Annotated in this window: 201 protein-coding genes and 1 tRNA gene (2 of these 202 only partly in view); 108 read left to right on the forward strand and 94 right to left on the reverse strand. The window is 44.1% G+C overall.

What is annotated here, in order from left to right; all coding sequences use genetic code 11:
• Positions 1-827, reverse strand: the 5' portion of a protein-coding gene (gene secA, locus AC1DP6_RS00300) for a preprotein translocase subunit SecA (RefSeq protein ID WP_477053090.1). The gene continues 2,497 nt to the left of window position 1, outside the view; the window shows 827 of its 3,324 coding nt (coding positions 1-827); its start codon is at positions 825-827; its stop codon lies off the left edge, out of view.
• 377 nt (positions 828-1,204) lie between these two features.
• Here secA and AC1DP6_RS00305 point away from each other — a divergent pair, with 377 nt between their 5' ends.
• The 13 genes from AC1DP6_RS00305 (at position 1,205) to AC1DP6_RS00365 (ending at position 19,865) form a co-directional block, all read left to right on the forward strand.
• Positions 1,205-1,783 carry an RNA polymerase sigma factor gene (locus tag AC1DP6_RS00305; protein WP_477053091.1) on the forward strand — a complete coding sequence of 193 codons (579 nt, stop codon included), beginning with the start codon at positions 1,205-1,207 and terminating at the stop codon, positions 1,781-1,783.
• Between the two features lie 56 nt (positions 1,784-1,839).
• Positions 1,840-2,994: a FecR family protein gene (locus tag AC1DP6_RS00310; protein ID WP_477053092.1), complete on the forward strand. Its 1,155-nt coding sequence runs from the start codon at positions 1,840-1,842 to the stop codon at positions 2,992-2,994.
• 284 nt (positions 2,995-3,278) lie between these two features.
• Positions 3,279-6,662 carry a SusC/RagA family TonB-linked outer membrane protein gene (locus AC1DP6_RS00315; protein ID WP_477053093.1) on the forward strand — a complete coding sequence of 1,128 codons (3,384 nt, stop codon included), beginning with the start codon at positions 3,279-3,281 and terminating at the stop codon, positions 6,660-6,662.
• 20 nt (positions 6,663-6,682) lie between these two features.
• On the forward strand, positions 6,683-8,098 hold the full coding sequence (locus tag AC1DP6_RS00320; RefSeq protein WP_477053094.1) for a RagB/SusD family nutrient uptake outer membrane protein: 1,416 nt from the start codon (positions 6,683-6,685) through the stop codon (positions 8,096-8,098).
• Positions 8,099-8,115: 17 nt separating this feature from the next.
• Positions 8,116-8,853: a DUF4843 domain-containing protein gene (locus AC1DP6_RS00325; protein WP_477053095.1), complete on the forward strand. Its 738-nt coding sequence runs from the start codon at positions 8,116-8,118 to the stop codon at positions 8,851-8,853.
• A 32-nt stretch (positions 8,854-8,885) separates the two neighbouring features.
• Complete coding sequence (locus AC1DP6_RS00330) at positions 8,886-10,298, forward strand: PKD-like family lipoprotein (RefSeq protein ID WP_477053096.1); 1,413 nt, start codon at positions 8,886-8,888, stop codon at positions 10,296-10,298.
• A 486-nt stretch (positions 10,299-10,784) separates the two neighbouring features.
• On the forward strand, positions 10,785-12,068 hold the full coding sequence (locus AC1DP6_RS00335; RefSeq protein ID WP_477053097.1) for an MFS transporter: 1,284 nt from the start codon (positions 10,785-10,787) through the stop codon (positions 12,066-12,068).
• 22 nt (positions 12,069-12,090) lie between these two features.
• Positions 12,091-13,254: a Gfo/Idh/MocA family protein gene (locus AC1DP6_RS00340; protein ID WP_441573292.1), complete on the forward strand. Its 1,164-nt coding sequence runs from the start codon at positions 12,091-12,093 to the stop codon at positions 13,252-13,254.
• 23 nt (positions 13,255-13,277) lie between these two features.
• Positions 13,278-14,333: a sugar phosphate isomerase/epimerase family protein gene (locus AC1DP6_RS00345; protein WP_477053098.1), complete on the forward strand. Its 1,056-nt coding sequence runs from the start codon at positions 13,278-13,280 to the stop codon at positions 14,331-14,333.
• Positions 14,334-14,386: 53 nt separating this feature from the next.
• Positions 14,387-14,803, forward strand: a complete 417-nt coding sequence (locus tag AC1DP6_RS00350) for a c-type cytochrome (RefSeq protein ID WP_477053099.1) — start codon at positions 14,387-14,389, stop codon at positions 14,801-14,803.
• 32 nt (positions 14,804-14,835) lie between these two features.
• The gene (locus tag AC1DP6_RS00355) at positions 14,836-15,558 is read left to right on the forward strand and encodes a 3-keto-disaccharide hydrolase (protein ID WP_441573289.1); all 723 of its coding nucleotides are present in this window, start codon (positions 14,836-14,838) and stop codon (positions 15,556-15,558) included.
• Between the two features lie 146 nt (positions 15,559-15,704).
• Entirely contained in the window at positions 15,705-16,448 is a 744-nt protein-coding gene (locus AC1DP6_RS00360) for a ThuA domain-containing protein (protein WP_477053100.1), read from the forward strand.
• A gap of 9 nt (positions 16,449-16,457) precedes the next feature.
• Positions 16,458-19,865: a ThuA domain-containing protein gene (locus AC1DP6_RS00365; RefSeq protein WP_477053101.1), complete on the forward strand. Its 3,408-nt coding sequence runs from the start codon at positions 16,458-16,460 to the stop codon at positions 19,863-19,865.
• A gap of 62 nt (positions 19,866-19,927) precedes the next feature.
• On the opposite strand, the gene AC1DP6_RS00370 is transcribed toward AC1DP6_RS00365, so the two are convergent.
• From AC1DP6_RS00370 to AC1DP6_RS00395, 6 genes are all read right to left on the reverse strand, one after another.
• Positions 19,928-21,328, reverse strand: coding sequence for a SusD/RagB family nutrient-binding outer membrane lipoprotein (locus tag AC1DP6_RS00370; protein WP_477053102.1), 1,401 nt, complete (start codon positions 21,326-21,328; stop codon positions 19,928-19,930).
• 21 nt (positions 21,329-21,349) lie between these two features.
• The gene (locus tag AC1DP6_RS00375) at positions 21,350-24,418 is read right to left on the reverse strand and encodes a SusC/RagA family TonB-linked outer membrane protein (protein WP_477053103.1); all 3,069 of its coding nucleotides are present in this window, start codon (positions 24,416-24,418) and stop codon (positions 21,350-21,352) included.
• A 593-nt stretch (positions 24,419-25,011) separates the two neighbouring features.
• Positions 25,012-25,746: a GNAT family N-acetyltransferase gene (locus AC1DP6_RS00380; RefSeq protein ID WP_477053104.1), complete on the reverse strand. Its 735-nt coding sequence runs from the start codon at positions 25,744-25,746 to the stop codon at positions 25,012-25,014.
• Positions 25,747-25,899: 153 nt separating this feature from the next.
• Positions 25,900-28,182 carry a GH92 family glycosyl hydrolase gene (locus tag AC1DP6_RS00385; protein WP_477053105.1) on the reverse strand — a complete coding sequence of 761 codons (2,283 nt, stop codon included), beginning with the start codon at positions 28,180-28,182 and terminating at the stop codon, positions 25,900-25,902.
• A gap of 147 nt (positions 28,183-28,329) precedes the next feature.
• On the reverse strand, positions 28,330-30,624 hold the full coding sequence (locus tag AC1DP6_RS00390) for a GH92 family glycosyl hydrolase (RefSeq protein ID WP_477023322.1): 2,295 nt from the start codon (positions 30,622-30,624) through the stop codon (positions 28,330-28,332).
• 266 nt (positions 30,625-30,890) lie between these two features.
• Positions 30,891-31,907, reverse strand: a complete 1,017-nt coding sequence (locus AC1DP6_RS00395) for a LacI family DNA-binding transcriptional regulator (RefSeq protein WP_477053106.1) — start codon at positions 31,905-31,907, stop codon at positions 30,891-30,893.
• A 277-nt stretch (positions 31,908-32,184) separates the two neighbouring features.
• Between AC1DP6_RS00395 and AC1DP6_RS00400 the strand changes: the two genes are divergently transcribed.
• The 5 genes from AC1DP6_RS00400 to AC1DP6_RS00420 all read left to right on the forward strand — a co-directional run bounded on the left by AC1DP6_RS00400 (position 32,185) and on the right by AC1DP6_RS00420 (position 39,238).
• A complete protein-coding gene (locus AC1DP6_RS00400; RefSeq protein WP_477053107.1) occupies positions 32,185-33,258 on the forward strand; it encodes a fatty acid desaturase family protein in 1,074 nt (357 codons plus the stop codon).
• Between the two features lie 327 nt (positions 33,259-33,585).
• Positions 33,586-34,848: a beta-ketoacyl-ACP synthase II gene (gene fabF / locus AC1DP6_RS00405; protein WP_441573279.1), complete on the forward strand. Its 1,263-nt coding sequence runs from the start codon at positions 33,586-33,588 to the stop codon at positions 34,846-34,848.
• A 218-nt stretch (positions 34,849-35,066) separates the two neighbouring features.
• Complete coding sequence (gene uvrA, locus AC1DP6_RS00410) at positions 35,067-37,946, forward strand: excinuclease ABC subunit UvrA (RefSeq protein ID WP_477053108.1); 2,880 nt, start codon at positions 35,067-35,069, stop codon at positions 37,944-37,946.
• Between the two features lie 25 nt (positions 37,947-37,971).
• A complete protein-coding gene (locus tag AC1DP6_RS00415; RefSeq protein ID WP_477053109.1) occupies positions 37,972-38,448 on the forward strand; it encodes a DUF6452 family protein in 477 nt (158 codons plus the stop codon).
• Positions 38,411-39,238 carry a DUF6048 family protein gene (locus AC1DP6_RS00420; protein ID WP_477053110.1) on the forward strand — a complete coding sequence of 276 codons (828 nt, stop codon included), beginning with the start codon at positions 38,411-38,413 and terminating at the stop codon, positions 39,236-39,238. Before AC1DP6_RS00415 ends, AC1DP6_RS00420 begins: the two co-directional genes overlap by 38 nt.
• A gap of 74 nt (positions 39,239-39,312) precedes the next feature.
• Here the strand turns inward: AC1DP6_RS00420 and AC1DP6_RS00425 are convergent, their stop codons facing one another.
• Positions 39,313-39,756: a GNAT family N-acetyltransferase gene (locus tag AC1DP6_RS00425; protein ID WP_477053111.1), complete on the reverse strand. Its 444-nt coding sequence runs from the start codon at positions 39,754-39,756 to the stop codon at positions 39,313-39,315.
• Positions 39,757-39,849: 93 nt separating this feature from the next.
• Between AC1DP6_RS00425 and AC1DP6_RS00430 the strand changes: the two genes are divergently transcribed.
• Positions 39,850-41,340: an ATP-binding cassette domain-containing protein gene (locus AC1DP6_RS00430; RefSeq protein ID WP_477053112.1), complete on the forward strand. Its 1,491-nt coding sequence runs from the start codon at positions 39,850-39,852 to the stop codon at positions 41,338-41,340.
• A 184-nt stretch (positions 41,341-41,524) separates the two neighbouring features.
• Entirely contained in the window at positions 41,525-47,110 is a 5,586-nt protein-coding gene (locus tag AC1DP6_RS00435) for an alpha-2-macroglobulin family protein (RefSeq protein ID WP_477053113.1), read from the forward strand.
• A gap of 87 nt (positions 47,111-47,197) precedes the next feature.
• On the opposite strand, the gene gap is transcribed toward AC1DP6_RS00435, so the two are convergent.
• The 3 genes from gap to AC1DP6_RS00450 all read right to left on the reverse strand — a co-directional run bounded on the left by gap (position 47,198) and on the right by AC1DP6_RS00450 (position 50,223).
• Positions 47,198-48,211, reverse strand: a complete 1,014-nt coding sequence (gap, locus tag AC1DP6_RS00440) for a type I glyceraldehyde-3-phosphate dehydrogenase (protein WP_477053114.1) — start codon at positions 48,209-48,211, stop codon at positions 47,198-47,200.
• A gap of 19 nt (positions 48,212-48,230) precedes the next feature.
• A complete protein-coding gene (locus AC1DP6_RS00445) occupies positions 48,231-49,100 on the reverse strand; it encodes an alpha/beta fold hydrolase (protein WP_477053115.1) in 870 nt (289 codons plus the stop codon).
• 244 nt (positions 49,101-49,344) lie between these two features.
• The gene (locus AC1DP6_RS00450; protein WP_477053116.1) at positions 49,345-50,223 is read right to left on the reverse strand and encodes an AraC family transcriptional regulator; all 879 of its coding nucleotides are present in this window, start codon (positions 50,221-50,223) and stop codon (positions 49,345-49,347) included.
• A 173-nt stretch (positions 50,224-50,396) separates the two neighbouring features.
• On the opposite strand from AC1DP6_RS00450, the gene AC1DP6_RS00455 reads away from it, so the two are divergent.
• A complete protein-coding gene (locus tag AC1DP6_RS00455) occupies positions 50,397-51,527 on the forward strand; it encodes an alkene reductase (protein ID WP_477053117.1) in 1,131 nt (376 codons plus the stop codon).
• Here the strand turns inward: AC1DP6_RS00455 and AC1DP6_RS00460 are convergent.
• Complete coding sequence (locus tag AC1DP6_RS00460; RefSeq protein WP_477053118.1) at positions 51,472-52,737, reverse strand: RNA polymerase sigma factor; 1,266 nt, start codon at positions 52,735-52,737, stop codon at positions 51,472-51,474. The two genes, AC1DP6_RS00455 and AC1DP6_RS00460, sit on opposite strands and share 56 nt — an antisense overlap.
• 4 nt (positions 52,738-52,741) lie before the next feature.
• Positions 52,742-53,086 (reverse strand): YciI family protein, encoded by a 345-nt coding sequence (locus AC1DP6_RS00465; protein WP_441573267.1) that lies wholly within the window; start codon positions 53,084-53,086, stop codon positions 52,742-52,744.
• Positions 53,087-53,220: 134 nt separating this feature from the next.
• On the opposite strand from AC1DP6_RS00465, the gene pbpC reads away from it, so the two are divergent.
• A complete protein-coding gene (gene pbpC, locus AC1DP6_RS00470; RefSeq protein ID WP_477053119.1) occupies positions 53,221-55,617 on the forward strand; it encodes a penicillin-binding protein 1C in 2,397 nt (798 codons plus the stop codon).
• 106 nt (positions 55,618-55,723) lie between these two features.
• Here the strand turns inward: pbpC and AC1DP6_RS00475 are convergent, their stop codons facing one another.
• The 3 genes from AC1DP6_RS00475 to AC1DP6_RS00485 are packed head-to-tail and all read right to left on the reverse strand — an operon-like array spanning position 55,724 to position 57,913.
• Positions 55,724-56,980, reverse strand: coding sequence for a replication-associated recombination protein A (locus tag AC1DP6_RS00475; protein WP_477053120.1), 1,257 nt, complete (start codon positions 56,978-56,980; stop codon positions 55,724-55,726).
• A gap of 15 nt (positions 56,981-56,995) precedes the next feature.
• Positions 56,996-57,427, reverse strand: a complete 432-nt coding sequence (locus tag AC1DP6_RS00480; RefSeq protein ID WP_477023339.1) for a group III truncated hemoglobin — start codon at positions 57,425-57,427, stop codon at positions 56,996-56,998.
• Between the two features lie 12 nt (positions 57,428-57,439).
• The gene (locus tag AC1DP6_RS00485) at positions 57,440-57,913 is read right to left on the reverse strand and encodes a hypothetical protein (protein WP_477053121.1); all 474 of its coding nucleotides are present in this window, start codon (positions 57,911-57,913) and stop codon (positions 57,440-57,442) included.
• Positions 57,914-58,118: 205 nt separating this feature from the next.
• Between AC1DP6_RS00485 and AC1DP6_RS00490 the strand changes: the two genes are divergently transcribed.
• Both AC1DP6_RS00490 and AC1DP6_RS00495 read left to right on the forward strand, forming a co-directional pair.
• The gene (locus tag AC1DP6_RS00490; protein ID WP_477053122.1) at positions 58,119-60,179 is read left to right on the forward strand and encodes a M13 family metallopeptidase; all 2,061 of its coding nucleotides are present in this window, start codon (positions 58,119-58,121) and stop codon (positions 60,177-60,179) included.
• Positions 60,180-60,330: 151 nt separating this feature from the next.
• Complete coding sequence (locus AC1DP6_RS00495) at positions 60,331-60,618, forward strand: YHS domain-containing protein (RefSeq protein WP_477053123.1); 288 nt, start codon at positions 60,331-60,333, stop codon at positions 60,616-60,618.
• A 435-nt stretch (positions 60,619-61,053) separates the two neighbouring features.
• Here the strand turns inward: AC1DP6_RS00495 and AC1DP6_RS00500 are convergent, their stop codons facing one another.
• Together AC1DP6_RS00500 and AC1DP6_RS00505 are read right to left on the reverse strand one after the other, a co-directional pair.
• On the reverse strand, positions 61,054-61,455 hold the full coding sequence (locus AC1DP6_RS00500; protein ID WP_477053124.1) for a hypothetical protein: 402 nt from the start codon (positions 61,453-61,455) through the stop codon (positions 61,054-61,056).
• 273 nt (positions 61,456-61,728) lie between these two features.
• Positions 61,729-62,559, reverse strand: coding sequence for a UDP-2,3-diacylglucosamine diphosphatase (locus tag AC1DP6_RS00505; RefSeq protein ID WP_477053125.1), 831 nt, complete (start codon positions 62,557-62,559; stop codon positions 61,729-61,731).
• A gap of 180 nt (positions 62,560-62,739) precedes the next feature.
• Between AC1DP6_RS00505 and AC1DP6_RS00510 the strand changes: the two genes are divergently transcribed.
• The 8 genes from AC1DP6_RS00510 (at position 62,740) to AC1DP6_RS00545 (ending at position 69,585) form a co-directional block, all read left to right on the forward strand.
• Positions 62,740-63,390: a DUF47 domain-containing protein gene (locus AC1DP6_RS00510; RefSeq protein ID WP_079469694.1), complete on the forward strand. Its 651-nt coding sequence runs from the start codon at positions 62,740-62,742 to the stop codon at positions 63,388-63,390.
• A gap of 41 nt (positions 63,391-63,431) precedes the next feature.
• Positions 63,432-64,436, forward strand: coding sequence for an inorganic phosphate transporter (locus AC1DP6_RS00515; RefSeq protein ID WP_441573258.1), 1,005 nt, complete (start codon positions 63,432-63,434; stop codon positions 64,434-64,436).
• Between the two features lie 159 nt (positions 64,437-64,595).
• Positions 64,596-65,468 carry a glucose-1-phosphate thymidylyltransferase RfbA gene (gene rfbA / locus AC1DP6_RS00520; RefSeq protein WP_477053126.1) on the forward strand — a complete coding sequence of 291 codons (873 nt, stop codon included), beginning with the start codon at positions 64,596-64,598 and terminating at the stop codon, positions 65,466-65,468.
• Positions 65,469-65,497: 29 nt separating this feature from the next.
• Positions 65,498-66,526, forward strand: a complete 1,029-nt coding sequence (gene galE, locus AC1DP6_RS00525) for a UDP-glucose 4-epimerase GalE (protein ID WP_441573256.1) — start codon at positions 65,498-65,500, stop codon at positions 66,524-66,526.
• A 52-nt stretch (positions 66,527-66,578) separates the two neighbouring features.
• Entirely contained in the window at positions 66,579-67,544 is a 966-nt protein-coding gene (locus tag AC1DP6_RS00530; RefSeq protein ID WP_477023343.1) for a transketolase family protein, read from the forward strand.
• A 164-nt stretch (positions 67,545-67,708) separates the two neighbouring features.
• Positions 67,709-68,269 (forward strand): RNA polymerase sigma factor, encoded by a 561-nt coding sequence (locus AC1DP6_RS00535; RefSeq protein WP_477053127.1) that lies wholly within the window; start codon positions 67,709-67,711, stop codon positions 68,267-68,269.
• Between the two features lie 99 nt (positions 68,270-68,368).
• Positions 68,369-69,094 (forward strand): hypothetical protein, encoded by a 726-nt coding sequence (locus AC1DP6_RS00540; RefSeq protein ID WP_477053128.1) that lies wholly within the window; start codon positions 68,369-68,371, stop codon positions 69,092-69,094.
• A 29-nt stretch (positions 69,095-69,123) separates the two neighbouring features.
• Positions 69,124-69,585: a hypothetical protein gene (locus AC1DP6_RS00545; protein WP_477053129.1), complete on the forward strand. Its 462-nt coding sequence runs from the start codon at positions 69,124-69,126 to the stop codon at positions 69,583-69,585.
• Between the two features lie 68 nt (positions 69,586-69,653).
• Here the strand turns inward: AC1DP6_RS00545 and AC1DP6_RS00550 are convergent, their stop codons facing one another.
• The 9 genes from AC1DP6_RS00550 to purD form a co-directional block, all read right to left on the reverse strand.
• On the reverse strand, positions 69,654-70,001 hold the full coding sequence (locus tag AC1DP6_RS00550; protein ID WP_477053130.1) for a nuclear transport factor 2 family protein: 348 nt from the start codon (positions 69,999-70,001) through the stop codon (positions 69,654-69,656).
• Between the two features lie 40 nt (positions 70,002-70,041).
• Positions 70,042-70,899 (reverse strand): helix-turn-helix transcriptional regulator, encoded by an 858-nt coding sequence (locus tag AC1DP6_RS00555; RefSeq protein ID WP_477053131.1) that lies wholly within the window; start codon positions 70,897-70,899, stop codon positions 70,042-70,044.
• Positions 70,900-71,024: 125 nt separating this feature from the next.
• Entirely contained in the window at positions 71,025-71,771 is a 747-nt protein-coding gene (locus tag AC1DP6_RS00560; protein ID WP_477053132.1) for an MBL fold metallo-hydrolase, read from the reverse strand.
• 107 nt (positions 71,772-71,878) lie between these two features.
• A complete protein-coding gene (gene rodA / locus AC1DP6_RS00565; RefSeq protein ID WP_477053133.1) occupies positions 71,879-73,165 on the reverse strand; it encodes a rod shape-determining protein RodA in 1,287 nt (428 codons plus the stop codon).
• Positions 73,166-73,195: 30 nt separating this feature from the next.
• Entirely contained in the window at positions 73,196-75,133 is a 1,938-nt protein-coding gene (gene mrdA / locus AC1DP6_RS00570; protein WP_477053134.1) for a penicillin-binding protein 2, read from the reverse strand.
• Between the two features lie 52 nt (positions 75,134-75,185).
• Positions 75,186-75,695, reverse strand: a complete 510-nt coding sequence (gene mreD / locus AC1DP6_RS00575) for a rod shape-determining protein MreD (RefSeq protein ID WP_477023351.1) — start codon at positions 75,693-75,695, stop codon at positions 75,186-75,188.
• Positions 75,692-76,579 (reverse strand): rod shape-determining protein MreC, encoded by an 888-nt coding sequence (mreC, locus tag AC1DP6_RS00580; RefSeq protein ID WP_477023352.1) that lies wholly within the window; start codon positions 76,577-76,579, stop codon positions 75,692-75,694. The genes mreD and mreC overlap by 4 nt, the downstream gene beginning before the upstream one ends.
• Positions 76,580-76,669: 90 nt before the next feature.
• Positions 76,670-77,707, reverse strand: a complete 1,038-nt coding sequence (locus AC1DP6_RS00585) for a rod shape-determining protein (protein WP_441573244.1) — start codon at positions 77,705-77,707, stop codon at positions 76,670-76,672.
• Between the two features lie 345 nt (positions 77,708-78,052).
• A complete protein-coding gene (gene purD / locus AC1DP6_RS00590) occupies positions 78,053-79,330 on the reverse strand; it encodes a phosphoribosylamine--glycine ligase (RefSeq protein WP_477053135.1) in 1,278 nt (425 codons plus the stop codon).
• Between the two features lie 169 nt (positions 79,331-79,499).
• Here purD and AC1DP6_RS00595 point away from each other — a divergent pair, with 169 nt between their 5' ends.
• The 3 genes from AC1DP6_RS00595 to AC1DP6_RS00605 all read left to right on the forward strand — a co-directional run bounded on the left by AC1DP6_RS00595 (position 79,500) and on the right by AC1DP6_RS00605 (position 84,094).
• Positions 79,500-81,218, forward strand: coding sequence for a peptide MFS transporter (locus AC1DP6_RS00595; protein ID WP_477053136.1), 1,719 nt, complete (start codon positions 79,500-79,502; stop codon positions 81,216-81,218).
• 184 nt (positions 81,219-81,402) lie between these two features.
• Positions 81,403-83,451 (forward strand): OPT family oligopeptide transporter, encoded by a 2,049-nt coding sequence (locus tag AC1DP6_RS00600; protein ID WP_477053137.1) that lies wholly within the window; start codon positions 81,403-81,405, stop codon positions 83,449-83,451.
• A gap of 127 nt (positions 83,452-83,578) precedes the next feature.
• Entirely contained in the window at positions 83,579-84,094 is a 516-nt protein-coding gene (locus tag AC1DP6_RS00605; RefSeq protein WP_477053138.1) for a hypothetical protein, read from the forward strand.
• 122 nt (positions 84,095-84,216) lie between these two features.
• On the opposite strand, the gene AC1DP6_RS00610 is transcribed toward AC1DP6_RS00605, so the two are convergent.
• The 3 genes from AC1DP6_RS00610 to AC1DP6_RS00620 form a co-directional block, all read right to left on the reverse strand.
• Positions 84,217-85,422 (reverse strand): DUF1501 domain-containing protein, encoded by a 1,206-nt coding sequence (locus AC1DP6_RS00610; protein ID WP_477053139.1) that lies wholly within the window; start codon positions 85,420-85,422, stop codon positions 84,217-84,219.
• 124 nt (positions 85,423-85,546) lie between these two features.
• The gene (locus tag AC1DP6_RS00615; protein WP_477053140.1) at positions 85,547-86,995 is read right to left on the reverse strand and encodes a DUF1800 domain-containing protein; all 1,449 of its coding nucleotides are present in this window, start codon (positions 86,993-86,995) and stop codon (positions 85,547-85,549) included.
• Positions 86,996-87,250: 255 nt separating this feature from the next.
• Positions 87,251-88,459, reverse strand: coding sequence for a molybdopterin molybdotransferase MoeA (locus tag AC1DP6_RS00620; RefSeq protein ID WP_477053141.1), 1,209 nt, complete (start codon positions 88,457-88,459; stop codon positions 87,251-87,253).
• Positions 88,460-88,506: 47 nt separating this feature from the next.
• On the opposite strand from AC1DP6_RS00620, the gene moaC reads away from it, so the two are divergent.
• Positions 88,507-88,992 (forward strand): cyclic pyranopterin monophosphate synthase MoaC, encoded by a 486-nt coding sequence (gene moaC, locus AC1DP6_RS00625; RefSeq protein ID WP_477053142.1) that lies wholly within the window; start codon positions 88,507-88,509, stop codon positions 88,990-88,992.
• Positions 88,976-89,575 (forward strand): NTP transferase domain-containing protein, encoded by a 600-nt coding sequence (locus AC1DP6_RS00630; protein WP_477053143.1) that lies wholly within the window; start codon positions 88,976-88,978, stop codon positions 89,573-89,575. The genes moaC and AC1DP6_RS00630 overlap by 17 nt, the downstream gene beginning before the upstream one ends.
• 39 nt (positions 89,576-89,614) lie before the next feature.
• Here the strand turns inward: AC1DP6_RS00630 and AC1DP6_RS00635 are convergent, their stop codons facing one another.
• Together AC1DP6_RS00635 and AC1DP6_RS00640 are read right to left on the reverse strand one after the other, a co-directional pair.
• Positions 89,615-90,016 carry a molybdenum cofactor biosynthesis protein MoaE gene (locus tag AC1DP6_RS00635; protein WP_477053144.1) on the reverse strand — a complete coding sequence of 134 codons (402 nt, stop codon included), beginning with the start codon at positions 90,014-90,016 and terminating at the stop codon, positions 89,615-89,617.
• A 101-nt stretch (positions 90,017-90,117) separates the two neighbouring features.
• A complete protein-coding gene (locus AC1DP6_RS00640; RefSeq protein ID WP_477053145.1) occupies positions 90,118-90,432 on the reverse strand; it encodes a MoaD/ThiS family protein in 315 nt (104 codons plus the stop codon).
• On the opposite strand from AC1DP6_RS00640, the gene AC1DP6_RS00645 reads away from it, so the two are divergent.
• Together AC1DP6_RS00645 and moaA are read left to right on the forward strand one after the other, a co-directional pair.
• Positions 90,431-90,802, forward strand: a complete 372-nt coding sequence (locus AC1DP6_RS00645; RefSeq protein ID WP_477053146.1) for a DUF7009 family protein — start codon at positions 90,431-90,433, stop codon at positions 90,800-90,802. The genes AC1DP6_RS00640 and AC1DP6_RS00645 overlap by 2 nt on opposite strands.
• A 5-nt stretch (positions 90,803-90,807) precedes the next feature.
• Complete coding sequence (gene moaA / locus AC1DP6_RS00650; protein WP_477053147.1) at positions 90,808-91,779, forward strand: GTP 3',8-cyclase MoaA; 972 nt, start codon at positions 90,808-90,810, stop codon at positions 91,777-91,779.
• 63 nt (positions 91,780-91,842) lie between these two features.
• Here the strand turns inward: moaA and AC1DP6_RS00655 are convergent, their stop codons facing one another.
• From AC1DP6_RS00655 to AC1DP6_RS00680, 6 genes are all read right to left on the reverse strand, one after another.
• Complete coding sequence (locus AC1DP6_RS00655) at positions 91,843-92,586, reverse strand: sulfite exporter TauE/SafE family protein (RefSeq protein ID WP_477053148.1); 744 nt, start codon at positions 92,584-92,586, stop codon at positions 91,843-91,845.
• 2 nt (positions 92,587-92,588) lie between these two features.
• Positions 92,589-93,674, reverse strand: a complete 1,086-nt coding sequence (locus tag AC1DP6_RS00660) for a ThiF family adenylyltransferase (RefSeq protein WP_477053149.1) — start codon at positions 93,672-93,674, stop codon at positions 92,589-92,591.
• 43 nt (positions 93,675-93,717) lie between these two features.
• Positions 93,718-94,266 (reverse strand): GNAT family N-acetyltransferase, encoded by a 549-nt coding sequence (locus AC1DP6_RS00665; RefSeq protein WP_441573228.1) that lies wholly within the window; start codon positions 94,264-94,266, stop codon positions 93,718-93,720.
• Positions 94,267-94,407: 141 nt separating this feature from the next.
• Complete coding sequence (gene serS, locus AC1DP6_RS00670) at positions 94,408-95,676, reverse strand: serine--tRNA ligase (RefSeq protein ID WP_477053150.1); 1,269 nt, start codon at positions 95,674-95,676, stop codon at positions 94,408-94,410.
• Positions 95,677-95,811: 135 nt separating this feature from the next.
• A complete protein-coding gene (locus AC1DP6_RS00675) occupies positions 95,812-97,479 on the reverse strand; it encodes an NAD+ synthase (RefSeq protein ID WP_477053151.1) in 1,668 nt (555 codons plus the stop codon).
• 97 nt (positions 97,480-97,576) lie between these two features.
• Positions 97,577-98,275 carry a porin family protein gene (locus tag AC1DP6_RS00680; protein WP_441573225.1) on the reverse strand — a complete coding sequence of 233 codons (699 nt, stop codon included), beginning with the start codon at positions 98,273-98,275 and terminating at the stop codon, positions 97,577-97,579.
• Between the two features lie 73 nt (positions 98,276-98,348).
• Between AC1DP6_RS00680 and gldB the strand changes: the two genes are divergently transcribed.
• Positions 98,349-99,386 carry a gliding motility lipoprotein GldB gene (gene gldB, locus AC1DP6_RS00685; protein ID WP_477053152.1) on the forward strand — a complete coding sequence of 346 codons (1,038 nt, stop codon included), beginning with the start codon at positions 98,349-98,351 and terminating at the stop codon, positions 99,384-99,386.
• 28 nt (positions 99,387-99,414) lie between these two features.
• On the opposite strand, the gene apaG is transcribed toward gldB, so the two are convergent.
• From apaG to AC1DP6_RS00710, 5 genes are all read right to left on the reverse strand, one after another.
• Positions 99,415-99,801, reverse strand: a complete 387-nt coding sequence (gene apaG / locus AC1DP6_RS00690; RefSeq protein ID WP_106526994.1) for a Co2+/Mg2+ efflux protein ApaG — start codon at positions 99,799-99,801, stop codon at positions 99,415-99,417.
• 83 nt (positions 99,802-99,884) lie between these two features.
• Complete coding sequence (locus AC1DP6_RS00695; protein WP_477053153.1) at positions 99,885-100,211, reverse strand: DUF4157 domain-containing protein; 327 nt, start codon at positions 100,209-100,211, stop codon at positions 99,885-99,887.
• On the reverse strand, positions 100,199-101,146 hold the full coding sequence (locus tag AC1DP6_RS00700; protein ID WP_477053154.1) for a DUF5777 family beta-barrel protein: 948 nt from the start codon (positions 101,144-101,146) through the stop codon (positions 100,199-100,201). Before AC1DP6_RS00700 ends, AC1DP6_RS00695 begins: the two co-directional genes overlap by 13 nt.
• A gap of 12 nt (positions 101,147-101,158) precedes the next feature.
• Positions 101,159-101,707, reverse strand: coding sequence for a YceI family protein (locus tag AC1DP6_RS00705; RefSeq protein ID WP_477053155.1), 549 nt, complete (start codon positions 101,705-101,707; stop codon positions 101,159-101,161).
• A 17-nt stretch (positions 101,708-101,724) separates the two neighbouring features.
• On the reverse strand, positions 101,725-102,096 hold the full coding sequence (locus AC1DP6_RS00710) for a hypothetical protein (protein WP_441573221.1): 372 nt from the start codon (positions 102,094-102,096) through the stop codon (positions 101,725-101,727).
• A 130-nt stretch (positions 102,097-102,226) separates the two neighbouring features.
• Here AC1DP6_RS00710 and AC1DP6_RS00715 point away from each other — a divergent pair, with 130 nt between their 5' ends.
• Together AC1DP6_RS00715 and AC1DP6_RS00720 are read left to right on the forward strand one after the other, a co-directional pair.
• The gene (locus AC1DP6_RS00715) at positions 102,227-103,507 is read left to right on the forward strand and encodes a UDP-N-acetylmuramoyl-tripeptide--D-alanyl-D-alanine ligase (protein ID WP_477053156.1); all 1,281 of its coding nucleotides are present in this window, start codon (positions 102,227-102,229) and stop codon (positions 103,505-103,507) included.
• A 119-nt stretch (positions 103,508-103,626) separates the two neighbouring features.
• Complete coding sequence (locus AC1DP6_RS00720) at positions 103,627-106,974, forward strand: TonB-dependent receptor (RefSeq protein ID WP_477053157.1); 3,348 nt, start codon at positions 103,627-103,629, stop codon at positions 106,972-106,974.
• Positions 106,975-107,563: 589 nt separating this feature from the next.
• Here AC1DP6_RS00720 and mce read toward each other — a convergent pair.
• Entirely contained in the window at positions 107,564-107,965 is a 402-nt protein-coding gene (mce, locus tag AC1DP6_RS00725) for a methylmalonyl-CoA epimerase (RefSeq protein ID WP_477053158.1), read from the reverse strand.
• 133 nt (positions 107,966-108,098) lie between these two features.
• On the opposite strand from mce, the gene AC1DP6_RS00730 reads away from it, so the two are divergent.
• From AC1DP6_RS00730 to AC1DP6_RS00765, 8 genes are all read left to right on the forward strand, one after another.
• Entirely contained in the window at positions 108,099-109,304 is a 1,206-nt protein-coding gene (locus AC1DP6_RS00730; protein ID WP_477053159.1) for an IscS subfamily cysteine desulfurase, read from the forward strand.
• 62 nt (positions 109,305-109,366) lie between these two features.
• Positions 109,367-110,107, forward strand: coding sequence for a gliding motility-associated ABC transporter permease subunit GldF (gene gldF / locus AC1DP6_RS00735; RefSeq protein WP_477053160.1), 741 nt, complete (start codon positions 109,367-109,369; stop codon positions 110,105-110,107).
• A 22-nt stretch (positions 110,108-110,129) separates the two neighbouring features.
• The gene (gene gldG, locus AC1DP6_RS00740; RefSeq protein WP_477053161.1) at positions 110,130-111,833 is read left to right on the forward strand and encodes a gliding motility-associated ABC transporter substrate-binding protein GldG; all 1,704 of its coding nucleotides are present in this window, start codon (positions 110,130-110,132) and stop codon (positions 111,831-111,833) included.
• Positions 111,834-111,957: 124 nt separating this feature from the next.
• Positions 111,958-112,926, forward strand: a complete 969-nt coding sequence (locus AC1DP6_RS00745) for a TerC/Alx family metal homeostasis membrane protein (protein WP_477023380.1) — start codon at positions 111,958-111,960, stop codon at positions 112,924-112,926.
• A 58-nt stretch (positions 112,927-112,984) separates the two neighbouring features.
• On the forward strand, positions 112,985-115,489 hold the full coding sequence (locus AC1DP6_RS00750; RefSeq protein ID WP_477053162.1) for a bifunctional UDP-N-acetylmuramoyl-tripeptide:D-alanyl-D-alanine ligase/alanine racemase: 2,505 nt from the start codon (positions 112,985-112,987) through the stop codon (positions 115,487-115,489).
• Between the two features lie 60 nt (positions 115,490-115,549).
• Positions 115,550-116,203 carry a lipoprotein signal peptidase gene (locus AC1DP6_RS00755; protein WP_477053163.1) on the forward strand — a complete coding sequence of 218 codons (654 nt, stop codon included), beginning with the start codon at positions 115,550-115,552 and terminating at the stop codon, positions 116,201-116,203.
• Between the two features lie 403 nt (positions 116,204-116,606).
• Entirely contained in the window at positions 116,607-119,474 is a 2,868-nt protein-coding gene (locus tag AC1DP6_RS00760) for a TonB-dependent receptor (RefSeq protein ID WP_477053164.1), read from the forward strand.
• 66 nt (positions 119,475-119,540) lie between these two features.
• Positions 119,541-120,470: a sulfite exporter TauE/SafE family protein gene (locus AC1DP6_RS00765; protein ID WP_477053165.1), complete on the forward strand. Its 930-nt coding sequence runs from the start codon at positions 119,541-119,543 to the stop codon at positions 120,468-120,470.
• Here the strand turns inward: AC1DP6_RS00765 and AC1DP6_RS00770 are convergent.
• The 5 genes from AC1DP6_RS00770 to AC1DP6_RS00790 form a co-directional block, all read right to left on the reverse strand.
• Complete coding sequence (locus tag AC1DP6_RS00770) at positions 120,453-121,442, reverse strand: 2-hydroxyacid dehydrogenase (protein WP_477053166.1); 990 nt, start codon at positions 121,440-121,442, stop codon at positions 120,453-120,455. The genes AC1DP6_RS00765 and AC1DP6_RS00770 overlap by 18 nt on opposite strands.
• Positions 121,443-121,544: 102 nt before the next feature.
• Positions 121,545-122,945 carry a class II fumarate hydratase gene (gene fumC, locus AC1DP6_RS00775; RefSeq protein WP_477023385.1) on the reverse strand — a complete coding sequence of 467 codons (1,401 nt, stop codon included), beginning with the start codon at positions 122,943-122,945 and terminating at the stop codon, positions 121,545-121,547.
• 52 nt (positions 122,946-122,997) lie between these two features.
• Positions 122,998-123,774: an enoyl-CoA hydratase/isomerase family protein gene (locus tag AC1DP6_RS00780; protein WP_477053167.1), complete on the reverse strand. Its 777-nt coding sequence runs from the start codon at positions 123,772-123,774 to the stop codon at positions 122,998-123,000.
• Positions 123,775-124,053: 279 nt separating this feature from the next.
• Positions 124,054-124,896: a hypothetical protein gene (locus AC1DP6_RS00785; protein ID WP_477053168.1), complete on the reverse strand. Its 843-nt coding sequence runs from the start codon at positions 124,894-124,896 to the stop codon at positions 124,054-124,056.
• An 88-nt stretch (positions 124,897-124,984) separates the two neighbouring features.
• Positions 124,985-125,404, reverse strand: a complete 420-nt coding sequence (locus AC1DP6_RS00790) for a cobalamin B12-binding domain-containing protein (RefSeq protein ID WP_441573203.1) — start codon at positions 125,402-125,404, stop codon at positions 124,985-124,987.
• A gap of 95 nt (positions 125,405-125,499) precedes the next feature.
• On the opposite strand from AC1DP6_RS00790, the gene AC1DP6_RS00795 reads away from it, so the two are divergent.
• The 3 genes from AC1DP6_RS00795 (at position 125,500) to vapC (ending at position 127,908) form a co-directional block, all read left to right on the forward strand.
• Positions 125,500-127,170 carry a glutamine--tRNA ligase/YqeY domain fusion protein gene (locus tag AC1DP6_RS00795; RefSeq protein WP_477053169.1) on the forward strand — a complete coding sequence of 557 codons (1,671 nt, stop codon included), beginning with the start codon at positions 125,500-125,502 and terminating at the stop codon, positions 127,168-127,170.
• Between the two features lie 106 nt (positions 127,171-127,276).
• A complete protein-coding gene (locus tag AC1DP6_RS00800; RefSeq protein WP_477053170.1) occupies positions 127,277-127,495 on the forward strand; it encodes a type II toxin-antitoxin system VapB family antitoxin in 219 nt (72 codons plus the stop codon).
• On the forward strand, positions 127,492-127,908 hold the full coding sequence (gene vapC / locus AC1DP6_RS00805; protein WP_477053171.1) for a type II toxin-antitoxin system VapC family toxin: 417 nt from the start codon (positions 127,492-127,494) through the stop codon (positions 127,906-127,908). The genes AC1DP6_RS00800 and vapC overlap by 4 nt, the downstream gene beginning before the upstream one ends.
• A gap of 45 nt (positions 127,909-127,953) precedes the next feature.
• Here the strand turns inward: vapC and gltX are convergent, their stop codons facing one another.
• Entirely contained in the window at positions 127,954-129,483 is a 1,530-nt protein-coding gene (gene gltX / locus AC1DP6_RS00810; RefSeq protein WP_477053172.1) for a glutamate--tRNA ligase, read from the reverse strand.
• 135 nt (positions 129,484-129,618) lie between these two features.
• On the opposite strand from gltX, the gene AC1DP6_RS00815 reads away from it, so the two are divergent.
• Entirely contained in the window at positions 129,619-130,242 is a 624-nt protein-coding gene (locus AC1DP6_RS00815; protein WP_441573198.1) for a polysaccharide deacetylase family protein, read from the forward strand.
• Positions 130,243-130,284: 42 nt separating this feature from the next.
• On the opposite strand, the gene AC1DP6_RS00820 is transcribed toward AC1DP6_RS00815, so the two are convergent.
• Positions 130,285-131,202, reverse strand: a complete 918-nt coding sequence (locus AC1DP6_RS00820; protein WP_477053173.1) for a hypothetical protein — start codon at positions 131,200-131,202, stop codon at positions 130,285-130,287.
• 104 nt (positions 131,203-131,306) lie between these two features.
• On the opposite strand from AC1DP6_RS00820, the gene AC1DP6_RS00825 reads away from it, so the two are divergent.
• From AC1DP6_RS00825 to AC1DP6_RS00870, 10 genes are all read left to right on the forward strand, one after another.
• A complete protein-coding gene (locus AC1DP6_RS00825) occupies positions 131,307-132,077 on the forward strand; it encodes a TatD family hydrolase (protein WP_477053174.1) in 771 nt (256 codons plus the stop codon).
• A 26-nt stretch (positions 132,078-132,103) separates the two neighbouring features.
• Positions 132,104-133,156, forward strand: coding sequence for an asparaginase (locus tag AC1DP6_RS00830; protein WP_477053175.1), 1,053 nt, complete (start codon positions 132,104-132,106; stop codon positions 133,154-133,156).
• A 138-nt stretch (positions 133,157-133,294) separates the two neighbouring features.
• Entirely contained in the window at positions 133,295-133,987 is a 693-nt protein-coding gene (gene aqpZ, locus AC1DP6_RS00835; protein ID WP_477053176.1) for an aquaporin Z, read from the forward strand.
• A 91-nt stretch (positions 133,988-134,078) separates the two neighbouring features.
• A tRNA-Ser gene (locus tag AC1DP6_RS00840) sits at positions 134,079-134,165 on the forward strand.
• Positions 134,166-134,589: 424 nt separating this feature from the next.
• Positions 134,590-134,865, forward strand: coding sequence for a PqqD family protein (locus tag AC1DP6_RS00845; RefSeq protein ID WP_477053177.1), 276 nt, complete (start codon positions 134,590-134,592; stop codon positions 134,863-134,865).
• 38 nt (positions 134,866-134,903) lie between these two features.
• The gene (locus tag AC1DP6_RS00850; RefSeq protein WP_477053178.1) at positions 134,904-135,332 is read left to right on the forward strand and encodes a lasso peptide biosynthesis B2 protein; all 429 of its coding nucleotides are present in this window, start codon (positions 134,904-134,906) and stop codon (positions 135,330-135,332) included.
• A 116-nt stretch (positions 135,333-135,448) separates the two neighbouring features.
• Entirely contained in the window at positions 135,449-137,140 is a 1,692-nt protein-coding gene (locus tag AC1DP6_RS00855) for an asparagine synthetase B family protein (RefSeq protein WP_477053179.1), read from the forward strand.
• A gap of 28 nt (positions 137,141-137,168) precedes the next feature.
• Complete coding sequence (locus AC1DP6_RS00860) at positions 137,169-137,315, forward strand: hypothetical protein (protein WP_477053180.1); 147 nt, start codon at positions 137,169-137,171, stop codon at positions 137,313-137,315.
• Between the two features lie 14 nt (positions 137,316-137,329).
• On the forward strand, positions 137,330-138,265 hold the full coding sequence (locus AC1DP6_RS00865; protein WP_477053181.1) for a P-loop NTPase family protein: 936 nt from the start codon (positions 137,330-137,332) through the stop codon (positions 138,263-138,265).
• 1 nt (position 138,266) lies between these two features.
• Positions 138,267-140,327 carry a prenyltransferase/squalene oxidase repeat-containing protein gene (locus tag AC1DP6_RS00870; protein WP_477053182.1) on the forward strand — a complete coding sequence of 687 codons (2,061 nt, stop codon included), beginning with the start codon at positions 138,267-138,269 and terminating at the stop codon, positions 140,325-140,327.
• Here AC1DP6_RS00870 and AC1DP6_RS00875 read toward each other — a convergent pair.
• The gene (locus AC1DP6_RS00875; RefSeq protein WP_477053183.1) at positions 140,314-141,495 is read right to left on the reverse strand and encodes a nucleotidyltransferase family protein; all 1,182 of its coding nucleotides are present in this window, start codon (positions 141,493-141,495) and stop codon (positions 140,314-140,316) included. The genes AC1DP6_RS00870 and AC1DP6_RS00875 overlap by 14 nt on opposite strands.
• A gap of 516 nt (positions 141,496-142,011) precedes the next feature.
• Between AC1DP6_RS00875 and AC1DP6_RS00880 the strand changes: the two genes are divergently transcribed.
• The 3 genes from AC1DP6_RS00880 (at position 142,012) to AC1DP6_RS00890 (ending at position 143,111) form a co-directional block, all read left to right on the forward strand.
• Complete coding sequence (locus AC1DP6_RS00880) at positions 142,012-142,395, forward strand: hypothetical protein (RefSeq protein WP_477053184.1); 384 nt, start codon at positions 142,012-142,014, stop codon at positions 142,393-142,395.
• Between the two features lie 271 nt (positions 142,396-142,666).
• Entirely contained in the window at positions 142,667-142,804 is a 138-nt protein-coding gene (locus AC1DP6_RS00885) for a hypothetical protein (protein WP_477023407.1), read from the forward strand.
• Positions 142,805-142,973: 169 nt separating this feature from the next.
• Entirely contained in the window at positions 142,974-143,111 is a 138-nt protein-coding gene (locus AC1DP6_RS00890) for a hypothetical protein (RefSeq protein WP_477053185.1), read from the forward strand.
• Between the two features lie 54 nt (positions 143,112-143,165).
• Here the strand turns inward: AC1DP6_RS00890 and AC1DP6_RS00895 are convergent, their stop codons facing one another.
• Positions 143,166-143,774 (reverse strand): TetR/AcrR family transcriptional regulator, encoded by a 609-nt coding sequence (locus AC1DP6_RS00895; protein ID WP_477053186.1) that lies wholly within the window; start codon positions 143,772-143,774, stop codon positions 143,166-143,168.
• A 65-nt stretch (positions 143,775-143,839) separates the two neighbouring features.
• Here AC1DP6_RS00895 and AC1DP6_RS00900 point away from each other — a divergent pair, with 65 nt between their 5' ends.
• The 3 genes from AC1DP6_RS00900 to AC1DP6_RS00910 all read left to right on the forward strand — a co-directional run bounded on the left by AC1DP6_RS00900 (position 143,840) and on the right by AC1DP6_RS00910 (position 145,211).
• Positions 143,840-144,034 carry a hypothetical protein gene (locus AC1DP6_RS00900; protein ID WP_441573189.1) on the forward strand — a complete coding sequence of 65 codons (195 nt, stop codon included), beginning with the start codon at positions 143,840-143,842 and terminating at the stop codon, positions 144,032-144,034.
• A gap of 1 nt (position 144,035) precedes the next feature.
• Positions 144,036-144,410 carry a hypothetical protein gene (locus tag AC1DP6_RS00905; RefSeq protein WP_477053187.1) on the forward strand — a complete coding sequence of 125 codons (375 nt, stop codon included), beginning with the start codon at positions 144,036-144,038 and terminating at the stop codon, positions 144,408-144,410.
• 108 nt (positions 144,411-144,518) lie between these two features.
• Positions 144,519-145,211, forward strand: coding sequence for a hypothetical protein (locus tag AC1DP6_RS00910; protein ID WP_477053188.1), 693 nt, complete (start codon positions 144,519-144,521; stop codon positions 145,209-145,211).
• Positions 145,212-145,222: 11 nt separating this feature from the next.
• Here AC1DP6_RS00910 and AC1DP6_RS00915 read toward each other — a convergent pair whose 3' ends face one another.
• The 6 genes from AC1DP6_RS00915 to AC1DP6_RS00940 form a co-directional block, all read right to left on the reverse strand.
• A complete protein-coding gene (locus AC1DP6_RS00915) occupies positions 145,223-145,651 on the reverse strand; it encodes a 5-fold beta-flower protein (RefSeq protein ID WP_477053189.1) in 429 nt (142 codons plus the stop codon).
• Between the two features lie 55 nt (positions 145,652-145,706).
• Entirely contained in the window at positions 145,707-146,141 is a 435-nt protein-coding gene (locus AC1DP6_RS00920) for a DUF3817 domain-containing protein (RefSeq protein WP_477053190.1), read from the reverse strand.
• Positions 146,142-146,515: 374 nt separating this feature from the next.
• Entirely contained in the window at positions 146,516-146,956 is a 441-nt protein-coding gene (locus AC1DP6_RS00925; protein WP_477053191.1) for a DUF6010 family protein, read from the reverse strand.
• A 69-nt stretch (positions 146,957-147,025) separates the two neighbouring features.
• Positions 147,026-147,943 carry a helix-turn-helix domain-containing protein gene (locus AC1DP6_RS00930; protein WP_477053192.1) on the reverse strand — a complete coding sequence of 306 codons (918 nt, stop codon included), beginning with the start codon at positions 147,941-147,943 and terminating at the stop codon, positions 147,026-147,028.
• The gene (locus tag AC1DP6_RS00935; protein WP_477053193.1) at positions 147,940-148,395 is read right to left on the reverse strand and encodes a GNAT family N-acetyltransferase; all 456 of its coding nucleotides are present in this window, start codon (positions 148,393-148,395) and stop codon (positions 147,940-147,942) included. The genes AC1DP6_RS00930 and AC1DP6_RS00935 overlap by 4 nt, the downstream gene beginning before the upstream one ends.
• A gap of 175 nt (positions 148,396-148,570) precedes the next feature.
• Positions 148,571-149,125, reverse strand: a complete 555-nt coding sequence (locus AC1DP6_RS00940; RefSeq protein ID WP_477053194.1) for a GNAT family N-acetyltransferase — start codon at positions 149,123-149,125, stop codon at positions 148,571-148,573.
• Between the two features lie 81 nt (positions 149,126-149,206).
• On the opposite strand from AC1DP6_RS00940, the gene AC1DP6_RS00945 reads away from it, so the two are divergent.
• The gene (locus tag AC1DP6_RS00945) at positions 149,207-149,917 is read left to right on the forward strand and encodes a hypothetical protein (RefSeq protein ID WP_477053195.1); all 711 of its coding nucleotides are present in this window, start codon (positions 149,207-149,209) and stop codon (positions 149,915-149,917) included.
• A gap of 93 nt (positions 149,918-150,010) precedes the next feature.
• Here the strand turns inward: AC1DP6_RS00945 and tssD are convergent, their stop codons facing one another.
• A complete protein-coding gene (gene tssD / locus AC1DP6_RS00950) occupies positions 150,011-150,400 on the reverse strand; it encodes a type VI secretion system tube protein TssD (RefSeq protein WP_133806803.1) in 390 nt (129 codons plus the stop codon).
• Positions 150,401-150,580: 180 nt separating this feature from the next.
• The gene (locus AC1DP6_RS00955; RefSeq protein WP_477053196.1) at positions 150,581-151,273 is read right to left on the reverse strand and encodes a helix-turn-helix transcriptional regulator; all 693 of its coding nucleotides are present in this window, start codon (positions 151,271-151,273) and stop codon (positions 150,581-150,583) included.
• Between the two features lie 271 nt (positions 151,274-151,544).
• Here AC1DP6_RS00955 and AC1DP6_RS00960 point away from each other — a divergent pair, with 271 nt between their 5' ends.
• Together AC1DP6_RS00960 and AC1DP6_RS00965 are read left to right on the forward strand one after the other, a co-directional pair.
• Complete coding sequence (locus AC1DP6_RS00960) at positions 151,545-152,123, forward strand: Crp/Fnr family transcriptional regulator (protein WP_477053197.1); 579 nt, start codon at positions 151,545-151,547, stop codon at positions 152,121-152,123.
• Between the two features lie 72 nt (positions 152,124-152,195).
• Positions 152,196-152,621 (forward strand): ester cyclase, encoded by a 426-nt coding sequence (locus AC1DP6_RS00965; RefSeq protein ID WP_477053198.1) that lies wholly within the window; start codon positions 152,196-152,198, stop codon positions 152,619-152,621.
• A 10-nt stretch (positions 152,622-152,631) separates the two neighbouring features.
• Here the strand turns inward: AC1DP6_RS00965 and AC1DP6_RS00970 are convergent, their stop codons facing one another.
• Entirely contained in the window at positions 152,632-152,784 is a 153-nt protein-coding gene (locus AC1DP6_RS00970; protein ID WP_477053199.1) for a hypothetical protein, read from the reverse strand.
• 447 nt (positions 152,785-153,231) lie between these two features.
• Between AC1DP6_RS00970 and AC1DP6_RS00975 the strand changes: the two genes are divergently transcribed.
• From AC1DP6_RS00975 to AC1DP6_RS00995, 5 genes are all read left to right on the forward strand, one after another.
• A complete protein-coding gene (locus AC1DP6_RS00975; RefSeq protein ID WP_477053200.1) occupies positions 153,232-154,116 on the forward strand; it encodes a helix-turn-helix domain-containing protein in 885 nt (294 codons plus the stop codon).
• A 96-nt stretch (positions 154,117-154,212) separates the two neighbouring features.
• Positions 154,213-154,623 carry a hypothetical protein gene (locus AC1DP6_RS00980; protein ID WP_477053201.1) on the forward strand — a complete coding sequence of 137 codons (411 nt, stop codon included), beginning with the start codon at positions 154,213-154,215 and terminating at the stop codon, positions 154,621-154,623.
• Positions 154,620-154,823 (forward strand): helix-turn-helix transcriptional regulator, encoded by a 204-nt coding sequence (locus AC1DP6_RS00985; protein ID WP_477053202.1) that lies wholly within the window; start codon positions 154,620-154,622, stop codon positions 154,821-154,823. The genes AC1DP6_RS00980 and AC1DP6_RS00985 overlap by 4 nt, the downstream gene beginning before the upstream one ends.
• A 78-nt stretch (positions 154,824-154,901) precedes the next feature.
• Complete coding sequence (locus tag AC1DP6_RS00990; protein ID WP_477053203.1) at positions 154,902-155,501, forward strand: methyltransferase domain-containing protein; 600 nt, start codon at positions 154,902-154,904, stop codon at positions 155,499-155,501.
• A 25-nt stretch (positions 155,502-155,526) separates the two neighbouring features.
• Positions 155,527-155,766, forward strand: a complete 240-nt coding sequence (locus AC1DP6_RS00995) for a hypothetical protein (RefSeq protein WP_441573174.1) — start codon at positions 155,527-155,529, stop codon at positions 155,764-155,766.
• Between the two features lie 3 nt (positions 155,767-155,769).
• Here AC1DP6_RS00995 and AC1DP6_RS01000 read toward each other — a convergent pair whose 3' ends face one another.
• A complete protein-coding gene (locus AC1DP6_RS01000) occupies positions 155,770-156,396 on the reverse strand; it encodes a redoxin domain-containing protein (RefSeq protein WP_477053204.1) in 627 nt (208 codons plus the stop codon).
• Positions 156,397-156,623: 227 nt separating this feature from the next.
• Here AC1DP6_RS01000 and AC1DP6_RS01005 point away from each other — a divergent pair, with 227 nt between their 5' ends.
• From AC1DP6_RS01005 to AC1DP6_RS01020, 4 genes are all read left to right on the forward strand, one after another.
• Entirely contained in the window at positions 156,624-157,532 is a 909-nt protein-coding gene (locus AC1DP6_RS01005) for a bestrophin family protein (RefSeq protein WP_477053205.1), read from the forward strand.
• 168 nt (positions 157,533-157,700) lie between these two features.
• Positions 157,701-159,164 (forward strand): DUF3375 domain-containing protein, encoded by a 1,464-nt coding sequence (locus tag AC1DP6_RS01010; protein WP_441573171.1) that lies wholly within the window; start codon positions 157,701-157,703, stop codon positions 159,162-159,164.
• A 4-nt stretch (positions 159,165-159,168) separates the two neighbouring features.
• Complete coding sequence (locus AC1DP6_RS01015; protein ID WP_441573170.1) at positions 159,169-159,759, forward strand: DUF4194 domain-containing protein; 591 nt, start codon at positions 159,169-159,171, stop codon at positions 159,757-159,759.
• Complete coding sequence (locus AC1DP6_RS01020; RefSeq protein ID WP_477053206.1) at positions 159,740-163,129, forward strand: ATP-binding protein; 3,390 nt, start codon at positions 159,740-159,742, stop codon at positions 163,127-163,129. Before AC1DP6_RS01015 ends, AC1DP6_RS01020 begins: the two co-directional genes overlap by 20 nt.
• 72 nt (positions 163,130-163,201) lie before the next feature.
• On the opposite strand, the gene AC1DP6_RS01025 is transcribed toward AC1DP6_RS01020, so the two are convergent.
• On the reverse strand, positions 163,202-163,537 hold the full coding sequence (locus AC1DP6_RS01025) for a hypothetical protein (protein ID WP_477053207.1): 336 nt from the start codon (positions 163,535-163,537) through the stop codon (positions 163,202-163,204).
• Between the two features lie 184 nt (positions 163,538-163,721).
• Positions 163,722-164,096, reverse strand: a complete 375-nt coding sequence (locus tag AC1DP6_RS01030) for a winged helix-turn-helix transcriptional regulator (RefSeq protein ID WP_477023429.1) — start codon at positions 164,094-164,096, stop codon at positions 163,722-163,724.
• A 115-nt stretch (positions 164,097-164,211) separates the two neighbouring features.
• Here AC1DP6_RS01030 and AC1DP6_RS01035 point away from each other — a divergent pair, with 115 nt between their 5' ends.
• The 6 genes from AC1DP6_RS01035 to AC1DP6_RS01060 all read left to right on the forward strand — a co-directional run bounded on the left by AC1DP6_RS01035 (position 164,212) and on the right by AC1DP6_RS01060 (position 171,052).
• The gene (locus AC1DP6_RS01035; RefSeq protein ID WP_477053208.1) at positions 164,212-165,222 is read left to right on the forward strand and encodes a zinc-dependent alcohol dehydrogenase family protein; all 1,011 of its coding nucleotides are present in this window, start codon (positions 164,212-164,214) and stop codon (positions 165,220-165,222) included.
• A gap of 214 nt (positions 165,223-165,436) precedes the next feature.
• A complete protein-coding gene (locus AC1DP6_RS01040) occupies positions 165,437-166,825 on the forward strand; it encodes a cytochrome ubiquinol oxidase subunit I (RefSeq protein ID WP_477053209.1) in 1,389 nt (462 codons plus the stop codon).
• Positions 166,826-166,829: 4 nt separating this feature from the next.
• A complete protein-coding gene (gene cydB, locus AC1DP6_RS01045) occupies positions 166,830-167,864 on the forward strand; it encodes a cytochrome d ubiquinol oxidase subunit II (protein ID WP_441573164.1) in 1,035 nt (344 codons plus the stop codon).
• A gap of 363 nt (positions 167,865-168,227) precedes the next feature.
• Positions 168,228-169,190 carry a helix-turn-helix transcriptional regulator gene (locus tag AC1DP6_RS01050; RefSeq protein WP_477053210.1) on the forward strand — a complete coding sequence of 321 codons (963 nt, stop codon included), beginning with the start codon at positions 168,228-168,230 and terminating at the stop codon, positions 169,188-169,190.
• Positions 169,191-169,265: 75 nt separating this feature from the next.
• Entirely contained in the window at positions 169,266-170,297 is a 1,032-nt protein-coding gene (locus tag AC1DP6_RS01055) for a DJ-1/PfpI family protein (RefSeq protein ID WP_477053211.1), read from the forward strand.
• A gap of 74 nt (positions 170,298-170,371) precedes the next feature.
• Positions 170,372-171,052 carry a GyrI-like domain-containing protein gene (locus AC1DP6_RS01060; protein WP_477053212.1) on the forward strand — a complete coding sequence of 227 codons (681 nt, stop codon included), beginning with the start codon at positions 170,372-170,374 and terminating at the stop codon, positions 171,050-171,052.
• Positions 171,053-171,140: 88 nt separating this feature from the next.
• Here the strand turns inward: AC1DP6_RS01060 and rnc are convergent, their stop codons facing one another.
• Genes rnc through AC1DP6_RS01075 form a run of 3 tightly spaced genes read right to left on the reverse strand, consistent with a single transcriptional unit; the run spans position 171,141 to position 173,384 of the window.
• A complete protein-coding gene (gene rnc, locus AC1DP6_RS01065) occupies positions 171,141-171,860 on the reverse strand; it encodes a ribonuclease III (protein WP_331964734.1) in 720 nt (239 codons plus the stop codon).
• A 10-nt stretch (positions 171,861-171,870) separates the two neighbouring features.
• Complete coding sequence (gene fabF / locus AC1DP6_RS01070; RefSeq protein WP_477053213.1) at positions 171,871-173,124, reverse strand: beta-ketoacyl-ACP synthase II; 1,254 nt, start codon at positions 173,122-173,124, stop codon at positions 171,871-171,873.
• 23 nt (positions 173,125-173,147) lie between these two features.
• Positions 173,148-173,384, reverse strand: a complete 237-nt coding sequence (locus AC1DP6_RS01075) for an acyl carrier protein (protein ID WP_012788038.1) — start codon at positions 173,382-173,384, stop codon at positions 173,148-173,150.
• 491 nt (positions 173,385-173,875) lie between these two features.
• Between AC1DP6_RS01075 and AC1DP6_RS01080 the strand changes: the two genes are divergently transcribed.
• From AC1DP6_RS01080 to AC1DP6_RS01105, 6 genes are all read left to right on the forward strand, one after another.
• The gene (locus tag AC1DP6_RS01080; protein WP_477053214.1) at positions 173,876-174,961 is read left to right on the forward strand and encodes an efflux RND transporter periplasmic adaptor subunit; all 1,086 of its coding nucleotides are present in this window, start codon (positions 173,876-173,878) and stop codon (positions 174,959-174,961) included.
• Between the two features lie 127 nt (positions 174,962-175,088).
• Positions 175,089-178,217 carry an efflux RND transporter permease subunit gene (locus AC1DP6_RS01085; RefSeq protein ID WP_477053215.1) on the forward strand — a complete coding sequence of 1,043 codons (3,129 nt, stop codon included), beginning with the start codon at positions 175,089-175,091 and terminating at the stop codon, positions 178,215-178,217.
• A 35-nt stretch (positions 178,218-178,252) separates the two neighbouring features.
• Entirely contained in the window at positions 178,253-179,587 is a 1,335-nt protein-coding gene (locus AC1DP6_RS01090; RefSeq protein ID WP_477053216.1) for a TolC family protein, read from the forward strand.
• A 275-nt stretch (positions 179,588-179,862) separates the two neighbouring features.
• Complete coding sequence (locus tag AC1DP6_RS01095; protein ID WP_477053217.1) at positions 179,863-180,606, forward strand: hypothetical protein; 744 nt, start codon at positions 179,863-179,865, stop codon at positions 180,604-180,606.
• A gap of 496 nt (positions 180,607-181,102) precedes the next feature.
• Positions 181,103-181,696, forward strand: a complete 594-nt coding sequence (locus AC1DP6_RS01100; protein WP_477053218.1) for a 3-keto-alpha-glucoside-1,2-lyase-like domain-containing protein — start codon at positions 181,103-181,105, stop codon at positions 181,694-181,696.
• A gap of 311 nt (positions 181,697-182,007) precedes the next feature.
• Positions 182,008-182,559 carry a hypothetical protein gene (locus AC1DP6_RS01105; RefSeq protein WP_477053219.1) on the forward strand — a complete coding sequence of 184 codons (552 nt, stop codon included), beginning with the start codon at positions 182,008-182,010 and terminating at the stop codon, positions 182,557-182,559.
• 648 nt (positions 182,560-183,207) lie between these two features.
• Here the strand turns inward: AC1DP6_RS01105 and AC1DP6_RS01110 are convergent.
• The 3 genes from AC1DP6_RS01110 to AC1DP6_RS01120 all read right to left on the reverse strand — a co-directional run bounded on the left by AC1DP6_RS01110 (position 183,208) and on the right by AC1DP6_RS01120 (position 186,960).
• A complete protein-coding gene (locus tag AC1DP6_RS01110) occupies positions 183,208-183,402 on the reverse strand; it encodes a hypothetical protein (RefSeq protein ID WP_477053220.1) in 195 nt (64 codons plus the stop codon).
• Between the two features lie 8 nt (positions 183,403-183,410).
• A complete protein-coding gene (locus AC1DP6_RS01115; RefSeq protein WP_477053221.1) occupies positions 183,411-186,059 on the reverse strand; it encodes a hypothetical protein in 2,649 nt (882 codons plus the stop codon).
• 169 nt (positions 186,060-186,228) lie between these two features.
• Positions 186,229-186,960, reverse strand: a complete 732-nt coding sequence (locus AC1DP6_RS01120) for a carboxypeptidase-like regulatory domain-containing protein (protein ID WP_477053222.1) — start codon at positions 186,958-186,960, stop codon at positions 186,229-186,231.
• A gap of 162 nt (positions 186,961-187,122) precedes the next feature.
• Between AC1DP6_RS01120 and prs the strand changes: the two genes are divergently transcribed.
• From prs to AC1DP6_RS01145, 5 genes are all read left to right on the forward strand, one after another.
• The gene (gene prs / locus AC1DP6_RS01125; RefSeq protein WP_477053223.1) at positions 187,123-188,055 is read left to right on the forward strand and encodes a ribose-phosphate diphosphokinase; all 933 of its coding nucleotides are present in this window, start codon (positions 187,123-187,125) and stop codon (positions 188,053-188,055) included.
• A 109-nt stretch (positions 188,056-188,164) separates the two neighbouring features.
• Complete coding sequence (locus tag AC1DP6_RS01130) at positions 188,165-188,611, forward strand: GNAT family N-acetyltransferase (RefSeq protein ID WP_477053224.1); 447 nt, start codon at positions 188,165-188,167, stop codon at positions 188,609-188,611.
• Between the two features lie 133 nt (positions 188,612-188,744).
• Positions 188,745-192,278, forward strand: a complete 3,534-nt coding sequence (locus tag AC1DP6_RS01135) for a SusC/RagA family TonB-linked outer membrane protein (protein ID WP_477053225.1) — start codon at positions 188,745-188,747, stop codon at positions 192,276-192,278.
• Positions 192,279-192,290: 12 nt separating this feature from the next.
• The gene (locus AC1DP6_RS01140; protein ID WP_477053226.1) at positions 192,291-193,778 is read left to right on the forward strand and encodes a SusD/RagB family nutrient-binding outer membrane lipoprotein; all 1,488 of its coding nucleotides are present in this window, start codon (positions 192,291-192,293) and stop codon (positions 193,776-193,778) included.
• A 113-nt stretch (positions 193,779-193,891) separates the two neighbouring features.
• Positions 193,892-194,608, forward strand: a complete 717-nt coding sequence (locus tag AC1DP6_RS01145) for a DUF2490 domain-containing protein (protein ID WP_477053227.1) — start codon at positions 193,892-193,894, stop codon at positions 194,606-194,608.
• A gap of 10 nt (positions 194,609-194,618) precedes the next feature.
• On the opposite strand, the gene AC1DP6_RS01150 is transcribed toward AC1DP6_RS01145, so the two are convergent.
• The 3 genes from AC1DP6_RS01150 to AC1DP6_RS01160 form a co-directional block, all read right to left on the reverse strand.
• On the reverse strand, positions 194,619-195,107 hold the full coding sequence (locus tag AC1DP6_RS01150) for a YcxB family protein (RefSeq protein ID WP_477053228.1): 489 nt from the start codon (positions 195,105-195,107) through the stop codon (positions 194,619-194,621).
• Positions 195,108-195,127: 20 nt separating this feature from the next.
• Positions 195,128-195,628, reverse strand: coding sequence for a hypothetical protein (locus AC1DP6_RS01155; RefSeq protein WP_477025012.1), 501 nt, complete (start codon positions 195,626-195,628; stop codon positions 195,128-195,130).
• Between the two features lie 549 nt (positions 195,629-196,177).
• On the reverse strand, positions 196,178-199,471 hold the full coding sequence (locus AC1DP6_RS01160; protein WP_477053229.1) for a vitamin B12-dependent ribonucleotide reductase: 3,294 nt from the start codon (positions 199,469-199,471) through the stop codon (positions 196,178-196,180).
• A 326-nt stretch (positions 199,472-199,797) separates the two neighbouring features.
• On the opposite strand from AC1DP6_RS01160, the gene AC1DP6_RS01165 reads away from it, so the two are divergent.
• The gene (locus AC1DP6_RS01165) at positions 199,798-200,553 is read left to right on the forward strand and encodes a phosphoglycerol geranylgeranyltransferase (protein ID WP_133806845.1); all 756 of its coding nucleotides are present in this window, start codon (positions 199,798-199,800) and stop codon (positions 200,551-200,553) included.
• An 87-nt stretch (positions 200,554-200,640) separates the two neighbouring features.
• Here AC1DP6_RS01165 and AC1DP6_RS01170 read toward each other — a convergent pair whose 3' ends face one another.
• Both AC1DP6_RS01170 and AC1DP6_RS01175 read right to left on the reverse strand, forming a co-directional pair.
• Positions 200,641-201,369: a LytR/AlgR family response regulator transcription factor gene (locus AC1DP6_RS01170; RefSeq protein WP_079469799.1), complete on the reverse strand. Its 729-nt coding sequence runs from the start codon at positions 201,367-201,369 to the stop codon at positions 200,641-200,643.
• Between the two features lie 91 nt (positions 201,370-201,460).
• Positions 201,461-202,258, reverse strand: a complete 798-nt coding sequence (locus AC1DP6_RS01175; RefSeq protein WP_477025014.1) for a sensor histidine kinase — start codon at positions 202,256-202,258, stop codon at positions 201,461-201,463.
• 462 nt (positions 202,259-202,720) lie between these two features.
• On the opposite strand from AC1DP6_RS01175, the gene dxs reads away from it, so the two are divergent.
• The 3 genes from dxs to AC1DP6_RS01190 all read left to right on the forward strand — a co-directional run bounded on the left by dxs (position 202,721) and on the right by AC1DP6_RS01190 (position 207,062).
• Positions 202,721-204,646 (forward strand): 1-deoxy-D-xylulose-5-phosphate synthase, encoded by a 1,926-nt coding sequence (gene dxs, locus AC1DP6_RS01180; RefSeq protein WP_477053230.1) that lies wholly within the window; start codon positions 202,721-202,723, stop codon positions 204,644-204,646.
• 129 nt (positions 204,647-204,775) lie between these two features.
• Positions 204,776-205,822 carry a 2Fe-2S iron-sulfur cluster-binding protein gene (locus tag AC1DP6_RS01185; RefSeq protein WP_477053231.1) on the forward strand — a complete coding sequence of 349 codons (1,047 nt, stop codon included), beginning with the start codon at positions 204,776-204,778 and terminating at the stop codon, positions 205,820-205,822.
• A gap of 115 nt (positions 205,823-205,937) precedes the next feature.
• Complete coding sequence (locus AC1DP6_RS01190; RefSeq protein ID WP_477053307.1) at positions 205,938-207,062, forward strand: PAS domain-containing protein; 1,125 nt, start codon at positions 205,938-205,940, stop codon at positions 207,060-207,062.
• A gap of 11 nt (positions 207,063-207,073) precedes the next feature.
• Here the strand turns inward: AC1DP6_RS01190 and AC1DP6_RS01195 are convergent, their stop codons facing one another.
• From AC1DP6_RS01195 to AC1DP6_RS01250, 12 genes are all read right to left on the reverse strand, one after another.
• Positions 207,074-207,442, reverse strand: a complete 369-nt coding sequence (locus AC1DP6_RS01195) for a hypothetical protein (RefSeq protein ID WP_477053232.1) — start codon at positions 207,440-207,442, stop codon at positions 207,074-207,076.
• A gap of 147 nt (positions 207,443-207,589) precedes the next feature.
• Entirely contained in the window at positions 207,590-208,303 is a 714-nt protein-coding gene (locus AC1DP6_RS01200; RefSeq protein WP_477053233.1) for an HAD-IIB family hydrolase, read from the reverse strand.
• Positions 208,304-208,422: 119 nt separating this feature from the next.
• The gene (locus tag AC1DP6_RS01205; RefSeq protein ID WP_477053234.1) at positions 208,423-209,136 is read right to left on the reverse strand and encodes a pirin family protein; all 714 of its coding nucleotides are present in this window, start codon (positions 209,134-209,136) and stop codon (positions 208,423-208,425) included.
• Positions 209,137-209,338: 202 nt separating this feature from the next.
• Positions 209,339-209,749 carry an OsmC family protein gene (locus AC1DP6_RS01210; protein WP_089891713.1) on the reverse strand — a complete coding sequence of 137 codons (411 nt, stop codon included), beginning with the start codon at positions 209,747-209,749 and terminating at the stop codon, positions 209,339-209,341.
• A 173-nt stretch (positions 209,750-209,922) separates the two neighbouring features.
• On the reverse strand, positions 209,923-210,552 hold the full coding sequence (locus AC1DP6_RS01215; RefSeq protein WP_477053235.1) for an NAD(P)H-dependent oxidoreductase: 630 nt from the start codon (positions 210,550-210,552) through the stop codon (positions 209,923-209,925).
• A gap of 98 nt (positions 210,553-210,650) precedes the next feature.
• Positions 210,651-211,175, reverse strand: coding sequence for a YceI family protein (locus tag AC1DP6_RS01220; protein WP_477053236.1), 525 nt, complete (start codon positions 211,173-211,175; stop codon positions 210,651-210,653).
• Between the two features lie 34 nt (positions 211,176-211,209).
• Entirely contained in the window at positions 211,210-212,082 is an 873-nt protein-coding gene (locus tag AC1DP6_RS01225; protein ID WP_477053237.1) for a pirin family protein, read from the reverse strand.
• Between the two features lie 104 nt (positions 212,083-212,186).
• Positions 212,187-213,095, reverse strand: coding sequence for a helix-turn-helix domain-containing protein (locus AC1DP6_RS01230; RefSeq protein WP_441573130.1), 909 nt, complete (start codon positions 213,093-213,095; stop codon positions 212,187-212,189).
• Positions 213,088-213,882 (reverse strand): segregation and condensation protein A, encoded by a 795-nt coding sequence (locus AC1DP6_RS01235; RefSeq protein WP_441573129.1) that lies wholly within the window; start codon positions 213,880-213,882, stop codon positions 213,088-213,090. Before AC1DP6_RS01235 ends, AC1DP6_RS01230 begins: the two co-directional genes overlap by 8 nt.
• A gap of 137 nt (positions 213,883-214,019) precedes the next feature.
• Complete coding sequence (locus AC1DP6_RS01240) at positions 214,020-214,964, reverse strand: DUF3078 domain-containing protein (protein ID WP_477053238.1); 945 nt, start codon at positions 214,962-214,964, stop codon at positions 214,020-214,022.
• A 92-nt stretch (positions 214,965-215,056) separates the two neighbouring features.
• A complete protein-coding gene (mscL, locus tag AC1DP6_RS01245; protein ID WP_477053239.1) occupies positions 215,057-215,485 on the reverse strand; it encodes a large conductance mechanosensitive channel protein MscL in 429 nt (142 codons plus the stop codon).
• A 75-nt stretch (positions 215,486-215,560) separates the two neighbouring features.
• Positions 215,561-216,307: a PPK2 family polyphosphate kinase gene (locus AC1DP6_RS01250; protein ID WP_477053240.1), complete on the reverse strand. Its 747-nt coding sequence runs from the start codon at positions 216,305-216,307 to the stop codon at positions 215,561-215,563.
• 117 nt (positions 216,308-216,424) lie between these two features.
• Here AC1DP6_RS01250 and AC1DP6_RS01255 point away from each other — a divergent pair, with 117 nt between their 5' ends.
• Positions 216,425-217,330: a DMT family transporter gene (locus AC1DP6_RS01255; RefSeq protein ID WP_477053241.1), complete on the forward strand. Its 906-nt coding sequence runs from the start codon at positions 216,425-216,427 to the stop codon at positions 217,328-217,330.
• Between the two features lie 101 nt (positions 217,331-217,431).
• Here AC1DP6_RS01255 and frr read toward each other — a convergent pair whose 3' ends face one another.
• Both frr and AC1DP6_RS01265 read right to left on the reverse strand, forming a co-directional pair.
• Complete coding sequence (gene frr, locus AC1DP6_RS01260; protein WP_441573124.1) at positions 217,432-217,995, reverse strand: ribosome recycling factor; 564 nt, start codon at positions 217,993-217,995, stop codon at positions 217,432-217,434.
• 122 nt (positions 217,996-218,117) lie between these two features.
• Positions 218,118-219,260, reverse strand: a complete 1,143-nt coding sequence (locus AC1DP6_RS01265; protein ID WP_477053242.1) for a glycosyltransferase family 4 protein — start codon at positions 219,258-219,260, stop codon at positions 218,118-218,120.
• Between the two features lie 163 nt (positions 219,261-219,423).
• Here AC1DP6_RS01265 and AC1DP6_RS01270 point away from each other — a divergent pair, with 163 nt between their 5' ends.
• Positions 219,424-220,260, forward strand: a complete 837-nt coding sequence (locus AC1DP6_RS01270; RefSeq protein ID WP_477053243.1) for a transketolase — start codon at positions 219,424-219,426, stop codon at positions 220,258-220,260.
• A 115-nt stretch (positions 220,261-220,375) separates the two neighbouring features.
• On the opposite strand, the gene AC1DP6_RS01275 is transcribed toward AC1DP6_RS01270, so the two are convergent.
• Positions 220,376-221,599, reverse strand: coding sequence for an FtsX-like permease family protein (locus tag AC1DP6_RS01275; RefSeq protein ID WP_477053244.1), 1,224 nt, complete (start codon positions 221,597-221,599; stop codon positions 220,376-220,378).
• Between the two features lie 123 nt (positions 221,600-221,722).
• Complete coding sequence (gene rbfA / locus AC1DP6_RS01280) at positions 221,723-222,103, reverse strand: 30S ribosome-binding factor RbfA (protein ID WP_441573120.1); 381 nt, start codon at positions 222,101-222,103, stop codon at positions 221,723-221,725.
• Between the two features lie 196 nt (positions 222,104-222,299).
• On the opposite strand from rbfA, the gene AC1DP6_RS01285 reads away from it, so the two are divergent.
• A complete protein-coding gene (locus AC1DP6_RS01285; protein ID WP_477053245.1) occupies positions 222,300-224,132 on the forward strand; it encodes an ABC transporter ATP-binding protein in 1,833 nt (610 codons plus the stop codon).
• A 217-nt stretch (positions 224,133-224,349) separates the two neighbouring features.
• Positions 224,350-225,861, forward strand: coding sequence for a glycosyltransferase (locus tag AC1DP6_RS01290; RefSeq protein ID WP_477053246.1), 1,512 nt, complete (start codon positions 224,350-224,352; stop codon positions 225,859-225,861).
• Between the two features lie 85 nt (positions 225,862-225,946).
• Here the strand turns inward: AC1DP6_RS01290 and AC1DP6_RS01295 are convergent, their stop codons facing one another.
• Together AC1DP6_RS01295 and ileS are read right to left on the reverse strand one after the other, a co-directional pair.
• Positions 225,947-226,996 carry a TraR/DksA family transcriptional regulator gene (locus AC1DP6_RS01295; RefSeq protein WP_477053247.1) on the reverse strand — a complete coding sequence of 350 codons (1,050 nt, stop codon included), beginning with the start codon at positions 226,994-226,996 and terminating at the stop codon, positions 225,947-225,949.
• A 6-nt stretch (positions 226,997-227,002) separates the two neighbouring features.
• Positions 227,003-230,329, reverse strand: coding sequence for an isoleucine--tRNA ligase (gene ileS, locus AC1DP6_RS01300; RefSeq protein WP_477053248.1), 3,327 nt, complete (start codon positions 230,327-230,329; stop codon positions 227,003-227,005).
• A gap of 255 nt (positions 230,330-230,584) precedes the next feature.
• Here ileS and AC1DP6_RS01305 point away from each other — a divergent pair, with 255 nt between their 5' ends.
• Positions 230,585-230,686 carry the start of a PepSY-like domain-containing protein gene (locus AC1DP6_RS01305; RefSeq protein ID WP_477053249.1) on the forward strand. It continues 363 nt past the right edge of the window, so the window shows 102 of its 465 coding nt (coding positions 1-102); the start codon lies at positions 230,585-230,587; its stop codon lies off the right edge, out of view.

The raw sequence follows: 230,686 nt of genomic DNA on the forward strand, positions 1-230,686 counted from the left end.
AGGTAGTCAAAACCGAATTCGTTGTTGGTACCATAGGTGATATCCGCCAGGTAAGCATTACGGCGGTCGGGTGTATTAGGCTGGTGTTTATCGATACAGTCTACTGTAATATCCAGGAATTCGAAGAGGGGACCATTCCACTCAGAGTCACGACGAGCCAGGTAATCATTCACTGTTACGATATGAACACCCTGGCCAGCCAGTGCGTTGAGGTAAGCAGGCAGGGTAGACACGAGTGTTTTACCTTCACCTGTTGCCATTTCCGCAATCTTACCCTGATGCAGTACGGTACCACCAATCAGCTGTACATCGTAGTGTACCATGTTCCAGGTAACGCGGCTACCAGCTGCATTCCAGCTGTTTTGCCAAATCGCCTTATCTCCCTGAATGCTCACATAATCCCCTTTCAGGGCCAGTTGACGATCCAGATCGGTAGCAGTTACTTCCAGTGTCGTATTATTGGTAAAGCGGCGGGCAGTTTCCTTTACAACAGCAAAAGCCGCGGGCAGCAATTCTTTCAGTATTACTTCCAGTTGCTTGTCGCGGTCTTTTTTGAGAATATCTATTTCCTGATAAATCGTGTCTTTTGCGGTTACATCTTCCTCTTCTTCTGCAGCAGTCTGCTTTTCCGCTATTTCTTTATCAATAACGGCGAGATGTTCAGCGATGCGTGCGCGGAAGTCCTGCGTTTTACGACGCAGCTCATCAATAGGCAGGGATTGCAGTTTTTCGTACTCCTCATTAATCTGCTGCACCACTGGAGAGATGGATTTGATATCCCTTTCTGATTTATTCCCTCCAAATAGCTTTGATAAAAAACCTAACATGTTAAATGTTTAATTACGAATTACGATTTCTATTTATTGTAACCTAACCCCATCCAGGCTGAGTTGATCATCAGTTGATATTTCCTGCTTTCCCGGCCTGTGGCACTTAGGCTGCGTTGCGGGCTTAGTCAGTTGGATAGACGGCATCCAGATTACTCAAATATTGTGCTTGTAACAGTGAACTGTCAAGGTGTCAGTTTTACAGCTCCCCGGGCAAGGCCTGTAAAAGTAGGAATAAATTTGGGGATTTAGCGGGGATTTTGAGGGGATTTTGCAATTTCCGGGCATCAATTAACATATCCATAGTATTTACTGCGAACATACTGTCGTGGCAGGTCTAAGTTGAAAACTTTAGCCAAAAAAAGTATATTCACGCCATGATTGACGAGGTATTGCAATTACAGCGCCTCGCAGCGGGCGACCGCGATGCATATACTGCGCTGTATAAATATTATCAACCGAAACTACTTCGCTACCTGCTGCCATTTACGGGGGATACGGCTATTATTGCAGACGAAATAACACAAGATATCTTTGTGAAAATATGGCTTAAAAGAGAAACCTTCGTGGGTTTGCAGGCCTTTGAATACTACCTGTACCGCATGGCCCGCAACCGTCTCATTGACATTTTCCGCAGTGAAAAAAAGAGAAAACAACAGGATGCCGCCCTCCCTTCAGACACCCCGGATTACCATCTGGAAGATGAACTCAAATACCGGGAATACCAGCAGATTGCCCAACAGGCCATCGCCCTTTTACCGGAAAGAAGAAGACTCATCTTTGAACTCAGCACCCAGCAAGACCTTTCCTGGGCCGAAATAGCCGCACAACTGGACCTCTCCGTGGCAGTAGTCAAAAAACAACTACATCTTGCAAGTAAATTTATAAAAGACTATATGCGCAAACATGGAGATATCATTTTTGCCCTGCTGCTCTGCATTTCATTAGTTAGATAATTTTTTTTCGGCTACCGTCCCCTTTGCCTTTTTCCCAACGTGTATATAACATCGTGATGAACCAATACCAGGAATTATTACAGAAAATTGCCGCCGGTAACAGTACACCGGAAGAAAGAGCCTCGCTGCGCGAATGGCTGCAAACCCTTAGTGAATCTACGTATCAACAGATATTAGTAGAATACGGCGATCTCCTGGTACAGCAAAACGTGACGGAACCCTATAATGCAGCACTATTAAAAAAGATAAATGAACAGATCACGATAGCTGAACAAACACACCCGTCCACGCCTTTATACCGCCACCTGTGGTTCCGTTACAGTGCTGCGGCCTCACTGCTCGCTGCCCTGCTGCTATGCTGGTTCCTGTTCAAACCAGCCAAAACGCCCGTTTACAGTGCTATTCAGCCAGGAGGCAATAAAGCAATCCTAACACTGGGCAGCGGACAACAGATTGTACTGAACAATGCAGAAAACGGTGTATTAGGCCAACAGGGCGCTTCACAGGTCATTAAAATAGACAGTGGACTCTTGTCTTACCACGTCGCCGGCACCACCAGTGAAGTACAGTATAATACCATTACCACCCCACGTGGCGGCCAATTCCAGGTAATACTGCCGGATGGTTCGCGGGTATGGCTGAATGCCGCCTCCTCCCTGCGCTTTCCAACAGTATTTGCAGGCCATGAAAGAACGGTAGACCTTACCGGTGAAGCATACTTTGAAATAGCACCACAGCCGGAGATGCCATTTACCGTTGCCATCAATCATATAAAAGTAGCCGTACTCGGCACCTCTTTTAATATTATGGCATATACAGAAGAGAAAAAAATCAGCACCACACTGGTAACAGGAGCCGTGAAAGTAAGCAACGGGGATAACCAGGTGACTATTGCGCCCGGCCAGGAAGCCATACTGGATGCCGGTTCCACACAGTTTAAAATAAACAATGCCAATATAGCCGCCACCATAGCGTGGAAAGACGGTAAATTTTTATTTGACGAAACAGATATCTATTCCATCATGCGACAGGTAGCCAGGTGGTATGATGTAGACATTCGCTATGAAGGTGATCTTACCGGTATCACCCTCACCGGTGGGATCTCCCGCCAACAATACATATCCCAGCTTCTGGAGATATTACAAGCAACCGGCAACGTAAAATTTAAATTAAAGGATAAGCAAATTACAGTAACGGCTGCTCATAAGTGAACATCGCAGTCTGTTTAAATCATCATCAACCAACCATTTTCAATTAGTCAATTACCAATTACATGAGTAAGTAACAATCAACCATCAACCAGTAAAAGCCAAACAAAAACCGGAAGTGGTTCGAAGCACTTCCGGCGGATGTTTGGGCCTATACATTAACAAAAGGCATCCGTTCAAAAATGCAATTATTAGTCAAACCTAAACTATACGAAAGTATGAAAGTATTTCTATGCAACAAAGTCAGGCCCTGGCCACGACTCTCATCAACCAAAACGCTGTTAATAATGAAATTAACATCCCTGTTGCTACTTTTTTTTGCTCTACAGTTAAGTGCTACTACTTATTCACAGTCCGTTTCCCTTTCCGGGAAAAACATACCGCTAAAAACGGTATTCAACGCTATTCGTAGCCAATCCGGCTTTGAAATACTGTATAATCCTCACCTGGTCAGCCATGCAGGTGCCGTAGATCTCGATCTTAAAAATGCTTCAGTACAAGAGGTATTGAAAATGTGTTTTAAAGACAAACCGCTGGATTTTGAAATCAAGTACAATACCATCATCATAAAGGCGAAAGAGATCAGCCCCCCGCCTGCGGAGGTACCCGTGAATGCTGCACCAGCTATGGTGATCCGGGGTACGGTACTCGATGGACTAACAGGCGTACCCATAGCCGGCGCCAGTATAATGCTTTCTGAAACAGCCGGTACCACCACCGACCTGGAAGGAAAATTCAACATTACCGTCAACAGCGACAATGCGGTTTTACAAATCAAACATATTGCCTATGAAACGGCGACTGTTAAAGTATACAAAGATGGTAACATCACCATCAAACTGAAGCCCAGAGCCCTTCAGCTGGAAGGACATTCCGTCACTACCGGTATGTTCAAGCGCCCGAAAGAAAGCTTCACCGGCGCAGCTACCGTCATTTCCGGGCAGCAACTACGCAGTGTAAGCATGCTGAATGCGCTGCAGGCGATGAAAGTATTTGATCCTTCTATCCGAATTCCCGATAACATCCAATTTGGGAGTGACCCCAATAAACTTCCCAATATTAACATGCGCGGGACTAATAATTTCCCGCAACAGGTTACCGGAAAGACCGGCGCTACCTCGGGCGCCGACTTCATGGCTAATTACGCTACCAACCCCAACCAGCCACTATTTATCCTGGATGGATTTGAAGTAAGTCTCCAGAAATTATACGACATGGATATCAACCGCATCGCCAGTTTTACCATTCTGAAAGATGCAGCCGCCACTTCTCTCTATGGCTCCCGCGCTGCCAATGGCGTAATAGTGGTAGATACCAAACAACCATTACCTGGAAAACTGCAGGTGAGCTACAGTGGCGTCATGCAGGTAACAGCCCCCGATCTTACGGTATATCACCTGCTCAATGCACGCGACAAACTGGAAGTAGAAAGACTGGCAGGTTTATACAGCCAGTACAGTGATAACACCGATAGAGCAGATGCGGATGCATTTTACAGGAAGCTATATTCCTCCCGCCTGGCCGCAGTGGAAAGAGGTGTAAATACTTATTGGCTGGCACAACCTGTCAGAACAGGCGTAGGACAAAAGCATTCGCTTTACCTCGAAGGCGGAGACCAGTATATCCGCTATGGATTAAACCTGGGTTATGATCACGATGCAGGGGTGATGAAAAGCAGCGACCGGAATAATTATAATGTGGATATGAACCTCAGCTATCGCTTCAAAGGATTCCTGTTCAAAAACGTATTATCTGTTAACTACAATAAAGCCAATAACTCTAACTATGGCAGCTTTAGTGACTACAGCCGCTTAAATCAGTATTGGTCGCCTTATGATGCTAACGGAAAAATCAGTCAACTGCTGGAGTCCTACCAGGACCCGTTGAGCTATCAACTCGTCAGATACACTAATCCATTGTTTAACACAACGCTTCACACCGTTAATAACAGCGAATACACCAGCGTCAGCAACCAAACATCCGCCGAATGGACCATGGGAAAAGGTTTCCGACTGAGTGGCCGTTTGGGTCTCACCAAACAAACAGATGAAAGCAATTTATTTTTGCCCGCTACCCACACTTCTTTTATGTCGGAATCTGACTTCACTAAAAAAGGAAGTTACACCAGGGGGAATAATAAATTCTTTTCTTACGATGCCAGCCTGAATCTCGATTATTCCAAACGATCCGGGCGTCACTTATTTTTTAACACCACCAATATCAGTACCGCTGAAACAAACAGTGATGCGGCCAGCATCTATGTGCTCGGCTTCCCAAGTGACCGCATGGATCAGTTGCAATTTGGTAATGCTTATCCCGTAAACACCAGGCCTGATGGGAGCGCAAATGTTACAAGGCGTATTTCAGGGTTTACCAATTTCAGTTATAGTTACGATCAACGCTTCTCCACAGATGTGGGGATAAGTGCGGATGGCTCTTCCCAATTTGGTATTAATAAACGTTTTGCTCCATTCTGGAGTGTTGGTGCGGGTTGGAATCTGAATAAAGAAAAGTTCCTCGCCGCCACCACCAAATGGCTGGATATACTCCGTATACGCGCCACCATTGGAACCACCGGTAGTAACAGTTTTCCGCCTTATATGGGCATCACTACCTATAGCTACTATACAGACCAGAGCTATCGTGGCCAGGTAGGCTCCACCCTGATGGGCTACGGAAACCCCAATCTGCAATGGCAGCAAACCCTCAAAAAAAACCTGGGGGCCGACCTCGCCCTATGGCGTAGCCGTTTGGTTGTGCGCTTTGATATTTACCAGGAAAATACCCAAAGCCTGATACTCGATATTAATACGCCTCCATCTGCCGGTGTAACCAGCTACAAAGAAAATGTAGGGGAACTGGAAAACAAAGGCTATGAATTCAATACTACTTTCTTCGCTATAAAACAGGATGCAAAAGGCATTTACTGGAGCTTTTTTGTAAATGGCATTCATAACAATACCTATATCAAACATATTTCCAATTCATTAAAAAAACTGAACGACAACAACGATAAAAACGATAACGGACAACAAAAAACGCCTCAGCTCAGATTTCAGGAAGGTCAAAGCCCCAATGCCATATGGGCAGTTCCTTCCAAAGGGATAGATCCGTCTACCGGCCGCGAATTATACGTCAAAAAAGATGGTACCCTCACCTATGACTGGAGTCCACAGGACAAAGTGGTGGTAGGCGATGTTATCCCTTCTCTGCAGGGAAACTTCGGAAGCAATGCTACCTGGAAAGGGATGTCGCTGGGCGTGTATTTCAATTACCAGTACAGGGGACAGCTATATAACCAAACACTGGCTGATCGTGTAGAAAACGCAGACCTGGCATACCAGGTAGACGAACGCGTACTGCTTGGAAGATGGAAACAACCTGGTGACCAGACTTTCTTCAAAGGACTAAGCAGCGAAACCGGTAGAGTTATTACTACTCCTACCTACGCCACTTCCCGTTTTGTACAGACAAATAATTTCGTCAACCTGCAAAGCATATCTTTTGCTTATGTTATACCGGAGAAGTATACACGTAAATGGAAGCTGCAGAATACACGTATCGGACTTATTGCAAATGATATTGCCCGCTGGTCAACTATCACGGTTGAACGTGGACTGGATTATCCTTTCGCCCGGAACTTCACCATGAATATCAGTACCTCTTTTTAATTAACTGAAATGTATCATCGATGAAAAATACATATATTTTATACGCTCTCCTGACCATCCTTCTTATTACACAGGGAGGCTGCAAAAAATGGCTGGACGTAAGCCCGAAAACGCAGGTACGGGAAACGGAGATGCTGAAAGATGAACAAGGCTTTAAAGACGCCATCACCGGGCTGTATATGAAGATGACAGATGCTTCTATATATGGTCAGACATTGACCATGGGATTCACAGACATCCTGGCTCAGCGCTACAATACGGCCACTACTACCAGCCCATACTATAACATATCATCTTACAATTATACCAGCGCAACTCCCAAAGCCATCATCGCTTCCATATGGACCAATATGTATGGCGCCATCGCAAATGCTAATAATATTCTGAAAGTAATAGACAGCAAAAAAGAGGTCTTCTCCGGCACCAATTATGCAAGAGTAAAAGGAGAAGCGCTGGGATTAAGAGCGTTGATGCATTTTGACCTGTTGCGCATGTTCGGTGCAGCACCTGTAGTAGCAACACAAAAAAAATCTATTCCCTACATCACCACCTTTAGTGTACAGGTATCTCCGTTGCTCTCTGTACAAAATGTAATAGATAGCTGTATGAGTGATTTACGCGCGGCCGAAGCATTGTTATCTACAGACAAAACTATCCGGGAAGCCTATGACCAGGATGCCTTTCAGTCATATACCAGGAATCATATGAACTACTGGGCAGTAAAAGGACTCGAAGCCCGCATATTACTATACAACAATGACAAAGTGAATGCCATGGCGGCAGCGCTGGAGGTCATTAATAATCATGAGCAAAACTTCCCATTTACAGACAAGGCCAATGCAGCGGCAACATCGAACAGAGACCGCTCCTATGCCCGGGAACAGTTATTTGCCCTCAGTGTATATAAAATAAAAACATATGCGGATGCTTATTTTGTTTCTGATGGCACAGGCGCTCCGGCTCTGTCTATCACCAGCAAAACTTTCAACACCCTTTATGAAACTGCTCAGGGAGGTAGTTCTGATATCCGGTTCAATTACCAGTTTACCACTATTGGCGGCGCCGTGGCTACTTCCAAATATTCATTGGATAATATCTTCGCCAACTTCCTCATGAATAATATGCCGGTAATCAGGTTGTCTGAAATGTATTATATCGCAGCAGAAGCAGCAACGTCGCCGCAAACAGGTGTTACCTATTTAAATGAAGTGCGCACCCATCGGGGCCTGATGGCTCTTCCGGCAAACATTTCAGCGGATATACTGCAAGCGGAAATACTAAAAGAATATAAAAAAGAATTTTATGCAGAAGGGCAGTTGTTCTATTACTACAAAAGGCTAAATGCTGCCAAAATAGGGGGTAGTTCAATGATTACTAATGACGCTATTTATATTTTCCCCTTACCGGACAATGAAATTGAATTCGGCAACCACTAATTATTAAATCATTACTGATGAAACAACTGCTCAAATATATCGGTGGATTACTACTGGCCATATGTAGTTTATCTGCCTGCAAAAAAAGTAATCCACTTTCGTTTAGTGCGGCAGATATGGTATATATCTACAAAGCACCATATTCGCTCAATACTGATTCAATCGTATATTCTTTTGCAATACGGCCGGATAGTTTAATGCAGGATACCATAAAAATCCCGGTTCGCATTATTGGCATGGCTGCATCCAAAGATAGAGCGGTAACTATCAGGGTGGTAGCAGATAGTACTACTGCCACAGCAGGTACCGACTACAAATTGCTGCCCTGCAATATTCCGGCTGGTGCTTATTCGGCCACTCAGCCGGTAGTAATATATCGCACCGCCGGCATAAAAACCAAATCAATAAATATACTGCTGGAAGTAGTGGCTTCCCCGGATTTTCTGCCAGGAGTACCGAATTCCAAAGGAAGTACAACAGTGGCAGGAGGTACCACACATTACCGGATAAGGATCAACGACTATCTCACCAAGCCAGATAACTGGGATACCTGGCTGACCTACTTCTTTGGTACTTACAGTGCAGTAAAATTTAAGTTTATTATCAACGCTACCGGTCTGAGTGTCATTCCCTCTGATCTTCCATATGGCATATATTCCGTTTACAGTACTTTATGCAAACAACAACTGGAAATATATGAAGCGGCCCATGGTCCGTTGATAGATGAAAACGGAGACCCCGTTTCTTTTGATTAATTCAATTCATTATTGCTCTTCAAAATCAGTATATGCGCACAATAATAATTCCAGCCATCCTGCTAACCGTATGCTGGGGGATGCTAACAGGTTGTTACAAAGACAAAGGAAATTATCAGTATCATGATCTGAATAATATAAGCACCGATTTATCAGACACCACCATCTCCGTATTTCAACTGGATACCTTGCGTATCCATCCGGATGTAAAACAATCTATTCCGGACAAGGAGGGGTTATCTTATGAATGGGTAATGTACGCGAAGATAGGAGCTCCGCTTACAAGACGCACCCTGGGCAACAGCCGCAATCTGGACGCACAGATTATTGAAGGCCCCGGCCCCTACATACTGAACCTGTTTATCACAGATAAAAGCACGGGGGTTACCACCACTATTGAGCAACATATAAAAGTAATGAGTGCCCTGAATGAAGGATGGTTGATATTGGAAGATAGTACCACGCAGGCAGATATCTCCATCATTACACCGGCGGATGTTGCTTTCCATCACATCTATTCACGCGTCAACCCCAGCATACCACTTCCACCGGGTACGCACCATTTATATGTATTCGACAGACGGAATAGTCAGATCATCTACATACTTTCACCCACTGGCGGTACACAAGTAGACTATTCCACTTTTATGGTCATTGGAAGCTTTAAAGATTGGTTCTTTATAACGCCCGCTGCCAGACCCCAGCTATACCTGCCTTTTATGGGCGGTGAAGTGTTGCTCAACGATGGCCACCCATTTGGCATGTCGCTCTTTGTGCCACCACCTTATAAGCTCAGTCTTGCCCCTTCCGGTAACTACTACATGGCGCCGTTTGATCTGACGTCACCATATGGACCGGTATTCTACGATACTATTTCACAACGATTTGTAGCCCAGGATTCCTACACTTTTGATCTGATACCATTTTCCAATGGCGAGGCTACAGATGCGTTCAATATGAATAAAGTAAATAAACATCTGCAGTATGCGGAAAACGGGCCCGGATTTGATCAGAGTTACGCTTTCTTCAAAAACAATAACAATGACTCGATGTTCGTATATACCTTCACCAACAACGGTCCTTACAGTACCCCAGGCACAGCAGCTCCCATAGGCATCGCTCCGGGAATAAAAGATGCCGGCGTTTTCCAGATGTCGAAACTACTTCCGCACCTGTACTATGTCAGTAACAACAAAATATACTTGTATGATATTCCGGCGGCAACAGCAAGGATAATATACACCTTTCCGGCAGGAACGGTGATACGTAGCATGAAAACAAGTAAAGATAACGGTCAGCTTGTAGTAGCTACACATGAAAATACAGAAGGCAAGGTATATTACTTCACCATAGGTGCCACCGGTGATTTTGAAGGAAATACCTACCACAAAGTATTCGGAGGTTTTGGTATTATTAATGACATCACTTATAAAAAAGCACCCTGATAGCCAGATCCCAATAATCAACCTGCCCGAAAATTACCCGGGCAGTAAAAGACACCACTTAAAAATGCTGCCCGGAATATATATTCCGGGCAGCTTCTATTATAAAGGCACCTATCCCGATAAATCGGCTGCCATCCTACCATATAAAATGAACGGTATTTTGCGGTAACCACAGTTCAATTCCTAACCGGGGAAAGTGAATAAAGTATCACCATAGGGTAAAATATTGGCATCTGAATGTAAGTGACGATGATTGTAATCCGGAAAAACATGACAAACTGAGTCAACCGTTTATCCTGAAATTTTACCGTCCGGGCCGGGCATTAACACTTCATTTAAAATGTAAAACAGAACATTGGCAGCCGAAATAAAAATTTTCAGGAAAATTGCGTGTCATCCATACAAAAAGATGGAAATATGCAAATACTTTTTATAAATTTAAAGGTTTAATAGCCGTTTTTAACTTTTACACAAATATCCACGTTTATGGCAAATGTAATTCAGCCACAGAAATTGTTCGTAGCCAGCTGCATGGCGCTGCTGGTAACATCATTGTCCTTTGGCATCCGCGCCGGTATTTTGGGCGGTCTTGGCGTTGAGTTCCACCTGGATACAAAGCAACTGAGCATCATTGCTGGTACTGCTTTCTGGGGCTTTCCGCTGGCAGTGGTAATAGGCGGTTTTATAGTAGATGTAATAGGTATGAAACGATTGCTGCTCGCAGCTTTCATCCTGCATCTGCTGGGAATTGTGCTGACGGTATTTGCGTCCGGTTTCTGGTCCCTGTTTATTTCCACCTTGTTTATCGGTATGGCCAACGGTACCGTAGAAGCGGCCTGTAACCCGCTGGTAGCCACCATTTTTCCTGACAACAAAACTACCAAATTAAACCACTTTCACCTGTGGTTCCCCGGTGGTATCGTAGTAGGTACCCTGCTGGTATTCTTATTATCTAAGCTGGGCCTCAGCTGGCAGCTGCAGGTAGCCACCATGATCATCCCTACCCTTATCTATGGTTATCTCTTTTTGAAACTTGATTTCCCTGTTACAGAGAGGGTAGCATCCGGCGTTTCTTCCTCCCAGATGTACAAATCAGTTTTAAGTCCCCTGTTCATTGTGATGTTTATCCTGATGTTTGGCACCGCCATCACAGAGCTCTTCACCGGCCAGTGGATTGAAGTATTGTTAAAAAATGTGACGGAAAATTCTATCCTCATTCTCGCATTAACAGCAGGAGTGCAAACATTGGGCAGAGGTGTAGCTGGTCCGGTGGTACATAAAATATCTCCTACCGGCGTTTTACTTTTTTCCGCGATCTTTTCCGCTTTGGGCTTATATTTACTTTCCCATGTATCTGGTAATATGATCTTTGTAGCCGCCGTTATTTTTGGTATGGGCGTTACTTATTTCTGGCCTACCATGCTGGGTTTTGTATCAGAAAACATTCCTCAGTCAGGTGCGTTAGGCATGAACCTCATGGGTGGTGCCGGTATGTTTGCCGTATCAGTATACATGTATTTCATGGGTGGTTTTTATGATCGCATCATTGTAAAACAACTCCCTGCCGGTGCTTCCCTGGATGCCTACCGTTCTGCGGCAGCAGGCAGTGCAGAAGCCACCGCCTTCAGTCAGGCCACCGCAGTAGCCGGACCTGAAATCATCAATGCCACACTGATCATACCTGTAATGCTGATCGTAGCTTTTGCAGGACTTTTCTTTTTTATGCGCAACCGCAAAAAAGTAGAAAAAGCACAGGTTCAAATAGTATAACTTATAAAAGATAATTGTAAATATGACACGGAAACTAAGAATGGGAATGATAGGAGGCGGTAAAGATGCCTTCATTGGTGCAATTCATCGTATTGCGGCCAATATGGACGGACTGATTGAGCTGGTGGCAGGTGCCCTCAGCATCAATAACGACATTGCAGTGGAATCCGGTAAAATGCTGTTCCTCGACCCGGAACGCACTTACCTCGATTTCAAAACCATGCTGGAAAACGAAGCGAAAATGCCGGCAGATAAACGTATGGACTTTGTGACCATCGTTACGCCTAACTTCGCCCACTTTGAACCAGCTATGATGGCGCTCGATCTTGGTTTCAACGTAGTTATAGAAAAACCCATCACTTTTTCTCTCGATGAGGCCAAACAATTACAGGCAAAAGTAGAAGCCACCGGCTTAACACTGTTGCTCACACATACCTACACCGGCTATCCAATGGTAAAACAAGCCAGACAGATGGTAAAAGATGGTGCACTCGGCAAGATCCGCAAAGTATGGGTAGAATACCCACAAGGCTGGCTCAGCAAACTGAGTGAAAGAGAAGGTAATGCACAGGCAGCCTGGAGAACAGATCCTAAAAAATCAGGCAAAAGCGGCTGTATGGGCGATATCGGTACCCATGCTGCTAACCTGGCAGAATATATCAGCGGCGCCAAAATTGAAAAATTATGCGCCGACCTGAACATCATGGTACCGGGTCGTGCACTGGACGATGACGGCGCTGTATTGCTCCGCTTCGACAATGGCGCTGCCGGTGTGCTGATGGCATCACAGGTAGCTGCTGGTGAAGAAAATGCACTGAAAATCCGTGTATACGGAGAAAAAGGCGGTCTCGAATGGGCACAGCACGAACCCAATACCCTCCTCGTAAAATGGCTGGATAAACCTACTGAAATCTACCGCGCAGGTGGTGGCTATTCTTTCCAGTCCAGCTACATGACACATAATACCCGCACACCAGGCGGCCATCCGGAAGGATACCTGGAAGCATTCGGTAACCTGTATCGCAACTTCGCACAAACTTTATCTGCTAAAATTGATGGCGTACAACCATCTCCGGAATCCCTGGATTTCCCGGGCACAGCAGAAGGTGTTCGCGGTATGGCTTTCATCGATAACGTAGTACGTTCTTCTCAGAGCGATGCTAAATGGACAAACTTCGAGATATAGTATTTCATCACTAGAACGAGCGTATGAAAACGATAAAAGGACCCGGTATTTTTCTGGCGCAATTCATGGGAGATGAAGCGCCTTTCAATAGTCTGAAATCTATCTGTGAATGGGCGGCCTCCATTGGTTTTAAAGGAGTGCAGATCCCCAGCTGGGATGCCCGCCTGATAGACCTGCAAAAAGCAGCGGAAAGTAAAACCTATGCAGATGAAATCAAAGGCATTGTAAATGCCGCAGGACTGGAAATAACAGAACTAAGTACACATCTGCAGGGGCAACTGGTGGCTGTAAATCCGGCATTCTCTGAAATGTTTGACGGATTTGCGCCTGCACAATATCACAATAACATTAACGCACGTACGGAGTGGGCAGTAAACCAGTTGAAATATGCGGCTAAAGCCAGCCGTAACCTGGGCCTTAATGTCCACGCTACTTTCAGTGGTGCACTGTTGTGGGCGCCTGCCATGTATCCATGGCCGCAACGCCCGGCAGGACTGGTAGAAACAGGTTTTGCTGAACTGGCAAAACGCTGGCTCCCCATCCTCAATGAATTTGATGCCAACGGCGTAGACGTTTGTTATGAAATTCATCCGGGAGAAGACCTTCATGATGGTATCACCTTTGAACGTTTCCTGGAAGCTACCGGCAACCACACCCGTGCAAACCTCCTGTATGATCCGAGCCATCTGCTGTTGCAATGCCTCGACTACCTGGAGTATATCGACATCTATCATGAAAGGATCAAAGCATTCCACGTAAAAGATGCGGAATTCAATCCTACCGGCCGCTCCGGCGTTTACGGCGGATACCAGTCGTGGATAGATCGTCCGGGCCGTTTCCGCTCTCTGGGCGATGGACAGGTAGACTTTAAATCCATCTTCAGCAAAATGGCGCAATACGATTTTGCCGGCTGGGCCGTTATGGAGTGGGAATGTTGTATCAAACATCCGGAAGATGGCGCTAAAGAAGGCGCACCATTTATTAAGGATCATATTATCCGTGTCACCGAAAAAGCATTCGATGACTTCGCAGGTGCCGGCACAGATGATGCTTTCAACAAAAGAATATTAGGTATTTAATTAATTATCCACCGATCGTTATAGTAAACAATAACCAAATAAAAAATCAACAAATGAGAAAGAGATATCTGGCGCCGCTCGTACTAAGTGTTTTATTCTTTGCAGCATGCGGAGGAGGTGAAAAAAAACAAGAAAATGCTGATAGTGCAAGCACTCATGAAACCGCGCCAGCAGCAGATAATTCCATGGTGTCGCCAAGTGCCAGCAAACCAGTGAGCAAAGGCGAAACCCTGATGGCACAAAGCGATTGCAAAACCTGCCATAAAGAAGAAATGAAAGTGGTAGGACCCGCACTGAAAGACATTGCAGGTAAATATCCAAACACACCGGAAAACATAGATAAACTGGCCGACAAAGTAATCAAAGGCGGTTCTGGTAACTGGGGTGAAGTAGCGATGTTACCACATCCACAGATTTCAAAAGAAGATGCCAAAGAAATGGTAACATATATCCTTTCTATTGGCAAATAATTGTTGTTTTAACATAAACTCAATCATCTGTAATGAAAAAAATAATCCTGGGGGCATTCATGGCAAGCGCTATACTCGGCGCTTCCGCAGTGAAAGCCCAGCAATTAAATACCCTGTCAGCTAAGGAAAAGAAACAAGGATGGGTATTGCTGTTCGATGGTACTTCTACCAAAGGCTGGCATACCTATCTGAAGTCTACCGCCAGCCCTGCATGGGGCGTGGCAGATGGTGCAATTGCACTGGATCAGGCAGCAAAAAAGAATGGCGCACCCGGTGGTGACCTCGTTACAGACGCAGAATATGAAAACTATGAACTGAGCTACGAATGGAAAATTTCTCCAGGTGGCAACAGCGGTCTTATCTTCAGCGTTCACGAAGATCCTTCCTTAAGCCAAACCTACCTGTCAGGTCCTGAAATGCAGGTAATCGATGATGCCGGCCATCCGGATGGCAAAAACCCAAAACACAATGCGGGTGAATTGTACGACCTGATCAAAGCTACTAACAGACCCGTTAAACCTGTTGGACAATGGAATTCCGCCAAAATATCCAAGAAAGATGGTCACCTGACCCTCTGGCTCAATGGCGTAAAAACTGCAGAAACTACTATGGGTACTCCTGAATGGGATGCACTGGTAGCCAAAAGCAAATTCCATGACTGGAAAGATTTCGGCAAATATGCCAAAGGTCATATTGCCCTCCAGGACCATGGTGATGATGTATGGTATCGCAATATCAAAATAAGAGTTCTCTAATCAGGAATTACGAATTTCAAATTACGAATTACGGATTTACAGGTAGATCTAAGCGAAAGATGACCTTCGCGTTTACAATCTACCTGTAAATCCGTAATTCGTAATTTGAAATTCGTAATTCCCACTAAAATCCCACGAAAAATAAGATGAAAGCACTAACCGCGTTTATTACACTCTTGCTCCTCGCCGGCACTATTTCTGTGCAGGCAAAGAATAAACACAAGGCCAAAAGGGTATTGGTTTTTTCTAAAACAAAAGGCTTCCGCCACGATTGCATTCCTGCTGCCAAAACAGCGATCATGCAACTGGGAAAAGACAATGGATTTGAAGTAGATACTACTGAAGATGCCAGCGCATTTACCCCTAAGAACCTGAAAAAATATGCGGCCGTTATTTTCAGCTGCACCACCGGCGATGTACTCGACAGCGCACAACAGGTAGCTTTTGAAAACTACATCCACCAAGGCGGCGCCTGGATGGGTATCCATGCAGCAACAGATACGGAATACGATTGGCCATGGTATAACAAACTCGCCGGTGCCTGGTTTCTGAGTCACCCGAATCAGCAAACAGCCACCCTGAAAGTAGTGGATCATAATCATCCTGCTACCAAAGACCTGCCAGATGAATGGATCCGTAAAGATGAATGGTACAATTTCAAAAACCTCAACCCCGATGTACACGTGCTGATCAAAATTGATGAAAGCAGCTACACCGGCGGCAAAAACGGCGACAACCACCCTATGTGCTGGTATCACGATTTTGAAGGAGGACGTGCCTTCTACACTGAAATGGGACATATCAAAGAATCATACCAGGATCCTGTATACCTGAAACATTTGCTGGGCGGCATCGAATATGCTATCGGCAACTGGAAACCCAAAAACTAATCCGCTATAATGAAACATACCATCAAGCTTATTTTGCTGCTGGCCCTTGTGGGCATGGCGGCCTGTAAAAAATCACGTCCGGGCAAACCGAGAGTACTCGTGTTTACCAAAACGGCCGGCTTTCACCACGCCTCCATCCCTGCAGGCATTGCTGCTGTGCAAAAGCTCGGCACCGAAAACGGCTTTGACGTAGATACCACCACCGATGCTACCAAATTCAATGAAGATACTCTCCAGAACTACTCTGCGGTAATCTTCCTCAGCACCACCGGTGATGTACTCAACAACTACCAGGAAGCAGACTTCGAAAGATATATTCAGGCAGGCGGCGGTTACGTAGGTATACACGCTGCGGCCGATACAGAATACGAATGGGGCTGGTATAACCACCTCGCCGGCGCATGGTTCCAAAGCCATCCTCCGGGCGTTCACAAAGCTATAGTTGACGTAATTGTAAAATCATTTCCCGCTACGGAAGGTCTCCCCGAAAAATGGGAACATACCGATGAGTGGTATAACTACAAAAATGTGGATACCACCACCACCGTCCTGTTGAAATTAGATGAGAAATCATACCAGGGTGGTACCATGGGCGGTAATCACCCAATCAGCTGGTATCATGACTATGATGGTGGCCGTGCGTTCTACACAGGACTCGGACATACCGAAGAATCTTATACAGACAGCTTATTCCTGAAACATCTCTCCGGCGGTATCAAATATGCAATCGGTAAAAACCAGGTACTGGATTACAGCCTGGCTAAAACCCTGCGTGTACCGGAGGAAGATCGTTTCACTAAAAACGTACTGGTATCCGGTGAGTTCTTTGAACCAACGGAAATGGCGATACTCCCTAACCTGGATATCCTGGTGGCACAACGCCGCGGAGAACTGATGCTTTACAACGCAGCAGAAAAGAAACTCTCTCAGGCAGGTTTCCTGAATGTATATCACCATACCAATGTACCGAATGTAAATGCAGAAGAAGGTTTCCTCGGCCTCGCCGCTGACCCCGACTTTAAAACTAACCACTTCATCTACGCGATGTATTCCCCCGCGGATACTTCCGTGAACCGTTTGTCACGTTTCAAATTTGAAAACAACAAACTGGATATGTCTTCCGAAAAAGTAATCCTGCAGTTCTACTCCCAACGTGATATCTGCTGCCATACCGGTGGCTCTATTGCATTCGGACCAGGTGGACTGCTGTATTTATCTACCGGCGACAATACCACTCCGTTTGATGAACCCGGACAGAAATATGTAAGTAAAGGTTATGGCCCTACAGATGACCGCCCGGGTCACCTGCAGTACGACGACCGCCGCGGTTCTGCCAACACCAACGATCTGCGCGGAAAAATCCTGCGCATCAAAGTACAGGCAGACGGATCTTATACCATTCCTGATGGTAACCTGTTCCCTAAAGATACCAAAGGCGCCCGTCCTGAAATTTTTGCCATGGGTACACGTAATCCATATCGTATGTCTGTAGATCAGAAAACAGGCTATGTATACTGGGGAGAAGTAGGGCCCGATGCAAATAACGATGACTCTACCCGCGGACCAAGAGGATATGATGAAATAAACCAGGCGAAAAAACCGGGTAACTTCGGTTATCCGATGTTCATTGCCAACAATAAACCATACCGCAAATACAATTACGAAACTGGCGAAAGCGGTCCTTACTTCGATCCGCTGAAACCTATCAATGATTCCCGTAACAATACCGGCCTGAAAGAACTGCCTCCGGCAACGTCTGCATTCATCTGGTACCCTTACGCCAAATCAGAAGAGTTCCCGATTGTAGGTAGCGGCGGCCGTAACGCCGAAGCAGGCCCGGTTTATTACAGCGAATTCTATCCAAAAGAAACCCGCTTCCCCGATTACTATAACGACAAACTGTTTATCTACGACTGGATCCGCGGTTGGGTGATGGCTGTAACCATGGATAAGAACGGCGACTTCTCCAAAATGGAAAGATTCATGCCTAATACCAAACTGAATGCACCGATCGATATGGAAATGGGTCCGGACGGTCGTTTGTACATCCTGGAATATGGCAATGGATGGTTCAGCAAAAACGTAGATGCAGGCCTCTCCCGGATCGATTTTAACGGTGGTAACCGTGCGCCGAAGGCTAACATCCACTCGGACCGTTTAACCGGCGGATTGCCCTTTAAAGTGAAAGTAAGCGCAGAAGGTTCTGTTGACCCTGATGGCGACAAAATCACCTACCTCTGGAATTTTGGTAACGGTACCAAAAAAGAAACCACAGAACCCACCATTGAATATACCTACACCACACCAGGTGAATACCAGGTATTTGTGGAAGTAGCGGATGACAAAGGCGCTAAAACGAAAAGTAAATCCATAGATGTTTATGCAGGTAATGAAACGCCTGATGTGAAAATTGCCATCACCGGCAACCAGATGTTCTACTTCCCGGGCAAACCCGTACAGTATACCGTAAACATCAATGATAAAGAAGATGGTAATTCAGCTGACGGTAAACTCGATGCCAACAATATTTTCGTAAAGGCAGATTATATCCAGGGCCGTGATAAAGCAGCAGCTCCACAGGGCCACCAGGTGATTACCGGCGCTATTGCAGGTAAAAACATCATGGAAGTATCTGACTGTAAAACCTGTCACAAACCGGATGAAAAATCAATCGGACCTTCTTTCAAACAGGTAACAGAAAAGTATAAAAACGATCCTGCTGCTCCTGAAATGCTGGCTAAAAAGATCATCAGCGGTGGTGGTGGCGTATGGGGCGAAACAGCCATGGCTGCTCACCCGGGCCTTTCTGTAGGAGAAGCCAAACAACTGGTAGAATATATTTATTCTATTGGCGGCAACGCTCCCAAAATAGCCTCCCTGCCCGTTTCCGGCACCATTAACCCTACTATGGGTGGTGAAGCAAAAGATAACGGGGTATTGTATATGCTCGCCAGCTATACCGATAAAGGTGGTCCCGGCATTAAGCCAATCACCGGTACAGCACAGACCGAACTGATCAGCCCAGTACTCGCAGCAGCAGACTACAACAAAGCAGACGGCGTATCTACCTTCTCTGTAGACGGTATGAAATTCCTCATTCCTTCCAATGCAGAAGGCTGGGTAGTATATAGCAAACTGGATCTTACAGATGTGAAAGGAATAGAACTGGCCTATATGGTACAGGAAACACCACAACAGGGTTATGTAGTGGAAGCCTTCCTGGACGATGCCAATGGTACCCGCTTAGGCGAAGTGACCATTGGACCAGGCGCCTTGCCTAAAACCGCCAACAAGGTGAACTTCAACTTCACCCCGGTAGCAGATGGTAAGAAACATAGTCTTTATTTCCGCTTCAAAGCAACGGATGCTACACAAAAAGTACAGTTAGGTATACTGTCATTTACGCTTCATACGTAATCATATTTTGTCGATAAAAAAGGAAAGGGTGTCTCTATAGAGACACCCTTTCCTTTTTTATTTTAATTCGCGTCCCACCACACACGGTCGCTCACCGTCACTTTCTGGTCTGGTTGCGGGTTAGTGAGCACCTCGTTGGCCGGGTAAGGCCATCTGCGCGGAATGCTTTTAACTATTTCATCCTGGTAAGGCTTCAGTTGTGGATAACCGGTGCGTCTCCAGTCGTTGTATGTTTCGGGAGATAGGAAACCTCCTACATACTTCTCAGTGATGATCTGCGCCAGTGCATTCGTGGCGGTCAATGCCGGCCTGGAAGCAATGTAAGTTTGCTGTGCCACAACAGGAACACCCAGCATCGTCATATGTGCAGTAATAGCAGCGGTGTATACCGGCGCAGCTGCCGCAGCGCCCTGCTTAATAAAGGTAGCTTCCGCTTTTATAAATAACGCTTCGCTGTAAGTAGACAAATAAAGACTGGCATCCTTACCGGCATAAAATTTATTTACCAGGGAAAAAGAATCCGGATCAGCAGCAGGCGTATCACCTACTCTTCTGCCTGCATAATTTCCCTTATTCCCTTTGGTTGCAAAGATGGCTAACCGTGGATCTTTTCTCGACACCAGCGAGTCTATAAAAGATTGTGCCATCACCACACCACCAGATGCATCTCCGGTATTCATGTACCAGGGATTTTCTGCCTGACCGGTGCCAGGATAGGATACCAACGCATTATCCTGGTTACTGCCAAATCCCTGTTGCAAAGCAAGCAAGGCGTTATCTGCCTGTTGCGCAGCCGTATGGCCGGGCGCTTTGCTCAAACGCAGGTAATACCGCGCTTTGAGGGTATAAACAAATTTCTTCCACAAGCCCATATCGCCTTTATAAATGTAATCATCATCACCGGGCAGTATTTTGGACGCAGGTTGCGCCATGTAATACAACGAGCTATCCAGCATCTGTTGAATGATAGTATAAATCGCCTCCTGTTTGTCGTAACCTGGTTGCATGACCGTCGGTATTTTGAACGCCTGTGAGTAAGGAATATTTCCCCACAGATCAGCCGCTATAGCCAGATTATAGGCAAACAATGCTTTACCAATCGCCGCATACTCGTGGTGCTTTTGTTGCTCTGCCTCATCAATCATCATATTCAGGTTCTGGAAAACATTGGGGTACAAATAAGAGCTCCAGGTGTTATTCGCATCTACCGGGGTAATGGTATACGACTCTATGCTGGGAGATGCCTGGTTAAGTGATAACTGCTGCATCCAGTAAGCGGTAACAGTTCCGTATAACCCGCCCACAACAGTGGTAGAAGTAGTAACTTCCACTGGTCCCAGTACCTGTGCTTCTTTTACTTTTAACGGATTATTAGGATCGGTATTTATATCCAGGAACTTTTTACAGCCGGCACCCAATAAGGTGCAACCGGCCACCAGGAAGATGATTAGTTTATTTTTCATGTCGTACTCTTTTGATGTTGTTTAAAACGTAACCTTTACTCCGGCAATAATGCTCCTGTTGGAAGGCACGGGAAAGTTGGAAAAACCTTGCCCGTTGCCACTTCCATTCAGGCTTACTTCAGGGTCAGAGCCGGTGTAGCTTTTATGCAGGATGAAATTGGTACCAGTAAGCGTGATAACGGCTGATTTAAAAAATGAATTTTTCAATACACTGGCGCCCAAATTATATCCCAGTGATACCTGCCGCAATTTCAGATAAGATCCATCTTCCACACTGTTTTCATCAGCGGCAGAATAGTAGGATTTATAATAGTTTTCATCTAATACAATTGCTTTGGTATTAGGTGCATTTGTTTTTTCATTGACGCCCTGGAGCACCACGGAAGTACCTCTGTTTTCTGTTGCCTTGGCAGTTCCATAGTAAAAGAGTGATCCGTTATCCAGGTTAATCACATCACCACCATGTTTATGATCCAACACAAAAGAGAACGTAAATCCTTTATACGTCAGATTACTGTTGATACCGCCAGTCCATTTGGGTGTGGAGTTACCAATAGGACCATAGTCCGTACTTACAATAGGATAACCATTGTCTGTCAACACCAGCTGATGCTGCTCATTACGTACATAGTGATCTCCATAAATAACACCATAAGGCTGATTGGCGTAAGCGAAAATACCCGGAGCCGTAAAACCTGCCAGTTGTATATAAGGGACACCATTCGCCAGGCTCAACACCTTATTATCGATTTTCGTATAGTTGACACCGATAGTCCAGTTCACATTTTTTGTCTTCACAGGAGTGAAGCCTAAGGTTACTTCAACGCCCTTATTAAGCATATCGCCGGCATTCAAAGAGGCCGCATTAAACCCGGTAGCAGCGGAGATAGGAGAACCAGGCGTTAACAAATCACTGCTGCGTTTATTGAACCAGGAAATTTCCAATGAACCTCTGTTCTTCAGGAATCTTGTTTCCAGTCCTATTTCAAATTCTTTCAGGGTTTCATTCTTTAATGGGAAACCATAAGTCGTAGTCAACTGATATCCATTTGCACCACGGAAAGGGAAGGCAATATTACCTATATTGGCCTGGTACCAGGGATTACTGAGAGAATAGGGAGCTACGTTATCATTACCTACTACAGAGTAAGACACCCGAATCTTACCAAAATTCAGTATCGGATTATCCTGCATATGCAATGCTTCTGTAAAGATAAAACCTGCACTGGCAGAGCCATAAGGATAAAACTGGTTATCCTTCGACAATACGGAACTACCATCATAACGGCCGGTGAGGGCTATCGTCAGCATACGTTTATATTCCAGGTTGGCTTGCCCGTAAAAGCCTACTTTCCGGCTTCTGTAATAACTATAATTAGAAGATACTTTGGAGAAGTTACCGATGTTATACAGCTTATCTACCGATATCCCTACTCCTTGTACAAAAGAATAATCATTGTAATTACTGAGGATATTATTTCCTACGAGTACACTTGTAAACCAGTCTTTGCCAAACTCTTTCCTGGCTTCCACCATCACATCATTATTGAATTGCTGGTACTTGATATTCCGCTGGTATAACTGACCTATCACGGGTGTAGGACCGGTATTGCCCCAGCCTATAGCACCAGGTGCTTCATGATAATCAGTAGAGTTTACATACATATCTGCGCCGGCCCGTTCCGTGATCGTTAGCCATGGAAGCGGATTGTAGCTCAATGTTACCACCGGGATAATGCGGTTATTTTTATCCTGCAAACCGGTGTTATCCAGGATCCAGTAAGGATTATTACGCGCTACACGGAACAGGCGCTGCGAACCATCTTCATTCACAGAAGGATGCGGGTCCCAGGAAACAGGCCCACCGTATACTGTCCATAATGGATTGACGAAGTTATTACCTTCCAGGTACCGATGATTATTTGACTGAACATAATTGAACTGAGCGCTGAGTTGCAGGTTGTTCAGCAACTTCACACCATAGCGGGTGAAAAAGGCATGCCTGGAATAATCCGTATTGGGAATAGTACCGGTTGTTTTCAGATAAGAATAAGAAACGAGGTAATTAGATTTATCTGAATAGCCACTAACATTCACGTTATTATCCGAGGTATGTCCTGTTTTAAAAAACTCTTTGGCAGGATTATGCTTCGGCACCGCCACACCATTTACTTTCAGGGTATCCATCAGCGGCCCCCAGGAAGAAGAACTGATACCGCCGTTATTACCATCTACATACACACCACCGGTGCCTTGTGCAAATTTATCCTGTAATTCAGGCAATATAGGGGTCTGAAAAGAATAGCTGCTGCTCACGGATACACTTGGTGCGCCTTTGCTTCCCGCACCTGTACCATTTTTAGTAGTAATGATTACCGCACCCCTTGCGGCGGAAGAACCATAAAGTGCTGTAGCTGCGGCACCTTTCAGCACCGTAATGCTTTCAATAATGTTGGGATCTATATCACTCGCCCTGTTGGCCGTACCACCTGAATACTCCGGCCTGTTGGGATTACCGGCTTCATTGTTATCCATTGGAATACCATCTACTACAAACAATGCCTGGTTATTACCTACCAGGGAAGTATTACCGCGGATCACAATCCTGGCAGAACTACCCGGAATACCACTGGAATTAGTGATTTGTACACCGGCTACCTTTCCTGCAATAGCGTTAACAAGGTTATCCTGCTTGGCTTCTATCAGGGTAGCGCCTTTTACTTCCTGCACACTATAAGTGAGCATTCTTTTATCACGCTTAATACCCAGTGCGGTTACTACTACTTCATTAATTTCCTTGGAATTTTCTGTCATAGATATCATCAGCGGAGCAGTGGTGCTCGCCTTTATGGTTACCGTAGTGAATCCTATGGCGGTAATCAACAGGAGGTCGCCATCTTTTGCATCTATTTTAAAGCTCCCATCTGCCGCTGCTGCTACACCAGTGTTGCGGCCTTGTACATGAATAGACGCGCCAGGTATGGCCGCCCCTTCTTTAGTCAACACCTTCCCGGAAACGACCGGTGATTGGGCGTAGGCAAAAGCTACCGCTAACAGCAGCCATGCTGCCATTGCAATTGTTTTTTTCATAAGAGATAAATTGTTGAGATTAAACAGCCGGCATCACGCTTGCAAACGCAGGCCAGCCAGCGTTGTAAGCAACGCGGAAAAATGATTAATGAATAATAGTAAAGATTTTGTGACCGGTATTTAAGATTTTGTGACTGGTGATTTTTATTTGCCTAAAGGCAGTTTCATAACATGTGCTATTGGCCGATTCGTTCTGCATACCAATATGCATCCTCCTTTCAACTGAAATAAGACGTATAAATTACATTTGATATAAAAGTAAAATTAGGTCACATTCACCGATGTGGTCACACCAGAATTAACCAATTTTGTGCAGATATTAACTTCGGGTAAAAAAGTAAACAGGAAGATAATTTCGTCAATACAGGTATTTACAGAAGCCTTATCCCATATATCCAAACAGGAATTAAATGTCCAACAGACACTAATATTAAAGATAACAGGCCCTCATTAAACACAGTAAATCCGGGGTGAAAAAATGGGAGGTGACGTAATAGCGCCTGCTTTCCGGTGGGTTAAAATCCGTTCATATTGCCAATTTATTGCGGAGTTGTTTAGGTCAGCTATGTTTGCCAACACAGCTGACCATATACTCACGAAAGCAAGGTGTAATTTTTAATCAGGAACTGATCTTCAAAACCCATTTTCAGGTAAATACCTACACCCATCTTAGACGCCTGCAAAGTGGCGTAAGTCGCACTTAAATCAATAGATTGGTTTAAGACAAACTCCATGATCTCATTGGCAAAACCTTTCTTTCGCATATCAGGTATTACCCCTACACCGTGAATACCTGCAATGCCATTTGTACAATGCAATATCGCGGTACCTATAGGCTGATCCTGGTAATAAGCCAGGTAAAACCTGACATCATTGTACAGCTTCTTTAATATGGCTGCGCTGATCCTGTATCCGAAAGACTGCGGATATAACATCGCCCATATCTCCGCCTGCGTATCGTTAGTCACCTGCACATAAGACAGATTACGTGCCCCCGCAAACGGCCGGTCCAGTTTTAAAGACATACCTGCCTGCTCAAATGCTTTCACCCCACCCTTGGCAGCAATATACTCATCGGCGTTACTGTTATAGATATCCCAGTATGGAATAGTCATTTTCCCGGCAGGAAGTATTTCCAGCGCAGCATCCAACACCTCCGGCGTTACATCTTCTTTAAACCACAACCGGTTGGGCCAGTCAGAATCTTCGATCCTGCAATAATTAAATGCAGGTGTTTCTACATAAGCATTAAAAGGGATACCTGCTGTTTTCCACAGGGAAGTGAGATTGTCTAAATTCGTTTTTATAATATCGAAGGGTTGTTTCATATTATTTGCTATTAGATAATAGCCGCAAGATATAGCATATCTCATTTCAAATAATAACACCCGCTTACACTAGCTGTTAAACAGCTCCTTTACCCACAAAAAAACAGGCTGCCCCTGGAATACAGCGGCAGCCTGTTCATCATTAAATGATCTTTATTTCTTTGGCTTGGCACCCATATAAAACGTAATGGTCCCACCATTCATGATATCTGCATGTGTAATATACAAACGATTCAACGGTGCACCGTTCAGTAACACCTTCTGCACATACACGTTTTTATCACTTTGATTTTTCACATCTACCACAAATGATTTACCATTTTCCAGTTGCAAAGTAGCCTTGTCTATCGCCGGACTTCCCAGTGAATACTGATCAGAACCCGGGCACACAGGGTAGAAGCCCAGTGTAGTGAAAATGTACCAGGCACTCATTTGTCCGCAGTCATCATTACCACCTAGGCCATCAGGTCCGGGATGGTACATTTTTTTCAGGATCATACGTACACGTTCCTGCGTTTTCCACGGATAGCCGGTCCAGTTATACAGGTAGGCCACGTGGTGTGAAGGCTCGTTACCATGTACGTAATTTCCAATGATACCATCGCGGGTAATATCTTCCGTTTCTGCAAAATATTTATCAGGCAGCTCCATGGTGAACAGGGAATCCAGGTGAGCAGTAAACTGCTTCTTTCCTCCCATCATGGCAATCATTTCATTGGGATCATGTGGTACATACAAACTGTAGTTCCAGGCATTGCCTTCAATAAAGCCCTGGTCGTGCGTTTGCAGCGCATCGAAGCTGGCTTTGAAGGTACCATCATTCAGTTTGGGCCGCATAAATCCGGTATTGCTATCATATACGTTCTTATAATTCACAGAGCGCTTAATGAATTCTTCATAAATATCTGTTCTGCCTAATTTCTTCGCTACCTGTGCAATACACCAGTCGTCATACGCATACTCCAGTACTTTGGAAACAGAAGATCCGTTTTTATCCTCTGGTATATAACCCCGGTCTATATAATACTCCAGGCCGTCATAAGTACGGTGACGGGCAGTGGTAACGCAGGCATCCAGTGCCTTGTTTACATCGAAAGACGCATTGCCTTTCATGACGGCATCAGCAATAACGGATACACTGTGATAGCCGATCATGCACCAGTTTTCATTGGCATAATGCGCCCAAACAGGCAGCATATGCTGGGCACTTTGTTCATAGTGGTTCAGCATAGACTGGATCATATCGGCATTGCGCTGCGGCTGAATCATGTTAAACAGCGGGTGCAGTGCACGATAGGTATCCCACAAAGAAAAAGTAGTATAGTTCGTATAACCGTTAGCGGTATGAATGTTCATATCCAGTCCTCGGTATTGCCCATCCACATCCATATAGGTAGTAGGATTAATGAACGCATGATACATCGCTGTATAGAAGTTTTCCTTTTCTTCTCTGCTGCCGGACTCAATATGTATTTTATTCAGCTCTTTTGTCCACAGTGCCTGTCCATCGCGCTTCACCTGTTCAAAGTCCCAACCCGGAATTTCTGCACGCAGATTTTTCAGGGCGCCTTCGGTGCTGACAGGCGACAATGCCATTTTTATTTTGATCTTCTCGCCGGGTGCTGTTTTAAAATCGAAATAGGCGCGGATCTGTCTGCCGGCCATTTCAGGGAAGTTCTTTGTCTGGTCAAACTTTCTCCAGAAGCCTTTGTACACGTCTTTGGCATTATTTTGCTGTCCGTACGCTACAAACGGTTTGGAGAAGGTCATGGCAAAATATTCTATTCTCGTACGTGCCCAACCGTTAGTTTGGCGGAAACCGGTAATAAGGGTATCATTCTCCACCCTTATAAAGGTCCACACGTTCTTATTGTCATAGTTGTAAATGCCGGACATCATATCCAGGATGATATGTGCCTGATCTGTACCGGGGAAAGTATACTGGTGAAATCCAACACGATTACTGGCAGTGAGTTCCGCCAGGATGTTATCATCTTCCAGCTTTACTTTATAGTAAGCGGGTTCTGCTACCTCTGTACTATGGGAAAAGGAAGAACGATAGCCACTTTCCGGGTGATCTGCTGTCCCGGGGTTCAGCTGTAGTTTACCAACAGTGGGCATAATTAAAAAGTCACCCAGGTCAGAGTGGCCGGTACCACTGAAATGCGTATGACTGAAACCTACAATGGTTTTATCTTCATACTGATAACCCGCACAATACTTATATACGTCGGGGTTATACTTCCCATTCATTTCGTAGGGGATGGTATCTGTTTCTGGGCTGAGTTGCACCATCCCGAAAGGCACCGTAGCCCCGGGATAGGTGTGTCCCATTCTTTGTGTGCCGGTAATCGGCTTCACATATTGGATAACGTTCTCCTGTGCCATTACTGACAGAGAAGAAAAGAGGATAATGGGTAATAGAAATTTTCTCATGCCGGTCGATTTTAGTGTTTAGCTGTAGGTGTTAGCCATCCGCTGCATTTCCTAAAAGCCAACAGCTAACCCCAAAAGCTAAAAGAAGTACATCCCGAAGAGTCGGGACGAAATATTTCAGTGAACAATGAAAAATCGTTTACAGGTCTACTTATTCGCTGTTGGCGAGTAAGAGTATGGAAAAGCAGCAGGACTGGTACCTCTTGATTTCTCAGGAGTGGCACCCATTCTGAATTCCAGGGTGCCGCCTTTTTGCAGGTCCTGGTGACTGATCCAGTTTTTGGAATAAGGCTGTCCGTTTAAAGACGCACTTTGAACGTACAGGTTCGTATCACTGTTGCCTGGTGCGTTGATCACCATTTTCTTACCGTCTTCCAATGTCATTGTCAGTTTGGAAAACAGGGGCGTACCCAGTACATACTGTTGTGTACCCGGGCACACAGGATAGAATCCCATCGCTGAAAATACGTACCAGGCACTGGTTTGACCGTTATCTTCATCGCCACAATATCCATCCGGAGTGGCTTTGTACAAACGGCTCATTACCTGGCGCACCCAGTATTGTGTTTTCCATGGCTGACCTGCATAGTTATATAAATAAATCATGTGTTGAATGGGCTGGTTGCCATGTGCATACTGGCCCATGTTCATGATCTGCATTTCGCGTATTTCGTGGATAACGGTTCCATAGTAGCTTTCATCAAATACAGGTGGCATGTTGAAAACAGAATCCAGCATTTGAGAAAACATTTGTTGTCCACCCATCAGTTTAGCAAGGCCCTGCACATCATGGAATACGGACCAGGTATAGTGCCAGCTGTTTCCTTCAGTGAAAGCATCGCCCCATTTGAATGGATTAAAGGGTACCTGGAATTTACCATCCTTGTTTTTGCCGCGCATCAGTTTTGTTTCCGGATCAAAGAGATTACGGTAGTTCTGGGAGCGTTTCTCAAAGAGGTCTATTTCGCTTTTAGGACGGTTCAGTGCTTTTGCCAGTTGGAAAATGGTGAAGTCGTCATATGCGTATTCTAGTGTACGTGCCGCATTTTCATTTACGTTTACATCGTAAGGCACATACCCCAGGGAGTTATAGTATTTCACACCCAGTCTGCCTACAGAGCTGAGCGGACCTTCGTTTTCTGTATTTTTCAATATCGCTTTGTACAGGTTATTGATATCATACCCACGAATCCCTTTCAGATAGGCATCAGCGATAAGGGAAGCAGAATTGGACCCCACCATACAGTCGCGGTGACCGGGGCTGGCCCACTCAGGTAACCATCCGCTTTCATTGTAAGCGTTGGATAATCCTTCCATGATATGTGAACTCAGCGTAGGGTACATCAGGGTGAAGAAAGGATGTACTGCGCGGAAAGTATCCCAGAATCCGTTGTCAGTAAACATGTAGCCGGGTAATACCTGGCCGTTGAACGGGCTATAGTGTACGATTTCGTTCTTCGCATTGATTTCATAAAACTTGCGTGGGAACAGCATGGTACGATACAGGGAGGAGTAGAAGGTACTTACCTGTTCGCTGGATCCGCCTTCTACAGACAGTCTGCCGAGTTCCTTGTTCCAGATATCTTTTGCTTTTTTGCAGGTGGCATCGAAGCTATCGCCGCCAATTTCGCGCTGCAGGTTTAATTCTGCCTGTTCAAAGCTGATAAAGGAAGAAGCAGTTTTGATCCCTATCTTTTCTCCCTTCTTTGTTTTGAAACCTACCACAGCACCGGTATGATCTGCCTGTAATTCCAACTGACCTTTCACCAGTACGGAGTCGTGCCAGGTGTTAGTGGCGGTAAACGGCTTATCAAAAGTGATGATGAAATAGTTCTTAAAATTGGAAGGAACGCCTCCACTGTTTTTAGTGGTATAGCCAATGATCTTCCGTTGTTCCGGTAATATCTTAATATAAGACCCGTGATCAAATGCATCTACAATGATAAACGCGCTGTCGGTAGCCGGATACGTAAAACGCAGCTGGGCAGCTCTTTCTGTAGGGGTGATTTCTGTAGTTACATCCGGATCAGCGAGGTATACGCTGTAATAATAAGGTCTGGCCACTTCCGATTTATGGGAAAACCAGCTGGCACGTGCATGCTGGTCAAACTTAATGGCTCCCGTCACCGGCATAATGGCAAACTGTCCATAATCATTTATCCACGGAGAGGGTTGGTGTGTTTGTTTGAATCCCCTGATCTTATCAGCGGTATATTGATAAGCCCAGCCATTCCCCATGGTATTGGTTTGCGGCATCCAGAAATTCATTCCCCAGGGCAGGGCAATAGCAGGATAAGTATTACCATTTGATAAGCTCACCTTGGAATCGGAGCCCATCAGGGTGTTTACCCATTCCGCCGGTTCAGCTACTTTATTTACTGTTTGGCTATACGCACCGTGCAGACATAATAAAGCGGCTGCTAACAGTCCAACTTTTTTCATGATTAGATATTATAAACAACAAAAATGATCCTTTCGCTAATTAACAAGCAAAGCTTGCGTAAGTTAACGTGAAATTTTAACAAAATCGATTTAGCATAGGTATAGAAAAAAAAGATTCCACGAATCCTTTTTCCTCGTCACTCGAAAGCCGGTACTAAAAGTATAAATATTTTTCCAGCATTTGCAAGTATTTAACGCTTTTTTCTCAAGACAAGACTGGGAAGGGCAGGTACCCTGGCAGCTACATGGATACCTGCCCGGCGCCATCAGGCCGAGCCCCTCAAAATGAATTTCCCCGGCAATTCTATGGCGGTTTTCTTCAACGGACCGCTGTTTTTGTCCAACTGGTGCATCAGCAGGTCTATGGCTGTTTTGGCAATTCCCTCAATGGGCTGTTCGATCACGGAAATTCCCGGTGGATACAAACGGAAGATGTCATGATCATCAAAACAGAGCACGGAAATATCATCCGGCATCTTCAATCCCATGCGGGCAATGACCTCCAGCCCCAGGATACCCAGATAGTTGGTAGAGAAAAAGATAGCATCCAGCTCAGGATTGGCTTCCATAAAGTCCTGCAGCTCCTTCAGCGAATCTTCCCGCTGCTTGTGATACTGCAGTTGCAGGATGTATTTTTTCCTGACGGGTATCTTATGTTCTTTGAGCGCGGTCACATAGCCGCGTAAACGTTCTTCTATCTGTATCAGCTTTACATCTACCATTACAAAGGCTATTTTGGTAAATCCTTTGCTGATCAGGTGTTTCATGCCCTGTTGTACCCCGTCAAAATTATTTATCAGTACATACGGCGTTTTGATAGACGGGAAGTAGCTATCCATTAGCACTACCGGCTTATGCTGCTGTACCAGGTGCTGTATTTCCTTTTCCATACCGGGAGCAGGGGTGATCAGGTAACCGTCTACCATTTGCCGACCCAGCATGCGGATCAGCTCTCCGCCTTTCTGGGCGTTATTTTCGGTACTACAGTATACTACATTATAGCCCCTCCGCTCTGCTTCGGTTTCAATGGTTTTAGCCAAACTGGCAAAAAAGCTTCCGGAGATGCTTTCTACAATCAGTCCCAGCGTTTTGGATTGCCCGGTGCGAAGATTCACCGCCATACGGTGGGGTTCATAACCCGACTTCTCCGCCACCTGCATAATCCTGGTGGCCACCTCATCGCGGATACGCATTTGTTTCCCCTTTCCGTTCAGTACGAACGAAACAGTGGAAGGCGCCACTCCGGCCATTTTTGCAACATCTTTAAGGGTTAATCTCTTCATGTATAGTGATTGGTTTTGGTATATATATGAAATGGATATTACAGGAACATCTCTCATCACCCGACAGTTATAATATTCGAGGTATTCCTCCATCTGATAGATACACACTGAAACGGAAATTACAAAAATACCCGTAATTACTACCAGGGAAGAAAAAAATGGTTATCTTTCGGTTAACCCGCATGGAATAATATATCTCCCTGGGGCACGTTATAGTAATTCACCGGCTCCTTTTTTGCCAACATTATTACAACTGTAGTAAACACAATAAGTGCGTATGAAGTCTCTTTCACAACTAACAGATCCAGTTTACGTAAAGCCTAACCATGAAACTTCACTTGATCGTCTTTTTAAAAGCTGGATCAGAGATGAACGCGATCTTCCTTTCGTATACCTGACCTTTAAAATCACCCTGACGCTCTGGCCACTGGCTATCATCATGTATATACCAGGTATGAATAACTGGATATGGTGGACTGCTGCCATAGCCTATCAGTTTCTCAACAACCTTACTTTCAAAGGTCCCTTTGGGCTCATGCTGCATTGCACCAGCCACCGGGTATTCTTTATAAAAAAATACCAGTTCTGGAATAATTACCTGCCCTGGTTTATTGGCCCCCTGTTCGGACAAACACCCGAAGGCTACTATTCCCATCATATCGGCATGCACCATCCGGAAAATAATATGCCGGACGATGACAGCTGTACCATGATGTATCAACGCGACTCGCTCCGTAGTTTCCTTTTATACCTGTTTAACTTTGTAACACAGGGCGTGTATGATACCGCCCGTTATCACCTGCAGAGAAAAAGAACAAAGCTGATGGTGAAACTGGTAAGGGGAGAAGTGCTTTTTATTGCCGCCTGCGTAGGATTATCCTTTATTAATTTCCCTGCCACTTTTGTGGTATTTATATTACCCTTCCTTATTTCCCGTGTTATCATGATGGTGGGCAACTGGGCCCAGCACGCTTTTGTTGATGCAGAAGATCCGGAAAACTCCTATAAAAACAGTATTACCTGTATCAATACAAAATATAACCACAAGTGCTGGAACGATGGCTATCATATCAGTCATCACGTAAAACCCAGCATGCACTGGACAGAACATCCTGTATATTTCACCAAAACACTGGATGAATATATCACCAACGATGCCATCGTATTCGACAGCATTCACTTTCTCCATGTATGGGCTTACCTGATGGGCAAACGCTATGATCTGCTGGCAAAACACTTTGTGAACATCGGAGGACGCTTCCAGACGGATGCGGAAATTATCTCCTTCTTAAAACAACGTACCCGCAAAATTACCACGCTGCCGGAACCGGTGGTCGTAGCAGCCGCTTAATAAAGAATTACGAATTAAAATTACGAATGACGGATTTGTGGATAGATGATAGCAGATGATCAACATTTGCCTTATCTATCCACAAATCCGTCATTCGTAATTTCCACCTTACAATTCTCTTGCAGAAAGACATTTTAATTAAATAAATGTCTCCAAATTAGTAAGAGAACTGTCAGATCCGGTCTATCCAAACGCACAAACCCTTACCCACACTTCATTTCAACGCAAGATCATAAAAGTTATATTATATTATCTTAATGAATATGCTTAATCATAACAATAAGTAACTAAATTTGCGCTCTAACTTTTTTTATTAAAGTAAAAAATATGCGTACTGTTACACTGAAAAGGGTTGTGGTTACCGGCTTGGGAGCATTAACACCTATCGGGAATGATGTAAATACTTTTTGGAACAATATGAAGGCAGGCGTTAGTGGCGCCGGCCCCATCACTAAATTTGACACCACAGAGTTTAAGACAAAATTCGCCTGTGAAGTGAAAGGATTTGAGGTGGAAAAATATATGGAAAAGAAGGAAGCCCGCAAAATGGATTGTTTCACTCAGTACGCTATGGCGGCTGCGCAGGAAGCGGTACAGGATGCTGGTCTTGACAATGCAGAAATTGACAAAACTAAAATAGGTGTGATCTGGGCTTCCGGTAATGGAGGCATGCTCACGTTCGAAGAACAGATCGTTGAATTTACTCAGGCTAACTTTGTACCTAAGTTCAACCCTTTCTTTATACCTAAATTAATATGTGACATTGCAGCTGGTCAGATAGCCATGAAATACGGTTTCATGGGTGTTAACTTCTGTACTGTTTCCGCCTGTGCCTCTTCTACAAGTGCACTGGTAGATGCTTTCAATTACATTCGTCTCGGTAAAGCCAATGCTATTGTAGCAGGTGGTTCTGAAGCTCCGGTTACCCGTGCAGGTATTGCTGGCTTCAATGCCCTCAAAGCATTGTCTACCCGCAACCAGGATCCCACCCACGCATCCCGTCCGTTTGACATTGAACGCGATGGTTTCGTAATGGGCGAAGGTGCTGGTGCCATCATCCTGGAAGAATATGAACACGCTATTGCCAGAGGTGCTACCATCTATGGCGAAATGATTGGCGGCGCTATGACCTGCGATGCTTACCACCTCACTGCTACCCATCCGGAAGGAATGGGCGCGCGCTTAGGTATGGAACAGGCACTGGAAGATGCTGAAATAGCGACTACAGATGTAGACTATATCAACTCCCACACTACTTCTACTCCCGTAGGTGATCTCAGTGAACTGAAAGCAATCGTAACCGCTTTCGGTGACCATGCACCAAAACTCAATATCAGTGCTACCAAATCCATGACAGGTCACCTGCTTGGAGCTGCCGGCGCTATTGAAGCCATTGCCTGCATCAAAGCCACCCAGGAAGATATCATTCCTCCTACCATCAACACCTCCATACTGGGCGAAGGTATCCCTACCAATCTGAACCTGACCCTCGGTACAGCACAGAAACGTGTGGTAAATGTTGCCATGAGCAACACTTTCGGTTTTGGTGGACATAATGCGATCGTAGTATTCAAAAAATATAAAGCTTAATAATAAATGGTAATACCGGGGACTTTGTCTTTCCCCGGATGAAAAGGATTACCTGATTATTTTTTAAGATTTAAAAAAAAGAGGAGCGAAGATTGAAGCACTTAACCTGCTTTGATCTTCGCTAATTTTTTTAGCTAAAAAAGCGGAATAAGGGCTATCCCTTTCATCCGGAGAAAGACAAAATTCGCAATTATGGCGTAGCTTAGTAGTTTAATATTATGGCAAAGAAAAAAGAGAATGTACCCGCTACTTCCGTTGCGCAAGCCCCGGCAGATGAACAAATAGCCATCTTTGGCGCACGGGAGCATAACCTGAAAAACCTGGACCTGGAGTTGCCCAAAAATAAACTGGTAGTCATCACCGGCATCAGCGGCAGTGGGAAATCATCCCTGGCATTTGATACCATTTATGCAGAAGGACAACGCCGTTACATGGAAAGCTTTTCTGCTTATGCCCGTCAGTTTATTGGCGATATGGAAAGGCCCGATGTGGATAAAATCACCGGTCTTTCACCCGTTATTTCTATAGAACAGAAAACTACCAATAAAAACCCGCGATCTACGGTTGGTACCATTACGGAGATCTATGACTTCCTTCGCCTGTTATATGCACGCGCCGGCACAGCCTACTCCTATAATACCAATAAACCCATGACGCGCTTCTCCGAAGAAGAAATACTGGCGCATCTTTTCAAAAACTATAAAAATAAAAAACTGGCCGTCCTCGCCCCACTCGTGCGCGGACGTAAAGGCCATTACCGGGAACTGTTTGAACAGGTACGCAAACAAGGCTACCTCAAAGTGCGCATAGACGGAGAAATACAGGATCTGAAGGAAAGAATGCAGGTGGATCGTTACAAAATCCACGACATTGAACTGGTAATAGACCGTATACAAGTGCAGGAAGATGCCCGCACCCGCATTAGTCAGAGTGTACAAAAAGCACTCACCATGGGTAAAGGACTCCTGTTTATCATGGACCACGATACCAATAAGGTAAGCCAGTACAGTAAACAACTGATGTGTGAAGACACCGGCCTTTCCTACGAAGAGCCCAGCCCCAACACCTTCTCCTTTAACTCACCCTATGGTGCCTGCCCGCGCTGTAAAGGTCTTGGTACCATTTACCAGATCAATATGGACGAAATCATTCCTGATTACAGCATATCCATTACAGACGGTGGCCTCAAACCACTGGGGGAGGCCCGCGACACCTTTACCTTTAAACAGGTACAGCAACTCGCAAAAAAATATAAGTTCTCCTTAACCGCTCCTATTTCCGCTATCCCGCAGAAGGCCCTCAACGTATTGTTGTTTGGCGATGAAAACGGTAAGCTGGAAGTAGACATGGCCTACGATGAAGGCAGCGGCAATACTGAATATGCTACTGAATACGAAGGAGTAGTGAATATGGTACGCCGTTATTTTAACGATACCTCTTCCGATCACGTACGCAGCTGGGCGGAAGGCTTTATGCAACTGAGCACCTGTCCGGAATGTAACGGTGCCCGCCTCAAAAAGGAAAGCCTGTTCTTTAAGATCGATGAAAAAAATATCTCCGAACTTGGTAACATGGACCTCGATAAGCTCCTGGCCTGGTTTGGTAATATCGAAGACCGCCTCGAGAAAAAACAGAATGCCATCGCCAAAGATATCCTGAAAGAAATCCGCGAACGACTGGGATTCCTGCTCAACGTAGGGCTTAATTATCTTACACTGAACCGGCCTACCCGTAGTTTGAGTGGTGGCGAATCCCAACGCATACGACTCGCCACACAGATCGGATCTCAACTGATGGGGATCACCTACATACTGGATGAACCCAGTATAGGACTGCATCAGCGCGATAATATGCAGCTGATAGATGCCCTCCGCAACCTGAAAGAAATGGGTAACACCGTGATTGTAGTGGAGCATGATAAAGATATCATGCTACATGCCGATCACCTGGTAGATATTGGCCCCGGCGCTGGTATCCACGGCGGACAAATCATTGCACAAGGTACGCCCGCAGCCATACTTAAACTCAATACACCTACCGCCGGATACCTGAATGGCAAAACAGCCTCGGAAATACCCGCCCAGCGCCGTAAAGGCAATGGCAACTCCCTGGAACTGAAAGGTGCTACCGGCAATAACCTGAAGAATGTAAACCTGAAACTGCCACTAGGCACTTTCATTTGTGTAACCGGCGTTTCCGGCAGCGGTAAATCTACCCTGATCAACGAAACCCTGTATCCCATTCTTTCCAAACATGCCTACGACTCCAAGATGGTGCCGATGCCTTATAAGAGCATCAAAGGATTGGAGTTTATAGATAAAGTAATAGAAATAGATCAGTCGCCCATTGGTCGTACACCACGCAGCAACCCGGCCACCTACTGTGGCTTTTTCACTGATATCAGAACCCTGTTTGCCTCCGTACCGGAAGCCAAAATCAGGGGATATAATGCCGGCCGCTTTTCGTTCAACGTAAAAACCGGTCGCTGTGATGTTTGTGAAGGCGGTGGTATGCGCGTAATAGAAATGAACTTCCTCCCGGATGTATATGTGCACTGCGAAAAATGTAACGGTCGCCGGTATAACCGCGAAACACTGGAAATACGCTACAAAGGCAAGTCCATTTCTGATGTGCTGGATATGACCGTGGATGAAGCCGTGGAGTTTTTCCAGCCAGTACCATGGATCTACCGTAAAATAAAAACCCTGCAGGACGTAGGACTTGGCTATATCACACTCGGTCAATCGGCGGTAACCCTCTCCGGAGGCGAAGCCCAAAGGGTAAAACTGGCAACAGAACTTTCCAAGAAAGATACCGGCAAAACCATTTACATCCTCGATGAACCTACTACAGGTCTGCATTTCCAGGATATACAACTACTCCTGAAAGTGCTGTATAAACTGGTAGATCGCGGTAATACCGTACTGGTCATAGAACACAACCTGGATGTAATTAAAATGGCAGACTATGTGGTAGACCTGGGGCCGGAAGGTGGCGGAGGTGGCGGTACCATTTTATGTACCGGTACACCGGAACAGGTAAGTACCTGCAAAGAGAGCCATACCGCCCGATTCCTCAAAAAGGAGCTGGGAATTTAATATCTTGCCAACTTGTAAGCAATCAATGAAAAGCATTTACCAGATATTACTCACCTGTTTCATTTTCGCCGGCATCGTTGCCTGCGAAAATGAAACAAAAGTATGCGATCAAACCTTGCGTAACGATCTGCATACCCATTTTAAGCGCGACAGTCTCAATATTTTCCGGGATACCGTTATGCCTAAAGTAACGGCGTACGCACTTGGCAGGGATACCATCTATAGAAGTCAGCCACTATCGGATATGTTCTTTCAGTTGTCTCCGGTAGCCGACAGTGCCCGGTTTTATGTGAAAGTAGATTCTGCGGCCGTAGCAGATACCATCACGTTCCGGTATTCCCGCGTGAAACATTTTATATCTCCCGGCTGTGGATTTGGTACCTACTTTAACCTGGATACTGTAATCACTACCATGCATACCATCGATTCACTTTCGATTAATAATAAGTCCGTAACCAGCAGCAATGACACGCATCTTTTTTTATATTTCTTTGTTAATTAGTATCCTGCTCTCCGCTGCTGCTATGGCCCAAAACAAGCCGGCAGCTGCGAAACCGGATAGCTTACACAAAACAATCAAAGCAGATACCACCCATAAAATGGTGGCAGATACTGCTAAGAAATTAATTGTCCCCCATATAGACAGCTCCTGGTATATTCCCGGCGGCATTCGGGTAGGCCTGGACCTCAGCCGGATCGTTTCCGCCATCTATTATCCATATAGAAAAGAAGTCACCGTAGTAGCAGATGCCCGTATCAACAGCAATCTGTATGCAGCCTTCGAAGGCGGATTTGCCAGCACACCATATAGCGATACCAGTTACACCTATAAAGGCAGCGGCGTATTTGTAACACTGGGCGTAGACTATAACTTCCTGAAAAGACAATACCCCTCCGAGAAAAATATGTTCTATACCGGGATCCGTTATGGATTCTCCCATTTCAGCTATGAGGTACCATCCTACAGCATCAAGAATACCTACTGGGGAGATCATCTCACCGGCAGTCTTCCTAAAACAAATGTAAATGCACATTGGATAGAACTTGTGGTAGGCCTGAAAGCAGAAATTTTCAAGAATTTCTTTATGGGCTGGAATTTACGGGAACGTATCCTGATCAACAATGTAAAAACTGCTGAGATGACCCCACTGGTCATCCCCGGTTTTGGCAACGGCTCCAAAGGAGCAGTGTTTGATGTACAATACACTGTTTCCTATGTCATTCCTTTTTATCGCTTAAAGGAACATACACCTAAGGTGGAAGTGAAGCAGAAAAAAATACCTAAACGATAAAAGGAGTTTGTCTTACTCAGGATGATGCTGATTTTGATAATGATCAGCCTAACCCTGAGTAAGCTACATGCGCATTATAAACGCAACATTTCAATGTGAGGAATTCCATCCTCCAGGTAAGTATCACTGGTTTGTTCAAAACCCAATGAAGTATAAAAACGCTGTAAATATTGCTGAGCGCCTATTTTGATAGGTATTTTGCCATAATGTTGCTGCAGCTCCAGTATAGAACGCTCCATCAGCTCCCTGCCAACCCCTGTCCCCCTGGCCAAAGGAGAAGTAACCACCCTGCCAATAGATGCCTCCGTATACTTAATACCAGGCGCAAAAATACGGGTATAAGCCAGCAGCTGACCACTATCATCTGTGCCCATTAAATGCAATGCTTTCTGATCCGAATTGTCCAGATCCTGATATGCACAATTTTGCTCTATGATAAATACCTCGCTTCTCAAACGCAGGATGGCATAGAGTTCTGCTACCGTAAGTTCCTCAAAGGATTTTATCTTCCAAATCATACCCTCTTATTTGCCATAAATTTACTGGATGCTTTCAATAATACTGCTAATTTTATCCCTGACAGATGAATATTTAGCCCAATCGTCCAAATTATGACAGATAAGCAAACACCGTTCCTCTCCATGGAACATATTACCATAAGGTATCTCGACAAAACATTATTTGATACCCTTAGCTGGCAGATTAATAAAGGGGAACAATGGGCGATTACCGGCCCCAGTGGCTCAGGTAAAACCGCCCTGCTGAATACCCTACTCGGCAAATTCAATATCATTAATGGAAGCATCCATTACCATTTTTATGACGAGTATTGCAGCCGGCATACCATCACCGATCCATGGTTTAACTATCGCAACCTCATAGCCATGGTAGGACATCATCATACCTTCAGGAACCTTTCCAATACCACTACCGACTTCTATTATCAGCAACGCTTCAACAGCATGGATGCCGATAATTCCCCCACCGTGATGGAATACCTGGAAATCACAGCCGTACCTGCACTTGTGCAACCTCTTCGTATTACCCCCCTGTTGGAAAAACGCCTCATCAAATTATCCAATGGCGAAACCCGCCGGGTAATGATTGCACGCGCCCTCCTCCAGCAACCACAACTGCTCATACTGGATAACCCCTATATAGGACTGGATGTACAGGCCCGTAAAGATTTCAGCCATATGATCAATGAAATCATTGCCGGCGGCACCACCGTATTGCTGGCCACCGCTCCCAATGAAATACCTGATCATATTACACATGTGCTGACCTTAGAAAATGCTGTTATAACAGGGAAGTATACACGTAGCGAATTTATGGGGCTCCCCTTGCCAGCTCCGATGGATATTTCCCTGCCGGAAATGGAAACAGAGAAAATAGCGGCGCTGGTGCAAAACAGCCAGAGTAGCCAGTTCGACACCATCGTTCGCATGGAAGATATCCATATTAAATATGGCGAAAACACCATTCTAAACGGCATCAACTGGACGGTAAAGCCGAACGACAAGTGGGCGTTGCTGGGGCCTAACGGCGCCGGAAAATCTACTCTACTCAGCCTGGTAAACGGCGACAACCCACAAGCTTATGCCAACAAGCTATGGCTCTTCGACCGCAAACGCGGCACCGGAGAAAGCATCTGGGATATCAAGAAAAAAATAGGCTTCATATCACCCGAACTACATCAGTATTTCACCTCCCGTGACAACTGCCTGCAGGTAGTATGCTCCGGCTTCTCCGATGTAATAGGTAGCACCAAACCGGCTACCCCGGCGCAGCAACAGATCGCCCGCGACTGGATGAGTGTACTCAATATTTCCGCACACGAAAACAACCCGTTCAAACAGGTATCAGAAAGCGCACAACGCCTTACCCTGCTGGCCCGGGCCCTGGTGAAAAATCCCCCCCTGCTGATTTTTGATGAACCCTGCCAGGGACTGGACGCACAACAAAAGCTACATTTCAAAAAAGTAATAGAACAACTCTGTGCACATATGCCTGTTACCCTCATCTTTGTAACACACTATGAAGATGAACTCCCTGATTGCGTGGATAAATTCATACGCCTGAATAAAGGCGAAATGGTATAGCCGATTTTATCTTACTCACGATGACACTGATTCTGAAGATTTCGCCTTTGATTTCAAAATCAAAAAATAGAAATCATTGTAATCAGTGTCATCGTGAGTAAGACAAAATCCCCATAAAACCCCCAATTCAATAAATTTCCCGACATTCGCACCTAATAGTTAATCACCCTAATCACCATTCCTGATGCACCCATCAAAACGGCTTATTGCTGTAGCAGCATTATTTTTTTTCATGGCCGCCCTGTTTGTGATCAGTGGTTGCCGTACCACCCGAAAAGAAATGAACCCGGAATTTGCCAGATATATTGAGGCATATACCGCAGGTATCATTTCCAAACAGAGCGCTGTCCGCGTTCACCTGACCGGACAAACAAATGTAACGCACACCCAGAACGAGCCCCTGGATAAGGAAGTATTCGAATTCTCGCCTTCCATCAAGGGTAAGTCGTACTGGATAGACGCTACCACCATTGAGTTCAGACCAGACGAAAATCTGCAACCCGGTAAAACCTACCAGGCCACTTTTAAACTGGGCAAAATCCTCGATGTTCCCAAAGAACTGAAAGCCTTTGATTTTGAATTCAAGATCATTAAACCATCTTTTTCTATAGAAAATTTCGGACTGAAATCCAGTACCAACAATACCCTGGACCGCATGACCTGCACCGGCGCCATCTACACCGCCGATGTGGAAGATCCGCAGGCCATTGAAAAAATACTGACTGCACAATATGCTGGTAAAGGACTACCCATTACCTGGCAACACAATGCCACCGAACGCACCTCACGGTTTACCATCGCTAATATTGCCCGTTCCAACATCGCCCGCAACCTGGAGCTGAACTGGAATGGCACCTCCCTTAAAGTAGACAATACCGGTAAAAGCACTACCGAAATTCCTGCTATCGGCGACTTTAAAGTATTGGACGTCAAAGCCCTTTCTGATCCGGAACAACACCTGCTGGTACAGTTCTCCGATCCTATCAGTATGGCACAAACACTCGAAGGCCTGATTGGTATCAGCGGACAAAGCGATTTACGTTATACGGTAGATGGTAGTGAAGTAAGCGTATATACCCCTACCAGGCTGGAAGGAAATTATAATGTAATTGTGAATGAAGGCGTGATCAACATCACGGATAAACGCTTAGGCAAAACATTCAGTGCCAACGTAAATTTTGAAAACACCCTGCCATCTGTCAGCATCCCGGGCAAAGGAGTGATCCTGCCGGAAAGTAACAAGCTGGTGATGCCGTTTGAAGCCGTAAACCTCAACGCAGTAGATGTTACCATCATCAAAATTTACGAAAACAATGTACCACAATACCTGCAACGCAACGACCTCGATGGCAACCAGGAGTTACGTCGTGTAGGCAAGCCCGTAGTAGAAAAAACAATTCGTCTCGATGTGGATAAATCGGTGAATCTGCATAAGAAAAATCGCTTCTTCCTCGATCTTGATAAGATGTTACGTACGGAACCGGGCGCTATTTATCGTATCACCATAGGTTTCCGCAAATCATACGCCATGACCGCCTGCTCTGCGGATACCACCAAAGACGGAGATAAAGTATCTTCAGAGGGGGAAGAAGGGGAAGAAGAATATTATGGCGGAGAAAAAATTGACGATGACGACTCCTTCTGGCAGCGCTACGATAGCTACTATCCATACGGATATAACTGGGACCGCCGCAATGATGCCTGCTCTAATTCTTACTATAGCAAAGACAAATGGGCTTCCCGCAATATTATTTCTTCCAACATTGGCCTCATTGCCAAAAGAGGAAATGACAACAGCATGGTAGTAGCGGTAACGGATATACGCGATACCAAACCCATGATAGGCGTGGAACTGGAACTGCTCGACTACCAGAACCAGGTGATCTTTAAAACTAAAAGTGATGGTGAAGGCTTAGCTTCCTTTGACCTGAAACGTAAGCCTTACCTGCTCATTGCCAAAAAAGAAAATGAAAGAGGCTACCTCAAACTGGATGATGGAAGTTCATTGCCATTAAGCCGCTTCGATGTAAAAGGAGAAGAAGTACAAAACGGTATCAAAGGCTTCCTGTATGGCGAACGTGGCGTATGGCGCCCCGGCGATTCTGTTTATCTCACCTTTATACTGGAAGACAAAGGACAGAAACTCCCCGCTGATCACCCGGTAACACTGGAATTATACAATCCAAAAGGACAGTTATACAAGCGTATTAATCAGCATGAAGGATTGAACGGCTTCTACAGCTTTGCTACTGCTACTGCACCGGATGACCCTACCGGCAGCTGGGTAGCCAAAGTAAAAGTAGGCGGCGCCACCTTCCAGAAAAATGTACGCATAGAAACCGTAAAGCCTAACCGCCTTAAAATAAAAATGGATTTCGGCAATAATATATCCTTGTCGAAAGGCAGTTCTACCGGTAACCTCTCGGCCATGTGGCTGTTTGGTGCTACCGCTCAGCATCTCAAAGCAAAAGTAGATGTATCACTCGTACAGGGAACCACCAGTTTCAAAAACTTTGGTGATTACTCCTTTGACGATCCGGTAACACATTTTGATGCAGAAAATAAAACCATTTTTGAAGGTCCGCTGAACGAGAACGGAACAGCGCCTGTAAATGCCGATATACAGTTGGGCAAAGTGGCGCCGGGACAACTGAAAGCTAATTTCGAAGTAAAAGTATTTGAGCCGGGAGGCGATTTCAGTATCGATCATTTCTCCATGCCTTATAATCCCTTTACTTCCTACGCTGGTTTACGTATGCCTGCCGGCGATCGTACCACCGGTATGTTGCTCACAGACAGACCTCATACCATTGACCTGGTAGATGTAGATGGCAACGGCAACCTCACCAAAGGCAGTCGTGAAGTACAGGTAGAAGTATACAAAATAAAATGGAGATGGTGGTGGGATGAAGGGGAAGAAGATGATTACTCCAACTTCACACAGGACAGCTACAATCAACTGCTGAGCAAAGAAACTGTTACCCTGCAGGATGGCAAGGGTAAGTGGAATCTCCAGGTAAATTCACCAGACTGGGGCAGGTACCTCGTAAGGGTGAAAGACCTGCAAAGCGGACATACCGCCGGTAAATCGGTATATATCGACTGGCCAGGCTGGGCAGAAAGAATGCAGAAAGATAACCCTGCGGAAGCATCTATGCTGGTGTTCACTTCTGACAAACAACAATATAAAACCGGTGATGATATTACCCTGACGATCCCCAGCAGTGAAGGCGGACGCGGGCTGGTTAGTATTGAATCCGGCAGTAAAGTATTAAAGACCTACTGGATCACTACCAAACAGGGACAAACAACTTTCAAATTCAAGGCGGAAAAAAACATGACGCCTAATATATACGTGAACGTTAGTTTGCTGCAAAAACATGCGCAAACATTGAACGATCTGCCAATCCGTATGTATGGTACTATTCCGATTTCAGTAGAAGATCCCGGTACCATTCTGAAACCGGTGATCACCATGTCGGATAAGCTGAAGCCTGAAACAGAAGCCAGTATATCCGTGAGCGAAAGCAATGGTAAACCGATGACATACACCATCGCGATTGTAGATGAAGGCTTGCTGGATCTTACCCGCTTTAAAACACCGGATCCACATAGCGCCTTCTATGCCAGAGAAGCACTGGGCGTAAAAACATGGGATCTGTACGACTTTGTAATAGGCGCCTGGGGCGCAGATATGGATCGTATCCTGAGCATTGGTGGTGATGAAGGGCTGGATAAAAATGCTGGTAGCGCCAAAGCCAACCGCTTCAAGCCCGTAGTGAAATATATGGGTCCTTTCTACCTGAAAACAGGACAAAAACAAACACATAAATTCAAGCTGCCGCCATATATCGGCTCTGTAAAAGCAATGGTAGTAGCCGGTCAGGACGGCGCCTATGGCTTTGCAGAAAAAGCAGTAGCAGTCAAGAAACCGTTGATGTTGCTCACTACAGCGCCGCGTGTACTGGGACCATCAGAAACCATACAGGTGCCTGTCACCGTATTTGGCCTGGAACCTAATATCCGTAGTGCCAGCGTTACCATCAGCACCAGTCCTTTGCTGGAAATAGTGGGTGAGCGTACTAAAACAGTCACCTTCACACAGCCGGGAGAACAGCTGGTTTACTTTGATGTAAAAGTAAGACCACAAACAGGTGTTGCTAAAATAAAAGTAGTGGCCAGCAGTGGCGCAGAAAGAGCAGAAGAAAATATAGAACTGAATGTGCGTAATCCAAATCCAGTGATTACCAATATCATTGAAAATACACTGGAAGGTAACAGGAGCTGGGAATCGGCCTTCAGCCCCGTTGGCATGGCAGGTACCAACAGCGGCGTACTGGAAGTATCCACTATTCCATCGCTCAACCTGGGCAAGCGTTTACGCTACCTCATAGAATATCCGCATGGCTGTATTGAACAAACTACTTCGGGCGTATTCCCGCAGCTGGTGTTGAATCAGCTGATGGATGTAAAAGAAGGTCAGCTGGCAGAAATAGACCGTAATGTAAAAGCAGGTATCAATCGCCTGAAGAGCTTCCAGACTTCTGACGGTGGTTTCAGCTACTGGCCGGGAGAAGGTAACTCTGATGAGTGGGGGACCAACTACGGCGGCCATTTCCTCATAGAGGCGCAGGCTAAAGGTTATACATTGCCTCCGGGACTGTTGGATCAGTGGAAAAAATACCAGCGCAATAAAGCCGGTACCTGGGCGCCGAGCACATTGAACTTCTACGGTGGAGACCTTACACAGGCTTATCGTTTGTACCTGCTGGCACTGGCTAAGTCGCCGGAGTTAGGTGCGATGAACCGTTTAAAGGAATTCAAATACTTATCTGCTCCTGCCAAATGGAGACTGGCAGCGGCCTACAAGCTGTCCGGACAACCGGAAGTGGCAAATTCGCTGGTACAGAATCTGCCTACAGACGTAAAACCATACACGCAATTAGGAGGTACCTTTGGTTCCGATCTGCGCGATAAGGCGATGATACTGGAAACGATTACCATCCTGGGCCAACGCAACCGTGCCGGCGAAATGGTAAAACAAATTGCAGCGCAGTTGTCTCAAAACGATCAGTGGTACAGCACACAAACCACCGCCTATTCCCTGATTGCCATTGCCAAATACTGTGGAGAAAACAAAGGTGGCAGCAAAATAAGCTTTGCCTATACGTTAAACGGCGTTAAAGGCACTGTAAACGGCCAATCTTTCGTTACGCAGATACCAATTACCTTCAGCGGTAATACGGGCAATATCAGCATCCAGAATAACGGACAGAACTTACTATATGTAAGACTCATTCTCCAGGGACAACCGGATGCCGGTCAGGAACCGGTAGCCAGCAACAACCCCGATGTATTGGGTATGCAGGTAAGCTACAGCACCCGTGATGGTAAACCAATTGACCCGGCTACCCTCAGACAAGGCAGTGACTTCATGGCTACGGTGACCATCAATAACCCGGGTAAACGCGGTTACTACGAACAGATGGCGTTATCTCAGATCTTCCCGTCCGGATGGGAAATCCTCAATACCCGGTTAATGGATAATGATAGCGCTTTCCATTCTTCCCCATCTACGTATATGGATATCCGTGATGACAGGGTTTATACTTATTTCAACATTGAAGAAAACAAACGGCGTACTTATAACGTACTGCTGAACGCCGCTTACCTGGGCAGGTACTATCTGCCGGCTACCTCCTGCGAAGCGATGTATGATAATACCATTCATGCTTTCCAGCCAGGTAAATGGGTGGAAGTAGTGAAGTAGCTTTTAGCTGTTAGCCATTAGCTGTTAGCAAAAATGCAGCGAGGGACATAGTATGTTCTCCGCTGCATTTTTGCTAACAGCTAATGGCTAATGGCTAAAAGCTTCTCCGATATACCTTACGGTCCTTGCTAACTGCGATACATAACTCATCTCATTATCGTACCAGCTCACCACTCTCACAATCTGTTGTTCTCCGGCTGATAATACTTTTGTTTGTGTAGCATCAAAGAGAGAACCATAGTTGATACCAATCACATCACTACTCACTATTTCATCGGTGTTATATCCGAAGCTCTCATTGGCGGCGGCTTTCATGGCGGCATTCACTTCATCCACTGTTACCTTTTTGTTAAGGGTAACTGTTAATTCGGTGAGTGATCCGGCTATCACCGGTACCCGTTGTGAAGTACCATCCAGTTTACCTTTTAAACCGGGCAATACCAAACCGATTGCTTTCGCCGCGCCGGTGCTGGTAGGAATAATACTTTGTGCCGCTGCTCTGGCGCGTCTCAGATCTCCTTTAGCATGAGGGGCATCCTGAATATTCTGATCGTTCGTATAGGCGTGTATGGTAGTCATCAACCCATTTACAATACCAAATGTATCGTCCAGCACCTGTGCCATAGGAGCCAGGCAGTTGGTGGTACAGGAAGCACAGCTGATAATAGTTTCTGTACCATCGAGGGTAGCGTGGTTAACATTATACACAATGGTTTTAATATCACCTGTAGCAGGTGCAGAGATGACTACTTTTTTGGCGCCTGCTTCAATATGAGCCGCCGCCGTATTTTTATCAGTAAAGAAACCGGTACTTTCCAGTACTACATCTACTGCATGTTGTCCCCAGGGGATTTCAGCAGGATTTCTTTTTGCATAAATCTTTATTTCTTTTCCGTTTACCTGTATCGCATCTGCAGTTGCGGTTACTGTTGCCTCAAATCGACCCTGAGCAGTGTCATACTTCAGCAGGTGTGCTAATACAGCAGGACTTGTTAAATCGTTGATCGCCACTATTTCAATGCCTTCCTGATTGTATATTTCACGAAAAAACAATCTTCCAATTCTTCCAAAGCCGTTAATGGCAATTTTAGTGTCAGACATACCTCAATATTTTAGGTGATTATAATTTTCTTAAAAAATCATGCATCAATGCAGCTACTTCTTCATGATATTCTTCCAGTACAAAATGGCCACCATCCAGTAGATGGACTTCTGCATTTTCTACATCTCTTTTATATGCTTCTGCACCAGGCCAGGTGAAGATCTTGTCGTTTTTACCCCACACTACCAGTACAGGCGGCTGCTGTGTGCGCAAATACTGCTGCCATTCCGGGTATTTCGGGAAATTGGTACCGTAGTTCTGAAACAGTGCGATCTGTATTTCTTCTACACCAGGTCTGGCCATATAAAAATGCGCCAGCTCATAGCTGTCCGGGCTCACGCGTTCCGGGTTAGCTGCGCCAAACACATGTTCTTCCTTAATCCTTGGCAGCGTTAATTTATCTGCGATCGCTGCCAGCAAAGCTTTTTCATCATGTTGCAGTGTTCCTATGATCTGTACATCCGGTCCTAGCCCTTCATTATACACATTGGCATTTTGTATCACCAGGGCTTCTACCAGCTCTGGTCTTTTAGTGATAATGCGGAAACCAATAGGACCGCCATAATCCTGCAAATACCAGGTGAATTTTGTTAAGCCAAGGGCATCAATAAACTGCTCCATCACCACTGCCAGGTTATCGAAAGTATAGTCGAATGCTGTTAATGCAGGGATGCTGCTCTGGCCAAATCCAGGATAGTCGGGAGCTATCACGTGGTACCTGTCCGCCAGGTCATGAATAAGATCCCTGTACATATGAGAGGTGGAAGGAAAGCCGTGTAAAAGCAATATCACCGGTGCATCTGCGGGCCCTGCTTCCCGGTAAAAAATGTCGAGGTTGTTAACAGTAACTGTTTTGTATAAAACGCTGGTAGTAGTAAGTGTTTTCATTTGTGTTAAATTTTGTACTATTTGGTACAATAATAAGTAAAAAAAAGTGTTAGCGGATATATGATGTAGTTATTGCGGGTAGTTTGGTTTGTGTATCATCTGTATTAGTTTTCTGGCATAAAGATATATATTTTACCAATTGGTACAAAATATATCTTAAAAAATTTAAAAACAGAAGAAGAATCATCCCGGTGCTTTCATGATCGACCTATTAGTAAGCGGAACATACAATTGGGCAGCGTTATTACTGATTTCCTACCGGACGGGCATTTTTCCGGTATTCCAGCGGACTCACTCCGCTATGTTTCCTGAACTGTCGCCCTAAATGGCTTTCATCGGTAAAGCCCAGTTCTCCCGCAATCTGGCTGACGGTAAGCGTGCTGAAAGCCAGGCGTTGCTGCACCATATTTATTTTATACTGCGTAATATAATGCTGTAAACTTTCGCCCGTAAGTTTCCTGAAATACTCGCCTACATAATTTGCAGAGAGATTGAAGTGACCAGCGAGATAATCCACTCTTAATTTTTCCGCATCACTGATATGTTGCCTGATATGCAACAGCATCCGGTTAATCAGTGGCTCTGTTTCCTGACCGGTAGCAGTGGTGCCGGCATTTGTATTGTCGGACGCATTGCGGGCCAGGATATTCAGCAACAGGGTCACAAAATGCTGCAGGTTCTCTTCATGATAAGCCTGCTTCTGCTGATACTCCTGCACCACATTATTAATCAGCGAGCTAATCATCTGACAATCACCTGCATCTTTTACTAACAGCCGCTGAAAACGGTTATGGTGAGAAAAGATATGTTCCAGTTGCTTGAGCCATTGAACAATCCTTGCGCGGTCAGGTGCATTTTTATACTGTCCAAGGAAAACCTCCGAGAAACGGATAGAGCAGAAGCGCGTAGGAGTAGTGGCATTAAATCCGCGGCAATCCAGCGGTGTAAAGAGAAAGATGCTTCCCTTTTCGTAAGGAAAATCATTCAGGTTGGTTGTGCGCACACCGCTCCCTTCCAGGATTTGTACAATCTCGAAGAAATGATAAATCAACGGACGCTCTTTCCAGCATTCCATATCTGATACATGTACCTCAAACGGACGGTGCAACTCTTTACGCTCCATAATTGATTGCCTTTACAAATGATGTATACGGACTGCATCCATCATGCGGTGCACAAGACAGGTATCCCACCTTATGCCCGGTAACCTGTAAAATTACAAAAGAAACCTCTCTTTATCACTGTTCTGCCGTGACTGCCCCGCGTAATTTTGTCATCAGAAAATCACAATAGATCATGAATACGAGAGAAAAGTTATTGTCGCCGCTTGTTACCCCTTTATTCACCTTTAAAAACCGGGTAGTGATGGCTCCTATGAGCAGACGCCGCTCGGACCAGGGTATTCCCAGCCCTTCAGCACCATTATATTACGGACAAAGAGCGGGCGCCGGTTTAATCATAGCCGAAAACAGTGCCGTTGCGGCTAACGGTCTCGGCTATCTGAATGCACCAGGCATTTATAATGCAGCGCAAAAAGCTGCCTGGAAAAAAGTAGTAGACGAAGTACACGCCAGGGGCGGAAAAATATTTGTGCAACTGGTCCACACCGGCCGGATAGGACATCCGCTGAACCAGGAAGGAGGCGCACCACTGGTAGGTGCATCTTCCCTGAAAGCGGAAGAAAACATCCGCACGCCCGGAAATGAGCATCACCCGATGCCGGAACCGGAAGTATTAAGCACTGCCGGCGTAAAAGCGATGGTAGACGCACATATCCAGGCCGCTATTGCCGCCATAGCTATCGGTTTTGATGGAGTGGAAATACATGGTGCACATGGCTTTCTTCCGGAACAGTTCCTGCATCCCCTCACCAACCTGAGAACAGATGAATACGGTGGTAGCATCGCTAACCGCAGCCGATTCCTGCTGGAAATCATGGAAGGTGTGACAGCCGCTATCGGCAAGGAACGCACCGGCATCAGATTATCTCCTTTCGCGGTACTCAATGATTTACCGGCCTATGTAGAGGAAGCGGCTACCCATCAGTATATCACCGATGCCTTACAGCAATTAGGTATATTGTATATCCACCTGTCCAGCCAACCGCTGAATGGATTGCCAAGTATATCTACGGCTTATATCCGGGAGGTACGCCAACGCTTCCATAACCTGTTAATAGTGGCAGGCGGACAAACAGCCGATTCCGGCGAAACCTTGTTACAAGCGGATCTGGCGGACCTTATTGCCTACGGTAAACCTTTTATAGGGAATCCTGACCTGGTGGAAAGATTCCGTCACAATACACCATTAACCGAAGCCGATGCCAATATCTTTTATGAAGGAGGCGATACCGGGTATATCGATTTTCCCATCATTCACCGTCATCCGGAAGCCTCGTCCCCTGAAGTTCCTCAATGGCTTTTCTAAGCGTTTTTTGTGTGGTTACAGATTTGCTGAGGGTGATCGCTTTATGATAATAGCCGATGGCTTTATCAGTATCTGTATCGGTCCATAGGTAAGCCAGTAGCGCGTAGTAATAATCATGTTCCATCAGCTGCAGTTTTTCTGCCTCTTTTATCCCCTGTTCGCTCCCATAAACTTTTGCAAAAGCAAATGTTCTGTTCAGCGCAGTCATAGGAGAGTATTCTATCTGGACAAGTTGATTATATAGTTGTAAAATATGCTCCCATTTACGTTCATCCGTGGGAGTAGTATGCCAATAGGCAATGCCTGCCTCCAGATGGTATTTTGATATATCATTCCCGGTGCAGGCATTGACCAGGTAATAATTTCCTTTCTCAATCAATTCTTTACTCCACAAACTTTTATCCTGCTGCTCATACAAAATAGCTTCTCCCGAATCATTCTCCCTTGCGTCGAGACGGGAACTCTGAAAGCACATCAAAGCCAGTAGTGCATTGGCTGCTGTAGTATTGACCAATGTGCTTTCTGTTAAAATAAGTGTAAGCCGCATCGCTTCTGAACAAAGGTCTTTGCGGATGGAGTGATTATTGGAAGTAGAAAAATATCCTTCATTAAACAACAGGTATAAAGTTCTCAAAACAGTATCCAGTCTTGACGCCATTGTAGTAGCTTCCAACACCTTAACCTGAAAATTATCATCGCGGAGATTGGCCCTTGCCCTCAACAGCCTTTTCTTGATCGTTTCTTTTTTAGTAAGAAATGCATCTGCTATTTCTTCTACACTAAAACCACAAAGAATCTGAAGGGCTAAACAGATCTGCGATTCTTTTGAGTTGCTGGGATTACACACCGCAAAAATCATTGCCAGCTGGCTATCTGTAATAGTTTGCGGAGTAAATTCAAAATCGGGTTCCGCTTCAATATCCGTTGTTGTAATGGCGCCCTTGATATGTGTTTCAAAAATAGAAATCCGCTTGAGATAGTCTTTGGTTTTGTTTTTTGCAACCGTATAAAGCCAGGCAGTTGGGTTTTCAGGAATACCATTTACGCCCCATGCCTCCGCAGCTTTTAAAAATGTTTCGCTGGCAATGTCTTCAGCGATCTCCATATGTTTCAGGCCAAAATGACGGCATAATACAGCCGTCATCTTGGTATACTCCAATCTGAATAAGTGAGGCAAAAGCTCCTGGTATGTGGCGGCCTTTTCTGCCATCCGCTTAACTTTTCTCTCCTGGTGCTAATATGGCCCGTACTTCCACATTTCCGCCCATTTTTAACACCGGGTTGCCTTTGGCTAATTCAACGGCTTCTTCAATAGACCCCGCCTTTACAATCATGTACCCACTGATAAACTCCTTGATTTCTGTATAAGGACCATCTGTTACCACATCGTTGGGTTTCACCGTTTTAGCACTGCTGGCAGACAGGCGGTTTCCTTTGTCGGCCAGCTTATTCTGGGCAGCAATACTTCCCAGCCAGTTCATCCTTTCCTGTAGTTGTTCTGGTGATGGATTGTCGTGAGAATCCTTGCTGTTTCTGAAAATTAATATGAACTCTTTCATGATAATAAGTTTGTTGATTCATCCTTACAACGATTGAACTTTTCCGATGGGGACAAATAACTTTTTGCCAATGGGCATCACTTATAAAGTTAACCCTATCTTTGAACACACAAAATTATTACCCGGATTCCCCGATGAAGCTATATACACTCAAACAATGGTGCCTTAAAAAGAAATGGTGGCTGACAGCAGCAGGCATTCTCCTCATCGCATATTATTGTTGTTTACCCAAACAGCTTTTCACGGCTGCCACTTCCTATGTGCTGGAAGACAGCAACGGTGATTTGCTCAATGCCAGTATAGCTCCGGATGGACAGTGGCGCTTTCCCTACAACGCACATGTACCGCAGAAATTTGAGCAATGTATTGTTGCTTATGAAGACAAGCGATTTTATTATCACTGGGGCCTGGATCCTATTGCGATCGCCAGGGCTATTAACCAAAATATACGGGGCAAGAAAGTAGTGAGTGGTGGCAGCACATTAACCATGCAGGTGATACGCCTGTCGCGCAATCAACCCCGCAATATCTGGCAAAAAATGGTGGAAGGAGTATTAGCCACCCGGCTGGAGTTTGCTGCATCCAAAAAGAAGATCATTGCTTTATATGCTGCCAATGCGCCTTTCGGCGGCAACGTAGTAGGACTGGAGGCGGCAGCCTGGCGTTACTATGGCCGTAAAGCAGATTTGTTATCATGGGGAGAAATGGCTGCCCTGGCCGTTCTTCCAAATAGTCCTGCGCTCGTGCACCCGGGTCGCAACAGGGTAACGTTGTTGAATAAACGTAATCAGCTGCTGACGAAATTATATCATCAACATACCATCGATAGCATTACCTGCCAGCTGGCCAAACTGGAACCCTTGCCAAATCAACCTTTGCCGCTGCCCCAGGAAGCACCGCATTTACTAGACCTTTTCCGTAAAGAACACCTGCAACAAAAATCAGATGCTCCTACCCGCATTCAAAGCACAGTGGTGGCCGACCTGCAACACAACGCCACTGCCATTGCAGAACGATATCATAACGCTTACAAAGCCAATGGCATTAACAATGCCGCTGTCCTGGTGCTGGATGTAGAAACCGGTAACACCCTCGCTTATGTTGGCAATATCTATAATCCTTCCGACCCGGAGCTGGAAAGCCACGTAGATATTGTGCAGGCAAGAAGGAGTCCCGGCAGCACCCTGAAACCGGTGCTGTATGCCGCCATGCTGAATGATGGTCTGATACTCCCTAATACCCTGATTCCCGATATCCCCACACAAATTGCCGGGTACTCCCCGCAAAATTTCGATCTGGGTTATGACGGTGCTGTGCCGGCATCCCGTGCGCTGGCAAGGTCATTGAATATACCAGCCGTACGCATGTTGCAACAGTACCGCTACGAACGGTTCCATTCCTTATTACAGAAAATGGGGATTACTACACTCAATAAACCGGCAGACCATTACGGCCTGTCATTGATCCTGGGTGGGGGAGAAACTACACTGTGGGAAATGTGTGGTATGTATGCCAGCATGGCCCGCACGTTGCTGCACATGGAACAATACAAAGGGAAATACGATATGGATGATATCCATCCACCTAACTATCGGCAGAATATTCAACGTCCTTCGAAATATGGGCTGAGCAAAGATGGGCTGTTGGATGCAGGATCTATCTGGTATGCCTTTCAGGCGATGACAGAAGTGATGCGGCCAGGGGAAGAATTACTATGGCAGCAATTCTCTTCCTCACAGCGTGTTGCCTGGAAAACAGGTACCAGCTTTGGCTTTCGCGATGGATGGGCTATTGGCGTTACACCGCAATACGTGGTAGGTGTATGGGTGGGTAATGCCGATGGGGAAGGTCGCCCCGGACTGATTGGCGTGTCTACCGCAGCGCCCATATTGTTTGATGTATTCCGCTTATTGCATACCAGCGGATGGTTTAACACCCCTTATGCCCAAATGAAAAAGATAGAAGTCTGCCGTAAAAGCGGCTTCCGTGCCAGTGAATTATGTGAAGAAAGAGATTCTATATATGTGCCGGCAGCAGGTATGCGGGCAGGTATCTGTCCATATCACCAGTTAATCCACCTCGACAGAACAGGCCAGTGGCGCGTTACAGAAAGCTGTGAGTCGCCGCAATTTATGCAGCATAAATCCTGGTTTGTATTACCGCCTTCTCAGGAATATTATTATCGCAGTAAAAATTATTATCAGCAGCTACCGCCGTACAAACCGGAGTGCCTGGCATCACTCGGGCAGGATAAAGCACCCATGGAACTGATTTATCCACGACCAGGTGCGAGAATATTTGTACCCGTAGAAATTGATGGAAAACCCGGTCAAACGATCTTTACGGCCACACACCGTAACAGCTCCGCTAAAATATTCTGGCACCTGGACAATAACTTTATTGGCACCACCGCTGAGTTTCATCAGATGGCATTACACCCTGCAGCAGGAAAACATACGATTACGTTAGTAGATGAGAATGGGGAAAGAGTAGAACAAACATTTGAAATTTTAGATAAGGAGCGGGAGTAAATTAGAAATTACGAATTACGGATTTGTGGGTAGATAGTATTGAACAACATCCGCGTTTACGATCTACCCACAAATCCGTAATTCGTAATTTCTAATTCGTAATTCTCTAATAATTATATTTCTCCTTCCACAAATTCTTCAGATACTTCCGCAACTCTTCTTCCCGCGGGTTATTCCCTGGTTCATAGAACTTCGTTCCTTTAATTGCATCAGGCAGAAACTCCTGCACTACAAAATTATTCTCGTAGCTGTGTGCGTATGCATATCCATCTCCATATCCCATCTGCTTCATCATTTTCGTAGGGGCGTTCCTGATATGCATCGGCACAGGCAGATCACCGGTTTTGGCAACGATCGATTGTGCTGCGCTGATGGCCGTAACAGCAGCATTGCTTTTAGCAGAAGCCGCGAGATAAGTAACACATTGCGAGAGGATGATTCTTGATTCCGGGTAACCTATCAGGTTGACAGCCTGAAAACAACTGGTAGCCAGCAACTGCGCATTGGGATTGGCATTGCCGATATCTTCTGATGCCAGGATTACTAACCGGCGTGCAATGAATTTCACATCTTCTCCGCCATCAATCATTCTGGCGAGATAGTATAATGCTGCATTCGGATCACTGCCACGAATAGATTTAATAAAAGCGGAAATGATATCATAATGTTGTTCCCCGCTTTTATCGTAAATGGCTACCCGCTGCTGCGCAATATCCATTACTTTCTTATCTGTAATCACGATCGGATCTTCCTGGAGAGTGGTCATTACCAGTTCAAACAGGTTAAGCAGTTTGCGGGCATCTCCCCCTGAAATATTAAACAGGGCGGTGGTTTCTTTTAATTCAATGTTTTTGCTGCGCAACCATTCATCGCGTTCCATAGCCTGTTGCAACAATGTCATTAACTGATCGTTGCCCAGTGGCTTGAGTACATATACCTGGCTGCGTGATAATACCGCCGCATTTACTTCGAAGGAAGGGTTTTCGGTGGTAGCACCAATGAGGGTGATGATACCTTTTTCTACGGCACCTAACAAGGCATCCTGCTGGGATTTATTAAAACGGTGAATTTCATCAATAAACAACACCGCATGCTGCTGTCTTCTTGCCATCTCAATCACTTCCCTCACTTCTTTCACACCAGCCGAAATGGCGCTGAGAGTGTAAAAAGGTACCTGTAGTGTATGCGCAATGATATTGGCAATCGTAGTTTTACCAACACCCGGAGGACCCCACAAAATCATCGAAGGGATCATGCCTTGCGCGATCGCTTTTCTTAAAATACTGTCCTTGCCGGTAAGATGTTCCTGCCCCACCAGTTCATCCAACGTTACCGGTCTTAACCGCTCCGCTAATGGTTGCATACTACACTTATTGTTTTATTGGTGATTGCCCGGGTTAACGAGCGGGATATTTTTGTCGGTGCCAGGATGATTGATCTGGTTCATTTTAAATGCCATAATTTCCTTGATGGACCTGGCACGGGTAATGGCCAGGGTAGCCTTTTCTCCTGTAAAAAGGGTGGTTACAGCAGCTTCAAACAACTCCAGCCAGCGGTCAAAATATTCCGGCTGCAGCGGCACCAGCTTATTCAGTTTAAAATGAGGATCCATGGCGTTCCGGCCATAGTTGCTACCATCCAGTAACAGGCTTTCCCAGAAATCATACATAATGGGCAGATGATGCGGCCAGTCAACTTTTGCCACATCATTAAAAATAAAACCGATCAGTTCATCGGCTTTCACTTTCTCATAAAAACTATCAATCAATGATTGTATGTCGTCTCTGTTGGCTATTTCCCGCTTTTCCATACCCGATATTTTTTATTCTGCTTCTGGCTCCTCTTCTGCTATATCAATGTGCTGTTGCTTTTCCTGCCATTGACGCAGGTAGCGGAAAGACAAAATCGCATTCAACAACAGGGTAATGCCCATAAAAAGGCAAATTCCCCCTAAAATCTGTACACTTTGACGTGTAATGGCCTTTTGTTCTTCCGGAGATGGTAACATCGCCTTCAGGTCCTTGATAATATTGTCCGGTAAACTGATCAATGCCAGTCCCGCCACTACTATTAAAGAAGAAAAGAACAATTCTATCACCCCCATGATACGGATCCCACCTGGTGTATTTTCTTTCAGGGGCAATTCCGGTATCAACAGACTGCGCTGCAGATATAAGGATAAAACGCTATGAATGAAACAGGCGCCCCACAGCAACAACCCCAGTAAAGAGGGAGTATTAATCCCCTGGTACAGCATTACGGAAAGACCCGTAAATGCAGAAAAACCAGATATCATCAATGCTAGTGCTGTTGTGATTCTGTACAATTTAAACCTGAAATCCATCTATATCTTAATTTACGTAACACAAACCTACCTAATTATTTAGAGATTATCGGAATTGATCCGCTGCACCACCACGGCGGAGATTGCCGTTCATAAAAAACCTTTGCCGCAACATGACCCGTTTTCCATAACTTTAAATACTAAACCTGTTTTATATATGAACAAAACCAATGCGGTAAAACTACCGTTGCTGGCTGCCATGATTACTTTTGCAGCCTGCAATTCCAACAGTTCCTCGCACCAGGGAGAAACAGCAGACTCCGTGAAGGTGCCGGCATTTAACCTGGCCGATATAGACACCACTGCCAAAGCCTGCGATGATTTTGACAATTACGTAAATGGAAACTGGAAAAAGAATAATCCTATACCATCTACCGAAAGTGGCTGGGGAGCATTCAATATCCTCGATAAAGAAAACAAGGAAGTACGCCTCAAAGGAATTATTGCTGACATCACCAGCAAAACAGACCTGAAAAAAGGTACAGAAGAACAACAGATCGCAGATTATTACTCGTCTTTTCTTGATACCGCTACCATTGAGCAACGCGGCATCACACCCCTCCAGCCTTACCTGGATAAAATTAATGGCATCAAATCACTGGCTGACTGGGCCAGCGTAACCGGCGAACTGCAGAAAATCGGCGTATCCTCCTTTACCGGATTCGGTGCGGATGCAGATGCGAAAGACAGTAAAATGAATGTACTATACGAGGGACAAAGTGGTTTAAGCCTCGGCGAAAAGAGCTATTACGAAAGACAGGATTCTGCTACCAAAAATGTACGCAACGAATTCTTGTCGCACGTAGACAAAATGTTTAAGCTGGCAGGCTTCACAGAAGCTAATCCTGGTAAAACAGTGCTCGATTTCGAAACCAAACTGGCGAATATACAACTCTCCAATGTAGAGCTCCGCGATCCGGTTAAAACCTACAACAGATCCGCTTATGCTGACCTGAAAAAACTGGCCCCGGATTTCGACTGGGATAACTTCGCTGCCAAACAGGACATTAAAACAGATACTATTGTTCTTCAGAACAAAGAATATCTGACCAAAGCAGCCAGTCTGCTGAAGACCATCCCGATAGAAACACTGAAAACATACACCAAATGGCAGTTGCTCACCCAATTTGCCGGTTATTTACCTGCGTCTTTTGATACAGAAAATTTTCATTTCTTTGGTACGGTTATGACCGGTAAGAAAGCACAGAAAACCCGCGCCGAACGCGCTATCCGTTCTACAGATGGCAAAATGGGTATGCCATTGGGCAAACTGTTCGCCAAGAAATACTTCCCTGAAAGCAGCAAACAGAAAGTATCTGAAATGATCGAAAACGTGCGCAAAGTATATGGCGAAAGAATCGACAAACTCACCTGGATGGGCGATTCTACCAAACTGATGGCACACAAAAAATTATCTTCCTTTACTTATAAGATCGGGTATCCTGACAAATGGAAAGATTACTCTTCTATCAATATTGAAAAAGGAAAACTGCTGGAAAACGTAGTAGCAGCAAGTCTGTATGAGCACAATGAAAATATTAAAAAAATAGGTAAACCAGTAGACAGAAGCGAATGGGGTATGACTCCTCAAACGGTAAATGCCTACTACAATCCTTTAAACAACGAAGTAGTATTCCCTGCAGGTATTCTCCAGCCTCCTTTCTACAATCCTAATGCAGACGATGCGATCAACTATGGCGGCATCATTGCTGTAATAGGTCACGAGTTTACCCATGGTTTCGATGATCAGGGTTCTCAGTTTGATGCAGAAGGCAACCTGAAAAACTGGTGGACAGAAGCTGATCGCAAAAACTTCGATAAGCTCACCAAACGTTACATCGATTACTTCAGCACACTGGAAGCTTTACCTGGCTTCAAAATAAATGGTGCTTTGACCATTGGTGAAAACGTAGCCGATCTGGGTGGTTTAACCCTGGCGTATCATGCACTGGTGAAATCTTTTGAAGGTAAGGGCGAACCTAAACCTATCGATGGATTTACCTGGCAGCAACGTTTCTTCCTGGGATGGGCACAGGTATGGCATGGTAATATTACCGATGCTGCTCTGCGCAATCAGATCCAGACAAATCCACACTCACCGGCAAGATTCCGCATCAACGGACCATTACCTCACCTGGCTGAATTCCAGGCAGCATGGGGTTGTGCTCCCGGCAATAAAATGGTTTTACCCGAAGCTGACCGTGTAGTGATCTGGTAAAGAGAATTACGAATTACAAATTACGAATTACGGAGTTGTGAGTAGATTTTCGCGAATGATGATCATCGCGTTTACAATCTACCCACAACTCCGTAATTCGTAATTTGTAATTCGTAATTCTCTTTTATCAATACCTTCGTAAAAAAATAGTATGAAATATATATTCTTCATCGGTAGCGCATTATTCCTGTTTGCCTGTGCCCAACAAAACAAACCTGCTGAAAACAATGCAATGCCGGCAACGCCTGCCGCGGCAACAGAGAAGCCGGTAGCAGATGCCAATGGCAAATTACCCGACCCGGTATGTGAGATGCCTTATGATACCAGTTATAAAGAATGGGCAGTGTATAAAGGAGATACCCTGCATTTTTGTTCCGTTACCTGCAAAGGCGTATTCGAAAAAGCACCGGAAAAATACATGGCTAAACTGGGAAAATAATCCCGTAACTAATAAAAACCGTCCGGGTAGAAACCCGGGCGGTATTGGGTTCAGTTTATGAATCTATTGTATAAAATACAACTATTGCAAAATTTGTGAAAGTGACATGGTGAAGAAATATGATAAGTATGTTTCCGTAAGCAGTGAATATATGGGCGAACAGTTAACAAAACTGTATTAATTATACAGTTACAAAATAGGTTTCCTATACTTTGCTACTTCTTTAATTTTTCAATACTTCTTTAATTCCATTGACAAAAGTATTGGCATGACATTACCACATTGTTAAGAGAATATTACCAGCATGTTAATTGGTGATTTTATTTATCAGGGGGCTAACGGCTACAAACATACGAAAAGGAGAAAACGGATACGGGCTAAAGAACAGACCCGGAGAAATACATCTCCCGGAATATTATAAAAAACAGGAAGCAGTTACCACATATTCTGCTGGGGCGACTGCCGGTTATTATTCATCAGCATATCCAGGGAAATATCCAGTTGATAGTTGCGGTCTTCCTTCTTATCACCTGCAGGGCTGGCTATCTGGAATAAGTGCTGACTCTTGTTCATAAAAGGTTTGTTGTCCTTATTACACAATTCCAGCGAAAAATTAAACCGTTCTTCCACTTCTTCCTCAAATTCACGCAAACTCAGCGTTTCATCTATAGGGAACTCTATCAGGATCTCCTCTTCAAATCCGGCTTCTTTCAGGGTGTCAAAAGCATTGGCCAGCGAGTTACGCACATACACTGCCACATTGCAAAAGAGCAAACGCTGGATTTGCATTTGCAATAGGGAGATCGTCATTAAAGGATGCAACTTCAATACTTTCATCTAGCTGTTTTTCTGCTTTTTTAAATATATACTATCGTCACACTTAATTATTTCTCTGGCAAACTTAGGAGTCTACTTTTAATTTAATATTAAGCGCTTGTTATGATTTTGTGAAAATAATATTTAAATATAAATATATAATAAAATAATAAATGTAATAGATATCCGCTGCTTAGGTATTGCTGAAAACAACACCTGAGCAGTGGCATTAACGATGCTACGGTAAAAGTAATCGGGGCAGCAGCAATCCGGCAGCATTCCGCTGCACAGGCATCAGCTTCCGGGGAAAGTAATGATACGGGTGGCGTCCCAGTCATTAGCAGCATCATCCTCATCTTCCGCCAGTACAATTTTGGATTTGGTAACAGGGTGCTGGTACAGGCTCCATTGCTGGTTTATATATTCGAGAGATGTAAGGCTTTCTACCCAATCACCTGAATTCAGGTAAGTCACCGTTTTATCGCCCACCTGCATTTCTTTGATCAGCGGCTGGTGGATATGCCCACAGCATACTACATCAAAATCCTTATCCGCTGCGATTTCAGCAACTGTTTGTTCAAAATCTGAAATAAACTTAACAGCCGTTTTCACGCCCTGCTTCACTTTTTTGGAAAAAGACATCTTTTCCCGCCCCAAACTTTCCAGCACATTATTCACCAGGCGATTCAGGATAATCAACAGGTCGTACCCTTTGCCTCCCAGTTTCGCCAGCCACTTGGAGTTTTTCATGGTCACGTCATATACGTCGCCATGAAAGAACCAATGCCTTTTCCCATCTACCTCCAGCACAAGCTTGTTGTCGATCGTAAAGTTACCCAGTTCAAAACCGGCGTATTTACGCAGTGCCTCATCATGGTTTCCTGTCAGGTAATACACCTCGGTTCCTTTGCCAATCATCTTCAGGATTTTCCGGATTACCTTGGTATGGGCTTTTGGGAAATAACGTTTGCTAAATTGCCAGATATCGATAATATCCCCATTCAGTACCAGAATCCGCGGCTCAATACTATCCAGGTACTGGATCAGTTCTTTGGCGTGGCACCCGTAAATTCCCAGATGTACATCTGAGATGACGGCAATATCTAATGGGCGTTTGTCTGACATTTATAGGCGGTATGTACAGGTTGTAGGCAGCCTGTTTATGAGTATAATTTTCTATGCAAAGGAAAAATCGCTATATTACTTTTATATTAATACAGTGTTAAGGAATTATTAATTCGCTTTTTTTGCTGGTAGGGATAGATCGAGAAAGCTAATTTTGCGGCAAATTATAAACTCAAACGTATGGGAGGCTTCAATTCTTTTGTTAAACTATTCATGCCGAAAGACCGGGTATTTTATTCTTTGTTTGAAGATGTAGCTTCCAATCTTGTAGAAATGGCCACTGTGCTCAATGAGCTGGTTGCCACTACTGATCTGGCTGTGAGAAAAGATAAAGTGCATCTGATAGAGCGCCTGGAGCACAAAAATGACGATTACACCCACCGCATATTTGTAGAACTCGGACAAAACTTCATCACCCCATTTGATCGGGAAGATATTCACTACCTGGCCGCCACACTGGATGATGTAGCTGATTACATCCATGGTTCCGCCAAAAGAATGGACCTCTACAAAGTACATTACATCAATGACAGCATCCGTAAGCTGGCTGAATTAATCCACCTGGGTGTACTGGAACTTGCCAAAGCTATCCCCGAACTGCGCAATATGCAGAATATGCGCATCATTACTGATGCCTGCGTAAAGATCAACAGCCTGGAAAACCATGCTGATGACATCTATGACATGGCCATCGCCGATTTGTTCGACACCGAGCAAAATGCGGCAGAACTGATTAAAATGCGTGAAATCTACCAGGCCCTGGAAATCGCTACAGACAAGTGCGAAGACTGCGCCAATGTAATAGAAACCATTATTATCAAGTACTCCTGATAAGGGAAATACAGTTCTGAACGCATAATTCTCCCTAAGTCATGACTTTATTAGTAGTAATTATCATACTGGCCTTCATCTTTGACTATATCAATGGTTTCCATGATGCCGCCAATTCTATCGCCACAATTGTGTCGACAAAGGTGCTGACGCCATTTCAGGCAGTACTCTGGGCCGCAGTTTTCAACTTTGCGGCTTTTTTTATTGCCAAATATATCATCGGCGAGTTCAAAGTAGCCAATTCTGTAGCCAGCTCCGTATTTGAACAGTTCATTACGCTGAAAGTAATCCTTTGCGGCCTGGTGGCTGCCATTACCTGGAACCTCTTTACCTGGTGGCTGGGCATCCCTTCCAGCTCCTCCCATACACTGATCGGTGGTTTCATTGGTGCAGCAGTAACTGCCTCCCATGGCAATATTGATGTAATCAATTTTCATAAAGTATTGCCTACCGTATATTTCATCGTACTGGCACCGCTGATAGGTATGGTCGTAGCTTTTATTATTACCCTGATCATTGTAAATATCTGCCGCAAGGCAAATCCCTACCGCGCAGAAAGCTGGTTCAAACGCCTGCAGCTGGCATCTTCCGCTGCATTGAGCCTTGGACACGGTAGTAACGATGCACAAAAAGTAATGGGTATCATCTCTGCTGCCATGGTATCTGCCGGTTATATCGGCAGTATCAAAGAAATGCCGGACTGGGTACCACTGGCCTGCTTTACCTGTATCGCACTCGGTACAATGAGTGGTGGTTGGAAAATCGTTAAAACCATGGGTACACGCATCACCAAAGTAACACCATTGGAAGGTGTGGCCGCGGAAACATCCGGTGCTATTACCCTGTTCCTCACAGAACACCTGGGTATTCCCGCCAGTACCACCCACGTTATCACCGGTGCTATCATGGGGGTAGGTGCTACTAAAAGATTGTCTGCTGTTCGTTGGGGAGTAACCGTTTCCCTCCTCTGGGCATGGGTTTTAACTATTCCCATCAGTGGATTACTGGCTGCTTTCACCTATTTCATCGTAAATTTCTTTATTTAACAGATGATGATTAAAATATTTGAAAAGCTCTCCGGTCTTTACGGAGAGCTTTTTTTTATAAAAAAAACATGCTATTTGAAACAGAGCCGCTATTTTTGTGCGGTTTTCTACTGATTTAGAAAGCTACCAGTTAGTGACCATCAAAAATTGATCTTGCAAATGAAAGGAATTATCCTGGCCGGCGGTTCCGGCACCCGGTTGCACCCCATTACGTATGCTATCAGCAAACAAATAATGCCGGTGTATGACAAACCAATGATCTATTACCCGCTGTCTACTTTGATGCTGGCGGGAATAAAGGATATCCTGATCATTTCCACACCACATGACCTACCCGCTTTTCAACGTCTTTTTGGTAACGGGCAGCAATTGGGGCTGAATCTCAGCTACGCAGAACAGCCAAACCCCAATGGGCTGGCGCAGGCATTTGTGATAGGAGAAGAATTTATCGGTAAGGACAGCGTAGCACTCGTATTGGGAGACAATATTTTCTATGGCGCTGGCCTCGGGACCCAACTGGCCCAAAATGCCAATCCTGATGGTGGTATCGTATATGCCTACCAGGTATCAGACCCCGAAAGATATGGCGTGGTGGAATTCGGAGATGATATGAAAGTATTATCCATTGAAGAAAAACCAGAACAACCGAAGTCAAACTATGCCGTACCAGGCCTCTATTTCTACGACAACAGCGTAGTGGAAATTGCTAAAAACCTGGAACCCAGCCCCCGTGGTGAATACGAAATTACAGACGTCAATAAAGAATATTTACAACGCGGAAAATTAAAAGTTTCTATCTTACCCCGCGGTACAGCGTGGCTGGATACCGGTACCTTTGACTCACTGATGCAGGCATCACAGTTTGTACAGGTGATAGAACAAAGACAAGGAATAAAAATTGCCTGTATCGAAGAAATTGCCTTCCGTAAAGGATTTATCAATGGTGACCAATTGAAAGAACTGGCAAAACCTTTGCTTAAAAGCGGCTACGGGGCATACCTCGAAACAGTACTCAAACAAAAAATGTTCTGAAATAACTAATAAAGTAAATCTGAAATATCATGAAGGTTCTTGTTACGGGTGGGTGTGGCTATATCGGCGCACATACTATTGTAGATCTGATCAATAATGGATTTGATGTAGTGTCTGTAGACAGTAACATCAGGAGCAGCACCCAATTATTAGATGGTATTGAAAAAATTACCGGGAAAAAGGTACGCAATTACAAAGTAGATCTTTGTAACCTGGAAGATACCAACGCAGTATTTCATGAAAACAGAGATATTGTTGGTGTGATCCATTTTGCAGCACTGAAAGCAGTGGGAGAATCTGTTACAGAACCCCTGATGTATTTTCAGAATAACCTGACTTCTCTCATCAATGTACTCAAATGTGTAAAAGAGTATAACGTACCTAACCTGGTATTCTCTTCTTCCTGCTCTGTTTATGGTAATACCAAAGACTTACCGGTAGTGGAAACAACGCCACTCGGTGAAGCACAGTCACCATACGCCCGCACCAAGCAAATTGGTGAACAGATCATTGAAGACTATAGCCGGGTAAATGATACCCAGTCTATACTGCTCCGGTATTTCAACCCTGTAGGTGCCCATCCTTCCGCACTCATAGGCGAACTACCACTGGGCAAACCGGATAACCTGGTACCTGTAATCACCCAAACAGCCATCGGGAAAATCCCTAAAATGACCGTTTTTGGTACCGATTACGATACCCGCGATGGCTCCTGCGTACGCGACTATATTCATGTAATGGATATCGCCAATGCACACACGAAAGCACTGCAATACCTGATTGAACACCGCAATGAAAGCAACTGCGAAATTTTCAACCTGGGTACCGGCAACGGCGTAACCGTACTGGAAGCGATCAAAGCATTTGAAAAAATATCCGGTATTAAACTGAATTATACTACCGGCCCACGCAGAGAAGGCGATGTCATCTCTATTTATGCCAATAACAACAAAGCCAAAGAAAAGCTCCACTGGTCACCCGAAATAGGTATAGAAGACAGTATGCGCACCGCCTGGCAATGGGAAGTAAGCCTTCGCAATAAAGTGCTGAGTAACTAGGATCATCACTTTTTAATGTTTACTTTTATACTTCAATTTTAAAAAGACCATAATGGTAAAAGATATTCAACCACTAAATGAAAAAGAAACCCGTGGCGGGTTTGGTGAAGGTATATTGGAAGTAGGTCGTAAAAACCCTAATGTAGTTGCCCTGACAGCCGACTTGCTCGGTTCCATGAAACTGAACGCATTTATTAAAGAATTTCCTGATCGTTTTGTACAGGTAGGTATCGCTGAAGCCAATATGATAGGTATTGCAGCTGGTTTAACCATTGGCGGCAAAATCCCTTATACCACCACTTTTGCCAACTTTTCTACCGGTAGGGTATATGACCAGATCCGTCAGTCAGTAGCCTATTCCAATAAAAATGTAAAAATATGTGCTTCCCACGCAGGTCTTACCCTGGGTGAAGATGGCGCTACTCACCAGATCCTGGAAGATATCGGCATGATGAAAATGTTGCCTGGAATGACCGTAATCGTGCCTTGCGATTTCAATCAAACCAAAGCAGCTACTATCGCTATCGCTGATTATGAAGGTCCGGTATATCTTCGTTTCGGCCGTCCGAAATGGCCTAACTTCACTGCAGAAGACCAGAAATTCGAAGTAGGTAAAGCGCAGATCCTGCACGAAGGAACAGATATTACCCTGTTCGCCTGCGGCCACCTGGTGTGGATCGCTATCGAAGCAGGTAAAGTGCTGGAAGAAAAAGGATACAGCGTTGAAATCATCAACATCCACACGATTAAACCACTGGACGAAGCAGCTGTTATTGCATCCCTCACTAAAACCGGTTGTGCGGTAACTGCTGAAGAACATAACGTACTCGGTGGTCTTGGTGATAGCATTGCACAGGTAGCCTCCCGCCATATCCCCGTTCCTATTGAATATGTAGGTACCAACGACACTTTCGGCGAAAGTGGTAAACCACTGGACCTGCTGAAAAAATATGGCCTGGATGCAGATCATATCGTGGCAGCTGCTGAAAAAGCAATAGCGAGAAAAAAGAAAGCATAACGCGATTTTATATTTGATTAAAAGATTAGCGAAGATGGAAGCGGATACCCGCTACTGTCTTCGCTAATCTTTTTTCTATATTAAACTTTCCGTGAAAGTATTGGTCTCATGAGTGGGTTTATTTATATTCATCTAAATATAACCTGTCAAGAACCATTTAACCTATGGCCGTTTCACAGGACGATAAAACGTTATTAGCATTATACCGCATATCTGATACAAAGGAGAAAGGGTTTACCCTGATCATCCAGAAGTATCAGGAAAGGCTTTACTGGCACATTCGCAGAATGGTATTGGATCACGATGATGCCAATGACGTACTGCAGAATGTATTCATAAAAGTGTGGAAAAACCTGGAAAACTTCCGGGAGGATGCACAATTATACACCTGGCTATATAAAATAGCCACCAATGAAAGTCTGACTTTCCTGGAACAACAAAAACGTAAAACATCCATTTCCCTGTCAGAAGTCGAAAGCGGTTTGAGCAATAAACTCAGGGCAGATCCCCAGTTTGACCCGAATAAACTGGAATGGAAGCTACAGAGAGCGATACTCAGTTTACCCGATAAACAAAGGATTGTCTTTAACCTGCGCTATTATGACGAAATGCCTTACGAAGAAATGAGTAAAGTGCTGGAAACGTCCGAAGGCGCGCTGAAAGCCTCTTATCACCATGCCGTAAAAAAGATCGAAGAATACATACGGAAAGGAGCTGACATGTAATTTTACAAATATTTATTTTAAGCGATTTTTAAAGAAATTTACCAAAAGATTAAAATGGCATTAAACTATTAAATCCCTTCACTGTCTAAAAAACAGTATATGAACAAGCAGACCTACATAGCGAACGAATTAATGCAGATAGCACCAGATGTCAACTGGCCCGCTGAAGCACCTTTTACGGTGCCCGCAGGCTATTTTGAACAACTGCCTGCTGCTATCATGCTGCAAATTCAGCTGGAAACCCTGCGTTCCGGCATGCCTGCTGTTCAACAAAACCCAACCATTCCTGCCGGTTATTTTGATGGGCTGCCACAGACCATCATGCAACGCATCAAAGCCGAAGAGACCAGCACGGTGTCATCAGAACTGGCATCCCTTTCCCCCTTCCTGGCTGCGATACCAAGGCAGATCCCATTTACGGTGCCCGAAGGCTATTTTGAATCCCTGCAGGTCAATCACCCGCTGCCTGCCACCCCATTGCGGGTAGTACACCGGAACAAGGCAAGTACCTGGATAAAATGGACAGTAGCCGCCTGCTTAACCGCTTTAATGGGTAGCAGCGCCATCCTGTTTATGGTTTCCGATGATAATACCCATGGCAAAATAATAGAAAAACAACTGGAAGACCTTAACGACCAAGATATCGTTGAATACCTGCAAACCCACACCGATCCCTTTGATAATGATGCTATTTTTGCATCCTCCGTTTCTGTGGAATCAACCCCGGTGCAAAACCAGCTAAACGAAGCCGTTCCGCTGGAAGCCATCGAAAAATACCTGCAACAAACAGATTTATCAAAGGAAGTGTTACCTGAAAAGAAATGATGAAACGTTTTAGCTTTATATGGATTGCAATGTTAGTGCTACTATCCACCATGGGTGTCAGTAGCGCACAACAACCCCCATCCGACGATCCCGCTGAAAAAATAAGAGCGATTCAGATAGAATACCTATCCAAAAAACTCGATCTCACCACGGAAGAAGCACAAAAATTCTTACCCGTATATAATAACTATACCCGCGAAGTAGAACAACTGATTGCGGAACGCCATCAGAAAAGAGACCAGGAAAAATTATCCTCCGACAACGCCGATGACGCTGCCCGCAGAAATATGGACAAGGAACTCACCTACGAAAAAAGAATGCTGGACATCCGATCCCGCTACAATACAGAGTTTCAACGGGTATTGCCCGGCCGGAAAGCAGGCATGGTTTTCAAAACGGAAAGAGAGTTCCGGACCATCATGATCAATCACGTGAACAGACAACGAATGAACAGAATGGGGCAGGGCGGAGGCCCAAGGAGAAGATTTTAGAATTACGAATTTCAAATGACGGGCTTCAAATTCGTAATTCGTAATTCGTAATTTGAAATTCGTAATTCCTACTTGTAGTGCGCCCTCACTTCACATACCAGCCCCTTTTCATTTAACACCATCAGCTCCGCACTGAGCATATCATTCACACTCTTATAATAAAGCACCACCGAATTTACGCCTTCCAGGATATGATACAACTCAAAATGTAAGCTGGGATAAGCTGCCAATCCCTTACTGAAGTAAGCACGTAGATTTTCCTTCCCCCTGATACAGCCTGCTGGATCATTATTAATCTTTTTGATAAGAGGAGAATAAAAAAGGATGTCCGCATCATAGTGCGATAAAATTTCTTCCAGGTCGTGTGAATTCCATGCCTGAAGCCAGGCTTCGCCAAAGTTGGTCAGATTTTGCATGACTGTTTTTTCCTGCAATGTAGCGCTTTAGCCCATCGGACTATTTGCTGAAAAGATCATTTTCCATATTGCGCCATTGCAGTGGCGTTACCTTAAAGCTGCGCCGGAACTGACGGTAAAAGTGGGTGATGTCTTCAAAACCAGTACTATAAGCTATTTCAGGAATCGGCTGCTGCGTGGTACGTAATAGAAACCCCGCCATCTGCAACCGTTTTTCCCATATCCACCCCATAGGAGCGCAATGATATATTTCCCGGAAACGACGTTTCAATGTAGCGGTACTCATATGTCCCATGGCCGCCATTTCCTCCATCAACCGCACTTCCGGCAACGCTGTACATAACTTTTCCATTACCTCCGGCAACGGGTATTTCACCGCTTTGGCCAGCATAGCACTTATCGATTCATTTTTATTAATCAGGTATAAGGCCCGGGAAATAATTTCGTAATGGTCAGGAGCCGGATGCTCCGCTGAAAAATGAGGTAATAGCGATTGTGTAAAATGATGCCACTGCGGATCTGCAGGTAAGGTAGTGAGCGCTTTGGAATGAGTCTCCAGACGCCTTTTTTTATTTGTCAGCTCTGCGAGTATTACCTCGTCCGGTATCACCAGGTTAATGCTGCTGTACTGTTGCCGGGGAGGCAATATTTCAGAACAAAGCAATGTACCTGCCGGAATCAGCAAGGCATCACCGGCATGTAGCACATGCACCTGTTTGCCATCATACATTCTTTTCTCTCCTGCTACAATCAGGTTCAATACCGTATGCGGTATGTATAGCTCATGAGTGGCCTGTTCACGATAATGACTATACGAAGCCCAGCTTTGGCCTTGCTGCTGCCATGTTTTAATTTCATGCTGCCCGGTGAGCGCCAGACTATCAAACAAGGTATACATGGGAATAGCTTTTAGCGGTTAGCAGTTAGCAGTTAGCTTTTAGCTTTTAGACTATAGCGGAGGGATTTTAGCGGATAAATTTTAGCGAATGGTCTTTTGTCTGTTAAGCCCATCCGCTAAAGCTATCAGAACTTCGCAAAAGGTTCTTTGGTGTCATGATAAAAAAGGAAAGTCCAGCCTTCCTGCTTACCACGTTCCAGGAATTCCTGCCGGAGCTCCATACTGCGCTTGCCATCGTAATCATATTTGGCCGCAAAACGACTTTTCATCTGGGATATCTGCGGTGCCACATCTCCTCCAAAAAACACTTTATCTTCTCCGTCATCTATCAAAAATACCTGGTGATAAGGACAGTGGCCACCGGTAACTTCATAGTGTATATAATCATCTATAGTGCCATCGCCAGTAGTAAACACCACATTATCGCGTTGCTGTAATAATATAATATCTTCAGCGAGATACGATTTACCAGAGTGCTCCAATGCATACAACATCTCCTCATTATTCACATAATAGGTAGCACTGGGAAAAGTAAGGGTGCGCTCCTTCGTAATGGGATCTTCTGAAGATACACCACCGGAATGATCCTTATGTAAATGACTCATCAATACTTTGGTAATCTCCATGGGATTAATGCCATGATCTATCAGGTGCTGATGAATTTGTAATACCCCATCCGGATTACGAAATCCCAGACCAGTATCGAATAAAATATAATCGCGGTCGGTGATCACGAGGAACGGCTGTATTTCTACCAGCAATGAACCATGCGGGCGATCCTGCATGCTATCTGTTCCCAGCTTAAAGGGAAGGAATTTCTTGGTCCCGTCTACGGTAAATGACCCTTCTGATAATGGAATAATACGTGCCATTTTGCAAAGATACTAGCTTTTGGCTTTTAGCCTTAAGCAAAAATGCAGCGAAAATGTTGCCATCTCCACTGCATTTTTGCTTAAGGCTAAAAGCTAACTGCTAAAAGCTATCTCAATACCATCTGCCTGTCTGCGTCCAGGCGAAGTAATATAAATATCAACATGGTAAACGTCATGAGGGATGATCCACCATAACTTACTAACGGCAAAGGAATCCCGATTACCGGCGCCAGACCGATAGTCATAGCAATGTTAATGGCCAGATGAAAGAAGATGATACTCGCGACCCCATAGGCATAGACTCGCGTAAATGTCGATCGCTGTCGCTCCGCCACAAAAATGATCCGGAAAAGCAGCGCCACATAAATAGCCAGGAATATCACACTTCCGAAGAAGCCGAAGTCTTCTCCTATAGTACAAAAGATAAAGTCAGTACTCTGTTCAGGTACGAAGTCGTAGCGGGTTTGCGTACCTTTCAGGTACCCTTTGCCCCAGAATCCACCAGAGCCGATCGCAATCATACTCTGCCGGGTATTATAAGTCGCTTTGGGATCATTCTCTTTACCCAGCATTACTTCAATACGGCGTACCTGGTAGTCCTTCAGTACTTTGGTAAATGCAAAAGGAACAATAAACATCACAAACAGGCTACAGAAGGCGTACACGCTGAGGATCACTGCGAGCCTCGATCGCTTTCGCTTTATTTCACGCCGGCTGAAATAGATGACCAGCGCGGTGATGACCGTAAATATGGAGAAGAGTACCGTTCGGTCCACTAACAGGGCCGACAATACAAGTACGATACCCGAAAATGCAATCACCAGTAACACACCAGGTAACCCTTCCCGGTACATCACGAGGAAGAAGGAAAAGTATACCAGCGCCAATCCTGTTTCATCCTGTAAGATGATAATACCTGCAGGTATGAGGGCGAGCGCCGCCGCAATAAGCCGCGATCGTAGTTTGGTAAAATCGGTTTCCTGCGATGACAGGTATTTGGCCAGTGCAAGGTTAGTACATAGCTTGGTCAGCTCCGCCGGCTGAAACTGGAATCCACCGATCACCAGCCAGGAATGCGACCCTTTTACATCTTTACCTATTCCCAATACCAGTAACAACAGTAGTAGCCCCCCCGCATACGCCAGGTTAGCAGTGGCCGTAAAAAACTTACTGTCCGTAAGCCAGATAATAGCCGCCAGTACCAACGATATCCCCAGCCAGATCAACTGACGGGAATAGTTTTTACCAGGATGAATAATATCCTGCCATACATTGTCATCCCCCCGGTATTCCGCAGCAAAAATGGACATAATGCCGATGATCACCAATGCGAGGTACAGGCCAACTATTGGCCAGTCTATCCCTTGTGTCAGTTTGGCTTGCGAGCGGTTCATTATAAATTAATCGGTTTATTCGATGATTGGTTAAGGCTTCTTTTTCTTGATGATGGCATTACTATTCAATGAGTCCAGGTGCGATTTCGCCAGCATTGCCGGATCTATTGTTACGGTTTCCATTACGCTCTTCAACAACGGCTGACGTTTAGTAGAGATACTATCTTTCAGATATTTTTCCATCATCAAACTGGCAATAGGCGCCGCATACTTTGCACCAAAACCCGAATTTTCCACAACTACGGCAATGGCTATACGGGCATGCTCGGCAGGTGCAAAGGCCACAAACATGGCGTGGTTCTTCAACTTAACCCTGACACCATTCACGATACCATAGTTTTCTGCCGTACCGGTTTTACCACCAATGGTAATCCCTTCAATCTGTGCAATACGTCCGGTACCACTTTCCACCACATCTGTCATACCATGAATTACCGCGCTATAGGCAGAATCGGAGATATGCGCTCCTTCGTGTTTCTGCTTGTACTTATCCAGCAGATGGGTATTGTCGCTATCGATACTGCTTACAAAGTGAGGAATATAGTAGGAACCGCGGTTGGCTACAATACACATGGCGTTGGCCATTTGCAGGGGTGTTAACAACAATTCACCCTGTCCAATCCCGAGAAATACGGAGGTACAGGAATTCCAGCTGCCTTTGTAGCGCGCGTCATAGTACTTTTTATCCGGTACCAGTCCGCGCCCTTCACTGGGAATATCAACGCCTATTTTATGTCCAAAGCCAAAGTTATTCATGTAATCCGCCCACTTCTGCATACCACCTACTTTAATTCCTCCGAATTTGCCGGCATCCACGCTTAAGCGATATACATGCGAGAAATAGGAGTTACAGGAGTGCGATAGTGCCAGTCGCAGGTTGGCGGCGTGTCCCGCATCATGGTGCTCACACTTGATAGGTCGTGAACAGCCATAATAGGCCCCTCCGCAGGGATAACCAAAGCTGGGAGTAATAACCCCTTCATCCAGTCCTACCAGGGCTATCATCGGCTTAAAAGTAGAGCCGGGAGGATAGGTCGCCTGGATGGCACGGTTAAAGAGTGGTTTAGTGGTATCTGTATAAAGTTTGCTGAAGTTGGCGCTTCTGTATGGACCTGTAAGCAGGTTAGGGTCAAAGCTTGGACCACTCACCATAGCCAGAATACCACCTGTTTGCGGATCTATGGCCACGATACTACCCGATTTACCCTTCATTAATTTTTCACCCAATACTTGCAATTCTATATCCAGGGAGAGCCGGAGGTTTTTACCTGCTATCGCAGCACTGTCAAATTCCCCGTTTTCGTAAGCACCCTGTGGTCTGTTGAGATTATCTTTAATCAGGTATTGTATACCGCGTTGTCCCATTAGCACGGACTCATAGGTTTTCTCCAAACCTGTGAAGCCGAGGTAATCACCGGAGTTGTAAGAGCTATAGTTCGCAGTGTCTTTTAACATGGCCGGAGAGATTTCCGCAATATACCCGAGAATGTTGGCCGCAGTGGCATAAGGGTAGGAGCGGATTTGCCTCGGCACCAGTTCAAAGCCGGGAGAAAACAGGTACATGCTTTCCTGCAGCTGACCGAATACTTCCGGCGCAAGCAGGGGAGCAAAAACGGATTGTCTTACCCGCCCGTTTTTAATGATGGCGGTCAAAATACGTTTTCTGAATTCGTCTTTATCTATTTTTAAGATATTACAGAGATAGGCAGTATCAATACTCTTTACGCTGGCAGGAGTTACTACGAGGTCATACAACACGTCATTGCCGAGGATACTACGGTTTTGCCGGTCGTAAATAATACCACGACTGGGATATATAACCTTACGCAGCACGGCGTTGGCATCCGCCAGCTTGGCGTATTTCTTCTCGACTATTTGCAGAAAGAATAACCTGGTGATGATCAGAATTACCATCCCAAGTATAATCATCTGTATTACTCTCTTCCTGGGCTGATTAAATACTGACATGCTATTAAGGACGGATATATTTAAGTTACAAACCTACGTTAAAAAGCAGAAACTATTTCTTCGAGAAGAACAGCAATTCATACAGTACAATCAGGAAAAGACTGGCCAGTGTTGAAAAGACGATCTTCATTAAGAGGTATAGCACATTGCCTGTACCAAATACTTCCAGTGAAAAAAAGACAGCATGGTGCAGGAATACCAGGATCGCGGCATAGATGAGAAATTGCGATACGCCCATGCTGGTCATGGACGGCGTTTTCTGGGTAGTTTCAAAACCACCCTGTGGCGATAGGATATTGATAATAAACGGACGCAGATAAGCGATGAATACGCAGGCAGCAGCGTGCATACCAGGAGTATTCATAAACATATCCAACGAAAGCCCCATCAGCAAACCCATGAGCATCAGCGCAGGGCGTGGCAGGTTAAAGGGCAATGCCAGTATAAAAAGCATGTATAGATATGGGCTCACCAGCTGATGCAGCAATATTTCATTGAGCACAAACACCTGTATCAGCAACAGGAGCACAAAGCGGATTATATTTCTTAACAGTATACTCATTTAATCAACTTATACGTTGAATCTTCCAATCGTTGTTGTTCATCTCTCAGCAGGTTTTCTATCACATACACATATTGCAGGTTAAAGAAATTGGTGGCCAATTTCAACCGGATAGTAAAAGAGGTGCTGGCTTTATCTCCTACGGCAATGTTTTCCACATAACCAATAGGAATATTTTCAGGAAACAGGGCAGAGAAACCACTGGTTACTACCGTATCACCTTTGTGGATCTTTGCACTTTTGGGTACATCTTTCAACAGGGCATAGCCGGCATCTTCACCATCCCAGTGTACAGATCCCATTTCCTTCCCTTGTCCCAGACGGGCGCTGATGGATACGGAATTGGATTTGGACAACATGGACAATACCACAGAATAGTTATCACTCACACTTCTTACCACACCTACTACGCCACTACTGCTGATAACGCCCATGTTAGGACGGATACCCTGCAGGCTGCCGCGGTGAATGGTAATGTAGTTAACAGGTTTATTGATAGAGTTATTGATCACTTTTGCGGAGAAGTATTCATAGCGGCGAATCTGTGTGCCAATAACTTTATGGGCGGTATCATCGCTGTACTGACGAACCGTATCGATTTTCACCCCGTTGGTGGTAATCATACTGTCGTAGCTGGTTCGCAGGGCATTATGCAGTCGCATGTTTTCGTTCACCAGGCTATCGTTGGTCGACTTCAGGTGAAAGTAGTACTGCACATTATTATACTTGTCATATAACTTACCGCTGACATCGTTAGCGGAACTGAGGTAGGCTGTTCGCTGAAAATTATTATGCTGGAACACCAATACCAGACAAATCACTTCCAGCAGCAGAAATAAGAAGAAGTTAAAGTATCGCCTAAAGAAAATGATTAAATTTCGCACAAGCGCGCACTGGTTTTGAGATTTAGAGATTTACGGACTTTTCAACGTTGTTTGACCAACATCTCCAAATCCGTAAATATCAAAATAGTTTTATTGCATCAGGAACGGATACTTACCAACATGCTTTAACGCAATACCAGTACCTCTTACCACCGCGCGCAACGGATCGTCCGCTACATGCACCGGCAGTTTGATTTTTTGGGTAAGACGTTTATCCAGTCCGCGCAGTAAAGCACCGCCGCCGGTCAGGTATAAACCTCTGCGATAAATATCTGATGCCAGCTCAGGAGGCGTTGTTTCCAGCGCTTTCAGGATGGCTTCTTCGATCTTAAAGATAGATTTGTCAAGGGCTTCCGCAATCTCCTGGTAAGATACCATGATTTGCTTGGGGATACCTGTTACCAGATCTCGTCCATTAACAGGAATATCATCTGGTGGGTTGTCCAGTTCTTTCAGGGCAGATCCGATATGTATTTTGATCTGTTCTGCCGTTCTTTCACCGATCAGCAAGCTATGATAGCGGCGCAGGGCTTCCATGATATCAGCAGTGAACTCGTCACCGGCAATACGGATACTCTGGTCACAAACAATACCTGCCAGGGCGATCACAGAAATACCGGTGGTACCACCGCCTATGTCAATGATCATATTACCTACCGGTTCTTCCACATCGATACCAATACCCAGTGCAGCTGCCATCGGCTCATGCAACAGGTATACTTCCTTCGCGCCTGCCTGTTCAGCAGAGTCACGCACAGCTCTCTTTTCCACTTCCGTAATACTGGAAGGAATGCAGATCACCATCCGCCAGCTTGGAGCAAATAATGGTTTCTTCGGATAAACCATTTTTATGAGTTCCCTGAGCATTCCCTCAGCGGCATTAAAATCCGCTATCACGCCATCTTTCAGGGGACGTATAGTACGAAGATATTCGTGTGTTTTTTCGTGCATCATCATGGCCTTCTTTCCAACTGCCACAATTTTGCCACTAGCCCGTTCTATCGCTACAATGGAAGGCTCGTCCACTACCACCTGGTCATTATGAATTATCAGCGTGTTCGCTGTACCAAGATCAATCGCGATTTCCTGCGTTAAAAAATTAAAAAATCCCATTGTTGATACGGTCAAAAATTAGAATGCAAAAATGAATAATTCCAACGAATATACGATGCAAAAAATGGATATTCTTGCAATAATACAGCTAAATATTAAAAAAAGTTATTTGTTGTGCAAACGGCATAGTAACTGCTCTCTTTATGCTCCGACCAGATGAACGGGATATCCCCGTTTTAATTGTTCCTACTGCCTAAAATTACGCCTTTACAAGTCCCGCTTTTCAATTGTCCTGGACCAGCCCTCCTTACTGGATTGTTATAGCTTTTAGCCATTAGCTGCCAGCAGTTAGGGATTTAAGCGAATCCTTAACCGCTAAGGTCCCTAACTGCTAACGGCTAAAAGCTAACTGCTAATCCGCTATACAAATTCGAATCCGATATCACGGCGATAGCCCTTACCATCAAAGGTAATCAACTCTGCTGTTTGCACAGAATGAGCCAATGCCATCGACAGGTTAGCAGCCAGTGAAGTAACAGACAATACACGACCGCCGTTGGTCAGCACCTCGTCGCCTTCCTGCCGGGTGCCGGCATGAAAAACAATCTGGTCGGCCGTTGGAGCCGGAATACCACTTATCACCTTATTCTTTTCATATGCTTCAGGGTATCCTTTTGATACCAGCATTACCGTAGCTGCAGCACGCTCATCAGCGTAAATAGTCTGCTCATTCAGTTGGCCGGATGCTACCGCATTGAACAATTCCAGTAGATCATTTTTCAAACGGGGCATTACTACTTCCGTTTCCGGATCGCCCATACGACAGTTATACTCAATCACGAAAGGCTCCCCTCCTACATTAATCAGGCCAAAAAAGACAAAGCCATTGTACACAATTCCCTCCTTAGACAAGCCTGCTATGGTAGGTCTGATCACCTGATCCTCTACCTTTTTCATGAAGATAGTATCCGCAAATGGTACCGGAGATACCGCTCCCATACCACCCGTATTCAGCCCCTGATCACCTTCCCCTATACGTTTGTAATCTTTTGCTTCAGGTAATATTTTATAGGAATGCCCATCGGTAATGGCGAAGACAGACAGTTCTATACCAGACAGGAACGCTTCTATCACCACTGTTTTGCTGGCCTCACCGAATTTGGCAGACTTAATCATTTGCTGAAATTCTTCTGCCGCCTCCTCGTAAGAAGAAGTGATGATCACCCCTTTACCAGCAGCCAATCCATCTGCTTTTAATACGATTGGTAAGGAGTGCTGCTGAATGTAAGCGAGCCCCTCTTCATAGTTATCAACGTTAAACTCACGGTAACCAGCGGTAGGGATGTTATTCCGCTCCATGAAAAGCTTGGCGTATGCCTTACTTCCTTCCAGCTGTGCACCTTCCTGTGAAGGACCCATTACCGGGATATGCTGCAGGGCAGCATCCTTTTTGAAGAAATCATAGATCCCGTTCACCAGGGCCTCTTCAGAACCGGGCATCACCAGATCAATAGCATTGTCCAGGCAAAAGGACTTTATCTTTTCAAACTCACTCACTCCCATGTTTATGTTCTTACCACATTGGGCGGTACCGGCGTTACCCGGAGCAATAAACAGTTGACCGCAAAGCGGGCTTTGTGACATTTTAAGGGCCAGTGCGTGTTCCCGACCACCACTTCCAAGTAATAGTATGTTCATATGAATTGCCTAATAAATGCAGATGCGAAAGAAAGTGCAAAGAAAGATCAAAAAAGCGCAAAAAATGAGCATTTATACCATTTTTTTACGCAGATAACCGAATTTATTTAACTTGCCATATTTAAAGGTTCTCGAAATCTAAACAACTATTGCTAAAACTAACCAATTTATGATGCAAACTGCTGTTGCACAAGAGTCCCCTATTGCCTCGCAGAAGGGCCACCCTAAGGGCCTCTCGGTATTATTTGCCACGGAAATGTGGGAACGGTTTAACTTTTATGGTATGCGGGCGTTGTTAACGCTCTTCCTGGTAAATGCACTGGCTTTCTCTGAAGCAGATTCCTCTATCATCTATGGCGGATTCCTGGGATTATGTTACCTGACCCCTATGCTGGGTGGTTACATCTCCGACCGCTACCTCGGTAACAGAAACTGTATTATATTAGGTGGTTTCGTAATGGGTTTTGGACAACTGCTCATGGTATTAAGTGGTATCCTCTACGCCAATAACGTTGAAACAGCCAAAATGATCGTATGGCTGGCTCTTTTTGTAATCATTATCGGTAATGGCTTCTTCAAACCCAACATTTCTTCTATGGTGGGTCAGCTGTATCCAAAAAATGACAGCCGCCTCGATTCTGCCTTTACCATCTTTTACATGGGAATCAATATGGGCGCCTTCCTGGGTATGTCCATTTGCCCAATCCTCGGCGATGTGAAAATAGAAGCCACTGGTGTAAGAATAGTAAGCGCCTTCAAATGGGGATTCCTCGCTGCCAGTATCGCCATGTTCCTTGGCACCATCCTCTTTTACTTCCTGAAAGATAAATATGTAGTAACGCCTGCCGGTAAAGCTATCGGCGGCAAACCCGACTTCTCCAAATCTACCGGTACTACCGCTACCGGTGAAGCCGACAAAGCCAACTTCACTACTCCCGCCATCTTCGGCGTACTTGTGTTAATGGTGGTACTCTTCTTCGGTATTCACTACCTGTCCATCGACCCCAATCCCATCAAGTCATGGATATATCCATTTATATATGCCGCTGGTATCAGCCTTGCTGTATTAATCCTTACCGATAAATCTATTACCAAAGTAGAAAGACAAAGAATAACTGTAATCTACTTTGTCGCATTCTTTGTAATCTTCTTCTGGGCTTGTTTTGAGCAGGCAGGATCCTCCCTCACATTCATTGCCGACTATCAAACAGACCGCCGCATCTTTGGATGGGACATGCCGCCAAGCCTTGTACAAAATGCCAACTCTATCTTCATCATCGTATTTGCATTGCCTTTCAGCTGGTTATGGCTCAAATTACAACAACGCAAACTGGAACCGATTTCTCCGATAAAACAATCACTGGGACTGGCATTGCTGTCATTGGGCTTTTTCATCATTGCCATTCAAATGAAAAGTCTGGGTGCCGGTGAAAAACTGGGTGTAAGCTGGTTGATCCTGATGTACCTGTTCCATACCCTCGGTGAATTGTGCTTATCCCCGATAGGCTTATCACTGGTGGCTAAACTGGCTCCTCACCGTTTCTCTTCTTTGCTGATGGGTGTATGGTTCCTGGCCAATGCCGCCGGTTACGCACTGGCTGGTACCCTCGGCGCATTGCTCCCGCCTACCATGGACAAATACGAGCTGGCTACCAAAAACGGTATCGACCTGAAAGGCATACTGGATGGTACTATTAGCGCCACAGCACAACAAATTGATAAATTACACGAACTCAAACTGGCTGCACATTACCCTACTTTCGCAGGTTTCACTATTCACAACCTCTATGAATTTTTCATGGTGTTTGTGATCCTGCCAGGTGCTGCTGCCGTTCTATTGTTCCTGTCTAACAGCTTCCTGAAAAAATGGATGCACGGCGTTAGATAAGCACAATACCATATAACTGAAAGAGGGAAGCGGATTTAAATCCACTTCCCTCTTTTTTATGCGAACCGTTTATATTAATACTGTGGTATAACTATATGACTATTTAGTATCATTGCACGACTAATGCGGTATTTTCACTATATTAAATAGTACAACATTCTACCTGTAAATTATAAATACATTTATGTCTGACAACAATTTCAAGCCTTTTGTTCCACCTGGCGTACAAATGAAGGAATTTACACTCAAGTCCATTCTATTGGGTTGTATCTTCGGTATTATCTTCGGCGCAGCTACCGTATACCTCGCGCTGAAAGCGGGTCTCACCGTTTCCGCTTCTATTCCTATCGCCGTTATTGCTATTACTTTAGGGAGAAAATTTTTCAACACCACTATTCTTGAAAACAATATTATCCAGACCACCGGCTCTGCAGGGGAATCCATTGCTGCCGGCGTAGTATTTACCCTACCGGGCTTCTTATTCCTGAGTGACGGTGGTGGCACCCAGTTCTTCAACTACTTTACCATCCTTATCCTGGCCATCTTTGGAGGTATCCTGGGTACGCTGATGATGATTCCACTACGAAAATCACTGATTGTAAAAGAGCATAAAACCTTACCCTATCCCGAAGGTACCGCCTGTGGCGATGTACTCATAGCAGGAGAGAAGGGCGGCGACTTTGCCAAAACAGCTTTCTATGGACTCGGTTTTGCCTTTGCTTATGCCATCTTTCAAAAGATCCTGCATGTGATTGCGGAAACGCCGGAATACATGACCAAGCAGGCCAGTAAGTTTTTCCCTTCTGCCAAAATCAGCGCTGACATTACACCTGAGTATATGGGAGTAGGGTATATTATCGGACCTCGTATTGCCGGAGTACTGGTAGCTGGTGGTGTGCTGTCGTGGCTGGCGCTCATTCCGCTGCTGGCTTCCCTGCTGCCCGCAGATACCATTGCTACCCAGCTGGTGAAAATAGGCTACCTGGCCAACCTGCAAACACCAGGCGGACAAGGTAACTGGAATCCGCTCACCCATACCTTTACAGACTATTCTGCAGCAGTATATTATGCGTATGTAAGACAAATTGGTGCGGGTGCAGTAGCAGCCGGTGGTTTCATCACCTTGCTGAAAACAATACCTACCATTATATCTTCTTTCAAAGGAAGTTTAGGTGCTATAAAAGATGGCTCTGAAAACGCCGGTACAAAAGGAAGTGTACCCAGAACAGAAAAAGACCTTAGCCTGAAAGTGGTACTGTTTGGTAGTCTTGCCCTCATTCTGCTGATGGCTTTTCTGCCACAGCTACCAGGCGATTCTATCGGCAAAAAATTACTGGTAGGTTTACTGGTAGTGGTATTTGGCGCCTTCTTCGTAACGGTATCCAGTCGTATTGTAGGCCTGATCGGCTCTTCCAACAATCCTATTTCAGGTATGACCATCGCCACACTGATGGGGACCTGCCTGGTATTTATTGCAGTAGGCTGGACGGGTAAAGTATATGAGCCTATGGCCCTGGTAGTGGGAGGTATGATTTGTATCGCAGCCGCCAATGCCGGTGGTACTTCACAGGATTTGAAATCCGGATACATTGTAGGCGCAACGCCTATGTATCAGCAGATAGCATTGTTTATCGGCGCTATCGTATCTTCTATCGTTATTGGTTTAACAGTAAAGTTTTTAGATAAGCCTACGGCAGACATGATAAAGCATGGTGTAATAGATCATGCGATTGGCAGCTCGTACTATCCTGCACCACAAGGTACGCTCATGGCTACACTGGCCAAAGGAATCCTGTCATTTAACCTCGACTGGCAATTTGTGCTGGTAGGCGTATTCCTGTCTATTACCATGGAACTGTGTGGCGTAAACTCTCTTTCTTTTGCGGTAGGTGCTTATCTGCCGTTGTCTACTACACTTCCGATCTTCACCGGTGGCGCTATCCGTGGCCTGGTAGACTACAAACGAAAGAAAGACAACAAAAAGGTTTCTCCGGAAGAAGAAGAACTGGGTAAAGGTAATCTCTTTGCTACAGGACTGGTAGCCGGTGGGGCAGTGGCGGGCGTTATCATCGCCATCCTGGCTGGTTTCGACAAGTCTGCGGAGGTACTCGCCAAATTAAATAACCAGGAAGTACTCACCAATATCCTGGGTCCGGGAGGTTATTATATAATAGGTTGCGCCTTTTTTGCGTTTATGGGCTGGTACCTGTACCGCACCGCACGCAAAGCATAATTAGCCAACTTTTCAAGATAAAGGCGATGCCGGTAACTGGGTGTAACAATCCATTACCGGCATCCGTTTTTGTATTTAAATGTTTAATTTAGTCGCGGAATAATTAAAACTGTTTATAATATAACCTATGCGTATATTAGTTACCGCACTGCTCAGCGCCATTACATTGCTGAGCATTTCCTGCGGAAAGGATAAAGATAAAGACGATAGCCTCAAGCGCAGATTTATATCGATGAAACTAGATAACAAAATCTATCTTTCAGAAGGTCCCAAAGGCACTATTTACGTCCCTAACCTTACAGATGAGAATCCCGATAATGACTATCCCAAGATGGAAATCACTGGCCAAACCTATGGAGGAGACCAGGTATCCTTTACATTAGCAACAGCCGCCCTCCCTTTTAGATCAGGTGTGTATGCGGCCACTAAAAAGGGAAACAGCATGCTGATGATGCTGGCCAGTACTTATACCACCCTCACTTCGGAAGGAAGTACCGATTTTTATATCACTATTACACGTATAGATAACGTTACTGTAGAAGGTACCTTTACCGGTACGCTGAAAGAAACCACCGGCGCCGGCGGACCAAGAGCTGTAAGAGATGGCAATTTCAGGGCTATTATTACGCAGGTAAGCCAGTAGAGCTTTTAGCCATTAGCTGTTAGCTGTTAGCAAAATGCAGCGGAGATCATCCGCTGCATTTGTTATAAATATCCATCTCCGCTGCATTTTGCTAACAGCTAAAAGCTAACGGCTAAAAGCTTCTAAATAAATTCCATATGCGGGTATTGCATCCGGAGAACTTCCCGGTCATCCGCCCCCAGCCACTTGCTTAACAGTGTGGCATACACACTCTTAAAGTCTACCTTATATTGCAGATCACCATCTTTTAAATTCATCAGATCGGGGCCTTCATTAATAAAACCTGGCTGCTTTAAGCCACCACCTACCAAAAACATATTGTTCGCGGTGCCATGATCGGTGCCACCACTGGCATTTTGACTCACCCTACGGCCAAATTCCGAAAACGTCATCACTACTACATCCTGGAAACGGTTGTTCTTTTTAAGGTCGCCGGTAAATACCGTCAGGGCGTCGCTTAACTGGCCAAATAACCGCGCCTGCTGATCCTGCTGATTTACGTGCGTATCAAAACTACCATGCGATACATAGTAAACTTTTGTATTGATATCAGACATCACCAGGTTGGCAATCGTTCTCAGATTTTTACCCAGTTCTGTATTAGGATAAGCTTCGGTCGACTTATACGTTTTGAATTGCTGTTGAATATAAGCAGCGGAAGAAATAGTTTCTCCCATGGTTTTATACAGGTAATCCACGTTGCTGTGATGATCATCGCCGGCAGGATGCTGTTGCAACAGCTCTTTAAAATACTGGTCGTTGCTGGTGCCGAAGAGCCGCGTTGGATCTGTCACTGCAAGCCCTTTATCACTATCTCCTTTCAAAGCAAGACTCAGGGTATCATCTATTTCAAGTGCCTGTGTTGGCTTATCACAGCCTTTGCATTGTGCATCCAGGTAGCGCCCTATCCAACCATCAGACCAGTATTCATCTGACTGACTGGCGGAATGCCAGATATCCATGGAACGGAAATGCGAACGATCAGGATTAGGGTATCCTACATTATTCAGTATGCTCAGTGATCCATCATCATACAATGCTTTCAATCCTTTTAATGCAGGATGTATACCCAGGTCATCATTCAATGCTAATGCCGCTTCTCTCTTGATACCCAGTGATGGCCTGGAGCTGTAATAAATATCATTGCGATAGGGTATGATCGTATTAAGTCCATCATTGCCACCGGACAATTGTATGATCACCAATATCTTGTTGCCAGGAGGAACCAGTGCTCCTCTCTCCAACGCTTTCAGGAATTTAGGCATCATCACTGCAGCCGAAGCCAGCGAGCCTACCTGTAAAAAACGACGCCTGTTAAGAATCAGCATATAATATTTTTAGCTGTTAGTCATTAGCAGTCAGCTTCCGGCGACCTGCGTTTTATCGTTACCTTACTTTTGGCTTTTTAATCTGTTAGCAACCAGCTAAAAGCTAACTGCTAATGGCTAAAAGCTAACACAATTGGTACTCCGGCGTACTCATCACATCAATGGTCACCGTTTTAATATAGTTTTCCCGGCTACTGCTGTCTGCATATTTCTCCAGCATAGACCGGTTAATCTGATTGGTTTGTTGCAGCAATATGCCGGCAATTTCGTTGGCCAGATTTTCCCGGGGCACCTCGCTGAATCCCTGTATATAAGGACTCCAATCGATCGTTGCATTTACCTTTTTGGCAAATTGCCGTTTGAGAAAATCATTGATCTGCAAAGTCATTTTATAATTACTGCCTTCTCCCATTTCCGGTGTTAATTCTTTCGGCATCACATTAAATGCCTGAGAATATAAAATCACCTGTGGCACACGCAGGCGGAACATCAGGCTGGAACTATCTATCCAGTTACGTCCACCAGGCCAGCCAGCCACATTGGGCGGATAAAAAAGGAGTTGTCCCAGTACCCGCTGGAACAATAACATGGTTTCCTCTTTTTCAAAAGTCATGGGAATTGCCCGGCGAATACCCACCAGTAACTCCACGGGCGATTTAATACGATTACCAACGATGCTGCTGTCGTAGAACCAGTCGGCCATAAAGATTTCCCGCATCAACGATTTTATGTTGTACCCGGAGTGATAAAACTTTTCAGATAACGTTGCAATACGCGCTTCATCCGGTGTTTCGCTGACAAAATATTTATAGATTTTTGTAGTAATAAATTTCGCCGTCTGCTTTTGCTCCAACAGTATTTTAAGTACATCATCTCCATTAAAATTCCCTTCTTTCCCCAGCAACGATTTAATACCATCATCATGTTGTTTATCGCGGAATGCAAACGTGCCACCTTCATCAAAACCCCATCCGGTAAATGATCTCGCAGCCTCTTTCACATCCTGTTCGGAATAGTTACCCCTTCCCAGCGTAAACAGCTCCATCACTTCGCGTGCAAAGTTTTCGTTGGGATGTTGTTTACGGTTTTGCTGATTATTCAGGAACTGCAACATCGCGGGGCTTTTGGACACTGCACTCAGCAGATCACCGAAATCTCCCAGCGCATTGTCGCGTATGACCGCCAGCAATTGCTGGTTAAATAATATATTTTGTGTACGACAGGCAAAATGGCCATGCCAGAAAAGACTCATTTTTTCGCGCAGCGGATGCTCACTTTTTATCATCGCAGTTACCCAGGCTACATTCAGATCTTTAATGCCCTGTGTATTCATCTGCTGCACATTTTTTCTTTCTTCGGGTGTCATGGTTTTAAGCTTCCGGTAATCCGGAAGATCACTAACAGCCAATACATCCACCGATACCGGTGGTTTCTTTACAGGGCCAATGAGCACTTTATTCACAATTTCTTTTCGCCTTCTACTTTCCCAGTCTGAGATAACAGGGAGGGTTTCTCCAAAGCCAGCGCGCCAGGCAAGATGTTGTAATTGGGTTTTGTGGACAACTTCGGCCATAAGCAAATGATTTATGATAAGACTGCCAAATGTCTGGCGGGTTTAAAGGATCAGCTATTGTTTATTTCGCTGTTCTGGCAAGCAGAACGTTTCCCTCTCTGCGTATATACGGAATCGTTGTGAGCTATATGGTTTAGTTTCAAAGCATTCCAGCGCCGGCGGGTTAATATTGTCGTTATGGGTTACGGCTAAGCAACATCTCATCAGCGTGTATACTTTATCGTTGTATGAAACGTCCGATCCTTTGATTATTGCTTAACGAAAGCGCCATACCTGGTAGGCGCTTCCTTTTTCAAAAACATTTTCTTCCAGTGGCAGCGTAAGAAAAGCATCTGCTTTCAACAAACTGGCCAGATCGCCGGAACCCTGATATGGCTGCGGAATAGCGATCATCCTGCCATCGGGTTGTGATTCCAGTTTTACCGGCAAATAATATTCCAGTTCCGCGTCAAAAATAACTTTCTCAGATAACTGCGCGTAGCAAGGTTGCTGTAAAGTAGCGCCCATAGCAGATTGTATCCATGGTTGTACATATCTGTAAAAACACATAAATCCTGAAACCGGATTACCCGGCAGGGCAAACACGACAGGCCCCTCGTTGAAACGCCCAAACAGAAAAGGCTTTCCGGGTCTTTGCTGTACTTTATGAAAAACCTGTTGCATACCCAGTTGCTGTAAAACAGCGGGGAGATAATCAAATTTACCCGCACTCACTGCGCCGGAACTAATCCAGATATCTGTTTCTTCCAGTAATGATTGCAGCTGTTCCCGCATTTCTTCGGCTTCATCATTCAGATGTATGTAACGGGCTTTAATACCCATCTGTTCCAATGACGCCAGCATGCTGTATACATTAGACATACGGACCTGGTGAAGCGCCGGGGTAGTGTGTACGGGTACCAGTTCATTACCGGTAGCAATGAGTACCACCCTGGGCTGTTTGCTGACCAGCACATTAGTTTTACCTACCGTAGCCAGTACACCCGCTTCTGCAGGCCCAATTAACATACCCGGAGGGATGAGTACCGCGCCGGTGGCGATGTCAGAGCCTATTCTATGAATATTTTGTCCTTGTTTTACGGCTTTATGTACGGTGAAGCGGCGAAAACCTTCGTGTTCAGAGGGGGTCAGGTGCTCGTAGGGAATGACGGTATCCGTCATTTCCGGGAGAATAGCCCCTGTCATCACTTCTATACAGTTAGCCGTATTGGAAAGCTGTAACTGCGGTGTACCCGCAGCCTGTATATCTTCCACGCCAAAAATATGTTGCCCCCGGGCAAAGCTGTCGTAGTTAACAGCAATACCATCCATGGTGATGCGGTCAAATGGCGGGAAAGGCCTGTCGGCCAATACAGACTCCCGCAAAATACGGCCGGTGGCGGATTCAAAAGGCACCGTTTCGGTACCCAGGTCTCGCACAGTTTGTATGACAGCCTTAAATGCAGCAGCAACAGTCAACATCATTTTGAATTACTTTTGTGGAAGGTGAACTTGTTTAAATTTATGCTTTTATGTCCAATGAATCAAGTGGTGGTTTTTCTCACCTGAACGAAAGCGGTCAGCCGGCAATGGTAGATATCAGTGGCAAACCGGATACTTATCGTATAGCCGTTGCCGAGAGTCGTGTTTTTTTACCGCAGGTAGTGCGGGCACAATTCCATGGGCAGGACATCCAAACCCGCAAGGGTGGCGTATTTCAAACCGCTATCATTGCAGGAATTATGGCCGCCAAAAAAACACCTGAGCTTATTCCGCTTTGTCATACCTTACTACTGGATGGTTGTGATGTAAAAATACAGCTGGAAGAAACAGAAGCCGTTATCCGCTGCACCGTTAAAACCACCGGTAAAACCGGCGTGGAAATGGAAGCCCTCACCGGCGCCAGCGTAGCAGCACTCACCATTTACGATATGTGTAAAGCACTCACCCAGGATATGGTTATCAGAGAAACCAAACTGATCAGCAAAACAGGAGGTAAACATGACTATACAAGATAATACACCTCCTCTGAAAGGACTGGTGCTATGCGGCGGCTTCAGCACCCGCATGCAGGAAGATAAAAGCAGTATTGCCTATCATGGCATGCCCCAATGGCAATACCTGGTAACACTATTGCAATCTTTTTTAGCAGAAGTATATATTTCATGCAGAACAGAACAGCAGGATAATTTTTCTGCATATCCGCACCTGATACCGGATAGCGTTTCCTTCGGCGGACCTTCCGCCGGCCTGCTCAGTGCCCATGCAGGGCAACCGGCAACAGCCTGGCTGGTACTCGCCTGCGACCTGCCACTGCTCAGCAAACAAAGCCTGGAACTACTGATTCAATCAAGAGATGCCACTAAATCAGCTACTTCTTTTATAAGTCCTTTTAATGATTCGCCTGAGCCACTAATCGCCATCTGGGAGCCTGCCGGGTTAGCCGCACTGCAGCAAAATGTGATCGCCGGGAAAAATTGTCCGCGCAAAACCATGCTGAACATGGATATTGCATTGCTGCAAAACCCATATGCTACCGAGCAGTTCAATGCAAATACACCGGAAGAAAAAGCAACAGTGCTTTCAAATTTGGGGTTGTAAACCGGAATCCCTGTTCTCGGAGAACGGATTCAAAAATGCTCAGACAATTTCCCCATCTGCAAAAAACTCCTTTTTCCAGATAGGCACCGTTTCTTTAAGGGTATCTATTACATATTCACAGGCATCAAAGGCAATACCGCGGTGCGCGGAGGCTACCGCTATCACTACAGCTATATCTCCCGGATATTTATCTCCCACTGCATGCAGCATCACCAGCTTCTGTATATCCCACTTTTCCTGCACCTGCACCGCTATTTTCTGCATCTCAGATATTGCCATGGCTTCATAACATTCGTAGTAAAGTTTGAGAACTTCCCTTTGTTTGGTGTGATTCCGTACGGTGCCGGCAAAAATAACCTCCCCACCGCATTCCGGCGCTTGTATGAAGTCCAGTGCTTCCTGCACAGTAATGATTTCTTTAATATTTATTAATACTTCCATCTTATGAATACTAAAAAACAGGTTTTATGGGACTTTTTCTCCCTTTACCCCATCATTTCAAGTCCACATCAAGTCCACCTCAACTCCACATCAAGTCCACCTCATCCCCCACTTACCGGCGGTATTACGGCAATCTCATCCCGGGCGCTAATCAACTGCGCATCTGTGGCATACGCCCTGTTTACCGCTATCATCATCGATTTAAGCTGCTGCAGGGAAGGATACACTTCATAAAGCCATGCCTTCAGCGCCGCCACATCCGTGATATGTGCAGGTTTTTCCAACACCGGTACACCAGCAATATCCTTTGCTGCTCCAAACAGTAATATCCCCATACTCGTTAAATTGTTGGTTAAAACTACAATATAGCCCCGATAATGTAGTAATTTTAATACGGCAGTTAAATCATTTTTCATGAAAATACGGTTAAGAGGCAACAGCATCAGATATCGCCTGGATAAAACGGATATAGAACTACTGGAAACTACCGGCAAAGTGGAATCTATCACCCATATTGGTGCCGGCACCCTCCATTTCTGCGTACGCGGCAAGGAGATCACGGATCCCATCATTAAACTGGAACAGGACGGTGTTCATCTGCTGGTACCCCTTACACGCCTGGCCGACTGGTATGCACCGGAACAGGTAGGATTTGAACTCATTCTGCCCAATACGGACGGATCAGAACTAAAAATCCTGGTAGAAAAAGATTTTAAATGCCTTACAGAGAGAAACGAAGACGAAAGCCAGTCGTTCGATAATCCAATGGCCGGCCAAAACTGCTGATAAAAATGCTCACGGATGCTCATCATCGCACCATCGATTACGTTAGACTGTCGGTAACAGACCGGTGCAATCTCCGATGCACCTACTGCATGCCGGAAAATATGCATTTTGTACACAAAGCAGCATTACTGACCGATCATGAAATCATCTCCCTGTTGCAAATACTCGCAGCAGCAGGTATTTCCAAAGTAAGAATCACCGGCGGAGAACCCTTCCTGCGACCTGGTTTGATGACGCTGCTGGAAAAAATAAAAGTAATACCCGGGATCAAAGAAATTGCGATCACCACCAATGGCGTACTTACACAACCCCATATTCCGGCACTGCATCAACTTGGAATTACCAACATCAACCTCAGCCTGGATACTCTGCAGGCAGCACGTTTCGTACAGATAACACGCCGCAACAGGTTCACTACGGTAATGGATACACTCCAAAGTCTGCTGCAACATAACATGCAGGTAAAAATCAATGCGGTAGTGATGGAAAATGTAAATACAGATGAACTCACCGCGTTCACTGCACTTACCCGCGACAATGCGCTTTCAGTAAGATTCATAGAGGAAATGCCTTTTAACGGACAAGGACATTCATTCTCAGGTATCACCTGGAACTATCATAAAATACTGGATACTATCAGTGAAATATATCCGCTACAGAAAATAAACGATGCCCCTCATTCTACATCGCTCAATTATCACATCCCGGGCCATAAAGGTAATATTGGCGTTATTCCCGCCTACAGTCGTACTTTTTGCGGCACCTGCAACCGGCTTCGTATATCTGCTACCGGTAGTATGAAAACATGCCTGTACGGGAACGATGTATTGAACATAAAAGAAATGTTGCAGCACGATGTACAAGGACTGTTACCTGCTATACAAACCGCCATACATGCACGATTTGCCAATGGATTTGAAGCAGAACAGCAGCACACCGAAAAAAATATGGAGAGCATGTCCGTCATCGGTGGATAAAACCAGCCACTAATAGTTGCCTGTTCCGGTTATTGAAAGTAATCATTTGATGGAATACCCGCTTTACTTTATCAGCATTCTTACGCCTGCATATAAAATCAGTACAGCAGTAGCACCCGCTACCCATCTGGGTTTCAGCACCTTGGCACTTAAGAGTGCCCCTATTTGCCCGCCGGCAATAACAGCCAGCAATAGTGGCCCCGTAAACTTCAGATCAAATACGATCGCATGTTTTGCGGCCTGACCTGCCAAACCAGCAATAGAATTTACCAGGATAAAAAAGCTGCTTAGCCCGGCGATATTCTTTGCCGTATCATATTTGCCCAAACGTAATACCGGCGACAAATAAATGCCGCCGCCAATACCCGTCATCCCGGATAGTAATCCAATGGCGCCGCCAATAATACCGTATATCACCCCATTTCCTTTTTCAGCAGGGATAATGGGCTCCTCCCGCTCAAAAAACAAGCGGTAACACATCACCAGGGCAGCCAGCGTGAGCGCAATACCCAACACCAGGAAAAACGTAGCCTGTTTCATAGGCAGGTAACTACCCAGAAAAGCCAGCGGTACACTCACCAGCGACAGCTGCCACGCCTTTTTCAAAGGCAGATGTCCGCTTTTATAAAAGTGATAAACGCCACCCACCACTACGGCTACATTACATAACAATGCAGTGGATTTCATCAGCTGAAAATCTATGCTCCACAACGCCAGGATAGCCAGATAGCTGGAGCCTCCTCCAAAACCGGCTGCAGAATAGGCGAGTGCTACCAGGAAAAAAAGTAAACAGAGTTCTGTGATCACGGTTAATAAGTTTGCATCCGATCATCTATTACACTAGCCCAGGCGTGAATACCGCCTTCTACATTATATACCCGGTTAAAGCCGAGTTCTGTTAAACGCTGTGCTACCGCCCGGCTACGCATGCCGTGGTGACAAATCACCGCAATCGGCGCTTCCGCCGGCAAGGCGTCTGTTTGCTGCAATACACGTCCCATCGGAATATGCAAGGACCCCGGTATATGACATATTTCCCACTCATCCTCTTCTCTTACATCCAGCAACATAAAGCGGGTACTGCTTCGCAGCCACTCCTGCAGTAGTTGCACAGATAAAGATTGTACACCTTCCATTTCACAAACGGTTTGTTGATAATTATTTTGCAGTGCCGTGATCTGCTGATTGGCAGCTACCGGCGTAATATTAAATATCATCTGGGTATTATGCAAAGTATCGATGGTCATTAACTGGTTACGCAGCGGAGTGCCTATACCTGTAATCACTTTCACTGTTTCGTTGGCCTGGTAACAGCCTATCAGTCCAGGTAGTACACCCAGTACGCCAATATCATTACAGTTGAGCATTTCCCCGCTTTCCGGCGCTTCCGGGAAAATACAGCGATAGGTAGCCCCTTCCTGGTAATTAAATACGCTTACCTGTCCCTCGTATTTGTAGATAGCGCCATACACCAGCGGTTTACCGGTAATCACGCAGGCATCATTGACGAGGTAACGGGTACCAAAATTATCGGAGCAGTCTACCACTACATCGTATGCACGGAATAGTTCCAATGCATTATCAGTAGTCAGCCAGGCATCGTGTATAACATGTGTTACTTCCGGGTTCAGCTGCTGCAGGCGGGAGGCTGCCAGTTGCACTTTTGAGATGCCCTGATCCGCCGTGGTATAAAGTACTTGTCTTTGCAGGTTGGTTACATTTACGGTATCATGTTCTACAATCCCGATGGTACCTACCCCCATGGCGGTAAGGTATTGCAATACCGGTACACCGAGGCCACCAGCACCTATTACGAGCACTTTCGCCTGTTGCAGTAAAGCTTGTTTTTCAGGCCCAAATCCTTCCAACCGGGTCTGACGGTCATATCGATCCATGCTGTTTCATTTAAACCCTAAAATTAATCGTATTCGGGAGAAATTATGGCAGTGGTTTTATCTGCCGGTACATAGTCACCAGGTCGGCATAAACCCCGTTTTTTTGAGCAATGGCCTGTGGCAGGCGCCCACACTCCATAAAGCCGAAGTTGCGGTAGATCTGCATGGCTTTTTCGTTGGGCGAAAAAACATGGAGATAAATCATATGCAGTCCCGGACGTTCTTCTGCCCAGCGTAGCATGGCGGTAATAAGGCGGCGGCCTATGCCCATATTATTCCATTGATTTTCCACAGCAATGCCCATTTCAGCAGTATGTGCCTTTTTATGAAGTCCGCTGTGATTGACGTTGATAGATCCTATAATACGGCCTTTTACAGTGGCTACCAGCAGGAGTTGATTGGGGTTGTCCAGGTAGGATTGAATATAATCTTCCTCAGATGTGACATCCAGCTCCAACGACTCTTTCTGCGTAAAAAGCAGGTAATCCGTTTCCCGGGTCAGGCGCTGAAAGCTGGCTAGCAAAGCGGCGGCATCTTTAATTTCGGGAGGGCGAATGATGAGTTCGTCGCCGTTGGGCAGAAAATGTTTCATGAGAACGGGTGCTTTGAGGAAGAATTACGAATTATGAATTACGAATTACGGATTTGTGTGGAGATAAAAGCGAGTATTAACCTTCTCGTTTATCATCTACCCACAAATCCGTAATTCGTAATTCATAATTCGTAATTCTTCTTATATCATATGGCTGCCGAAATAGCTCTGCAGCACTGTTGGTATATGTATACCTTCAGCGGTCTGGTTATTTTCCAGCAGGCAGGCCAGGATACGCGGCAATGCCAAAGAGCTGCCATTCAGGGAATGTACCAGCTGTGGCTTACCATTATTTTCCTTGAAACGTATTTTCATACGGTTGGTCTGATAGGCTTCAAAGTTACTCACAGAGCTCACTTCCAGCCATTTCTGCTGGGCAGCACTGTACACTTCAAAATCGTAGGTGATCGCAGAAGTAAAGCTCATATCGCCTGCGCATAAACGAAGAATACGATAAGGCAGTTGCAGCTGATTCAACAGGGCTTCCACATGCGCCACCATTTCATCCAGGGCTTCGTAAGATTTGTCCGGATGCACCAGTTGTACTACTTCTACTTTATCAAACTGGTGTACACGATTCAATCCGCGTACATCTTTGCCATAAGATCCTGCTTCGCGGCGGAAGCAAGGTGTATAGGCCGTCATTTTGATAGGCAGATCTGTATCCTTTACGATTTCATCCCGGTAGATATTAGTCACCGGAACTTCTGCTGTAGGAATGAGATAGTAGTTATCTTCTGTGGCATGATACATCTGTCCTTCTTTATCCGGCAGCTGACCGGTACCATAGGCAGATGCTTCATTCACCAGGTAAGGTGGTGCATATTCGGTGTATCCATTGCTGGTATTGTAATCCAGAAAATACTGAATCAGTGCGCGTTGCAAACGGGCGCCCCTGTTTTTGAAAACAGGAAAACCGCTGCCAGTGATTTTATTACCCAACTCAAAGTCAATCAGGTCGTACTGTTTGGCCAGATCCCAGTGAGGAACGGCACCATCATACAGATCAGGAATTTTACCACCTTTACGCACTTCCACATTTTCTTCCGGTGTTTTACCGGCAGGAACGATAGATGCAGGCAAGTTTGGTAATTTCACCAACGTATCATGCAATGCTTTTTCGGTTGCGTTCAGTTCATCATTCACAGGCCCGAGACGCTCTTTCAAAGCCGCTACTGCAGCACGTTGTGCTTCTCCTTCTTCTTTCTTTCCCTGGGCCATCAGTTTACCTATTTCTTTGGATAAACTATTTACCTGCGCCTGTGTATCATCGTATTCAAGGGTTAACTTCTTACGCTTGTCGTCCAGTGCCAGCACTTCTTCCACTACATCCAGCTCCTTAAAGTTCTTAAAAGCCAGACGCTCCAGCACTAATTCCTTATTTTGACGTATAAACGGTACTTGTAACATGTTGTATGATCAAATTTTAGCAAAGATATTAAAATAGCTTTTAGCCATTAGCTTTTAGCTTTTAGTAAATGCAGCGGATATGATGTTTTGTTAATCTCCGCTGCATTTACTAAAAGCTAATGGCTAAAAGCTGATTCAGCTCAGGTATTTCCCTACTATCGGTACCCTTCTACCCACACCAAAGGCTTTGGAAGATACCCGTATAATAGGACAGAATTGATTCCGTTTGTATTCATTGGTGTTGACCATCTTTAAGGCCCGCGAAACCAAAGCGGAGTCAAAGCCCTTTGCTACTATCTCCCGTGGCCCCTGGCGGCGCTCTATGTACTGATACAGGATTTTGTCCAGTACGGCGTAATCCGGTAAGCTGTCGCTGTCTTTCTGATCAGGACGCAACTCCGCAGACGGCGCTTTGTCAATGATATTCACTGGTATAATTTCCTGGTGCCGGTTGATATAACGGGCCAGGGAATACACTTGCATTTTATATACATCTCCCAAAACAGACAATCCTCCGGCCATATCTCCGTATAAGGTACCATAGCCGGTAGATAACTCGCTTTTGTTAGACGTATTCAGGAGAATATATCCAAACTTATTGGATAGTCCCATCAGCAGGTTACCGCGTATGCGGGACTGTGTATTTTCTTCCGCCACGTTAAAAGGCAATCCTTTGAAATATGGCTCCAGCGTGGTCAGGAAGGTTTCGTAAATGTCATTGATACGGATGATATCATAAGGGTTATCCAGGTTTTTGGATAAAGCCACCGCATCATCTACAGAGTGTTCGGTAGAGTAGGGAGATGGCATCAGTATAGCCCTTACGTTATCTTTCCCCAGCGCATCGCAGGCAATAGCCAAAGTAACAGCGCTGTCTATACCGCCTGATGATCCCAGAATGGCTTTGGTGAAGCCCATCTTCCCGAAATAATCACGTATACCCATCACCAATGCGTCATAGATGCGGTCAATATTATGATCAAATACCAGTTCGGTCAGCGGTGTAAATTCAGCAGGCTTCACCGGCGGCAAGTCGCTGCCAGTCAGCTCTTCCAATAACATCCCATCAATCGCCTCCTGGAAGTAAGGCAGTTCTTTTGCAATATTTCCCTGTGCATCATAAATGAGAGAGCCCCCATCAAATACAATCTCCGTCTGAGATCCCACGGCATTGCAGTAATACATAGGGATCTTGTATTTCAATACATTGGCGAGAATAATCTCTTTCCTGTCTTCATCATGATCATAATCAAACGGAGAAGCAGACAGATTAATCATCACATCCGGCTCCTGCGCAATCAGCTGATCCATCGGACAGATACGGTACAGCGGATTATCTCCCAGGTTCCAGATATCTTCACAAATTGTTACCGCCAGCTTTTTGCCTTTGAAAGGAATAATATTCCATTCGTAGGATGGCTCGAAATAACGATATTCATCAAACACATCATAAGTAGGCAACAGTGTTTTATGTACCACCTGTTTCACTTCACCTTCATATAAAAACCAGGCTGCATTAAACAGGTCTTTGCCCTCCCTTTGCGGGTTACGGGCAGGCGCGCCTACCAACACCGCTATATCTGTAGCATGCGCCTTTATCACATCAATGGCGTGATAACTCTGCGCAATAAAATCTTCAAATTCCAGAAAATCACGGGGAGGATATCCACAAACACATAACTCCGTAAAAACCACAAGGTCTGCGCCCTTGGCTTTTGCAGCGTTGATCCCTTCAATGATCTTGGCAATGTTTTTCTCAAAATTGCCAATATGATAATTCTGCTGTGCCAGTATAATATTCATAATAAAAAATAGTCTTGTTCAAAAAATACATCAGCCTTCACCAGCCAATGTCTATCCCTCCGCACTTATCTAACAGCTAAAAGCGAATGGCTAACAGCTAAAAAAATACTCCCAGTCTGAGTGCGAAGCTATTCATATTTATCCTGCCATCATCCCATTTGCCATTGCGGGTTACATCTACAAATCCGTTCTGATAAGTGATGCCGGCAAGACCAGTTAAACTCCCACCCAGTGGGTATTCTATACCTGCGCCCAGCAGCATTCCTATATTAATCCGGTTCATTTCCGGCAATATATTTACCCGGTCAAAGGTTTGATTAACAGATCCGTTCGTTGTTACCACATTAGCACGGCCACTCACCGGGAAATCCAGGTAAGTACCAAATTGTCCCCAGAAGCCGATGCCGCCTTCGTCCGGTGATGTTTTCAACTTCAACGCCACAGGTATTTCTATATAGGTAAGCTTCATATTGTATTCCGCCGGATTGGCTTTATAATCACTCAATCCTTTACCACCATCATACTTCAGCTTACTCCCAGCCAACAGCACCTGGAAGCCGGAAGACAATGCATAAGTGCCTCTTTCATTCAGGTTAAAATCGGCCATCAGTCCAAAGTTCAATCCTGCTTTGGCACTATTGCGGTTTACACCCGACTCCTGTGGTTTAAGTATCGACACCAGCGGATTTACGGTAAATCCCAGTCTTACTTTACTCCTGAAAGTACTATAGCCGTCCTGTCCTATGCTGACCTTCGCGATTCCCATGATAGTCAGCAAAATGATGATCTTCTTCATAGATGATGCTAATTCGTAATTTTTTATAATACAAGGTAAATAATAATTTTACCTTAGATGAGTTTTAAGAGTGATGCAAAGTTACATTAATAAATATACCCTGCTGATAAGTTGCCTGGTTGCCCTGTTGGGCACCGCAGCCTGCAATTCCGGTAAAAAAGGCCCGGACGTAAGTCATATACCCATGACCGTTAGCCTGTCGCGTTTTGACTCCGCCCTTTTTACCATAGATACCAACCATATACAGCCAGGATTGGCGAAGCTGCACGCAGACTACCCTGTATTTCTGCCACTGTATGTCACGGATATCATGAACCTGGGCGCTTATTCCGACAGTAGTGCGGCGGTTCAACAACAACTGCACCTGTTTCTTACCACGCCTGACTTCCGTCAGCTGGAAAAAGCGGTAGCCGCCAAATACGGCAACAGTGAAAAGCTGAAAGAAGAGCTGGCACAGTGTTTCAAGCATATTAAGTACTATATTCCTGCTTTCCATCCGCCTAAGGTAGTCACCTTTATTTCCGGGATAGCCAATTATGGTGCCATTACAGTAGATTCTATACTCGGAATCGGACTGGATATGTATATGGGGGAAGATTTCCCACCTTATGCCCTGATCCCCGATTATCCGGACTATATGATCCACCGGTTTACACCACAATATATTTCGGTTAACTGTATGCAGGTAATACAGCAGCAACTGTATCCTCCTGCCAGGAAAAACGGTAACCTGCTGGAACAAATGATGGAAGCGGGTAAGCAACAGTATTTCCTGGACAAGGTATTACCAGAAACACCGGATACTATCAAGCTGGGATATACGAAAAGCCAGCTGGACTGGTGCCGGGAAAACGAGCAGATGATCTGGCAGTTTTTTGTACAAAATAACCTGGTTTACTCCAGCGACTGGCAGCAGATCACACATTTTATTGGCGATGGCCCTTCTACACAGGGCATGCCCGAGAGTGCACCCGGTAAAATTGCCAATTTTGTTGGATGGCAGATCATAAAAAAATATATGGATGAGCACAAGGAGGTCACCTTGCAGCAATTAATGGAATCAAAAGACGTGACGGAGATTTTCAAAGCCTCAAAATACAGGCCCCGATAAGGAATTACAGGCTAAACGAAGACAGGAATTAATTTAATTTGAATGGAACGACCATCTGGAACTCCGGAATTTTAACTTCCAGTATCTTCTTATCCAGTTGGTTTTCCATTTGATAAGTACCGTACATCTTGCCAATCTCCGTTCGGAGATTAGATCCCGAGACATACTGGTATGTTTCACCGGGGGCCAGCAATGGTTGCACACCTACCACACCTTCTCCCTCCACCTCGCGGTGTGTTCCGTTGGAATCGATAATGTACCAATGCCTGCGGAGCAGTTTAATAGGGAAAGTGTTATTGTTTTCGATGGTAATACGGTAAGCAAACATGAATTCGCTTCCAATAGGATTTGAATAATCCGGCTGGTAGAATGTTTCCACGCTGATGGTGATGCCCTCTGTTACCTTCTTAACCATAAAATCAACCTTTAACGTAAAAATAAGAAAAATAAAACCAGTGGCTGGAAAAAATCTGATATAAGCCCCACTTTAACGATTCTTTAGACTATTTCAATATTATCCAGTATGGCGGGATCGGCTTCAGAAGCCCTTGCTGCCACCTCCAGCGCATTGTTATAATAGCCTTTGCGCAGGTATTCGGACATATATCTCCATAAAAATCCAAAAAAACCAAAATGCTGGTATTGTTTTATATGGCAAGCCTCATGCCGCATCCACGGAATATCCGATAAAAAACGTTCCCGGGACGCTCCGTGTAAGTGGATGGTGCGTCCCAGGACCATGGCTACAGACTGCACCCGCATAAAGCGGGCGGCAATTTTGGCTAACCACGAATTTTCATGTATGCGGCATCTTATTTTTTCCAATCTTTCTTCCCGAATAACGTAAATCTACGGGAAATATTGAATCCCCAGCGGAATTGCCCCTGCAACCAGGAGGTAGTCGTTTCAGGAATGAATTGATTTTCCAGTATAGCAGCGGAGTTGGTAAAGGTTATGCTGAATACGTGGCCGCCGGTTTCAATTTCCAGCCCAAGGCCCAGCGGGTTATAAAAAGTGATGCCTTTGGAGGCTTTGAAGTAGTCCTTACTTTCCTGGGTACGGAAAGGATAATAGTATTCCGCCAGTAGTCCCAACCGTTTGCTGAGTTTCAACCGACCGGCACCGCCCAGGGCAAACATATTGTTCATATCCATATACCCCACGTGGTTGCGGTGTACATAGGTGGGCATCAGACTCAGTGATAATTTGTCAGCAAATTTCTTTGATACAATGGCCTGTGCCACATACATCAGCCGGTCAGATCCGTCAGCAAAATGGGAGGCGGCAGTAATATCCGTACTGGAAGGCATGCCACTGATCACCATATTCCCGAATAATGCCAGTGATACAGGCACATGATTATCGGTGGTTTGCTGTAAGAAACGATACTTTACCAGCCCCTCATACAACTGCTGTAAATCCCCTCCGCCCTTGCTTCTGCTGATACCTACCATCAGGTTATCGCTGATACCATATTCAAAAGCAATCCGGATATCGGTAGAGTTATCGGTGCCAAAGAAGGTTTTGGAACCGCCAAACTCGCCACCAGCATCCCCAAAACGGTGTGCCACCCGGAAATCCAGCTCATGTTTACGGAGCATTTCCGTGGACTGTCCCTGTACAATGCGGGTAGACTTATAGGTATCCCGCACTTTGGTATGCGTAACGCCGGTAGAATCAAAAAGCTTCTCCAGGTTATTTTGTGCCTGCACATACATGCTGATCATGCAGCATAACAATATGGTTGATATAATTTTCATGGAACGATGCTATTATTTACTGTAAGGAGTATAGATGGCATTCACCGTTACGGCTACTACTTCTGCCACATTTTGTATGACCAGCGAAGGAATTTTAATACCGTGGTCGGCTACACGTACATTAAATGTAGAGGTAACCGAGATGTTACTGCCTTGGGTAGTAATGGTTCCTTTGGCCGTGTACGTTTTATCCACGCCATGGATATTCAGTGTACCCGTCACCGTTACCGGATAAGTGCCGTCTTTACTGAATTCCGGGGCGTCATTAATTTTCCCTTTGAATTCAGCGTACGGATATTTATTACTTTCCAGGTAGTTTTCATTGAAGTGTTCCTGCATCAGCTTCTTCTTAAACTGAAAGGTGCTGATAGGCACTTTAAAGAAAATATCTTTTGTTTTTACGTTGATGGCAGATGCACCTTTATCTGTTTTTGCTTCGATATCTTCCAGGGGAGAAGAAGAAAAAAAGGATAAACGGGTGTTCTTGCAGGCATACACGTCCTGCGCAGATGCAGCGGACACAGATAGCCATACACCTATCAAAAGCAGCCAGTATTTCATGTTTATCTTTTTTAAAGTTATTGATCCGGAAGTCCATGCGCGATCCAGCAGGCAATAGAATCTTTCATCCCCTGTGTGAGGGCGGGGTATCCCATCGACTGTGGCATATCTGCCTGTGGGCCGGTAACACGCAACTCGTATGTTGAACGGTGTGTATTGATATAAGCTTTTAACTTTTCTGCTGTAGAAAAATCAGCCACCGTGGGCGAGTTTCCGCCCGGATGACAGTTGCGGTTACTACAGTTTGCCTGCATAGCAGCCAATGCATAAGCTGTTGTAATTTTGGCAACATCGCAGTTAACACCGCCACTCACCGGCGCGGGAGCCTGATCATTTTTACAGGCAGCAAACAGTAGTATGGCCAATAAAAAAAAAGTAATCCTTGTCATAGGTTTTTCAAAATTTGATTGCTGAAAGTGTTATACGGGATAGTATTTAAATTGGTTGCTTCGAAACGAAGATAAAATTCTGCTATATTACATGATTAACCACTTATTTTTGCACTAAATAAGATTGACCGTGAATATTGAACAACTATACAGCATCTATGAGCAGCACCGCTCGGTACAAACGGATACCCGTAAACTGAAAGCCAATGATATTTTCTTTGCGCTGAAAGGTGGGAATTTCAATGGTAACGAATTTGCCGCCAAGGCATTAGAGATGGGCGCTGCATTTGCAGTGGTAGATGAAGCGGCCTATTTTACCGTACCGGAAAAGATGATGCTGGTAGCCGATGCCCTGGAAGCCCTGCAACAGCTGGCATTACGGCACCGCCAACAATTAAATATTCCGGTACTAGCCATTACCGGCACTAACGGTAAAACCACTACGAAAGAACTGGTCAATGCAGCATTGTCTGCCGGCCTAAAAACATACGCCACCGTTGGCAACCTGAATAACCATATCGGCGTACCACTGACTATTTTAAGTATACAACCTGATGTGGAAATCGCAGTCATAGAAATGGGCGCCAACCACCAGCTGGAAATAGCCGGTTATTGCAAAGTAGCATTACCTACACACGGTATGATCACCAACATCGGGAAAGCGCACCTGGAAGGCTTTGGCAGCGAAGAGGGCGTAAAGAAAGCAAAAGGTGAACTCTATGATTTTTTACGCGCCAACAATGGAACTGTGTTTGTATGTAACGATTACGGCTACCTGATAGAAATGGCCACCGGCATTCCACAGATCATCACTTATGGCAGCAGCGAAGCAGACTATGTGGGCGAAGCCATCGCCGACAGCGCATTCCTGGCAGTACAGGTAAGAGGCAACAGCCAGGTAGGATTTATACAAACACAACTCACAGGCGCCTATAACTTTCCCAATGTAATGGCAGCCGTAGCAGTAGCCACTCATTTCGGCGTACCGGAAAAAGATATTGCACCGGCCATTGCGCATTATACCCCTTCCAACAACCGTTCACAGGTAATACAACAAGGTAGTAATACTATCATCATGGATGCCTACAATGCCAACCCATCAAGTATGAGAGCGGCCATTGAAAACTTTGCAGGCATACAGGCAGATAAAAAAGTGCTGATGCTGGGAGCCATGGCGGAACTGGGAGCAGATAGCGTAAAAGAACATGCCGACCTCATTACCTTACTGGAACGCACACACTGGGATGCCGTGGTATTGGTAGGCGGTGATTTTAAAAAGGTAAACCACCCTTACATCTTCCTGGAAAATGCAACGGAAGCGGGAAAATGGCTACAGCAACAACAACTACAACACGCATACATTCTGATCAAAGGCTCCAGGAGCACAGGTATGGAGAAGGTTTTGGCTTAATCGCACATGCGGTTCGGCAGCTTGGTAGCTACAGTTCAAAAAAAATGTTAACGATTTCATAATTGTATTATTTTTAATACCTGAATCTGTCATTTGAACTTTACCAAAATCTGAATCGCATGCACAAAAAACTTTGGTGTTACCTCATTTGTACGCTTTGCTGTGTACTATTGATCCCTAATGCCCTGTTTGCCCAGGAAACCACCGCAGATATTGCGGGTATTATTGGTAGTAAAGAAGGTCCCGTACCAGGAGCCAGCATTGTAGCTATACATGTACCTACCGGCACTAAGTACAATACCGTTTCGCGTAAAGACGGTCGTTTTAATCTACCGAATCTTCGTGTAGGTGGTCCTTACACACTGACCGTCTCTTACATTGGTTTTAAAGATGAAAAGCGGGAAAACATTTCCCTGTCGCTGGGTCAGGAATACAAAGCAGATGTGACCCTGCAACCCAGTACCAGCACGCTTACAGAAGTAGTAGTTACTTCTATCAGTCAAAACAAAGTAATTAACAAAGCACGCACCGGAAGCCAGGAAGTCATTACCCGTTCACAAATGGACCGGCTACCTACTATCAGCCGGTCTATGCAGGACTTCACCAAATTAACACCTTCCGCTAATGGCCTGAATATTGGCGGTAGAAGCAACCAGTTAAACAACATCACCGTTGATGGTGCCAACTTCAACAACTCTTTCGGTTTGCAGGCTACACTTGGCTCTCAGACCTCTTCTCAGCCTATCAGCCTGGAAGCTTTAGAACAGATACAGGTAAACGTATCTCCTTATGATGTAAGACAAGGTGGTTTCTCCGGTGCCGGTATCAACAGTGTTACCAAGAGCGGTACCAACACCTTTAAAGGATCGGTGTATACCTACATACAAACACCAGGCTTACAAGGTAGAAATGTAGGTACCGTCACGGTTCCTAAACCGGATTTTAATTACAACATGCGTGGCTTCTCTGCCGGCGGTGCTATTATTCCCAACAAACTGTTCTTCTTTGTAAGCGCGGAACAGGAAAGAATCAAAGCCCCGGCTACCAGTCTTGTTGCCAACAAACCCGGTGGTGTAGCGGGTGGTAACGTTTCCCAGGCAGTAGCAGATACCCTGGATGCGCTCAAAAAATTCCTGATGAGTCAATACGGATACAATCCAGGCGACTATCAGAATTATACCTATCGTACGCAGAGTGATAAAGTTACTTTTAAAGTAGACTGGAATGTAAATGATCACAACACCTTTACATTTAAATACAGCTACCTGAAATCGTTTAAAGATATCCCTGCCAGCAACAGTGGTGCACCAGGTGGCGGCGCTGTTGGAAGTGGCCGTCAGCCCAGCGCTACAGGTCTTCCTTTCAGCGGTAGCGGCTATACGATCAACAATAATTTCAACATATTCATTGCTGAATTAAATACCCGTATCGGTAATCGCGCTTCCAATAAATTCCAGGTTGGATACTCTGCATTACGCGACTTCAGGGCTGCACTCTCTGAAAGCAATTTCCCGCTGGTGGACATTATGAACGGACAGGGCGCCAGCTATACCGCCTTTGGTTATGAGCCATTCACTTACAACAACAAGCTCAACACCAATGTATTCCAGTTGTCCGACATCTTTACCATGTACAAAGGAAAACATGAAATCACCATCGGTACGCAAAACTATTACAAAACATTCCTGAATGGTTTTGCACCTAACTACAATGGTAACTACCGTTTCAATACCCTGGCTGATTTCTATGCCAGCGCTAAATCTGGTGGCTTGCCTACCGCATCCCGCTACGCGTTATCTTATGCTACGACCAAGGATAAATCCTTCCCGTATGCTAAAATAAACATGCTGGAACTGGGTGCATTTATACAGGATAAATGGAGTGTTACCAACTTCTTTACCTTTACTTATGGCGTACGTATAGACTTGCCCGTTATAGGCAGCACATTTGACAAAAATGATTCGCTGGCTACCTTAACTTTCAGAGATGGAGCAAAAATAGATGTAGGTCAGGCGCCTAAAACCACGCCACTGATTTCACCAAGAATTGGTTTTAACTGGGATATCACGCACGATGGCAAAACGCAGCTGCGTGGAGGTGCCGGCTTATTTGCAGGTCCCCCACCAGCAGTATGGATCAGCAACCAGGCAGGCAATAACGGTGTACAGTTTGGATCGTTCACCGCACAAACCAGCGCCACTACACCCGTTATTAATTATCCATTCAGCCCTGATCCGAATACCTATCGTGATAACTCAGGACAGTTATCCAAATCATACAATATAGCCGTTACCGATAGGAATTTTAAATATCCGCAGGTATTAAAAGTAACACTGGCAGTAGATCGTCAATTGCCATGGGGTATCATTGGTACACTGGAAGCCAATTACTCTAAAGATATCAACGCCGTATATTTCCAGAACGTAAATCTTCCTTCTACAGGATTCCAACTGGACAGCACACCTGATCACCGTCTCCGCTACAGCGGTTCAAAAATTTACGGAGCAGGTACCAGTCTGGGAAATCCTAACATCAGTGATGCTATCCTGATGCGTAACACCAGTAAAGGATACTCTTATTTTGCCACTATTCAGCTGCAAAGAAATGTAAATAATCTTTACCTGAGCGCCGCCTATACCTACAGCAAGGCACGCAGCGTAAACGATGGTGGTTCCATTGCACAGAGCAACTGGCGCGATCGTCCGGTACAGGGAGATCCTAATGAAAATGTATTGGGATATTCCAACTATTACATGCCGCATCGTGTGGTGGCTGCTGCTACTTACAGATTTACCTGGGCTAAACATTTTGCCACTTCCGTTGGTATGATCTACGAAGCAGCGCCTAGTGTGAACGTACTTTACAGCGCTACTTCTTATACTTACAACGGTGATCTGAATAATGATGGTTCCGGCGGTAACAATGACCTGATCTATATTCCGAAAACCAGGAATGATATCAAACTGGTGCCGGTAGGTTATGGTGATAAAGGATTTGATCCAGCTACTGCTGCTGATAAACGCACTGCCACTATTATTTGGAACCAGCTGGATAACTTCATTAAACAGGATAGTTACCTGAGCAGTCACCGCGGTGAGTATGCAGAACGCAATGCGGTAGTATTACCTTTCGCTAAGAGAATGGATGTAAATATTACGCAGGATATTTTTGTATACAGTGGCAAGGAAAAAAACAAGCATACTATCCGTATCAGTTTCGACATTATTAACTTCGGTAACTTCTTAAATAAGAACTGGGGTATTTCCAAAATACCTAATGTACCTTCTTTCCTGAAGTATGAAGGTCAGTTTAAAGATCCTACCGGTGCTACCACCAATGCAGCCGCTTTCTCTTTCCCATACCAGGATGCAGCTAACCAGATTCCGGTTACTAATTCATGGAGAGATAATACGAACGTGATTTCACGTTGGCAGGGTCAGGTGGGAATAAAGTATTTATTTAATTAAAAAAAACAGACATCATAAAATGAGAAAAGTCCGGATTACCCGGACTTTCTCTTTTTACATGACTTTATCTTTTACATAAAAAAAATATAACGACTGTTCATCCTGTGCATAATAAAAATCATTCCTCAAACAATTTCTCCAATATACTATGCGTTAATAGAAATGAAAGCTAGAAATAGCATCTGTACTATCCCTCCCTGAAGATTTCCTGATATTAATGAATTAAATCACTCCTTGTGTAGAGGCAGCTTTAAAAAAAAGACCTGCAAGCTAAAAAACCCGCAGGTGTTCATAACCTATGCCAACTTTAGAGTAATCGTTAAAACTTAAACTGTTAATAATCTATAAAGCTTAAGTCCTGTAATATTTTGAGTATTGTTCTTTTTTGTATTTGAGTGTTTGTAGATATAACGTAATGGAAAATGTATTTGTTCAAAAATTTATAAAATAATTTTGGTCTTAACTTTTTGTGCCCTTTTGGGGGGTGTTTCATAATTACTTACGAAGGGATAATTCCTTTGGATTGCTAAAATGGAAAAAAAGTTAAAAAATTTATTATTATTTATATTTGAAATATATAAGTAAATGTCTACTTGATCTCCTGACAAATCTCTATCAAAACTCCGTTACTGTGCTTTGGATGCAGGAAACAGATCAGTTTATTATCCGCTCCCCTTTTCGGTGTTTCCTGTAATAAAACAAACCCTTCTTCCTGTAATCTTTTCATTTCCGCATAGATATCTGCCACCTCAAAAGCGATATGATGCATACCTTCTCCCTTTTTATCCAGGAATTTAGCAATAGCACTGCCTGGACCGGTTGCTTCCAGCAGTTCTATTTTGGTTTCCCCCTGTTGAAAAAAAGCCGTCATCACCTGTTCACTACTCACTTCTTCCTGTTTATAACAGCTGGTATTCAGCAGCTTTTCAAACAGTGGAACGGAGTCTGACAATGAATTTACCGCGATACCAATATGTTCTACCCTGAGCATGTTTAATAGTTTAACGATGTAGTTGAAATGCAGTATCCGTAAAGCTTTTTCGGAATATGCTTAACCCGGTAAAAATAGAACTTATGTTGTAAATTTGTTTGGTTCGGATTTTAATATAAATAGAAAGATAGATATGTTACAGCTGCCTGTTTACCTGGACAACAACGCCACCACCCCCTGCGACCCAAGGGTGGTAGCTGCCATGTTACCTTACTTCACGGAAGTATATGGTAATGCCGCCAGCCGCAGTCACCCGTTTGGATGGGCGGCAGAGGAGGCAGTAGACTACGCCCGTGAGCAGGTAGCGAAGCTGATTGGTGCTGAACCCAAAGAAATCGTGTTTACCTCCGGGGCTACGGAAGCTGTTAACCTCGCCATCAAAGGCGTATATGAAATGTATGCCGGCAAAGGTCAGCATATTATTACCGCCGTTACCGAACACAAAGCAGTACTGGATACCTGTAAACACCTGGAAAAGCTAGGGGCGCAAATCACCTGGCTACCTGTGAACAGGGAAGGGGAAATAGATCTGGCGGAACTGGAAGCTGCCATTACGCCGCAAACCATCCTTATCAGTATCATGTATGCTAATAATGAAGTAGGGGTGATCCAGCCAATACGTGCCATCAGCGATATAGCCAGAAAGCATGGCGTTCTGTTTATGACCGACGCCACACAGGCCGTTGGGAAAATCCCTGTAGACGTCAATACAGACGGTATAGACCTGCTCACCCTCAGCGCGCATAAAATGTATGGTCCCAAAGGAATAGGGGCGCTATACGTGCGCAGACGGTCACCACGCGTAAAACTCACCGCGCAGATAGATGGCGGCGGACATGAAAGAGGAATGCGTTCCGGCACCCTGAATGTACCCGGTATTGTAGGCCTGGGAAAAGCCTGCGAACTATGCCAGGCAGAAATGGCGGCAGATGCCGCACGGATAATACCTATGAGAGACCGCCTGGAAAAAGCGTTGCTGGAACTGGAACAGTCATACGTAAACGGCTCCGTTTCCCATCGCCTGCCACATACCACCAACCTGTCTTTTAAGTATATAGAAGGAGAAACCCTGATGATGGGCTTTAATAAAAACATTGCCCTCTCTACCGGTTCCGCCTGTACGTCGGCATCACTGGAACCCAGCTATGTGCTGAAAGCACTGGGCCTGAGCGATGACCTCGCACATGCTTCCCTCCGTTTCGGTCTGGGACGTTTTACCACAGATGAACAAATAGATTACGCCATCCAAACCATTACCGATGCGGTCAATAAACTAAGAAGTATGAGTCCAATCTGGGAAATGTATAAAGATGGTGTAGACCTCGATACAATAGCCTAAAAGGTAATAGTGTTTAGCTATATTTGTATCTTTACTAATATCCTAATCCTTACAAACTGTTCATGCTAGCCATCTTTAAGAAAGAGATAAACCAGTTTTTCAGCAGCGTCACCGGCTATGTAGCCATCATCCTGTTTTTGCTGGCAAACGGATTATTACTTTTCGTTTTTCCGGAAACCAGTTTGCTCGACACCGGCTACGCCAACCTGGATCCGCTGTTCAACCTGGCGCCACTCATTTACCTCCTGCTGATCCCCGCCATCACCATGCGTTGTTTTGCGGATGAATTTAAAAGCGGTACCATGGAATTACTCAGTACCAAACCACTCACCGGCTGGCAGATCGTAATGGGTAAATTCTGGGGCAGCATGGTCATTGTGCTTATTTCCCTGGTGCCTACCATTGTATATTACTTCGCCATCCGGCAGTTAAGTGTAGATGCCCAACAACTGGATACCGGCGGCATCATAGGGTCTTATATAGGACTTTTACTGCTGGGCGCAGCATTTACGGCTACCGGCATATGGTCATCTTCCTTAACCAACAATGCGATGATCGCCTTTCTCATTGCGCTTTTTACCTGCTTTATACTTTATAATGGTTTTGATGCCATCAGCAAAATACCCGCTTTCAGCGGCGGGGCAGATTATTACCTGCAAATGGCTGGTATCAAGTTCCATTATACTTCTATCAGCCGTGGCGTGATCGATAGTCGTGACATCGTCTATTTTATCAGTATCATCGGCCTGATGCTCTACCTCACTAAATTATCCCTCCAAAGAAAACTCTGGCAAAACGGGTAAAAGACCTGCCTTACTAAATGATATGGCTACACGAAAAAAATACATACAACGTGCAATAGCAGTAATACTGGTACTCACGGGCATTAATATAGCAGCCGCTTACTTTCATGGCAGATGGGATCTGACAAACGAAAAAAGATATACACTCACCAACAATACGCGGCAAATGCTGCGGAAGCTGGACAGTCCGGTTGATATTGAAGTTTTCCTGAAAGGCGATTATCCCGCCAGCTTCCGGCAGTTGGCACAAGCCACCACCGAATTATTGGAAGAGTTCCGTGAATATGGCAAACAAAACTTACGGTTTACTTTTATCAATCCCGGACAGGGCATGACAGATACTGCCCGTATGAAGTTCCTCGGAGAACTGACGGCACAGGGCATCATGCCTTTTAATATGAAAGTACAGCAGGAGGCCAATGACGGCTTCGCGGAAAAACTCATTTTTCCCGGTGCACTGGTGCATTACAAAGGAAAAACGATGGGGGTAAACCTGTTAAAGAACCAGGGAGGACAGGATCCGCTGCAAACCATGAACAACTCGGAAGCTCTGCTGGAATACCAGTTTGCCAATGCCATCAGCAAATTGCAGGAAAAAGAAAAGCCACTCGTAGGGTATATGCTCGGACATGGTGAATCATTAGGAGCAGAAGTATATGATGCGCTGAGCACCCTGCAAACTAACTACGCACTGGATACACTTACTTTACAGGCCGCTTCTTTTATTTCACCCGAATTTGATGTGGTCCTCTTTGCCAAGCCTGCCGGTGCTTTCAGCGATGCAGACAAACTCAAAATAGATCAATATGTGATGAATGGAGGTAAAGTGCTGTGGTTTATTGATGAGTCCAGCGCTACCATGGACAGCTTACATCAACATAATGAATTTGCGGCTGTTGATCGTGGATTAAACCTGGAGGACCTGCTGTTCCGCTATGGTGTGCGTATTAACCAGGACCTGGTGATGGATCTGCAGAGTGATGTAGTGCCACTGGTGGTGGGCAACGTAGGTAACCGGCCACAGATACAGCCGGTACCGTTTCCCTACTTTCCGATGCTCATGCCTACCAAAGCACATCCTATTGTAAAAAATCTGGATATGGTGCTGAGTCGTTTTGTGAGTTCTATGGACACGATAAAAAATGACGCAGTCCACAAAACCATTTTGCTGACTACTTCTCACAGCAGCCGCACCATGCGCCTTCCGGCAGAAGTGAGCTGGGACGTGGTAAAAACACAACCCAATCCCCGCGAATACCGTCAACAATACTTACCGGCAGCCGTTTTACTGGAAGGTCACTTTATTTCTCTATTTCGTAACCGTCAGGATCCCGCAGTAGTAAATGAACTGCAACGGGCCTCTGGCAAAGCTTTTCGAGATTCCTGCTATTCCATTAACAAGATGATTGTAGTGAGTGACGGTGATTTGATTGCCAACGCTGTGTCCCGTAAAGAAGGCCCATTACAAATGGGTATCAACGAATTTAACCCGGGCTTTGCCTTTGCCAATAAAGAGTTTTTTCTCAACTGCCTGGAATACCTCAGTGGTAACAGTGGCATCATGGAAGCGCGCAATAAAGAACTGACGCTGCGCCTGCTTGATAACGAAAAAATCAGACAGGAAAAAACCAAGTGGCAGGTGATCTGCTTCCTGGTACCTATTGGGCTGGTACTATTGTTCGCAATGGTTTTCCAGTTTGTTCGGCAACGGAAATTCGCAGATTAACACCGCCAACATATTAGCTTTTAGCGTTTCTATACACAATCTTTGGCAGAAACACTAAAAGCTAACTCCTAAATGCTAACAGTCGTTTTCTTATCTTTGCTCCTTCATAAAAAAAAATCGTCACATGACATCCATACAATGGACCTATCTCATATTCTTTATTGTGGTAGTCATTGCATTAATTTTTGATCTTGGTTTATTTAGTAAAAAAAACGAAAAGACTAGTATCAAAACCGCGCTATGGCAAAGCATTTTCTGGGTAGGCCTCTCCGTTTTGTTTTTTGGATTCATGTGGATTGTAGATGGTTCTGAAAAGGCAGTCAGTTTTATGAGTGCTTATCTGATGGAGAAGTCATTATCCATGGATAATATTTTTGTATTCATTCTCATATTTGGTTTTTTTAAGATAAAAGAAGAATACTATGCCCGGGTGTTACTGATCGGTATCATATTAGCGATTGTTTTCAGGGCGATCTTTATCAGTGTGGGCGTAGTACTGATACAGCAGTTCGAATGGATCCTGTATATTTTTGGCGCGTTTCTGCTGTATACCGGTTACAAAATGTTTACCGCCAACAGTGACGATGAATTCAAGCCGGAAGAAAATTTTGCTTACCGGTTCATGAATAAATATATGCGGGTAACAACAGAAGAGCCAAAAGGGCGTTTTGTTATTCGTAAACATAATAAGGCGTATCTCACCACGTTATCATTAGTAGTGGTAATGCTGGCGGTCACTGATATTATATTTGCACTGGATTCTATTCCAGCTGTATTTGCCATATCGAAAGAACCAGTAGTGGTGTATACCTCCAATATATTTGCGGTATTAGGACTCAGGTCCTTATTCTTTTTACTGAGGGGAGCGGTAGATAAATTTGATTATTTACCTCAGGGTATTGCAATTGTGCTTATTTTCATTGGACTGAAAATGCTCATAGAATCTTTCGTTCACATACCCGTATTGGCAAAGTATTATATTCACATACCGGTATATGTATCGTTAATCGTAATTATACTATGCCTTGGAGGTTCCATCCTCTATTCTCTCTATCATGAGAAGAAAAAATTACCGGAAGCAGAAGAGAAGTAAAAAGCAGCTGTAGACAATGTTTTTGCGGCCGCTAAGTGATTATTCAAACCTGATAAACGTGTATAACGCAGCAAGCATCAACAAGACTTTGAAAGGGGAATTGTTGCAAGAGACCGGATTTTCTGAAATTGACCATCTTTTATTGGACAGCAGGAAGCTCAGCTTCCCCGAAACATCTCTGTTCATTTCTTTGGTTAGCCCACGGCGCAATGCGCATCAATACATTGAAGAATTGTACCGCAAGGGGGTGAGTAATTTTATTGTGAGTGAACCTGTGCCACTGGAAAAATATCCAAAAGCCACTTTCATCCTGGTAAAAGATACATTACAAGCCCTGCACGCACTGGTGGCCTTTCACCGTCACCATTTTCATATCCCTGTTATTGGTATTACCGGCAGCAATGGAAAAACCATTGTGAAGGAATGGCTGTACCAGTTACTGGAAAAGGATTACAACATTGTACGCAGTCCTAAAAGTTATAACTCCCAGATCGGTGTACCCTTGTCGGTATGGCAAATGAAGCCGGAACACCAGCTGGCTATCTTTGAAGCGGGCATTTCACAACCCGGAGAAATGGTGAACCTGGAAAAGATCATCCGTCCTACTATCGGCATTTTCACCAACATCGGTGAAGCCCACAGTGAAGGATTTTTAAATATCCGGCAGAAGATCAATGAGAAGCTGGTATTATTTGCCAAAAGCGATATCCTCATTTACTGCAAAGATTATCTTGCCCTGAATGAGTGTGTGCTGGCCTTTCACAACCAGGTAGGTAAAAAGGAAAACCAGGAAGGTGGTCCTGAATTGTTCTCCTGGTCCAGGAAAACAGATGCCGACCTGCGCGTGATCAGCGTAGATAAAAAAGATAACCATACCCGCATAGATGCCCTGTACAAGCAGGAACCACTTCATTTCACCATTCCTTTTGTGGATGAAGGCTCCATTGAAAATGCCATTCACTGCGCCGCACTGATGCTCTACCTGGGCAAGGAAGAAACAGTGATACAACAGCGGATGGATCAGTTGAGCAACATCGCTATGCGACTGGAACTGAAGCAGGGTATTAATAACTGTTCTGTTATCAACGACAGCTACAGCCTGGATCTTGGCTCTTTAACCATTGCCCTGGACTTCCTGCAACAGCAGCAACAGCACGCTACACGCACCGTTATTCTCAGCGATATCCTGCAAAGTGGCAAGAGTGATGCTACCCTTTATGAAGAAGTAGCGGATCTGTTACAGAAAAAAGGCATCAATAAATTGCTCGCCATTGGTAAAAACATTGGTCGTGAAAAGAAAAGCTTTCAGCAGATAGAAGGACTGAAAACACAGTTCTTTACTACTACTGATGAATATATACAACAGTTTAATGCGGATGACTTCCAGAATGAAACCATACTGGTAAAGGGTTCCCGCATATTCCAGTTTGAACGTATCGGCAAACTGCTGGAGCAGAAAGCACATCAGACTATCCTGGAGATTAACCTGACCGCTATATCACATAACGTAAAGCTGTATCAGTCGCTGTTAAAGCCTAATACCAAATTAATGGCCATGGTGAAAGCATTTTCCTATGGTAGCGGTAGTTTTGAGATAGCCAACCTCCTGCAGTTTCATGGCGTTGACTATCTCGCGGTAGCCTATGCGGATGAAGGTGTGGAGTTAAGGAGAGCAGGTATTACCATGCCTATTATGGTGATGAATCCTGAGCCAGCCAGTTTTGACGCCATTCTTCACTGGAACCTGGAACCGGAAATTTATTCCATGCAGATATTACTGCAGTTTATGGAAGAAGTAACCGCAGCAGGAAAAACAGATTTCCCTGTTCATATTAAACTGGACACGGGTATGCACAGACTGGGCTTTGTGAAAAGTGAAATTGCAGAATTGGCGCAGATCCTGACGACCACCCCGTTAATGAAAGTACAATCCATATTCAGCCACCTGGCCGCGAGCGAAGATCCGGAGAAGGATGCGTTCACACAGCAGCAGGGCCGGTTATTTTATGATATGAGCCATGAATTGCAGAAAGCGCTGGGTTATGCGGTGATCCGTCATATTTCCAATAGTGCTGCTATTACCCGCCATCCTGATTTACAGCTGGATATGGTGCGGTTAGGCATCGGCATGTATGGTATCGACAGCAGTAATGGCATGCAGGATCAGCTCCGTAATGTGAGTACCCTGAAAACCACCGTAGCGCAGTTAAAACACCTGGATGCAGGCGATGCTGTGGGTTATGGCGCCACCTGGGTAGCCAAAGGCCCATCTGTTACGGCTACCGTGCGTATCGGCTATGCCGATGGTTATCCAAGAAGATTGGGTAAGGGTGTGGGCAAAATGCTGGTACGGGGCAAACTGGCGCCTGTAGTAGGCGTAGTAGCTATGGATATGCTGATGCTGGATGTAACACATATTCCGGATGTGGAAGAAGGGGATGAAGCGATTGTTTTTGGCCAGGATTTGTCAGTACAGGAGCTCTCCGCCTGGGCTGAAACCATTCCCTATGAAATATTAACAGGAATTTCACAGCGGGTAAAAAGGGTATATTTCCAGGAATAATGATATTGCAGGCTTCGACTTTGAAATAAACTATTATTTTTGATAAAATTCTAATATCAGTTGAAATATCGTCACGTAGTATTTATCGTTATCCTGATCCTCGCCATTGACCAGACCCTGAAGTTCTGGATCAAAACGCATATGTTTATGCAGCAGGAATTTGTGATTTTCCCCAATTGGTTCCGGATCCATTTTATCGAGAACGAAGGAATGGCCTATGGGCTTAAGTTTGGAGGCGACTTTGGCAAGATTCTGCTTACCATGTTCCGCTTAGTAGCGGTAGTGGTAGGGTTCGTGTACATGAAGAAACTTATTAAAGAAAAGTATAGTACCGGCCTGCTGATCTGCGGTTCCCTGATTCTGGCTGGTGCAGCCGGTAACCTGATAGACAGTATGTTTTATGGTTTGATCTTCAACGACAGCGTAGGTTACGAAGTAGCTAAGTTTATGCCTTCCGGCGGTGGCTATGGCAGCTTTTTACACGGTCGGGTAGTGGATATGCTGTATTTCCCCATCTATGAGGGCTATTTACCTAAGTGGTTACCCTTCAAAGGAGGCGATTATTTCGTGTTTTTCCGCCCGGTATTCAACGTAGCAGATGCGGCTATTTCCACTGGTGTAGTGGCTATCCTGTTGTTCCAGAAACGCTTTTTCGGCAAACATATGCAGCCTAAAGAGATAGAACAACCGGTGGCAAAGGATCATGTAGTTTAACTTTTTTATAAATATTTATAGGGAGAAGCGTTCGCCGTTGGCGGACGCTTTCTTTTTTTGAGACAGGCCATAATTCCCAATCATCACCTCTTCAAACGATTTCTTTCCTCTCCCGCTAAAAAAAATTTCCGATGCGGCCCCCAGCCCGGTACGTCCTCATTCCCAATGGGTTAAAGCGCCCGCTGCGGCGCGTTTACAATCATCCCCACTGCAATTTTCCAATAAATACGCCTATTTGCTTTGAAATGAAAAATACCCGGACTATATTTGTCTACTAATTCTATAGACTATATGATAATGACTTTTACAAAACAAGCTGGTATTACCCGATGTTGAGGCACGACAACGGTTTACATCCCCTTATCAATTTTATCTTTCCAGAATCTATAATGTTGACAACACTATGCAAAAGTTCTTACCTATACTGGCAAAATACCTTTTTGCAATATTGGTATTCAGTCCGGTACTAGTACAGGCACAGCTCAATGGCTCCTATGTAATTCAGGGCACTATTACAGATGACCATGGCAACGCCCTTCCCGGCGCATCTGTTCAGATCAAAGGCACTTCTTTTGGCTCACAAACAGACGCCAAAGGCCATTTTGAAGTAACCACCAACGCCAAATTCCCCCTGAAACTTGTATTCAGGCTGATAGGCTATCAACCCCAGGAATTTGATGTAAAAAGCAGCAGCAGCAAACTCGCCATCCAGTTATATACGCAATCACTGCTGGTAAATGAGGTAGTCGTATCTGCCTCCCGTCAGCAGGAAAAGCTGCTCCGCTCCCCGGTAGCCATCGAAAAGCTGGACATCCGGGCCCTGAAGGAAACGCCGTCTTCTACCTTTTATGATGCCCTCGGCAACCTGAAAGGTGTACAAATGACCACTGCAGGTCTGACTTTCAAAGTATTCAATACCCGTGGCTTCAACGTTCCCAACAACTTCCGCTTCATGCAGCTGGTAGATGGGGTGGACAACCAGGCGGCTACACTGGGTGTACCCCTCGGTAACGCCATCGGCCCCACGGAACTGGATATTTCCAGCGTAGAAGTAACGCCCGGCGCATCTTCCGCCCTATACGGTATGAACGCTATTAATGGCATGTCTAACCTCATCACCAAAAACCCCTTCCAATACCAGGGTGTAAGTGTATACCAGAAAGTAGCGGTAAACCATGTAGGTGACAACGGCGGCGCCAAATTACTCACGGAAACGGCCGTACGTTACGCACAGGCCTATTCTTCCTGGTTTGCCTGGAAAGTGAACCTGAGCTACATGCAGGGCACCGACTGGTATGCAGACAACCACAGTGACTTTTCCCCACAATCAAAAGCCAACCCTGATTTTCCGCAACTAAGCGGAGCTAACAATATCGCTAATGATGCATGGAATAAATACGGGGACAACTCCAATCTCCAGGTAATCGACAAAGACGGACGCGCTTACAACGTACACCGTACCGGCTACTGGGAGAAAGATATAGTAGGTGATTTCACCGTAAAAAATAAAAAGGCCGACTTCTCTTTCAACTTCCGCTTACCCCGTAAACTGGAGTTATCTGCATCCTACCGTTATGGTGAAATGGATGGATTTTTCCAACGCGGTAACCGTATCGGCCTGAGAGGCGTGACCGTACAAAATGCAAAACTGGAACTGGTACACCCGGACTTCACCGTAAGATCCTATATCTCCATTGAAAATACCGGAGACTCTTACAACATGAACCCGCTGGCGGATAACCTGGAAAAATCTTTCAAGCCAGATAAAAAATGGCTCGCGGATTATACCTCCGGCTTAAACAATGCGCTGACAGCTGGCTCCGACCTCGTTGCAGCCCATCAGGCGGCCCGCACCTTTGCGGATGCCGGCAGATGGACACCAGGTACTCCTGCCTTCGACGCACAGGTAGCTAAAATTAAAAGCATTAACGACTGGGATATTTACCCTACTTCCAAAGACCCTAACAATACCAGCGGTGGTGCTGCACTCCTGCAAAGGAGCCGTTTCTACCATACGGAAGGTACCTGGAACCTGCGTAAATACATCCACTTCGCCGATGTACTGGTAGGCGCGGATTACCGCACCTACGAAATCATCCCGGATGGTAACAACTTCGTAGATTTTTCCCGTCCCGCTGATAAACGCAACACACCTGGCGGCAAAAATATCTGGTACGGAAAATATGGTGGCTTTGCACAAATCAGCAAAACATTTTTCAACGATGCACTGAAGCTCACCGGCTCCCTGCGCTACGATAAAAATGAGCAGTTCGATGGTAAAATAAACCCTCGTATTGCGGCGGTTTACAGCATTAAAGACAAACATAACTTCCGCGTTTCCTGGCAGAATGGATTCCGTTTCCCTTCCCTGTTTGAAGCTTACTCCTTCGTAAACAACGGCCAGGTAAGACGTGTAGGCGGTCTTGCTTTCATTGAAGAAGGACTCGGTTACTTCAAAAACTCCTTTCTCACCAGCACAGTAGATGCGTTTGGTGTAGCGGTAAATAAAACCATCAATGCAGAACACATCTCCAAAGATGCTGCTGCTGCAAAAAATGCTGGTGTATTGAAAGTTGCTAACCTGGATCCTATCGTTCCGGAACAGATCACTTCATTCGAAGCAGGTTATAAAGCCGTATTGCTGGACAACAGATTGTTTGTGGATCTGGATGGTTATTATAGCTCCTACAAACATTTCATCGGACAAATAGAAGCAGTAGTACCCAAAACCGGTAACGTAAACACACCTGATCAGACAGTGCTGAACCAGATGCTCGACAAGGCACAACAAGACCGCTACCGCGTTTGGACGAACAGTAAATCTACCGTAAACAACTACGGATTTGCCCTGGCGGTTACCTACGATATCTATAAAGGCTACACCGTAAGTGGTAATGCCAACTACAATAAACTGGCCCAGGATAAAACTAAAGACGATGCGTTGATTCCTGGTTTTAATACGCCTGATTGGTTTACCAACGTGAGTCTGGGTAACCGTAACGTAGTGAAGAATATTGGCTTTAACGTGGTATGGCACTGGCAGAATACGTTCTATTGGCAGAACCTCTTTGGTAACGGCGATGTACCTGCATACAACACCGTAGATGCACAGATTACCTATCGCGTACCAAAGATCAATACCTCCTTTAAACTGGGAGCCTCCAACATCCTGAATTCTAAATACTTCCAGTATGTAGGTGGTCCCACTATCGGCGGATTGTACTACTTAACGGTAACGTATGATAATGTTTTCAAGAAGATTAACAAGTAATTATTTCAGCGATGCAGATGAAATATCTGCATCGCTGCTTTTTTTTCACCTCTCAATGTAACTGATATGACTACACGATCAACGGCCGTAGCAGGCACAGTAGCAGCAAAGCAGCAGTCCTCCTACAAATGGTGGCAGATTGCCGGCCTATCGCTGATCGTGGTCATTGTATTGGTGGTGCTGTATCGATACCAGGTGCCCACTGCTGTTCAGGGCAAAGTATACCAGTTCATTGAATCGCTGTTTACAACAGAGTTATTGTTTTATATTATTGTTGGCCTGTGTGCGCAACTGGTAGATGGAGCATTGGGTATGGCTTACGGCGCTACTTCCTCGTCCCTGCTGTTGGGTCTGGGTGTATCTCCTTCTGTGAGCAGCGCCAGCGTACATGTAGCTGAAGTATTTACCACGGGAGCATCGGGGTTTGCTCATTTCAAGCTGGGAAATGTGAACAAAAAACTATTTTTATGCCTGCTGATTCCAGGCATGATTGGCGCCATTACAGGCGCTTATCTCTTATCCGACAAGATAGATGGCGATGTGATAAAACCCTTTATCAGTGCTTATTTACTTGTGTTGGGTATTATCGTGATCCGGAAAGGCATCCAGAAAAACAAGCGGAAAAGCAAAACAAAAAGATTGGGACCACTGGCTTTTATGGGTGGATTTATGGATGCTATTGGTGGCGGAGGCTGGGGCCCGATTGTTACCTCTACCTTATTGAGCAAGGGCCGTACCGTACATTATACCATTGGCTCTGTGAATGCTGCTGAGTTTTTCATCTCCCTTTCCAGTGCAGCAACCTTCCTGATATTTACAGGCATCTCCAGCTGGCAGGTGATTGTAGGCCTGGTGATTGGCGGCGTAATTGCTTCTCCTTTTGCGGCGGTGCTGGTAAGAAAAATTAAACGCAAACCTCTCATGATCATGGTAGGTATCCTCATCATTATCCTGAGTTTACGTACGATCGTTACTACGCTACTTCACCTCATTTAAGAGGTCTTCCCCTTTATCGAAACTACGTATATTGTTTAACGTTACCTCTGCAATCTGTGTTAATGCTTCTTTCGTAAAAAATCCCTGGTGGGCGGTTACCACTACATTGGGGAAAGTGGTTAATCTTGACAGCACATCATCCTGGATAATACTGCCGGAAAAATTCTGAAAAAACAGGTGTTCTTCCTGTTCATATACATCTATTCCCAGTGCCCCAATATGCCCGTTTTTGAGCGCTTCCACTACTGCCTTGGTGTCAATCAATCCGCCACGACTAGTATTAATCAATACTACGCCGGGTTTCATGGTGGCAATGGTATGTGCATTCACAATATGGCGGGTACTTTCCAACAGCGGGCAATGTAGTGATATCACATCTGCCTTTGAAAAAACAGTGGCCATAGATACATATTCCACACCTGCTTCCTGCAAGGCGGGTTGTTCGTAAATGTCATGAGCATATACCTTGCAGCCAAAGCCCTGCATAATGCGGCAAAATACGGCGCCTATATTACCGGTACCTACTACCCCGATAGTTTTGCCAAAGAGATCAAATCCTTCCAGTCCGTTCAGCGTAAAGTTACCATCACGTACACGGTTATACGATTTATATATTTTCCGGTTGAGCGCCAGCAGTAAGGTTACCGCATGTTCTGCCACCGCGTGTGGTGAATAAGCAGGTACACGTACCACTTTAATACCGGCAGCTGCAGCGGCTTTGAGGTCTACATTATTAAAGCCGGCGCAACGCAGGGCAATTAATTTTATACCCTTCTCTTTCAATATGTGGATGACAGTGGCATCTGCTTTATCATTTACAAATATGCAAATCGCCTGTTCTTCCTTTATCAATGCAGTATTATCTTCATTCAGCGGGGCATCCAGGAAACGAAAGCAATGCGATCCCTGCTGATTAGCCTGATTGAAATACTTTATATCGTAAGCCTGGGCACTATAAAAGAGAATATCCATGGAGCTGTTAGGTATTGCCGGTTAGTAAAAATAAAAATGCAGCGGGATAAAAGTAGTTTATATACTTCTAATCCTCGCTGCATTTCACTAAAAGCTAATAGCTTACTTTATTTCTCCTACCATGTGAGCGGGCACTACCCATTCATCAAATTCAGCCGGGGTTACGTAACCCAGTTTCACGGCCATTTCTTTGAGGGTAGTTCCTTCCTTATGGGCTTTCTGCGCAATTTCAGCTGCTTTATAGTAGCCGATTTTGGTGTTCAATGCAGTTACCAGCATGAGGGAATTTTCCACATGTTTTTTGATGTTGGCTTCAATAGGTTCGATACCTTCAGCGCATTTGTCGTTGAAGCTTACGCAACCGTCACCGATCAGGCGGGCAGAATGCAGGAAGTTGAAGATCATCACTGGTTTAAACACGTTCAGTTCGAAGTGTCCGTTAGAACCGCCAATGCTGATGGTCACATCGTTACCCATTACCTGTGCAGCAATCATGGTGAGCGCTTCGCACTGGGTGGGGTTTACTTTGCCTGGCATAATAGAAGAACCCGGCTCATTGTCAGGGATGTGAATTTCGCCGATACCTGCGCGTGGGCCGGAGCTCAGCATGCGGATATCGTTGGCTATCTTCATTAAACTTACCGCTACCATTTTCAGTGCGCCATGTGCTTCTACGATAGCATCATGTGCTGCCAATGCTTCAAATTTATTTTCAGCAGTGATAAAAGGAAGTCCGGTTAACAGTGCAATATTTTTTGCCACGTTTTCAGAGTATCCTTTAGGTGTATTGATGCCAGTACCAACTGCAGTGCCACCCAGTGCCAGTTCACTCAGGTGAGCCAGTGAATTGTTGATCGCTTTTAAGCCATGGTTCAGCTGTGCTACATAGCCGCTAATTTCCTGACCAAGTGTAAGTGGGGTAGCATCCATGAAGTGGGTACGACCTATTTTCACTACATTCTTAAATGCTGCTGCTTTTTTAGCGAGGGTATCGCGCAGCTTTGTAATGCCGGGAATAGTTACTTCCTGCAGCATTTTATAAGCAGCAATGTGCATGGCAGTAGGGAAGGTATCATTGGAAGACTGCGATTTATTCACATCATCATTGGGATGAACGAATTTATCTTTGTCTGTCAGCTGACCACCATGTAATACGTGTGCGCGGTAAGCTACCACTTCGTTCACGTTCATGTTGGACTGCGTACCGGAACCGGTTTGCCAAACTACCAGTGGAAACTGGTCATCCAGTTTACCTTCCAGGATTTCATCGCATACCTGACCAATCAGATCGCTTTTTTCTTTCGGCAGCACACCCGCTTCTACGTTAGTGATGGCAGCCGCTTTCTTCAGATAAGCAAATGCCTTGATAATTTCTTTCGGCATTTTGTTGATATCCTGGGCGATCTTGAAATTTTCAATGGAGCGCTGTGTTTGAGCGCCATAATAGGCATTTACAGGCACTTTCACCTCGCCCATTGTGTCTTTCTCTATTCTGAATTCCATGACTTAAACTTTTAAGGGTACAAAAGTACGGCTTTACGGATAGGGCAGCAAGCTATTCTCCTTTAAAATTCGCTTGTCTTTTCTGGATAAAGGCTGCGGCGCCCTCCTGTAAATCCTTCGTGGCAAAGCAGGCCCCGAATTCCTTCAGTTCAAGTTCAAATCCGTCCTGATTTTTGTCCAGTGCAGCATTGGCGCATTTAATCACGCGGGCAATGGCCAGTGGTGCTTTTGTTTGTATTTTTTGTAAGATGGAAATGGCTTTGGGCAGCAATTCTTCGAGCTTCACCACGTGATTAACGAGGCCCCAGGCCTGCGCTTCTGCTGCAGTAATCATATCACCTGTCATCATCAGTTCCAGCGCTTTGCCTTTGCCAATGAGCTGTGTAAGGCGCTGAGTACCACCGTAGCCAGGAATCAGGCCCAGGTTTACTTCCGGCTGCCCGAATTTTGCATTTTCGCTGGCTATACGGAAATGACAGGCCATTGCCAGTTCACAACCGCCACCCAGGGCGAAACCGTTTATGGCAGCTATGATGGGCTTAGGGCAGCTTTCTATCCGTTGAAAAATCACATGGCCCTTCTTGGCCAGTTCTTCGCCTTGTTTATCTGATAAAGTAAGAAACTCACTGATATCTGCACCCGCTACAAAAGCTTTTTCTCCTGAACCAGTAATAACAGCTCCTTTGATGTCCCTGTTACCATAAATTTCGTCTACCACCAGTGCCAACTCGGCCAGCACCTGCTGGTTGAGCGCATTCATTTTTTCCGGGCGGTTGATCGTAATCGTCAGGATATTATTCTCCAGTTGTGTGCTTAAGGTTTGATACATGGCCGAATTTTTAGTTGCTCAATATTAAGCAATATTCAATAACCTAACGAATCAGCCCGATAGCCGCCTCCAGCTGCTTATCCTGCCCGCCGTCCAGGGCTCCTTATCATATTTCACTGCTATATCCGAAGAGAATCCAATGCTTATCATCGCGGCATTTTAGCATCAGGGAAGATGTATATGCCAGCTGCTCCTCATTTTGGTATTATTGACTGTCGACAAAAAAACCGGAACTAATTAAAAATTAGTTCCGGTTACGAAAAATAACGTTTATCTATCTTAATAGTTTACTTCAAACTCTGCTTTGCCGCTTTTCATTTTCATATAGTGTCTTTTCTTCTTTACTTTAAAATAATTGATACCGCTGAAATTATATCCCAGTGTTACAAAAATCAGGTTTGCTTCCAGGTTTTTATAGGGATAAACGGTGTTGCCCCCTTTATCTTTTGTTTTGAAGTCCTGGTTAAAAAAGTTCTGGGGGTAGTACTGTACTTTCAGTCCGAAACCCGGGTTCACCCTGATTCCGGCGAAAAGAGAAGACATCAGCAGTGGTGTACGATCGCTGAACCATTCGTTGAATTTATGGACCTTGTCTCCGTCTACAAATTGTTTTTCTTTATAATTAATGGCCAGATCAATTTCACCGCCGGCAAAAAAGAAAAAGCTGCCTCCGGTTACATCGCCGATCTTAATACCCAGCGGAACGCCAACAGTATATACCCGTTGTTTCAGCTTCAGGGAATCGGTGGGTTTGGAGATGAACCCTATATTTTTAAGATTGAGGCCTGTGAAAATGCCGAAGTTTTTAGAGAAATCTTTATTGAAATTGCTGCCTACATTAAAAAAGATCGTAAAACGCGGAATATTACGGACATGCTCTCCATTATCCTTCATGGAACCAAAAGACAGCAATGGGCCTTCTCCGCCATGGGTAACGTATACCCCTTCCCGGTGCTTAGGATATTTTCCAAAAATAAGGGTAAAGGCAGTTGTTTTCTCTACGGTTTTCTCTATCGTGGTATCAGTGGCAGCTGTGCTGACTGAATCTTTCTTATCCTGTGCAAACACGCTACAACCAATCAGCAACAGTACCAGGGAAAGCGGGAGTAACTTATAATTCATAATACGGGTTGTGGTTTTTTAGATTTGGTGGATTACTAATCTGAAGACGACCCGGTTAAAGAAATGTTACGGCGATCCCGAAATATTTTTAAAAATTTCTGTGAGCGGCCACCCAGCTGGTGATATACTCGGAAATATCTTTGGTATTGGTACCCGGAGGGAAGAGTTTACCCACCCCCATTTCCTGGAGGGTTGCCATATCTTCATCCGGGATAATGCCCCCACCGGTCAACAGCACGTCATTCAGCCCTTTTTCCTTCATCTGGGCAATAATCTTGGGGAATACGGTCATATGGGCGCCCGAGAGGATACTGATGCCAATGGCATCCACATCTTCCTGCAGGGCGGCATTTACCACCATTTCGGGGGTTTGACGCAGGCCGGTATATATTACTTCCATGCCGGCATCCCGCAGTGCTGCCGCAATTACTTTTGCTCCACGATCATGGCCATCAAGGCCCACTTTGGCTACCAATACACGAACAGGACGATTTAACGGGTTGACCATACCAATTATCATATTAAGGAAGTAAATGTACGAAAAAGCAGAAAGCATAAGCTTTCCGCTTTTTCGTACATTTGCCCTCCAAGATAAAAAGCACTATGAGCGAAGAAAGATCCCTCAACTTTATAGAACAAATTGTTGAAGAAGACATAGCGAACGGCGTAAATGATGGTCGTGTACTGACGCGTTTCCCGCCGGAACCGAATGGCTACCTGCATATCGGGCATGCCAAATCCATTGCACTGAACTTTGGACTGGCCCAGAAATATAACGGTAAAACCAATCTCCGCTTCGATGATACCAACCCTGTAACAGAAGACACCGAATACGTGGATTCTATCAAGGAAGATATCCACTGGCTGGGATTTGAGTGGGAAAAAGAACTGTATGCCTCCGATTATTTCGAGCAATTGTACGCTTTTGCCGTAAAGTTGATAGAAAAAGGACTGGCCTACGTAGAAGACGCCACTGCGGAACAAATAGCCGCTGCCAAAGGTAGCCCTACGGTTCCAGGCACGCCTACTCCAGCCAGAAGCCGCTCTGTAGCGGAAAACCTGGACCTGTTCACCCGTATGCGTAACGGAGAATTCAAAGACGGAGAAAAAACCCTCCGCGCCAAAGTAGACCTGGCCTCCCCTAATATGCATATGCGCGACCCGCTGATGTATCGTATTAAACATGCCCATCACCACCGTACCGGCGACAAATGGTGCATCTACCCGATGTACGACTTCGCCCACGGCCAGAGTGACAGCATTGAAAATATTACCCATTCCATCTGTACACTGGAGTTTATTCCACATCGCCCGCTGTACGATTGGTTTATCAACGAGCTTGAAATATTTCCCAGCCATCAGTACGAGTTTTCCCGTTTAAACCTCACCTATACGGTGATGAGTAAACGAAAACTCAAACAACTGGTGGAGGAGAATTATGTAAGCGGCTGGGACGATCCTCGTATGCCTACTATCAGCGGCTTACGCCGCCGGGGCTATACACCTGCCAGCATCCGCATGTTCAACGAACGTGTAGGCGTACAGAAACGCGACCAGATGATTGAATTGAGTCTGCTGGAATTCTGTATCCGCGAAGAGCTGAATAAAACCGCCAACCGCGTAATGGCAGTGCTGGACCCGGTTAAACTGGTGATCACCAACTATCCGGAAGGACAGGTGGAAGAAATGACTGCAGACAATAACCCGGAAGATGAAAGCGCAGGATCCCGTACCCTGCATTTCAGCAACACCCTGTATATTGAACGCGAAGATTTCATGGAAAATCCTCCAAAGAAATTCTTCCGTCTCGGTCCTGGTAACATGGTGCGCTTAAAGAATGCTTATATCATTAAAGGAGAAAGCTTCGATAAAGATGCCGATGGTAATATCACCACCATCTACGCTACCTATTTACCTGAAAGCAAAAGTGGTGGTGACCAAAGCGGCTTAACAGTTAAGGGAACCATTCACTGGGTAAGTGCAGCACATGCTGCTACTGCTGAAGTACGTATCTACGATCGCTTATTCACTTCTGAAAATCCAGCTGCAGAAGAAGCCGATTTCAAAACGCTGATTAATACGGATTCCTTACAAGTTATCAAAGAAGCGCTTGTAGAACCAGGTCTGCTGCAAGCTAAACCAGGTGAACGTTTCCAGTTCCTGCGTAAAGGATATTTCTCCGTGGATCCAGATAGTACACCAGAAAAAGTGGTATTCAACAGAACAGTGACGCTGAAGGATGCGTGGGCGAAAGAGAGTGCGAAAGGGAAGTAATATTTTTATTCTTTTTTGAAATAAATAACTGGCCGGACTATTACTGTCCGGCCTTTTTATGTGTATATTATTATGTATTTTTGTTGATAATAATAAACCATTCTTTATGGCAAAAGCAAGAGCCAGTATAAACCAGGCAAACTTAGTAAACTTAGATCCTGAGTTGATCAAAGAAGCGATGAAGCTTAATAAAGGAAAGACACAAGAAGAGGTGTTGAATAAGGCATTGAGAGATTATATTCTCGGTGTTAAAAACAGAGAATTGCTGGCGATGAAAGGCAAGATCTATTGGGACGGCGATCTGAATGAAATGCGAGGCGCATGAAAAATCCACTCATCTTTGACACCTCCGTTTGGATTGACTACGCAGGAAAAAAAGAAACGTCACAACCCCTTCTGCTAGCTTATTATTTAAAAAACAGATTTGAGACGCCACTTGTGCCTATCGTTGCACAAGAGTTTTTGCAAGGGATAAAAGAAGATGCCCAGCATAAAAAACTGAAAGAAATTCTCCGCTGGCATACCAAACTGGAACTACCTCACATGATGGCTGCTATGGGAGCCGGAACACTATACAGGGCGCTCCGGAAAAAAGGCGTAACCATTCGTAGTGGTAATGATTGTGTCATTGCTTTCTACGCCATGAGTTTTGACCTGGAAGTAGTGCATAATGACAGCGACTTTAACTTAATCAGCTCTCACACCGGCCTAAAAATCTGGCAAAATAATAAAGGCTAAACGATCCACATCGTTTAGCCTTTATCTATATAATTGCTAACAATTCTACTTAAAAGCTTCCAATCCTTTTGCTATCCTGTTGCGTGTTTCCGCTATACCCAGTGTAGCTACAATATCAAAAACAGGAGGTCCGAATTTACCACCTGTCAGCATGATGCGGAAAGGCAGTTGCACGTCGCCCATTTTCAGGTTCTTTTCAGCAGCCAGGGCTTTGAAAGCAGCTTCCAGATCTGCCGCAGGAGCAGCGGTTAAGCTATCCAGCTGTGAAGACCAGGCAGTGAAGAATGCTTCTTTATCAGCATTCCACTTTGGTTTTACAGCGGCTTCATCATAGCTCGTTGGGCTTTGGAAGAAGAAGAAACCATGGTCCCAGATTTCATTCACGAAGTAACAACGTTCTTTCACCAGGCCAGCCACGGTGGCTACATAGGCCGGATCTGCGCTAACACCTTTTTCTGCCAGCACTGGTTGGAAAAGGGCTGCCAGGCTTTCGTTGTCTTTATGGTGGATATACTGATGGTTAAACCATTTGGCTTTTTCGTAATCGAATTTGGCGCCGGCTTTATGCACCCGCTCCAGGGAGAACTTCTGAATCAGTTCCTCTATAGAGAATATTTCCTGTTCAGTACCGTCATTCCAACCCAGCATCACCAGCATATTGATGAATGCTTCCGGCAGGAAGCCCAGTTCACGGAACCCTTTCGTCACTTCCTGGGTGGCGGGATCTGTCCAGTTCATAGCGTATACGGGGAAGCCTAAACGATCTCCGTCACGTTTGCTGAGTTTACCGTTACCATCAGGTTTCAGGATCAGCGGAAGATGCGCCCATTGCGGCATATCAGCTTCCCAGCCCAGGTATTTCCAGAGCAGGAGATGTACTGGTGCAGATGGCAACCATTCTTCTCCACGGAAAGCATGGGTAATTTTCATCAGGTAATCATCTACTACCACTGCGAGGTGATAGGTAGGCATACCGTCTGCTTTCAGCAATACTTTATCATCTACCTGCGAAGTATGAAAAGTAACTTCACCACGTACCAGATCGGTAAAGGTGAGTTCTTCATCAGCAGGCATATTAATACGGATAACATGCGGTGTATTCTTCACCAGTAATTCCTGTACTTCTGCATCAGACAGGGTGAGGGAATTACGCATTTTTTCTCTTACGAGGTGGTTGTACTGGGGAGAATGATTGTCGGGCCCTTTCAACCTTTCGCGCATACTTTCCAGTTCTTCCGGTGTATCGAAAGCATAATAGGCGTGACCGGATTTTACCAGTTGCTCCGCATACTGGCGATACATTGGCTTACGCTCACTCTGGCGATAAGGACCATACGGACCACCTACCGCGGGACTTTCATCCGGCGTGAGGCCACACCAGCTCAAACATTCGCTGATGTACTCTTCCGCACCAGCAACATAGCGGGTTTGGTCAGTATCTTCAATACGCAGCACAAAATCGCCTTTGTGCTGTTTTGCAAACAAATAGTTGAACAATACAGTGCGTACACCTCCAAGATGTAGGCCACCAGTAGGACTGGGCGCAAAACGCACTCTTACTTTTTTGTGATCCATAGGCGACAAAGATAAGGATTTAGCGTTTAGCTCCCAGTGATTCATGAGGGGAGAAATGCGGAAGATTAAAATTTTTTAATACGATATCCCGCTTTCACACATTAAGTATATTGCAGTATCAAGCACCATTGCGCTATGTTCTATCTTACTAAAACACCCGGCATCCTGAAAGCCCTGTATAAAAGCTGTGTCTGGAATATGTCTCCGGCCGGCAACAAAGTATACCTCACTTTTGACGATGGCCCGCATCCACAGGCAACACCCTTTGTGCTGGAACAGCTGGCCAAATATGATGCGAAAGGAACTTTTTTCTGTATCGGTAAAAATGTGGTGGAGCACCCGACCATTTACCAGCAGATACTGGAAGCGGGCCATGCTACCGGCAACCATACACACAATCATCTGAACGGCTGGAAAACAAATACAGAAAAATACCTGGAAAATGTGCTGGAAGCTGCTAAGTATATTCCCTCCCCGCTATTCCGGCCTCCTTATGGCAGGATCACTCCTTTCCAGATCCGTCAGATAAAGAATAAGATTCCGGGTGCTAAAATTATTATGTGGGATCTGCTGAGTGGTGATTTTGACACGGAACTCAACGGGGAAGCCTGTGTGCAGAATGTGGTGTTTAAATTACAACCCGGCTCTATTGTGGTATTTCATGACAGCACCAAGGCCTGGGATCGGTTGGAATATGCACTGCCACGGGTGCTGGAGTATTGCAAAAAGCAAAAATATGAACTGGCTGCGATCGTATAATGATCTGGTGCTGATACAAGGTGTATCAGCACCAGGTAAAATTTATGGTTTCAGTTTAATTTCTTTCGCTTTATCACCTACCGTTATAGTCGCTACGTCATCGCACGTTCCATCTCCATAATCAATTACACCGGAAGCATTGTTGAAGTCTACTTTCAGCTTACCCTTAGAAATATACTGACAGCTCCATGCTTTAATAAGTGACGACTGTGTGGTGAAAGTTGCCGTAAGGCCTGCAGCGGGCCCTTTCTCATAGCTAAGACTGGCAGTACCATCTACACTGTATACATCATCAGACAGGTTCCTGAATGGCCTGTCCAGCTCAAAGCCGGCTATTTGTTTCACCGTTTTTTTGCAGGCATAGTTGATAATCAGTGTATCCGCAAGTGTTATTTTACCACCGGTTAATTCAGTTGTATACTGCATACCAGCTGTAAGGCTGAAGGTGGCGTTACTGATCACAAATCGTCCGGCTACGGCTTTTCCGTTGAGTTTATAATTGGATGGTTCCACGGTGATGGTGGAGGCGGGGTTGAAAAGCGGGCCGCTGAACGTTACATTTAGGATGCCACTGCGATAAACACCAAATCTGTCAAGGCAGGATTCTCCAAAATCTATTGCTACGCGTTTAGGCCAGGTACCACCTGTACCATCCAGCAGCTCAGAAGATGGGCAGGAGGGCTTGGGAACATCCGCCATTTCAGTCCCATTGGGATTTGCCTGGCGACCGGTAAACATACCCTGGTCGATACCTACGCTGGCTACTGTTTCGAACCAATCATTGTACATAGCGCTTACCACGGCTTCATGTTGCACCACGCCAATCGTCTTATTATCTGTTTCGTTGTTGGGAGCGGTGTCTGTGGTTACTTCCTTCTTACACGCAAAGAAAATAGTGGCTACTGCCACGCCGGTGATGGTCCACGCCAGCACACGATTTGTACTGAAATAGCTTTTCATAGTTTAGGTTTTATTAGCAATTAGGTTTTTCGGTCTTTACCTTTGTAGGTATAAAGATATCCTTTAAATATTAAAGAAATTACAAATTTAATAAATAAATTATTATGCGCTGGATAGATACCCACACCCACCTGTATTCCGAAGAATTTGAGGCAGACCGGGAAGAGATGGTAACGCGGGCCATAGCAGCGGGAGTAGATCAACTGTTTTTGCCTAATATAGACGAGAGTTCTATAGAAGGGATGCTGGAGCTGGAAGCCAGGCACCCGGAGCACATATATGCCATGATGGGGATACACCCCTGCTATGTAAAGGAGAACGTAGCCGCTCAGCTGGACCTGGTAAAAGCCTGGCTGCAACAACGACCTTTTAAAGCCATCGGGGAAATAGGGCTGGATTTTTACTGGGATAAGTCGCTGTTAACCCAGCAATACCAGGCCTTCCAGGAACAATTACTGCTGGCAAGGGAATACCAGCTACCCGTATCTATTCATAGCCGGGAAGCCACACGGGAATGTATCAACGAAGTAAAGGGCTTGCAGGATGGCCGCTTAAGCGGTGTATTCCACTGTTTTTCCGGCACGTTGGACGAGGCAAAGGAAATCATTGACCTGGGCTTCTATCTGGGCATAGGCGGCGTTGTGACGTTTAAGAAGTCAGGGTTGGATAAACTACTGGAAGAAATAGACCTGGCGCACATTATAATGGAAACAGATGCGCCCTATTTAGCACCGGTACCTTACCGGGGTAAACGCAATGAAAGCGCCTACCTCCCGCTGGCAGGAGAAAAGGTGGCAGATATAAAAAATCTAAAAATAGCAGACGTAGCAGCTATAACAAGCAGCAATGCCCGGAAATTATTCAAAATGCTCTAACTGTTTAGGTAATACCTTTGCAGGCAATGGCTACTAGCACAATGAGTAAAATACTGATTATTTACACGGGCGGTACAGTGGGTATGATCTATGATGATAAGACCAAAGCACTGCGCCCTATCGGATTCAACGAAATACGGAATAATTTACCGGAACTCTACCGGATGGGTATCGATTTTTATGTGTACGCATTTAATCCGCCTATAGATTCATCAGACATGCAGCCAGAGATCTGGGTAGAACTGGCCAGTATTATTGAGGACCGATACGACCGATACGATGGGTTTGTTATTCTGCATGGTTCTGACACCATGGCTTTTACTGCCTCTGCACTGAGCTTTATGCTGGAAAACCTGTCGAAACCTGTTATTTTAACCGGCTCACAGCTGCCTATAGGTAAAATACGTACTGATGCCAAGGAGAATATCATTACTGCCATGGAAATAGCCTGCAGCAGGCATAACGGCACTAATATATCCCTGGTTCCGGAAGTATGTATTTATTTTGACTTCTCCCTTTTCAGAGGTAACCGTTCCAAAAAATATAATGCGGAAAAGTTCGAGGCATTCTATACCATGAATTATCCTCCGCTGGCCGAAGCCGGCATTGATATTAAATTCAAGCACCAGTTCATTTTACCACCACCTACACAACCACTGAAGGTGCATAAAGAACTGGAAACAAATATTACGGTACTGAAGTTATTTCCTGGCATCAGCAGAAGGGCGGTGGAAGCCACTCTGAGCGTGTCTGGCCTAAAGGGCGTTATCATGGAAACATTTGGTAGCGGCAATACCAATACGCAACCCTGGTTTATTGAAAGCATTAAAAAAGTAATAGATAACGGTGCACTGGTAGTAGATATTACGCAATGTGATGGTGGGTCTGTAGAGTTGGGAAAATATGAAACCAGTCAGCATCTTGTGGAAATCGGCGTGGTAAGCGGCCATGATATGACCTTTGAGGCAGCTGTCACCAAACTGATGTTTGTATTGGGACAGGGCTTATCACCTGCAGAAACCCGGAAGCTGATAGAAGCACCGCTGCGTGGTGAGTTAACACCTATCGAAGTATATTAAGCTCCTTACAGAGCTATACAAGCGGGAAGCACTTTAGTTGTGCTTCCCGCTTTTTTTTATCTTGAATATTTGCGGTAAATTTAATTATCACCAATTTCATATTCCCCGATTTCCAATCACCACAAAATCTTCCTCTCTATGGCAGTTTCATTATCTCAGAAATGTATTGCAGAATTTTTTGGCACTTTTGTTTTAGTATTTATGGGTTGTGGCAGTGCGGTGTTAGCCGGCACACATGTAGGATTCCTGGGTATTGCTTTTGCGTTTGGGTTATCGGTAGTTACTATGGCCTATGCTGTTGGTCATATCTCCGGTTGCCATCTTAATCCCGCTATTACGATTTCCCTGTTGTCTACCGGCAAAATATCCGGTAAAGATGCAGGCGCGTACATTGTTTCTCAAATCATAGGAGCTATTGTGGCTTCTGCGGTGCTGTATTTTATTGCCCAAGGCAAGGCCGACTACTCCCTTGCCGCCAACGGATTAGGCGCAAATGGGGTAGAACAGGGATCACCAGATCACTATTCGCTGGTGACTGGTCTCGTAGCCGAAATAGTATTAACTACTATCTTCCTCGTAGTAGTACATGGCAGTACCAGTAAAAACAATGGGAATGGAGCCTTCGCAGGCCTCGCCATTGGCTTGTGCCTTACCATGATTCACATTGTAGGCATCCCGGTAACAGGGGTATCTGTTAACCCGGCCCGCAGTATCGGACCAGCTATTTTTGTAGGCGGACAAGCACTATCCAATCTCTGGGTATTTATTGTAGGACCTATTGTGGGTGGGCTTTTAGGAGCAGGCATATGGAAGCTTTACGACAAGAATTAAACTTTTTTTTGAAATATAAACTAAAGGATTATCTTTGCAACCCTGAATTGGAAAAAACAACCTTTCCATTTTTACTCAGGGAAAGATAATCGGAGAAGTGCGGGAGTGGTTGAACCGGCACGCCTGGAAAGTGTGTAAGCTTGAAAGGGCTTCAAGGGTTCGAATCCCTTCTTCTCCGCAGCTTTAAAGCCTTGGTGTCTTAATTGATATCAGGGCTTTTTTTAAACCTTTTACCGAAAAATCGGATACGGTTGAAACGTTGGGAAATATCAGAAAGTTTAGCTAATTTGTGTAGAGAATATTCCATGCCCCAAAATACGTGCAGCCTATTTGTGAAGGATTTTATTTTTTGTTGAAGATGTTAAGAATGCATGGATCATAATTTCACCTCAATATAAGACGTAAGTATATATAATAGTAGAGAGCTAAACAATTTAAAGACTATCATAATACTATCTTGAGAGATAACGAGATGCTTTAAGCGCATTACGATTTAAAATTATTACCACCTATCTTTATTGTCAGACTAAACCATTAAGGACTATCAATCATTGTCATCGTCATTTTAGTGTGCACTTAAGCCCCTTAAAACATTAATATTAATGACCGGTTTAGAAAAAAAAATAAAAATATCCGAAAACACTGTTGTTCGGGAAATGGGTGCTGGTATTGTCATTCTGAATTTAAACACAGAGCGTTTTTATGAACTCGATCAAGTAGGAAAACGCTTCTGGGAATTATTATCTGAAGAGCAGGAATACACATTTGCCCTCAATATCCTGCAAGAGGAATATGAAGTAAGTACAGAAAGGCTTCAGGAGGATATCAGCCGATTAATAGACGAGCTTGAAAAAGCTGAACTAATTATTATTTACTGATGTATTCAGAGCGTGATTTAACTGACTTAAACAGATCCTTGAGAGCATACGATCGGATGTACTTCCGGGCTCGTATACTTACTATCTTAACAGAAGTAAGCCTTCGTTTTACAAGCTTGAAAACGACCGAAAGACTGCTTTCTTTTTTCGCGAAAAAAGTTCCCCCGCCGGATTACAACGAAAGAGTGGCCATTCTGGACAAATATGCAACCATCTTTAATCAGATGAACCAGTTGCCTCTTTTAAAGGGACGATGCTTATCTCAGTCACTGGTCATGCGTTTCTTACTACGCAGAAGAGGCATTTCTTCGGAGCTCAAAATTGGGATAACTCAAAATAAGGGAAAGTTTGATGCTCATGCATGGTTAGAAAAAGAAGGGGCTCTTTTAAATGACCACCCTTCCATCATTGCTAATTATTTCGTTTTACCAGCGGGTAAACTAAACGCTATTCTGAAATTTAAATGAGCGGATTCATTGGAATAATATCTTCTCAGCTCCAAAAAGACGATGCGGCATTGCTGGACATTTCTACAGCGGCCATTGTATCCTGTTGCAATGACTTCCTGGGGGCATGGCGGAGTGTGCAAGTTGATTTGCGGTTTGGCTGGCTTAAAACCTCCGATGATACGGAAGAAGAACAACTCCCTTTTACCGTTGATGAAAATCTCCGGATTGTAGGAGACGTCCGCTTGGATAAACGTATAGAACTGGTGAGAGAACTTATCCCATACTTTGACGCCATCACCAATACCACCCCCGATTCCTACCTTATCCTTTATGCATATAAACATTGGGGCGAGGACTGTCTGCAGCATATTTCCGGAGATTACGCTTTTGCTATCTGGAATGAACAGACAAGCTATCTTTTTTGTGCCCGGGATCATTTTGGTCTGATCCCTTTTTATTATACGCAACTTGATGAACGCTTTCTTTTCACAAATTTTTACAGCGCTCTTAAAGACATCCCAAATCTGATGTCTGAATTGGAGGATGATGTATTGCGGGATTATTTGACGAATGGGGCAAACAGAAGCTTCGATCAAACAATCTACAAAAAGATCAAAAAACTTCCGCCGGCGCACAAATTGATTTATAAAAACGGAGAAATTCATATCAGTTGCTATTGGGAAATTCCTTCCAGTATCAAACCCATCCGCTATAAAACGACCAAGGAATATGTGAGCCACTTCTATCGTTTATTTGAGCATTCTATTAAAGACCGTACCCGTTCCGATAAAATAGCCTGTTCACTAAGCGGTGGTATGGACAGCTCATCAATAACGGCTACCGTGAAAAAAGTGTTGGACGACAACTACGGAAGCAATCATACCATCGTATCATTTAATATTGGCTACCGACATCTCGTAAGCGAAAAGGAAGGATATTTTGGACAGCTCACGGCCAGCCATCTTAAAATACCGATCCAACAATACATTGCAGAGGACTATGTTAAAAATGTTGTGCAGCCTATAACTTCCTGGATTCCCGAACCAGTTGCCATACCAAATGCAACAGCAGAATCTCAAATACTTACTGATGCAGCGGCTTTTTCAAGAATATATTTAACAGGCTTTGGAGGAGACCCATTGTTTGAGCATGAGCCACATTCACGTCACAGGCTCACAGCTCAAGGATACTTCATTCAACCCTATCTGGATGATCTGATGTTCTATAAAACATTTGGCAGCTTTTTCAGGACAGTCGGAAAAAAAATAAAAAAATGGACGAAGAAAGATCCCATTACAAACATGGCTATGCCCTCCTGGTGCGATTCCTCTTTCTTTCCCGGAGACTATACGCCATTAAAACCAAATAAAGATGGCACTTCCATGCGTTCTAATTTCGCTATGTCAGGAAGCTCTTACTGGTCCTGGTTATTTGAGACCTCCCACCCAGGTTTTACCGGCAGTAGAATAAAGGTAAGACAGCCATTTTTTTCATTAGAGTTGCTACTTTTTATACTTGCACTCCCCCCACATTTATTATATAAAAAGTCATTGCTACGCATGGCCATGATACCCTACCTGCCGGAGGAAATAGTAAGGAGGCCCAAAACAATTCTTTTTGGAAATCCTCTTTCTCAAAACCTAAAAACACGGGAAATACAAAATATACTGGAAAAAAAAATATCGGAATCAGGTGATTTTTTAACTGGAAAAATAGATGTCCAGCGCCTGTTGGCAGCAATCAGAGCTCCCGGGCAGTCATCTACATCCCTCCACAATATTTTACCTGTTTTATATGTTTTGTCATGGAAAAATTACCATTCTTAATAATTTTATTAACTCTAAAAAAAAATTTATGCAAAAAGAAGTAACGACACACGGAGAAAAAAAAGTTTATCAGTCGCCAGAATTAAAAGATCTTGGAAAAATTGGAGAGGTAACAAATACGAATGTCGCTCAGTCGCCAACAGCTGATGGCGGTACAAATACTTATGCCTCATAATCAATTGAACAATTTTGCATTCTGCTATAACATTTACTAATTTAAATGATGCCGATTTTGCTGAACTGAAGGAGAGCATCGTATTTAATACGCTTAAACGCTCTTCTTCTTTAGCAACTTTTGGCGAAAATATTTATTCAGGAAACACCTCTGATAACAAGAAGTGTTTCCTGTTTGAATATCACGATGACCAAAAACCCGGGGTGAGTTTCCTTATTTTATCAGCAGGTAAAAACGTTCTCTATCACTTTACAAGTGGAACCTCTCAGCAATCAGTCCAATCATTAATTCGGGGAAATATAACGAAGTTCTGCCTGCAGGAGCAGGGCTTTTTTTGCTTACATGCATCGGCCATGTGCATCAATGATAAAGTAGTTCTATTCATAGGCAAAAAGGGAGCTGGTAAATCTACGCTGGCTACCTATTTCCACCTTAATGGACACGCGATATGGTGTGATGACTATGCTATGTTGCATCATGAACATAGCTCTTTTTGGGTATCTCAGGGAGAAACATCTTTGAAGATTAATCCAGACATCGCAACTGCCTGGTCTATTCCCTGGATAAACCTTAAACGTGTATTCGAATTACCCACTGACTGGAAACAGGCTGCAGAATCGGATAATATCCCGGAAAAATTTTATTTCAACCAGCAAGTATCTACCGTTGATGCTCCTCCCCGACAGACCGCCGCCGTGTTCTTTATAGATTCAAGAATACCTGAACCCGAACAAATAATCACCACCATAAAAAGAACAGATGCTTTTGCTGTGTTGATGGAGGAGATATTACTTCCGGGTCTTAATTCTAAGCAGTACCTAAGGACCTACTTTCAATCAGCAATGAGCTTCCTGGAAATTGTACCATCTTATAGTATACATTCTCCTGATAATATCATGCGTATCCGTGAAGTGTATGATTCTATACTTGAAACTATAAGTATATCCTAAAATGAAACAAGTATCTGAGGAATACTCGCTTTTGAAAGCGATAGGTAATTTTTGCGACTCGCTCCCCCAAAGCCTGGTGTCACCAGCACAGCTGGTATTGCTGAAAAAGGCAGCAGACTTTTTTCCGCCTCTTATCAGATTTGGGTTGGAATGCCGCTTTAACAACCAGGAGCAGGTAGACCTACAACTCTGCATACGTAGAGACGAAGATGACCTTCCGGCTCTTTCAGACTGGTTTGAAAACAAGTTTACGGGGGCTCAGGAACGCGAAAAGATTACCCATTTTTTAAAAAGCTGGGCAGATAAATCATCATCCTATCATAAAAATATTACTGAAGTTTTTCTGGAGCTGGATGTTCTTCCATCTGGTATAAAAGCACCATTGCTGTTTTTTGAATTGCAATCAGGTTTAAATGATATCAACCAGAAGGATTTTTGTTTTTCTATTCTAAAGGAAACACTGGGAGAAAGGCAATCTTTTCTTAGTCTCTTCGAAACGATCATCGATGCCTGTCCTACCCCAGCGTTCATTGCGTATCTGGGAATTCTATTTTCCAGAGATATTGAAGTGCTACGTATAAACATCAAAAAATTACCTGTTACTGCCGTAGCTCCCTTTTTAAAAAAAATAGGTTATGCCTGGACGGGGCCAACACTTGATCGTTGGATATCGTTTGTATATAGTTATGCAGACAGGGTAACTTTATGCATTGACATTGGAAAAAATGTTTTCCCAAAAATAGGCTTTGAATGTTTTTGGGACAGACAGCCACCCACAGAAAAATATTGGCGCTATTTTATAGAAAAGATCAGTAGGCACAATCATTACAAAGAAGATAAAATAGAAGCAATATTAACCTGGGATGAAGAGATATTTCCAGGACAAATTAATGATTGGCCCGAACATTTATGGGTGGCATCCTTAAGCAAACCCGAAAACGAATTTACCTTTCTAAAGAAGAAAATCTCTCATTTGAAATTATCTTATTGTCCTGATAAAGATATAGAGCTAAAGGCCTATTTGGGTTATGGAAACTTATGGAAAGTAAAAAAGCCATTGGAGTTTATTACTGTAAAGGAAGAACAACAAGCGCTTAAAACAATTCCTGATATCAAACAGGCCATTAGTAAGGGGGTTGACTATCTACTTTCAAGCCAGCAACAATCGGGATGGTGGAAAGATTTCCATGTGGAACCTGGAAGCAGCGATGAGTGGGTAACCGCCTACGTAGCCTGTCATCTGGCCCGCTTAAAATGGCCCAAAACCAATGAAGCACTGGACAGAGCCTGGAAAATGTTGAAAACCAGGTATAGAAAAAATGAAGGATGGGGTTATAATGCTTTGACTCAAGCAGATGCAGACAGCACCATCTGGACATGGCTTTTTGCAAATAAAGCAGCATTCGCCGATGATTTTCCGGAACCTGGTTTTGATATGATGAATAGATATGTCGCTGAAGATGGCGGCATCATCACTTATGCGCTCAATGAACCGATCGGAAAAATTCATGATCCACATTTTAATGGTTGGAAAATACCGCATTACTGCGTTACCGCCGCGTATGCCTTAGCTGGCATACAACATGCCATTGATTACTTATTGGATCATCAAAATACTAGGGGATACTGGTATAGTTACTGGTGGGATGGCCCCGAATATGCTACAGCACTTAGCGTTGAAGCCTTATTTAATAAAGATGCCGATAAATATAAAGACACGATTGATATCTCCGTAAACTGGGCTTGTGATGCAGCTCAAAAAGAACTGGATCGTCTCGTTCCAAACGATTTTAAAATAGCACTTTTATTGAAAATAATACTATGCTCCCATCATAAAGAAAAGCATCATCAACTAATAAAAAGCATATTAAATTTCCTCCTAAATTCCCAACAAGCCGCTGGGCACTGGAATCCTTCTGCTGAACTGAGAATTCCGAGTTCTGATAATACTGATCACGAAACAGGAGCAAATATATTTGTGGCTAAAGATGAAAAAAAGAACTTTGCCACTATAACAATATTGGATGCACTAAATAAGTATGACCAGTTTAACGCTTCTTAGTTATATACAAATACAGGAATCTGAGAGATTTCACGGGTATAATGAATGGAATAGTCCATGCGGGTGCATTCGTCATAGACAAATCATTTAAATTAGGTATCAATAAAGACGAACGTGCTTTCAGACCAAATTTTAGCCTTTCCGGGAATGACCGCTTTAAATTTGACAACCTGATTTTTCTTAAAAGAATTTTACGACCGCTACGGAGCTCTGTAGCCGTAAACAAATGATAGGCCACAACAGGGATGTTTGATAGCGGAAGGCGCAGTCCGATTATATCTTCCAATGCCTTCATTCCTGACCAAAGAAACTCAGAGAACTTGTACCGCTTAAAATGTAGACTTATTTCTTCCCAATCCAGCTGGCCCGACGAAGTTTGAACGATACAACCTAAATCAATTAAATACTTAAATCTCATCAATGGTTCCCGTATGAGATGATGAGATGCTACACATAAAAAATCATAGGTCGGAGCCAAACCTACACGCGTAGCACCATCGAAGGCTGTATATGATTGTAAATGTTGTGAAAGAAAATCATACTGATGAAATGGTCCCAAATAACCTTCAAGAAGCTTCCACTGCAGGTCTACTGAACAAGTAATACCCATTTTATTTTTGGGGGATCTAAAGGCGAATTCTCTATGAAAGCGCAAAGCGAATCCCAGCTGATGTGTTGATACATTGTGTCTTGACTCATAACCGTTTTCAAGGAGATACTTCCTCACTTGAAGTGCCTGATCTTTATTCACCAAAAAATCTATATCCGAACTTTCTCTTAAAAGAGGTGCTTTGTAATATCGTGCAGCTAACGTATTTCCTTTATATGAAATGGCCATTATTCCCAATTTTCCAAACTCATTCTCTAAATGCTCTATTAAATCCGCTTGGTAAGATCCAAACAAAGTAATCGCCATTGCGTCTTTTTTTAGGGCATTATGGATCTGCTGATCGATTGGTAATTGATACACTGTAACGACATCGTAAATAAACCCCCTGATGTCATTATCCGAAATAATTTTATAAAACAAATGCCAATCAACAACCTCTTTATCCAGGAAATCACGCACATCTTCAACTGCTTGCGTACCAAAATGCAAACGGGTTAATAAGATAACCAATACTTGCTCCTCAGTATAGGTCCGTTTTAATGTCTCGATATTCAGCATACACAATTGCTAATAAAATAAATTTCTCCCAATCAGGAATATTTAAGCCAACGCATATCCCAATCAATTTGAAAAGCCTTTTTTAGTTCCGCTATAGAAAAAGGAAGATTTTCCTGTACAGACAGGTTTACGAGATCTTCAAACGTTACGAGAACGGTGGAGGTTTCGTTTTCCTTCTCTCTGATTTGCTGTATTATTCTTAATGCGTTTTGAACTGACACTTATTTCCCTGTAATTAATAGTTACTTCATCAACATGGGGTTCATGTTACTTGCAATACATTCTCTACGTCAAAAGGTGACGTTATATTTATTAGACTTGATCTTACTGTTGTTTGGATTCAACAATATGTGCTAACATACGAATTAATTAGCTAATTTATGAATACTTCCCACTAGTCCCTGAGAAATGGCGCCCCTCCATAAAAATGGTTTCCCGGAAAATGGCCCTCCTGCTAAATCGGATTTTCATCCGGTTACGTACATACCAATGAGTAACCTAAAACCATATCATCTCATGAGAAAAGTTTTCCTCGCCTTGATATTTAGTACCAGTATTACCGCCTGTATGAAGAACGACCAGGAAAATCTCCCCGACAAAATCATCGTCATTTATGAGCTGGAATCCGATACAGCCATTCCTTTCACTGAAATCAAATATGGCAGCGGCCCTGCAGGCCCCACTAAAAGCTGGAACATTTCCGGCATTGGTATCTTTCAAAGAACAGATACGATAAAAAAGGGAATAAGCGTTTCTTTTGAGGCACGGCACCCCAGTAGTAATAAGTGGAAAATCCGGATAAAAACGCCTGATGAATCTTTACTCGTTGAAGGCCCGGTAAAGTTTGCCTCCGGCACACCCAGCTACTATTATAGCTCCATAAATGCCGCTGTTAACTAAATCAGTCCCCTGCAAAAATATAGCAGCAGCCGCTGATTCCCAGCTGTTTTAAATGTCATAACACACAACAATATTAGCGCTACATCAACAAAAATCTGTAAATTAGAAAACAGATCATCTAAACCTTTGTATATCTAAACCCGATCCTTTCTATTACTAATTGCTGTATTACCCGCCATGTACATACAGCACACTCACCGCTATCATAAGGGGCCGCTGAAAACCTTCAGAAAAGAGTAAGCAACTACATTTCTTGAGAAAAAACCGTTTTATGAAAAAGAAGATCAAAAAAAAATTAGACATCAGCAAAATGAAAATCTCCAAACTATCTGAACCCGGCGGAAAAAAAGCAGAGAAAGCCACTATTCCACCGCATACTTTCTGGTGTACTACTACAGGGCTCGTTTAACATTTGTGTCTCACGCAATTTTTTAAAAGGATGGCCATCAGGCTATCCTTTTTTACTATTTCCCAATCTCTTGTTACAGTTTCCCTGTGGCGACACCGCTATCATAAGGGTCCGCTGAAAACCTTCAGAAAAGAGTAAGCAACTACATTTCTTCAGAAAAACCTGTTTTATGAAAAAGAAGCTCAAAAAAAAATTAGACATCAGCAAAATGAAAATCTCCAGACTATCTGAACCTGGTGATAAAAAAATGGAGAAAGCCACTTTTCCACCGCGTACTTTCTGGTGTGAGACCACAGTGATCATTTAATGTTTGTATCTCACGTAATTTTTTTAAGAGAGGGGCCAGCGTGCTGCCCCTTTTCTATTTATGTAATCCGCTCAGCGCCGACATCGTTAAGTAAGGATAAAACATACTGGAAAAAATATGGCTGTAATGTGTTATTGCCTTGCGCCCTCTCAGTTTTAATGTTAATTCATTATTTGACAACCAGAAATCTCCCACAATAAAAATCTGCGTAATGAGCGCCTGAAAAACTTCCGCTGGTATATCTTTCCTGAAAATTCCATCTGCTTTAAATTTTTCAAATATCGCCAAAAACTCCTTTTCCCTTCGCTGCGTGAGCTGATAATAATCTTTCTTAATAGCAGGAATACGCATACTAATCTCTACAAAATGTAAAAATATAAAGCGATACTTATACATCAGCTCAAACGACCGCTCTACGAAGCTCATTACAGTTTCCAGATCAATACCCGGCAACGACGCAATGGCTAATACGATGGCGTCGAAATCAAACGACAACCGGTCATACAGGGTTTTGATGATTTCATCGGTATGCTTAAAATGATAATGCAAATTCCCCCCGCTGATACCCATTTCTGCTGCGATATGCCTGCTGGTAATTGTATGTACCCCCTGGTCGTTATACAGTTCCATGGCGGCTTTAAGGATGCGTTCTTTCGTGTCCATATACAAATTTAGAACAAATGATCTAATTTTTAAAATAATTAGTACATTTGTTCTAAATACAGGAAATGGAAAACGAAACAACTGATCAGACATCAGAGGATATTTCTCTATTTCAGCGGCTAAGAAATAGCATACTGCCCATAAAACCGACTGATGGGGTACCCGTAAAAATACTCAAGGAAGGCGGGTTTTATTTGTTTGCGGTAATGATCCTGCTTATTTCATTAACACTTGGCGGAGCCATCATGTTTGTATTATAGCATGAAAAAATTATTCGATCCTTTATTTATTACTTACTGCCTGGTGTGGATAGTGATTCATATGTTCCGATACCTGCAACAGCCTGTCCCACTGCTGAATGGCTATCTGACTGATTTCATTGCAGTACCTGCCATGGCGCATATCACCCTCACTTTTACGCGCAGGTTTATTGTCCGAAACAACGGGTATGCCTACCCGTTATACTACCTGCTTTTCATTGCAGCGTATACATCCGTTATATTTGAATGGATAATGCCTCAATTTTCTTCCCGTTATACCAGCGATTGGTGGGACGTGGTCGCTTATTTTGCCGGAAGCTTATTCTATTATCGTTTCCATGGAAAGCGCCTGACTAAAAGCGTTCAAGGCGTCTGAAAGCGCAGGTTCCATCAAACATATAGATCTGTTATTTTGATTTCCGGATAGTGAATACCCGAAATTTGTATCTTCACCATCCTTTATATCACCTATCCCTATAGCACTATGAGTCAAATGCTCACCTTCCGAAGATTTTCCACTGCAGCAGAAGCTGCAGATGTACTGGCACTGCTGCAGCAACATCATATCCCTGCTGAGTATGACGAAGAAGTTATTTTATTGGATAAGAGTCTCGTAGGTCAGAATTTTGATCCACTCTTTCTCATAAAAATTCCAGCCGAATATTTTACCTCGGCGGATAGAGTGATCAGGGATAATATTAAAGTAGTAACAGGAGAAGTGGACCCGGACTATTACCTGTTGTCATTTTCCAAAGAAGAGTTGATGGAGGTAGTTATAAAAAAAGACGACTGGGGAGAATATGATTATGTACTCGCCTTACAACTACTGGAAGAAAAGGGCGTTACCTTTACCACTGCGCAACTGGATAACTTCAACAACGCGCGCAAGCATGAATTGGCAAAACCCGAAGACGGCGCCGCCATCTGGATTGTAATTGGCTACCTATCGGCATTATTAGCCGGGCTACTGGGCATATTTATTGGCGCATTCTTTTTTGCGACAAAGAAAACATTGCCGGATGGTAACCGCGTTTTTGCCTATACAGAGCAAACACGCAAACATGGCAGAAACATCCTCATTACAGGTATTTCCTTTTTCATTATCTGGGTCGCACTGGCATTCATGGGAGTTGAGCCACCACAAATTATTCCATCACTCCTGCGTCGGGGATTCTGACGGTAAAGCAATTACTTCTTTACCTCCATGTTTTCAAAATGGAAAAAGAAAAATACCACCGCGGCCCATTCTTTCTTTATACCGGAAGCATAACCAATGGTGCTATAACTCTTATTTTGAACAGTACCATCTTTTTTAATATAACCAATAGTGGAATAGCTGGCATTTTGCACAGTACCATCTGCTTTAATATATCCTACAGTAGAATAGCTGCTATTTTGAATAGCTCCACTGCTGGTTATATAGCCAATGGTGGAGTAACTTCCATTCTGAATGGTGCCATCACTTTTAATGTAACCAACTGAACTATAGCTATGGTTTTCTATTTTACCGCTGCTACTGATACTCCCAATGGTGCCATAATTATCCGATTGGATTTTCTGCGCCTGCAAAAAGCCAACAACAAATAATGAAATCGTTAGTAGTAGTATTTTCCTCATTTAATAATGATACCTGAAAATAACGATATTTCATCATACATTTTATCCCGGCGGGTTACAGCTGCCCAGGCGCGGCATTTTCTTCCTCCCCGGTCTTTATTTTTGATAAAATCTTCTTATCAACATAGAAGGTCCCAAAAGGAATAATGCAGGCTAACAGTACCTTCCAGGTAGTGGTGCTGAACTTCCATTTATATGCAATTCCCACACTCATGGTATTTAGCACAAAAAACAAAAAAAGCAACCCGTGTATGGGGCCCATGGCTTTTACAAAGGACGGATCATGATAAGCATATTTCAGTGGCATGCCTACGCCCACCAGCAACAGTAAAGAAACGCCTTCCAGGAAAGCGATCACCCGCAGTCTTCCGGGCTTCGTTTTAAATAATTTCAGCATCGTTAAAATGATCTTAGGTATGGCCGGTTTGCCAACGGCGAAAACGGCCACGGTATAGCAATAAAAATGATAACTACAGCCAGCGAAAACCATAGTGTCATGGTTTTGAATTTTTTATGATCTGTATCCATCCGTTTCGAAACAGAGGAACCAATAGTGATCAACACTACTGATAACGTCATCAGTATAACGTGTACTAACCCAAAAAATAAAAAATCGAACTGCCTGACCGCTTCATGAAAATGACTCCTGAAATAACTGACCAAGGGACTATTAAAATACAGAACATACCCTATGGTCAGCTGTATATGGGCAATTGTAGCCGTAATATGCCTGATGGTATCATCCCGCCTGGTAAAAGCAACATTGCCAGCCCACCCCCTTATACCGCTGTAAATCGCGTATAAGAGGCTCAATAATACACCCCATCGAAAAATGGAATGAAAGAGCAACAAGTAAATATACATTCAACTAAAATTTGACACTAAAGGCTGCTTCCCGCGAAATAGCTGAAACACATTAGGAGCACCGCAGAAAAACCAGATCGCCAGTATACTGTCACATACAGCGCATCCGGCCGAAGAAGATGGACTGAAAGGAATAATCGGGTTGGCATATAAGTGATGTACCATATCCCAACAGGTATGCAACAACCAGCCTATCCCGATAAAATAATACCTGGTTAATCCCTGGTAGGCAACAATAGCCATCAATGTACAAAAAGGAAATTCCCATAAACCAAGGCCTCCACTCAGGTAGGCGGCTCCTGCACCGGCAATCATAATAGCATTGAATTTTTGTCGCACAGGTTCTTTGAGAAGAGAAAATAGCATGATGTATATAACGGCTACACCAACCGCTCCTGCAGCGTTTATGATCGTAAACGGCGGCACTGCATGTGGTTCCATTCTTTGTGATTTTTATACCGCAAAGTTCAGGGCTGGCACTACCAACTGTTAGGACGAAGGAAGGGAGTTTCAGGACTTTTCAATCATTTTACGAAAATCAGAAGGTGTGATGTCTTCATACTTTCTGAACAACCGTGTAAAGTACGAGGGATTATCAAACCCTACTTCTCCTGCCACCTCACTAACAGACAAGTCACTCTGGCTAAGCAGCACCTTGGCTTCCAGAACAATCGCCTCATCTATCCAACGGGTAGGAGATTTCTGTGTAACCGTTTTCACCATCTTGTTTAAGTGATTAGGCGTAATATTCAACAGTGCGGCATAATCCGTCACCTGGTGCAACGTTTTGATATTGGAGAAGATCAATTCTTTAAACCGGTTGGTAATATTCACGGCAGAGGTTTGATGGCCGCCGGATAAGGAGGTATATTGTTGTCTCACTTCACACAACAATGTTATCAGGTAAGGTTGTATGATTTCCAGGTTACTGATGCCATTCCGGGTATAATCAAACAGTATGCGCTTAAAAAGATGCAATACAAATTTCGCTGTTTGTTTGTCCAGGCCGATCATGGGGTTTCCCCACACCCTCAAAAATTCAAAATCTTTCAGCGGATCATTTTTTGTAAATTTTCCGATGAGCATATCATGATGAAAATGACATAAATATCCTTTGTTCACATCATTTTCCTTAAACGAAAAAACCTGTCCGGCAGGTACAAACAGCAACTGATCTTTATGAACTGTATAGGTTTCACTCCCTATTTTCATCACAGCTTCTCCCGCCGTAACATAGAGGCAGCTGTGATTCACCGATCTAGATGCCGGCACGGCACGCGTAACCAGCCGATACATCTCTTCCAGCTTCACAATAAAAAATTTCGAAAAATCAGCCTTCAGTATGGTATCCAGCTCCTGCCGGGGCTGCATGAACTTACTGGTGAAGGCATCAGCATTGTATACTTCGATCGGCTTTCTGATCGTCATGAGTAAGATGTTTTGTCCAGTGCCATAAACAGTATCGGGAATGGTTTTCCCATGCCATCTACTGAAGAGCGTCCGGTAATCTTAAATCCAACATGCTGATAAAATCCAACGGCCTGCGCGTTTTGTTCATTTACATCTACGGCATTTACGGCTTTCTGCTGAATAACATATGCCAGCAACTCCTTTCCAATGCCCATCCCGCGTGCAACAGGATCTATAAATAACATTTCCACTTTCCGGTCGGCGATCCCAATAAAACCAAGCATCTTTTTCACTTCATCTTTTACACAAAATAATTCCACCGCCTTCAGGTATTCATTCAAAATAAGTGGCTTATAAAATTGAATATCCGCCTCCGTTAAAAAATCATGTGTGGCTCTTACAGATGCTTCCCATACGGTCACTACTTCCGGATAATCCATTGCAACTACGCCTTCTATCTCGTATTTCATCAAAAAAATTCTGATCTCAAATGTACTGCTTTATGTCTTTTCCTGGCTTTTAAAGCGTATCAAAAAAATACGGAAATTTCAGTGGCAGACCAGGAGTGGAAAGCCTTTAAATGAGGATGATATGATGTTGTGGAAGGAACGATAGCGGCGGCAGTCTGCGGCATAACCACTGCCGTTACACTTTATCATTTGTCAGCGAATAACATAAAATCCTCGTCATATCTTCTTCTTTTTCGAGACGTTGTCTGAGTGCCTCATCTATCGTAAAATGAAATCGTTCCAGGAGCTTAACAGACCGTTCATTTGCATCGAAAGGTAATGCGGTAATTTTTCTGAGTTGCATTACTTCAAATCCAAAACGGATCACTTCAGGAAGTACTTCCTGCATAACACCTTTTCGGAAAAATGCGGACTGCAGTTCGTAGCCTATTTCTGCCTCGTCAAGTTCCGGAACTATATTCCAGAAGCAGATGGTACCTATGGGCCTGTTATGATCTTTTTCCGTGATAACCCAGTACATGCTTTTATGGGTGCTGATGTTGGCCATTATCATTCCCAGGAACTTTTCTGCGGCTTCTATTGTAACGGTAGGCTGCCGGTCAAGGAATTGATTTACCAGTGGATCTGAGCGCATAATAACAAATTCAGGAGCATCAGATAATACAGGTGCTCTTAGTAGAAAACGGGAAGTCGTCAGCTCGGAATATGGATTAAATTGAAATGTTAACATGCACTAAATTTAGCGATTATCCGGATATAAAAAAAGCTGCAGATAAGTATATTTGTACGCACAAAATCAAAATCTATACGAATGGAAAAGTTATTAAAAGAAGTCAGGATATTGAAGATCTATGCGCTTACGCTTACTGTCATTTTCACTTTATTTTTATTCATGTCTTTCAGGGCGGATATTACCCGTCAGAAGTTCCAGGAAATTGATGTGGAACGCATTAATGTAGTAGAGAAAGACGGCACGCTGAAAATGGTGATCTCCAATAAAGCCCGGCAGCATCCCGGCATGATGGATGGCAAAGACATTCCTAAACGTGACCGCCCTGCAGGTATAATATTCTTCAACGGTGTGGGCGATGAATGTGGTGGTCTCATATATGAGGCAGACAAACAATCTGCAGGCATGGTTTATTCCGTGGATCAATATAAAAATGACCAGGTCATGCAGCTACAATACGCTGAGAATGTGACCGGCGATAAAAAGGATCGCTCCTATGGTTTAAAAATATGGGATCAGTCAGATAATTTTCCGTTGTCGGCAAAAGCAAAAGTGTTTGATTCGCTCGCCGCACTTAAAAATGACACTGTTTATGAAAAGGAAGTACAACGGATGGCGGATGCCGGCTTACTAACCAAAGAGCGTCTGTTTATAGGCAAAACCAAAAGGGGAGAAGTAGGTTTATTTATTCGTGATGAAAAAGGGAAAACAAGAATAAAGCTGTATGTAGATAAAGATAATAAAACAGTGATAGAGATGCTCGATGAAAAAGGGCAGGCCATATCCAGGTAACTCATCTCTTTTAAAAATAATAGCCTGAATGGATCACAGCAATGGCTGTCCATTCAGGCTATTATTTTTAAAAGGTCAGGAGTTAAACCAACGCTATACAGGCCACGGGTTCTGGTAGGTGGAGTTATTCAACTTCACTTCCCGGGATGACAGGGTTAACTGAATCTGTAAGGGTTGCTCATTGTTAGAATTAAACAGTTCTGAATACGCTACGCAATAAGCATCCGTAAACTTCAGCTCCTTTAGCCTGGACATGGAGTCGCGCCGGAAGAAGGTTATGCTGCCATTTTTTGTTTGGGTATTGGAGATCATCCAGTCAAACAAACTGGTTTCCCCGGCAGACTCTATCAGTAAATCAATGGAACCTCCTTTTGGGCGGGCAGCAGGCTTTCCATTATGGTCTGTGTTTTGGGTAAATGAAAACCTACATTCGAGGACATTCATTTCTTCCCCATCGATGTTGAGAACAGCTTTAAAAGACATAACTTATCTGGTTAACAAGCCCGTTGCAAGGCGCAACAGACAGGCACAAAAATATGGTATACAGAATGAAAATACACTTTTCTGTTTACATGCAGAAAAATGACGGGTTATTTTTTCCGATACCGCCAAAATGCCTATCTGCAATACCTTTCAGCGCACCAATGATATAATATATAATATCTATATAAGGTCAAATGCCTGCGCGAAACTGGTCAGGTCGTAACTGGATTGGGCCCCGATTTTTGCTTTAATATTGCGTCGGTGGGTAACGGCCGTTTTTTCGGAAATATTGGCTTTTGCTGCAATTTCTGCGGCACTCAGTCCCAGCGCCAGCAGGCGCAGGATTTCCTTCTCCCTCCTGGTAAGGGAGGCAAAAATATGCTGATTGCGGCGCAGGAAATTATTTTCTTCCAGCAAGCGGTTTACTTTGCTGGTCACGTGGTGTAGCGGATCAATGGGAGTAGCGCAGGTAATTACATGGGTAGGCATCCCGTTGGCATCCCGTATAAATACCCTGGTAGAGCCCAGATGCCAGGCCCAGGCCCGTGAACTCGCCATCCTTACCTGTTGAAAAAAAGTAACAGTCATATTCGCTTCTGCCGGTGCATCCAGCATAGCTACGATCTTTGGCACATAGTCTGCCACATCATGCGGATTAAAGAAGGTATCGTAATACTTTGGCCCCATTTCCCGCAGCTCATCCAGCGTAACGCCTAATTCCCTGCAGCCCCGTGGCGACATATACTCTACGTAGCTTTTCAATACATTCATGACTATTACCACTACCGGAAGTTCTTTGTCTATGGACTTTAAAGCGTTCAACTTATCATCCAGCCCGGATTCATCATTTCTAATTGCAGCGTGCTCCATCATGTACCTGATATAAATCTTGTATAGGAATTTCTCTTAGACGTTGGTTGATTACTGTGCTCCTGGAACAAATGTAGGTAAAAATAAGAAAGGGTCCCTCACGAAGAAGAGACCCTTTTTTGGGGATAGAAAATACGGTGATTGACTAAATCAGGTGGATGACTTTATAATGCGGTAATTGAAATCAGATTATTTTCACAAAGGTATGTTAAAGTATAGGGGAATCAAATACCTAATTGTGAGTATTTTTAAAAAACAAATGCACCTTCATGTTATGAAATCTACCCCGCAACATTTGCTGGAAAGTCTCTCCCACATAGCGCCCATGGACGCCGGGGCGATGGAGTTATTTTTAGATGGTGCACAACAACAGATAGTAAAAAGAGATGACTATTTACTACAGGAAGGTCATCGCTGCCACTATATCTGGTTCATTGAAACCGGCGCCTGCAGAGCATTTTACGACAATGGAAAGAAAGAAACCAACACCACATTCTACTTTGAAAATACCTTTTTAACCAATTTAAGCAGCCTGCGGAACAACGTTTCCTCGGAATATAATATCCAGGCAATGGAGGCTACTACTTTATGGAGATGGCATAAAGATGAGCTGTCCCGTCTCTACGGTATATCGCCCGGGATCGTTCTCTTTGGCCGCCAGTGGCTGGAATACCTGTTGATTACACAGGAAACACATAACGACTGGCTCAAAAAAAATAACCCGGAAGAAAGATACCAATCCATTTTAACCCATCACCCCGAACTGATACAACGTGTAACTCTTACACAACTCAGTTCCTACCTGGGCATCTCCCGGGAAACACTTAGTCGCATCCGCCGCCGGCTTCAATAAGCACAGAATGTGACGTTTGACACAATTGCGCCAACCCCGGCTGTATACCTTTGTATGGTAAAACTAACAGTCATGACTATACAACAACAGAAAGATTTCATCGGGGAGTATATCAACATCATTTGGAACCAGGGCGACACCTCCCGCCTGAACGAATTCCTTCACCCCGCATTTACCGATCATTCCATTCCCGCCAACCTGCCAGGCAATGCAGACGGGCTAAAACAATGGGTGGCCCTCACACACAGCTCCTTTGTTCCGGAAACAATTATAGAAGAACAGGTAGCTGAGGATCAGAAAAGTATGATTAAAATAACCATGCACATGAAACACATCGGAATATGGCGGGGAATATCACCCACCGGACTAACGGTAACGACTAAAGGTTACCGTTGCTTTCGACTGCAGGATAACCGGATCATCGAACATTGGGCGCTGATAGATGGCGCCGTATTGGAACAGGCACTGATGGGAACAACGCATGCATGCGCCAGATAGCTGTTAACTATTAGCCTGGTAATATAGCACTAACCGTACCATGGGTGGTATCCCAGGCGTTACCACCAGGTACTCCCGGACTGTTTACGTACAAGGTAATACTGATCACACCGTTGCGTTCATAACCTTCCCGTATAAACGAACGCATTTTTCCAAACGGCACTCCGTCTATTAATCCTAAGGCATCTATATATACTAAGCTAATTGTGTCGGTATCCGGACACCGGTTTTTCTGTTCTGAGCCACCGCATGAAGCCGGCAAATAAAACATAGGAACACAGGCGTATCCATAGTAATAGATACTTTTTCATAACGCGGCCCATGTAGCACAAATAGGAATTTAATTTACACCTTATTATAGTACTATTTTATCTTTTAATTACACTTTGATAATCATACAAAATAAGTGTACAACACACACATATACCTTTACACATCCCTATATACCTGTATTAATGGCATTATGATAAATGAAGTAAAAATTGTTTTTTACACAGGATACTATTATTTTTATGATGCTTTTTTATCATCATCCGCCATTACAATAAGTAGTCATTATTACATTATATTCCACGTAACGCCCGCTGTTCAGGCACAAACCAGGTTAATTATGCAAAGCAAATTATTAAGAGAAATCACGCCGCTGACCCAAAGCGATTGCTTCACATTATTTTCCAGGGAGAAGAAAGATTTTGATTTCCCGTTGCATTACCATGACGAATTTGAGCTAACCTTTATTCAACATGCCAGGGGAGCAAAGCGGATTATCGGGGATCATATAGAAGAAATTGGGGAACTGGAACTGGTGCTGGTTGGGCCTAATTTGCAACACGGCTGGTTTAACAACAAACATGAAGGAGGTACTATTAAAGAAATCACTATTCAGTTTCACCGCGATCTGTTTGACGATAAATTTTTACAGCGCAACCAGATGAACTTCATCAAAAATATGTTTGAGCGTTCCTTGCGGGGTATTCTTTTCTCCGCAGAAACAACCCTGCAAATCATACCTCGCCTCACTCGTTTGCCGCAGCAACAAGGTTTTGATTCCGTACTGGAGTTGATGTCAATATTGCACGATTTATCTACCAGCCGTAATATGCGTATCCTCTCTGACTCCACATTCGGTAATACGGAAACGTTTTCCTATAACAGTCGCCGGATAGAAAAAATCATGGCCTACCTCAATGCCAATTTCGATAAAAATATTTCCCTCGGAGAAGCAGCTAGGTTAGCCGCGATGACGGAAGTAGCTTTCAGCCGGTTTTTTAAAGCCCGGATTGGTAAAACGTTTGTGGACACGCTGATAGAAATCCGGCTGGGGCACGCTTCCCGCCTGTTGATTGAAACCACCCATACCGTCAATGAAATCGCTTCCAGGTGCGGATTCAATAATATCTCCAATTTCAACCGCATCTTTAAAAAGAAAAAAGATTGTACCCCTAAAGCGTTCAGACAGGCATATACTTCTTCCGGCACCCGGACTTTTGTATAAACTCATCCATAAGAATTAGTCGTGTTTATTTTACCAAATGTAAAATAAACTTGTCTTTTTGTAAGAAATACTTATCTTTATAAAAAGACCTATATCATGAAATCACGTTATTTACTACCTCATCTCTACAAGAAAATCGGAGGTATTTTATTCCTCTTGTTTCTGGCATTGTACCTGATTAGCATTAAATGGTTGAACACGGAGAAGGGCGAGTTCTCGATGGATGGTTTTGCTGATGAAGTGATCGTGACTGGCCTTGTTATCAGCTTGTTAATGATTGCCTTTTCTAAAGAAAAAAATGAAGATGAATTTATCGCTACAGTTCGCCTGGAGTCCCTACAGTGGGGCATTTACATTAACTATGGCTTGCTGGTAATTGCGACCTGGGCATTTTATGGCTTGAATTTCTTTTCAGTCATGATCTATAATATGTTTACACCCCTGGTATTTTTCATCCTTCGTTTTCACTACGTAATTATTAAAAACCGCAGAACTTTACCTTCATGAAAAACACGATAAAAGTGCAGCGGGCTATTCATAATATGACGCAGGAGGAGCTGGCGAAAAAAACCGGCGTATCCCGCCAAACCATTAACACCATTGAATCCGGAAAATATGTACCATCTACCGTACTGGCCCTGAAGATGGCAGGAATATTTAATGTATCCGTAGAAGAAATCTTCTCCCTGGAAGCGTCAGATGAATAAAGTATAAAATACTTATATCTTCTTTTTCCACTCACTAATCTTTAAAGCTTACGGTAAAGTCGTACCTTTGCGGCATTCATGCAGACTTCTACTTTATTAAAGCCGAGTTGCTACGTAAACGATGCCGCTTTTGACTGGTTGTATCCTGAAAAGATACAACAACTATCAAGACGCCACTGGACGCCGATTAGCATTGCTAAAACAGCCGCCCGTTTTCTTGCTAATGAACCTGGGAAAAAAATCCTGGATATTGGTAGCGGAGTTGGAAAATTTTGCCTGGTGGGTGCCCGTTTTTACCCCGAATCTACTTTTTTTGGTATAGAACAACGTGAAGAGTTGTATCAGCAAGCCATGGAAGCTAAAGAGGTGATGCAGGCACGTAATGCGCATTTTATTCACGGCAATTTTACGCAGACAGACTTATCGGCATACGACGGTTTTTACTTCTATAATTCCTTCTTTGAAAACCTGGTCGATCAGGATCAGATAGACGACAAAGTGGAACAATCAACAAGTTTATATAATTACTATAGCCGCTACTTATTTAAGAAGTTAGAAAGTAGTGCAAGCGGCACAAGACTCGTGACCTTTCATAGTCTTGAAGATGAGGTACCACCCTGTTACCAGCTGGTGGATACTTCTATGGATTTAATGCTCAAAATGTGGATCAGAAGATAGGAATAAGCAATAAAAATTTATTACCATGACGACAGATGAACATGCATTACTGATAGTTGCACAACTCGGTACGGCAAAGGACTACACGCAGGCAGATCAGATCCTGTCAGCAGCTGAAAAAAATCATCAACTGTTATTTAAAGACATCCTCACTTCCCTTCAGGAAAAAATAGAAAATTTATCACCGCTGGACTGCAACAGTTCACAGTGGAGCATTTATCGCTATACACTGATGTGTATACACTCCATGATGGAACCTGCCTGATTTTCAGGCACTGATAGCCAGCTTCTTGTCGATCGCAGCTACCAGCGTTTCCGGTGAAAATGATTCCTGTAAGTACAGATCAACAAATGTGTAACTGATTTCCAGTGATGGCGTAACCAGGTAGATGGCCGGCACAGGCACGTCTGCGTTTACACCGGATACAAACCCCCAAATAGGGTCTGACTCCCTGTAAATGCCTGCTTTCCTGGCAATGCGGTGTTGTGCGTCATGCACTACATCGAAAGACAATGGTCCGGGATTTACGGTGTTAAAGTGCTTTTTGTCTTCACTGGATACTACCAGCAAACGTGCGCCTGCAGCCTCAATAGCAGCATGGCTTTCCTGCAGCTGTGCAATCAAACGGTCGCCATAACCATTCCAGTGCCAGGAATAAAAAGCAATCACCAGCGGCTGCGCCGTGATATGATGCAGCGATGCTCCCTGGTCTATATGACTCAATAAAGCAGCACTATTAATAATGCGGGATTCTTCCAACAAAAATTCGGGGAAATAATTACCAGTAGACAAAGGGTTAATCTTCTCCCGGGTTCTTATAGGACTAGGGAAATTTTCCGGAGTAGGGGTCGGTAAGTAATCGGCGTATCTGTAGAGCGTTGACAGTGATGACATAATAAAGGCTTTTTTTAATGGCTGATAAAATGGCCGCTGTTATAGGTTTGGTGAATATCTTTTGCTATTATGAAACAAATATAGGGAGAATATTTTAATTACCCTACTATTCCTATAGACTATTAGTGGATTAAAATATAAATAATTGATTTCTAAAGAGATAATATTCCCATTTTTTTTATTTAATTTGAAATAAGACCGTTTACCCAAAAAAATACTGCAAGAATATGCTGCTGAAACACAGACTATCACTCAGCCAGATCTTTTCCTTTACCTGGAAAGTAGATCTCATGTTGCTGGGATGCTGTACCCTCGTGTATTTACTGGATACCTACTGGCTGGCATCACATGTATCCATCCCCGTCACCGTTTCTGCTGTATTGGGTACTGCCATCGCTTTTTTTATAGGATTTAATAACAACCAGGCCTACGACCGATGGTGGGAGGCCCGCAAAATATGGGGAGCCCTCGTAAACGATTCCCGCTCCTGGGGCCGCAGCATGCTATATTATGCCACCGCCCCCGGCGATCCGGCTACCCAGGCAGTAGTCCGTCACCTGATTTACCGCCACCTGGCATTCATTTGTGCCCTCAAAGCCTCCCTGCGCAAACGCCCGGACGATTACTACACCCGATACCTCACACAGGAAGAAATTGCAGATGTACAAAAACAAAGCAATATCCCCAATGCTCTCCTGAACATGCAAACCCGTGACCTGCAGCAACTCAGGGAATCCGGCGCCATAGACGGATTTCGTTTTATTGAGCTCAATCAGATCCTGATAAGACATTGCGATGCTATGGGACAGTCCGAAAGAATAAAAAATACCGTGTTCCCTCCCAGCTATGTATACTTCACCCAAATGTTCATCTGGTTTTATGTTATCATGAATACCCTCATGATGACCGAATCCATAGGGATGTGGGCCATCCCCTTCGGATGGATGTTTGGATTTGTATTCCATGTCACCCACCTGAATGGTATCACCCTTATGAATCCCTTTGAATTCCAGCCCCTGGCCATTCCGCTGGACAACATCTCCAGAACAATAGAAATCAACATCATAGAGCTGCTGGGAGATGAACCTGTGCCGGCACCAGTACAACCAAGACTGGACGGGCTTTATATTATGTAAAAGCGGAAAAGAAGACCTCCGGCCTTTGTCTTTAAACTGCATTAAATTGATTCTGATAATTTTAATTGCTATAAAAAGAAATAAAATCACCAGAATCAGACTGATTCTGAGCAAAGAAAAAGCGCCGAAGGCGCAGCCCATCCGCAGTAATTCCTTATTTTTACAGCTATGACGTATGACCAATTATGTAATCTATATGCCCAGTCAGTAACACTCAAGATACTCCGGGCACGTAGCGCGCCAATGATGCTGTCATTTTTTCATTACACATTCAAGGAAAAAAACCAAACGACCATTTCCAATGTGGAACTGGTAACCCGTTTATCAGATTATCTGGGCGTAACCGGTTATCAGACCACTGATGATGAAATAGACGCTACCAGCCTGCTGGAAAACGATGATGTGAAAGCCAGGAAATATATTGATCAGTGGAGCAATAAAGGCTTCCTCCGCAAATACCCTGACGACGACGGACTGGATATCCATGAACTCAGCAGCGACATGGAAAAAGTAATGCACTGGGTATCCACCCTCCAGAAACGCGAATTTGTTGGAACAGAAAGCCGCTTCAAAGATATTTTCTCTAAACTCAAAGAACTCATCGATCAGAGTAACAAAGACCCTGAACAAAGGATTCAGGAGCTGGAGAAAAAGAAATATGAAATAGAACAGGAAATAAAAGCCATCACCATCACCGGTAAAGTACAGGTGTTTGATGATACCCAGATAAAAGAAAGATTTTACGATGTAAACCGCATGTCGCGCGAACTCCTGAGCGATTTTAAAGAAGTAGAACAAAACTTTGAACAGATCACCCAGGAAATATACCGCAAACAAAGCGAAAGAGACATCGCCAAAGGCGCCCTGCTGGCTTATACACTGGACTCCTTCGAAGCCCTCCGGCAAAAGGACCAGGGCAAAAGCTTCTATTCCTTCTGGCAATTCCTCATGGATGAAAACAAGCAGGAAGAAATGCGGGAGCTCATAGAAAAATTGTACGAGCTGCTGGAAGACCGGAACATCGAATACAAAAATGACCGCTTCCTCAAAAAACTCAAACAATTCCTCCACGCCTCCGGGAAAAAAGTAATTGATGCCAACAAAAAACTGAGCGATAAACTCAGCCGGGTACTCAGCGAAAATAATCTCACCGACCACAGAAAAGCCATGGAACTCATCAATGATATCCGGCAACTGGCGTTTCAGTCGCTCGATAATCAGCCCGGTGAAGAATTTTTTATAGAGATAGAAAGCGATCCGGAAATAGACCTCCTGGACCGCTGGGAAATGGCCGATGAGAAAAAACCGAATGTGGAAGTGGAATTCCCCGATGGCATGGGCGGCACTGAATTTGACGCCAATGACCTCAACGCATTATTTAACCATTTCAATATAGACCGCGCCCTGCTGGAAGATCGCATCTCCACACAGCTGCAAAACAAAAAGCAGGTCAGCCTCAAAGAACTGGTAGACATCTATGGCGCCGAAAAAGGGCTCACAGAACTGATCACCTATTTCTCCATCGCCAGCCAGTCGGCTCACCATATCATACTGGAAACACCAGACCCGGTGATGCTGGGCAGCCGCACCATCAACATGCCCATGGTGCTGTTCACTAATTCACAAAACTAAAAACATGGCCGAGAAAAATATATCTCCCTTTGCACACGTGTTTCTAAAACTCATGCAGGGACCTGTATACGAAGAAGATAAATCTTACTGGAAAGACCTGCTCGGATGGCAGACAGAACTAAGCAAATACCTCCAGCAAACAGGTTTACAACTCATCGTCAGCGAAGCAGACGGATTTGCACGCATCGTACAACCTGAGGCAGATGAAACCACAGAAAAAGCTCTGCCCCGCCTCATGCGAAAAACCAGGCTTACCTACGAAGCTACACTACTCTGTATTGTACTCCGGGAAGCCCTCGATGAATTCGATATCCAGGGAAATGGTACCCGTCTTTTTATGACCCAAAAAGAAATCAAAGAAAGACTGGCTCTCTTCTTCAAAGAACGACACAACAAATCAAAACTGCTGAAAGATCTCAACAAACCTATCAACAGCCTGCTAAACATAGGTGTGCTGAAAATTACCCGGGAAGACGCTGCCAATAAGGAGCTACATCAATACGAGGTAAAAAGAATTATCAAAGCACTGGTTAATAACGAGAAACTGGAAGAAATAAAATCAAAATTAAAACTGCATGTCCACCCTGTTCAATAGCGATTCAAAAGAAAGTGGATTCCGGTTGCATTACCTCGAAATATACAACTGGGGCACTTTTCATAATAAAATATACCGGCTCAATACCAATGGTAACACCTCCCTGCTCACAGGCGCCAACGGTAGCGGCAAAACAACACTCATCGATGCCCTGCTGACACTACTCGTGCCCGCCGGCAAACGCTTCTATAACCAGTCATCCGGTACCGAACAACGGAAAGACCGCGGCGAAGAATCTTACTTCTGGGGCTACTACGGTAAAACATTTTCCGAAGACTCCCTCCAGTCAAAAACAGAACAACTCCGCCACAAAGAAAATAATCCGTACTCCGTACTGCTCGCATACTTTTATAACGCAGCCACCATGCACCAGATCACCCTCGCACAGGTGAGATGGCATTCCGGTGAACTCAAAAGACAATACATCGTATCTCCTCACAAACTCAATATCAATGATCATTTCGGCAATGGTAAATTTGATGTGAAAGGAGACTGGAAAAAAAGACTGCGCCTCGAATTTCCCAAAACGGAAATCACCGACAGCTTCAAAGAATACGCGGCCCTGTTCAGCAACATATTCGGCCTGAGAAGTGAAAAGGCCCTGTCTCTCTTTAACCAAACCGTAGGTATCAAAGTACTCGGCGATCTGAACACCTTTATCCGTGGACAGATGCTGGAAGAAACAGATAGTGAAAATGAATTCCTGAAACTGCGCGAAAACTACGACAGCCTGCTTACCAGCCATCGCGCCATACAGAAAGATGAAACCCAGTTGAAAATGCTGGGCCCTATCATCGATAATAAAGCGGCCTGGCAACAACTACAAGACCGCAACCGCGAACTGCAGATGCTACAGGATATCCTGCCCACCTGGTTCAACAAACAGGAAAAAGATATCCTGGAGAAAGAACTGGAAATACTGCAGAAAGAACAACAGGTCACAGGCAGTACACTCAACAGTATCAACGAACACCTGCAATCTATCAACCTCCGTAAAGACGAGCTGATAGCCCAGAAAGCCAATAACAGCGTGGACGAACAGCTGCGCTCTATTGAAAAATCCATCCACTACGAACAAAAGGCACTCGAAGCCAAACGTAACAAGATGGAAGAATATAACATGCTGGCAGACAGGCTGGAACTCGCTCCCAACCCGGACGAACAGCAGTTCCATGAAAATATTACCGGCGCTGAGCAACTGAAAGCAGGGCACGATAAACAGCTGGAAACATTACAGGAGGAAATGTTCCATCATAAAAGCAGTCTGGCTGCCGAAAGAACACAGGCATCCCGGCTGGAAGAAGAAATCGACTCCTTCCTCCACCGGAAAAATAATATCCCCTATGAACTGATCCGCATCCGTCAGCAACTGGCAGATATGCTGGAGGTACAGGAAGAAGATCTCCCTTTCGCCGGCGAACTGATCAAAGTAAAAGATGCGGAAATCCACTGGGAAAACGCCATCGAAAAGGTATTGCACAACTTCGGTCTGCGCCTCCTCGTACCCGAAGAATATATCATGGACATCAACCGGTATATCAATTCCAACAACCTGCAAACCCGCCTCGTATACCACAAAGTAGAAGAGGAGAGTTATACCATGTTGCGGATGCCTACCGAGAAAGAAAGTCTGCTGCAGAAAATAGATATCAAGCCCGGCACCCACTTCAAAGAATGGCTGCAAAACCAGCTGCTCGACCAGTTTGACTATACCTGCACAGATGATATGGCCGTATTTAACCGGTCGCGCAAAGCAGTTACTTCCAACGGACTAACGCGGCAGGCTACACGCCACGAAAAAGATGACCGTCCTAATCGTTCCCAGCAAAACAATTATGTACTGGGATGGAATAATAAAAATAAACTCCGCCTGTTAAAAGAAGAACAGGACGAATGCAATAATAATATTGCCACCATACAGCATAACATTTCGCAGCTGGAAGAAAGCCGCAAGACCGTTACCACCATCAATACACTGCTGAACGCATTTCTGTCGCTGCGCAACTACAGCGAAATCAGCTGGCAGTCACATGCCGGCGTTATCGAATCCTTTGCACGCGAAAAATCACAACTGCTGCAAACCAGCGATAAATACCAGGTGATCTGCGATCAACTGGACGATGTTATCGCACAACTGCAGGGCAAAGAAAAAGAGAAAGAAAAAACCTTACAGGAAAAGGGTAGACTGGATGATAAAGCAGCAGAAAAACTGCGTCATTTCAACCAGCTGAAAGTCAATAAACTCGATGATATCTCCCTGCAATACGTGCTGGAATACCTCACCGACCTGTCATTGACCGAACCTGCTGAAACGACCCTCGAACTGGCTTCTTACCGCAAGCGGGCAGACGACAACATGAAAGCAACCCTGCAGGATGCCATGCGCCAATCTGCTGAAAAAGAAGCCGAGATTACCCGGCAGCTCTCCGCTTTCGTAATGCCGCCTAAAGCGATTCACGATGCCTATCCTGACTGGCTCGGTGATGTCACCGATCTGCAGCCTCATGTGAAATACATCGAAGAATTTGCCTCCCTGTATGAACGTATCAAATTCCAACGCCTCATTGAACATAAAGAACGGTTCCGTAAATACATGGACACCAGCATGCTCAATGCCATCACTAACTACCGGGCATGGATATACGGACAGGAAGACCTGATCCGCGAAGTAATGGAAGACCTGAATGAACCATTACGTAACATTACCTTCAACAAAAACCCGGATACGTATCTGCAGCTGGAATGCCGTCACGTAAAGGATGTGGAAATACGCAACTTCAAAGAAAAACTCAGCAACGCTGTACCTGATTCCTACAAATATCACATGGAAAAGGATGAAGCCTATGGCGACCAGTTATTCGAAAATATAAAACTGCTCATCCATGAATTACAGCAAAATGAAGCATGGCGCCGTAAAGTAACGGATGTGCGCAATTGGCTGGACTTCGGCGCCAAAGAGTTTTATATCGCAGATAACAAGGCCTTCAAATATTATGAAGATACTGCCAGTCTTTCCGGTGGTGAAAAGGCGCAGTTTACCTATACCATCCTGGGAGCCGCTATTGCCTACCAGTTTGGTATCAACGAAGCCAACAGGCAACACCGCAGCTTACGCTTCATCACTGTGGATGAAGCATTCAGCAAACTGGATCCGGAAAAAAGTCACTACCTGATGGAATATTGCGGACAGCTAAACCTGCAGCTACTGGTAGTAACCCCATTGGATAAACTGAATATCGCTGAACCATATATTCATGCCTGTCACTTTGTAGCGAATAAAAACAAACGCGATTCAGTGGTGTATAATTTTACCATGGAAGAATACAGAGACAGGAAGAAAGAATTTGAGGCCATGGCGGTGATGTCGTAATATCATCAGCGCTTAAAAATACGATGGACTGATCCACCCGTAAAGGCAGATCAGTCCATTTTTTATGCTTACTCAATCCTGCAAACAGGCGAAACCCTGAATTACATAATAGGTTGGGCTGATAGATCCATCTGACCATTCATAATGATAAAAGCAGCGGAACCGGATAGGATTACCTGGTATCGTTTGTGATGAAGTGTAGTGAATCTGCCCCCATTCACATATGCCATTGATACACTTCTTGTTTACGGCAGTGCAGTTTAAACAGTCATCCGCCGTTTTTGTGTTTGCATGGGCTGGTGATACCTTAGCGGTAACGGCAACATTACCATCAAGCAGATGTTTCTGAGAGTGCAACACACCCATCACACCACATGCCAGTAAGGCAAGTACAAAGAACTTTTTCATAGCGTAATTTTGAGGTGAAGAGAATATTAAATGGTTAACAATGTTAAATTTCCGGGTAACAGGTTAGTATAAAAATACGCATTGTTTTTTGCAGAAATTTCCCTGGCAGCAGCTTTCTTTCACATGAGAACTAGGAAGAAATAGCTTCTTCAAAAACAAGTGGGTGGATTAACTTTTCAGCAATTTATTCTGCAACAAGTTCCTGCAACACCGGCTCGCACAATGGTTCCCTCCCCATTTGTTTTCTGCCCCATTCACTCAGCAGCATAATAAAAGGCAACAGCTCTTTGCCTGTATCAGTTAACTGATATTCTACCCGCGGAGGTACTTCCAGGTATACATGCCGGGTTAACAGGTTATCTTCTTCCAGTTCGCGCAGCACCTGTGTCAGCATCTTGGCAGTAATCCCGGTCACCAGGCGGCGTAATTCCCCATATCTCTTTATGCCGTTTCTCAACTGGTAAATAACACGGCCTTTATGCTTGCCGCCAATACGCTGAAAAGCATAATCTACTGCACAAACCGTATCGGGATAAATATTTTTTTCAGATTTCTTCATTTTTTTGGCATTGATTATCAGCAATAGTATCCAAATGGTACCTACATTCCCAAATGGTGCATACTTGTCTGATGTGAAGTTAGTACGCAATTTTGTCTCAGAAAAAATTATTCTTATGAAAGCAATACAGCAAATAGCATTCGGACTGGAAAGTTTACAACTCTCAGAAATACCTACGCCAACGCCTGCACCGCATGAGGTACTGGTAAAAATAGAAGCTGCTTCTCTTAATTACCTCGACGTAGCCCTGGCTACCGGTACCTATAGCAAAGAACTGCCGTTACCCCGTATTCCCACATCTGACGGCGCCGGAGTAGTAGCTGCCATCGGCGGCAATGTGAGCAAATGGAAAGTAGGGGACCGGGTGATGATACATTACAACCAGCTTTGGCAGAATGGACTGGCTACTCCTACCACCAATCATATCAGAACAGGCGTCAGTACACCCGGTTTGCTGGCAGAATATGCAGTCATCCCTGAATACGCATTGGTACGTACTCCTGCTAATCTTACCAGCGTAGAGGCGGCCACGTTACCCGTTGCCGGCGTTACTGCCTGGACCGGATTAATGAGCTATGCCCACATCCAACCGGGACAAACCGTGCTCACACAAGGCACTGGCGGCGTTTCTCTCTTTGCCCTGCAAATTGCACTGGCAGCAGGTGCCAGAGTAATAGCTACCAGCAGTAACCCGGAAAAATTAAAAAAGCTGCAGGCATTAGGCGCACATGAAGTCATTGACTATAAAAAATATCCAAACTGGCACGAAGAAGTAAGACGACTCACCAATGGTGCAGGCGTAGATGCCACACTGGATATTGCCGGCGCGGCCACCATCGTCAACTCTGTGAAATCTGCCGGCTTTAACAGCTTTGTAGGACTGGTAGGATTCATTGCAGGCGCGCAGTTACCGCTCGATCTTTTTACCATCGTAGGCAGCTATATCAGACTACAGGGATATTCTGTAGGTAGCTTGCAAAGCTTCGAAGCACTGGCAGCTGCAGTGGAAGTCAGTAATATTCATCCGATAATTGATAGCGTATTCCCTATTAGCAAGGCGGAAGAAGCATTCCGGCACATGGGCAGCAGTAACTATTTCGGGAAAGTAGTGATAGAAATTAACTAGTGGAGTATACATATAAACGTCCTGCGCTACGGCAGGACGTTATATCAAGTAAACCATTACACTAAAATTATTGTTTCAAGATAGTAAAAACAAGGCGATAAACCGGTTATTTACTTGTTAAGGTGATGATAACATTATATTTTTATCAATACATGACAAACATCAGTTTCATGGATATCTTCACCAACTACCTTTGCATCAATAATTTGATATTATGCCTTCCGTAGAAATACTATCCAGAATACAGTTTGCCTTTACCATTGCCTTTCACTACATCTATCCTCCCCTGAGTATAGGACTGGGGTTATGTCTTGTGATCATGGAGGGCTTGTATCTTAAAACCGGTCTTGCGCTCTATAAGGATATCACCCGATACTGGATTAAGATATTTGCGCTCATTTTTGGTATCGGTGTGGCCACCGGTATAGTGATGGAGTTTGAGTTTGGCACTAACTGGGCCACTTATTCACATTATGTAGGCGATATTTTTGGCAGCGCCCTGGCAGCAGAGGGCATCTTTGCTTTTGCCATGGAATCAGCTTTCCTGGGGGTATTGCTGTTTGGATGGAACCGGGTCAACAAAGGTGTCCATTTCTTTTCTACCTGTATGGTCGCATTAGGTTCTATTTTCTCCGCCCTTTGGATTGTTATTGCCAACTCCTGGCAACAAACACCTACCGGATTCCGCATTGAAGGCCACGATATGCAGGCCCGTGCGGTAGTAACGGATTTCTGGGAAATGGTATTTAATCCTTCTTCTGTAGATCGCTTCTCACACGTCATTATTGGTTCTTTCCTGGCCGGCTCTTTTCTTGTGATGAGCGTAGCCGCCTGGTATATATTAAAACAACGTTTTATAAAACATGCGCAGGCCATGTTTAAAGTGGGCCTGGGAGTAGCGGTGATAGCTGCTTTGATGCAACTGTTCACAGGTCACCGGTCAGCACATTATGTGAGTAAATACCAGCCCGCTAAATTAGCAGCCATGGAAGGACACTACGATAGTTCATCCGTAGCCCCCATGTACCTGGTGGGATGGGTAGATAATAAAAATGAAAAGACAACCGGTATCAAAATCCCCGGTGGGTTATCTTTCCTTACCCATGGCAGTTTTTCTGCACCGGTGGAAGGATTGAGAGCTACCCCCAAAGAAGACCGGCCCGGCGCTGTGAATTTTGTCTTCCAGATGTATCACCTCATGATTACCATCGGTATGATACTCATAGGGCTTACGTTATTAGCTGTTTTTCTTTTATGGAGAAAGAAACTGTTCAGTCAGCGCTGGCTGATGATCATCTTCGCCTGGGCAGTTGTACTCCCACAAATCGCCAACCAGGTAGGATGGTATGCAGCAGAAGTAGGACGTCAACCCTGGGTGGTATATAAATTACTGCGCACCTCCGATGCCTTGTCCCGTAAAGTGACTGCAGACCAGGTGATGTTTTCCCTGATATTATTTACACTGGTATATATGTTGCTGTTTACCCTGTTCATCTATTTGCTGACCCGGAAAATACAGCATGGGCCAGACATTTCAGAGAATGCGGAAACTGAATTTGATGGCTATTACCATGATAACCTTACTTACCATCCTAAATCATAGCTGTATGGAAACAATACTCGGACTGGATCTGCCTACCTGGTGGTTTTTAGTGATTGGCGGATTGATCACAGGATATGGTGTACTCGATGGTTTTGACCTGGGAGCAGGTGCCTTACACCTGTTTTTTAAGAAAGAAGAAAGCCGGCGCCTGGTGCTGAATGCGATTGGACCGGTATGGGATGGTAATGAAGTATGGCTGGTGATTGCCGGCGGTGCGCTGTTTGCCGGTTTCCCGCTGGTATATGGCGTGGTATTATCTACCTTCTATATCCCTTTTATGCTATTCCTGGTAGCACTTATTTTTCGTGCTATTTCTATAGAGTTCAGGAGTAAGGAAACATGGTTATGGTGGCGTAAAATGTGGGATATCAGCTACACCGTGTCCAGTACAGGTATTACGCTCTTGCTGGGATTGGTACTGGGCAACCTGATACATGGCCTACCCATCAATAAGGAACATGAGTTTACCGGTACCCTGCTTACTTTCTTTAATCCTTATGCGATATTGATTGCATTTACCACCCTATCGTTATTCATGCTGCATGGTTCCATTTACCTGGTGATGAAAACGGAGAACAGGCTGTATACGCGGCTGACGGTGATTGTAAACAACTGTAGCAAGTTCTTCATTCTTTGTTTTATACTAACGTCAATGGCTACTCTCATTTATGTGCCGCATATGACGCATCAGTTTAAATCACAGCCCGCCTTGTTTGGACTGCCCATGCTGGCCGTGCTGATTCTATTGAACATCAAAAGGAATGTAGACGCCCGTAAATATTATACCGCGTTTTCCTACTCCTGCATTATTACGGCATGTTTACTAATCCTGTTTGCAGTTGGATTATATCCCAATATTGTGATATCTACCACTGATCCGGCGTATAGTATCAGTATCTATGCTGCGGCATCTTCCACAAAATCATTAAAAATCATGTTGCTGATTGCTGCCATTGGTACCCCTATGGTAATTGGATATACCGTTTTCCTCTTCTGGACATTCCGGGGTAAGGTGAAGTTGAATGAGATGAGCTATTAGAGCTGTTAGCTTTTAGCGGTTAGCTATTAGCTTGCCATTTGTTGGTAAATAAGCTGTAATGCTTTAGAAAGAAATATTACTCAGAAAGGTCTAACAGCTAAAAGCTAATGGCTAAAAGCTACCTAAAAAACAGGTCCCCGCAAGAAATTGCAGGGACTTACCATTTAACCTATATTCTGTACTGTAGCATTGTGTTGATGATCTCCCGAAAGTCTTCATTATCATTTTTCCGGTATCCTATCTTTTATCAGGAGATGATTATGTATTTAAGACCACGTACGTTGATTAAAGTTTAATGGTTTAAAAAAAATTTCTGAAAATAATTTCGGGAGACCGAAATTCGTACCCAGAATTACCGCTTTCATGAATCGTATTGACCGTCTAACAGCCATTCTCATACAATTACAGGGCAAAAAAATAGTAAAGGCCGCTGAAATTGCCGACCGCTTTAACATTAGCTTAAGGACGGTATACCGGGATGTAAAGGCCCTGCAGGAAGCCGGTGTGCCTATTGGGGCAGAAGCTGGTACCGGTTATTATATCGTAGAAGGCTATCATCTGCCTCCGGTCATGTTCTCCAAAGAGGAAGCCGCTGCCCTTCTTACCGGGGAAAAACTGATGGAGCAGTTCAGCGATCACAGCAACAGGAAGCAGTTTAGTCTGGCGATGGAAAAGATCCGTTCCGTACTCAGGGGCACCGAAAAGGACTACCTGGAGTCCCTGGATGAAAATATAGCCGTATTACGGTATCGCCCACCAAATCTGGAAGCCGAGCAGTTCCCTAACCGGTTTCTGTCTGATATACAGCAGGCCCTGGGCATGAACCAGGTCATCAGCATGGAATATTTCTCCATACAGGAGGAGGTGGCTACCAAAAGAGAAATAGAACCGGTAGGCATTTTCCATATGAGCGCCAACTGGCACCTGATTGCATTTTGCAGGCTCAGACAGGGGTATCGTGATTTCAGGATAGACCGGATACGTAAACTAAATGTACTACCGTCCCACTACCATAAGAACAAACACCTGTCACTACAGGACTACCTGGAGCAACAAAGGCAAAGGAATAAAGGAGATACCTACCTCATCAAAATAGCCATCGACAACGATGTGATGCGATACCTGCGGGAACAGAAATACTATTATGGCCTGATGGATGAAAAAGTGATCGGGGATAAAACGGAGCTTACTTTTCTACAATCTCACCTGGGACACTTTGCCAGATGGATGATTATGCTGGGCAACCATGCACATATCATTCAGCCACAGGAACTCAAGGAGGCTGTCGGGGAGCTGGTTACAGAGCTCCATGCACATTATTTTTAATTTTTTGAAATGCTGCTGACATAAGGTTGTCACTTCATGGCCTTTGCTTTGTATTGTTATCAAAAACAATACGACATGAAAACACTAAGCAATTGCTATGTATACCTTTTCGATGGCTATTCAGACTGGGAGCCGGCGCTGCCCATGTATGGCATAAGCAGCTTTACATATGTTAACATCGTCACCTTTTCCCTCAACGGTAAACCGGTGACTTCTGGTGGTAAACTCCTGGTACAGCCACAAGTCAGCCTGGAGCAGGCATTGGCTGCAGATATTGACCTCCTGATACTCCCCGGTGGAGCTCCCATGGAGCAAGGCGCTAATACAGAGGTGCTTCCACTTGTTCAGCAATTACTTGAAAAACAAAAAACGATAGCCGCCATTTGTGGTGCCACCGTATTACTGGCCCAACACGGTTTCCTGGATAATATCCCCCATACCAGCAACCATGCTGAAGTACTCAAGCAACTGGCACCCGCTTATAAAGGCGCGGACTTCTATGAAAACAGTCCGGCTGTAACGGCTCCGCATATCATTACCGCTGCCGGCACTGCTATGGTACCATTTACCAAAGCCATCTTTCAACATTTTGATCTACTGCAAAACGAAAAACTGAAGTTTTGGTTTGGCTTCTTTGATGCCAGTAGTACTGATACCGAGATGGGCGCTACACAACCGTTTCATTTCTTCTATCGCCGCTACGAGATTAACTATGCCGGTATGCTGGAGCTGGTGCGTTCCGCCATCAAAGTGGTATATCAGCAAGCAGTGGAAGCCGGTCTGGAAATATGCGGCAGTCCGCAATGGCATTATCATGGCTTCGATGGACAACCAGATACCGTGTTCACCCTGGATATTGGTTTGCCGGTGACCGAAGTAAAAACGGTTGCAGCTCCATGGCAATGTGAAACACTGCCGCCTTTCAAATGTGTAGGTATGCAACACCATGGCTCCTGGGACCTGTTAGCCAACACCTATGGTAAACTATTTACCGGCATGGAAATGCTGGGCTTACAGATGAATGGTTATACCCGGGAACAATACCTGCAATACAACTTTGAGCATCCGGAGCAAAATATCACCAACGTGCAGATTGGAATAATATAGTCTGGTAATGGGTGCAGGAACGGGCGCCTGCACCCATTATTTGCCACTAACAAAGTGAATTCAACCTTTCACAAATGAAAACTTATATCAACCTGGGATGGTTGCTCCTGATCACATTTGTTTTTGATATACAGCTAACACTAACAAACATGAATAAACTGGATTTAACGAAAGCATTCAAACGCTATTATACAGCTGTGAATGCACCCGAACTGGTTACTATAGAAAAAGGACTTTTTGTTACTATAATGGGCAAGGGAGATCCCAACAGTGCCGTATTTGGAGAAGTTACCGCAGCTTTGTATGCGGTAGCTTACGGCATCAAATTCAACAGCAAACAAAAGGGATTGGATTTTACCGTCAGCAAACTGGAAGGCTTCTGGTGGGTAGATGACCACACTGCAGACCCATTGCAGGTACCACGGGATCAATGGAATTATGAACTGGCTATCCGACTGCCGGACGAAATCACCCGCCAGCAATTTTCTGAATCAGTATTGGCAGCAGAGAAGAAAAAGAAATCGACTTATATCCGCCAGGTAGATTTTAAACACATGGAAGAAGGCTTGTGCGTGCAAATGCTGCATACAGGACCTTTTAGTGAAGAACCAGTATCACTGAAGAAAATGGACGACTTTATGCATCAGCAGGGTTTGCAGATGAATGGGCGGCATCATGAAGTTTACTTGTCTGATTTCAGAAAAACGGCACCTGAAAAGCTAAAAACAATATTAAGGCACCCGGTGAAGAAGTAGGGGTATAATAAGGTCATTTCCTGGGAAGTCCTATATCAAATTTACTCAAGATAGCTTATAGCCGGAAGCGAATAGCTGACGGCTTTTTTTAGTCCCCCAGCCCCAGTTGTATAATGGCCTGTTGGGCAGCAATCTGGCTGGCGTCTTTTTTATTGAAGGCTTTGCCACTACAGATCAGTTCTCCATCTACTACAGCACCTACAGTAAAGATGCGCCGGCCATTATCCATTTGTTCTTCGAGTAATTCGAATTCCAACGTTTTGCCATTTTTATTGGCCCAGCCGTATAGTTTGTTTTTGTGGTTCATTTCCACGGTTTCCAGCAGTTCCATATCGATATAAGGCATAATAATGCGCTTATGAACGAACTGTTGGGTTTTATTGTAACCGCGGTCCAGGTAAACGGCGCCAACGAGGGCTTCCAGGGTGTTACCGAATATCTGGCTGATCTTGAGAAAGCTGTTGTATTTATCGTAGATAGTAAGCTTGCGCAACCCCATCTTGATAGCGATATCATTTAACTGTTGCCGGTTAACGATCTTGGAGCGCATCTCTGTTAAATATCCTTCTGTTTTATAGGGATACTTTTTAAAGAGATAATCTCCCACAATGGCGCCGAGAATGGCGTCACCGAGGTATTCCAGCCTTTCGTTGCTTTCCAGGAATTTTTCTTTACTGGAACGATGGCTTAGGGCCACTTCATAAAGGGCAAAGTTACCTGGCGGAAATCCCAGCAGGTTGTGCAGCTCTTTATATAAGTGCCGTTTTTTGGAAACAAGTCGATATAAAAAACCTGGCAGTAAATTCACACAATCAAGATCAAGGAACGAATTTTTTGAAAATAACGGAGGCATTATGTCCCCCAAAACCAAAGGTATTGGATAATGCAGCGCTTACTTCTCTCTTTTGTGCAATATTAAAAGTAAAATTCAGGTTCGGGTCTAACTGCGGGTCGTCAGTAAAATGGTTGATCGTAGGAGGAACTATGCCATCGAGGATAGACATAATTACGGCTATAGATTCAACGGCACCGGCTGCCCCGAGTAAGTGACCTGTCATGGATTTGGTAGAGCTGATGTTCATTTTGTAAGCATGCTCTCCAAAAACTCCCTGAATGGCTTTTACTTCGGCAATATCTCCCAACGGAGTGGAAGTACCGTGAACGTTGATATAATCGATTTCGCTGGCCTGCATTCCGGCATCTGCCAAAGCATTCCGCATTACATTTAAAGCACCTAATCCTTCCGGATGTGGGGCTGTGATGTGATACGCATCTGCGGTAGCGCCGCCACCGGCTAGCTCTGCATATATCCTGGCACCTCTTTCCTGGGCATGTTCTAATGACTCCAGTACAAGGGCACCAGCTCCTTCTCCCATCACAAAACCATCACGGTCAAGGTCAAAGGGTCGGGAAGCAGTTTTAGGATCATCATTCCTTTCCGACAAGGCCTTCATGGCGTTAAACCCGCCAACACAAGGCTCATTGATTACATTTTCTGACCCACCGGTAATTACCATATCGGTTTTACCATAGCGGATACTGTACATCGCCTCTATAATTGCATTGGTTGCAGATGCACAGGCGGATACCACAGAAAAATTAGGCCCCCTGAAACCATGGCGGATAGAAATATACCCGGCCGCAATATCAAGAATAAGCCTCGGAATTAGAAAAGGGCTGAAACGGGGCGTACCATCCCCGGTATGGAACTCTCTCAGTTCATGACTGAAATTGATCATACCTCCAACACCAGTGCCCCATATCACTCCAACACGATCAGCATTGATCTTGTCTTTATTGATATTGGCGTCTAGTATCGCCTGATCTGCGGCAATTACAGCCGTTTGTGTAAAGGGGTCCATCTTACGGGCCTCCTTTTTGTCCAGGTAGTTAGCAGGATCAAAATTTTTCAGTTCACAAGCAAAACGAGTTTTAAACTTGGAAGCATCAAATTGCTTGATAAAATCCGCGCCGGATACACCGTTCGTCAATCCGTGCCAAAAATCAGCTACGGAATTGCCGAGCGGTGTAAGAGCGCCTAAACCTGTAACGACAACTCGTCTTGGTTGCATTAAAACAATTCTGATTAGGAGGATTATTTTACATGTTCTTCCAGGTAAGCAACTGCCTGGCCAACAGTAGTAATAGTTTCAGCTTGTTCGTCAGGAATGGAGATGTTGAATTCTTTTTCGAATTCCATAATCAGTTCTACCGTATCCAAAGAGTCAGCGCCTAAGTCATTGGTGAAGCTGGCTTCAGGAGTTACCTCGGCTTCGTCAACGCCCAATTTGTCAATGATGATCTTTTTAACTCTTGATGCAATGTCTGACATAATTTTAAGTGTTTTTGGTTTAAAACTTGACTGCAAAAATATAATTTTTATTGAATTGCCAACAGATAGCCCGAATTTTAAAGGCGCCCCAATAGGACCAATCCCACCAAACCCAGTACAGTAAACATATTCATTGCTTTGTTAATAAAAGAATTTATATATTTTTGATCCTGGCAGGTTTACAGATTTGCATATTTTACCACAAAAGTCGCCTTTTTCGGGACAAATACGCCAATCTCTCAAATCCAAAATATATAAATCTGAAAATATATCCATTCAACCGGCTATATCGCCACTTATCTAAAGCATTAACGCTATTTAACAGTCGCCCGGAGCTTTCAGCCCCCTCAATGCTTAAATTTGTCCGGCTTATGACATAAGTAGCTATACTTTACCCTGTATCCTGCTTCCAGGTACTGTATTCGCTACCTTTTTTTTGCTAAACACTAACAGCCAGGGACTAACAGCTATAAAAACACATATAAAAAGATATGGCCATCACCAAAAAGACCGTTCGCTCAATAGTAATATTGGCCGCTGCCGGTATCGTCATCTTCCTCGTTTATAAGAAAATAGCCGGCAACAAGTCTGCCGGAGAACCCGGTGCAGCCGCTGCTGCCAAAGGAGGCAGTGCCAAAACCCTCCTGACAGACGCCTGGGTAGTGAAAACATCCCGACTCGATCAATCTATTGAAGCAAGCGGCACCTTGCAAAGCAATGAAGAAGTAGAAGTGAAACCAGAAATCAACGGCCGTATCATACATCTTTACTTTAAAGAAGGCACCTCCGTTAAAAGAGGAGATCTCCTCGTAAAACTCTACGATGAAGACCTCAAAGCCCAGCTTCAAAAACTCAAATTACAGCAGCAATTGTCCAAAACAACCCTGGAACGCCAGGAAAACCTGCTTAAAATAAATGGAATCAGCCAACAGGATGTAGATGTAACCCGTAACCAGGTAAGCGCCTACGGAGCAGATATGGATTATACCCAAACCCAGCTACAGAAAACAGAACTGCGGGCTCCCTTCAGCGGGAAACTCGGTTTGCGTAACGTCAGCGAAGGCGCCATCGTTTCTTCTGCCACCATTATTACTACCCTCCAACAAATAGATCCCCTGAAAATGGACTTCTCCGTTGCAGAAAAATACCGCAACACCATCAAAAACGGAGACCAGGTAAATTTTTATGTGGCCGGAGATAATAAAGAATATAAAGGCAGCATTTATGCCATTGACCCCAAAATAGACCTGACCACCCGTACCGTAAAACTCCGCGCCATCGTTCCTAATAACAATGGTATACTGTTCCCGGGATCCTTCGCTAAAGTAAAAATTGTATTAAAAGATATGCCGGAAGCCATGATGATCCCCTCACAGGCGGTTATCCCAGGCACCCGCGATAAGAAAGTGATCATTGCAGATAGCGGAAAAGCCAAATTTGTAGTAGTAGAAACCGGCCTGCGTACAGAGAGCAGCGTACAAATCACCACCGGACTACAACCCGGCGATACCGTTATTACTACAGGTATCCTCCAGCTGAAGCCCGGCATGCCGCTGAAGTATAATAAGATACAATAATGAAAAATTACGAATTAGGAATTACGAATTACGGATTTGTGGGGAGATCAGGACAGATCATCTTCTGCCATCTCCCCACAAATCCGTAATTCGTAATTCCTAATTCGTAATTCCAAAAATATTTACCATGAGTTTACCTTCGTTATCACTCAAACGCCCCGTATTTGCTATCGTGATGAATATCATTATCGTGATATTCGGCCTGGTGGGCTTTACTTTTCTGGGGGTAAGAGATTTCCCGGCCATTGACCCACCTATCGTGAATGTACGCACCTCCTATGCCGGTGCCAACTCCGATATCATCGAAACACAAATCACCGAACCACTGGAAAAACAGATCAATGGTATTGCGGGGATTAAAAATATATCCTCCAGCAGCAGCCAGGGTAGCAGTAACATCACCGTAGAATTTGAACTGGGACAAGACCTGGAAGGCGCTACCAACGATGTGCGCGATAAAGTTTCACAGGCATTGCGCAGCTTACCACCCGATATTGATGCACCGCCAGTCGTTTCCAAGCAGGACGCCAACTCCGATGCTATCATCTCCATGACGGTACAGAGCAATACCCGCAATCAACTGGAAGTAACCGAATACGGCACCAACGTGCTCCTCGAGAAACTGCAAACCATTCCCGGCGTAAGCGCCATACAGATATGGGGAGAAAAACGATACGCCATGCGTATCTGGATGGATCCCGCCAAATTATCTTCCTATAGCCTTACCCCCGGCGATGTACAGGCCGCACTGGTACGCGAAAACGTGGAACTCCCCTCAGGAAAAATAGCCGGTAATGCTACCGACTTCACCGTGCGGACCTTTGGCAGGTTAGTATCTGAAGAGGATTTCAATGGCCTTATTATAAAAAATGTAAACGGCAGCGAAATACGGATCCGCGACATCGGTCAGGCAGTGCTTGGACCCGAAAATGAAGAAACCATGCTGAAAGAGTCTGGCAACCCGATGATTGCACTGGCCATGATACCTCAACCTGGCTCCAACTACGTAGCTATTGCGGACGAATTCTATAAACGATTCAATCAGCTGAAAAAAGATATTCCGGAGGATTACTCCGTGAATATTGCCATGGATAATACCAAATTCATCAAACAATCTATTGATGAAGTAGAGGAAACCCTCATTGTGGCGCTGGTACTGGTAATCATTATCGTATACCTTTTCTTCCGTGACTGGCTGATGGCATTACGCCCTTTAATAGATATCCCCGTATCCCTGATAGGCGCCTTCTTTATCATGTATGCCTGTGGCTTTACCATTAACATCCTCACCCTGCTCGCCATTGTACTGGCTACCGGACTCGTAGTGGATGATGGTATTGTGGTAACGGAAAATATTTATAAGAAGATAGAAGCCGGCATACCACGAATGCGGGCTGCCCGGGAAGGGTCAGAAGAAATATTCTTCGCGGTAATTGCTACATCTATTACCCTGGCTTTTGTGTTCTTACCCATCATCTTCTTACAAGGCTTCGTAGGACAATTGTTCAGGGAGTTTGGTATAGTAGTAGCCGGTGCGGTAATCATCTCTGCTTTTGTATCCCTCACGTTAACGCCGGTATTAAACGTTAAACTGGGACGTAAAACACATACCCACTCCTGGTTCTATACTAAAACGGAACCTTTCTTCCGCTGGATGGAAGACGGCTATAAAAGTTCACTGGAATCGTTTATGCGTTTCCGTTGGGTAGCCGGATTAATCATTACCGGATGCCTGGTGATGATCTATTTCCTGTTTAAAACATTACAATCTGAATTAGCGCCGCTGGAAGATAGAAGCACCTTCCGTTTATCTATTACTACACCGGAAGGAACAGCCTACGACTACATGGATAAATATGTGGATAAGCTGACCAAGTTCATGATTGACTCCATCCCGGAAAAGAAAATTGTGCTCAGCGTTACATCTCCCGGATTCAGCGCTTCCGGGGCCGTAAATACCGCCTTTGCAAACGTCATGCTCACCGAACCACATGACCGCAAGCGCTCCCAGAAAGATATTGTGAACATGGTAAACCGCAACATGAACCGGTTCCCGGAAGGAAAGGTATTTGCCATTGAGTCACAAACCATCCAGGTAGGACGGCGTAGTGGTTTGCCGGTTTCATTTGTACTGGAACATATCAACTTTGATACGTTAACAGCCGTACTCCCAAAGTTCATGGAAGAAGTAGGCAACAGCACTGTTTTCCAGGGCACCGATGTGGATCTGAAATTCAACAAACCAGAACTGCGCATTCACATTAACCGCGATAAAGCCACCCAGTTGGGCGTTTCAGTACAGGATATTTCACAAACTTTGCAGCTGGCATTGAGTAACCTTCGCTATGGCTACTTTATCAGGAATGGTAAACAATACCAGGTAATGGGACAGGTATTCCGGGCTGACCGCGATGATCCAATGGATCTGCAGAACCTGTATGTACGCAACTCCCGCGGCGAAGCAATACAACTGGATAACGTGGTAAGTATTGAAGAAGAAACCAGTCCTCCGATTATTTATCATTTTAACCGTTACAAATCGGCTACCGTTTCTGCTGGTCTTGCACCAGGCAAAACCATTGGTGATGGTATTAAAGAGATGTACCGGATTTATGATAAACTACAAAAAGAACAGGTGCTCAATGATTCCTTTAACACTGCGCTATCGGGATCTTCACGTGACTATGCAGAAAGTGGTTCCAATACGATGTTTGCATTAGGGCTGGCACTGGTACTCATTTACCTGGTACTGGCAGCGCAGTTTGAAAGCTGGATAGATCCGCTGATCATTATGCTCACCGTACCACTGGCATTTGCCGGAGCACTGTTATCATTATGGCTGTTTAATCAAACCTGGAATATATTCTCTCAGATCGGTGTAATTATGTTGATAGGGCTGGTAACAAAAAATGGTATCCTGATTGTGGAATTTGCCAACCATCAGCGTGATAGCGGTATGCAAAAAGCAGACGCGGTGATAAACGCCTCTTCTATGCGTCTCCGTCCTATCCTGATGACGAGTCTGGCCATGGCACTGGGAGCATTGCCGATTGCCATGTCGCTGGGAGCCGCTGCTACCAGCCGTATTCCGCTGGGTATTGTTATTGTGGGCGGTATTGTGTTCTCGCTGGTATTAACGCTATATGTAATTCCGGCAATGTATACCTTCCTTTCCCGCAGAGGTAATCTTTCTCATCATGATGAGGAAGAACTGGAAGATGATGCAGCAGCACAGGTAACATCTGCTCATGCCTGAGTACAACTGAATTGAATGATTAAGCTTAAGTATTTATGATGAAATATATAAAGATGCGTTGTTTATTATTACTGATGTTACTGGCAGGTACCGGCGCATTACATGCGCAGCAGAAGGTACTTACACTGGAACAGGCAATAGATGTAGCGCTGAAAAATAACTACGACATTCGTTTGGCAAGAAATACGGCAGAACTTTCTGCTAACGACTACGCCTATGCGAATTTTGCTTTTATTCCTCGTCTGAATGCTACAGCAAGTACCACCTGGAATAATACAGCCACCAAACAGGAGTTTGTAAATGGTACCACACGAGATACAAGTGGCATTAAAGGCAATAACATCAACGGCAGTGTAAACCTTAACTGGACACTGTTTGACGGTCTCAAAATGTTTGCAACGCGTAATAAACTGGAATCTATCCGTAATCTCGGAGAGCTGGCCATGAAAGACCAGCTACAAAATTCCATTGCCACCATCATTGGTGGTTATTATAACATTGTACAACAAAAGCAACAACTGAAAGCATTATCTGAACAGATGTCTATCTCTGAAGAACGGGTGAAATTATCAGATGCCAAATTCAGTACAGGGCTTGCCCCCAAAACAGATCTGCTGCAATCCAAAGTAGATCTTAATGCGCAAAAGGCTTTATACATCCGCCAGCAAACGCTGATAGAGCAAAGCAAAGGATTGCTCAATCAGCTGATGGCAGTACCTGCAGGCGCTATTGGCTATGACGTAGTGGACTCTATTCCCCTGAATGCCGGTATTTCATTTGCTGTGCTACAGCAGAATATTGCAAATAATAATACCGCCATTAAAGTGCAGCAGCAGAATGTAAATGTATCAGCACTCACTATTAAAGAACGCCGCGCCGATTATTTCCCGGTAATATCCTTTAATTCTGCTTATAACTACACCCGTAATACATCCAATGCGGCCTCTAATGCCTTCAGTCCGCGCTTTAGCCGCAACGGTGTTGTTAACTACGGCTTAACCGCTGCTATACCTATCTTTAACGGCTTCAATGTAAAAAGGCAGGTGCAGAATGCCAGGATAGACTTTGATTTTCAAAACATCACTTTGGATAATGTAAAATCACAGGTCGATCTATCTCTGAATAATGCCTTCAAGGATTACGAATACTATAAGAAACAGGCATCACTGGAAGAAGAAACCAATGACCTGGCAAGAGAAAATGCGATGGTGGCACTGGAACGATTTAAACAGGGTGTATCCACTATACTCGAAGTAAAAATAGCTCAACAGAGTCTGGAAGATTCCTATTACAGGCTTATTCAGGCACGATATAATACCAAATTGGCCGAAACCGAATTAGGGCGACTGAATGGCGCATTGCTCCAATAAGTAATCCTTATGGACCTTTAAACAAAGAAGGGAACCATGCAGTAGCATGATTCCCTTCTTTGTTTAACCCAACAGACGCGGTAATAACGCATCCGGTTGGAAACGGGGGAATATCTTTCTCAATATTCACTAGCATTTGTCATTCTCAAATCCCCATCGAACTATCCTTGAATATTAAACAATACCCAATACACTCCCTTTAGCTAATCTTCCATCTGCCCCGAAAACTGGTTCCCCGGATTATCTTATATTTATAGTAATCAAAATTATCTCTCATGGCAAAACAAATGTCTATCCTTCCCTTTACGGGAAAACTCGGCCCTCTCATTGGGTATAAACGCAATGGCAACTACTTCCTGCGCTCCATGCCTGAAAGCGTGCAGCAAACGGCCGCTACCCGCCGCGCATCCCGGCGCTTCGGCATCGCCAGCAGGAAAGGCGCTTTTATCCGGCATGCTTTCTACTCCCACCTGGACGTCCATTGTGATGGCGGCCACATCAATCGGCTCAACAGGCTGCTCATTGCTGCTGGCGATCATCACGAGGCCCTGACAGGCTTCCGCTTCAATCAGCATACCGGAGTAGATCGTTTCTTTCCGGTGGCTCCCCGGCTTTTGAGTAACGGGATATTAAATATTCCCGCACAAACCATTGCCGGGTATAAAGATATTACTGCCCTGGAAGTAAAAGTGATCGCAACGCGTATTGATTTTATATCACGTCGGGTAACGGGCAGCGAAACGGCTACGCTCATGATAGAACCCGATACTACTTTCCAGGAAACAAATGTTTCGCTGGAGGTACCCGGGAAGGGTTCACTGCTAGTGGTTTTCCAGGTAAGAGCCCTATACAAAGACGGCCCATCCAACAGCAGACAATACATGGCTGCCGATATCATTGCGGTGGCAGCGCCACAGATACCCAAATATGCTCATAGACGTACTTACCCAAAGCGGACGAAATTGCTTCCCAAACTTATCTATACACACGCATATCCAGCTATCATTCAACTGGAATAAAGCTGTCCTTGCCCCCGGAGATATTTTGATGAATAAACGCTTTATACCTGCTTCCTTTAAATAATATACCTCTTTCCACAGCTACAGCCTGGCACTGAAGCGGCCCTACTATGGCCTGTTCTGACCTCCATTCGTCTGCTGATTCAATTTCATCCCTGTTATACATCCGAACGTCATCCCCGCATCAAGTCCACCTCTCCTGCACTGCTTCTATAGGTACTTAGCGGGTGCTAAGCATAGCCTGGGCGGAATCTACATAATGAAAAGGTAATGCTGACTATAACGATGGGGGTTCTTAATCCACTATAAAATTTATGCTTAAAATTTACACTATCCCCAAATTTTCAACTTGATCCGTAATAATGTGCGGGCATGGACAGGAGCATGTACTACTACCGAACACATAAAATAATATATCATGTACTAATTGGTGTTTATCAAATATAATCTCTCCGGCATGGTTTTGTAAATGCTATCTGCATAAACATTATCTATTATGTTACGTCGCCTTTCCATTACCCTTACTTTTCTTTCATTCCTGGCCTCCATGGCTACCGCACAGGAGCTGCGCGTGGTAAACCGTGGGATGATCAGGGACTCCTCCACTATCCACATGAATGAAGCCCCCGGTGCGGGCATTGCGTGGATTAACAATAAGGATTTCGCCAATGGCACAATAGAATTTGATGTAAAAGGAAAGAATAAATTACAGCAAAGCTTTGTCGGCATTGCTTTTCACGGCCTGAATGATTCCACCTATGACGCCGTATATTTCAGACCTTTTAATTTCCAGGTACCGGAAGCTGGCAGGAGAGGGCATTCTGTGCAGTACATCTCACTACCGCTACACGACTGGCCAGCACTCAGGCAGGATTATCCTGGTAAATACGAAAGTGAAATAGATGCTACCACTGATCCCAATAAATGGTTTCATGTAAAAATTATCGTATCTTCTCCAGAGGTATCCGTATATGTGAACGGGCAGAGATGTTTAACAGTATCCCAGCTCAGCACACAAAAAAATGGAATGATTGGATATTGGGTAGGAAATGGTTCTGCCGGAGATTGGAAAAATTTGACGATAAAATAAGTTTGTTGATTGATATAGTTAGAAGTTGGGCTTTAGGAACATGTGTTCTTAAAGCCTTTTTTTTGTGGAATTTAAAATCTCCATTCAGCACACAGGTGATACCTCACAAGATAAACTGGCAAACGCTTTCACAACATTCTCATAATTTTATTTTTTTTACAAAAATGAATATTAGAATATTTTTTAGGTAGGATTCTTAATTATTTTTTTATCAATTAAAATTAATTCCATAATTTCGATTTATTGTTTTGTACCCAAATAAAATTGCCTATCCCAAGCATATCCTCAATCATTTTTAATTCATTTTAATTATGACTTTATATACAACAACTGTATCTATAGGAGAGCATCAATTCGGACAATTCCAGTTTCTTCACCTGAAACAATCCATGAAAGGGCATCATGAATTTGAACTGGGTATTGGATATGACTGGCTATCCCGTCATGGTCCCAATCCGCTGATCGCCGGCAAATCATTCCTGGGAAAGGAAATCAACATTTGCATCCAGGCAATTGAGCCTACGCTAAATTTCAAACCTTTATTATTTAATGGCATCATTACCAGTGTGAGTTCCGGTAAAGAAAAGAATGGAACCACCGGCAGTTGTACCCTTCGGGGAAACAGCCCTACCATTCTTCTTTCCGGCAATCCACACATGCAGTCATACGAGCAGCTGGCCTTATCATCCATTGTTAACACCGTTTTTAAGAATTGTTACCCACTCACTGTTAACCCGCAGGTGAATCCTGCACTTACCCATCCGCTGAAATATATTGTACAGTATAAAGATGGCGATACCCATTTTACCATCCCCGGGAAATACCTTATTGAACCGTTTAAGTTACCTGCCGAACGGGAATAGTGCACAAAAAGCGATTACGGAGCATGGCCAATGGCAACTGGAAGTCAAAAACAATGAACTACTGCAAATCAAAGTAGTAAATGGTATCACCAGCTGGATAGTAGGCAAACATTATACGCTATCAGCGCAAACACGAATGCCCTAGTATGAAGCACTGGATGGACCAATTATATGGGCCCCATTCGCCGCTGGATGGAAAGAAAATATCAGGATCATTATTAACTGCCCTACCGTAGCAAATGAAAAAGTAAATCTTCATCTGCTGCAGAGCAACCCTGCTAACAGGATTTACCATATCAAAGACCTGGGAATAGTGAGCTTTGATGGAACTGGAGAATTGAAGCTGGATATCAGTACCTACAGCCTGAAACCATTACTAACAACGTTGAATTTTGAATGGGACACTTTCAATATACTGTTTGCTATTGCGCAAATAGCAAACAGTATCCAGTTCTCTGATATGAAAACAATTGTATGTAAATCCATTCCAGTGCTTCTCTCTTAACGAAAAAAGAAAAATTGCGGCTTATATCGCCAATACTTATGATCCCCTCTACTACAAACATGCACCAAAGAACCCGCTCATTTGGCCAGCAGAAGCCGTTTTGGAAGGTTTACTTGTAACCGATAAAGGATTGGCAGACTATCTTAAACAGCAGCATTATTTCTCATTGCCGGCGCAAAAACAGGCAATAGCATCTTTCGAATAATATTACTGGTGGCACTATGTAAAACAAATCCATTATAATCAGACAACGCCGGAATATCAGCAACTCTACAAGCGTCATATCCAATGATTTTTCCAGCCGTCCAATTATTATACAGCACACTGTCATCAGACATTCAAATATTTATTTGGATGCGTGTTCTTTATTAATTTGTTGTTCCAGTTTTTCTACTCTGGCATTCAGTTCCTGTACACTTTTCAACAATAGCCCCACTGCATTCATCATGTCCAGATGATCATGTTTCTCACCCGAAACGATGGATGGTTCATCATCGGCAATGATACCCACTACTTTTTTCCCTGGGTCTTTTTTGTATTCGAACTCACGGATTTTCAGACTATCTATTATGCGGGTAGCATTTAATTCACAGGTTTTTATATTCATTTTTAATGCGCGTAAAGAAGATTGATAGAAGCCGGTAGAAGTTACGCTTCCAGTTACTATTTCATTACCTCCTACAGTAAGATTTCCGCCAATCACACCAGTACCAGATATATTAAAATTAGCAGTTTGCGCAGAAGTATTGTTTTTGATAAAGTTCGCGGAACCATCAACAATATATCCATTCAAATCAGTAGCCAGTGCGCTGTAATTAAAGAATTTGGAATCACCACCTTCTAATTTTATATCCTTTGCTTTTATTCGTAATATTCTGCTAAACTTAATAAGCGTACGAGGTCCCAAAACGATGTCACCATTCTCAGGTGAATCAATCCACAATCTCACACCTTCCCGGTTATCTATCCCATTCACATTATCACTATACAAACCATATCCCTGCTGCAAATCCATCAACTGGTTTGACCATGATAACGTTCTATTAAAAGTGATTGAATTATTACCCGTCTGATTACCAGCACCCAGAATATCCGATAACAAAGGCATTTTACTTACTAAATACCCATTCGCATCAGTTCCCAATGCCACTGCATTGGGAAGCATATTCAGTCTATATCCGGTTCCATCAATAGAAACCGTTTTTGGATTAGATAAACTTCCCCCTGTAAGACTAATGGTAGTATACGCATTAGTCGTTCTGTCATACCCCCTTAACTGGGCCTGGCCTGAAGAAAAACCAACTTCTGTAGCAGGTCCTGTACCACTCGAATAATCACCTTTAAATCTACTCATGCCCTCCCAGTCGGCTCCTCCATTACCATCAATCCGGCCTACCTGTGTCGTCCCTCCATAAAACTTCCACCCGGTAGTACTAATCTTTTGCGGCACAGACAACCAGGCATGCCCTGATTCCAATCCTATTGCATAGTCTGCATTAGTAGAATTTACACTCGTATAAAACGTTATTTTCGTTCCTGCACTTCTGGTATTAAAAGTTGGAGCGCCCACACCAAAGCCTGCATAAACTAAATTATTAGAGGTCCCATTTGAAAGAACTAACATCCCATTGGTTAACACAGCCAAACTATCCCTGATCTCAAACTGAGGGTTCCCTGAGCCGTTTGCAGAAAGCCTTACACTCCCTTTATCACTAAGAAAAACCAGGTCATTACTTCCCGATCCACCCTTCCCTATATATCCTGCGGATGTTACTCCATCCGACTCTGTAAAGCGGAGGTAGGAGAAGTTAGCAATCCCGGTTCCGGTACCACGTATCTTCGATCCACTGGCTGCTATAAATCCCGATGGCATATCTGCAATGCCAGTAGCTCTGCTTATACTTAATGCCGGGGCAATGAGGCTTCCTGCATCATTGTATCTCCATAGTACAAAATCAGAACCTGCATTTGCCTGGCCACTTTCCCCATTTACTAAACCGAGGTTCCATCTGGTATTATTATTTACCCGTAAAGTATAATGCTGTATATTTTGTCCGGCATTTGACACAAATCCTTTTACTGCCCTTCCTACCCCATCAATATTAAAATTAGCAATCTGGATGGAGTCGTACTGATTCTGTATATAGCCACTACCACCACTTGCAGATGCAGCTCCGATATCTCCGGCTTTTAATATTCTTGTTTTTACACTCGTTACGTGTCCCCCTTGATTTGTTATCAATGTATCCAATACGTTGGCTCCCGAAAAACTGGCGGTCATTGCATTTCCTGCCGGATGGTTTGATTGGATCCAAAGCGGCACGCCACCTACTTTAGGCGTTGCTGCAAATACTACATCTCCATTTACCCTTGCGATCTGTAATGGATTCCCCAGGAATACACCATTATCATCATATCTTGATATCACCAGGTTGCTACCGGAATTTCCTCCACTCTCAGCACCGGATTTATAAAATACCCATCTCTTAACGGTCGTATCAGAAGTCAGATTAGAGGGTTTATATAACACAAGGTCTTGTCCGCCAATGGGAGCTCCTGTCGCTATGGTTTGAGCTCTTCCTGAACCAGAAATATTAAAACTGATAGCTTGCGGATTAGCTCCCTGAGCTTGCACATAATTTAATTTCACACCCACTATATTCCCATCCATCTTTCTGTAATACAATGTATCATTAGACTTGTAAAGTGTATCCACCGCTGTTCTCACCAACGTCCCTAACTGAATGGTGTCCTGCCCTACAATCGCCAGTGAATTCCCAAGCATTTTCATTCTCACTTTTCTAAATTCTGTGCGCCCTTTGCCTTTATTAAAGAGGAAGCCCAAGGTATCTTGTGTATGATTTTCAATAATCAGTTCTGCAGTATCGCAGCCACTGTAAATACGAACACTGTCTGCGCGGATCTGGTATACGGTCTGTGCATAGGAAATGCTGCTTAATAAACAAAGCAGCACCAGGCGGAATAAAAATTTCATAGAATAAACAGCTTGTTGGTATAGGATCTTTTAATGATACTTACTATGTTGGGTCAACTGCTCAGCCAAAGTAATACGAGGCAAATATATAAATAATTACATGTCTACAGGAGATATATACCGCTTGAAAAGAAGTACGCCAGGTGAAAATCACCTGGCGTACTTCTTTTTATGGTTCTTTCTTTTCTAGTTGCTGTTTCTGGTAAGTTTCAAATGATTGCTTGATATATAACATCAGATCATAGTCCGAGGCACTATTCAAAAACTGATACCCCGGCCGGTATTTATACATAAAAGAATCCAACTCGGGACTTTGCAGCTTGGTCATTTTTCCTACCAACTCCGGTGAATACCGGTAGTCAATAAATTTCTCTTTCTCCCAATAAAGCAATTGCTCGTGAAACTGCTCTTTCCGCTTGCGTACTTTACTGGGAACAAGATAAGTTAATGCTGTGATAGGATTAGCTGGTAAGGTTTTCAGCACATCCATTGCCCCAGGCTTATGATAATTAAAATACCGTCCGTATTCATCACGTAAGGCCATAGAGTCATTATGATAATTCTTTCCACGTACGTTTACACCCTGCAATTCAAACATCCGTTTCTGCAGATATACTTCTTGTGAAGAAGATAACATAGGAGCGATGACCAGCTTTGGTGCATAACTCAACATGGAAAATTCAAGCGTATCCCCTGGAATAGCCTCTATATAAAAACGGCCACTTTCATTGCTGAGTGTTCCCGTCATAGTCCTCTTGTTGACAATTGAAACAAAAGGTAATCCCGTTTTGGTCTCCTGATCCGCTACCATTCCAGACAACCGCACCTGTGCGACTGTAACCTGCAGGCTAATGAAAAAGAAAAAAAACAGTGCTCCGATATATGCTGTAAAACGAATCATGAATATAGTAATCCTTCAAATTTAATGTTCCACCCGCAAATGAAAAGTTAAAAAACAGGGGAAATGACAGTGCTCGTGTGCAAAAATATTAATTATCAACATTATAAATATCCCCCTAATCACTTATTTTTACGATTATCTCAGATATATCCTGTAAAAGTCATGCCACAGAAGATCATTTTTGCTACACAGCATTACCAGTATTTAAAAAATAGGATACTGTCAATCACAGGTACTACCTGGGAAAGTGGGGAATTAGAGATACGTGATTTTCCAGATGGGGAACATTATCATCGCATATTGAGCAATGTAAGCAACAAAGAAGTGATCCTGATAGGAGGGACTATAGACGATAAAGCAACACTCGAATTATATGACCTTGCCAGCGGTTGTATACAGCTGGGGGCTTATTCTCTCACTATCATCATTCCTTTTTTCGGATATTCCACCATGGAACGCGCGGTGAAATATGGAGAAATTGTGAAAGCCAAAACACGCGCAGTGCTGTTTTCTTCTCTCCCTAATACCTCACGAGGCAATAGGATTGTGATGATCGACCTTCATGTGGATGGCATCACCTGGTATTTCGAAAACGATGTGCGCCCGGTTCATTTATATGCAAAAGACTTTGTAAAGGATGCTGCCATGGAACTCGCTGCCGGAAAGCCTTTTGTGCTCGCCAGCACCGATGCTGGCAGAGCTAAATGGGTAGAATCCCTCGCGAACGACCTGCATGTTCCCGCTGCCTTCGTATTTAAACGCCGTATCTCTGGCGATGAAACAGCTATTACCGCTATCAGCGCCGACGTAAAAGATAAAACCGTCATCATTTACGACGACATGATCCGTACCGGAGGCTCACTCATCCACGCGGCAGCATCTTATCATGATGCCGGCGCCGCAGAGATCTGTGTAATAACCACCCATGGCATCTTCGCAGGCAATGGCTTCGAAAAAATCAAACAAAGTGGCCTGATTAAAAAAGTGATTTGCACAGATACGCACCCCAACGCGCTCACCATAAATGACGACATGTTGCAGGTGAAGTCCATTGATCAACTTATCGTCAATTACTTTAATTCGCAACACCCCTAAGCTCCTGTTGGCAAGCTATTTGTCTTTCAAACACTTGTGGGCTCCTGTAGCAGATAAACAGCCCACCAGCCAATTGCTTAAATGCGGCACGTAAACCTAAGAAACAAACATGCTTGATTTTCGTATACTCGAATACGGTAGTTGTGACTATCACACCATGGTAGACCTTCGTAATGATGTGCTACGAAAACCGCTTGGAATAAGCTTTTCAGCAGCCCAGCTGCAGCAGGAAATAAATGATATTTTTATTGCCGGATTCACTGAAATAAACACTGAAGAAACTATGGTCGGTTGTTGTATGCTTACGCCCATCAATGAAAACACGGTGCAGCTAAGGCAAATGGCGGTATCACCCACTTTACAGGGAAAAGGGGCAGGCAGAGAAATTATTGTATTTGCAGAAGAATATGCACGTAACAATGGCTTCTATGAATTAACCATGCATGCTAGAAAAGAAGCCGTGGGATTCTATCAGAAACTAGGCTATGAATCTTGTGGAGAAGAGTTTACAGAAGTGGGCATTCCACACTACGAAATGAGGAAAAAACTTAAATAATAATTTTTTTGCTCCTGCAACCCATTGTAGAAGCACTTTTGATTGTATTGTTATATTGATGGACAATCAATACAACAATAGACAGCAAAAGATTTCTGGCAAAAAATTTTGTAACCAAATCTTTAATTATACAATGAGAAGCCATGTACTAGCCTGGTCGGGGCTGTGCTATGCCTTTTTCTGCTATACCTCCAGCAGCGCATACGCAAAACCCGAAGGGTATCTCACAGCAAAACTGCAAGCTGATACCACCGTTCCGGTAGTGATTAAACCCGCTGCAGCTGATTCAAGTATCAAACAAAAACAAGATACATCGAAGCCGAAACAGGATACCGCACAAAAAGCGCTCCCTGCTCAGGATACTACCAAACCTAAGCAAGATACTACCGCCAAATCAGTTCCTGATTCCACTAAAACCACTACTGCCGCTCCTAAAGAGGATACCGCACTCATCCTCCCTCCGGATCCGGCTACCGCAAAAAGTGAAGTGGGGAAATTCTCACTCACCGGTACAGTGAAAGATGATAAAGGAACTCCGATCCCCGGCGCTATCATCCGTAATAAAACCACTAAATTAAATGCCCAGACAGATCCTACCGGAAATTATACCATCAAGGCAGGCATCAGGGATACAATACTCGTAACAGCAACTACTTTCGGTGAACAAACCATTCCCATCGAAAAAAGAGGTGAACTGAATATTACCATGGTGCCCTCCAATGCTACTAAAAAAGTGTTGGGAGAAGTGGTAGTAACCGCCCTCGGTATTAAAAAGAATCCCCGCTCAGTTGGCTATGCCCTGCAGGAAGTAAGCGGTAGCGCGGTACAGGAAGCCAAAGAAGTGAACTTTGTAAACGCACTCACTGGTAAAGTTGCCGGTGTACAGGTAAGTACCAACACCGGATCCATGGGTGGTTCCAGCAAAATTACCATCCGCGGTGTAAAATCAATTCTGGGCGACAATAATGCATTCTTTGTACTCGATGGTGTTCCTATGATGAATAGCATCACCAACGCATCAGGCCAGCAGAACGGCGGTGGTGGATACGATTATGGTAGCCCCCTGCAGGATATCAATCCGGAAGACATTGAAAATATATCTGTACTGAAAGGCGCTGCCGCCACCGCATTGTATGGCAGCCGCGGCGCAAATGGTGTAATGCTTATTACCACCAAAAAACGCCCGGATGCTGAAAAAGGAATTGGCGTCACTTATAGCCTCAATGCACAGATTGATCAGGTAGCAGTACTCCCAAAATACCAGAACGAATACGGCGGTGGTACTGCCGGCAGCTTCGATACGCTCTATTACAACAAGAGCCCGGAAGGATTCCTCAATGAGCAAAGCGCCACCTACGATGACAATAACGGTAAAGGCAGATACGACCTCCTGCCTAAATATGCAGTAGACGAATCATGGGGCCCCAAACTGGACGGCCGCAAAATCCGCCCTTACTGGTCTTGGGATAAAAATAAAAACAATCCTTACTTCGGACAAACAGACACCTGGTCTGCACATCCAGACAATGTAAAAAACTTTTACAAAACGGGATTCACACTGACCAACAATATATCCATGGCTGGCAGCAACGACAAAGGCTCCTTCCGCTTGTCTTACGGCAATATGGATCAAAGCTTTGTACTGCCCAATGCTACCAATAAAAGAAATAACCTTTCTGTAAATGGTAACTACGAAGTTACAAAAGGAGTAAGGGCAGTGGCTTCCATCAACTATACTTCACTGAGAGTAAAAGGCCGCCCCGGTACCGGTTTCACCGGCCCCAATCCCACCTTACAGTTCACCATGTATGGACAACGTCAGCTGGATATAGAAAAAGAAAAAAGATATAAATATGATGATGGTTCCCAGATCACCTGGAACAGAAAATCATGGGATAACCCAGGCATTTCCTCCAGCAATGGCCCATACTGGAACCGTTACATGGACTATGAAACAGACGGACGTAACAGGCTGTATGGATATGCCGGCGTAGATATAGACGCTACCAAATGGCTTACTTTCACCGGCCGCGTATTCATGGACGACTATAATACACTGGAAGAGGAAAGAACCGCACAGGATTACCTGCCAGGTACTTACACCAAACGGGTACGCACTTCCAGAGAAATGAACTACCAGATAACCGCAGATATAAAGAAGAACTTCGGAGAAGACTTCCAGTTAAATGCTACTGTAGGTGGTAACCTGATGCACCGCTTATGGACAACTACTGGCGGTTACACCAACGGTGGTTTTATTATCAAGGATATCTACAACCTTAATAATTCCCTTCAAACAGCCGGACCTATTGATGAGTATTTCGAAAGACAAATCAATTCTGCATTTGCAACCGCCAACATCGGTTACAAAAACTTCCTGTTCCTCGACCTGACTGGTCGCAGTGACTGGACCTCCACCTTAGCAAAAGGCAATAATCAATACTTCTACCCATCAACATCACTGTCATTTGTATTCTCTGATTTGTTGAAAGACTGGAAGTGGCTATCATTCGGTAAAGTAAGAGGAAGCCTTGCAGCTGTAGGTAATGACGCAGACGCTTATCACACTTTCAATACATTCAATTTTATACTGCCATTCAACGGTAACCCTGTTGGCCAGTTCAATACCACCTTTAATAGCCCGGATTTGAAACCGGAACGTACCACGGAAGTGGAAGGCGGTGTGGAACTCAAATTCCTGGATAACCGTATTGGCCTCGATCTTACCTATTATAGACGCGTTACCAAAAATCAGATCATTACCTTACCAGTATCAGCACCAAGCGGCTACTTAGGCGCTTACGTAAATGGTGGCAGCGTAGAAAACAAAGGGTTGGAAATTGGATTAAATTTGAACCCTATCCGCCTCAAAGGTGGCTTCCGCTGGGATATCAACGCCAATATAGCATTCAATCGTAATAAACTGCTGAACCTCGATGTTCCACAGTACAATACTTCATTACCTATCTTAACCATCGGCACCGACCGCCGTACACAACAGGTATCTGTGGTAGCTGAAGTAGGAGAGCCACTGGGAACCCTCCGTGGCACTGACTACACTTATGTTGACGGACAAAAATTGGTGGATTCTTTAGGACGCTATGTGCCCAGTGCCATCAAAAACATTGGTAATGCTTACCCGGATTATGTAGGTGGTGTTACTAATACCTTCTCTTATAAAGGTTTTTACCTCTCCGCACTGGTCGACTTCCAACACGGCGGTAGTTTCTTCTCCTACACTAATTTGTACGGACAAAAATCAGGTCTGCTGGAAAGCACTGTAGCCAACGGCATCCGTGAAAACGGCATCGTTACTCCTGGTGTTACAAAAGATGGTAAACCGAACACCCTCAACATGTCGGCACAAGACTATTTCAAATACAATAGTGGTAATACCATCAGCACAGCGAACCTGTATGATGCCAGTTATATCTACCTGAGAGAAGCCAAACTTGGCTACAACCTGCCGGAGTCCTGGTACAAAAAAATCGGTGCGCAAAATGTCCGCGTATCCCTCTATGGTCGTAACCTCTGGCTGATTAAGTCCAATGCTCCTAACGTGGATCCATCCAACATCCTCAATTCCGCTTCTAACATCCAGGGAATTGAAGGGGGAGCATTGCCTTCACTCCGGTCTTATGGTATTAACCTGAATGTATCATTCTAAATTTTTATGAAGATGACAAAGACGATTTTGAAATATAGTGGTGCATTGCTTTTAACCGTTTCGCTGGCTATCACCGGTTGTAAAAAACTGGATGATATGAATAGAGATCCAACTAAACCCACCACCACAGAACCACAATACTTGCTGACCGGTGCCCAGAAATCCGCAATGGACGTACTGTACAGCGGTTTGCAGAATGGCTATATCGCCATGCATTATGCACAGTTCTGGTCAGGAAATGCAAGAGTAGCAGATAGTCAGTATCAACTCGATCAGGGTAATAACAATACTTTGTGGAATACGCTGTACAGCTACTCGCTCCATAACCTGGATGCGCTCATTACCATGAACAAGCCTAAAGCAGGTCAGCCAGGGGTGGCCAATCAAAATGCCATCGCCCATATCATGCGCGCCTGGCTTTTCCAGGTATTGGCAGACACCTATGGTAATATACCTTATTCAGAGGCGTTCCAGAATACAACCGACATTACGCCTAAATATGATGATCCTCAGGCTATTTATAACTCCCTGATAGATACACTGGAGGCGCAGATAAAAATATTAGATGCATCGCAAACCAGTTTTAATACGGGAGATATCATTTACAACGGTAACGTGGAGAGCTGGAGAAGACTGGCACATTCACTCCTCCTGCGCATGGCTATCCGTATGGTAGACGCCAGTCCGCAAAAAGCCAAACAGATTATTGAAGCGCATTATCAACAAGCCTTCACTGACAATCTTCAGGGTGCACAATTCCAATATGTAGATGCGGTACCTAACAGGTATCCCCAGAACGATAAAGATCGTCCGATCATTGATTTCGCAGTAAGTACCACACTGCTGGATTATATGAAAGGCTTGGATGATCCCCGTTTGCCAATATATGCGCGCCCTTCAGATCAGGAGAAGCTGCTTGTAGGATTACCTTATGGCTGGACTACATCAGATCCGCTGCACAAAGGCGATGCTTACTACTCTGCCCCCGGTAAACAAATATATAGCACTACTATGCCAGGCATCCTGATGAGTTACTCAGAAGTAGAATTCATCCTGGCAGAAGCAGCTGCACGCGGTATGAGCGTAGGTGATGCGGCGACACATTATACAAATGGCATCAAGGCCTCTATGCATTACTGGCGCGATCTGACTAAAACAGCTATCGATGAACCAACCATCGATGCCTATATCGCCAAAGTACCTTATGCAGCGGCGGACTGGAGAAATGTAATCGGCACCCAGAAATGGCTGGCACTATACCCACAAGGTTTCCAGGCATGGTTTGAAAGAACCAGACTGAAATTTAAAAAACCAGGTGGACAACCACTGTTTATGGCGCCTAAATCCGGAGTACTGGACGCAAGTGTTACAGAAGGAGTGCCTTATCGTTTAACTTATCCAATACCGGAACAAACACAGAATAAAGCCAATTATGACGCGGCCGCAACAGCTGTTGGCGGCGACTTCAAAGGCACCAAACTGTGGTATAACAAGTTTTGATACAACAATCAACTATAGCTAAACAACAATGTGACGGCGCCTGCATCTGCAGGCGCTTTTCTTTTTTTAGCACCGGTTTAATTATCTTTAAGCCGAACCTATATTCAGCAATTATGAGGAAAGCACTGCTCACAATGGCCCTGCTGGCCATTGTCCGTTTTGTATCAGCACAGGATATGACACAAGCCTACCAAAATTGGTATACCTATTTTGGTACCATGAAACTCAATAACAAATGGGCAGTCCCATTTGATGTTCAACTACGTATCAGAGATGGAATCAGCAATAAAGGACAATTGCTGATGCGCGGCGGATTACAATATTCACTGACCAAACAGGATCATATTTTACTGGGCTACGCCTACGTGCCCACCTATAATGGCGTAAGCAACACCTGGTTGCCAGAACAACGCATCTTCGAACAGTATATTCATAAGGCGAAGAAAATTGATATGACCCATCGGGTACGACTGGAACAACGTTGGGTGGCGCAACCCTCAAAGCCAGGTAACGCACATGCCATCGGCGATTGGAAATACGGCAACCGTGCCCGCTACTTCAACCGCACACAACTGGCCATTAAACATAAAAAAGAAACAACCCCTTTTTACGTAGCCTTACAAGATGAAATTTTTATTAATCTGTGGGGAAATGATATCAGCAACCTGCTGTTTGATCAGAATCGCTTCCTGGCGGCATTTGGCTACCAGTTCAATACTAAACTGAAAGCAGATATCGGGTATATGAATCAATTGATACAGGTAACTTCTGGTGCCAAAACAATGAATCATATCCTGCATTTCAGCGTATTTCATACCATGGATTTATAAATCCATGGTATTATTTGTAATTGCTGAACTTAGCCTTTAACATACTGCTGAAGTTCTGGTATGACTCCTCTGTTTCGAATGCACTGATGGGAATAAGAAAGAAGGTTTTTTTGTCCCTGTATAGGAAGAAGAATTTCTTTGTTTCCACTACCTGAGAAAAGTTACTCCAACTGATAGCCCGCTGCCGGTCGCTCGCGCGTGTAGAAATTAATAAACCCTCTTCAGAGTATTTAAGATGTATACTGTCTTTGAATGTAGCTGCTTTGTTGTAGATAGAAACGGGTAGGAGATACCAGAATACCCAGCCCAGCACCAATATCATGAGAACAATACCTGTAAGTGCGGCCGAGGTTACCACGCTGAAAAAATAACCTGTCAGCGTAGCTAATAGTAGGATAATAAGGGTATTGCGGAAGACTTTTATCTCTCCCCTCTGCATAAAATGATAGCGCAATGCATGCAACACATCCCCCTTATTGTAATTGAACTCTAAATGCATTATCGCCTGGCAAAACGATTTTATCTGTTAACTGAAATCGACATAGGATTATCCATTTCATCACGCACAGTAACGGGTGCTTCTTTCTTCCGGCCGCGTTTTACATTAGACAGATCGTCTTCGCTGAAACCAGGGAAGTTTTTCTTGATGAACAGGAAATATTGCTGCAAGGTTTTTGGATCCACTTTAAAAGGGAAAGCCAGCTCCTTACCACTTCCTTTGAGGAAGTCGTTTGTATTTAATTTGGTCTCGTTTTGTAAATACCACTTGTATAAATCCACAATAGCTTTTTCCAACTCGCCTTCATCAACTTTCTCTGCTGTTTCAACTCGTGGAAACATTAACACAAACTCTTCTACCCGTACAGGTTTGGTATTATTTGCGTTTTTAGAGTTATTACGGTTATCGTTGTTATCACCGTTTTTCTCTCCGTTGTTATCCCCATTCTTGAAACCAGTGTTGGCATTTGCTGAAGCGGCTGCGGCCAAAACTACCAACAGCATTAACAACAGCTTTTTCATAAGGTGTCAAATTTTCGAGTCTAAAAATACAATTATATTTTGAGATTTCTAATAGATTAAAAAATATGCGTAGAAACCCCTGAAAAAACAAAAGCAATGGACGAACCATTGCTTTCGAGAGTCATTTACAGTGCATGATGAGTCATGCGGTGTAGGAATATTTGGTTTTTCATAGGACAGTAACCATAATAAAAATTAATACAATAACAAATATAATAAAATTATACCGTGACTCAGACAAAAGTACAAATATTAGAAAAAATCAAATATTTCAAGACATAATTTCAAAAGATGCAACAAAATCAATTTTAATAGAAAAAAATCAAATGGAAAATTGGGCAGTAAAAAATAAGAGAGAAGTCTTAGCCCAAAAAAGAAAGGTAAAAATCGGGTGTTTCTTATAAAAAGTAAGGGCGCCTAGAAAAGCGCCCTCAATTTGTTACTATCCTATGAAAACCCTATTTGAATACAAAGGTAAGGGCATGTTATTTTTCTTTGAAATTTTAGAGGCACAATAACATATCATTAACAAGAAGTTGCAACATCAAATCAGCTACAACCCATGCTGCTACCGCAATTCAAACATTTGTAACAAGTTCCGGATCGCACGGTAATATGCCCACAAGTATTACATGCTGGCGCATCACTTTGCATGCTCTTTAAATAATCCTGCGTGGTACTTTCCTGTTGAAACGCGCCAACAGTCTGTGTTTTGGGAGTACGTGGCGCTGCTTTTCCTCCATTATTTACCGGCGCCTGTGAATAGGTTGTTTCCTCTTCTTCCTCATCTTCTCCCGTATTACCTGGTGCGTCTAACACATGCACAAGGTCTGTCCGCCCCAGATACTCATATCCAAGCACACGGAAAATGTAGTCAATCAATGATGTAGCGGACTTAATATTGGGATGATCCACCATACCGGCCGGCTCAAACCGCGTAAATACAAACTTATCAACAAACTCCTCCAGCGGTACCCCATATTGCAACCCCACAGAAACCGCTATCGCAAAGCAGTTCATCAAACTGCGCAATGTGGAGCCTTCTTTTGCCAGATCGATAAATATTTCTCCTAACGTACCATCATTGTATTCCCCGGTACGCACAAAAATAACCTGACCACCTACATTCGCCTTCTGCGTAAACCCACCACGCTTGGACGGTAAAGCCTGCCGCTCCACGATCCTGGACAACTGCCGCTTCAATGTAGTATCCCTGCTGGCTAACATTCGCTTATTCACTTCTTCCAGTAACTCATCTATAGTCAACTCGTTCAAATCCTGCACCACTGCAGGCGTTGTACCGACCTCCGTTTTCTTCTTTTTATCGCTTTTATTGCTCAGTGGCTGACTTAATTTACTGCCATCGCGGTATAAAGCACAGGCTTTCAGCCCCAATTGCCAGCTCATCTTATAGGCATCGGCAATTTCTTCTACTACTGCCTCATTAGGCAAATTGATGGTTTTTGAAATAGCCCCTGAAATAAATGGCTGCACAGCCGCCATCATCCTGATATGACCATGGGGATGAATATAGCGCTCACCATGCTTACCACACTTATTTGCACAATCAAAAACAGACAAATGCGCATCTTTCAGGTAAGGAGCACCTTCTACCGTCATAGTACCACATACAAAATCGTTGGCGGCATCTATCTGATCATCTGTAAACCCAAGCGCATGCAGTAAACTAAACTCCAGGTTATAATATTCTTCTGCCTTGAATCCCAACCGCTGCAAACATTCCTCTCCCAAAGTATATACATTAAAAACAAAGGAAATGTCAAAGGAAGACGCCACAGCCGTATCCAGCTTCTTCAATTCTTCTCCCATAAATCCCTTTTCACTCAGGGAGGGGTGATTAATATAAGGCGCTCCCGCAAAACTGCCGGTTCCCTTGGCATAATCCACAATGGCCTTGATTTCGTGAGGGGAGTAGCCCAGGTTTTGTAATGCTGTGGGAATCGACTGGTTAATGATCTTGAAATATCCTCCACCAGAGAGCTTCTTAAATTTCACCAGCGCAAAATCCGGTTCTACCCCGGTGGTATCACAATCCATCACTAAGCCAATAGTACCTGTTGGCGCAATAACAGTTGCCTGCGCATTACGATAACCATATTGCTCTCCCAGCTTTACAGCCTCATCCCAGGCTTTAGTAGCAGCTTTTAGCAGGTAATCTGCACAATACCGTGCATCAATACCTTTGGGCTTTATTTCCAGGCCATCATAAGCATCTACCGCATCATAGGCCGCCGCCCGGTGATTACGCATTACCCGGAGCATATCTTCCCGGTTTTCCCCATATTGGGGAAAAGCGCCCAGATGAGCAGCCATCTCTGCCGATGTTTTATACGCAACTCCCGTCATAATAGCGGAAAGTGCCCCGGCAATACCACGGGCCTCCTCACTGTCGTAAGCAATTCCGCTTACCATCAGCATGGACCCAAGGTTGGCGTATCCCAAACCCAGTGTACGATATTCATAACTGAGCTGAGCCACTTCTTTAGATGGAAATTGCGCCATCAGTACAGAAATCTCCAGCACCACGGTCCATAACCGCACAGTGTATTCAAAACCCTTTACATCAAAGAGATTCTTTTCATCATCAAAAAACCGCCGCAGATTCACCGATGCCAGGTTACAGGCGGTATTATCCAGGAACATATACTCTGAACATGGATTGGACGCATTGATACGCCCACCCTGCGGGCAGGTATGCCATTCATTGATAGTAGTATCATACTGAGTACCAGGGTCAGCACAACGCCAGGCGGCGTAGGTGATCTGATCCCACAAGTCCTTTGCCTTCACCGTTTTCAGGGTTTTACCGCCATTACGGCCTTTTAATTCCCAGTCACCGTCTGCTTCCAGCGCACGAAAGAAAGTATTAGGAACACGAACGGAATTATTTGAATTCTGACCTGAAACGGTTTTATATGCATCTCCTTCATAATCAGAAGAATAGCCTGCAGCAATAAGCGCGGCCACTTTCTTTTCTTCTTCCACTTTCCAGTTAACAAAATCCATGATCTCCGGATGATCCAGATCCAGACACACCATTTTAGCTGCCCGCCGGGTGGTACCACCTGATTTAATAGCACCCGCTGCCCGGTCTCCAATCTTCAAAAAACTCATTAATCCACTGGAAGTGCCGCCCCCACTCAGTTTCTCTCCATCTCCCCGGATATGCGAAAAATTGGTGCCTACACCAGACCCATATTTAAAAATGCGCGCTTCCCGCATCCACAAATCCATAATACCCCCTTCATTCACCAGGTCATCACTCACGCTCAAAATAAAGCATGCATGCGGCTGAGGACGCTCATAGGCAGAAGTCGATTTTTCCAGTTGCCCGGTATGTTGCTCCACATAATAGTGGCCCTGAGGCTTTCCCTTGATACCATAACTCTCAAATAGCCCTGTATTGAACCACTGTGGAGAATTAGGCACACAAGATTGATTAAGCATCCCGTAACTCAACTCTTCATAAAATACCCTGGCATCCTGTTCAGAAGCAAAATAACCGTATTTCTCCCCCCAGGCACGCCAGCAATTAGCCATGCGATGTACTACCTGCTTTATGGAAGTTTCCCGCCCCGATGTACCATCCGGTTGCGGCACGCCCGCCTTCCGTAAATATTTCTGTGCCAGTATATCCGTGGCGATCTGCGACCATCCCGCCGGTACTTCCACGTTATTCATTTCAAAAACAATATCCCCACCGGGATTGCGGATAACGGAAGACCGTAGCTCATACGTAAATTGATCGTAAGGACTCACACCTTCTTTAGTAAAATGACGGGAGAACGCGAGGCCACTCGTACTATTGACTGGATTTTTCATGCCCATAACTTTTTCTTAGGTGATACAAATGAGTTAGTAATGCGGAGTACTCTAAAATTAATTTTTAAATACGGGGACTGGTCCTTTTATTTTGCACAGATTGTGGATAATTGCGCAAACAGTTTGCCAACACATTTGTTATAACCCCTAAAGAAATCCGGCTTAAAATTTGTCGTTAACAAGAAATTTGCAGTTGTATAACATATAATGAAGTAGGTATCATGAAGTTCATGAATAGAAAATGAATTGAATGCATATTTATATAGCACTGTGTGTTATTAATAAAAATATTATACATTTGCGACAACCGGAACAATGCGCTATTGATGTACAATAACATATACACTTCGTTCATCGAAAGAAAGGCTAAAAAGGAAAAGGCATTCGCGGTTTTAATTGATCCGGATAAGGTAACACCTGCCGATATCATAGAAATTGCAGCCAAATGCACTGCTGCCAAAGTTGACTATATCTTCCTTGGAGGCAGCCTGGTGATTTCTGATCATCTTGATGAATGCGTACAGCAGCTGAAAGCCAGCTGTGATATACCCGTTGTATTATTTCCCGGAAGCCCTTCACAGGTATCTAAATATGCAGATGCCTTACTTTACCTGTCTGTCATCTCTGGCAGAAATCCTGAATTACTGATTGGCCAGCATGTGGTTTCCGCTGCTGCTGTCAAAAAAAGTGGATTGGAAGTGATTTCTACTGGTTACATGGTGATTGACGGTGGAGCTCCCACTACTGTATCTTATATCAGCAATACCACACCTATCCCGGCAGACAAGGCAGATATTGCCATGTGTACTGCTATGGCTGGTGAAATGCTGGGTATGAAAGTGATTTATATGGATGCCGGTAGCGGCGCCCGTGTACCTATCACGGAAAGTATGATTAGTCGTGTTGCGAGCCAGGTACAGGCACCTATTATTGTAGGTGGAGGTATCAGGGACGCTGAAAAGGCTTATCTGAACTGCAAAGCGGGTGCTGATATCCTTGTGGTAGGTAACGCCATCGAAAAAGATCTTTCGCTGATTAAAGAACTGGCAGATGCCGTGCATTCTGTACCAGTAAAAGCATAAAGCTTTTAGCTATTAGCAGTTAGCCGAATACAGCAAGTATATTACTCCGCTGCATTCGGCTAACTGCTAATAGCTAAAAGCTTTTTTTTACAGACTCATCATTTCCTTAAACTTCACTGCCTGCCTGCGGCTCACTTCAATTTTTTCGCCGCCGCGCATTTCCAGCAACAGACCGCCATTGAAGTAAGTATCAATTTTTTCAATCATCCGCAGATTTACAATATGCTTACGGTTGGCACGGAAAAAAGTACGCTCGTCAAGCCTTTCTTCCAGCGCATTCAATGATTTAAGAATCAAAGGTTTGTTCGTTTCAAAATACACCCTCGCATAGTTACCTACACTTTCAAACAGACGTATTTCCTGCAGTTTCACAAACCAGCAACGATCCCCGTCTTTCACAAAAACCTGGTCATTCTCAGACAATAAGTTGCGGATACCACCTGATGCAGCCAAACGATCCTTCTCATCCTGCTGATGCAATTTATGAATCGCATCCGCCAAACGCTTAGGCTCTACGGGCTTTAACAGGTAATCCAGCGCATTATACTCAAATGCTTTCAATGCATACTCATCATATGCAGTAGTGAAAATCACCTGCGGTGTTTTTTCCAGCTCTGCCAACAAGTCAAAACCTGTCTTGTCGGGCATCTGGATATCCAGAAACAGTAAATCAGGATGCAGTGTTTCTATCTTTTCTATACCATCCTTCGCGTTCACAGCTTCTCCCACCACCACTATCTCCGGGTGATCTGCCAGCAATTTTTTCAGTTCACTCCTGGCCAGGCGTTCATCATCTATTATCAATGCTTTTTTCATTGGCAATATGAAGTTTGGTTGATGATTTAATTGATTAAATAATAATAGCCATACCCGCTATTCAGCGGCTACAGCAGTTTATAACAAGTGATTAGAGCAAGGGCATCACTACAGTAGCTTCTACCGTTTGCTCGTCTTTATTCCTGATTTCAAAAGAAGCCCTGTTGCCAAACAAAAGACTTAACCTTTGTCTGGTGCTTTGTAAACCAAAGCCATGGCCATTTATACTGTTTTCTACTATTTGTCCGGTATTCTCAATGGTAATTACATGCTGCATACCCTTCAGGGAAGAGTTAATATAAACCGAACCGCCTTTGATAATGCGGGAAATACCATGCTTGATGGCATTTTCCACCAGTGTTTGCAACATCATTGGTGGCACTTGCAACTCCAACGTATCCGGATCAATTTCATACTTCACATTCAGACGCTCCTCAAAACGGATATGTTCCAGTGCAAGGTAATCCTTTACTATATTCAATTCGTTTTCCAGACTCACTGTCTCCGCCTTCTCCGTTTGCATGGAACTGCGTAATATGTTGGAAAGCTCTGTTATAGCGGTTCTGGCTCGTTGAGGATTCTCATCTACCAACGCCCTGATACTGTTTAACGCATTAAAAATAAAATGCGGATTTAACTGCGCCTTAATGGTTTTAAGCTCCAGCTCTTTCACCGTCGTTTCCAGCTTCAGCTGATCTACCTGTGAACTCCTGTTCCGTTCTATATAGTGCCAGATATAGTAGATCATCCACCAGAAAAAAGCAATACCAAATGCAGATACCAGCCCCTTGATGATGCTGGGAACAAGGTCTTCCTGCTTATATTTAAATACAAAGTACATCAGCCCGTTATAACTCATATATAACGTCACTGCTGTACCAGCCACCATGGTAAAAAATAAAAAAATCTGCTTTTCAGAACTATAAGTCACCCAATTACGCCTGTTAATCAATGTCCGGAAAAGATGCGTTAAGGAGAGTCCTAATGTAATGAATATCAATAAATTAATGAAGTCAGATAGTCTAAGTATCGACTTATCAAGGGCGTAGTAAAAAAAACAATTTAACACGAAATAAGCCGACCACCCCAAAATCTGACACCACCAATATTTGTTTATTTGTCTAAACATTAAATCAAATTAGTAAACTTCACCTATATTCCAAAAATACCCTACAGCTCCCCCCGCAGAAACCTAAATGTTATAAATGGTGAATCAAAATTGGTAAATGGCAGATGCCTCCATCTGAATGGTGAGATATCTCCGTTCTGTCCTACTTTCCTGTTACAGGATCACGATTTACCACATATTTTTATGTATTTTTGTTACTTAATATAAACCCTGAGCCCAATTATGAATATTAAGGCAGGTCAACTGTTGAGCCAGATAGAATATCCCGCTGATTTGCGAAAGCTGAATAAAGAACAGCTTCACCAGGTATGTGAGGAGCTGCGTCAATACATTATTGATGTAGTAAGTGTGCATGGTGGCCACTTTGCGGCCAGTCTTGGTGTAGTCGAGCTGACAGTAGCTTTGCATTATGTTTATAACACGCCATACGACCAGCTGGTATGGGACGTAGGTCACCAGGCTTATGGTCATAAAATCCTGACCGGTCGCCGGGAAGCATTTCCTACCAACAGGAAATACAAAGGACTCAGCGGATTTCCGAAAAGAGATGAGAGCCGGTACGACACCTTTGGGGTAGGTCACTCCTCTACCTCCATTTCTGCAGCACTGGGTATGGCCATGGCCTCCCACTACAAAGGTGAATTTGACCGTCAGCACATTGCTGTTATTGGTGATGGCGCCATGACAGCAGGTATGGCCTTTGAAGCACTGAATCACGCCGGCGTAGCCAACGCCAACGTGCTGATTATTCTGAACGACAATTGCATGTCCATAGATCCTAATGTGGGCGCGCTGAAAGAATACCTTACAGATATCACTACTTCTCCCACCTACAACAAAGTAAGGGACGATGTATGGAACCTGTTGGGAAAACTCCCTGTAGGCAAAAAATTCACCCGCGACATGGCATCCAAACTGGAAGCCAGCCTCAAAGGTGTGGTATCCAAATCCAGTAACCTCTTCGAAGCACTGCAGATGCGCTATTTTGGCCCCATCGATGGCCACAATATCACCAAACTAGCTGATACCCTGCAGGACCTGAAAGATATTCCCGGCCCCAAACTGCTGCATATCGTTACCACAAAAGGTAAAGGCTATGCCCTCGCAGAAAAAGATCAAACCACCTGGCATGCGCCAGGACTGTTCGATAAAATCACCGGCGAAATATTCAAAAAACCAGTGACCAGCCCTCAACCTCCTAAATACCAGGACGTTTTTGGCCACACCATCATTGAACTCGCAGAACAAAACGATAAAATCATCGGTATCACCCCTGCCATGCCTTCCGGCTCCTCCCTCAAATTTATGATGGAGAAAATGCCGCAGAGAGCATTCGATGTGGGGATCTGTGAACAACACGCAGTAACCCTATCCGCAGGGATGGCTACCCAGGGCATGCGCGTATTCTGTACCATCTATTCTTCTTTCTTTCAACGTGCTTTCGATCAGGCCGTTCATGACGTAGCCATTCAAAAGCTCCCCGTAATATTCTGCCTCGATAGGGCAGGACTGGTGGGAGAAGATGGACCTACACACCATGGCGCCTACGATATCGCCTACATGCGTGGTATCCCAAATGTAATCATCAGCGCACCAATGAACGAAGAGGAATTGCGTAACCTGATGTACAGCGCACAACTGCCGGAAAACGATATGCCTTATGTTATCCGCTATCCACGTGGACAAGGTGTAATGCCCGAATGGCGTACACCGTTTAAAGCAATCAAAGCTGGTACCGGCCGTAAAATCCGTGACGGTAAAGATATTGCCATTCTCTCCCTCGGACATACCGGTAACTTCGTGACAGAAGCCTGTAAAGAACTGATAGGAGATGGGCTGCAACCCGCTCACTACGATATGCGCTTTGTAAAACCACTGGACGAAGCCATGCTCCACGAAATATTCCAGTCATTCGACAAGATAATTACCGTGGAAGATGGAACCATAGTAGGTGGCTTCGGTAGCGCCGTGATAGAATTTATGGCCACCAACAACTACAGAGCAGAAATAAAAAGATTAGGCATCCCTGATAGATTAATAGAACACGGTAAACCGGAAGAACTCTATCGCGAATGCGGATTTGATGCCGCCGGCATTGCCCGCACTACCAGGGAGATGCTGAAGGAAAAAATTACGGTGACCATTTAAATAGAATTACGAATTTCAAATTACGAATTACGGATTTGTGGGTAGCTAACAGCAGATGTTCAACATTTGTCCTCCTACCCACAAATCCGTAATTCGTAATTATTAATTCGTAATTCTTCCCTTCCTCCCATGTACTTTAAGCTCAGGATAACGGATATCATACGCGAAACGCCCGGTACTTACACCTATCAACTGGAGAATACCACACCGGAGCCACTGGAATACCTCGCAGGACAATTCCTGACATTCCTTATTACCCTCCACAATAAAGAATACAGACGTTCTTATTCATTCAGCTCTACACCCGGCGTAGACCCATTCCTGTCCGTTACCATCCGCGAAAAAGAAAATGGCGAAATATCCCGACACCTGATCCATTCCTGGAAAAAAGGAGATATCGTTACCGCACTCGAACCCTCCGGACGTTTTACTTATGAAAAGACGGCAGCACCCGTAAAAGACATTTTCCTGTTAGCTGCCGGGAGTGGCATTACGCCCGTTTTTTCGCTGCTGAAACATATCCTGCGGAAAGAGCCAGGCGCGCACATTAAACTCATTTATAGTAACACCACACCGGAAAGAACGATCTTCTATGAGCAACTGCAGCTATGGCAAACACAATATCCCGAACAACTCCAGATTATCTATCTTTTCAGCAATGATCCGGATAGCCATCATACCTACAGAAGACTCAATAATATTTTGCTGGAACAACTGGTAACAACGCATATGCGCTATCCCCGAGAAGATGCACAGTTTTTCCTCTGCGGACCGCCAGACTATATGCGCACCATCATACTCACCCTTACATTTATGGGTTTTCCGGAAACGCAATTGCACAAAGAAAATTTCGTGGTAAATACCGATGCCCGGATTGCTAAAACACCGCTGCCGGCTGATCATCACCTCAAAAATGTACTGATACGTTATCGTAACCAGGAGTATCAGCTCTCCATTCCAGGCGATCAAACCATTTTGAGCTATGCCCTGGCAAACGAAGTGTTGCTGCCTTACAGTTGCAAAGGAGGCGTATGCGGTTCCTGTACCGCCCAATGTGTAAGTGGCAAAGTTTGGATGCCTGTCAATGAAGTATTAACAGATAAAGAACTGGCAGAAGGACTGGTACTTACCTGTGTAGGATATCCCGCAAGTGACGAAGTTATTCTTGAATTATGACCAGTTATAATATAAAAAATATTATCAATCATAATGCTCTGAGATAATTTTTCTGTTGGTTAAAATTTGGCTAAATTATATTTAAAATCAGGTCATGCGGAATGCCCCATTAAAGATGGCTTGTCTATGTTTGTTGTTACTTGTCATTTTGATAAACAGCTATCTCCTCATAAAAATCGGATCCGGACAGCATGCCCTCTTGCTCGTCGGCAGCATTCTAATATCTTGCAGCATCTTCATCATACTTTTTATAGCCTCCGGCTGGCGTAACCAGCGCTCCCTCCAATTTGAGCACCTGTTCAATGAATATCCGATTCCCATGTGGATCTATGAAAAATCCACTATGCGCTTCCTCTCTGTTAATGATGCCGCCATCCAAAAATATGGTTATAGCAGAAAGGATTTTATGGAAATAACGTTGAAGGATATACGTAATAAAGAAGATATACCGCTTTTGATTGACAATGCAGCAGAACGGTGCAATGGTACGGAGTATAGAGGGATATGGCGGCACCGCAAAAAAGATGGCACTAATTTCTTTGTAGAAATATATTCATTACCGGCTATCTACTACGGAAAGAACGCCCGCTTTATTATGGCAAAAGACGTAGATGCCGAAGTGAAAGCCAGCAAAGAAGCAAGAGAGTTGGGCGTGCGCTATGAACTGCTGGCACAGGCTACCAACGATGCAGTGTATGATAAAAATCTGGTTACAAATCAGGTTACCTGGAACCATGGCTTGTCAAACCTCTTCCTGTATAACAACAACGAAAATACTGACCTCGTACAGTGGTGGCAGGAAAACATACATCCCGCTGATCATGCCAGGATCAATGTTTCACTCGCCAGCTGTATTGCTGCCGGCTCTAATTACTGGTCAGAAGAATACCGGTTTCAATGCGCAGACGGTTGCTATAAATATGTGGTAGACCGTGCATTTATCATATATGAAGACAAAGTGCCTTTGCGCATGATTGGCATGATGCAGGACATAGACAAACACGTAAAACAAGCCATGCAACTGGAGGAACAAAACAGAACATTGAAAGAAATAGCCTGGATCAATTCTCATGAAATACGCCGTCCGGTTGTTTCCATACTCAGCATTACCGGCCTGTTTGATAAAAGCAACCAGGACAGACATCTCAACTCCCAGCTGATGGAATGGCTACATGAATCCACACAACAGCTGGATGATATCATTCATAAAATAGAGCATAAAGTAAAAAAACTTCAATAGTCATTCTGGGCTCACAAAGCAAAATGATTGAAGTCTTCTTTTAATGCCAAATATAGTTTCTGGAATATTTCCATACGATGCTGTATGGTATCAAAATCGTCCACGGGCCGGTCGTCATGAATTACAGTTACAGGCGTATCTGATATCTTTTTAGCGCATTGCTTAATGTCGTGATGCATTTCATCTGCTACCTCACGTTGGCGTAGTAAACGGTTTTCAAAATGTTCAACATTAGTCATTACTTCCCTGGATGCATTACTAAGTGAAATCTGCTCTAATCTATCCCGCATCATCTTTACTTCAGTTCTCACTTCATTTACTTCTTCTTTCCAGGAATTAAGCTGCTGGTGCAGTTCTTCGGTGGGAGTTGTCATTTCCATGGTGTATTGATTTATCAATTTAAATGATGATTAAAAAGCTATTCATCATACCAAACGCTGTTGTCAATATCCATATTAATTTGCGTGCAAAGACCTGTTCTAAGGTACAATCTTTTTCTATTCCACCCACCACATTTAACCTTCTTTTTACAGATAAATGCCGAACTCCGGAAAAAATTCCATGGCTTCCAGTATGCCACCGGCTCCTGCCCGTCGTGCCTGCAATACATGCGCCATGGCAGCAGTACGCGCCACTAATTCGGGTTCCGAATTACCTACCACTACCCCTTTAAAGCCTGTTGCATACATGGAATAGTCATTCATAGAATCACCTGCTACCAATACCTGTTGATGCGGCAACGCCAATACTTCCAATAATTGCTGTAGCGTATACCCTTTATTAACACCGGCAGGTAATACATCCAGATATTTCCCGGCAGATAATACGAGGTCGCATTGCAGAGAAGTAGCTACCAGTCTGGCACCATCAATGTCTGTACCGTCATCATAGTAGTAAGAACAACGGTATTGCTGGTGTGCTTCCTGATGTAATAATCCTCTTACTGTTTTCAGTGTTTCTCTCACATGATCACCAGGCCATCTGGCTGCAATATTTGATTGCACCGGTTCCACAGCTGCAAGGGTAGGCAGGTGCGTAACGGTAGCACCCACATCGCCAATAATATATTCGGGCCGTGGCAGTGCAGTATCTTCCAATAACTGTAATACACTGCGTATCCCCCTTCCTGTTACAAATACCAGTTGTATACTTTTATTGTGATGTAACAGTGTATATAGGCGTTCTTTATCTTCGGGGGTACCTCCTAAAAAAGTACCATCCAGATCTGTAGCTAATAACATGGCTGATGTCTCTGTAGTGGCTGTTTAATAATAATTGCAATAAAAATAGAAAAAAAAGACCAGCCTTATCGGCTGATCTTTTTTAGATGTAACGGGTTAGTATATAGTAATGTGTATGATTAGTTCATCATTGGTACATCTATCAGCAAAAACTCTGCCGGTTTAATGACCTCAATGTTAGCCTTGTCATACTCAGACAAGCCAATCGCATCACGGGTTTGCAATACTTCACCATCTACTTTTACTTCCCCGCTCAGCAGGAACAGATAACTGCCTATTCCCGCTGCTTTAGGCGTAATGTCCACTGTTTTACCCGCATCAAATTTGCCCAAGGTAAACCAGGTATCCTGATGCAGCCAGAGGGCATCGGCTGTTTTATCTGGTGAAACCACTACCTGTAAAGCATTTTCACGGGCAGCAGGATCAAATGTTTTCTGATCATACCGGGGAGTAACATTTCTTTCTGCCGGTATGATCCAAATCTGCAGGAAGTTGACATCGTCTGTTTTTGAAGCGTTGAACTCCGAGTGAACCACGCCTGTTCCGGCACTCATAATCTGCACGTCGTTCTTGCGGATTACTTCCTGTTTACCGGTATTATCACGGTGTTCCAGTGCACCATCCAATACAATGGATACGATCTCCATATTATCATGCGGGTGAGCGCCAAAGCCCATTCCACCCTTTACTGCATCATCATTCAATACACGTAATGCACCAAAGTGAATCCTGTTAGGATCGTAGAAATTAGCAAAACTAAATGTATGATGGCTCTTCAACCAACCGTGGTTAGCATATCCTCTGGTATCTGCACGATGAATAACTTTTTTCATAACTTAATCTCCTTTGTTTAATACAACACAAATATCGCTATAAACGCCCTCGTGGAGAATGGATGATCTGTTGAAAAGCGTGGACAAAAAGTGGCGTAAAACAAAAAGCAGAAAGCTATTGAGGTGAATCACCGAAACAAATACTTTCATATCCGCTTCGATTATTCACCTCAATAGCTTTCTGCTTTTGCGTTATGCTTACTTACACCAGCTTCGCATCAGAAGTAATGGTAGCATTTAACAGTTTGCTTACAGGGCAGTTAGCTTCTGCGTCTGCAACAAACTCAGCAAATTTTGCTGCATCCAGACCTTCAACGCTGGCAGTTACTTCCAGGTGACTGCTGGTGATAGCACCATTATCCAGTGTGATTGTGCATTTGGTATCAATGTTACCAGGTGTAAAACCAGCTCCGGTGATAACAAAGCTCAGTTTCATGGTGAAGCAACCAGCATGCGCTGCTGCAATCAGTTCTTCAGGGTTAGTACCAATACCATCTTCAAAACGGCTGCTGAAAGAGTACTGAGTCTTGTTTAACACAGTTGACTGAGAAGTTAAAGTGCCTTTACCTTCTTTACCGGTACCTTGCCAATTGGCAGATGCAAATCTTTTCATGTTTATTTTTTATTTTTTCTCGTTAGAAAAATCAGTGCGGAGGCCCAAATTACAAATTAATCGGCAATAAAAAACGCCGGAGCTTCCTGCGGTTCAAAACGCGGTAAACCATCCCCACAAAAAAACCGCGCAATATATTGCGCGGCTTGTGCATGGTTCCTGTCAATTGATTCTTATATCGTTTCTACCAATTCTGCTATTGGCTTACGTACTTTCTTAGCATGTTGCATCGCATCATCGGCTGCTCTGAATCCTACACCAGCAATTACTATGGTAGTAAGTCCCTTATCTTTCAGTCCTAAAATTTCGTCATATTTAGCAGTGTCAAAGCCTTCCATTGGGCAGGCATCAACATTTTCAATGGCTGCTGCAGTCAGCAGGGTACCCAATGCCAGGTAAGCCTGTTTTGAGCTCCATATAGCTGTTCCTTCTGCACCTAAGCGGGTAACAGTGCCTTTCATCATATCAGAAAAACCTGTCAGTTGCTCAGAAGCTATGTTGCGCGTTTCCGCTATATTATTCATATAGTCATCTACGTGAGAGCCATTCAGATCTGTATATCTCGCAAATACAATCAAATGTGAAGCATCTGTTATCTGCGACTGATTATTCGATGCCGATTTCAATTGCTCACGCACCGCCGGATTTTCCACAATCAGGATCTTATATGGCTGTAAACCATAGGAAGACGCTGAAAGTCTTGTTGCGGCTACCAGTTTCTCCAGCTGTGCTGCACTTAATTTCTTAGCCGGATCAAATTTCTTAACGGCATAACGCCATTCGAGTTTATTTAGAATATCCATTTTCTTCAAATATTATTTCATTGTTATTATTCAGATATGCTGTCCGGGATACAGGGCTGTAAATGAACAGCATATCTAAATAATAATATGAAAATGCTTTATTGCTTAACCATTTGTACACTCGCCAGTAACCTCACTTCATCACTCAGTAATAAACCACCGGTTTCAGTAGTAGCGTGGAAAGTAAGGCCAAAATCCTTACGGTTAATTTTACCGCTTAATTCAAATCCTGCTTTAGTCTGACCATATGGATCTACTACTTCTCCACCGAATTCAACATTCAGTTCTACCGGACGGGTATTATCACGGATGGTTAAATCACCTACCAGTTTAAAAGTATCTGCGTCTATTTTCTTTACTTCTTTAGACACAAATGTCAGCTTTGGATATTTCTCTGCTTCAAAGAAATCCGCTGCCTGCAGGTGTGCATCACGCTGCGCATTCTGTGTGGAAATACTGTTGATGTCTGCTTCGAAAGAGATATTGGCAGTGCTGAAATCATTATCAGCAGTTTGCATGGTACCTTCAAATTTTGCAAACTGACCTGTTACGGTCGTAATCATCAGGTGCTTGATTTTGAATTGTACATCACTGTGTGAAGGATCAATTTTCCAGGTTGTCATATAGTTTTTTGTTTTAGTATTGTTAGATAAGTGATTAGCGTAATTCGCCCATTTTACCGGTGTTGTATTCGTCAATAGCCACTCTGATATCTTCTTCTGTATTCATTACAAAAGGACCGTATGCAAAAATGGGTTCATCTATCGGCTCTCCACTCAACACCACCATAGCAGTGTCTTTCAGAGCGGTAATCGTGATGTCAGTGCCATTCTTTTCGAATAAAGCGGTTTCCACTGCTTTCACGGGTTGTCCGTTAATATCAGCTTCTCCCTGAAAAACCACCGCTACGGTATTGAAATGTTCAGCTACACTAAAGGTGATGCTGTCGTCTTTCTTCAGACGTACATCCAACACATTCACAGGTGAAAAGGTAGTAGCAGCGCCTTTAGTACCATTGTACTCTCCGGCAATTACTCTTACATAGCCTTCCTCACTCACCTTTACTACAGGTATATCTGCTTTAGTCAGATTCTGATAGGCGGGTGGGTTCTGCTTAAATGCTTTAGGAAGATTTACCCACAACTGGGCAAATTCTACTTTACCCCCTGTTTTCGTGAATGCTTCGCTATATTTCTCTTCATGTAAAATTCCTCCTGCGGCAGTCATCCACTGTACATCACCAGGATACAGAAATCCATGGCTACCGGTAGAATCCCGGTGTTCCAGTTCGCCCTGGTATACAATGCTTACTGTTTCAAAACCTTTGTGCGGATGTTCGCCCACACCACGAGGCCTTGGGCTTGGCGGTATGTAGTTGGGAGCGGCGTAGTCCATCATAATAAATGGGCTGATCACGTTGTTTTCAGAACGGGTGCCTCCGGGTAAAGTGCTTTGTACCCTGAAACCGTCACCTACCATATGTGGTGCGGCGGCAATTACGATCTGGCTTACATGTTTTTTTGTGTTCATATTGTTTGCCTCCTTAAGACAACACAAAAGTACATGTTACAACACCTTTCAAGAATGGATAAAACGCTTCTAGTGATGGACTTTTTTTAAAATTCGAGGAAATCCTAAGCAGAAGGGCTTGCAGAAGAGCGGGAGGCTTCTTTAAATTCGGAAGGGCTCTGGTTGGTATATTTCTTAAAAAAGCGGCTAAAATAGTGAGGATCATCAAAACCCAGCTTGTAGGCTATTTCTTTAGCAGTAAGATCTGTATTGTATAAATAACGCTGTGCTTCCAGGATTACGCGGTTACGGATGTGTTCCCCGGCCGTAATTCCGGATAATTGCTTGCTGATTTCATTCAGCAATACTGGTTTTATATGCAATAAACCAGCATAATCAGATACCGTTTTTAACTCCTGGTACTTTTCTTCTATCAGATTTTTAAATTTCAGGAAGACAGAACTGTTGTGAACCGCATGCTGCTCCGGAGAGATGCCCACATTTTCACCCTTAATACGTGATGCCAGCACCAGAAAGTAGCGTAGCAAGCCATGCAGGGCCATTTCATACTCAGGTTCATGCAGGGTTAATTCTTTCATCATCAGCCGAACCACTGCATCAATGTCTTTCTCCTGTTCATCATTGAGGTGTATTACACTGCTGAACTGGCTATTAAAAAACAGGCCGGAATTAATCCCCGATACCTGCGTCTGGTCTTTTAAGCACATAAAAGCATCCCGGAATGCAATCATGAATCCATCAATCTTTTCCGTAGCCTGCAGATTATGTACCTGTCCTGGCGCCACAAAGAAAAGGGTGTTCTTTTTTACTTCATACGTAACCGCATCAATAGTATGTAACAGCTTACCTTTCTTAATCCAGTAAATGGTGTAGAAATCATGCCGGTGGGGCACCCCAATCTGGTCAAAAAAGCTGTTGCCTAATTCGCAAAGACCAGATACAACAAAACCTGGATCTACATGTGCGTATTCCGGTAAGGAAACAATTCCGATATTTTCACGTTTCTCAGCCATCTATTAAAGTTCCTGCGGGTTCCTCCTCCCTGTCGGAAGGATCAATATATTCAATAATAAAGTTGTTTCTTCCTTCTCCCACCATAATGCCCATGTGCTTCATTTGTACCAGTTCCAGCATACTCAGGAACAGGAATATGGCGTGTACACGGTCTTTACAGTGATCAAATATTTTTTCGAAAGATAATGTCCGCTCTGCCCTTGCTAATTCTTCCATATACATCCTGGAGCCTTCCATAGTATAGTCATACTTATATACTACGTGCTGGGGCTTATTATCGCGCTCTTTCATGCGCTGCATCACCTTTTCAAAGGTTTTGGTCAGCTTAAAGAGGGTAAGCGTCTGCACCTCTGTACCTTCACTGGTAGCTTCTCCGATTTCAGCCAGTTCTTTGGCTATATTTCCACGCTTAATCTGCAGCATACGATCGGCCTCCATTTCAGCCAATTCGGCCGCAGCCAGTTTATAGCGTTTATACTCCAGGATTTTGTCTATCAGCTCCATACGCGGATCTATTTCATTTCCCTGTTCATCTACCTCTTTACGCGGTAACAGCATCTTTGCTTTGATACGCATCAGGGTAGACACAAAGAGAATGAACTCACTGGCCAGCTCAATATTCAACGATTCAATATGGTGAATATAGGCCAGGAAATCCTGCGTCAGGGTGTTGATAGGAATATTGTAAATATCCAGCTCATCACGCTCGATGAAGAACAGCAACAGGTCAAAAGGACCTTCAAATTGCGGTAATTTGATCTTATAGACAGGTGCTTGCTCGCTCACGTAATGTATTTAATACTTGGTTTAAAAAGAATTCGCACAAAGGCACTGCGAGAAATGAATGCCGGATACACTACATCCGGACTTCTTTTATACACGGTACCTATGTGCGATATCAAAAATAACAAAAATCCCGCGAATCAGAACTTCGCAGCAAAACCAACCCCTATTACCTGCTTAATCTGCAATCGGGGACCCATTACTCCAGTTTCTTTATTTTCAAATACTTTTACATCATCATCATATATCATATCTACTGTCAATAAAGCGGATATCCACTTATTAACTTTGAGTTCCAGGGCATTGGTGAAAAACACATCTATGTTTTGTGGATTATGTAAGTAGTCTGAAAAAAGATCCAGCCGGCCCTTGTAAGTCATATTTTTCGCAAAGGTCTTTACATAATTGGCAGACAAGTAAGCACCTATTTCATATTTAAAATGTTTACCGGTATCTACACCGTATGCTCCTTGTTTTGAAAGAAAATCATCCATTACAAACACAAAGCGGGAAGTAATAGGAGAGAGGAACAAAGAAAATGAATTATTGGGCTTATAGTCAAAACCTGGTGATACCAGGACGTATGCAGGTGAAAAGAACTTGGAAGACAACTGTTTTGTTGTATCTGAAGGATACAGGTAACCGTTGGCAAATTGTGTACGCAAATTCACTAACCCACTTACATACCAGTTCTTGCCAATATCATAACCATATTTGGTGGTCAGATCAATGCGATCATCGCTTTTACGGCCTCCGAGACTGGTGGTATTGAGATATGCAAAGGCAAGATCAGCCACATTGTCCCAGGAACGCCTTCCTTTTTTATAGAACGCCCAGGCATATAGATTGGAACCTACAGAGAGAGAAAAATTATCTCCACCTGCAGCCCAGTTGCTCAATGATCCCTGGTTAATATTTACATTAATGTTCATCCCTTTCCGCCATAATTTGGGAATAGTGTCATTAGGATCTTTTTTAATTTTCCCGGTAGCTTCTTCCCGTGACTTCTTCATCCAGTCATTTTGTGCATGTACAGCTGTAAGCAATAGCATACAGCAGGCAATGGATAAAATGAATTTTTTCATCAATTTAATATTTAAGGTGAGTATACATATATAACCATCATATTTCTCCCGGTCGGGAAGAAATATGATGGCGGGGGTATTTATAAAGATTTTTACTTTGATTTTTTCAGTTCATCACGGATTTCCGTGAGCAGTTTTTCCTGTGTAGATAATTCAGCTGGAGCAGGGTCTTCTTCTTTTTTCTTGGTCAGTCTATTCATGAATTTTACCAGCAGGAAAATACAGAAAGCAATAATCAGGAAATCAATTATGCTCTGAATAAATGCGCCATAAGCAAATACTGCCACGCCTTTGGCCTTTGCTTCCGCCAGGGTTGCAAACTCTCCTTTACTAGTGTCAAGCAATACAAAGAGATCATTAAAATTCTTGCCACGGGTGAATAACCCGACTATGGGCATCAGAATATTATCTACCAAAGATGTAACGATCTTTCCAAACGCAGCTCCAATAATCACACCCACAGCAAGATCCATTACATTGCCTTTCATGGCAAACTCTTTAAACTCTTTGATGAACGACATAATGCAAGGTTTTAGTGGTTAAAATAAGTGAACAAAAATAAAGCATAATCCCCGAAGCCGTTAATTATTAGTCCATTATTTCTTTAAACGGGGATATTTCATTTGCAATGATTTCAGTGTATCCCTTAACGTTAGGGCTATCAAATATTCTTTATACCAGTTTTGATCAGCTGGCACAATAAGCCATGGTACATAATTACAGCGATTTATAGCATCTTCATATGCTTCCATATACTTATCCCAGAGTTTGGCTTCTGTCAGATCATTTTCGTTATACTTCCACATCTTACGTGGATCTTCTGTGCGTTCAACCAGGCGTTGCTGCTGTGCTTCCCGTGACACATGCAGATAACATTTTATGATATGTGTATTATTGTGAACGGTCAGCAATTTCTCAAAATCATTAATCGCCTCTATCCGTTTTTGCACCATTTTATCGTCAATCCATTTGTGCACACGTTGTATCAGGATATCTTCGTAATGCGACCGGTTGAACACCTGTATCATCCCTTTACCCGGCGCCTGCTGATGTACTCTCCATAAAAAATCATGTTCTGATTCTTCTGTACTGGGAGCTTTAAAAGAGTGTACCGTACAGCCCTGGGGGTTCAGTGTACCTGTAACATTTTTGATCACACCGTCTTTTCCACTGGCATCCATTCCCTGTACTACCAACAGTATACTATGTTTATGCTGTGCATAAAGCAGGTTTTGTAGTTCATCGAGTTCCTGTAGAAGCTCCTGGGTTTTCGCCTTTATCTTTTCTTTATCCAGCTTTTTAGGCGCTGTGGTACTGATCGCGGACAACTTGATTTTACTCATGTATTGCATTCTTATAAATAAATTTAACAAAATCAAATCAGAAGTGTTGCGATAACACGATTTATATTTTGTTGAATACTCCCGATACCTGCACCTTTGTAGTCATAATTTATAACTATGAACCAACGTTTCGCTCACTGGGGAGTTTTCATTTTGCTATCACTCACCTGGGGCAGTTCCTTTATATTAATGAAGATTGGACTGGAATCATTCACCTCCTACCAGGTAGCCAGTTTAAGGCTGGTGGCGGCAGGCTTAGCGCTGTTACCATTTTTACCAAAGGCCTTGCGACAAACACCAGGAAAAAAATTACCGCTTATTTTGCTTTCCGGGGTACTGGGTAATGGTATCCCTGCTTTTCTTTTTTGTTTGGCAGAAACAGAAATTGATAGCTCGCTTGCTGGTATTTTAAATGCGCTCGTCCCGTTGATGGCTTTACTATCAGGCATTATCATCTTTAAAAGTCCATTTAAAAAGGCGCAGCTCACAGGTATATTTGTTGGGTTAGCTGGCGTTGTATTGCTTTTTACCTCCAAAGGGATCAGCACCAACGAGCATTGGTATTATGCATTCCTGGTGATCCTGGCTACCATCAGCTATGGCATAAACATCAGTCTGGTACACAATACGCTTAAGGGCTTCTCTTCTCTTCAACTGGGTTCTATTGCTATGTTTTTTTGTGCCATACTCACTTTCCCGATATTATGGTTCAGCAACTTCTTTCCACAATTTACACAACCGAATGCGCCATGGCGGTCGCTTTCCGCGGGCCTTGTACTGGGTGTAATGGGTACCGGTATAGCGGCAGTGCTGTTTTTCCTGTTAATTAAACGCGCCGGATCGGTGCTGGCGTCCATGGTAGCATATGCGTTACCGTTAGTAGCCGTCGGTTGGGGACTATTGGCTCATGAACCTATTACCTGGGTGCAGGTACTCTGTATGGGTATCATTTTACTGGGTGTGTACCTGGTAAATAGTGCCAACAAGGCACCAGTGGAGAAAGTTCCGGAGCAGGTGAAGTAAACCACCTGGATAAAAGAAGCGGAGATATCAATGGATAAGCATCCGTTGATATCTCCGCTTTAATATTTATTGGCTGAAAGCAGATGGGGAAGCCCCATGCCTTAAATTGCCATGATTTCTTTTTCTTTCACTTCGCAGTGTTTGTCAATTAACACGCTATGTTTGTCGGTCATTGTCTGAATTTCTGCTTCGGCATCCTTGGCAGTATCTTCACTTAAACCGTCTTTTTGTAATTTCTTTACAGATTCAATAGCATCGCGGCGGATACTCCGTACAGCTACTTTTGCCTGTTCGCCTTCATTATTTACTCTTTTCACAAATTCCTTCCTACGCTCTTCTGTCAGCGGGGGGAGGAATAAACGGATGATAATACCGTCATTTTGTGGATTAAGACCAATATTAGATGCGATAATAGCCCTTTCAATGGGCTGCAGCATGTTTTTTTCCCATGGTTGTATTGTCAGGGTACGGGCATCAGCAACACTCACGTTAGCAACCTGGTTCAGTGCAGTTGGCGCGCCATAATAGTCAACGAAAATGCCATCCAGTATCTGCGGATTAGCTTTCCCAGCTCTGATTTTTGTAAGCTCCAATTCCAGGTGCCCGATTGCTTTTTTCATCGAGTCTGCTGCCTCATCAATGATAAGCGTTAGATCATCTTGCATAACATAAATAGTTAAGTGCGTGCAAACCTACAGGTTTTCTTTTAATCGTCAAAGTAACGCCCCATGATAATGGAAGGAGAAATGCTTGCAATAAGCCTTAACAGTAAATTATCCGGAAATAATTATTTATCCTGTAGCACACCGTCTGTTGTAACACGCAATATTTTGGTAGATTCTTTTGCCACTGTTGCTGCAGGCTGAACAACCGGTTCAGGTATAGCCTGGATAGCCAGTGATCTTTTGCGGGCCAGGTATAACATACCCGTAAAGAAGGTGGCAGAACCAATTACCACCATCAATAACCAGGTGGCTCCCATTCCCTGTAACACAAATGCGCCGAGTATATAGGAAGCATTGATGGCTACGGAAACGAGCGTGGTTTGCCTGTGGTTCAGCTTTAAGTCAAGCAGATAGTGATGGATGTGGTTTCTGTCGGCAGAGAAAGGAGATCTCCCCTGTATCATACGCACTGCAAATACACGTAATGTGTCAAATAGCGGTACTATCAGAATGGCAAAAGCAACTGCCGGTGTAGCCGCAATAGGCATCTTACCAACAGGATTTCCTGCCACATCTATAAATTTGAGAATCAGCACCGCGTTAACCAACCCGATCAGTAAGGATCCCGTATCGCCCATAAAAATGCGGGCAGGAGAGATATTATAAATCAGGAAACTAGCCAAACCACCCGCCAATGCAAAGCCTATTACAGCATACGTAGTTTCACCCACATGCAGGAAATAAGCACCCAGCACAGCACTTACCAGTAATCCAATGCTACCGGCATGTCCATCTACACCATCTATCAGGTTAAAGGCATTAATAACCACTATAAAGGTGAAATACGTCAGCATAAGGCTGATATTGGGAGGTAATGTATAGATTCCCATGAATCCATACATACTGGTGAGCTGAAGATTGCCCAGGTAAATAATAGCAAATGATGCCGCCAGTTGTCCGATTAACTTCTTTAACGGAGACAACCCTACGATATCATCTTTCATACCTACCATGAAAATAATAAAGAATGCAGCCATCATATACTGAAATGGCGAATTAGCTATTGCGGGTACACAGATAGCAGCTGCAATTATAAATCCGGAGAAAAAACCAATTCCTCCGAGTGTTGGTATACGCTGTTTATGCGTCTTTCGTTCGTCCGGTTCGTCGTATAAATGCTTTAATTCCGCGACTCTGATAAGTATTGGAATTGAAAAATAGGTAACCACAAAACTTAGGACGGTAGCAATTAATACATTCTCCATTAGTGGGGCTTAATTGTGCAAAGATATTAATTTCAATGAAATGTGAAAAGAAACGTTAAAAAAATCAACTTTTTTAATACTTTGAGATCGCAAAAAAAAAGTTCAACAGCCACAAATTCTACGAAATTCTATTAGTTTTGCGGCACAAAAATTAACAACTATCATGCCACAGCTCAAAGATATTGCTACTCAGGTTAGAAGAGATATTGTACGGATGGTACATGGTGTTCAGAGCGGACATCCGGGAGGATCATTAGGTTGTGCAGACTTTTTAACTGCACTATATTTCAAGGTAATGGACCATAAACCTGTTCCTTTTGATATGGATGGTAAAAATCAGGATCTGTTCTTCCTCTCCAATGGTCACATATCTCCTGTTTTCTACAGTGCCCTGGCTCGTTCAGGATACTTTCCCGTACAGGAACTGAGTACTTTCCGTAAGCTGAATTCCCGCCTGCAGGGACATCCCACCACCCACGAACACCTACCAGGTGTACGTATTGCTTCCGGTTCTCTGGGCCAGGGCATGAGCGTGGCCATAGGCGCAGCACTTGCAAAAAAACTTAACAACGATAAAAACCTGGTGTTCTCTCTTCACGGAGATGGCGAGCTGGAAGAAGGACAAATCTGGGAATCTGTGATGTTTGCACCACACCACAAAGTGGATAATCTTATCATCACAGTGGATCTTAACGGTCAACAAATAGATGGGACTACTGATGATGTTGCCGGACTGGGAGATGTAGGTGCTAAATTCGAAGTATTCGGATGGCATGTACTTCACATGAATGGTAATGATATGGATGACGTTGTGGCAACACTCGAAAAAGCTAAAAGCGCTACCGGTCAGGGTAAACCCATTGCTATCATCATGAAAACCGTAATGGGCCAGGGTGTTGACTTCATGGAAGGACATCACGAATGGCATGGTATCGCTCCAAGTGATGAACAACTGGCCAAAGCATTGGCACAATTACCTGAAACACTCGGTGACTACTAATCATAGTCTTTAAAAATAATTAAAAAGGGTTCGTATAATAGTTATACGAACCCTTTTTAATTATTTTTAAAGACTATGCCCTGTTTATCAAGTAGGAAATAATCGTGCTTTTTTATCATGTTGCCTTTAGCGTTATAGCCTCTACAGCTGCCCTTCTTGCAGGATACCAACTGGCCGCTATTCCTATCACCATAATAGTAATAAATACTAACCCAAAATCTTCCGCATGCATACTTACCGGATAAGCATCTACCAGAAATGAGGTGCCTTCCAGTTTAATAATACCAAATCGCTGCTGCAACAGGCAAAATGAAATACCCAACCCAAAACCCACCACCGTACCTATCCCGGCTATAATGAGACCTTCCGCCAGGAAAATACGCATGATCAGTGACTTACGCGCCCCCATGGCTTTTAAAATAGTAATGTCTTTTTGTTTCTCTATCACCAACATATACAAAGAGCCAATCATATTGAATGCCGCAATGATCATAATAAAACTGAGTATCACATATACTGCCCACTTCTCTGTTTGCATAATGGCATACAGCGATTGGTTCTGTTCATAGCGGGTTTGCACCTTATAACCTTTGCCCAGTACCTGCTCCAGTTTTTCTTTCAGCAGCTTTTCGTTTACCCCTGTCCGTGCCCCGATTTCCAGCGCCGACATCTCATCATCACCCAGCTCCAGTAGCTTACGCAGGAATTCAATATTGGTAATCACATACTTACTGTTAAACTCCTGTTGGATAGCAAACGTTCCTGTAGGATATAATACCCCATTATTCAGGGCGTCCTCCGGCGTAACAAAGGCATTTACATTCCTGCGTGGCAGGTATACCGTTACAGGTGCCAGACTATGTACAACATCCACTCCGAGGGCTCCTTCCAGCTCCAGTCCCAGTACAGCCCGGTAAGCAACACTGTCTCCGGTGTCAAAGCGCCCTCTTACAATATTGCTTTTAACATCTGTTACATTATTATAACCACTGTCTACTCCCTTCAAAACAGCAATCGTAGGCTCGTCACCGTAGCGCAGTACGGCTTTTTCTTCTATTACTTCCGAAAAATGGGCTACGCCCGGAACGGCTGCTATCTGTTGTAGCTGAGCAGGAGTGAGGAGAATCGTTTTTCCACTGGCAGGCGCAATTTTTATAGCAGGATAAAAAGATGAGTACAGGGATTTTACAAGACCTTCAAAACCATTAAATACACTTAATATCACAATCAGGGCACCTGCCCCTACTGCAATCGCCACCACACTTACCCAGGCAATGATATTAATAGCATTCGTAGATTTTTTAGCCCGGAAGTAACGGGAAGCAAATTGCCAAACCATAATGTTGGAATTACGAATTATAAATTACGAATTACGGATTTGTGGGCAGACATAAGCGGATAGTGGTATTTGCGTTTACTATCTACCCACAAATCCGTAATTTGAAATTCGTAATTCGAAATTCTATTTATTGCCATCCTTAATATTTGCATCGTCTTCCTTGATCTTTTTAAACAACTCTTCCATCTTGAACACATAGTCCAGGGTATCATCCAGGAAGAAGCTCACATCAGGTATTCTGCGCAATTGTTTGCCCAAACCTATTCCAAGCGATTTCTTTATTTCGCCCATTCTTTCCTTGATACGCTCCAGCATCTCAGCAGGGGCCTTAATCTGAAACATGCTCAGGTATACTTTAGCCTCCAGCAGATCAGGCGTCATTTTTACAGCAGCAACAGATATCATTCCTCCATCTACCACATTAAATCCCATCCGCTGAAAAATACCACTTAGTTCCTGTTGCACTAATTGTCCTATTTGCTTCTGCCTTTTAGTTTCCTGCATCTCATTCAGTTTTAATCGTTAGTAAAAAGGGGCCTGTGTACGATAATAGCATTTTTACAGCACAGCGCCAAACCTTAACAGGCTGCCAGCAGCCCGTCAGATGCGAAATTAACCTTTTCCTGCAAAGAATAGTGGCAATTAAACCCCGACATATCGTATTTATGCTATTTTTGCCAGCAGTTTAAAAGCAACAGGAATGAAGACGTTCAAGCGATTACTAAGATTTGCGACCCCTTTACATCATTATTTTCCGGAATATGTCATCTACACATTGATCGGTATCATATTCGGTATGGTCAATTTTGCTATGTTAATTCCGTTGCTGACGGTTATTTTTAATCAGGTAGATGAAGTCCCAAAAGTAGTAACGGCGCCACACTTCACTTTTTCCATTAACTACTTTATAGACCTGTTTTATTATTATTTCTACGACTTTATCAAAGCCAGCGGTTCCAAACTGAGTGCTTTATACTTTGTTTGCGCAGTTATCGGAATATGTGTAGTCATCGCCAACTTTGGCCGATACATGAGCGCCCGGGTAATGGTACGCCTGAAAATGACAGTCCTCTCCCGGTTACGCACCCGCCTGTATGAAAGATTTACGGATCAATCACTCTCCTTTTACAGCGAGCAACAAAAGGGAGATCTGTTATCTTCCATGACCAACGATGTACAGGAAATTGAAAATAGTGTGATTAATGCGGTTCAAACACTCCTGCGTGACCCATTCATTATCATTGGCTATTTTGCTGCATTGTTTTATATCTCTGTAAAATTGACCCTGTTTACCATCGTTTTCTTCCCCGTTTCTGGTTTACTGATTTCATATGTCTCGAAAAAACTGAAATTAAAAGGCAAGTTCAGCCAGGATCTGCTGGGAAAAATTTTGTCTGTTACAGAAGAAACACTCAGCGGCATAAGAATTATACAGTCTTTCACCGCAGAGCGCTTTATGAAAAATAAATTCGGAGAAGTAAACAACCAGTTTGTGAAAGTCAGTAAGTCTATGTATAACCAGCGGGAACTGGCATCTCCTATCTCCGAAATACTGGGCGTAATCGTAATTATCATCCTGGTTATTTATGGTGGTTCATTGGTGCTTTCCGGCAGTGAACTGCTCACCGGTGCTACTTTCATGACTTACCTGGTTTTCTATTCACAGATTATGACGCCAGCTAAAAATGTATCTACTTCTATTACCACTATCCAAAAAGGAATGGTATCAAGTGAGCGCATCTTTAAGATACTGGATGCACCAGTAACCATTCAGGAGAAGCCCAATGCACAACCTGTAAAAGAATTTAACAGCCATGTTCAATTCGACAACATATCCTTTAAATACGAACAACAGTATGTGCTGAAAAATATTCAGCTGCAAATTAATAAGGGACAGATGATTGCCCTCGTTGGACGTAGCGGTGCCGGAAAGTCTACCATGGCCGACCTTTTACCGCGTTTTTATGATGTCAATGATGGAGCCATCCGTATAGACGATACCGATATCCGCGACCTTAAAGTACATGACCTGCGTGGCCTGATCGGCGTGGTATCGCAAGAGGCAATTTTGTTTAATGATTCAGTGATCAACAACATTGCCTTTGGCCAGCCAAATGCCGACAGGGAGGCGATTATAGCTGCTGCAAAAATTGCCAATGCCCATGAATTTATTGAGCAGCTGGATCATGGCTATGATACCTTCATTGGTGACCGCGGGCTGAAACTCAGTGGTGGACAGCGTCAGCGCCTGACTATTGCCAGAGCTATTTTTAAAAATCCTCCCATTCTTATATTGGATGAAGCTACTTCTGCATTGGATACCGAATCTGAAAAACTGGTACAGGCTGCGTTGGACAAACTAATGCAAAACCGCACTACCATTGTAATTGCGCACCGACTGAGTACCATACAACATGCCAATGAAATTATTGTAATGGACAAGGGAGAGATCAAAGAACGCGGTACACATGATCAGCTATTGCAGCAGCATGGCATCTATCATAAGTTAGTAGAAATGCAGGAGTTTAAATAAAGGAATCCTAACGTTAAAGTATAAACGAAAACGCAGTACGTCCCGCAAAAACGCGGGACGTACTGCGTTTAATCAGTCCCCATCTGTGTTTCCTTTGTATTATCTTCTTAAAAGATAGTGGTAATGGGTACGGTTTTTGTTATTGTTGCGCCCTGACAATGCCAACACCAGCTCTTTGCAGCACTTATTTTTTAACCTTTTAACATAGCGAACTCCTATGATATCTATCGTAATTCCTGTATTAAACGAAGGTGCTACCATACGCCAGGTTATTAAAACCGTAAAAAAAACGTCTCGTAAAATTGAGATCATTGTAGTGGATGATAACTCTACAGACAACACTGTAGAAGAGGCCATGAAAGAGCAGGTGAGAGTAATTACCAGCAGCCAGCGCGGAAAGGGAATTTCCATGCGTGAAGGCATGATGGCGGCCAAACATGATATTATTGCTTACGTAGACGGAGACATCCTTACTTACCCCGACAATATTATAGACCTATTAACTGGTCCTATAGAAAAAGATGAAGCCGACTTCGTCAAATCCTACTTTGAACGGCAGGCAGGCAGGGTCACCCAATTGGTGGCCAAGCCGCTGCTTAGTATATTATATCCGGAGCTTTCGCATTTTCAGCAACCACTCAGCGGTATGATTGCAGCACGGAAATCATTCCTGTCACGTGTGCATTTTGAAAACGATTACGGTGTAGATATTGGCCTGCTGATAGATATGCACCATTTGGGTGCACGTATTACAGAAGCGAATATCGGGAAGATCGAAAATGCCATGCAAACCTGGGAACAGCTGAGCAAAATGTCGAGAGAAGTATCCCGCACTATTCTACGCAAAGCAGAAAATATACCGCAGGAAAACCTGGAAACCCTGGGTAATATCAACCTGATACGAGAACAGATGGAATATTCCATCCTGGAGTCTATTGATAAATTACAGAAGATGGTCATCTTCAACCTGGACCATGCAGTATTCACCCAGAGCTACCTGCAATGGGCGGCCGTTGCATTTGACAAAGAAGAAGCCCTGCAGGATATCCTGGCTGGCCGTCACGACGCATTGACCCGAATGAAATTGAGCGCCACGCTCTTTGAAGGACGCAATATTGCGGAGATGCTGGAGATAGCGGATGCGATTCCTCTAGTACCCGGTTTCAGGGAAATAGTGCAGGAATTGAAAAAAAGAGGGTATGCCTGTGGTCTCATCACAGATGGATTCGGAACAGTGGCCCGTCATATAAAAAACAAGCTGGGAATGGATTTCGTATTTGCCAATAAGTTACATCTGGTCAATAGTGTAGCCACCGGTGAATTTTCCGCAGCCGATTATTTTATGAAAGGCGACCAATATAACAAGAGCAATGTGTTCCCCTATATAGCGCAGCAATATCACATTAATACACAAAATATCATTTACGTGGGAGAGGGGAAGCAAGACAGCCAGCTGCTGGCAGAAGCAGGCATAGGCGTTGCTTTTTGTCCACAGTACCGTGGCGAAATTGTAGAAAAGGTTGCCGACAAAATCATCAGTGGGCTGTCACTCGCACCACTGTTGGATATAGCGCAGGCAAGTCCTTCTAAATTTGGTATTAAGCTCCCTGCTATCAGTAAAAAACAGGCGCGTAATATCGGTGTGGGTAGTTTGGTAAGCCTGGCAGGAGCTGGGTTAATTTACCTGGCAGTACGCCAGTTGCGTAATAAGAAAGTAGCAACCTGCTGATAACTCATCGCAGTGACGCAATAAAAAAGGCGCAGTGGACTAGTCCGCTGCGCCTTTTTCGTTGCGTCTTTACCGGTGAGTAAGACTATTTACTTTTAGCCAGTTTGGCTTCAATGCTCAATGTTGCGTGTGGAACAGCTCTGAGACGTGCTTTGTCTATGAGTTTACCGGTTACGCGGCAAATACCATAGGTTTTGTTTTCAATGCGCATCATGGCTTTTTCCAGGTGGTCAATGAACTGAATCTGACGGCTGGCCATCTGGTTAAGTTGCTCTCTTTCCTGGGAGCCACTACCATCTTCCATGCTCATGTATTTGTTCTCAGTATCGTCAGTACCAGCTTCATCTTTACGGGTGATTAAGCCTTGCAGGTAGATGAGTTCCTTTTTAGCTGATTCCAGCTTTTTTTGGATCAATTCTCTAAACTCCTGAAGGTCGGAATCACTGTATCTGTATACAGGACCGGTAGGTGGTGCTGGTTGATCCAACACTGACTTGGTAAATTCAGGTTGATAAGTTACCAAAGTAGCTTTTCCACCTTTTTTCTCGGTTTTTTCAGTTTTTTCGGGTTTTTCGGATCTTTCCGTCTTTACTGATTTTTCAGCCTTAACAACTGGCTTTTCAGCTGCTTTTTTCGAGGATTCTTTTTCCTTAGCAACTTCTACCTTAGTATCTGCTTTCTTTACTGCCATCGTTTTAAGTTCTTTTTCTTCTGACTTAGAAATAAATGGTTTCTCTTTTTCAGCGGAAACACTTTTCGTAACCACTTGCTGCTTTACAGCAGGCTCTTTTTTAACGGTCGATTTTGCAGGTACAGCAACGTTCTTGACGGATGTTAATTTACTGTTTTTTATGGCTGAAGCCTTTTTTACCGCTGGTTTCGACGCCACAGGGGCGGTTTTTTTAGCAGTACTTTTGGCTACCACGGCTTTTCCGGCTGCTGGTTTTGCAGCTGCTTTAGGAGCCGCCTTTGTAGGGGCAGCTTTTTTTGCAGCGGCTTTCTTAGGTGCGGGTGCGGCTTTTTTAGCGGGGGCAGGTTTAGCAGGTTTCTTTGCTGCTGGAGCCTTTGCCGCCGTTTTCTTAGCCGGAGCTACCTTTTGGGTCGTTTTACTAGCAACCTTCTTTTTTGTTGCCATGGGGGATTAGCTTTTTTTGTTAACTAATACATTAAATTTAAGGTCATTCACCTCTATTTCTGTACCATCATGCAATCGTTCCACTAATTCCAGGCTATCTGCCAAAATTTCCGTGCAAATATAGTCATTATAGTTCACAATGGCCGACTTGAGCGCCTCCACACTTTCAACCGTTACGTTGATTCTGTCTGTTAAAGCAAAATCACTATCCTTGCGGATTTTCTGTATCCGGTTTACCAGTTCCCTGGCATTTCCTTCGTCCTGTAGCTGGGGAGTAATAGTAATGTCAAGCGCTACCGTTAAAGCGCCCTTATTAGCTACTGTCCATCCCGGAATATCTTCGGAAATGATCTCAACATCAGAGAGTTGGATTTGCACTTGCTCTCCTTCCACAACCAGGTTGAAATGGCCGTCGCGCTCTATCGTGGCAATATCTGCATCTGTAAACCCGCCGATAACGGCAGCCACAGATTTCATCTTTGCACCCATTTTACCACCAAGCGACTTGAAGTTCGGCTTAATCTTTTTCTTGATAAAACCTTCCGTTTCCGTAAGATAATCAATCCCTTTGACATTCACCTCACTTTTTATCAAGTCCGCTACCTTTTCTATTTGTTCCCGCATCCGAACATTAGTAACTGGTATTAAAACTTTTTGCAAAGGTTGACGAACCTTAATGTTCACCTTCTTACGCAAGGATAATACCAGTGACGAAATATCCTGCGCCAGTTGCATTCTTTCTTCCAGATCTGCATCTATTGCAGCAGTATTAACTACCGGGAAATCAGTGTGGTGGATAGAAGCAGCTTTACTGCGGCCACTTACACTGTTCAGGTTGTTAAATAACCAATCTGTGAAAAATGGGGAAACCGGGGCCATCAGTTGTGTAATTTTTTCCAAACATTCGTACAATGTCTGGTACGCACTGATTTTGTCATGCTCATATTCTCCCTTCCAGAACCGGCGGCGGCAAAGACGCACATACCAGTTGCTCAACTGCTCATCCACAAAACGCTCGATAGCTCTGCCCGCCTGTGTAGGTTCATAATCATCAAAGCTGCTCGTCACATCTTTCACCAGGGTATTTAATACGGAAATGATCCAACGATCAATTTCCGGACGCTCCTCTAACGGAATGTATGCCTCCTTGAAAGTAAAGTTATCAAGATTGGAATACATAGCAAAGAAGTTATATGTATTGTACAGAGTACCAAACAACTTACGTTGCGCTTCTCCTATACCTTTTACATCAAATTTCAGACTGTCCCATGGGGAGGCATTGGTGATCAGGTACCAACGCGTGGCATCTGCACCATACTTTTCTATGGTTTCAAATGGGTTTACCACGTTTCCGAGGCGTTTACTCATTTTATTACCATTACTATCCAACACCAATCCATTGGATACCACTGTTTTATATGCCACTTTATCGAAGAGCATTACACCCAATACGTGTAATGTATAAAACCATCCACGGGTTTGGTCCACACCCTCAGCGATAAAGTCAGCTGGGAAGGACTCTCCTTTATCTATTAACTCACGGTTTTCAAACGGATAATGCCATTGTGCATAAGGCATTGCACCACTATCAAACCAAACATCCACCAAATCCGGCTCGCGGCGCATCGGTTGCCCTGATTCACTCACTAATATGATATCATCTACATAAGGCTTATGTAAATCCAGAATACCTTCATGCAGATATGATTTATTCACATCTCCTCCCAAAACTTCACTTGCTTTCCGGATCTCAGCATTCAACTCTTCAATTCCTCCGATACATTTCTCTTCTGTACCATCTTCTGTACGCCATATCGGCAAAGGAGTACCCCAATAACGGCTACGGCTAAGGTTCCAGTCCACCATGTTCTCCAACCAGTTACCAAAACGACCGGTTCCGGTGAAGGCAGGTTTCCAGTTAATGGTTTTATTCAATTCGACCATTCTTTCCTTCATTGCAGTGGTCTTAATAAACCATGCATCCAGCGGGTAATATAAAACCGGCTTATCTGTACGCCAGCAGTGAGGATAAGTATGCTCGTATTTTTCTACTTTAAACGCCCGGTTTTCCTTTTTCAGCTTTACCGCAATATCAACATCTACATCTTTATAATCAGGATCATCCTTGTAGTTCTTAACAAATCTGCCAGAAAACTCACCCACATTATCTGTAAACTTCCCTTCCCTGTCTACCAGTGTTAAAATACCAATGCCGTTCTTTTTACCAACCTTATTATCGTCTGCACCAAAAGCAGGAGCAGTATGTACTATACCAGTACCGTCTTCAGTGGTAACGAAATCACCTAGAATTACGCGGAAGGGATCTCCTTCTTCCGGCTGCGCAAACGGCAATAATTGCTCATAGCGGATATTCTCCAACTGGCTGCCTTTAAAGCTGCTCAGTATCTTCCAGGGAATTACTTTATCTCCTTCTTTATAAGCATCAAAATCAGCATTTTCACCTTCTGCCTTAAAATACTTACCCAGCAATACTTTCGCCATAACAACATTCACCGGCAGGTGAGTGTATTGGTTAAAAGTATTTACCAGTACATATTCTATATTAGCACCTACGGTCAAACCCAGGTTAGATGGCAATGTCCACGGAGTAGTGGTCCAGGCGAGAAAAAACACCTCACTTGTTCCGGCTGCATCAAAAAGGAATTGTGAATTATCTGCCTGCAAGGCTTTAAACATGGCCACTATAGTAGTGTCCTTAACATTCTTATATGTACCCGGTTGGTTCAGTTCTGCGGAACTAAGCCCTGTACCAGCAGCAGGGGAGTATGGCTGAATGCTCACGCTTTTATATAACAGCCCTTTCTTATACAGGGTTTGTAAAGCCCACCATAAGGTTTCTATATATTTATTCTCAAAAGTGATATAAGGATCTTTCAAATCAACCCAGTAGCCCATTTTACGAGTCAGGTCATCCCATTTATCTTTGTACTTCAGGACTTCTCTGCGACAGGTTTCATTGTAGTCTTCAACAGAAATCTTAGTACCAATATCTTTCTTAGTAATTCCAAGTGTTTTTTCTACACCCAGTTCCACTGGCAGGCCATGCGTATCCCATCCACCTTTGCGCTTTACCTGGAAACCACGCATCGTTTTGTAACGGCAAACCAGGTCTTTTAAAGTACGTGAAATAACATGGTGAATACCCGGCAAACCGTTGGCGCTTGGGGGGCCTTCATAAAACACAAAAGGAGTGGCGCCATCGCGCACTTCCACACTCTTCTCAAAAGTCTGGTGCTGCTCCCAGTGTTGCAGTATATCTTTCTCGATCTGAGGTAAATTCAACTGGTTATATTCCTGATATTTGCTGGACATAAAACAATTCCCCGCCCTTTGATGTTATTTAGACAATAATTGATTAAAATTGTGCGAAGTTAAGAAAATACAATGGCTCCTAAAGGGGCAACTTTATTAAAAACAAAGCTTTTTGAATATTTTTTATTGTTTTTTTTGTACTTTGCAATAAAGAGCAATTAAATTGCGTTTTTGGCATTGTTTTAGCTTATTTGCCAGGAAGATTAGAAAAACCTAGTAGTTAATTTTAACCCAACGGAAAAAACCATATCGAATATGAAAAAGTTGACGTTAATATTTTGCGCGGTTCTATTCACTTCCGGCATAACTTTTGCACAGCAAAAAAAATCAGTTAAGAAAACAAAAATAGTTGCTAAA

It is taken from the genome of Chitinophaga sp. 01L420 (genome assembly GCF_056399985.1).

Excerpts from the sequence above, each read along its gene's own strand:
- AC1DP6_RS01265 (WP_477053242.1), bottom strand. The coding sequence starts at position 219,260 with ATGGAGAATGTATTAATTGCTACCGTCCTAAGTTTTGTGGTTACCTAT.
- AC1DP6_RS00330 (WP_477053096.1), top strand. The coding sequence starts at position 8,886 with ATGCGCACAATAATAATTCCAGCCATCCTGCTAACCGTATGCTGGGGG.
- AC1DP6_RS01200 (WP_477053233.1), bottom strand. The coding sequence starts at position 208,303 with ATGTTATTAGCTACAGATCTGGATGGTACTTTTTTAGGAGGTACCCCC.
- AC1DP6_RS00400 (WP_477053107.1), top strand. The coding sequence starts at position 32,185 with ATGAAGTCTCTTTCACAACTAACAGATCCAGTTTACGTAAAGCCTAAC.
- AC1DP6_RS00675 (WP_477053151.1), bottom strand. The coding sequence starts at position 97,479 with ATGAATATTATACTGGCACAGCAGAATTATCATATTGGCAATTTTGAG.
- AC1DP6_RS00605 (WP_477053138.1), top strand. The coding sequence starts at position 83,579 with ATGCGTATATTAGTTACCGCACTGCTCAGCGCCATTACATTGCTGAGC.
- AC1DP6_RS00975 (WP_477053200.1), top strand. The coding sequence starts at position 153,232 with ATGCAAAGCAAATTATTAAGAGAAATCACGCCGCTGACCCAAAGCGAT.
- AC1DP6_RS00420 (WP_477053110.1), top strand. The coding sequence starts at position 38,411 with ATGACACGCATCTTTTTTTATATTTCTTTGTTAATTAGTATCCTGCTC.
- AC1DP6_RS01285 (WP_477053245.1), top strand. The coding sequence starts at position 222,300 with ATGAAGACGTTCAAGCGATTACTAAGATTTGCGACCCCTTTACATCAT.
- mscL (WP_477053239.1), bottom strand. The coding sequence starts at position 215,485 with ATGTCGTTCATCAAAGAGTTTAAAGAGTTTGCCATGAAAGGCAATGTA.
- AC1DP6_RS00985 (WP_477053202.1), top strand. The coding sequence starts at position 154,620 with ATGAAAAACACGATAAAAGTGCAGCGGGCTATTCATAATATGACGCAG.
- AC1DP6_RS00360 (WP_477053100.1), top strand. The coding sequence starts at position 15,705 with ATGAAAGCACTAACCGCGTTTATTACACTCTTGCTCCTCGCCGGCACT.
- tssD (WP_133806803.1), bottom strand. The coding sequence starts at position 150,400 with ATGTCTTTTAAAGCTGTTCTCAACATCGATGGGGAAGAAATGAATGTC.
- purD (WP_477053135.1), bottom strand. The coding sequence starts at position 79,330 with ATGAACATACTATTACTTGGAAGTGGTGGTCGGGAACACGCACTGGCC.
- AC1DP6_RS00925 (WP_477053191.1), bottom strand. The coding sequence starts at position 146,956 with ATGGAACCACATGCAGTGCCGCCGTTTACGATCATAAACGCTGCAGGA.
- AC1DP6_RS01010 (WP_441573171.1), top strand. The coding sequence starts at position 157,701 with ATGACGTATGACCAATTATGTAATCTATATGCCCAGTCAGTAACACTC.
- AC1DP6_RS00785 (WP_477053168.1), bottom strand. The coding sequence starts at position 124,896 with ATGAATTATAAGTTACTCCCGCTTTCCCTGGTACTGTTGCTGATTGGT.
- AC1DP6_RS00980 (WP_477053201.1), top strand. The coding sequence starts at position 154,213 with ATGAAATCACGTTATTTACTACCTCATCTCTACAAGAAAATCGGAGGT.
- AC1DP6_RS01220 (WP_477053236.1), bottom strand. The coding sequence starts at position 211,175 with ATGACAACCTGGAAAATTGATCCTTCACACAGTGATGTACAATTCAAA.
- AC1DP6_RS01110 (WP_477053220.1), bottom strand. The coding sequence starts at position 183,402 with ATGTCTGATGACAGTGTGCTGTATAATAATTGGACGGCTGGAAAAATC.
- AC1DP6_RS01035 (WP_477053208.1), top strand. The coding sequence starts at position 164,212 with ATGAAAGCAATACAGCAAATAGCATTCGGACTGGAAAGTTTACAACTC.
- moaC (WP_477053142.1), top strand. The coding sequence starts at position 88,507 with ATGTCCAATGAATCAAGTGGTGGTTTTTCTCACCTGAACGAAAGCGGT.
- AC1DP6_RS01080 (WP_477053214.1), top strand. The coding sequence starts at position 173,876 with ATGGCCATCACCAAAAAGACCGTTCGCTCAATAGTAATATTGGCCGCT.
- AC1DP6_RS00870 (WP_477053182.1), top strand. The coding sequence starts at position 138,267 with ATGAAACAAGTATCTGAGGAATACTCGCTTTTGAAAGCGATAGGTAAT.
- AC1DP6_RS01290 (WP_477053246.1), top strand. The coding sequence starts at position 224,350 with ATGATATCTATCGTAATTCCTGTATTAAACGAAGGTGCTACCATACGC.
- AC1DP6_RS00490 (WP_477053122.1), top strand. The coding sequence starts at position 58,119 with ATGAACAAAACCAATGCGGTAAAACTACCGTTGCTGGCTGCCATGATT.
- AC1DP6_RS00545 (WP_477053129.1), top strand. The coding sequence starts at position 69,124 with ATGTTAGTGCTACTATCCACCATGGGTGTCAGTAGCGCACAACAACCC.
- AC1DP6_RS01005 (WP_477053205.1), top strand. The coding sequence starts at position 156,624 with ATGCTGCTGAAACACAGACTATCACTCAGCCAGATCTTTTCCTTTACC.
- AC1DP6_RS00555 (WP_477053131.1), bottom strand. The coding sequence starts at position 70,899 with ATGTATACCTTGTTTGATAGTCTGGCGCTCACCGGGCAGCATGAAATT.
- AC1DP6_RS01225 (WP_477053237.1), bottom strand. The coding sequence starts at position 212,082 with ATGAACACAAAAAAACATGTAAGCCAGATCGTAATTGCCGCCGCACCA.
- AC1DP6_RS01020 (WP_477053206.1), top strand. The coding sequence starts at position 159,740 with ATGTCCACCCTGTTCAATAGCGATTCAAAAGAAAGTGGATTCCGGTTG.
- AC1DP6_RS00665 (WP_441573228.1), bottom strand. The coding sequence starts at position 94,266 with ATGAAACATTTTCTGCCCAACGGCGACGAACTCATCATTCGCCCTCCC.
- AC1DP6_RS00320 (WP_477053094.1), top strand. The coding sequence starts at position 6,683 with ATGAAAAATACATATATTTTATACGCTCTCCTGACCATCCTTCTTATT.
- AC1DP6_RS00765 (WP_477053165.1), top strand. The coding sequence starts at position 119,541 with ATGACTACACGATCAACGGCCGTAGCAGGCACAGTAGCAGCAAAGCAG.
- mrdA (WP_477053134.1), bottom strand. The coding sequence starts at position 75,133 with ATGTCAGTATTTAATCAGCCCAGGAAGAGAGTAATACAGATGATTATA.
- gltX (WP_477053172.1), bottom strand. The coding sequence starts at position 129,483 with ATGGATCACAAAAAAGTAAGAGTGCGTTTTGCGCCCAGTCCTACTGGT.
- AC1DP6_RS01150 (WP_477053228.1), bottom strand. The coding sequence starts at position 195,107 with ATGCATTTAGAGTTCAATTACAATAAGGGGGATGTGTTGCATGCATTG.
- AC1DP6_RS00380 (WP_477053104.1), bottom strand. The coding sequence starts at position 25,746 with ATGAAACAACCCTTCGATATTATAAAAACGAATTTAGACAATCTCACT.
- AC1DP6_RS01105 (WP_477053219.1), top strand. The coding sequence starts at position 182,008 with ATGACTTTATATACAACAACTGTATCTATAGGAGAGCATCAATTCGGA.
- AC1DP6_RS00310 (WP_477053092.1), top strand. The coding sequence starts at position 1,840 with ATGAACCAATACCAGGAATTATTACAGAAAATTGCCGCCGGTAACAGT.
- AC1DP6_RS00465 (WP_441573267.1), bottom strand. The coding sequence starts at position 53,086 with ATGAAAGAGTTCATATTAATTTTCAGAAACAGCAAGGATTCTCACGAC.
- fabF (WP_441573279.1), top strand. The coding sequence starts at position 33,586 with ATGCGTACTGTTACACTGAAAAGGGTTGTGGTTACCGGCTTGGGAGCA.
- AC1DP6_RS00345 (WP_477053098.1), top strand. The coding sequence starts at position 13,278 with ATGAAAACGATAAAAGGACCCGGTATTTTTCTGGCGCAATTCATGGGA.
- AC1DP6_RS00875 (WP_477053183.1), bottom strand. The coding sequence starts at position 141,495 with ATGCTGAATATCGAGACATTAAAACGGACCTATACTGAGGAGCAAGTA.
- AC1DP6_RS01090 (WP_477053216.1), top strand. The coding sequence starts at position 178,253 with ATGATGAAATATATAAAGATGCGTTGTTTATTATTACTGATGTTACTG.
- AC1DP6_RS01100 (WP_477053218.1), top strand. The coding sequence starts at position 181,103 with ATGTTACGTCGCCTTTCCATTACCCTTACTTTTCTTTCATTCCTGGCC.
- AC1DP6_RS00825 (WP_477053174.1), top strand. The coding sequence starts at position 131,307 with ATGCGCTGGATAGATACCCACACCCACCTGTATTCCGAAGAATTTGAG.
- galE (WP_441573256.1), top strand. The coding sequence starts at position 65,498 with ATGAAGGTTCTTGTTACGGGTGGGTGTGGCTATATCGGCGCACATACT.
- AC1DP6_RS00315 (WP_477053093.1), top strand. The coding sequence starts at position 3,279 with ATGAAATTAACATCCCTGTTGCTACTTTTTTTTGCTCTACAGTTAAGT.
- AC1DP6_RS00965 (WP_477053198.1), top strand. The coding sequence starts at position 152,196 with ATGACTATACAACAACAGAAAGATTTCATCGGGGAGTATATCAACATC.
- AC1DP6_RS00890 (WP_477053185.1), top strand. The coding sequence starts at position 142,974 with ATGAAAAAGAAGCTCAAAAAAAAATTAGACATCAGCAAAATGAAAATC.
- AC1DP6_RS01075 (WP_012788038.1), bottom strand. The coding sequence starts at position 173,384 with ATGTCAGACATTGCATCAAGAGTTAAAAAGATCATCATTGACAAATTG.
- AC1DP6_RS01145 (WP_477053227.1), top strand. The coding sequence starts at position 193,892 with ATGAGGAAAGCACTGCTCACAATGGCCCTGCTGGCCATTGTCCGTTTT.
- AC1DP6_RS01025 (WP_477053207.1), bottom strand. The coding sequence starts at position 163,537 with ATGAAAAAGTTCTTTGTACTTGCCTTACTGGCATGTGGTGTGATGGGT.
- AC1DP6_RS01085 (WP_477053215.1), top strand. The coding sequence starts at position 175,089 with ATGAGTTTACCTTCGTTATCACTCAAACGCCCCGTATTTGCTATCGTG.
- AC1DP6_RS01140 (WP_477053226.1), top strand. The coding sequence starts at position 192,291 with ATGACAAAGACGATTTTGAAATATAGTGGTGCATTGCTTTTAACCGTT.
- AC1DP6_RS00745 (WP_477023380.1), top strand. The coding sequence starts at position 111,958 with ATGACATCCATACAATGGACCTATCTCATATTCTTTATTGTGGTAGTC.
- AC1DP6_RS01170 (WP_079469799.1), bottom strand. The coding sequence starts at position 201,369 with ATGAAAAAAGCATTGATAATAGATGATGAACGCCTGGCCAGGAGTGAA.
- AC1DP6_RS01270 (WP_477053243.1), top strand. The coding sequence starts at position 219,424 with ATGCCACAGCTCAAAGATATTGCTACTCAGGTTAGAAGAGATATTGTA.
- gldB (WP_477053152.1), top strand. The coding sequence starts at position 98,349 with ATGCAAAGTTACATTAATAAATATACCCTGCTGATAAGTTGCCTGGTT.
- AC1DP6_RS00995 (WP_441573174.1), top strand. The coding sequence starts at position 155,527 with ATGACGACAGATGAACATGCATTACTGATAGTTGCACAACTCGGTACG.
- AC1DP6_RS01000 (WP_477053204.1), bottom strand. The coding sequence starts at position 156,396 with ATGTCATCACTGTCAACGCTCTACAGATACGCCGATTACTTACCGACC.
- AC1DP6_RS00880 (WP_477053184.1), top strand. The coding sequence starts at position 142,012 with ATGAGAAAAGTTTTCCTCGCCTTGATATTTAGTACCAGTATTACCGCC.
- prs (WP_477053223.1), top strand. The coding sequence starts at position 187,123 with ATGCCACAGAAGATCATTTTTGCTACACAGCATTACCAGTATTTAAAA.
- moaA (WP_477053147.1), top strand. The coding sequence starts at position 90,808 with ATGCTCACGGATGCTCATCATCGCACCATCGATTACGTTAGACTGTCG.
- AC1DP6_RS01295 (WP_477053247.1), bottom strand. The coding sequence starts at position 226,996 with ATGGCAACAAAAAAGAAGGTTGCTAGTAAAACGACCCAAAAGGTAGCT.
- AC1DP6_RS01250 (WP_477053240.1), bottom strand. The coding sequence starts at position 216,307 with ATGAGTAAAATCAAGTTGTCCGCGATCAGTACCACAGCGCCTAAAAAG.
- AC1DP6_RS00395 (WP_477053106.1), bottom strand. The coding sequence starts at position 31,907 with ATGAAGAGATTAACCCTTAAAGATGTTGCAAAAATGGCCGGAGTGGCG.
- AC1DP6_RS01120 (WP_477053222.1), bottom strand. The coding sequence starts at position 186,960 with ATGATTCGTTTTACAGCATATATCGGAGCACTGTTTTTTTTCTTTTTC.
- AC1DP6_RS00530 (WP_477023343.1), top strand. The coding sequence starts at position 66,579 with ATGGTAAAAGATATTCAACCACTAAATGAAAAAGAAACCCGTGGCGGG.
- AC1DP6_RS01030 (WP_477023429.1), bottom strand. The coding sequence starts at position 164,096 with ATGAAGAAATCTGAAAAAAATATTTATCCCGATACGGTTTGTGCAGTA.
- AC1DP6_RS00540 (WP_477053128.1), top strand. The coding sequence starts at position 68,369 with ATGAACAAGCAGACCTACATAGCGAACGAATTAATGCAGATAGCACCA.
- AC1DP6_RS01165 (WP_133806845.1), top strand. The coding sequence starts at position 199,798 with ATGTACAATAACATATACACTTCGTTCATCGAAAGAAAGGCTAAAAAG.
- AC1DP6_RS00390 (WP_477023322.1), bottom strand. The coding sequence starts at position 30,624 with ATGAAAAAAGTTGGACTGTTAGCAGCCGCTTTATTATGTCTGCACGGT.
- AC1DP6_RS01205 (WP_477053234.1), bottom strand. The coding sequence starts at position 209,136 with ATGAAAAAAGTTATTCATCGTGCAGATACCAGAGGATATGCTAACCAC.
- AC1DP6_RS01210 (WP_089891713.1), bottom strand. The coding sequence starts at position 209,749 with ATGAAAAGATTTGCATCTGCCAATTGGCAAGGTACCGGTAAAGAAGGT.
- AC1DP6_RS00915 (WP_477053189.1), bottom strand. The coding sequence starts at position 145,651 with ATGAGGAAAATACTACTACTAACGATTTCATTATTTGTTGTTGGCTTT.
- AC1DP6_RS00510 (WP_079469694.1), top strand. The coding sequence starts at position 62,740 with ATGGGAGGCTTCAATTCTTTTGTTAAACTATTCATGCCGAAAGACCGG.
- AC1DP6_RS00730 (WP_477053159.1), top strand. The coding sequence starts at position 108,099 with ATGTTACAGCTGCCTGTTTACCTGGACAACAACGCCACCACCCCCTGC.
- AC1DP6_RS01130 (WP_477053224.1), top strand. The coding sequence starts at position 188,165 with ATGCTTGATTTTCGTATACTCGAATACGGTAGTTGTGACTATCACACC.
- AC1DP6_RS00795 (WP_477053169.1), top strand. The coding sequence starts at position 125,500 with ATGAGCGAAGAAAGATCCCTCAACTTTATAGAACAAATTGTTGAAGAA.
- AC1DP6_RS00990 (WP_477053203.1), top strand. The coding sequence starts at position 154,902 with ATGCAGACTTCTACTTTATTAAAGCCGAGTTGCTACGTAAACGATGCC.
- AC1DP6_RS00790 (WP_441573203.1), bottom strand. The coding sequence starts at position 125,404 with ATGGTCAACCCGTTAAATCGTCCTGTTCGTGTATTGGTAGCCAAAGTG.
- AC1DP6_RS00815 (WP_441573198.1), top strand. The coding sequence starts at position 129,619 with ATGTTCTATCTTACTAAAACACCCGGCATCCTGAAAGCCCTGTATAAA.
- AC1DP6_RS01275 (WP_477053244.1), bottom strand. The coding sequence starts at position 221,599 with ATGGTTTGGCAATTTGCTTCCCGTTACTTCCGGGCTAAAAAATCTACG.
- AC1DP6_RS01230 (WP_441573130.1), bottom strand. The coding sequence starts at position 213,095 with ATGGCTGAGAAACGTGAAAATATCGGAATTGTTTCCTTACCGGAATAC.
- AC1DP6_RS00700 (WP_477053154.1), bottom strand. The coding sequence starts at position 101,146 with ATGAAAATTATATCAACCATATTGTTATGCTGCATGATCAGCATGTAT.
- AC1DP6_RS00955 (WP_477053196.1), bottom strand. The coding sequence starts at position 151,273 with ATGATGGAGCACGCTGCAATTAGAAATGATGAATCCGGGCTGGATGAT.
- AC1DP6_RS00445 (WP_477053115.1), bottom strand. The coding sequence starts at position 49,100 with ATGAAAACACTTACTACTACCAGCGTTTTATACAAAACAGTTACTGTT.
- AC1DP6_RS00495 (WP_477053123.1), top strand. The coding sequence starts at position 60,331 with ATGAAATATATATTCTTCATCGGTAGCGCATTATTCCTGTTTGCCTGT.
- AC1DP6_RS00920 (WP_477053190.1), bottom strand. The coding sequence starts at position 146,141 with ATGGTTTTCGCTGGCTGTAGTTATCATTTTTATTGCTATACCGTGGCC.
- AC1DP6_RS00430 (WP_477053112.1), top strand. The coding sequence starts at position 39,850 with ATGACAGATAAGCAAACACCGTTCCTCTCCATGGAACATATTACCATA.
- ileS (WP_477053248.1), bottom strand. The coding sequence starts at position 230,329 with ATGTCCAGCAAATATCAGGAATATAACCAGTTGAATTTACCTCAGATC.
- AC1DP6_RS00680 (WP_441573225.1), bottom strand. The coding sequence starts at position 98,275 with ATGAAGAAGATCATCATTTTGCTGACTATCATGGGAATCGCGAAGGTC.
- gldG (WP_477053161.1), top strand. The coding sequence starts at position 110,130 with ATGGCTACACGAAAAAAATACATACAACGTGCAATAGCAGTAATACTG.
- AC1DP6_RS00830 (WP_477053175.1), top strand. The coding sequence starts at position 132,104 with ATGGCTACTAGCACAATGAGTAAAATACTGATTATTTACACGGGCGGT.
- AC1DP6_RS01015 (WP_441573170.1), top strand. The coding sequence starts at position 159,169 with ATGGCCGAGAAAAATATATCTCCCTTTGCACACGTGTTTCTAAAACTC.
- AC1DP6_RS00760 (WP_477053164.1), top strand. The coding sequence starts at position 116,607 with ATGCAAAAGTTCTTACCTATACTGGCAAAATACCTTTTTGCAATATTG.
- pbpC (WP_477053119.1), top strand. The coding sequence starts at position 53,221 with ATGAAGCTATATACACTCAAACAATGGTGCCTTAAAAAGAAATGGTGG.
- AC1DP6_RS01115 (WP_477053221.1), bottom strand. The coding sequence starts at position 186,059 with ATGAAATTTTTATTCCGCCTGGTGCTGCTTTGTTTATTAAGCAGCATT.
- AC1DP6_RS00455 (WP_477053117.1), top strand. The coding sequence starts at position 50,397 with ATGAATACGAGAGAAAAGTTATTGTCGCCGCTTGTTACCCCTTTATTC.
- AC1DP6_RS00910 (WP_477053188.1), top strand. The coding sequence starts at position 144,519 with ATGAGTCAAATGCTCACCTTCCGAAGATTTTCCACTGCAGCAGAAGCT.
- AC1DP6_RS01155 (WP_477025012.1), bottom strand. The coding sequence starts at position 195,628 with ATGAAAAAGCTGTTGTTAATGCTGTTGGTAGTTTTGGCCGCAGCCGCT.
- AC1DP6_RS00660 (WP_477053149.1), bottom strand. The coding sequence starts at position 93,674 with ATGGATCGATATGACCGTCAGACCCGGTTGGAAGGATTTGGGCCTGAA.
- AC1DP6_RS00780 (WP_477053167.1), bottom strand. The coding sequence starts at position 123,774 with ATGTATCAAACCTTAAGCACACAACTGGAGAATAATATCCTGACGATT.
- AC1DP6_RS00450 (WP_477053116.1), bottom strand. The coding sequence starts at position 50,223 with ATGGAGCGTAAAGAGTTGCACCGTCCGTTTGAGGTACATGTATCAGAT.
- AC1DP6_RS00480 (WP_477023339.1), bottom strand. The coding sequence starts at position 57,427 with ATGGAAAAGCGGGAAATAGCCAACAGAGACGACATACAATCATTGATT.
- AC1DP6_RS01195 (WP_477053232.1), bottom strand. The coding sequence starts at position 207,442 with ATGGAAATGACAACTCCCACCGAAGAACTGCACCAGCAGCTTAATTCC.
- vapC (WP_477053171.1), top strand. The coding sequence starts at position 127,492 with ATGAAAAATCCACTCATCTTTGACACCTCCGTTTGGATTGACTACGCA.
- AC1DP6_RS01160 (WP_477053229.1), bottom strand. The coding sequence starts at position 199,471 with ATGAAAAATCCAGTCAATAGTACGAGTGGCCTCGCGTTCTCCCGTCAT.
- fabF (WP_477053213.1), bottom strand. The coding sequence starts at position 173,124 with ATGCAACCAAGACGAGTTGTCGTTACAGGTTTAGGCGCTCTTACACCG.
- AC1DP6_RS00610 (WP_477053139.1), bottom strand. The coding sequence starts at position 85,422 with ATGCTGATTCTTAACAGGCGTCGTTTTTTACAGGTAGGCTCGCTGGCT.
- uvrA (WP_477053108.1), top strand. The coding sequence starts at position 35,067 with ATGGCAAAGAAAAAAGAGAATGTACCCGCTACTTCCGTTGCGCAAGCC.
- AC1DP6_RS00535 (WP_477053127.1), top strand. The coding sequence starts at position 67,709 with ATGGCCGTTTCACAGGACGATAAAACGTTATTAGCATTATACCGCATA.
- AC1DP6_RS00860 (WP_477053180.1), top strand. The coding sequence starts at position 137,169 with ATGCAAAAAGAAGTAACGACACACGGAGAAAAAAAAGTTTATCAGTCG.
- AC1DP6_RS00370 (WP_477053102.1), bottom strand. The coding sequence starts at position 21,328 with ATGAAAAATAAACTAATCATCTTCCTGGTGGCCGGTTGCACCTTATTG.
- AC1DP6_RS00375 (WP_477053103.1), bottom strand. The coding sequence starts at position 24,418 with ATGAAAAAAACAATTGCAATGGCAGCATGGCTGCTGTTAGCGGTAGCT.
- rbfA (WP_441573120.1), bottom strand. The coding sequence starts at position 222,103 with ATGCAGGAAACTAAAAGGCAGAAGCAAATAGGACAATTAGTGCAACAG.
- AC1DP6_RS00435 (WP_477053113.1), top strand. The coding sequence starts at position 41,525 with ATGCACCCATCAAAACGGCTTATTGCTGTAGCAGCATTATTTTTTTTC.
- AC1DP6_RS00615 (WP_477053140.1), bottom strand. The coding sequence starts at position 86,995 with ATGGCCGAAGTTGTCCACAAAACCCAATTACAACATCTTGCCTGGCGC.
- AC1DP6_RS00820 (WP_477053173.1), bottom strand. The coding sequence starts at position 131,202 with ATGAAAAGCTATTTCAGTACAAATCGTGTGCTGGCGTGGACCATCACC.
- AC1DP6_RS01055 (WP_477053211.1), top strand. The coding sequence starts at position 169,266 with ATGAAAACACTAAGCAATTGCTATGTATACCTTTTCGATGGCTATTCA.
- AC1DP6_RS00620 (WP_477053141.1), bottom strand. The coding sequence starts at position 88,459 with ATGATGTTGACTGTTGCTGCTGCATTTAAGGCTGTCATACAAACTGTG.
- apaG (WP_106526994.1), bottom strand. The coding sequence starts at position 99,801 with ATGGTTAAGAAGGTAACAGAGGGCATCACCATCAGCGTGGAAACATTC.
- AC1DP6_RS00945 (WP_477053195.1), top strand. The coding sequence starts at position 149,207 with ATGGAAAAGTTATTAAAAGAAGTCAGGATATTGAAGATCTATGCGCTT.
- cydB (WP_441573164.1), top strand. The coding sequence starts at position 166,830 with ATGGAAACAATACTCGGACTGGATCTGCCTACCTGGTGGTTTTTAGTG.
- mreD (WP_477023351.1), bottom strand. The coding sequence starts at position 75,695 with ATGAGTATACTGTTAAGAAATATAATCCGCTTTGTGCTCCTGTTGCTG.
- AC1DP6_RS00705 (WP_477053155.1), bottom strand. The coding sequence starts at position 101,707 with ATGAAATACTGGCTGCTTTTGATAGGTGTATGGCTATCTGTGTCCGCT.
- AC1DP6_RS00635 (WP_477053144.1), bottom strand. The coding sequence starts at position 90,016 with ATGGAAGTATTAATAAATATTAAAGAAATCATTACTGTGCAGGAAGCA.
- AC1DP6_RS00600 (WP_477053137.1), top strand. The coding sequence starts at position 81,403 with ATGTCTGACAACAATTTCAAGCCTTTTGTTCCACCTGGCGTACAAATG.
- AC1DP6_RS01190 (WP_477053307.1), top strand. The coding sequence starts at position 205,938 with ATGGCTTGTCTATGTTTGTTGTTACTTGTCATTTTGATAAACAGCTAT.
- AC1DP6_RS01040 (WP_477053209.1), top strand. The coding sequence starts at position 165,437 with ATGCCTTCCGTAGAAATACTATCCAGAATACAGTTTGCCTTTACCATT.
- AC1DP6_RS00550 (WP_477053130.1), bottom strand. The coding sequence starts at position 70,001 with ATGCAAAATCTGACCAACTTTGGCGAAGCCTGGCTTCAGGCATGGAAT.
- AC1DP6_RS00900 (WP_441573189.1), top strand. The coding sequence starts at position 143,840 with ATGGAAAACGAAACAACTGATCAGACATCAGAGGATATTTCTCTATTT.
- AC1DP6_RS00935 (WP_477053193.1), bottom strand. The coding sequence starts at position 148,395 with ATGAAATACGAGATAGAAGGCGTAGTTGCAATGGATTATCCGGAAGTA.
- AC1DP6_RS00640 (WP_477053145.1), bottom strand. The coding sequence starts at position 90,432 with ATGAAAAATGATTTAACTGCCGTATTAAAATTACTACATTATCGGGGC.
- AC1DP6_RS00340 (WP_441573292.1), top strand. The coding sequence starts at position 12,091 with ATGACACGGAAACTAAGAATGGGAATGATAGGAGGCGGTAAAGATGCC.
- AC1DP6_RS01135 (WP_477053225.1), top strand. The coding sequence starts at position 188,745 with ATGAGAAGCCATGTACTAGCCTGGTCGGGGCTGTGCTATGCCTTTTTC.
- aqpZ (WP_477053176.1), top strand. The coding sequence starts at position 133,295 with ATGGCAGTTTCATTATCTCAGAAATGTATTGCAGAATTTTTTGGCACT.
- AC1DP6_RS00335 (WP_477053097.1), top strand. The coding sequence starts at position 10,785 with ATGGCAAATGTAATTCAGCCACAGAAATTGTTCGTAGCCAGCTGCATG.
- AC1DP6_RS00905 (WP_477053187.1), top strand. The coding sequence starts at position 144,036 with ATGAAAAAATTATTCGATCCTTTATTTATTACTTACTGCCTGGTGTGG.
- AC1DP6_RS00475 (WP_477053120.1), bottom strand. The coding sequence starts at position 56,980 with ATGCAACCATTAGCGGAGCGGTTAAGACCGGTAACGTTGGATGAACTG.
- fumC (WP_477023385.1), bottom strand. The coding sequence starts at position 122,945 with ATGGAATTCAGAATAGAGAAAGACACAATGGGCGAGGTGAAAGTGCCT.
- AC1DP6_RS00940 (WP_477053194.1), bottom strand. The coding sequence starts at position 149,125 with ATGTTAACATTTCAATTTAATCCATATTCCGAGCTGACGACTTCCCGT.
- AC1DP6_RS00425 (WP_477053111.1), bottom strand. The coding sequence starts at position 39,756 with ATGATTTGGAAGATAAAATCCTTTGAGGAACTTACGGTAGCAGAACTC.
- AC1DP6_RS01060 (WP_477053212.1), top strand. The coding sequence starts at position 170,372 with ATGAAAACTTATATCAACCTGGGATGGTTGCTCCTGATCACATTTGTT.
- AC1DP6_RS00365 (WP_477053101.1), top strand. The coding sequence starts at position 16,458 with ATGAAACATACCATCAAGCTTATTTTGCTGCTGGCCCTTGTGGGCATG.
- rfbA (WP_477053126.1), top strand. The coding sequence starts at position 64,596 with ATGAAAGGAATTATCCTGGCCGGCGGTTCCGGCACCCGGTTGCACCCC.
- gap (WP_477053114.1), bottom strand. The coding sequence starts at position 48,211 with ATGTCTGACACTAAAATTGCCATTAACGGCTTTGGAAGAATTGGAAGA.
- AC1DP6_RS00895 (WP_477053186.1), bottom strand. The coding sequence starts at position 143,774 with ATGGACACGAAAGAACGCATCCTTAAAGCCGCCATGGAACTGTATAAC.
- AC1DP6_RS01095 (WP_477053217.1), top strand. The coding sequence starts at position 179,863 with ATGGCAAAACAAATGTCTATCCTTCCCTTTACGGGAAAACTCGGCCCT.
- AC1DP6_RS01185 (WP_477053231.1), top strand. The coding sequence starts at position 204,776 with ATGTACTTTAAGCTCAGGATAACGGATATCATACGCGAAACGCCCGGT.
- AC1DP6_RS01050 (WP_477053210.1), top strand. The coding sequence starts at position 168,228 with ATGAATCGTATTGACCGTCTAACAGCCATTCTCATACAATTACAGGGC.
- AC1DP6_RS00460 (WP_477053118.1), bottom strand. The coding sequence starts at position 52,737 with ATGGCAGAAAAGGCCGCCACATACCAGGAGCTTTTGCCTCACTTATTC.
- AC1DP6_RS01215 (WP_477053235.1), bottom strand. The coding sequence starts at position 210,552 with ATGGATATTCTAAATAAACTCGAATGGCGTTATGCCGTTAAGAAATTT.
- AC1DP6_RS00960 (WP_477053197.1), top strand. The coding sequence starts at position 151,545 with ATGAAATCTACCCCGCAACATTTGCTGGAAAGTCTCTCCCACATAGCG.
- AC1DP6_RS00645 (WP_477053146.1), top strand. The coding sequence starts at position 90,431 with ATGAAAATACGGTTAAGAGGCAACAGCATCAGATATCGCCTGGATAAA.
- mce (WP_477053158.1), bottom strand. The coding sequence starts at position 107,965 with ATGCTCAGGGTAGAACATATTGGTATCGCGGTAAATTCATTGTCAGAC.
- AC1DP6_RS00770 (WP_477053166.1), bottom strand. The coding sequence starts at position 121,442 with ATGGATATTCTCTTTTATAGTGCCCAGGCTTACGATATAAAGTATTTC.
- AC1DP6_RS00710 (WP_441573221.1), bottom strand. The coding sequence starts at position 102,096 with ATGACAAGGATTACTTTTTTTTTATTGGCCATACTACTGTTTGCTGCC.
- AC1DP6_RS00845 (WP_477053177.1), top strand. The coding sequence starts at position 134,590 with ATGACCGGTTTAGAAAAAAAAATAAAAATATCCGAAAACACTGTTGTT.
- AC1DP6_RS01255 (WP_477053241.1), top strand. The coding sequence starts at position 216,425 with ATGAACCAACGTTTCGCTCACTGGGGAGTTTTCATTTTGCTATCACTC.
- AC1DP6_RS00415 (WP_477053109.1), top strand. The coding sequence starts at position 37,972 with ATGAAAAGCATTTACCAGATATTACTCACCTGTTTCATTTTCGCCGGC.
- AC1DP6_RS00355 (WP_441573289.1), top strand. The coding sequence starts at position 14,836 with ATGAAAAAAATAATCCTGGGGGCATTCATGGCAAGCGCTATACTCGGC.
- AC1DP6_RS00305 (WP_477053091.1), top strand. The coding sequence starts at position 1,205 with ATGATTGACGAGGTATTGCAATTACAGCGCCTCGCAGCGGGCGACCGC.
- dxs (WP_477053230.1), top strand. The coding sequence starts at position 202,721 with ATGAATATTAAGGCAGGTCAACTGTTGAGCCAGATAGAATATCCCGCT.
- AC1DP6_RS00885 (WP_477023407.1), top strand. The coding sequence starts at position 142,667 with ATGAAAAAGAAGATCAAAAAAAAATTAGACATCAGCAAAATGAAAATC.
- AC1DP6_RS00325 (WP_477053095.1), top strand. The coding sequence starts at position 8,116 with ATGAAACAACTGCTCAAATATATCGGTGGATTACTACTGGCCATATGT.
- AC1DP6_RS00595 (WP_477053136.1), top strand. The coding sequence starts at position 79,500 with ATGATGCAAACTGCTGTTGCACAAGAGTCCCCTATTGCCTCGCAGAAG.
- frr (WP_441573124.1), bottom strand. The coding sequence starts at position 217,995 with ATGCAAGATGATCTAACGCTTATCATTGATGAGGCAGCAGACTCGATG.
- AC1DP6_RS00500 (WP_477053124.1), bottom strand. The coding sequence starts at position 61,455 with ATGAAAGTATTGAAGTTGCATCCTTTAATGACGATCTCCCTATTGCAA.
- gldF (WP_477053160.1), top strand. The coding sequence starts at position 109,367 with ATGCTAGCCATCTTTAAGAAAGAGATAAACCAGTTTTTCAGCAGCGTC.
- AC1DP6_RS00630 (WP_477053143.1), top strand. The coding sequence starts at position 88,976 with ATGACTATACAAGATAATACACCTCCTCTGAAAGGACTGGTGCTATGC.
- AC1DP6_RS00385 (WP_477053105.1), bottom strand. The coding sequence starts at position 28,182 with ATGAGAAAATTTCTATTACCCATTATCCTCTTTTCTTCTCTGTCAGTA.
- rodA (WP_477053133.1), bottom strand. The coding sequence starts at position 73,165 with ATGAACCGCTCGCAAGCCAAACTGACACAAGGGATAGACTGGCCAATA.
- AC1DP6_RS00720 (WP_477053157.1), top strand. The coding sequence starts at position 103,627 with ATGCACAAAAAACTTTGGTGTTACCTCATTTGTACGCTTTGCTGTGTA.
- AC1DP6_RS00505 (WP_477053125.1), bottom strand. The coding sequence starts at position 62,559 with ATGTCAGACAAACGCCCATTAGATATTGCCGTCATCTCAGATGTACAT.
- AC1DP6_RS00350 (WP_477053099.1), top strand. The coding sequence starts at position 14,387 with ATGAGAAAGAGATATCTGGCGCCGCTCGTACTAAGTGTTTTATTCTTT.
- AC1DP6_RS00485 (WP_477053121.1), bottom strand. The coding sequence starts at position 57,913 with ATGATATCTGGTTTTTCTGCATTTACGGGTCTTTCCGTAATGCTGTAC.
- serS (WP_477053150.1), bottom strand. The coding sequence starts at position 95,676 with ATGTTACAAGTACCGTTTATACGTCAAAATAAGGAATTAGTGCTGGAG.
- AC1DP6_RS00560 (WP_477053132.1), bottom strand. The coding sequence starts at position 71,771 with ATGGCACGTATTATTCCATTATCAGAAGGGTCATTTACCGTAGACGGG.
- AC1DP6_RS00515 (WP_441573258.1), top strand. The coding sequence starts at position 63,432 with ATGACTTTATTAGTAGTAATTATCATACTGGCCTTCATCTTTGACTAT.
- AC1DP6_RS00800 (WP_477053170.1), top strand. The coding sequence starts at position 127,277 with ATGGCAAAAGCAAGAGCCAGTATAAACCAGGCAAACTTAGTAAACTTA.
- AC1DP6_RS01240 (WP_477053238.1), bottom strand. The coding sequence starts at position 214,964 with ATGAAAAAATTCATTTTATCCATTGCCTGCTGTATGCTATTGCTTACA.
- AC1DP6_RS00930 (WP_477053192.1), bottom strand. The coding sequence starts at position 147,943 with ATGACGATCAGAAAGCCGATCGAAGTATACAATGCTGATGCCTTCACC.
- AC1DP6_RS01175 (WP_477025014.1), bottom strand. The coding sequence starts at position 202,258 with ATGGTGGCTGGTACAGCAGTGACGTTATATATGAGTTATAACGGGCTG.